Raw genomic sequence first — 229,807 nt, 5'->3', positions numbered from 1 at the left:
AAACGCCATTCTGATCGTCGAATTCGCCAAGGAACTGCATGAACAGGGACGCAGCCTGCGTGAAGCGGCGATTGAAGCCTGCCGCATGCGTCTGCGCCCGATCATCATGACCTCGCTGGCCTTCGTTCTCGGTGTTGTGCCGCTGGCGATTTCCACCGGCGCCGGTTCAGGCAGTCAGCATGCGATCGGTACCGGCGTGATTGGCGGTATGCTCACGGCCACGATCCTGGCGATCTTCTGGGTCCCACTGTTCTTCGTTACTGTGTCGTCCATCGGTCAGCGCAAAAAGACCGACGCGGATGAGACTACTGAAACTCCTAAAGAGGCTGGCCAATGAGCAAGTCGCTACTCTCCATCGCAGTCGCCGCCTTCGTGCTGAGCGGTTGCTCGCTGATACCTGACTATCAGCAGCCTGAGGCTCCGGTCGCAGGCCAGTACCCGCAGGGGCCGGCGTACTCGCCGGCCCAGGCTCCGGCGCAAGCCGCTGCCGAACAGGGCTGGAAGCAGTTTTTCCATGACCCGGCCCTGCAACAGCTGATCCAGGTCGCCCTGGAAAACAACCGTGACCTGCGTGTCGCGGCGCTGAACATCGACGCTTACGCGGCGCAGTACCGCATCCAGCGCGCCGACCTGTTCCCGGCGGTGTCGGCCAATGCCGCCGGCAGCCGCCAGCGTCTGCCGGCCCGTGCCTCGCAGACCGGCGAGTCGATGATCAGCAGTTCGTATTCCGCCACCGTCGGCGTCAGCGCCTACGAACTCGACCTGTTCGGTCGGGTGCGCAGCCTGAGCGAGCAAGCGCTGCAACAGTACTTCGCTACTGAAGAAGCACGCCGCAGTACGCAGATCAGTCTGGTCGCCAACGTCGCCAACGCCTACCTGACCTGGCAGGCGGACAAGGAATTGCTCAAGCTGACGCAGGACACCCTCGGTGCCTTCGAAGAAAGCTACAAGCTGACCAGCCGCAGCAACGAAGTCGGTGTGGCCTCGGCGCTGGATCTGGCGCAGTCGCGCACCTCGGTCGAGAACGCCCGGGCACAATTGGCGCGTTATACCCGCCAGGTCGCGCAGGACGAAAACAGCCTGACCCTGCTGCTCGGCACCGGTATTCCGGCCAACCTGCAAACGGCCAAACCGCTGTCTGATGACCTGCTCAGCGATGTGCCGGCCGGTCTGCCTTCGGACCTGCTGCAACGTCGTCCGGACATTCTGCAGGCCGAGTACAACCTGAAGGCGGCTAACGCCAACATCGGCGCGGCGCGTGCAGCGTTCTTCCCGAGCATCAGCCTGACCGCCAACGCGGGCAGCCTGAGCCCGGATCTGTCCGGTCTGTTCAAGGGTGGTTCGGGGACGTGGCTGTTCCAGCCGCAGATCAACCTGCCGATCTTCAACGCCGGCAGCCTGCGCGCCAGCCTCGACTACGCCAAGATCCAGAAGGACATTGGCGTGGCGAACTACGAGAAGTCCATCCAGACCGCCTTCCAGGAAGTCGCCGACGGCCTCGCCGCCCGCCAGACCTACACCGAGCAGCTGCAAGCGCAGCGTGACTTCGTTCAGGCCAACCAGGATTACTACCGCCTGGCCGAACGTCGCTACCGCATCGGCGTCGACAGCAACCTGACCTTCCTCGATGCCCAGCGTCAGTTGTTCAGCGCGCAACAAGCGCTGATCACCGACCGCCTCGCGCAGCTGACCAGTGCGGTCAACCTGTACAAGGCACTGGGCGGTGGCTGGAATGCGCAGACCGCGCAGAACGAAGCGCTGAAAGAAGAAGCGCCGAAGATGAAGCTGTTCTGATCATCGGCTGAATACAAGGAGCCCACCGATTGGTGGGCTTTTTGTTGCCTGCCTGAAAGGTGTGTTGTTCGGGCTGACCCCTTCGCGAGCAGGCTCGCTCCCACATTTGAAATGCGCCCACCTGTGGGAGCGAGCCTGCTCGCGAAGAGGCCCGCACATCCGCCCAAAAAACCCGGCTCAATCTTGCGTTCGATAATCGCCCAAAACCCGCTTTTACCAATTGAATCAAAACATCCGCGCCCCGCACCATTCGCTCCACAAAACCAATAACAACAGGTTTGACACCATGCTCCAGCGCCCTGCCCCGCCCGGCTGACCGCCACCGCTTCACCTCAGATATGCATCACTTTGCCTGCGCCGCACCTGCCGCGACAGCGCAGCCGTTCGCCCTAAAAAAAACAAGAGAGACCCAAGTCCATGACAGTTTTCCCTGTGCCTTACGCATTGCCCGCTGTGATCGCCCTGGCCATCGCCGGTCTGGCCCTGCCGGCAAGCGCCGAAGATGGCGGCTTCGTTGAAGGCGCCAAGGTCAACCTCAACCTGCGCAACTTCTATATCAACCGCAACTTCACCAATCCGACCAAGACTCAGGGCAAGGCTGAAGAGTGGACGCAGAGTTTCATCCTCGACGCCAAATCCGGCTTTACCCAAGGCACCGTCGGTTTCGGCATGGACGTACTCGGGCTGTATTCGGTCAAGCTCGATGGCGGTAAGGGCACGGGCGGCACGCAGTTGTTGCCGCTGGACCATGACGGCCGCCCGGCGGACAACTTCGGCCGCACTAACGTCGCCTTCAAGGCCCGACTTTCCCAGACCGAAGTCAAGGTCGGTGAGTGGATGCCGGTGCTGCCGATCCTGCGTTCGGATGACGGTCGCTCGCTGCCGCAGACCTTCCGTGGCGGCCAGATCACCTCGAAGGAAATCGCCGGCCTGACCCTCTATGGCGGCCAGTTCCGCGCCAACAGCCCGCGCGACGACAGCAGCATGAGCGACATGTCGATGACCGGCAAAGCCGCGTTCACCTCTGATCGTTTCAACTTCCAGGGCGGCGAATACCTGTTCAACGACAAGCGCACACAGATCGGCCTGTGGAACGCGCAACTCAAGGACATCTACAGCCAGCAGTACCTCAATGTGCTGCACAGCCAGCCGCTCGGCGACTGGACGCTGGGCGCCAACCTCGGCTTTTTCTATGGCAAGGAAGATGGCAGCGCGCGTGCCGGCGACCTGGACAACAAGACCTGGTACGGCATGTTTTCGGCCAAGTACGGCGGCAACACGTTCTACCTCGGCTTGCAGAAATTGACCGGCGACAGCGCGTGGATGCGGGTCAACGGCACCAGTGGCGGCACGCTGGCCAACGACAGCTACAACGCCAGTTATGACAACGCTCAGGAACGCTCCTGGCAGCTGCGCCACGACTACAACTTCGCCGCCATGGGCATCCCCGGCCTGACCCTGATGAACCGCTACATCAGCGGCGACAACGTGCACACCGGGACGATCACCGACGGCAAGGAATGGGGTCGCGAATCGGAACTCGGTTACACGGTGCAGAGCGGCACGTTGAAGGATCTGAACGTCAGATGGCGCAACTCGACCATGCGCCGCGACTTCAGCAACAACGAGTTCGATGAAAATCGCCTGATCGTCAGCTACCCGATCAGCCTTCTCTAACCACCGATTACGTGTAGGAGCTGCCGAAGGCTGCGATCTTTTGATCTTGTTTTTAACAAATCAAAATCAAAAGATCGCAGCCTTCGGCAGCTCCTACAGGGGAATGCATTCCAAGGTGGGAGCGAGCCTGCTCGCGAAAGCGGCAGACCGGCCGCCATTATTCTCGAGATTCGACGCCCAGCTCATCCCACACCGACTCGGCCAAATGAAACGTCGCGTTCGCCGCCGGGATGCCGCAGTAGATTGCGCTCTGCATGATCACTTCCTTGATCTCGCCACGGCTCACACCATTATTGGCCGCAGCACGCAGGTGCAGTTTCAGTTCGCCCTCGCGGTTCATGCCGATCAGCATGGCGATGGTGATCAGGCTGCGGGTATGACGGGGCAGGCCCGGGCGGGTCCAGATGTCGCCCCAGGCGTGCCGGGTGATCATCTCCTGGAATTCCGAGTTGAACTCGGTCAGCGTGGTCAGGCTGCGATCGACGTGGGCATCGCCCAGCACCGCGCGGCGTACTTGCATGCCTTCGTCGTAACGTTGTTTCTCGTCCACAAAATCTTCCTCACTGAGCCTGCAGAAACGCCAGCACCCGATCACTGAAATCAGCGCCGGCCTGCACGTTGGACAAATGCGCCGCATAGAACTCGGCGTACTCGGCGCCGCGCACATGGTCGCGAATGAAGTGCCCGCCGGACGGCGGCGTCACCGCATCTTCGCTGCCGGCAATCACCAGCAATGGCACGTTGATCGAAGCCAGTTGTTCACGGAAATCGGCATCGCGTACGGCCGCGCAGTTGGCCGCATAGCCTTGTGGATTGGTTGCGGCAAGCATGTCGGTAATCTTCTTCGCCGCCTCGGGATGTGCTGCGGAAAAGTCCGGGGTAAACCAGCGCGCAATCGAGGCATCACGCAGCGCGACCATCGCCGCCGGGCCGTCACGCAGTACGGTTTCGATGCGCGGATTCCACACCGACGGGTCGCCGATTTTCGCCGCCGTATTGCACACGATCAGTTTGTGCAGACGATGGCCGGCATTGATCCCCAGCCACTGACCGATCAGCCCGCCCATCGACAGTCCGCAGAAATGCGCGCGCTCGATATGCAGCGCATCGAGCAGACCGAGCACGTCGCGACCGAGTTGTTCGATGCTGTACGGCCCCTCGGTGACCAGCGATTGCCCATGGCCGCGCGTGTCGAAACGCAGCACGCGGAAATGCTCGGTGAACGCCGGCATTTGCGCGTCCCACATGTGCAGGTCGGTGCCCAGCGAGTTGGACAGCACCAGCACCGGCGCCTCCGCCGGGCCTTCTATTTGATAATGCAGTTCGCCATCGGCGAGTTGAACGAAAGCCACAGCCCTCTCCTTCAGACAGTCAAAGCGTTGTGTTCAGCCACCGCACGCTCGACCCAGACTTGCGCCTGGCCGAGGTAATGCGCGGGGTTCAGAAGATCATCGAGTTCAGCGCCACTGAGTTCGGCGGTGACTTGCGGCTCGTCAGCGAGCACCGCACGCAGATGGCGTTGCTCGGCCACCGCGCGTTTGCAGCATTGCTCGAGCAGATGATGCGCGGTGTCGCGGCCGACGCGTTGGGCGAGGACGATGCTCACCGCTTCGGCCAGCACCAGGCCCTGGGTCAATTCGAGGTTGCGGGCCATGCGCGCCGCGTCGACTTCCAAACCGTCGGCCAGCAAACGCGCCTGTTGCAGCGAACCGGACACCAGGCAGCAGATTTCCGGCAGGGTTTCCCATTCGGCATGCCACAAACCGAGGCTGCGTTCGTGCTCCTGCGGCATCGCGCTGAACAGCGTCGACACCAGCCCCGGCACCCGCGTGGCCGCGCCGATCAGCACCGCCGCGCCAACCGGGTTGCGTTTGTGCGGCATAGTCGAAGAACCGCCCTTGCCCGGTGCGGCGGGCTCGAATACTTCCGCTGCTTCGGTCTGCATCAACAGGCTGATGTCGCGGCCGAATTTGCCGAGGCTGCCGGCGATCAGGCCAAGCACCGCGCCGAATTCGACGATGCGATCACGCTGGGTATGCCACGGTTGCTCGGGCAGGGTCAGTTGCAGCTCTTCGGCCAATGCTTTGGCGATCGGCAACGCCTGTTCACCCAGCGCCGCGAGCGTGCCGGAGGCGCCACCGAATTGCAGCACCAGCAGCCGCGGTTTCAGCTCCTGTAGACGCAGACGGCTGCGCGTGACGGCGCCCAGCCATCCGGCGATTTTCATACCGAGAGTCACCGGCGTGGCATGTTGCAGCCAGGTGCGCCCGGCCAGTGGCGTGGTAGCGAAACGTTGTGCCTGAGCTGCGAGCGAGTCGGCCAGTTGCGCCAGTTGGTCTTCGATCAGCGCCAGCGCCTGGCGCAATTGCAGGACCAGCCCGGAATCCATCACGTCCTGACTGGTCGCGCCCAGATGCACATAGCGCTCGGCTTCGGCATCGCTCGAGGCGATCTGCTTGCCCAAGGCCTTGACCAGTGGGATCGCCGAATTGCCGGCCGTGGCAATCGCCTCGCCCAGCGCCGCGAAGTCATACAGGCCCGCGTCGCACGCTGTGGCAATCGGTGCCACGGCCGATGAAGGAATCAGCCCGACCCGCGCCTCGGCCCGGGCCAGCGCCGCTTCGAAATCAAGCATCGCCTGCACCCGGCCCTGATCGCAGAACACTTCGCGCATATCGCGAGCGGTGAAGTAGGCATCGAACAATTGATTGCCCGGTCGCTGAGTCATAAACAGTCCTTGCCGGCGCGGGCCTCGCAGCCCGCGCACATGGGTTTACAGATCGTGGTGCAGATACTTCGCCTGCTTGGGCAGACGCAGACTGAACAGGAAAGCCACCGCCATCATCGCCGTGACGTACCAGTAGAAGGCGTTTTCCATGCCGCCGGCTTTGAGACTCAGGGCAACGAATTCTGCCGAGCCGCCGAAGATTGCATTGGCCACCGCGTAAGCCAGGCCGACACCGAGGGCGCGCACTTCCGGCGGGAACATCTCGGCTTTTACCAGACCGCTGATCGAGGTGTAGAAGCTGACGATCGCCAGCGCCAGGGTGATCAGCACGAAGGCGAGGAACGGGCTGCTGATGCTTTTCAGGCTGAGCAGAATCGGCACGGTGAACAGCGTGCCGAGGGCGCCGAACCAGAGCATCGAGTTACGTCGGCCGATCTTGTCGGCGAGCATGCCGAACAGCGGCTGCATGCACATATACAGGAACAGCGCGCCGGTCATGATGTAGCTGGCGGTCTTGGCGTGCATGCCGGCGGTATTCACCAGGTATTTCTGCATGTAGGTGGTGAAGGTGTAGAAAATCAGCGAGCCGCCAGCGGTGTAACCGAGCACAGTGATGAACGCCGCTTTGTGATCGCGAAACAGTGCAGTGATGCTGCCGGCGTCTTTGTGTGCGCGGGTTTCCTCGTTGGTGGTTTCCTTCAGCGAACGACGCAGGAACAGCGAAATCAGCGCCGCCACCGCACCGACCACGAACGGAATCCGCCAGCCGTAGGCACGCAAGTCTTCTTCGGTGAGGAACTGTTGCAGCACCACCACCAGCGACACCGCCAGCAGTTGTCCGCCAATCAGCGTCACGTACTGGAACGAGGCGAAGAATCCGCGCTGGCCCTTGAGCGCAACTTCACTCATGTAGGTCGCGGTGGTGCCGTACTCGCCGCCCACCGACAGACCTTGCAGCAAACGCGCGAACAGCAACAGCACTGGCGCCCAGACGCCGATGTCCTTGTAGGTCGGCAGGCAGGCAATCAGCAGCGAGCCGAAGCACATCATCAGAATCGAGATGAGCATCGAGTTCTTGCGCCCGTGCTTGTCAGCGACCCGGCCGAAGATCCAGCCACCAATCGGCCGCATCAGGAACCCGGCAGCGAACACGCCAGCGGTGTTGACCAGTTGCACGGTGGGGTTATCGGAGGGGAAAAACGCCGGGGCGAAATAGATCGCGCAGAAGGCGTAGACGTAGAAGTCGAACCACTCGACTAGATTGCCGGAGGAAGCGCCGACGATGGCAAAGATGCGCTTGCTGCGCTCTTCGCCGGTGTAGTGGGAGGTGGTGGTTGTCATTGTTTTTTCACTCGATAGGGACAGTCACAGTCTAGACATACTTTGCAACAGTCCCGTTCCGCATCGGATCATCACCCACGTCTGGATCAGCCTTTGTGGCGAGGGGATTTATCCCCGCTCGAGTGCGAAGCACTCGCAAATCAGATACACGCGGTTCATCTGAATACCGCGCCGACTGGTTTTTGGGGCTGCTTCGCAGCCCAGCGGGGATAAATCCCCTCACCACAGGGACTCTGTCCTGCAGGGGATTTGGGGTGTTCTCTCAATAATCGAAGAACACCGTCTCGGCATCGGTGCCCTGCAGAACTACATTCCACTGGTACACACCCGACGCATCCGCCTTGGCCAGCAAGGTCTGGCGACGCTCCGCCGGCACGCACTCGAGCAACGGGTCAGCAACGTTTGCCGGTTCGCCCTCGAAATAAATCCGCGTCAGCAAGTGCTTGACCAGACCGCGAGCAAACACCAGCACCACCAGATGCGGCGCCTGGGTCGAGCCTTTCAGGCCGGGCACGGTGCCGGGTTTGATCGTGGTGAAACGGAAGCGCCCCTCGGCGTCCACTGGCACCCGGCCGAAGCCTTCGAAGTTCGGGTCGAGTGGCTTGTCCTGATGATCTTCCGGGTGGTCGTACTTGCCGGCGGCGTTGGCCTGCCAGACTTCGAGCATGGCGTCGTTGACGACATCGCCATTGCCGTCCACCACTTGGCCGGTGATTGCCACGCGCTCGCCGAGGGTCAGCTCGTTGGCCAGGGTTTCGCGGTTCAGCCAGGTCAGGCCGATGTGGTAATACGGCCCGACGGTGTGGGACGTGGTCGCATAGAGCGTCATCTTATTTCTCCATCGGCGTGGCTTCACGGCCGCGCAGCACGATGTCCCAGCGGTAACCGAGGGCGTAGGACGGAATGGTTTTTTCCAGATCGAAAGCAGCGATCAGGCGTTCCTTGGCCGAAGTGTCCGGCACGCAGTTGTAGATCGGGTCATACGCCAGCAGCGGATCACCAGGGAAGTACATCTGCGTGACCAGACGCGTAAGAATGCTCGGCCCAAACAGGGAAAAGTGGATGTGCGCCGGGCGCCAGGCGTTGTGGTGGTTGCCCCACGGATAGGCGCCGGGCTTGATGGTCTGGAACTGGTACCAGCCATCGGCATCGGTGACGGTGCGGCCGGTGCCGGTGAAGTTCGGGTCCAGCGGCGCGTCGTGCAGGTCGCGGGCATGGTTGTAGCGGCCGGCGGCATTGGCCTGCCAGATCTCCACCAGAATCCCCGGCACCGGCAGGCCGTCTTCGTCGAGCACGCGGCCGTGAATGATGATGCGCTCGCCCAACGGCTCGCCGTCGTGCTGGGCGGTCAGGTCATTGTCCTTCTCGGCAACGTGTTCGGCGCCGATGGTCGGCCCGGTGATTTCCGACAGCGAGTGCGGCAGGTGCACCAACGGCTTGGACGGCGAGCGCAGGTTGGTGGATTGATACGTCGGGTGCAGGTAGTCAGGCTGAGTGCCTGCCTGTGGGCGACGGTAACCAGGCTTGTCAGTCATTTCGCTTTCCTCAGTTCTTGTAAGTGCCGCAGCGCGTCAGACACGTTCGATGGCCAAGGCCAGACCCTGGCCAACACCGACGCACATGGTCGCCAGACCTTTCTTGCCGCCAGTCTTTTCCAGATGATGCAGGGCGGTCAGCACCAGCCGCGCACCGCTCATGCCCAATGGGTGACCGAGGGCAATCGCGCCGCCATTCGGGTTGACCTGCGGCGCATCGTCGGCCAGGCCCAACTCGCGCAATACCGCGAGGCCCTGGCTGGCAAACGCTTCGTTGAGTTCGATCACGTCGAAATCGCTGACCGCCACGCCGAGGCGCTCGGTCAGTTTGCGCACCGCTGGCACCGGGCCGATGCCCATCACCCGAGGTGCGACACCGGCGCTGGCCATGCCGAGCACTTTTGCGCGGGCGGTCAGGCCGTGTTTTTTCACCGCTTCGGCTGACGCCAGAATCAGCGCAGCAGCACCATCGTTGACCCCGGAGGCATTGCCGGCGGTGACGGTTTTGTCCGCGCCATTGACCGGTTTCAGTTTGGCCAGCGCTTCAATCGTAGTGTCGGCGCGCGGATGTTCGTCCTCGCTGACCACGGTTTCGCCCTTTTTGTGGGCGATGCGCACTTCAACGATTTCTTCAGCGAAGTAACCGGCAGCCTGCGCGGCGGCGGTACGTTGCTGACTGCGCAGAGCAAAGGCGTCCTGATCTGCGCGCGAGACTTTATAGTCGTCGGCAACGTTGTCAGCGGTCTGCGGCATGGCATCGACGCCGTACTGCGCTTTCATCAGCGGGTTGATGAAACGCCAGCCGATGGTGGTGTCTTCCAGCTTCATGTTGCGCGAGAACGCCGCGTCGGCCTTGCCCATCACGAACGGCGCGCGGGACATCGACTCGACGCCGCCGGCAATCGCCAGCTCCATTTCACCGCTGGCAATCGCACGGAATGCAGTACCGATCGCGTCCATGCCCGAAGCGCAGAGGCGATTGAGCGTAACGCCGGGCACGCTGTCCGGCAGCCCCGCCAGCAGCAGCGCCATGCGCGCGACGTTGCGGTTGTCTTCGCCGGCCTGGTTGGCGCAGCCGAGGAACACTTCATCGACGGCATTCCAGTCCACCGATGGATTGCGCTCCATCAAGGCCTTGATCGGCACGGCGGCGAGGTCATCGGCGCGCACGGCGGACAATGCGCCACCGAAGCGGCCAATGGGGGTGCGAATCGCGTCGCAGATATACACGTCACGCATCATGCTTCTCCCGGCGCCTGACCGTGGGCGGCGGCGGTGCGCGCTTCAAGATCACGCAGCGCGGTCAGCTCGATCTCGGTCGGCTCAGCAGTGGTTTCAACGGATTCGGCAAAACGGATCGCCCAACCGGTGGCGGCGACCACTTGCTCGCGGGTCACGCCCGGATGCAGCGCGGTGACCACGAATTCGTGGGTGCCCTCCTCCGGTTCCATGATGCACAGGTCGGTGATGATCCCCACCGGCCCGGCGCCCGGCAGGCCCAAACGCTTACGCGAATCGCCACCTTCGCCGTGACCGACCGAGGTGATGAAGTCGAGCTTGTCGACAAACGAACGCGCCGACTGCTTAAGGATGATCAACACGCTTTTCGCCGAACCGGCGATCTCCGGCGCGCCACCGGCACCCGGCAGACGCACTTTTGGCGCGTGGTAGTCGCCGACCACGGTGGTGTTGATGTTGCCGAAACGGTCGACCTGCGCGGCGCCGAGAAAACCGACGTCGATGCGCCCGCCCTGCAACCAATAGCGAAAAATCTCGCCGGTCGGCACCACGGTGTCGGCGGTCTCGGCCAGCTCGCCGTCACCGATGGACAGCGGCAGCACGCTAGGCTTGGCGCCAATCGGCCCGGATTCGTAAATCAGCACCACGTCCGGCGATGAAGTCAGGCGCGCGAGGTTGGCGGCTTTCGATGGCAGGCCGATGCCGACGAAGCATACCGAGCCATTCTTCAAGCGACGGGCCGCCGCGACGGTCATCATTTCATTGGTGGTGTAAGTCATTACTTGGCCTCCGAAGCAGCGGCCAATTTGGCCTGGAATTCGCTGAAGTCAGCGCAGCCATGGATGTATTCGTTGATCCACGCGGTAAACGTCTCACGGTCGCGAGCGATCGGGTCCCACGCCTGATAGAAACGATTGTCACGCTCGGTGTAACCGTGGGCGTAGGACGGATGCGCGCCACCCGGCACATGGCAGACCGCGCTCAAGGCCCAGGTCGGCAGTACGCAAGCGTTCATCGGTGCGTTGAGGTCGTCGACGATTTCTTCCACGGTGACGATGCAACGCTTGGCCGCCAGCGCGGCTTCTTTCTGCACACCGAGAATGCCCCAGAGCAACACGTTGCCTTTGCGGTCGGCTTTCTGCGCGTGAATCACGGTGACGTCCGGGCGTACCGATGGCACTGCCGCCAGCACTTCGCCGGTGAACGGGCAGGTCACGGTTTTGATCAGCGGATTGACCTTCGGCAGGTCGGAGCCGGCGTAGGCACGCAGCACCGCGAACGGCAGGCCGGACGCGCCGGCGACGTAGGCGTTGGCGAGGTCGGCGTGGCTGTGCTCTTCGATTTCCAGCGCGTGCGGCCACTGCTTTTCGACTGCGTCACGCAGGCGGTGCAGCGAGCCCACGCCCGGGTTACCGCCCCAGGAGAAAATCAGTTTGCGCGCGCAACCGGCGCCGATCAGTTGGTCGTAGATCAGGTCAGGCGTCATCCGCACCAGCGTCAGATCTTTCTTGCCTTGACGAATGATTTCATGACCCGCTGCCGTAGGGATCAGGTGAGTGAAGCCTTCGAGGGCGACGGTGTCGCCGTCGTTGACGAATTGCTTCACCGCGTCGTGCAGCGAAAGGATCTCAGCCATGGAGCGGGCTCCTGTTCTTGTAAGGAATCGCCAGTGATAAAAAGGCGCGAGGTTCAGCGCCGGAGTCACTGAAGATTAAGCTCGGGAAATTCGCCAAACAATCCGATAATCGACTGAGTGTTCGTTTATCGAACAGATTGTTGTTCAGCTAACAATCAGATCAAAAGCTTCGCGAGCAGGCTCGCTCCCACCTTGGAATGCATTCCAGAATGTGGGAGCGAGCCTGCTCGCGAAGGGGCCAGCCTGTTCAATAACGATCTGCGCCCGACTCAGGTCGCATCCGCATGGCTGACCATGCCCTTGATCAGCACCGCCGCCGTCGCCAACCCCGCCGGGATCACCAGAGCGGTCAGCACTTGCTCGAAATTCCAGCCCAGGCCGAGCAAGGTTGCGCCCATCCACGCGCCGAGGATCGCGCCAAAGCGGCCGATGCCGAGCATCCACGACACACCGGTCGCGCGGCCTTGAGTCGGGTAGAAGCGCGCGGCCAATGACGGCATCGCCGATTGCGCGCCGTTAACGCACATGCCCGCCACCAGTACCAGCGTCGCCAGCAAGGTGATGTTGCCCAGGCTCTGCCCCACGGCGTAGGCAAACACCCCCGCCAGCAGGTAGAAAATGCCGATGACCTTGTGCGGATTGAAGCGATCCATCGCCCAGCCCACCCCGACCGCGCTCAACACGCCGCCAAACTGGAACAACGCACCGATGAACGCGGCCTGCTCCATGCTCGCGCCGCTGTCGCGCATCAGCGTCGGCAGCCAACTGGTCAGCAGGTACACAATCACCAGGCCCATGAAATAGGTCAGCCACAACAGCAGCGTGCCGGTGCTGTAAGTACCAGAGAAGATCACCGCAAAGACATTACGCGCCTTCACGGTCTTCTGTTCCGGCACGCTGAAGCTCGCAGCCTGGGCAACGGTAACCGGGTCGATCGGCGCGAGAGTCTTGCGTACTTTGTCGGTGCCACGGTTGCGCACCACCAGGTAGCGCGCCGATTCCGGCAGCCAGAACACCAATACCACGGCGAGGATCAGCGGCAGGATCCCGCCGATCATCAGCAGAGCATGCCAGCCGAACGCCGGGATCAGCTTCGCGGAGATGAAACCGCCGCCGGCCATGCCGAGGTTGAAACCGCAGAACATGCTGGTCACCAGCAGCGACTTCTTGCGCTCGGGTGTGTATTCCGAGAGCAGCGTCGTCGCGTTGGGCATGCCCGCACCGAGACCGAGGCCGGTGAGGAAGCGCAACACCAGCAGTTGTTCGACGTTGGTGCTGTACGCCGAGGCCAGGCTGAAGCCGCCGAACAGAATCACCGCACCGACGAGTACGACTTTGCGCCCGAAGCGGTCAGCCAGAGGGCCGGAGCCGAGCGCACCGAAGACCATGCCGATCAGCGCAGCACTCATCACCGGGCCGAGGCTGGCGCGGTCGATGCCCCAGTCTTGCGACAGCGCCGGGGCGATGAAGCCCATGGCGGCGGTGTCGAGGCCGTCGAGAAATACGATCAGGAAACACAGGATCACCACCCGCCACTGATAGCGCGAGATCGGTTGGGCGTTGATGAAGGTCTGCACATCGAGGCAGTTACCCACAGCGGACTGAGGCTGGTTCATTATTTTTATTCCACGCAAAAAACGCAGTCGAACGGCGGCCGGCCAGAGAGCACGGCACGGTCACAAGAATAGAAGGTTGGAATCAGGCGTTGCGCGGGACCCGGCAACAACGGGTGAAACACAGACAGACGGGGATCGGGCGCATAGTGAGTTGCCTCTTGTCATTATTATCGTGGTCGACAGTCCGGCGGGCTCATACACGTCAGCACCGGATGACGCTGCCGCGACATTAATGATCCGAGGGTTTTAGCGTCAATTCGATAAACGCAACACTGTGCGTTTATCGAACAGCTTCCTCAGGCGAACAATTGCGCACTGAGGTCGCGACTGGCGCTGAGCAAGCCGGGCAAGAAGCGCTGCTCCAGCTCGGCGCGACTGACCCGTCCGGCGTGGGTGCTGACATTCAGCGCGGCGACCACTTGCCCCGAGGCGTCGTAGACCGGCACAGCGATCGAGCGCAGGCCCTGTTCCAGTTCCTGATCGACAATGCACCAGCCCTGCTGCCGCACCTGCTGCAAACATTCGAGCAACGCGTCCGGGGTATGAATGGTGCGGCTGGTCTTGGCCACCAGTTCGGCGTGGTCGAGGTATTCGCCCAGGGAGGTGTCGTCCAGCGCGGCCAACAGAATGCGCCCCATCGACGTGCAATACGCCGGCAGCCGTCCTCCGACGGAAAGGTCGACCGAAATCAATCGCTGAGTGGTCGCCGAACGCGCGATATAGAGAATGTCATCGCCCTCCAGCGTCGCCATGTTGCAGGCCTCGTGCAGTTGCTCGCTCATGCGGTCCAGATACGGTTGGGCGGAGACGGCCAGCGGGGTTGAGGACAGATAGGCGTGGCCGAGGGTCAGCACTTTCGGCAGCAGCGAATAGGTGCGCCCGTCGGTGGTGGCGTAGCCGAGCTTGATCAGCGTGTGCAGGCAACGGCGCACGGCGGCGCGGGGGATTTCCGTGCGATGACTTATCTGCGCGATGGTCAGGTGGCGTTTGCGTTCCTGAAACGCCTGCACCACGGCCAGGCCACGGGCCAGCGAGGTCATGAAATCCGGATCACCGGTCAGCGCCTGAATGCGCTTGGCCGGCGAGGCGACGATGGGCGGCGCCACCGACGTGAAGGAGTTGCGCATTTGATCGTTCATTTCTTGTCCTTGTCCGGCACGCATCGATGCCTAGTCAAACGGCTCGCCGCGCGATGCACAAGCACCGGGGCGCCAACATTGGGCGATTATCGAACCGCCGACCGATAATCGCAATCCAGCCCCCCGCCCTCCTCTTCATGCTAGAAGCAGCTTTAGCGATTCTGCCCGCAACTTAGTTGTGCTAGTTAATGGCGCCAAAAACAGAACGCCTGTTCTATAACGCTGTCTTTACACTTAACTAGCGGCAAAAGTTGCCAGCAACAAAACCATCACACATTCAGAACCGTTTTTAACTTGGCAAAGATAGTCATTCCCGAATCGGCCGCTATAATGCACTCTGGTCGCGGCGCTTTAATCAAAGGCCCGCGACTTGCTGAAGCGAGGTCCTTCGTCTCAGCTCCGGCCAGCGCCCGGCGCCCATCACACATGCAACGCCAGCGCTCGCTGAAACAGGAAACTGATGCTGCGTCAGTTTTTATCTGGTGCCGTAGCCGCCTGTAACACGGAAGTCTTGATCGCCTCTGCAATGTCTCCGCGCCCGATCGGGCTGTGGACGACTGGCGGGCTCGCTCAATTGACTCGTTGCAGTGTGTTTCACCGGATATTCAATTCAACTCATACAGGTAGCACCGTGACAAAAGACGAACTGCGCGCGGAACTAGAGCGCCAGGAACAACGTTACAAGGAAGTTTACGGCGGGGAAGTCACCACCTACGCCGCTCAGCCGGAACCGGAACGCAAGGCATGGCGCAAGCGCCCTACCGTCCAGGATCAGGTGTTCAAGCAGGAAATCGAAAAGATCGAAAAGGAACTCAAAGCCGAAGAGCCATGAGCCACGGCGGTTGAGCATTCGAAAGTCGGCGTCCGCCTGAGCCACAGCGCGGTGGAAGACGACACCTCGCGCGCCCGCTAACCGCGGGCAGCGGCTGCATCGCTGTTTTGCATCTTATGAACGAGCGTCCCACAGGTTTCAGAGATATTTCAGACAAGCGTTTGAGCCTTTGCGATGTCTGAAAAAACGCCTCGAAAATATAGTTTATTCAATAAAATCAATTAGTTGAAAAACCCTGCGTGCTGCTTGGTTTTCACGCCCTGCAACAAATTAAATCGAAGAAGGGTGTGACCAGTGAGCAGACGGGGCATCGATTTCCTGTCTTTTCTGGCATAATCGCGCCCCCTTACGACCGGGTCAGAAAACCTTCATGATCGATTTATTCAGCGGACTGGATGCTTGGGTGCTTGTGAGCCTCTTGCTCGCCCTGACGTTTGTCCTCGCCTTCGAGTTCATCAATGGATTTCATGACACCGCTAACGCGGTAGCCACTGTTATCTACACCAAAGCCATGCCGCCACACCTGGCGGTGTTCTTTTCCGGTGTGTTCAATTTCCTCGGCGTGCTGCTGGGCGGCGTTGGCGTGGCGTATGCCATCGTCCACCTGCTGCCGGTTGAGCTGCTGATCAATGTGAACACCGGCCATGGCCTGGCGATGGTGTTCTCGTTGCTCGCCGCGGCAATCGCCTGGAACCTGGGCACCTGGTACTTCGGTATCCCGGCTTCCAGCTCGCACACCCTGATCGGCTCGATCCTCGGTGTCGGCCTGGCCAACGCGCTGATCAACGACATTCCGTTGAGAGATGGCGTGAACTGGCAGAAAGCGATCGACATCGGCGCCTCGCTGGTGTTCTCGCCGATGGCCGGCTTCCTCATCGCCGCGCTGGTGCTGATCGGCCTGAAATGGTGGCGCCCGCTGTCGAAGATGCACAAGACGCCGGAACAGCGCCGCAAGATCGACGACAAAAAGCACCCGCCGTTCTGGAACCGTCTGGTCCTGGTGATCTCGGCCATGGCCGTAAGCTTCGTGCACGGTTCCAACGATGGCCAGAAAGGCATCGGCCTGATCATGCTGGTGCTGATCGGTATCGTCCCGGCGCAGTTCGTACTCGACCTGAACAGCACCACCTACCAGATCGAACGCACCCGCGACGCGACCCTGCACCTGAGCCAGTTCTACCAGCGCAACGCCGATTCGCTGGGTGAGTTCCTGGCCCTGGGCAAGAGCGTGGAAGGCGACCTGCCGGAGAAATTCCGCTGCAACCCGCAGCAGACCGAACCGACCATCACCGCCCTGCTGCACACCCTTAAAGGTGTAGCGGACTACCATTCGCTGTCGTCGGACAGCCGCATCGAAGTGCGTCGCTACCTGCTCTGCCTGGACGACACGGCGAAGAAAGTCGGCAAGCTGCCAGGCCTCGAAGCCCGTGAAAAGGCTGACCTCGACAAGCTGCGCAAAGACCTGACCACCACCACTGAATACGCGCCATTCTGGGTGATTCTGGCGGTCGCCCTGGCACTGGGCCTGGGCACCATGGTCGGCTGGAAGCGTGTGGTGCTGACCATTGGCGAGAAGATCGGCAAGCAGGGCATGACCTATTCCCAGGGCATGTCGGCACAGATCACCACAGCCAGCCTGATCGGCATGGCCAACATCTTCAGCCTGCCGGTGTCGACCACTCACGTGTTGTCTTCGGGTGTTGCCGGGACCATGGTTGCCAACAAAAGCGGCCTGCAGGGTGGCACGGTCAAGACCATTTTGCTGGCCTGGGTACTGACCTTGCCAGCGACTGTGGCGCTGTCGGCCGGGTTGTTCTGGTTGGCTTCGAAGGCTTTGGGTAGTTGATCGTTAGCTGCTGATTGAAAAGGCGTGATTCGTGAGGATCACGCCTTTTTTGTTATTGGGGGTAAGAAGTCTGCCGAAGGGGCAAAAGATCAAGAGCCGAAGAAAAAGCCAGATCAAGAGCCCCTCACCCTAGCCCTCTCCCGGAGGGAGAGGGGACTGACCGAGGTGTTTGGGCGAGTTACGTCGATGTGAAAGTCCGAGTTGAACTCAGGATTTGAAAAGCACACAAATCAGCTCCCTCTCCTCGGGGAGAGGGCTGGGGTGAGGGGCGAATCCAACACAGATCCAAAGCAGACCACACGCTTTTCACCACTCAAAACAATGAGCGCAAGCTCGAGTGCTTTTGATCTTGATCCACCGGCGACGTCGGAAGGCTGAGCGGAGGGATTGATCCGGGCGTGGGAGCGCAGCGACCGTCTGGCGCAGCCAGACACAGCGGAAGGAGGTGCAGCGAAGCAAACCGGAGCCGCTGCGCCCGGATCAGTCCCGGAGCGAAGGTACCCGAGCCTGCGAGGGCCGAACGCAGGAGCAAGCCTTTTCGGTTACCTTTTTGGCGTTTGAAAAAGGTGACCCGCCGTAAGGGCGGAACCGTAATCAGCAACACCCGAAGCAACGGATATTCACCCAAAACCCCAACAGCCTGGTCGGTCCACAGGCCGCCAAGGCACAAAAAAAAAGGGGCAACCGAAGTCGCCCCAAAATGCCTTGCGTGCCCATCAATCCAGAAGAACTCACTTGCGCCGCTTGTGCGCATCCTTCCAGATAAAAAATCCAAACCCTGCAAAAAACAGCACCATGAGCCCCACCGTGAGAACCCCGGCAAACACCACGTTATCGAAAAACATGACTGACCTCCCGGCCCTGCTTTGCTTTGCTGCGATGGATTCAAATTAACAAACACACAGGCGCACATATTGACCAGGATCAATATCCGCAACGTTGAGAAATAAAGGAGGGGAAATAACTGACGTGCATCAACGAATGCAGCGGGAGATCAACGCTTTTTCGGCTTGTTCTTCGATTTTTTCTTGGCTTTTCCCAACGGCATCACCTGCTCGAAAGCCTGGCGCACTTCGTTCAGGCGCTTCTCGTTGAGGTCATGCACACGCTTGGCGCGTTCAGTGCTGAGGTCGATCAGTTTGTCGTCTTGGCTCATGGCGTCCGGCACATCGCAAAAGAGATCACAGCTGCCGTCACCGACAGGATTGCGCCAATCATGCCGCTTGGCGCAGGCGCTGACCAGTCACTGCTCAAATCTCGATATCGACCCACAGCCCCTGACGCGGCTGATCGTCTATCAGCGGCACCACCGGCACGGTGTTGTCGGCGTTCAACTCGGTACCCGGCACGGCCAGATGCTCTTCAGGATCTTCATCCGCCTCGCGGCGTCGGCGGTCACGTTCCTGTTGACGACGCTGTTCTTCGCGCGCCAGCAGACGATCCTCTTCCGGATCACGCTTCTGCAGATCGATCGTGCTTTCGTTGGAGCTTTCCTGCACCGGCACCACTGGCGGGATGTCCGGCCGCTGGCGGATCGGATCCTGCTGGGAAGTGATCGGCACGGCGCTCAAGGGGAGCATCGGTGGCAACATATAAAGGTCTCCTGTCTGCAGGCTATCGGCTGGGGTGCAGGCGCCTTGAGCCGCCTGTCGCAAACTTGTGACCCGGTAGACACTGACAGGTGCCCTGCCGCTTGAAAAAAGCGACACATGACGCCTCGGCTTCAGCTTGCAGCTCGAAGCTAAAAGCTTGCCGCTGCTCCTATTCCTTTGGCCCTGAAGCCCGCATTCCGTTAAGATAGCCCGCTTTTTCAAGGTGGGAGTCAGGCAGCATGGCGCAGCAGTATCAACCGGGGCAACGCTGGATCAGTGACAGCGAAGCAGAGCTTGGTTTAGGCACCGTTCTGGCACAGGACGGCCGCTTGCTGACCGTGCTTTACCCGGCCACTGGCGAAACCCGCCAGTACGCGCTACGGAATGCGCCCCTGACCCGCGTGCGGTTCTCGCCGGGCGACTCCATCACCCATTTCGAAGGCTGGAAGATGACCGTGCAGCAGGTCGACGACGTCGACGGGCTGATGGTCTATCACGGCCTCAACGGGCAGAACGAAGTCGTCACCCTGCCGGAAACCCAGCTGTCGAACTTCATTCAGTTCCGCCTCGCCAGTGATCGTCTGTTCGCCGGGCAGATCGACCCGCTGCCGTGGTTCTCCCTGCGCTACAACACCCTTGAACACACCAGCCGCCAGTTGCAGTCCTCGCTGTGGGGCCTGGGTGGCGTGCGTGCGCAACCGATCGCGCACCAGTTGCACATCGCCCGCGAAGTCGCCGACCGTATCGCCCCGCGCGTATTGCTGGCGGACGAAGTGGGTCTGGGTAAAACCATCGAAGCCGGTCTGGTCATCCATCGCCAACTGCTTTCGGGGCGCGCCAACCGCGTGCTGATCCTGGTGCCGGAAAACCTTCAGCACCAATGGCTGGTGGAAATGCGCCGCCGCTTCAACCTGCAGGTCGCGCTGTTCGACGAAGAACGTTTCATCGAAAGCGATGCCACCAACCCATTCGAAGACACCCAATTGGCGCTGGTCGCGCTGGAGTGGCTGGTCGACGACGAGAAAGCCCAGGACGCCTTGTTCGCCGCCGGTTGGGACCTGATGGTGGTCGACGAAGCGCACCACCTGGTCTGGCATGAAGACAAAGCCAGTGCGGAATATTCGCTGGTCGAGCAACTGGCCGAAGTCATCCCCGGCGTGCTGCTGCTCACCGCCACCCCGGAACAACTCGGTCAGGACAGCCACTTCGCCCGTCTGCGCCTGCTCGACCCGAACCGTTTCCACAACCTGGCCGCGTTCCGCGCCGAGAGCGACAACTATCGCCCGGTCGCCGAAGCTGTGCAGGAACTGCTCGACAAGGGCCGTCTCTCCGCCGAGGCGCACAAGACCATTCACGGTTTCCTCGGCAACGAAGGCGAAGCCCTGCTCACCGCCGTCAACGATGGTGATACTGAAGCCAGCGCCCGCCTCGTGCGTGAACTGCTCGATCGCCACGGCACCGGCCGCGTGCTGTTCCGTAATACCCGCGCCGCTGTGCAGGGTTTCCCGGAGCGCAAACTGCATCCGTATCCGCTACCGTGCCCCGACGAATACCTCGAACTGCCGCTGGGCGAACACGCCGAGCTGTACCCGGAAGTCAGCTTCCAGGCCCAGCCGGAAACCAGTGAAGAAGAGCGCTGGTGGAAATTCGATCCGCGCGTGGAGTGGCTGATCGATCAGCTGAAAATGCTCAAGCGCACCAAAGTGCTGGTGATCTGCGCCCACGCCGAAACCGCGATGGACCTGGAAGACGCCCTGCGCGTGCGCTCCGGCATCCCGGCCACGGTGTTCCACGAAGGCATGAACATCCTTGAGCGTGACCGCGCCGCCGCCTACTTCGCTGATGAAGAATTCGGCGCGCAGGTGCTGATCTGCTCGGAGATCGGCAGTGAGGGTCGCAACTTCCAGTTCGCTCACCACCTGGTGCTGTTCGATCTGCCGTCGCACCCGGACCTGCTCGAGCAGCGTATCGGTCGTCTTGACCGGATCGGCCAGAAGCACATCATCGAATTGCACGTGCCGTACCTGGAAACCAGCCCGCAACAGCGTCTGTTCCAGTGGTACCACGAAGCACTTAATGCTTTCCTCAACACCTGCCCGACCGGCAACGCCTTGCAGCACCAGTTCGGCCCGCGCCTGCTGCCGCTACTTGAAGAAGCCGATGACGGCGAATGGCAAGCGCTGATCGACGAAGCACGCGCCGAGCGTGAACGTCTCGAAGCCGAGCTGCACACCGGTCGCGACCGTCTGCTGGAACTCAACTCCGGTGGCGCTGGCGAGGGTGAAGCGCTGGTAGAAGCGATCCTTGAGCAGGACGATCAGTTCGCCCTGCCGATCTACATGGAAACCCTGTTCGACGCGTTCGGCATAGACAGCGAAGACCACTCGGAAAACGCCCTGATCCTCAAGCCGAGCGAGAAGATGCTCGACGCCAGTTTCCCGCTGGGCGACGACGAAGGCGTGACCATCACCTACGACCGCAATCAGGCGCTGTCGCGCGAAGACATGCAGTTCATCACCTGGGAACACCCGATGGTGCAGGGCGGCATGGATCTGGTGCTGTCCGGTTCGATGGGCAACACCGCCGTCGCGCTGATCAAGAACAAGGCGTTGAAGCCGGGCACCGTGTTGCTCGAATTGCTCTACGTCAGCGAAGTGGTCGCACCGCGCTCGCTGCAACTGGGTCGCTACCTGCCACCGGCGGCGCTGCGTTGCCTGCTCGATGCCAATGGCAACGACTTGTCACCACGGGTGTCGTTCGAAACCCTCAACGATCAGCTGGAAAGCGTGCCACGGGCCAGCGCCAACAAGTTCATCCAGGCCCAGCGCGATCAGCTGACGCCACGGATCAACGCCGGCGAAGAAAAGATCGCCCCGCGTCACGCCGAGCGTGTGGCCGAAGCGCGCCGTCGTCTGGCCGCCGACACCGACGAAGAACTGGCGCGCCTGACCGCGTTGCAAGCGGTCAACCCGACCGTGCGCGACAGCGAACTGGAGGCGTTGCGCACTCAGCGTGAGCAGGGTCTGGCGATGCTCGACAAAGCGGCGTTGCGCCTGGAAGCGATTCGGGTGCTGGTAGCGGGTTAAACCGCCCTGCTCCACCGCTGAAAACCAAGAGGCCCGCAGTGATGCGGGCCTTTTTTATTTCAGAAGCAAAAAGCAAAAGATCGCAGCCTTCGGCAGCTCCTACAGGGAGAATGCGTTCCTCCTGTAGGAGCTGCCGAAGGCTGCGATCTTTTGATCTTAAGCAGTCGCCGCAGAAATTTCTGGCTCAACCACCGCCACCAACCCCTCCTTCATCCGCTGCGCATCGCGAACAAAACACCGCGATGCCAGAAACAGAAAGACCATGGTCAGGAACAGCGCCACCGGGATCAGGTACATCGCGTCGTGCAGGCCGACAGCCTTGAACGCTTCGGTCATCTGCTCAGCCCCCGCCGCCAGCATCGCCGTGTGCGCGAAGTGATCCGACAGCCCACCGACGACCACTGGCCCCAAGCCGCCGCCGAGCAGATACAGACCGGCGAAGAACAACGCCATCGCCGTGGCCCGCAGGCGTGGTTCGACGACGTCCTGAATCGCCGTGTACACGCAGGTATAGAAGTTGTAGGCGAACAGCCAGCCGACGCTGAACACCGCGACGAACACACCGATCTCGATGCGCCCGGCATGCAGCGCCCACGCTGTGCACAGGGTCGAAATGATCAGACTGAACGCGGCAAACAGCAGCCGCCCACTGGCGAAACGCTGATGAATCTTGTCGGCGATCCAGCCGCCGAGAGTCAGCCCGACCAGTCCGGTGACGCCGACGATCACGCCCGTGGCCACCGCCGCCTCCTGCAACGGCATGAGGAAATAGCGCTGCAGCATCGGCACCAGGAACGAGTTGCAGGCATAGGTCGCGAAGTTGAAGCACAGCCCGGCCATCACCAGCCAGAGGAAGGTCGGCACGGCGAGGACGCGGCGGATCGGCTTGTCGACTTTCTCTTGCGAGACCTGCACGGATTCCGCGGCACCGCGCTTGGGCTCTTTGATAAAGAACATGAAGATCGCGAGGATCAGCCCCGGCACGGCGGCAATGAAGAACGGCGCGCGCCAGCTGTCGAACGCCTTGACCATCGCGCCGATGGTGAAGAACGCCAGCAGCAGCCCCAGCGGCAGGCCGAGCATGAAAATGCCCATCGCCCGCGCCCGACGGTGTGCCGGAAACAGATCGCCGATCAGCGAGTTGGCTGCTGGTGCGTAACTGGCTTCGCCGATGCCGATGCCCATGCGCACGATCAAAAAGCTCCAGAAACTGCCGACCATGCCGTTGACCGCAGTCAGCGCACTCCAGGTCGCCAGGCCCCAGCCCATCAGCTTGCTGCGTGAACCGGTGTCGGCCATGCGCCCCAGTGGCAGGCCGGCAATGGCGTAAACGATGGTGAACGCAGTGCCGATGATGCCCAGCTGAAAGTCGCTGAGGTGCCATTCCATGCGGATCGGTTCGATGATGATCGCCGGGATGGTGCGGTCGAAGAAATTGAACAGGTTGGCGAGGAACAGCAGGAACAGAATGCGCCAGGCATTCGCCGCTTGGGTCGAGTTCTGCATGGGTCCGTCTCTTTATTGTTATGAGGGCTTCACTGCCAGCGCGTCGAGCCCGGAACCTGCAATCTAGTCAGCCGCGCGGGGGCTGTCTGTCATCATTCGTCAGCCTGATATCGAACCATCGCACTGTAACGAAACGTAAGCCCTTGATAACTCTGGAATCCCCCGCCATACGGGGCTTTCGCGGCAAAATCCGGCGACAAAAAAATAGTTTCGCGCCCCCCTTCCCAACGCCATGGCAAAGCCTAGAATGGCCGCCGGATCCGTCCGGATCTTCCGATCAATCCCTTTGATACCTCCGCCCATGTCCGAAGCCAGTCCGTGTCTGAATTGCGGTGCCTGCTGTTCCCATTTTCGCGTGTCTTTTTTCTGGGGTGAGTGCTCATCCGCTGGCGGGACGGTGCCCGATGAACTGGTCGCGCAGATCACTCCGAGCCGGGTAGCGATGATCGGCACCGATCGCAAGCCCACACGTTGCACGTCTCTGGCGGGTGAGGTCGGCAGCGCTGTGGCCTGCACGATCTACGACAAGCGCTCGAGCACCTGCCGCGAGTTCGAGGCGTCATGGGAGAACGGCGAGCACAATCCCGACTGCGACAAGGCCCGCGCCGCCCACGGCTTGCCACCCTTGCCGCCACACTGGAACGACCTGCCGCTGGAGCGCATTGCCTGAGCCTTAGCGCGAATCGCTATGAGGCTAATGGCAAAATCATTACCACCAATATGCCACTACGCCTTCGAGCCTGAAAACCGCCTCTATACTCCTCCCATTCGCCTGCGCTGACTGACGCACGGCCTTATGAATCCGAGACGGGGCACGCTATGGAGTGGCTTGGTTTGCAGTTTGTTGCCGAGCTGCCGGCGAGCGGGCAGATTCTCCTCGATTGCAGTCACAATCCCTTGCTGGTGCTTGTAGCCTATCTGGTCGCCTGCGCGGCCAGTTTCGCCACGCTCGATATGGCCGAGCGCGTCGTGCATGCCGAAGATCCAGGGTCGCGGCGAATCTGGCGCTGGATCGGCGCGACCTGCCTGGCCGGCGGCATCTGGGCCATGCACTTCATCAGCATGCTGGCTTTCCAGACACCGATCGACATTCAGTACGACCTCGGCGTCACCCTCTTCTCGTTACTGATCGCCCTGCTCGCCTCGTGGCTGGCCATGCACACTCTCAGTGAGGTGCAGCCGAGCGCGTTGCATTGCCTGAAAACCGCGTGTGTCATTGGCTTGGGCATCGCGGGCATGCATTACGTCGGCATGGCGGCGATGAAGTCGAGCGCCACCGCCTACTATCAGCCGGGGCTCTTCGCGTTGTCGGTGCTGATTGCCATCGGCGCCAGTTTCGCCGCGCTGTGGGTGGCGCGCTATCTGAGCGAAGGCAGCGGCGTGGCGCATCAATTGCTCAAGTACAGCGCTGCGCTGATTCTCGGTGCCGGCATCATCAGCATGCACTTCACTGGTATGGCTGCGCTGGACCTGGTGCTTCCCGAAGGCGCTCTGGCAGCAAGCGGCGGCGACACCGGGCATCTGCAACTGGGCCTGACCGTAGCGCTGATCATCCTGCTGATCCTCGGCAGTGCGATCAGCGCCGCCCTCGCCGACAAGAAACTGCAGAACAAGGAAAACGATCTGCGCCGGGTCAACGCCCTGCTCAGTCAGCTCGATCAGGCGCGCATGTCCTTGCAACAAGCGGCCAATTACGACGCGCTGACCAACCTGACCAACCGCCGTGGCTTCAACCAGCTGTTCGCCGAGAAGCTCAGCCAGAAAACCAGCGAGGGCGGGATGCTCGCGGTGATGTTTCTCGACATCGACCACTTCAAGCGCATCAACGACAGCCTCGGCCATGATGCCGGCGATGCGCTGCTCAAAGTCATCGCCCAGCACATCAAGAGTTCGGTGCGCAGCCATGAAGACGTGGTCGCGCGGTTCGGCGGCGACGAGTTCTGCATCCTTATCAGCCTGCGCGATCGTGAAGAGGCGCGCGGCATGGCGCAGCGCATCATGCACAAGATGAAAGAGCCGATCGAACTGGCCGGCCGGCGCATGGTGATGACCACCAGCATCGGCATCAGCCTGTTTCCCGAAGACGGCACCACTTGCGAAGAGCTGCTCAAGCACGCCGACCTGGCCTTGTACCAATCCAAGGGCGCCGGGCGCAACGGTCTGCACTTCTTCAATTCCAGCCTGAAGACCCGCGCCAGTTTCGAGCTGCAACTGGAAGAAGAACTGCGCAGTGCGCTACGGCAAGACCACGCGCTGATGCTCTACTATCAGCCGATCTTCGAACTGAAAACCGGGCGCGTGACCAAGCTCGAAGCACTGATTCGCTGGCAGCATCCGGTTCACGGTTTGCTTACACCGGATCGCTTCATCGGTATCGCCGAAAACAACGGTTTGATCGCCGAACTGGACAATTGGGTGCTGCGCCGCGCCTGCAGGGATCTTGGCGAGCTGTCGCGGCATGGTTGTGCCGAATTGAAAATCGCCTGGAACTGCTCGCCGCTGAATCTGGCGCGCGAAGAGCTGGCCGAGGAGATCGAGCACGCCTTGCACACGGCGGGCGTTGCCCCGGAACGCCTGGAACTGGAGGTCACCGAAAACGCCTTGATGGGCAACATCGCCAACACTCTGGTGCTGTTGCGGCAGATCCGCGCCCTCGGTGTGTCGCTGTCGATCGATGATTTCGGCACCGGCTACTCGTCGCTGGCCTACCTCAAGCGCCTGCCGCTGAACACCCTGAAGATCGACCGCTCGTTCATCCTCGACATCCCCACCGCCACGGCGGACATGGAGATCGTCCAGGCGATCATCGTCATGGCCCACACCCTGCATCTGCAGGTGGTCACCGAGGGCGTCGAGAGTCTGGAACAATACGAGTTTCTCGAGCGTTCGGGCTGCGACTTCATTCAGGGTTATCTGCTCAGCCGCCCGGTGCCGCTGGACGAATTACGCGCGGTGCTCGATGAAATCAACCAGCGCAAACCCGTGCTCGGGGTCAATCCGTTGAGTCTGGCGCGCGATACATTTGCACCAGCGTCGCTGGATCCTTCGCTAAAAAGCCTTGCGCCCCATGCAGGCGCATCAATTGTGCGGCCAATCCGCTGATTGGCGTCGCCGAGCCCTGCTCGCGGGAAAATTTCACCGCCGTGTCGAGATCCTTGAGCAGCGTACGCACGTGCCACTTGATCGGCTCGAAACGGCTCTCGGCCATTTGCGGGGCAAGGATCTGCAAAGGCTTGGAATCTGCAAAACCACCGGCCAACGCCTCGGCGATCAGACTGGCATCGACCCCGGCCTGCTCGGCCAATGCCACCACTTCGGCAATCACCAGCGCATTGCAGGCGACAATCATCTGGTTGCACGCCTTGGTCACTTGCCCCGCACCGATGCCGCCCATGTGCGTGACGCGCTGGCCGAGAGTGAGCAGCACCGGGCGTACGCGCTGAAGATCTGCCGCTTCGCCGCCGACCATGATCGCCAGGCTGCCGGCCTCGGCGCCGACTACGCCGCCGGACACCGGGGAGTCAAGCCAGCCCATGCCGCTTTTCTCGGCCAGCTCTGCGGCCATCTCGCGAGTCGCGGTCGGTTCAAGACTGGAGAAATCCACCAATAGCTGGCCGTTCTTCGCACCTTCGGCAACGCCGCCAGCGCCAAACACCACCTCACGCACCACGGCAGTGTCGGCCAGGCACAGCATGACGATGTCGGCGTGTGCGCACAGTTCGGCGGGGCTCGTCACTTGTCGGGCGCCGGCCGCAACCAGTGGCGCGCACTTGTCCGGGTTGCGGTTCCACACCGTCAGCGGGTGACCCGCCGCCAGCAGACGCTGGCACATCGGCAGACCCATCAGGCCGATTCCGGCAAACCCCAACGAAGGTAGCGTTGACATCATTTCGCCTCTTTTCGATTAAAGAACACCGAATCATGGCCGATTCATCAACGATCAGGAAAGGATTCCGCCCGGCGATCAGACCAGCCAGCACTACGACGCCCGGGCCGTATTCGCGCACACAAGACGCGAGATCTTATTCCGTGAGGTTCGCCGGCACTGTTCGGCGGGCCAACCCAGTCCAGGTAAATGGCGCACCATGACCTCCAAAAACAACCCCGCCAGTGCAACAGCCGATCTGACCCTGAGCCCCGCCGCGAACAGCGCGTCATTATCGAAACCCGCGCCGCCTTCGCGCCCGCTGTCGACCCAGCAATACCTGTACTTCACCGAAACCAACACTGACCGCATCCTCGATAACCTCGACGGCCTGCGCGATTCGGTGTTCCCGCGCCCGGCGCATCAGGAAGGCGACAACGAACAGCACAACGACCAGGAATTCCCCTCGGTGTGCCTGATTGGCCTCGGTCGCTGCGGCTCCAACATCGCCCTCGACGTGGCGGAGCTGGTGTACAACGCGCGCAAGTTCTACCTCAACGAATTCAACAACGAAGACCGCCCGACCGACCGGCGTCTGGCCGACAAGGGCTACAGCCCGGCGCAGTGGATCAAGAACAACCTGCGCATCGGTACCAGCAAATCGACCAAACCGGTGTTTCTGGTCGAACCGCTGGTGATGCTTGGCGACCTCGACAAGGATATTGCCGGGCGCATCCGTTTCTCGCGCAAGGGCGAGAAAAGCGGCTTCCTGCGCGACTACAGCAAAATGAAGATCATGGACTTGTCCGAAGTCCACGCCGGTGGCGCCGGTAACGCGCCGATCCTCGGCCAGTACCTGGCGAAGATCATCCTCAACAAGGACACCCAGCGCTTCTCCAGCCCCGACTGGAAAATGATCCACTCGTACCTGATCGACAGCTGCGGGATCAAGGCCAACCAGTCGCGCCTGTATTTCTCGATTTTCAGTGCCGGCGGCGGTACCGGTTCGGGCATGGCCTCGGAGTTCGGTCTGGCCCAGCAGCACTCGTACATGAACAAGACCTTCGACACCAAGCCGATGGACGAGCATGACGGCAAGAGCGGTCATTCGTTTGTCTTTGAGCCGATCTTCACCAGTGGCATCTGCGTGCTGCCGAACATTTCCGACCACCGCAGCGAAATGTCCGAGGCGCTGCACATCAACGCCGGGCGCCTGCTGTGCAAATACCTGTCGGAGGAATGGGATTTCTCCTACAACTTCGCCAACGAAGACAGCAGCGAAGCCAGCGTGATGGGGCGTATCCGCCCGTGGAACGCGATGATGCTGATCTCCAACGACATCATGCGTTACGCCGAAGAAAGCGATGACGGCAATATCCAGAACATTGATGTCAATGCCATGGAGAAGCACGCCAACCAATACATCTCGCAGCAGATCTTCAACATTCTGACGGCGCAGGCAGTCACCACTGACTACGACCAGAACTACTTCCGCCGCGCCGGCATCGACATCGGCGAAACCATCCGCCTGGACGCCAACGACCTGTTCATGAGTCTGGCCGGGCCGGTGGCGATTGCCTACGCCGAATCGGTGGTGCCGGAAACCCCGCCGCCGAGCAGCGACAAGTTCAAGGTCTTCGATAAAGAGCCGCAGCGCCTGAACATCGACGACCTGTTCTTCCGTTCGATCGACCTGCCGCACTTCAACAAGGTCACTCAGGCCATCGAAGGCATCAGCCTGCTGCCGATCGAATCCAAGCGTTATCGCGCTTCGCTTGAGCAGTACAAGAATTCCGGCTACGACGCCGCCGCGCTGCACGACCTGCACTTCTTCAAGAATTGCTCGTCGGTGGTCTCGATCGTCTCGCTGCCGAAAGACTACAAACTGTCGTACATGGACCTGAACCGGTTGAAGACCCACCTCAACAGCCTGTTCCCCAACACCACGCTCAAGCGCTACGCGCTGGTGATCGGCGCTTCGGCCAACCTGTCGCTGACGACCCTGATCGCCAAGAGCCCCTGCCTGTCGGACGACTTCCTCACGCTGATCGTGGCGTTCATCAAGCGCTGCTTTGCGAAGAATCCGTACCGTTTCGACGAGACGCTGGATAACTCGATTCTCGACTTCATTGTTCAGGAAGAATTCGACGAAGACCGCATCGACGAATTGCTGAACGAATTCGAAAACCCTGCGAAGATCCTCGACACCAACTGGTACGCGATCAAACCGATGTACGAGAAGAAATACCGCGAGCTGATCAACGACAAGGACAAGTTCGTCTCGATCAATGACATTCGCCTGTCGCGCGATTGCGTGAAGAAGTCGATCAAGTACCTGCGCGAGATCTACCGCCACCGGATTGGCAAGACCAAGGTGATTTCGCTGAATAACCATACCGGGAAGACTTACTCGGTCTAATCCAGTACCGAGTCGCCCCATTCGCGAGCAGGCTCGCTCCCACAGGAAAGTGCATTCCAAGGTGGGAGCGAGCCTGCTCGCGAAGGCGCCCTCGACTTCACCGACAAATTCAGCTTTACGAACATCCAGAAACAATTAAGCGACCCTCAGGCCGCTCTAGAAACTGTTCCCGTTACGTTTACGTCACCGTGAGGCGTGGCATTTCTCCACGGCAAGGTGCCATCACGCTACTCCGCTACACACTTGCGGCGCGGCAATCGAGGCACCAAAAGAGTGCGAGCAATTAAACGGCCGCCCTTTCCTGGATCAGAATCCACGGCGAAACCACCACTGCCCACAGCTGTGGATCTCGCTCGAAAATATCCAGCGCCCGCGTTTCAGACAGCTTGGCGACCTTGTCGTCGGCCAGCCAGGCCGCGACTTTCTCGCCTTCATCCGAGGCCACGGCCTCGGCGGCGGCGATCAAATCCAGGTCAGGGTCGACCCACAATAGGGCACCCTTGGCGAAGAACGGCTCCAGCTCTTTCCAGGTAATAGATGCCGTTTCACCAAGCAGCTTGGCATAGAGGGTGCTAGGTTCTTGATTCATGGGAGCTGTCCGGAAAAGAAATCGACGCGAATGATAACGTCGGTGGTCCGGCAGAAAAACCCGGTTGCAAATCGCTGCACCGAACGAAAAGAGCAGGAACGCCAGGGAATGCTGCCTTTTGGGATATATGCCCCCGATTGCCCCGCCGCAATTCTGTCTCTTTCATTCAAAAATGCGACACCCCCAAGTTTTGCCCCGTGACGCCCGCTTCCCAGTTGATCAAGCGGCGCTCTACACTGTACCGGTACAGTTGCCGGGGCATTTTCCGGAGGGTATCGCAAAGATATCTGACCCGGTTCTGCTGCTACGGCGCCAGAACTCTAAAAAATACAACAGTAAGAGTGGAGCACTATGACTAAGGCTACTAAGCAGATTTCCAAACTGTTTGCCGCTATGGTTCTGGCCGGGGTTGCCAGCCATTCGTTCGCAGCTGACACCATCAAAATCGGTATCGCCGGTCCTAAAACCGGTCCAGTAGCCCAGTACGGCGACATGCAGTTCAGTGGCGCGAAGATGGCCATCGAGCAGATCAACGCCAAAGGCGGCGTCGACGGCAAGAAACTCGAAGCCGTTGAATACGACGATGCCTGCGATCCGAAACAAGCGGTAGCGGTAGCGAACAAGGTCGTCAACGACGGCGTCAAGTTCGTGGTCGGTCACCTGTGCTCCAGCTCCACCCAGCCAGCTTCGGACATCTACGAAGACGAAGGCGTGATCATGATCACCCCGGCTGCCACCAGCCCGGACATCACCGCCCGTGGCTACAAAATGATCTTCCGCACCATCGGTCTCGACAGCGCCCAGGGCCCTGCCGCCGGCAACTACATCGCCGATCACGTGAAACCGAAAGTGGTTGGCGTGCTGCACGACAAACAGCAGTACGGTGAAGGCATCGCCACCGCCGTGAAATCGACCCTCGAGAAGAAAGGCACCAAGGTTGCCGTCTTCGAAGGCGTCAACGCCGGCGACAAAGACTTCTCCGCCATCATCGCCAAGCTCAAGCAAGCCGGCGTCGACTTCGTCTACTACGGCGGCTACCACCCGGAGCTGGGCCTGATCCTGCGCCAGGCTCAGGAAAAAGGCCTGAAAGCCCGCTTCATGGGTCCGGAAGGCGTGGGTAACGATTCGATCACCCAGATCGCCAAGGACGCGTCCGAAGGCCTGCTGGTGACCCTGCCGAAATCCTTCGACCAGGATCCGGCCAACGTTGCCCTGGCTGACGCGTTCAAAGCCAAGAAGGAAGATCCGAGCGGTCCGTTCGTGTTCCCGTCCTACTCAGCAGTGACCGTGATTGCCGAAGGCATCAAGGCGGCCAAGTCCGAAGACGCGACCAAAGTGGCTGAAGCCATCCACGCCGGTTCGTTCAAGACCCCGACCGGCGACCTGAGCTTCGACGACAAGGGCGACCTGAAGGACTTCAAATTTGTCGTGTACGAGTGGCACAACGGCAAACCTAAAACCGAAGTTTCGCCTCAGTAAGGCCTTGCCCGACTGACTGCCAATAAAGCCCACGGCGTGCCGTGGGCTTTGTTTTGCGAATGTATGGGCCGCGCTGGCGTGATCCGCCAGTCGACCCACCTGAAAATCTCAAAACCGTCATCAGCGGTTCGCTGGCAAAACCCGGATTCGAAGTGGATAGAGATCCACGGGGCCGGGCGGGAAAATGACTCCACCAGTGAAATGCGTACAGGTTTTTAGGAGCGCTGTAATGCCTGACCTCTATCACTTCTTCCAACAGCTGGTTAACGGCCTCAACGTTGGCAGCATGTATGCCCTGATCGCCATCGGCTACACGATGGTCTACGGCATCATTGGAATGATCAACTTCGCCCACGGCGAGGTGTACATGATCGGTTCCTACGTGGCCTTCATCGCCATCGCCGGGCTGACCATGATGGGACTCGACAGTGTCCCGCTGTTGATGACTGCGGCGTTCATCGCCAGCATCGTCGTCACCAGTTCCTACGGTTACAGCATCGAACGGATCGCCTACCGCCCCCTGCGCGGCAGCAACCGTCTGATCCCGCTGATTTCTGCCATCGGTATGTCGATCTTCCTGCAGAACACCGTTCTGCTGGCGCAAGACTCCAAGGACAAAGCTATCCCCAACCTGATCCCGGGCAACTTCGCCTTCGGTCCGGGTGGCGCACAAGAAGTGCTGATTTCCTACATGCAGATCGTGGTGTTCGTGGTGACCCTGATCGCCATGCTCGGCCTGACCCTGTTCATCTCCCGTTCCCGCCTGGGCCGCGCCTGCCGCGCCTGTGCCGAGGACATCAAGATGGCCAACCTGCTCGGCATCAACACCAACAACATCATCGCCCTGACCTTCGTCATCGGTGCTGCGCTGGCCGCCGTTGCCGCAGTGCTGCTGAGCATGCAATACGGCGTGATCAACCCCAACGCCGGTTTCCTCGTCGGCCTCAAGGCCTTCACCGCTGCGGTACTGGGCGGCATCGGCAGCATCCCCGGGGCCATGCTCGGCGGCCTGGTGCTCGGTGTAGCGGAAGCGTTCGGTGCCGATATCTTCGGCGACCAGTACAAGGACGTCGTTGCGTTCGGCCTGCTGGTTCTGGTGCTGTTGTTCCGTCCGACCGGCATTCTGGGCCGTCCGGAGGTTGAGAAAGTATGACTAGGAATCTTAAACAGGCACTGTTCAGTGCCTTGCTGGTGTGGGCGGTGGCCTACCCGGTACTGGGTCTGAAACTGACCATCGTCGGCATCAATCTGGAAGTGCACAACACCAGCCCTGCGGTACTCGCGACCATCGCGATCTGCTCGGTGCTGATGTTCTTGCGCGTGCTGTTCAACCAGCAGATCAGCAAGGCCTGGCGCTCCTCGCCGGGCATGCCGCTGATCCCGGCCAAGGCCAGCAACTTCCTGACCCTGCCAACCACCCAACGCTATTTCATCATTGCGCTGATTCTGATCGCCCTGGTCTGGCCGTTCTTCGGCTCCCGTGGCGCGGTGGATATCGCCACGCTGATCCTGATCTACGTGATGCTCGGCCTGGGCCTGAACATCGTTGTCGGTCTGGCCGGTCTGCTTGACCTGGGTTACGTCGGTTTCTACGCCGTCGGCGCCTACAGCTACGCGCTGCTGTCGCACTACTACGGCTTGAGCTTCTGGATCTGCCTGCCGATTGCCGGCCTGATGGCGGCGACGTTCGGCTTCCTGCTGGGCTTCCCGGTGTTGCGTCTGCGTGGCGACTATCTGGCGATCGTGACCTTGGGTTTCGGCGAAATCATCCGTCTGTTCCTGCGTAACCTGACCGACATCACCGGTGGCCCGAACGGCATCAGCAACATCGAGAAACCGACGTTCTTCGGCCTGACCTTCGAGCGCAAGGCCGCCGAAGGCCTGCAGACGTTCCACGAGTATTTCGGCCTGCAATACAACTCGATCAACAAGGTGATCTTCCTTTACCTGGTTGCGCTGTTGCTCGCACTGGCCGCGCTGTTCGTGATCAACCGTCTGCTGCGCATGCCGATCGGCCGTGCGTGGGAAGCACTGCGTGAAGACGAAATCGCCTGCCGCGCGTTGGGCCTGAACCCGACCGTGATCAAGCTCTCCGCCTTCACCCTGGGTGCTGCGTTCGCCGGTTTCGCCGGCAGCTTCTTCGCCGCGCGTCAGGGTCTGGTGACGCCCGAGTCGTTCACCTTCATCGAGTCGGCGATCATCCTCGCCATCGTCGTATTGGGTGGCATGGGCTCGCAACTGGGTGTGATTCTGGCGGCGATCGTGATGATCCTGTTGCCGGAAATGATGCGTGAGTTCAGCGAGTACCGCATGTTGATGTTCGGTGCGCTGATGGTGCTGATGATGATCTGGCGTCCTCAAGGTCTGCTGCCGATGCAACGCCCACATATGGAGTTGCGCAAATGAGCCGCGAGATCCTTAAAGTCGAAAATCTGAGCATGCGCTTCGGCGGCTTGCTGGCGGTCAACGGCGTGGCGCTGACCGTCAAGGAAAAACAGGTGGTCGCCCTGATCGGCCCGAACGGCGCCGGCAAGACCACCGTGTTCAACTGCCTGACCGGCTTCTATCAGCCTACCGGCGGCAGCATCCTGCTCGACGGCGAGCCGATCCAGGGCCTGCCGGGCCACAAGATCGCCCTCAAAGGCGTGGTGCGGACCTTCCAGAACGTGCGTTTGTTCAAGGATATGACCGCGGTCGAGAACCTGTTGATCGCCCAGCACCGTCACTTGAACACCAACTTCCTGTCCGGCCTGTTCAAGACCCCGGCGTTCCGCAAAAGCGAGCGCGAGGCGATGGAATTTGCCGAGTACTGGCTGGAAAAGGTCAACCTCAAAGAGTTCGCCAACCGCACCGCCGGCACCCTCGCCTACGGCCAGCAACGGCGTCTGGAAATCGCCCGCTGCATGATGACCCGCCCACGGATCCTCATGCTCGACGAACCGGCCGCCGGCCTGAACCCGAAGGAAACCGAAGACCTCAAGGCGCTGATCGGTGTGTTGCGCGAAGAGCACAACGTCACCGTGCTGCTGATTGAACACGACATGAAACTGGTCATGAGCATTTCCGACCACATCGTCGTGATCAACCAGGGCACACCGTTGGCCGACGGCACGCCGGAACAGATCCGCGACAATCCTGAAGTGATCAAAGCCTACCTGGGGGAAGCGTAAATGCTGCAGTTCGAAAACGTTTCCACCTTCTACGGCAAGATCCAGGCCCTGCACAGCGTCAACGTCGAAGTCCGTCAGGGCGAGATCGTGACGCTGATCGGCGCCAACGGTGCCGGCAAATCCACGCTGCTGATGACGCTGTGCGGTTCGCCGCAGGCGCACAGCGGCAGCATCCGCTACATGGGTGAGGAGCTGGTCGGCCAGGACTCGTCGCAGATCATGCGCAAGAGCATCGCCGTGGTCCCGGAAGGGCGTCGGGTGTTTGCCCGTCTGACCGTTGAAGAAAACCTGTCGATGGGCGGATTTTTCACCGACAAGGGCGACTATCAGGAACAGATGGACAAGGTTCTCGGACTTTTCCCACGCCTGAAAGAGCGCTTCAACCAGCGCGGCGGCACCATGTCCGGCGGTGAACAGCAGATGCTCGCTATCGGCCGCGCGCTGATGAGCAAGCCCAAGCTGCTGCTGCTCGACGAGCCGTCGCTGGGTCTGGCACCGATCATCATCCAGCAGATCTTCGACATCATCGAACAGCTGCGCAAGGACGGTGTGACGGTGTTCCTGGTCGAGCAGAACGCCAACCAGGCGCTGAAAATCGCCGACCGCGCCTACGTTCTGGAGAACGGCCGCGTGGTCATGCAAGGCACCGGTGAAGCGCTGCTGACCGACCCGAAAGTACGCGAGGCGTACCTCGGCGGTTGAGTGTTATCGCTGAACAACGAAACGGCCTTCGGGCCGTTTTTTGTTTCCTGAGCACCACCAAGGTAACCCTGTGGGAGCGAGCCTGCTCGCGAAAGCGCTCTGTCATTCAACATTATGGGTGCCTGACACACCGCCTTCGCGAGCAGGCTTGCTCCCACAGGAATACCGCTGAATCCGAAATTTTTTATAAATTTCTCGCCCCGCCTGTAACGCATCCCCCCACCCGTTCTCTAGAGGGACAAGCAAGCGCAAACCGCTTGCAGAAACCCTGATAAAAAACTGGAGAAACATCATGACTGCGACTACCCGTACCCTGTCCGCTACCGCCCTGGTTCTGGCCCTCGGTTCCGCTCTGAGCATCGCCACTGTCTCCACCGCCCAGGCCGCCGATGCCAACATGGAAAAATGCTTCGGCGTGGCCATGAAGGGTAAGAACGATTGCGCCGCAGGTGCCGGGACTACCTGCGCCGGCACGGCGAAAATGGACTATCAGGCCAACGCCTGGAAGCTCGTTCCGAAAGGCACCTGCGCCACCACCGAAAGCAAAACCTCGCCGACCGGTTTCGGTCAGCTCGAAGCCTTCAAAGCCAAGTCCTGATCCACGGCCTGCCTGAGTGACGCCCATGTTCAGTCATCACGAACCGTCCCTGCCGCGCACTCAGGCAGCTCGCACCGAGCTCCCTGCCCGCGCCGGGCTGGGGCTCAAGACCGGGCACTTCCTCGAAGTGCTCGGCTCCTTACCGGACCTCGGTTTCTTCGAAGTCCACGCCGAAAACTACATGGTGGCCGGCGGCCCGTTTCATCATTTCCTCGGTCTGATTCGCGAACAGTACCCGCTGTCATTGCACGGCGTAGGCCTGTCGATCGGTGGCGAAGGCGCGCTGGACAGCCAGCACATCAAACGCCTCGCCGATCTGATCGAGCGCTATCAGCCACAAGCCTTTTCCGAACACCTGGCCTGGTCGAGCCACGGCCCGGTGTTCCTCAATGACCTGCTGCCACTGGCTTACGACACGCCGACGCTGAACCGCGTCTGTGCGCACATCGACCAGGTGCAGAACACTCTGAAACGACCGATGCTGCTGGAGAACCCGGCGACCTATCTGGGATTTGAGCACTCGACGATCGACGAGGCCGAGTTCATCGCCGAAGTGATCCGCCGCAGCGGCTGCGGCTTGTTGCTCGACGTCAACAATATGTACGTGTCGTGCATCAATCATCAGCGCGATCCTTTGGCCTACCTCGATGCATTACCGCTGCACGCGGTCGGCGAGATTCATCTGGCCGGCTTCGCTGAAGATTGCGACAGCCTTGGCGATCGCTTGCTGATCGACGATCACGGCGCGCCGATTGATCAGGCCGTATGGGATCTGTACCGGCAAGTGCTGCAACGTATCGGCCCGGTGGCGACGCTGATCGAGCGTGACAATCACGTGCCGGCCTTCGACGTTTTGCTCGCCGAAGCGCAGCACGCCGAGACGCTGTTGCGCCAAGCGGAGCGTGCGGCATGAGCACGCAAGCGGACTTCGCCGCCGCCCTGCTCAATGCGCAACTGCCGTATCCCAAGGGCCTGTGCAGCCGCAACGGCGCCGATCCGTCGCGGCGTTTCGCGGTGTATCGCAATAACGTGCAGAGCTCGTTGATCAATGCCCTGGCCGACAGCTATCCGGTGGTGCTGCAATTGGTCGGCGATGAGTTCTTCCGCGCCATGGCGGCGATTTTCGTCCAGAGTCAGCCGCCACAAAGTCCGTTGATGAGCCGCTATGGCGAAGACTTCGCCGACTTCATCGCAGAGTTTGAACCCATCGCCGGCGTGCCTTATGTGGCTGATGTTGCGCGGCTTGAGCATCTGCGCACTGTCGCCTACCACGCCGCTGATGCGCAGCCGATCCGGCCTGAACAAGTCAGTGCCGCGCTGGCCGATCCGCAGTCGCTGAGTGAACTGTGTTTCGAACTGCATCCCTCGCTGCACCTGCTCGACTCTGCTTTTGCGGTCGTGGCGATCTGGGCCGCGCATCAGCAGGAGCCAAGTCTCGCGGGCATTGGCCTCAATCAAGGCCAGCATGCCCTGGTGCTGCGCAATGGTCTCGACGTTGAGGTGTTCGCTCTTGAACCGGGTGCGAGCGTGTTCATTGGTCATCTGCTCCAGGGCTCGCCACTGCTCGCGGCGGCAGAAAACAGCCCGCCGTTCGATCTCGCCCAAACCCTCGCCTTACTGATTGCGCATAACGCGATCACCCGTCTGAATTACAAGGAGTTGCCATGAACGCTTTGGTCTTGCGCGTCATTGCGCTGTTGGAAAAAATCCCGCACAGCCTGATCGCCCTCATCGCGCGTTTTTCCATCGCTGCGGTGTTCTGGAAATCCGGGCAAACCAAGGTCGAAGGACTGGCCGTGGATTTGATTGACGGCACCTTTGAACTGGGCTGGCCACGCTTGGCCGACTCGACGATTCCGCTGTTTCAGAGCGAGTACGACGTGCCGCTGCTCTCGCCGGAAACTGCCGCGCATCTGGCGGCTTTTGCCGAGCATGTGTTTCCGCTGTTGATTCTGCTCGGTCTTGCCACACGGTTTTCAGCGCTGGCATTGCTTGGCATGACCCTGACCATTCAATTGTTCGTCTACCCGGATGCCTACCCCACCCACGGCACCTGGGCGGCGGTGTTGCTGTACCTGATGGCGACCGGGCCGGGCAAATTGTCGATCGACCAGCTGATTGCCCGCCGTTTCGCAAAATAAGATCCCCCCTGTGGGAGCGAGCCTGCTCGCGAAAGCGGTGTGTCATTCAACATCGGTATCGACTGAACTGACGCATTCGCGAGCAGGCTCGCTCCCACAGGGAAATCACATCAGCGCTGCAGTCGATCCAGCGCCTCGCCACTGCGTTTGAACCAACCCATCAGATAATCCGCGAGCACCTGCGTGCGTTTCGGCAATCCACCCTGATACGGGTGCACCAGATACATCGGCATGCGTCGGGTCTGGTAATCGCGCAGCAACCAGCGCAAGCGGCCGTCCGCCAGTTCCGCTTGCAGGAGATACGACGGCAAACGGGCGATGCCGGCACCGGACAGCGCTGCTTTTTTCAGCAGGTTGTAATGGTTGCTGGCGAACGGACCCGAGACCCGTACCCGCAACAACTCGTGCTGCTGGTGATACAGCCATTCTTCGCGGCCGCTGTAATGGCTGTTGAGCAGACAACGATGCTCGGCCAAGGCATGCGGCGTCGCTGGCTCGCCGAAGCGCTCGAGGTAGGCCGGGCTGGCGCAGGTCATTTCGTGCCACGCCAACAGCGGCTTGGCCACCAGCCGATCGTCATTGGCCACTTCGGCACGAATCGCCAGATCAAAACCATCGCGGGACAGATCGCGATAACTGTTGTTCAGCTCCAGCTCGATTTGCACCTCGGGGTATTGCCCGGAAAACTCCAGCAACAAACCATCGAAGAAGGTCTCGCCGAGCGACACCGGAACCGTCATGCGCACGGGACCGGCCATGTCGTCCTTCAACCGCGCCAACGCCTGCCGCGCGCGTTCGACCTGAACCACCAGAGCCTGAGCCTGCGGCAGCAGCGCCGCCCCCGCCGCCGTCAGGCTCAAGCGCCGGGTGGTGCGTTGCAGCAATACCACACTGAACTGCGCTTCGAGCTGGCTGATGCGCTTGGACAACTGGCCTTTGCTGCAGCCCAACTGCTGCGCCGCAAGGGTGAAACTGCCGGCCTCGATCAGCACAGCGAACGCGGCGAGATCATCCATTTCGCTCATGGATTGTTTCCATTTGAAAACCAAAAGTTGCCTATTAGTGCGCTTATCCGCAGAAAAAACCACTTTAGACTGAAACCTCATTCACACACATGAGGTACAGCTCGATGAAAATTCTGTTGATAGGCGCAGGCGGCACCATCGGTTCGGCGGTGGACAAAGAGTTGTCGCAACGCCACGAGGTCATTCGTATCGGTCGCAACAGCGGTGACTTGCAGGTGGATATCAGCGACAGCGCGTCGATCCGCAAGCTGTTCGAACAGACCGGCAAGTTCGATGCGCTGATCTGCGCGGCGGGCAACGTGACTTTTGCAGCGCTCGACGAGATGACTGGGGACAGCTTCGCCCTCGGCCTGAAAGACAAGTTGATGGGCCAGGTCAATCTGCTGCTGATCGGCCGCGAGTTCGCCAATGACGGCGCCTCGTTCACCTTCACCACCGGCGTGCTCAGCCACGACCCGATTCGCAGCGGCGCTTCGGCAGCGCTGGTCAACGGCGCCCTCGACAGCTTCGTCCGCGCCGCCGCCATCGAACTGCCGCGTGGCCTGCGGGTGAACTCGGTGAGCCCGACCGTGCTGACCGAAGCCCTGGGCAAATACGCGCCCTACTTCCGTGGCTTCAAGCCGGTTGCTGCAGCGGAAGTCGCATTGGCCTACGCGAAAAGTGTCGAAGGCCTGCAAACCGGTCAGACGTTTCACGTGGGTTAAGGCCCTTGTGATGAACGGTCAGGCTGCGTAACGTGGCGACACTTGTCTGGAGAGCCAAAGATGCGTGTTGCCCGTTCGTTCGTCCTCGTTGCCCTGCTGCCGATGTTTGCCGCCTGCCAGTTGTTCGACGGCCAGCGTGAAAGTGTGTCCCATGCCGGGCAGACGCGGATGCAGGGGCAACTGACCGCCGCCGACGGCAAACTGGTGTTCCAGCCGTGCCAGGAGCAGCGGCAACTGGTGGTCAACGACATCGGCGGCACCAGCGTCCTGCAAGAAGCCGCCACCCTCGCCGACGAGCAGGGCAAGCTGTTTGCCGATGTGCGCGGCAAGGTTTCCGGCGATCGTCTCGACCTCGGCCAGTTGTATCGCGTCGAGCGCTCGGGCACGGCCTGCGACGATCCGAATTTCAAACTGCTGATCCTGCGCGCCGCCGGTCATGGCCCGGAATGGAACGTCAAGGTCAGCGGCAAAGGCATGGTCATCGAGCGCGACGGCCAGCCGCCGCTGGCCGTGCCGTATGTGGAAGAGCAACTGGGCGACGGCCGCTTCAATCTCAGCAGCGAAGCCAACAACCAGCGCATCGAATTGTGGGTCGCGCCACAGCGCTGCGTCGACAGCAGCACCGGCAGCGTGCAGCACATGAGCGCCGAATTGCGTATCGACGGTCAGGTGCAGCGCGGGTGCGGCTATTTCGGCGGCGCGCGTAACGACTGATCGTTTTTCTCCCACGGATCCGCTCGCGGCGGCTTATAATCGCCGCCTTCAAACGCCCTGGCGCAGTTGTGCGCCCCGCGAATCCGGATCCCCCCCATGTTACGAATCACTGAACTCAAGCTGCCAATCGACCATCCCGAAGAAGACCTGCGCGTCGCCATCGTGCAACGCCTGGGCATCGCCAGCGATGATCTGCTCGATTTCACCTTGTTCAAGCGCAGCTATGACGCGCGCAAAAAGTCCTCCGAACTGTGCTTCATCTACACCATCGACCTCAACGTACGCGACGAGGCCAGAGTGTTGGGCAAGTTCGCCGACGACCGTAACGTCAACGTGGCGCCGGATGTCAGCTACAAATTCGTCGGCCAGGCACCGAGCGATCTCGGCCAGCGGCCGATCGTCGTCGGTTTCGGCCCGTGCGGCATCTTCGCCGGCCTGCTGCTGGCGCAGATGGGCTTCAAACCGATCATTCTCGAACGCGGCACCGAAGTCCGTCAGCGCACCAAGGACACCTGGGGCCTGTGGCGCAAAAGCGTGCTCAATCCCGAGTCCAACGTACAGTTTGGCGAAGGCGGCGCGGGCACGTTCTCCGACGGCAAGCTGTACAGCCAGATCAAGGACCCGAAATTCCTCGGCCGCAAAGTCCTGCACGAGTTCGTCAAGGCCGGCGCGCCGGAAGAAATTCTCTACGTCAGCAAGCCGCACATCGGTACGTTCCGCCTGACCGGTATGGTCGAAAACATGCGCGAGCAGATCCGCGAACTGGGCGGTGAAGTGCGCTTCCAGGAGCGCGTCAGCGACGTGCTGATCGAAGACGGCCAACTGGTCGGCGTGAAACTGGCCAGCGGCGAAACCCTGCATTCGAAGCATGTGGTTCTGGCCCTCGGCCACAGTGCCCGCGACACCTTCCGCATGCTCCACAGCCGTGGCGTGTTCATGGAGGCCAAGCCGTTCTCGGTGGGCTTCCGCATCGAACACCCGCAGTCGCTGATCGACCGCGCGCGCCTGGGCAAATACGCCGGCCACCCGAAACTCGGCGCTGCCGATTACAAACTGGTGCACCACGCCAAGAATGGGCGTTCGGTGTACAGCTTCTGCATGTGCCCGGGCGGCACCGTGGTCGCGGCGACGTCGGAACCGAATCGCGTGGTCACCAATGGCATGAGCCAGTACTCGCGTAACGAGCGTAATGCCAACTCCGGCATCGTCGTCGGCATCACCCCGGAAGTCGATTATCCGGGCGGCCCGCTCGCCGGTATCGAGTTGCAGGAGCGCCTGGAATCCCACGCGTTCATCCTTGGCGGCAGCGACTACAAGGCCCCGGCGCAACTGGTTGGCGACTTCATCAACGGCAAGCCGTCGACCGAACTGGGCGAAGTCGAGCCTTCGTACAAACCAGGCGTGGCGCTGGGCGATCTGGCCTTGGCGCTGCCGGATTTTGCCATTGAGGCGATCCGTGAAGCCTTGCCCGCGTTCGAGAAGCAGATTCGCGGTTATTCCCTGCACGACGCCGTGCTGACCGGAATCGAGACCCGCACTTCATCGCCGCTGCGCATCACCCGCAACGAGTCGCTGCAGAGCATGAACGTCAAAGGCCTGTTCCCGGCCGGTGAAGGCGCGGGCTATGCCGGCGGAATTCTCTCGGCGGGTGTCGACGGGATTCGCATTGCCGAGGCAGTGGCTCGCGATATCCTCGGACTGGAAGCCTGATCAGCATCAGCTGACCCAACACAAAACCCTGTGGGAGCGAGCCTGCTCGCGAAAGCGGTCTGTCACTCAACGAAGTTGTTGAATGTGACTCCGCCTTCGCGAGCAGGCTCGCTCCCACAGTGGTTTCTGCATTTGGCTTTAGATGTTCGCGCGCAGCACCGAGGTCGGCAGCGCCTCCCCGCGCTCGGCACTCGCCGCCACCGCTGCAATCAAATCACCCAGTTCATACCCTTGCGCTTTCAGCCACTCCTGATCGTAATACGTGTCGGCATAACGCTCGCCGCCATCGCACAGGATCGCCACGATCGACCCCGACTGCCCCGCCGCTTTTATCTGCTGCGCTGCCATCAGCGCACCGATCAAATTGGTCCCGCTCGACCCGCCGACATGCCGCCCCAAACGCTGCGCCAGATAATGCATGGCCGCCAGCGACAAGGCGTCCGGCACCTTGACCATCGCATCGATCACCTTGGGCAGGAACGACGCTTCCACCCGAGGCCGGCCAATGCCTTCTATGCGTGAACCGCAATCCAGACGCAGGCTGGCATCACCGCTCTGGTAAAAATCGAAGAACACCGAACGCTCGGCATCGGCACACAACACGCGGGTGCAGTGCTGGCGATAGCGCACGTATCGACCAAGGGTCGCTGTAGTCCCGCCAGTGCCGGGGCTGGAAATCAGCCAGGTCGGCTCAGGGTGCTTTTCGTAGCGCATCTGCTGGAAGATCGATTCAGCGATGTTGTTGTTCGCTCGCCAGTCGGTGGCGCGTTCGGCGTAGGTGAATTGATCGATGAAGTGACCACCATGCTCGCGGGCCAGGCGCTCGGATTCGGCGTAGATCTGCGTCGGATCCTGCACCAGATGACTCTGGCCACCGTAAAAGGCAATCTGGGCAATCTTCTCTTTCGAGGTGGTCGCGGGCATCACCGCGATAAACGGCAAACCGAGCATGCGCGCGAAATACGCTTCGGAGATCGCCGTCGAGCCGCTGGATGCCTCGATCACTGGCGCGCCGGGTTTCAGCCAGCCGTTACACAGCGCGTAAAGGAACAGCGAACGGGCCAGGCGATGCTTGAGGCTGCCGGTCGGGTGGCTGGATTCGTCCTTGAAATACAACTCGATGCCGGCAAAACCGGGCAGCGGCAAAGGGATCAGGTGGGTGTCGGCGCTGCGCTGGAAGTCCGCCTCGATGATGCGGATGGCTTCGCGTGCCCACTGTCGGTTGTCGCTCATGGTTTCGGTTCTCATTGAATCAGGCAGGAGATCGGTCTCCTGAAAAGGTCTGCCGCAAGCTTAGGAAAAATCCCGCAGGCGGCAAAGATACAGCTGAGTCTCAATGTGTCAGGCAACTGCTAGGCTCAGTGCTGCCCGTACCAGACAGCCTGTAACGACATATAACAAAAAAGAATATAACTTTTGTTTTAACAACTAACGGTACGAGTTAGGGTGTTTCACCTTTTTCTTGATTCGATGGAGAGCGACCTTGCCTCTGCGTAGCACTTTCACGCGTTTCTTTCAGTTGGAAGCCGCCAGCGGTCTGCTATTGATCGCCGCAGCCGTTCTCGCGCTGATCATCAATAACTCACCGCTGTCGTGGCTGTACACCGGCCTGCTCGACACTCCGGTGGTGGCGCAGATCGGCGCGTTGAAAATCGCCAAACCTCTGCTGCTGTGGATCAACGACGGCCTGATGGCGATGTTCTTCCTGCTGATCGGCCTGGAAGTGAAACGCGAAGTGCTCGACGGCCAATTGTCCAAGCCTTCGCAAATCGTCCTGCCCGGCGCAGCGGCGATCGGCGGCATGCTGGTGCCGGCGCTGATCTACTGGTTCCTCAATCGCGACAACCCTGCGGCCCTGAGTGGCTGGGCCATTCCGACCGCCACCGACATCGCCTTCGCCCTCGGCGTACTGGCGCTGCTCGGCAAGCGCGTGCCGGTGTCGCTGAAACTGTTCCTGATGACCCTGGCGATCATCGATGACCTCGGCGCCATCGTCATCATCGCAATCTTCTATTCCGGCGAACTCTCGACCCTGTCCCTTGGCCTGGCGGCTGCGTGCATTGCCGCGCTGGTGGCGATGAACCGGCTCGGCGTGGTCAAGCTCGGGCCTTACATGATCATCGGCCTGATCCTCTGGGTCTGCGTGCTCAAGAGCGGTGTCCACGCGACACTGGCCGGCGTGACCCTGGCTTTCTGCATTCCCCTGCGCACGAAAAACGCCGAGTCGTCGCCGCTGCTGACCCTCGAACACGCGCTGCACCCCTGGGTCGCCTACGGCATCCTGCCGCTGTTCGCCTTCGCCAACGCCGGCCTGTCACTGAGCGGCGTCACCGTCGAAAGCTTCACCCACGACGTACCGATGGGCATCGCCATCGGCCTGCTGCTGGGCAAGACCGTCGGCGTGTTCGGTCTGACCTGGCTGGCGGTCAAGATCGGCATCGCCGCCCTGCCCCAAGGCGCCAATTGGGGCCAGGTCCTCGGCGTGGCAATCCTCTGCGGCATCGGCTTCACCATGAGCCTGTTCGTCGGCTCGCTGGCCTTCGAACCCGGCGTGAGTGATTACGCCGGCATGGATCGCATGGGCATCCTCACCGGCTCGATTCTCGCGGCGGTGATTGGTTATGCGGTGACGGCGGCGGCGAGTCGCAAGAATTCACAACTGCAATGACCCCTGTGGCGAGGGAGCTTCACCCCTCGCCGCAGATTTCTCGCCTCACAGTTACGCAGCGAACAATCCCCACTTCATTAGCGACGCGTCCTACAGCCACACTTTCCCCGCTTCGATAACGTCGTGCGGCCCCTACTCGAGGGGCTGTCGATGGTGAACGAAGGGACGATCAGTGGCGCGGAACAAGGACATTCCCCGGGTGCAAAACCCACCGCAGGGCGACGGACAATACCTATCACCCCGCCCCCGATACGTCGGATATCACAGCCTTTCCCGATTTAAGAAGAGCAAAAAAGAAAACGCCGTTCAACGGTGGGCTCCGGGATCGCTGGATCAATGCAAAAGGCCGAATAATTTATGAATGGGACTATTTACATGGCGAGCTTGAAGCCTATCGCGCAAGTGATGGCAGCCATTTAGGCTCTTACGACCACAGAACTGGTGAACAGATAGATCCACCCAAAAAAAACCGTAGTATTAAAAAATATTTATGAGGATTACATGGGACTCAAAGCCAGACTCGAATGGTACGACCAACAAACCGAACTGGGTGAGGGGGAGGAACTGTCGAAAGATTTTGGCGAGGACGGCTCATTAATGGAAGCATTAGGCCTACCGTCGAAAAGCTTCAATAACGGCGGATTTGATGTAAAAGCCGATTGGATCAAGACTCTCCAGCCCCACTTCCAGCATTCCATTCAATTTTCTTCTTACGACTATCAGGTATCGTTCGTTTACCGGGATCAATGGTAGATGGGACTGGAACTGAGATTGGAATGGTACGACACAGCAACCTTGGAGTTTCAGGGGGAAGAGTCGTCAAAAGACCTGGGTGGTGACGAGTCAGTGTTAAACGCCTTGGGGATTCCCGCCGCGGACAACATCAACAATGGCAGTTTCAACGTCGCTCAAAATTGGCTCGCCACCATTCAGCCGTATTTTCAACATCAAATCGATTTGAGAGTTCACGACTATCAAATTTCGTTTGACTACGGCTAACAGCCCCGGAAGTATTAGCTCCATGCACTTTCTTTTAATTACCGGTTTTTTCCCTGACGAAGCCCAAGATGACTCCTTGCAATTCGAGCTGGATATCACAGGCAGCGAGATGAATGAAAAAGTGGCCCAGCTCATTGAATCAAAGCCCTTGGATGAGGTGGAACCCGGCGAGCTGTTGTTGACTCTGGATCAGGTAACCGCATTGGAAAACCTGCTCAACGTCAGTTTTCCAAAGGGCCTCGAATACTTCATGGGCACCTACGCCACATACTGAATGAGCAATTCACAAGCAAAGAAAAACCCCGACCAGACACCTGATCGGGGTTTTCTTTCACCCAGCTTCTCGCTTAGTGCGATACGCGGCTGGTTCCGCCAACGGTGGAGATCCGTACCCGCTCGCCAACGCGGAATACTTCATTCTCCTGAACCTGCTGCACATAGGCGCGCATGCTGCCGTCGTCTTCGCGGACGGTGATTTCCACGCCCTGGGTGCGGGTCAGGCCTTCTTCGGTTGCCGAGCCAAGCAGGCCGCCGGCCACTGCGCCGATGACCGCAGCGACGATGCTGCCCTTGCCGCCGCCGATGGCGCTACCGCCGACGCCGCCGACCACTGCGCCTGCTGCGCCGCCGATCGGGGTCTTGGTGCCTTCGATTTTTACCGGTCGCAGGGATTCGATGGTGCCCATGCGAATCGTCTGTACACGACGCGCTTCGTCACGGGAGTAGGAGTCGCCAGTGAGGCTCGATTGGCAGCCGGTCAGCAACATCGCCATCGTCGAAAAAGAAGCAACCAGCAGAACAGACTTACGCATAGCATCAACTCCAAAAGAACATGTGTTCATTAAACTCCGTGGCCTGGCGCCTGTCACGACACCATCCGGATAAAATTGGCTTCCATTCAGGCTGGGTACAGATGCCCGCGAGCGTCCCACTTAAAGTAGCGTGAAATCATCGATCCTGCGCCATTGCCCTTTATCCGCTCGGTAGACTGCTCAGGGTGCCAGTCGTTCAAGAATCCACTCGGCGCCCTGGAGGCGGTAGTTGAGGCGATCGTGCAGGCGGCTCGGACGGCCCTGCCAGAACTCAATGCGCTCAGGCACCAAGCGGTAACCACCCCAATGTTCCGGGCAATGCGGCTGGGTGTCGCTGAAGCGTTGCTCGGTGGCCTTGAGCAAATCTTCCAGTTCGCCACGACCGTTGATGACCCGGCTCTGCGGCGAGGCCCAGGCGCCGAGGCGGCTACCCAGCGGACGCACCTGATAATACGCATCGGACTCTTGCGCCGTGACCTTGACCACCCGCCCCTCGATGCGCACCTGGCGCTCCAGGGTTGGCCAGAAGAAGGTCATGGCGGCAAACGGGTTGGCCGCCAGCTGCTGGCCCTTGGCGCTGTCGTAGTTGGTGAAGAAGGTGAAGCCCTGCTCGTCCAGGCCCTTGAGCAACAGAATGCGGCAATGCGGACGACCGTCGGCGTCGACCGTGGCCAGGGTCATGGCATTGGCTTCCACCGGCGCCTGCTCGGTTTTCACCGCGTCGGCGAACCACTGGTGAAACAGCGCAAACGGCTCGGCCGGGGCTTGCGCCTCGGTCAAACCGTCACGGGTGTAGTCGCGACGCATATCGGCCAGAGCCTGGGTCATGGCGGATTCCTTTTCGTTAGCGGATCACTTCTTGGCAGCGTCGGCTGCGGCGACTTTCTTGTCGGTCGCGGCGGCTTTGGCTGGTGCAGTTTTTTTCGCTGGAGCCTTGGCCGGAGCCTTCTTCGCCGGAGCCTTGGCGGCGGTTTTCTTGGCTGGCGCCTTTTTCGCCGCCGGCACAGCGGCTTTTTTCGCCGCAGGCGCCGGGGTAACCGGTTTGACCACTGGCTTGACATCTTGCGCAGCAACCATCGTCACCGGCTTCGGCGCTGGCATGTTGTATTTGCTCAGCAGCGCAACCATGGTGTTTTGCGGAGTCACCAGCAGTTCGACACGACGGTTCAAGGCACGGCCCTCAACGCTGTCGTTGGCCGCACGCGGCGCTTCGGAACCCATGCCGCGCAGCATCAGGCGATCACGCTGCAAGCCGCTGAGGCGGAAGATCGCCGCCACCGATTGCGCACGCTCCTGGCTCAATTTGACGTTGGCTGGCGCGGAACCGCTGGTATCGCTGTGACCGAGCACCAGCACCGCGGTTTTCGGGTCGGCTTCAAGGATTTTCGCCACGCGAGTGAACGGGCCAAGGGTGACCGGCAGCAGCATCGCCGGGCGGTCCGGGTTGAACGAACCTTCCACCGGCGCCGTAACCACCAGTACGTTGTCGCGACGTTCGAGTTGCAGGTTGCTGTCCTTCACCGCTTCACGCAGACGCGGTTCGTAGTCATCGAGCCAAGCCTGGGTCACCTTCGGATCGGGCATCGGCACGGCTTTGACGGTTGGCTGGTCCTTGCCGCCGAACGGCCACCACCATTTGCCATTGGACTCGGCCTCGGCTTTGGCCACCTCGACCGGTTTGGCTTCAGGTTTGACCTCGGCTTTCAGATCAGCCTTGATCGCTTCATCGCTGGAACCGAACGGCCAGTACCACGGATTGCTGCTTTCGGCCTTGGCAACTGGTGCGGTCGCTGCAGGTTTCAAAGGAGCCGGAGCAGAATCTTTGGCCGCGACTTTGTCGGAAGAGCCGAACGGCCACCAACTGCTGCCGTCCGCATCGTTTTTCGGGGTCTGTGCGCAACCGGTGAGCGCTACACACAGGGCCAGGGCGAGGGTCTTTTTAGATGACATTGAAAATCCACAAAATGAAGTAATGAAAAATCAGAGCACTTTCGCCCGGATAAACAGCCGTTTTGAAACGAAAATCCCTTCGAGGTTCCGACCCTGGAACCTCTGTCGAAGCTTTACAGACAAGTGGCAAGCACCCGCGCCAGTTTTTGTGCGCGCGGATCCATCAAAACGTAAGGGCCCAGGGTATTTGTCACGAAACCGAAAGCCACATCGTGCTCAGGATCAGCAAAACCGATCGAGCCGCCTGCTCCCGGATGGCCGAACGCGCGCGGGCCGAGGCCGTAGGTGGCGTTGGGCACATCCGGTTGATCGAGCATGCAGCCGAGGCCGAAACGGGTGCGCGTGAGCAAAGTCTTGTCATCGCCAAGGCTGTGCTCGCGGGTCAGCTCTTCGAGCATCTCGCTCTCGAGCAGGCTGCCGTCGAGCAGGCCGGCATAGAACCCGGCGAGACTGCGCGCATTGCCGTGGCCGTTGGCCGCCGGTTGCTGCATGCGTCGCCATTCCGGCTTGTTGGTGCTGGTCAGCACTGACGGCGGATTGGTGAAGGCGCGGGTAGTCATGGCTGTCGGTTCGCGCATGGTCACTTGCAGCAGGCGCTGGGCCGCGGCGTCGCCGGTGTTGCCCTTGCCACGCGCAATATGCGCGACACGATGAAATTCCTCATCAGCCAGACCCACATGGAAATCCAGGCCCAACGGTTTGGCGACCCGAGCGACGATCGACTCGCCCGGCCCACGACCGTCGGCGCGCCGCAGCAATTCACCGACCAGCCAGCCGTAGGTGATCGCGGCATAACCGTGACCAGTGCCCGGAGTCCACCATGGCGCTTCGGCCGCAAGGGCGTCGACCATGGTTTGCCAGTCGTAAAGGGCTTCAGGCGCGAGCAGTTCGCGCAGCGCCGGCAGGCCGGCCTGATGGGAGAGCAATTGGCGCAGGGTGACGGATTCTTTGCCGGCGGCGGCGAATTCCGGCCAGTAGCGGGCAACCGGGGCATCGAGTTGCAACTTGCCTTCGGCCACCAGTTGCAACGCGGTGACGGCGGTGAAGGTTTTGGTGCAGGAGAACAGGTTGGCGATGGTGTCGCTGTGCCAGGCTTCGCTGCCGTCCTTGTCGGCGGTACCGGACCAGAGGTCGAGGACGGTTTCTCCACCGACCTTGATGCACAGGGCTGCGCCGCGTTCCTGGGGATCGTCGAACAGTGCGGCGAAAGCCTCGCGCACCGCTTCGAATTGAAGCTCGTAATGTCCCTGAATCTGCACCCGCAACTCCCCCGCGAAAACGCTCTACAAAGTGGCCCGCATTGTTCCAGCCCTTGAGGGATTTGGGAACAGGCGCGGGCCGGACGGTTGATCGGCAATTTATGGTGATCCCTTCGCGAGCAGGCTCGCTCCCACAGGGGATCTCCTCTGCTGTTGATATCCAGTGTGGGAGCGAGCCTGTTCGCGAAGAACGATAACGCGGTCTGAAACCTAGTGACCATTCCCCGAATGCCCACCCGCCTGCGCAGCCCCCGGCGCATTGCCAGCCTCGGCCTTGCGCCCACCTTCAACCTCGGCAACCGGTGCTTTCTGCGCCTCCTTGCCCAACTGCTCCAGCGCCTGCAGATTGCTTTTGCGCACCGCCTCGACGAAGCCCTGATAAGGCAGATCGGTCACCCCGACCAGACCGAAATGCCCGTTCTCGCCGTCGAGCAAACGCCCGGTCACCGGTTGGTCGAGATACTGGAACCAGTGCACGCCAACAATCGACGGTTCGCTCAGCGCCTGTTTGAGGAAGTTGACATAAGCCGGACCGCGATCTTCTTCCTTGGCCAATTGCGTCACGCCGCCCCAGAACGGCCCCCGGTCAGCCGAGCCGAAGTTGAATTCGGTGATCAGCACCGGTTTGTCCAGCGCTGCCAGTGCGGCGAAGTCGTAACCGTCCTGCGGCTTGAGCGTGTACATGTTGAAGCTCAACACATCGCAATACTGCGCGCACGACGCCACGGCTTCAGGCGTGCTGATGGCGAAGCGACCGCCAAGCAGCATCTGGTTGGGCGCGTGCCATTTCAGCGAATCGGAAATGGTCTTGAAATAGGTGTCGGCAAAGACCTTCTGGAAGTATTTGAAATCCGCTTCGATCTCCGGATGTTCCGGGTTCGGCAATGGCGGCACGAACCCCGGATCTTCCATCAACTCCCATGCCGGCAAATCGATGCCCCAGGCCTTGGACAGTCCGGCCTGATTGCGGTACTTGTCGCGCAATTGCTTGAGAAAGGCGCGTTTGGCCGGTACGTCGGTGGTCATTTTCAACGTGCCGTAGGCCAGCGCGTAGCGAGCCTTCGGATCGTCACCAGGGCCGGCCCAGGCCAGTTCGTTGTCGGCGTAATAACCGATCAGCCACGGATCGTCACGATGATCGCGGGCGGCAATGGCCACGGCGCGCTCGGTGGCCATGGCAAAACGCGGATCGAACGGATCCGGCATGCCGCCCCACCAATCGCTGCCGGTGCTGATGCTGGTGTAGTCGCCGACGATCGACAGCGGCAAGGTGTACGGTACGCGATCGGCATCCGCCAGCGACGGCGCGCTCCAGTTGCCTATCGTGTTGAAGCCCCAGGCTTGCAGGCGGTCGAGGGTATGGCGGGTCCAGCGTTCTTCATCAATCGCGGCTGTGCACGGAGAGGTTTGCGCGCTGGACGCTTGCACCGCATCGGTCTGCGCCGCTTCGGCAATACCCGATTTCGGCTCGGCAGGCACCGCTGCAGTCTCAGCAGCCTGCACCGAGCCGGCCTCAGCCGCGCCCGCCTTCGCCGCTTCGGCAATCCCGGCCTTGTTGTCGCTGTCCGCCTTGCACGGTTCGCCGTACAGGCGTTGCAGATTGGCACCATAGAAGTCGTACCAGCGGCCGTTGCCATAGCCACGGCCCTGATCGGCGCCATTGCCGCCACGGTTGTCGCCCTCGCCGAAATGCGCGGCCAGCGGGTCGTCGTTCTTCGGCAACGATTCGAACATGTACTCACGACCAGCCACGTAGGTCTGGTTGACCTGCGGGCTGACGGTGTTGACGCCCAGCGAATAGAACGGGTGGCCTTCAGGGGTCACCAGATACCAGCGGCCATCACGTTTTTCCGTGCGGAAGAAGCCGCTGGCCTTGAACGCCGGGCCTTTGTTCCAGCCGCCGAACTTGTCCAGCGAAGCCTTTTCACGCTCGGTCAGCCACGTATTCAGTTGTTGCTGCTCTTTGTTGGCGGCGCTTTTAAGTTGCTCGTCGCTGCTGACTTTTTCCGGCCACTTGCTGCGGGTTGACTGACCGTATGCGTCGACCAGATTACCGTACACCGCGCGCGTCACCGACTCGCCGTCCTGCACGCCGAAACGCTCAAGCAACAGGCTCTGCGCAACTTTCGGCTGATCCATCGACAGACTCACCGAAACCACCTGGCTGCGATCGATCTCGCCCGTGCTGCTGGCCAGCAGAATGCGTTGGCCATCGACGGTCATCGGCATCGGCGGCCCGGCTTTCATGCCCTGGCTCAGCGGCGTCGAAGCCACCAGCGGCACCAGCAAGGTCTGCGCGGGGCCTGCGGGCAGATCGACGCGGCTGACCAGAGTGCGGCCATCGTTGCTCTGGATCTGCACATAGACTGTGACCGCCCAATTCATCGCACTTTGCAGACGCAGGGTCATCATGCCGGACTGCGACCAGTCCCAAGCGCCGGTCTGCGGAGTCAGGCGCAAGGTCGGTCGGGCGACCGGGTTGAACGTCACCCGGCGCAGCACTTCACCTTCAGCGGTCTGTTCGGCATTGGCCTGCGGCAGGTCGGCGTTTTCCGTGGCGACCTTGACCACGTCGGCCGGGCGCACGAAGTTGAACAGCGTCTGCTGACCGGCGGGCGCGGCCAGCAACGGCGCGGCAAAAATCATGGCGAAAACAGCGGGCAACGAACGGCGGATCATAAGAACGGAGTTCTCCCTAACGACCAGTCAAGGCCAGTGGAAAAGCGGTGGCAGAGAGATAGACAACGCGGCGGGCCAATCGGCCCACCCGTGTCTCAGGATATTTCACGACGGAAAGGAGGCAACGCATTGAGGATCGCCTTGCCGTAGCGCTGGGTGACCAGACGCCGGTCGAGCAAGGTGATGGTGCCGCGGTCTTCTTCGGTGCGCAGCAGACGCCCGCAGGCTTGAACCAGTTTCAGCGAGGCATCGGGCACGGAGATTTCCATGAACGGGTTGCCGCCGCGCGCCTCGATCCACTCCGACAACGCGGCTTCGACCGGATCGTCGGGCACCGAGAACGGAATCTTGGCGATCACCACGTGCTCGCAGTAGGCACCCGGCAAATCGACACCCTCGGCAAAACTGGCCAGCCCGAACAGCACGCTGGAATCACCGCCATCGACCCGCGCCTTGTGCTTGTTCAGGGTTTCCTGTTTCGACAGGTTGCCCTGAATGAACACTTGCTTGCGCCAGTCGCGGTCGAGGCCATCGAACACGTCCTGCATCTGCTTGCGCGAGGAGAACAGCACCAGCGTGCCACGGGAACCTTCCACGAGATCGGGCAGCTCGCGAATGATCGCCGCCGTGTGGGCGGCGGCATCGCGCGGGTCGGCCTTCAGATCCGGCACGCGCAGCACGCCGGCATCGGCATGATGGAACGGGCTCGGCACCACCGCTGTGACAGCTTTTTTCGGCAGGCCGGCGCGCATGCGGAAACGGTCGAAAGTGCCCAGCGCCGTCAGCGTCGCCGAGGTCACCAGGCAGCCGTAAGCGACGTTCCATAAACTGCGACGCAAGGTTTCCGCCGCCAGAATCGGGCTGGCGTTGACCTCGATGTCGAACAGCGAACCGCTTTCGGCCAGGGTCAGCCAGCGCGCCATGGGCGGGCTGTCCTCCGGGTCTTCGGCGGTGAACGCGGTCCACAATTCCCAGTTGCCGGAAGCGCGGGACAGCAGGCTGCCGAACAGCGGATACCACTCTTCGGCCTGATTGCTGGCGATGCCGATATTGACCTCGCCATCCATGCCTTCCTTGAGCAGGTCGGTCAGGCGCTGGAACAGATCGTTAAGGCGCGAATAGCCTTTTTTCAGCTCGATGCCCATCTCGCGCATGTCCTCGGGAATCACTCCGCCGACGAAACGATGACGTGGGCGCTCGCGGCCTTCGACGTCTTCGCCTGGCTTGAAATCGGCGATCTGCTCGCACGCGGTGAACATGAACTGCTGCTGGGTCTTGATCTCCCGCGCCAGCTCCGGCACCTGCTCGATCAGCTTGCCAAGATCGCCCGGCAGCGGATGCTGGGCGAGCAGTTTGGTCAGATTCTTCGCGGTTGTTTCGAGCCAGTCGGCGGTGGAGCGCAGGCGCGTGTAATGGGCGAAGTGGCCGATGGCCTTGTCCGGCAAATGGTGACCTTCGTCGAACACGTAAATGGTGTCGCGCGGATCGGGCAGCACGGCGCCGCCGCCCAGTGCCAGATCCGCCAGGACCATGTCGTGGTTGGTGACGATCACGTCAACCTTGCCCATGCCCTCGCGAGCCTTGTAGAAGGCGCACTGGCCGAAGTTCGGGCAATGACGGTTGGTGCACTGGCTGTGATCGGTGGTCAGGCGCGCCCAGTCGGCGTCTTCCAGCGCGTTGGGCCAGCTGTCGCGGTCGCCGTCCCATTTATTGCCGGCGAGCTTTTCGATCATGCTGGTGAACAGCTTCTGACTGGCCTCGTCGACTTCGATCTTGAAGCCTTCTTCTTCGAACAGCTGCGCGGTGGCGGTTTGTGCGTGGCCTTCCTGCAGCAGCATGTCGAGCTTGGACAGGCACATGTAGCGGCCACGGCCCTTGGCCAGGGCGAAACTGAAATTCAGCCCGCTGTTGCGCATCAGGTCAGGCAAATCCTTGTAGACGATCTGCTCTTGCAGGGCGACGGTCGCGGTGGCAATCACCAGACGCTTGCCGGCCAGTTTCGCCGTAGGGATCGCCGCCAGGCTGTAGGCCACCGTCTTGCCGGTACCGGTGCCGGCTTCCACCGCGACAATCGCGGGGTCGCCACTGCGCCGGCCTTCATCGTCGGTGTCGATGTCACCGAGGACCTTGGCGATTTCGGCGATCATCAGGCGCTGGCCGTAACGCGGCTTGAGGCTCTTGGCCTCTAGAAAACGCGAATAGGCGCCCTGGATCGTGGTTTTGAGTTCAGTGCTGATCATTGAGTGTCGGGCGCAAAAACGCTGGATAAATTTTCAGTAGTTTGGTTCGGCGGCTATCATACCCCGCTAATCGATCCCGCGCAGAACGGAGTGACCCAATGACACCTTTTAGCCTCGTTTACCCCCTGCATGTCCTTGCCGCTCTGGTGTGGGTTGGCGGCATGTTTTTCGCCTGGATGGTCTTGCGCCCTGCGGCTGTGAAGGCTCTGGACGGCCCAGCTCGCCTGACCCTGTGGGTGGAAGTGTTTCAAGGTTTTTTCCGTTGGGTCTGGGTCGCGGTGATCCTGTTGCCGATCAGCGGCGTGGGCATGTTGCATCTGCAGCAGGTCGGGTTTGAAACCGCGCCGAAGTATGTGCAGGTGATGATCGGTTTGTATGTGGTGATGACGGCGCTGTTCATCCGCATTCAGGGGCTGATGCTGCCGGAATTGCGCAAGGCGGTTGAGGCGAAGGATTGGCCGGCGGGTGCGGCAGTGCTGGGGCGGATTCGGCGGGTGGTGGGGCTTAATCTGCTGGTCGGGTTGGTGCTGGTGGCTGTGGCTGCGGCTCGGCCAATGTTCTGACAATCTGCGACTCAAAGATCAAAAGCCCCTCACCCTAGCCCTCTCCCAGAGGGAGAGGGGACTGATTGGGGGATATTGAGGAGTTACGCCGACTTGGAAGATTTTCGCTGAATCCATAATCGACCTGGTCTTTCAGGTCGATGGATAGCGACAGACACCTCGGTCGGCTCCCTCTCCCTCTGGGAGAGGGCTGGGGTGAGGGCTTGCCTTTAGAGGCGCTGCACAGTAACCGAACCCGCCGCTCCCTCCGGCCCCGGCTGGCCATCCGCGCCGGCCTTGCCGTTCTTGCCGCCGTCAGCGCGGTACACCAGGCAGCCCTTGGATTTGCCGCCCTTGCCTGCTTTACCACCGAGACCCGCCGGGCCGCCGGCACCGCCAGCCACGTTGACCTTGATCAGCTCGACCGGGAAATCCCGTGGTACGGCGAGGCGCACCAGCGCACCCGGCGCGCCCGGCTGGCCATCGCTGCCGTCACTGCCATCGGCACCGTGGCCGGCCGAGCCATAGGTGCAGCCCGGATCTTCACCGTTGCCGCCGTCGAGGCCGACGAAACCTGGCGCGCCCCGGCCGCCACGGGCATCGACCGTCAGCTGCGGCGCGCTCAGGGCCTGGAATTGCAGATTCAGATTGCGCCCGGCCCGGGCCGCTTTTTCATAAGTGCCGGGGGCGCCGCGCGCGGTGATCTGGCTGCCCTCGCTCAACTCAGCGCGCTTGACCTTCACTTCCAGCGCTTGTTCAGCCGGAACGATAGCAATACGTGCTTCGTGGCCCAGGCGCAGTTCATCAATGTTCAATTCAGTCACGTTGGACGGGATCAGCAAGGTGCCGTAATCGGCGACTTCCAGTTTCTCCAGTTGCAGCGTGCTGGTGGTGTTGGGCAAGCGCATCAAAGAATTGCTTTGCACGTTGACCACCTGAGCGCAGGCCAGTGGACTGATGAATGCAGCGAGCAGGCAGAGTTTACGCATGGGAAGAAGCCTCCGGAGCGGCCGGGGCCGGGATGGTTTGCAGGTGGAAAACGCCGAACAACAGAATGCGGCCACGGTCACGCCAAGGGTGCGGACGGCCCTTGAGGCTGCGGTTGCACAGCAGCACTTCGAGTAGATGAATCAGCAACAACAGAGCGCCGGCCAGATTGACCAGCAGATGCAGCGGATGAACAAACGGCACCAGTTGATTGGCCAGTACCACGCAGCAGAACAGCAGGGTCAGCAAACGCCCCAGCCCCCAGAACACCTTCATACGCTCCCCCGTGTTGCGAATTATTCTTTGCACGCACAGTACCGGCTTCTGCGGGGGATAAGCCAGAGGGAAAAATGAAATTTGTGCAAACGCTGATGAAATGGCTGCCGGGGCGAAGATCTCGACCCGGCAGCTCTAGCCTGCGTACTACAGACCTTTCCTAACGATTGATATGCAGCTGGACCCGGCGATTTTCCGCGCGGCCTTCATCGGTGGCGTTATCGGCGACCGGCTCACTTTCGCCTCGACCCTCGCTGGTGAGCTTGTTCGGCGCCAGCCCCTGACTGAGCAAGTACGCCGCGACACTGCTTGCGCGCCGCTCGGACAAAGCCTGGTTATAGGCGTCCGAGCCTTTGCTGTCTGTATGCCCGATGACTTTGATACTGACCACATCGGCATTGCGCAGCTTGTCCATCAAAGTGTCGAGCTGGGCTTTTGCCGCCGGGGTCAGATCGGACTTGTCGAAATCGAACAACACGTTACCGGCATCGCTCAAGGTGATCACTTCAGTTTGCGGCGCCGGTTCAACCGGTTTGACTGCGACCGGATATTGCGGAAGCGGGCAGCCACGATGATCGACTTCGGTATTTTCCGGCGTGTCCGGGCAGCGGTCGCGGCGGTCGAACACGCCGTCGCTGTCCTCGTCGCCATCCTGGGCGTAACAGATCAGCCCGCCGGTGACGATACCCAATGCCGCGCCGCCACCGGCCCAGCCGGCGCTTTCAATGGCGCCAAGACCGCCGCCGACCAGGCCGCCAAGCAGGCTGCAGATCGGCCACGTACGTTGATTGAGGGGGGCGGTGCCATCGCTGTGAGTGGCACAACCGGTGAGCAAGCTGCCTAGCAGCAGCACCGGCAAGACGGACCTTGAGAAAACACGCATTTGTGAACGCTCCTGTGTACCGGCCCATACCGGTTACACAGGAGTAAAGACCCGCATCCGCGACTGCACAAGCCGCGGATGCGAGAGGGGCTAGCGGACGATTTTGATTTCGGTGCGACGGTTCTGCGCGCGACCATCGGCCGACTTGTTGTCGGCAACAGGCTGGCTTTCACCAAGGCCCGACACCGAAACGAAGCTGGCACGCGGTACACCCTGCTGAATCAGGTATTCCACCACCGAGTGCGCACGACGATCCGACAGTTTCTTGTTGTAGGCATCGCTGCCGACACTGTCGGTGTGACCGGTCACGGTCAGTTGCGCGGTAGAGGATTCCTGTTTCAGGCGATCGGCGACTTTGTCGAGCACTTGCTTGTCAGGGCCGGTCAGCGTGGCTTTGTCGAACTCGAAGTGCACATCACGAATGACGATGGTTTCTTCCTTGACCACAACCGCTTCTTCGACCACTGGCGCAGGCGTCGGTGGCGGGCAACCGTCAGCATCGACCTGCACGCCTTTAGGTGTGCCCGGGCACTTGTCGCGACTGTCCGGCACGCCATCGCCGTCTTCATCGCCGTCACCATGCACCCAGCAATAGGCCGCTGCCGTACCACCGACAAGCAGTGCACCGTAACCGGCCCACGAAGCGCTTTCCGTCGCGCCGAGACCGGCACCGACCACACCGCCGACCGCCGCACAGGTCGGCCAGTCGGTCTTCTGCAAACCTGCACAACCAGTCAACACACTGGTTAGCAGAACCAAGGGTAATGCTGTCCGAACTATGCTCATCTAGTTTTCTCCTGAGGGATCGGCTTAAAACCGATTCAGGGAGTAAAGACCGGAGTTTTAATCTCCGCCAGCAATAGGCCACCGCTGTTTGCGACCGTGTTCACAGGGGTTCGCCTCTTTCGGCGAAAACCGCCGCCACCGGGCGCTTTGCCGACGCGGTCTGGCAGGCTAGTCTTGGCGGTCTGACTGAGGAGCTTCGATGAACGTCGCCATTTCTTCGCGCACGCCACAACAGACGTTGGCCGCTCTGCTGGATCGCTACGCCCCGGCCCGACTGCTGCTGATCGGCGCCAGCGAATTTCCCGCCTTGAGCGCTTTCAAGGACGCGCATCCAGATACCGTGGTCGCCCATGCCGCACCCGGCGCGCTGCCGGCTGAGCTGGCCGCGCAACGCTTCGATCTGGCGCTGGTGGTCGATTGCCTGGAACATTTGCCCAAGCGCGATGGCCTGAATCTGTTGGGCGGCATCCGCAATCTCAACGCCAGTCGCATCGCGGTGCTGGCGGATCTGGCGGCCAGTGGCTGGCAGGAAACCGACTTCTACTCATTGGCCCTGCAGGCCAGCGAGCGTTTCCAGCGCGACGAGCAGGTGCTGACCCTGTTCACCTACGATCTGCTTGACTACAAACAAGTCCCCGACTGGCTCAATTCACGCTTCTGGGCCAATCCGGAAAACTTCGGGAAATACTGGTGGTAATGCAATGAGTACAGCCATTTGCCCTTGCGGCAGCGGCAATCTGCTGGACGCCTGCTGCGGCCCTTATCACGACGGCCACCCGGCGCCGTGTGCCGAAGCCTTGATGCGCTCGCGCTACAGCGCTTACGTGCTGGGGCTGGTCGATTATCTGGTGGCGACCACCCTGCCCGCGCAGCAGGCGGGCTTGAACCGACAATCGATCAGCGACTGGAGTGCACAAAGCACCTGGCTCGGCCTCGAGGTTGAAAGCTCGGAAGTCTTTGGCGGCCAGCCGGAACACGCCTTCGTCACCTTTACCGCACGCTGGCACGACAGCCAGGGCGAGCACAGCCATCGCGAGCGCTCCTCATTTGTCCAGAACGGCGGGTGCTGGTACTTCATCGATCCGACGGTGCAGATGAAGCTGGGGCGCAATGACGGCTGCCCTTGCGGCAGCGGGCAGAAGTTCAAGAAGTGTTGTTCGGGTTATTTCGGCGCTTGAGCTGAAGATCAAAAGATCGCAGCCTTCGGCCGCTCCTACAAAGAATTTGCGTTCATTCTGTAGGAGCTGCCGAAGGCTGCGATCTTTTTAGGTCTAGACTGGCACCAAAGGGAGTAACACCATGCTCGGTCATCGACGCACATTACATTTTCTGCTGTTGATGCTGACCCTCAACCTCGGCGGCTGCGCCTCTTGGTTCAGCGATGACAGCGTCGAGCCCGCCGTGCATCTGGTGAAAGTCGAGGTGGTGCGGGCCAAGTTGCTCGAACAGAAATTCATCCTGCACTTTCGCGTCGACAATCCCAACGACAGCGACCTGACCGTGCGCGGCCTCGAATACCGGATTCATCTGGCCGACATGCTGCTCACCGAGGGCGAGCACGAGCACTGGTTTACCGTCGGCCCCAAGCGCAGCGCTTACTTCAAAGTGCCGATCCGAACCAACCTGTGGCCGAAGGTCAAACAGGTGGTGAAACTGCTGAAAAATCCGAACCAGCAGATTCCCTATCGATTGCAGGGGGAAATGGAAACCGGTTTATTCATCGCCCACTACGTGCACCTTGAGCGCAATGGCGTGATAATCCCCGCCGATCTAACTCCGGAGTGACCTCGATGACCCAGCAACCCCATGTCCATGGCCCTGACTGCAACCACGATCATGACCACCATCACGATCACGATCACGACCATGGCCATGTCCACGGCCCGAACTGCGGCCACGCCCACCAGGAACCGGTGCGCAACGCCCTGAAAGACGTCGGCCGCAACGATCCTTGCCCATGCGGCAACGGCAAGAAATTCAAGAAGTGCCACGGCGCTTGATGTCACTGGCGAAGGTCTTCTTCGCCTGACCTGCCGCCTTCGCGAGCAAGCTCGCTCCCACAGTGACCGCGTACCGATCTCCTGTAGGAGTGAGCCTGCTCGCGATGGGGCCGGCACCTCCAACATTGTTGGCGCCTGACACACCGCTTTCGCGAGCAGGCTCGCTCCCACAGGGATCGCGTTTCATCTGAAGAAATATGGTCACTGTGGGAGCGAGCCTGCTCGCGAAGGCGGCGGCGCCTCCACTACAAAACTTCAGCCTGCCGCCAAAACCTGCACACTACTGACCACCGTCGCATACTCCCCATGCAGATTGCCCAGCGACATCCCGTGCACCTCTTCAGCGGTACGCGGTGTGCCGAAATAATCGGCCTTGTCGAAGGTGAAGCACGCATCCTCAGCCACAAACGTATCGAACGCCAAATTGCCTGCGGTGCGCGCCGTCGACTCAACTGAGTTGTTGGTCGCCACGCCGACGATGATCAGTTGCCTGATCCCTGCCTCACGCAACCGCCCTTCCAGCCCGGTCGCGCAAAACGCATCCGGAACGTCTTTCTGGATCAGCCATTCACCGTCCTGAGGGACAAATCGCTCTTGAAACTCCACCCCGGACTGCTCCGGCCAGAACACCGAATCAGGCGAGCGCGACAAATGTTGCACGTGGATCACCGGCCGCCTGCTCCGCCGCCACAGCGCCAGCAGCTCAAGCATTCTTTCCTCGGCCTGAGGATTATTCCGCCGCCCCAGACGCGGGTGCAAAATGCCTTTCTGCTGGTCGATGATGATCAGCGCAGCGTTGCTCTGAAGCTCCATAGCGATCTTTCTCCTGACAGGGCTCGGGACTCGTTCCGTAGTTCAACATCAGCGCTTTCCCACAAGCAACTGTCACGCCTCTGACCGATCAGCCGACAACTGCATAAATAACCGCTCGCCCCGCTTGCGCGGCCCTCGCGCCGTCACTAACGTAGCGGCTTTATTGCGCCCCCAGCCTTATACCCCCGCAGGAGCTTCGCCATGGCCTCGCCAGCCCTTACACATTTTCTTCCCCGGTTCGGCGTTGCCGCAGCAGTGGCCGGTGTTCTCGGCCTGTCCGGTTGCCAGACCTGGAACGCCCAGGACAGCCTGCCGCCGACCTCCGGCGTGCAACCGCTCAAGGGCCTGGCGCAGAACGTTTCGGTGCGGCGCAATGCGATGGGCATGCCGCTGATCGAAAGCAACAGCTTCCATGACGCGCTGTTCAGTCTCGGTTACGTCCACGCCAGCGACCGCATCAACCAGATGGTCACCCTGCGCCTGTTGGCTCAGGGCCGGTTGGCGGAAATGTCCGGCGCGTCGATGCTCGATGCCGACCGCTACATGCGCGCGGTCAATCTGAAGAAGAGCGCCGGCGAGCTGTACAAGGCCTCGTCGCCACGGCTCAAGCGCTTCTTCGAGGTGTATGCACGGGGCGTCAACGCCTACCTGTTCCGCTACGCCGACAAATTGCCGGGCGATCTCGCCGCCAGCGGTTACAAGCCGGAATACTGGAAACCGGAAGATTCGGCGCTGATTTTTGCCCTGCTGAATTTCAGCCAGTCGGCCAACCTGCCGGAGGAAATTCAGTCACTGGTGCTCGCGCAAACCGTGACCACTGACAAACTCGCCTGGCTGAGCCCGTCGGCGCCTGATGAAAACCTGCCAGTGGCTGAAGCCGACAAACTGCAAGGCCTCAAGCTCAACGGGCAGATTCCGGGACTGACGGAATTGAGCAACGCCAGCCAGCAACTGTCGGCGCTGAACCTGCTCGCCACGCCGACTGCGAACAATTGGGCGATTGCCCCGCAACGCAGCCGCAGCGGCAAGAGCCTGCTGGCCAGCGATGCGCACGGGCCGCTGGCCGCGCCGTCGTTGTGGAGTTTCGTGCAGATACGTGCGCCGAAATATCAGGCTGCCGGGGTCACGGTTGCCGGTCTGCCGATGGTGCTCGGTGGTTTCAACGGCAAAGTGGCGTGGAGCATGACCAGCGTGCTCGGCGATAACCAGGATCTGTTCCTCGAGAAAATCCGCCGTCAGGGCAGCAGCCTCACTTATGAAGTCAACGGCAAATGGCAGCCGCTGGGCGTGCGCAACGAAACCTACTTCGTCAAAGGCCAGCGGCCGATTCGCGAAGCCGTGTACGAAACCCGCCACGGCGCGCTGCTCAACAGTGCCCAGGCAGCGGCGCAGGGCAGCGGTTTCGGCCTCGCCTTGCAGACGCCAAGCTTCACTGACGACAAAACCCTGGATGCCTTCTTCGACCTGACCCGCGCGCAGAACGTCGAGCGCGCCTCGGACGCCAGCCGCGAAATCCGCGCCATCACCCTCAATCTGGTATTCGCCGACGCAAGCAATATCGGCTGGCAAGTCACCGGGCGCTTCCCCAACCGTCGCGAAGGCGAAGGCCTGCTGCCCTCGCCGGGTTGGGACGGTCGCTACGACTGGGACGGTTACGCCGACCCGATGCTGCACCCCTACGATCAGGACCCGGCACAAGGCTGGCTCGGCACCGCCAATCAGCGCGTGATTCCCGACGGTTACGGCATGCAGTTGTCGAAATCCTGGGCGGCACCGGAGCGCGGCGAACGCCTGGCTGAACTGGCTGGCAGCGGCAAGCACGACAGCCGCAGCGTGATCGCCATGCAGTACGACCAGACCACCACGTTCGCCGCCAAGCTGAAAAAAATCTTCGAAGCGCCGGGGATGAAGCAACCGCTGAAACAGGCGATCGACGCCCTGCCGGACGCCGAGCGCAGCAAGGCTCGCGAAGCCTTCACCCGTTTGATGGCGTTCGACGGCAAGCTCAGCCCGACCTCGGCGGATGCGGCGATTTACGAACTATTTCTGCAGGAAAGCATAAAGCAGATCTTCCTCGATGAACTGGGTCCTGAATCGAGCCCGGCGTGGAAGGCCTTTGTCGCCAATGGCGATCTGTCCTACGCGGCGCAGGCCGATCATCTCTTGGGACGTGAGGACAGTCCGTTCTGGGATGATCTGCGCACGCCGCAGAAGGAAGACAAATCCGTGATTCTCGCCCGTAGCCTCGCTGCAGCGATTACAGCGGGAGACAGCCAGTTGGGCGGCGATCATCGCGCCTGGCAGTGGGGCAAATTGCACAGCTATGCGTGGAAAAACAGCAACGGTCAGACTGTACGCGGGCCGCTGGCGGCTGGAGGCGATCACACCACGCTGAACAGCTCGGCATTTGCCTGGGGTCAGGACTTCGCCACGATGCGTGCGCCGTCGATGCGTTTCATCGTCGACTTCGGCCAGAGCGAACCGCTGATGGCGCAGAACGGCACGGGGCAGTCGGGCAATCCACTGAGTCCGAACTACCTGAACGGGATCGATGCATGGCTGAAAGGTCAGTACATCGGCTTGCCGATGCAGCCGCAAAACTTTGATCGGGTGTATGGCAAGGCCCGCTTGACCCTGACTCCAGGGAAATAAAGCAAAGATCAACAGCCCCTCACCCTAGCCCTCTCCCGGGGGGAGAGGGGACTGATTGGGGGATGCTTGGGTCTTGCGCCGACCTGAAAGAGAGAGGGTGAATCCAACATTGGATCAGGCTCAAGGCTGTGCCAGATCCATATTCAACTCGGTCCTTCAGGTCGATGTACCTCGCCAGACACTTCGGTCGGCCCCCTCTCCCTCTGGGAGAGGGCTGGGGTGAGGGTAGCGCTTTAAAGCCGATCGAACTTCCAGCCTCACGCCCGCCTCATAGCTAACAAGCCCCCCATTCCGGTCACGACATGGATCTTGTTATTGCCCGACCTGAAGGTCTCTACTGCCCCGCCGGGGATTTCTATATCGATCCGTGGCGGCCGGTCGAGCGCTCGGTGATCACCCATGCCCATGGCGATCACGCGCGCACCGGTAATCAGCACTACCTGTCGAGCAGCGCCAGCGCCGGGATTCTGCGCGCGCGTCTGGGTCAGGACATCCAGTTGCAAACCCTCGACTACGGCCAGCGCCTGACCCACCACGGCGTCACCTTAAGTTTTCACCCCGCCGGGCATGTCCTCGGTTCGGCGCAGGTGCGCCTGGAATACGGCGGCGAAGTCTGGGTCGCATCGGGCGATTACAAGGTCGAGCCGGACGGCACCTGCACGCCCTTCGAACCGGTGCGCTGCCACACCTTCATCACCGAATCGACCTTCGGCCTGCCGATCTATCGCTGGCAGCCGCAGGCGCAGATCTTCGCCGAAATCAATCAATGGTGGGCGGCCAACATCGCCGCCGGCAAGGCCAGCGTGCTGTTCTGCTACTCCTTCGGCAAGGCCCAGCGGATTCTCCACGGCATCGACGAAACCCTCGGGCCGATCCTCAGCCACGGCGCGGTCGAACCGCTGAACCGTGTGTACCGCGATGCCGGAGTGTACCTGCCGCCGACGATCTACGCCGGCGACGTGAAAAAAAGCGACCCGATCATGCGTCAGGCGCTGGTCATTGCCCCGCCGTCGGCGGGCGGCAGCACCTGGATGCGCCGTTTCGGCGAGTTCAGCGATGCCTTTGCCAGCGGCTGGATGCGCCTGCGCGGGACCCGGCGGCGGCGCGGCGTCGATCGCGGTTTCGTCCTTTCCGACCACGCCGATTGGCCAGGTCTGCTGTGGGCGATCAACCAGACCGGCGCGGAACGGGTGATGGTCACCCACGGCTCGATCGGCGTGCTCGTGCGCCATCTGTGCGAACAGGGCCTCGATGCACAAGGCTTCACCACCGAATACGGCGATGACGAAGACGACAACATCGCCAGCGAACCCACCGTTGCCGAGACATCGCCATGAAAGCCTTCGCCGAGTTATATGCCGAACTCGACGCCACCACGTCGAGCAACGCCAAGCTGGCGGCAATGCAGGCGTATTTCGCGCAGGCCGCGCCAGAAGACGCCGCATGGGCGGTGTATTTCCTCTCTGGTGGTCGACCTCGGCAACTGGTACCGGTGCGCATCCTCCGAGAGCTGGCGGTGGAAGTTTCAGGGTTGGAGCCGTGGTTGTTCGAAGAAAGCTATCAGGCGGTCGGCGATCTGGCCGAGACCATTTCTCTGGTGCTGCCGGAGAATTCCCACAGCTCCGAGGCCGGTCTTGCCGAATGGATCGAAGACAAACTGCTGCCGTTGCGCGGCGAAACACCGGAGTATCTGGCGCGGCAATTGCCGATGCTCTGGGCGCAACTGGATCGGCCGAGCTTGATGTTGTGCATCAAGCTGATCACCGGCAGTTTCCGCGTTGGCGTGTCGAAGTTGCTGGTCACCCGCGCCCTCGCCTCAATGGCCGGGCTCGACAGCAAACGCGTGGCCCAGCGCCTGGTCGGTTACACCGATCTGTCGCACCGGCCCAACGCCGCGAGTTACCTGAAACTGATCGCCCCGGAATCCGCCGACGAACACGCCCAGCGCGGCGGTCAGCCCTACCCGTTCTTTCTTGCCCACGCGTTGTCGCAACCGGTCGAGGAATTCGAAGCTCTGCTCGGCCCCGCCAGCGACTGGCAGGTGGAATGGAAGTGGGACGGTATTCGCGCGCAAGTGGTCAAGCGCGACGGCAAGCTGTGGGTGTGGTCGCGCGGCGAGGAACTGGTGACCGAGCGCTTCCCCGAGTTCGATGTGCTGGTCCACGGCTTGCCCGACGGCACGGTGATCGACGGCGAAATCGTCGTTTGGAAGAGTACCCATCCGACGACTGAAGATGCCTTCGATCCGCAATCCGATGAGCCGCCGGCCGTGCAACCGTTCGCCCTGCTGCAACAACGCATCGGTCGCAAGACGCTCGACAAGAAGATTCTCGAAGAAGTGCCGGTGGTGCTGCTGGCCTACGATCTGCTGGAATGGCAGGGCGAAGACTGGCGCAACCAGCCGCAGGTCAAGCGCCGTGCGCAACTCGAAGAGGTGATCGCGCGCTGCAACAGCCCCGTACTGCTGCCCTCCCCTGTATTGACCGGCGAAGACTGGCTCGACCTCGGCCGCCAGCGCGAAGCGTCACGCAAACTCGGCGTCGAGGGCATGATGCTCAAGGCGCGCGATTCGCTGTATGGCGTCGGCCGGACCAAGGACATGGGCGTGTGGTGGAAGTGGAAGGTCGATCCGTTCAGCGTCGACGCGGTACTGATTTATGCCCAGCGTGGACACGGCCGTCGCGCCAGTCTGTACAGCGATTACACCTTCGCCGTGTGGGACGGCCCGCCGGAATCCAGCCAGCGCTCGCTGGTGCCGTTTGCCAAGGCGTATTCGGGGCTGACCGATGAAGAGATGCGTCAGGTCGACAGCATCGTGCGCAAGACCACCGTGGAGAAATTCGGCCCGGTCAGCAGCGTGAAACCGAGCCTGGTGTTCGAACTCGGCTTCGAGGGCATCGCCCTGTCGCGCCGCCACAAGAGCGGCATCGCCGTGCGCTTCCCGCGCATGCTGCGCTGGCGCAAGGACAAGACCGTCGAAGAAGCCGACAGCCTCGCGACTCTGCAAGACTTGTTGGCCTGATTCATTCTCGACACATCGCAGAATCCTGTGGCGAGGGGATTTATCCCCGCTGGGCTGCGCAGCGGCCCCCAGCAATTTCCCCCTGAAAATCGTGAACTCAGGTTTTTGCGCCTGCTGCGCAGCCGATCGGGGATAAAGCCCTTCGCCACAGTTTCAACTGCTCTGAGCCACGCGCTTGAACCGAAACAGTGCATGCAAACAGCTATGCCCGTTTCCGGGCATTCAACTACCCTTGCCGCTCTGCACTCGACCTTTTAAAACACCTGTTCGGCACTCTGGTTCGGAAATTGCTACTTTCTATAGGTCGTAAGCGTTGCAGTAACAATAATTCTGCGCCACAAGCGCTCATATTGGTTCTTAGGGATTGAATAATGAAAAAAGCATTGCTGACCCTTTCTGCACTGGCGTTGTGCATGGCCGCCGGCTCCGCGCTGGCCAAGGAATACAAAGAGCTGCGCTTTGGCGTTGACCCTTCGTACGCACCGTTCGAGTCGAAAGCGGCCGATGGCAGCCTGGTCGGGTTCGATATCGATCTGGGCAACGCGATCTGCGCCGAACTGAAGGTCAAGTGCAAATGGGTTGAAAGCGATTTCGACGGCATGATTCCGGGCCTCAAGGCCAACAAATTCGACGGCGTGATCTCGTCGATGACCGTGACCCCGGCGCGCGAGAAGGTCATCGACTTCTCCAGCGAACTGTTTTCCGGCCCGACCGCTTACGTGTTCAAGAAAGGCTCCGGCCTGAGCGCAGACGTCGCGTCGCTGAAGGGCAAGACCGTTGGCTATGAGCAAGGCACCATTCAGGAAGCCTACGCCAAAGCCGTGCTGGACAAGGCTGGTGTGAAAACCCAGGCCTATCAGAACCAGGATCAGGTGTACTCCGACCTGACCTCCGGCCGCCTCGACGCAGCCATCCAGGACATGCTGCAAGCCGAACTGGGCTTCCTCAAGTCGCCGAAAGGCGAAGGTTACGAAGTCAGCCAGCCGGTCGACAGCGAATTGCTGCCGTCGAAAACCGCTATCGGTATCAAGAAAGGTAATACTGAGCTGAAAGCACTTTTGGATAAAGGTATCAAAGCGTTACACGACGACGGCAAATACGGCGAGATTCAAAAGAAACACTTTGGCGACCTGAATCTGTACAGCGGCAAATAATGCCCCGGCGCCCATCCTCGATGGGCGCCTTTTCCATCCGCTCAGGTTGCTGATTTATGTTTGAAACCCTCCTGCAAGATCTGGGGCTGGCCTCGTTCAGTCTGCAGGGCTTCGGCCCGTTGCTGCTGCAAGGCACCTGGATGACCATCAAATTATCGGCGATGTCGCTGCTGGTGGCCGTGTTGCTCGGCCTGCTCGGCGCCAGTGCCAAACTGTCGAAAGTCAAATTGGTGCGCCTGCCCGCGCAGCTCTACACCACGCTGATTCGCGGCGTGCCGGATCTGGTGCTGATGCTGTTGATCTTCTACAGCCTGCAAACCTGGCTGACGTCACTGACCGACTACATGGAATGGGAATACATCGAAATCGACCCGTTCAGCGCCGGCGTGCTGACGCTGGGCTTCATTTATGGCGCGTATTTCACCGAGACCTTCCGTGGCGCGATCCTCGCGGTGCCGCGTGGTCAGGTCGAAGCCGCCACCGCGTACGGCCTCAAACGTGGCCAGCGTTTTCGCTTTGTGGTGTTTCCGCAAATGATGCGCTTCGCCCTGCCGGGCATCGGCAACAACTGGATGGTCATGCTCAAGGCCACCGCGCTGGTGTCGATCATCGGTCTGGCTGATCTGGTCAAGGCAGCGCAGGACGCCGGTAAAAGCACCTATCAACTGTTCTACTTTCTGGTCCTTGCCGCTTTGATCTATCTGCTGATCACCAGTGCTTCGAACTTCATCCTGCGCTGGCTCGAACGCCGCTACGCCGCCGGTGCCCGGGAGGCCGTACGATGATCGAACTTCTCCAGGAATATTGGCGCGCCTTCCTTTATACCGACGGCCAGAACATCACCGGACTGGCAATGACGATGTGGCTGCTGACCGCCTCGATCTGCATCGGCTTCATCGTCTCGATTCCGTTGTCGATTGCCCGCGTCTCGCCGCACTTCTACGTTCGCTGGCCGGTGCAGTTCTACACCTACCTGTTCCGTGGCACGCCGCTGTATATCCAGTTGCTGATCTGCTACACCGGCATCTACAGCCTCGCCGCCGTGCGCGAACAGCCGATCCTCGACAGTTTCTTTCGCGACGCGATGAACTGCACGATCCTCGCTTTCGCGCTCAATACCTGCGCGTACACCACGGAGATTTTCGCCGGGGCGATTCGCAGCATGAACCATGGCGAAGTCGAAGCGGCCAAGGCTTATGGCCTGACCGGCTGGAAGTTGTACGCCTACGTGATCATGCCGTCGGCGCTGCGCCGTTCGTTGCCTTACTACAGCAACGAAGTGATCCTGATGCTGCACTCGACCACCGTGGCGTTCACCGCGACCATTCCCGATATTCTGAAAGTCGCGCGGGATGCCAACTCGGCGACCTTCCTGACCTTCCAGTCATTCGGCATCGCCGCGCTGATCTACCTGACCATTACTTTTGCGCTGGTCGGTCTGTTCCGCCTTGCCGAACGCCGCTGGCTGGCCTTCCTCGGGCCGACTCACTAGCACCGGTTTGACAATAAAGAGATAACAATGCGCCACCAGATTCATGACTTGCTGGCCCCGCTGCCGGGGACCGCACGGCAGATTCACAGTTTCCACTTCGGCCCACAGCAGGCCAAGGGCAAGGTGTACATTCAGGCCTCGCTGCATGCCGACGAACTGCCGGGCATGCTGGTCGCCTGGCACCTGAAGCAGCGTCTGGCCGAGCTGGAAGCTGCCGGCCGCCTGCGCAGCGAAATCGTCCTCGTGCCGGTGGCCAACCCGGTCGGCCTCGAACAAGTGCTGATGGACGTGCCGCTGGGCCGTTACGACCTGGAGAGCGGGCAGAACTTCAATCGCTGGTTCGTTGACCTCAGCGAAGAAATCGGCAACGCCATCGAAGGCCAATTGAACGACGATGCGCAGCACAACCTCGAACTGATCCGCACCAGCCTGCGCAACGCGCTCGCCCGCCAGACGCCGACCACACAACTGCAATCCCAGCGTCTGACCCTGCAACGCCTGGCCTGCGATGCCGACATGGTGTTGGACTTGCACTGCGACTTCGAATCGGTGGTGCACCTGTACACCACGCCCGAAGCCTGGCCGCAGGTCGAGCCGCTGGCGCGCTATATCGAAGCCCAGGCCAGTCTGCTCGCTACCGATTCCGGCGGGCAGTCGTTCGACGAATGCTTCACCCTGCTCTGGTGGCAACTGCGCGAGCGCTTCGGTGAGCAGTTCGAGATTCCGCTGGGCAGCTTCTCGGTGACCGTCGAATTGCGCGGTCAGGGCGACGTCAATCACCCGCTGGCCAGCCGCGATTGTCAGGCGCTGATCGATTATCTGATCCAGTTCGATGCCATCGTCGGCGAGACCAAGCCGCAACCGCCGCTGCCGTACCCGGCCACGCCGCTGGCCGGGGTCGAACCGGTGACCACGCCAGTCGGCGGCCTGCTGGTGTACTGCGCGACACCCGGCCAATACCTGGAAGCCGGCCAGCAGATCGCCGAAATCATCGACCCGGTCCACGACAAGGTCACCCCCATTCATTGCACCGCCGCCGGCCTGCTGTATGCGCGCTCGCTGCGGCGCATGGCCACTGCCGGCATGGTCATCGCCCACGTCGCGGGCGCCGAAGCCTATCGCAGCGGCTACCTACTTTCGCCTTGAGGATGCTCGTCCATGTACAAACTGACCGTTGAAGGCCTGCACAAAAGCTATGGCGATCATCAGGTGCTCAAAGGCGTTTCGCTCAAGGCCAAAACCGGCGACGTGATCAGCCTGATCGGCGCCAGCGGCTCGGGCAAAAGCACCTTTTTGCGCTGCATCAATTTCCTCGAGCAACCCAATGACGGCGCCATGAGCCTCGATGGCCAGGCGATCCGCATGGTCACCGACCGGCACGGCATGCACGTCGCCGACGCCGATGAACTGCAACGCCTGCGCACGCGGCTGGCGATGGTGTTCCAGCATTTCAACCTGTGGAGCCACATGACCGTGCTGGAAAACATCACCATGGCCCCGCGCCGGGTGCTGGGCTGCAGCAAACAGGAAGCCGAGGATCGCGCCCGGCGGTATCTGGACAAAGTCGGCTTGCCGGCGCGAGTCGCCGATCAATACCCGGCGTTTCTGTCCGGCGGTCAGCAACAGCGCGTGGCGATCGCCCGGGCGTTGGCGATGGAGCCTGAGGTGATGCTGTTCGACGAACCGACCTCGGCACTCGACCCGGAACTGGTGGGCGAAGTGCTGAAAGTGATTCAGGGTCTGGCCGAAGAAGGCCGGACGATGATCATGGTCACCCACGAGATGAGTTTTGCGCGCAAGGTGTCGAATCAGGTGCTGTTTCTGCATCAGGGCCTGGTGGAAGAAGAAGGCGCGCCCGAAGAGGTGCTGGGCAATCCCAAGAGTGAACGGCTGAAGCAGTTCCTCAGCGGCAATCTCAAATAACGCCGTACACAATTCCCCTGTAGGAGCTGCCGAAGGCTGCGATCTTTTGACTCTGCTTCAAAGATCAAAAGATCGCAGCCTCGTTTCACTCGTCAGCTCCTACAGGGGAATCGCGTTGTTTTAAACCTTTGGTCTGTTGCTGTGGTCTCTGAAACAACACCTCCAGAGCGCACGCAGCCGGCATGGCGAAATCCCCCGACTTTGCAAAAACCTGGTTCAGCGCCCGCGACTGGAAGCCGTTCGCCTTTCAGAAACAGGTATGGGCGGCGGTGAAAAACGGCGAATCCGGGTTGCTCCACGCCAGCACCGGCGCCGGCAAAACCTATGCGGTGTGGTTTGCTGCACTCAACCGCTTCGCCCGCTTGCAACCGCCCGTGGCCACGCCGCGCAAACGCAAACTGCCGGCCGAGCCGTTGACGGTGCTGTGGATCACGCCGATGCGCGCCCTCGCCGCCGATACCGCCCGCGCGCTGCAAAGCCCGGTGGATGATTTACAGATTCCGTGGAGCATCGGCCTGCGCACCGGCGACACCAGTAGCAGCGAGCGCGCTCGTCAGGGCCGGCGTTTGCCAACGACGCTGATTACCACCCCGGAAAGCCTGACTCTACTACTGGCCCGCGCCGATGCGCGCACGGCGTTGTCGACCCTGCGCATGATCGTCGTCGATGAATGGCACGAATTGCTCGGCAACAAACGCGGCGTGCAATTGCAACTGGCCCTCGCCCGCCTGCGTCATTGGCAGCCGGAACTGATCGTTTGGGGCGTGTCCGCCACCCTCGGTAATCAATCCCACGCCGAGCAAGTGCTGATCCCACAGGGCGGCGGCGTCAGTGTTCAGGGCAAAAGCGAAAAAACCCTGCAAGTCGACACCCTGCTCCCACCGGCCATCGAGCGTTTTCCCTGGGCCGGGCACATCGGTCTGAAGATGCTGCCGCAAGTGGTGGCCGAACTCGACGCCTGCGCCAGCAGCCTGGTGTTCACCAACACCCGCGCACAATCGGAGATCTGGTATCAGGCGCTGCTGGAAGCGCGGCCGGACTGGGCCGGGTTGATCGCGCTGCACCACAGCTCACTGTCACGCGATACCCGCGATTGGGTCGAGCAAGCGTTAAAGAATGGCCAACTGAAAGCGGTGGTCTGCACTTCGAGCCTGGACTTGGGTGTGGATTTCCTCCCGGTTGAGCGCGTGCTGCAGATCGGCTCGGCGAAAGGCGTTGCGCGGTTGATGCAGCGTGCCGGACGTTCCGGCCACGCGCCGGGGCGCACCTCGCGGGTCACTTTGGTCCCGACTCACAGCCTGGAGCTGATCGAAGCGGTTGCCGCACGCGACGCCGTCGAACAGCGGCGCATCGAGCCGCGTCTGTCACCGCACAAGCCGCTGGATGTGCTGGTCCAACATTTGGTCAGCATGGCCCTTGGCGGTGGGTTTATTCCTGAAGACTTGTATGAAGAAGTCCGTGGTGCCTGGGCTTATCGTGACCTGACAGAGGCAGACTGGGCCTGGGCGCTGGCGTTCGTGCGCCATGGCGGGATGTCTCTTACAGCGTATCCGGATTACCGCCGGGTCGAGCCGGACGAACACGGCGTCTGGCGCGTGCCGGATGCGCGCCTAGCACGGCGCCATCGCATGAGCATCGGCACCATCGTCAGCGACGCGAGCATCAACCTTAAATTCTGGAGCAAGGGCGGCGGCGGCAAACAACTGGGCAGCGTCGAGGAAGGCTTTATCGCGCGACTGAAACCCGGCGATGGTTTCCTCTTCGCCGGCCGCCTGCTGGAACTGGTGCGGGTGGAAAACATGACCGCCTACGTCAAACGCAGCACCGCAAAAAAAGCCGCCGTGCCGCGCTGGAATGGCGGGCGCATGCCGTTATCCAACGAACTGGCCGAAGCAGTGGTGACGCGCTTCAGCGCCGCTGCTCAAGGTCAGTTCAACGGCCCGGAAATGCATGCGCTGCGGCCGCTGCTGGAGACGCAGATACGCTGGTCCGGCTTGCCCACCACGGAAAATCTGCTGGCCGAGGTGCTGAAATCCCGCGAAGGCTGGCATCTTTTCCTCTATCCGTTCGCCGGGCGTCAGGTGCATCTGGGACTGGCGAGCCTGCTGGCGTGGCGCGTCAGTCAGCGGCAACCGGTGACCTTCTCGATTGCCGTGAATGATTACGGCCTGGAACTGCTCAGCGCCACGCAGGTGGATTGGGCCACGCATCTCGACGCTCACCTGTTCAACGCCGATGACTTGTTGCTGGATGTGCTGGCCAGTCTCAATGCCGGTGAGCTGGCGTTGCGCCGCTTCCGCGAAATCGCGCGGATCGCCGGGCTGGTCTTCGCCGGGTATCCGGGCGCACCGAAAAGCACCCGCCAGGTGCAGGCGTCGAGCGGCTTGTTTTTCCAGGTGTTCAAACAATATGACGCCGACAACCTGCTGCTAGCCCAAGCTGGGGAAGAAGTCCTACGCGAGGAACTGGATATTCGTCGTTTGGAACAGACATTGGAGCGGATCAATCGGATGAAACTCGACGTGCATCAGGTTAAACGTCCTACACCGTTGGGCTTTCCGCTGCTGGTGGAGCGGATGCGCGAGAGCATGAGTTCGGAAAAACTGGCTGACAGGATCAGAAGAATGGTCGGTGACCTGGAAAAAACCGCTGATAACGGAAAATCGTCGTGAGTGCGTACCCGGTGCGTCTGGCCGGTGAGGAGTTGTGGCTGCTGCCGGAGAAAGCGCTGTACTGGCCAGCGCAGGAGGCGCTGCTGATCGCCGACGTGCATTTCGGTAAGGCGGCGGCCTATCGCAGCCTCGGCCAGCCGGTGCCCCATGGCACAACGGCGAGCAATATCGAGGTGATCGACGCGTTGCTGGCGCGGTTGCCGTGTCGCCAGTTGATCTTCCTCGGGGATTTTCTGCATGGGCCTGGTTCCCATGTCCCGACCACACTGAATGCGCTGGCAGAGTGGCGAGCGCGGCACGCTGACCTGCCGATGACGCTGATTCGCGGCAACCACGACAAACGCGCGGGCGACCCACCGGCATCGTTGAATATCCGCGTGGTGCCCGAACCATTGCTGCTCGGCCCGTTCGCCTTACAACACGAGCCCGATGCGCATCCGGAACGGCACGTGCTCGCCGGCCACGTGCACCCGGTTTATCGATTGCACGGCAAAGGTCGGCAGAGCTTGCGCCTGGCCTGCTTCAGGTTGGGTGAGCGCATCAGCCTGATGCCGGCATTCGGTGCGTTTACCGGCGGCTATCAGGTCGAGCGCGACGACAGTTGCAAGGTCTTCGTGATCGGCGACAACGAAATATGGCCCGTCAGCTAGATCGCAAATCGATCAGGCTGACGGGCCATATTCATGACGGTCGGTCAGGCAACAGGCGCCGGAGGCGGCTCGTCCGGCAGCGTCGGTTCGCCTGGTTCGGTCGGTTGTTCGTTGGGAGTATCGGGATCGGGCTGGCCGGGCACGCCGCCGGATAGGCTCAAAGACGGATTCGCCAATAACGACCAGGCCAGAACGCCTATCTGATTGGGCTCAAGCCTTGCCAGTTCAGCGCTGATTCGCGGGTCGATCTTCATAGGGCACTCCTCAGTGAAGGCCCGAATTTGTGTGTAACAAAAACGGGCAGTACACCCCATAGAGTGTCTGCCCGCCAAAGAATTCCCGACATCCGTCGGATGGTCGATCAGGTACGCGGCAAGGTTACGCCACGCTGGCCCTGATATTTGCCGCCACGATCCTTGTAGGAAACTTCACATTCTTCATCGGATTCGAGGAAGAGCATCTGCGCCACACCTTCGTTAGCGTAGATTTTCGCGGGCAGATTGGTGGTGTTGGAAAATTCCAGGGTCACGTGACCTTCCCACTCAGGCTCGAGCGGAGTGACGTTGACGATGATGCCGCAGCGCGCGTAGGTGCTTTTACCCAGGCAGATGGTCAGCACGTTGCGCGGAATGCGAAAGTACTCGACGGTGCTGGCCAGGGCGAAGGAGTTCGGCGGAATGATGCAGACGTCGCTGTGGATGTCGACGAAGCTGCCGGCGTCGAAGTTCTTCGGGTCGACAATGGCCGAGTTGATGTTGGTGAACACCTTGAAGTGGTTGGTGCAACGCACGTCGTAGCCGTAGCTCGACACGCCGTAGGAAATCACCCGGCTGTCGTCGCTGCCGCGCATCTGGCGCTCGACGAACGGTTCGATCATGCCGTGTTCCTGCGCCATGCGGCGAATCCACTTGTCCGATTTGATGCTCATGGCGGGTTTGTCCTGAATAGCGAGGTGGAAAAATTCTGTCCGGCATCTTACCGGGCGCGTCGCCGCGTTCAAAGTGCGCAACGCAATTCTCGGCGAACACCCCGTATTTACGCGATGTGGCGACGAACCGTCGCACCGCCGATCCCTAAAACACAGAATCCTTTGCAAGAAACATTGGCACGTTCCGGAAAAAGGGTTAAGGTGGCGTCACTGTGTTGCTTGTGTCACTGAGAATCTCTACACGATATGTTGAATTTCGATCCAACCATCTACAAGAATTTTTCCTGCTCTTTGCACTCAGTCTCGGCCAGGGTTCTTCCTGAGTCGCAGTTATCTTTGTTCAAGGAGTTACACCATGTCTAATCGCCAAACCGGTACCGTTAAGTGGTTCAACGATGAAAAAGGCTTCGGCTTCATCACTCCACAATCCGGTGACGACCTGTTCGTTCACTTCAAAGCTATCCAATCCGACGGCTTCAAAAGCCTGAAAGAAGGCCAACAGGTTTCTTTCATCGCTACCCGCGGTCAGAAAGGCATGCAAGCTGAAGAAGTACAAGTTATCTAACTTGTAGCTTCTTTAGAAAAGAGCCCCGCCCTTAAAAGCGGGGCTTTTTTGTGGGCGCCTGTTTTGTTCAGGCAAAAAAAATCGCAGCCCGAAAGGCTGCGATTTTTTGTTTGTGCTTTTACCAGGCCACGCCAAACCCTGCGGTATAACGGGTCTTGTTCAGATCCGCATCGTTGGTGCCGCTGATGATGTCGCGCTCGGCCTTTAGGTTGAGCGAGGCCCAGTCGGTGACCTTGTAGCGCAGGCCCAGCTCGGCATCCAGCGCGTAATCGGCAACGCCCGACAGCGGCTTGCCGACTTCGCCATTGGTGAAGAACTCGACCTTCTTGCCGATCAGGTAGCGGTTGTAGTCCCACTTCATCGCGACGGAATAGAAGTTGTCCTTGCTGCCATCGCGGTATTCATAGTCGGTGCGGTTGAGCAACGAGCCCAGCGAGAACGCGCCGAGTTCGTCGTCCCAGAACTGGTAGCCCGGACCGGTACCGACCACACGCTGGCGGGCCAGCTCTTCGATGTGATCACGCTTGTAGTTGATGCGCCCCTGCCAGAACCACTGGTCGGTGAGGAAGCGGTCGAGGGAGTATTCGGCGCGCCAGTTGTTGGTGGTGGTTTCCGCATCCTGCACTTCGCGGTTGTATTCCCCCTCGGCGGTATGCCGCCACCGACCGTGCCGCGCCGAGGTCTTGAAGCCGACGTCGTAGTCGTCGGTGTCCTTTTCGGCGCGCTGATAGTCCAGCGCCAGATCAACATTGCCCTTCCACACCAGGTCGGTGACGATCGGCTTGGGCTTGAGAATCTGCTGAATGCTCGCCAGCTCGACCGTCTTCGGCGCCTCGCCATTGGACAGGGTGACCTTGCCATCGTCAGCCGCCGTCAGCGACTTCGACACTTCACCGGCATAGGCATCCTGCTTCACCAACAGGTGCTGATCGCTATCGAGGGTCTTGACCTCTTTCCAGTCAATCGCCACCGCACCGGCGTATTTGGTCTGGATCAACAGCTTGCCGCCGTCGAATACCGTGATAGTGCCGCTCAGCTTGTCGCCGTTTTTCAACCAGACGGTGTCGGCAAGCAGGGGCGTGGACGCGCTGAAAACAGCAAGGCACAACAAGGTTCTGGGGAACATAAGCAGATCGGGGGCTCAGAGTTGGCGAAAAAGGTCGGCATTATCCGGAGGATTTTGCCCATGACAAGGACTGACCGGACTATTTCAATTGAGTTCATTTCTCAACTGCGCCACGAGCGATTACCCTTGTCGCCATTGTCACGCCAATGCTCAGGAGCCGCGTACGTGAAAGACCCGCTCGACAGCGTCGAAAACGATGCGCAAATCCGACGCACGGCACTCTACTCGACACTCGCGCAAGTGCCTGAAGGCAAAGTCGTCAGTTATGGCCAGTTGGCCGAACTTGCCGGGCTGGGCCGCGCCGCGCGCTGGGTCGGGCGGACTTTGAGCCAGTTGCCCGGCGATACCAGGCTGCCCTGGCACCGCGTACTCGGCGCCGGCGGGCGCATCAGCCTGCCGGTCGGCAGCCCCTCCGGTGATGAACAACGCGCGCGATTGCGCATGGAAGGCATTACCGTCCAGAACAATCGTGTGGATATTCGGCGCCATGGCTGGCGTCCGGTAGAGCACAGCGGTTAGAGTGCGCGCTTTGTTTTCGCAATTTTGAGGCAGACTTCAGCCCATGCCCCGTAAAACCTGGCGCGCCGCGCTCGCCGCCTATGCCAGTCCTTCGACGCTCGTGCTGTTGTTGCTCGGTTTTGCCGCCGGCCTGCCGTACATGCTGGTGTTCTCGACGCTCTCCGTGTGGCTGCGTGAAGCGGGCGTGGCCCGTGAAACCATCGGCTATGCCAGCCTCATCGGCCTGGCGTATGCGTTCAAATGGGTCTGGTCACCGCTGCTCGACCAATGGCGCCTGCCTTTGCTGGGCAAGCTCGGCCGCCGCCGTTCGTGGCTGGTGCTTTCCCAGGCGCTGGTAATTCTCGGCCTGATCGGCATGGGTTTCTGTGATCCGCAGAAACATTTGTCCTGGCTGATCGCCATTGCCGTCGTCGTCGCCTTCGCCTCGGCCACGCAAGATATCGCAGTCGACGCTTACCGTTTGGAAATCGCCGATGACAGCCGCCAGGCCGCGCTCGCCGCCAGCTATATGTCCGGCTACCGCGTTGCCGCCCTGCTCGCCACCGCCGGCGCGCTGTTCTTCGCCGAAGGTTTCGGCTCAACTGGCTTCAACTATAAGCACGCGGCATGGACCGGCACTTATGTGCTGTTCGGCGCATTGATGGTGCCCGCGCTGCTGACCACGCTGTTCATGCGCGAACCACCGGTGCCGTTGCGCACGCAGTTGCAGGCCGGGCGCTACACGTTCATGCATCAACTGATGTCGGTATTCGTGCTGATCGTTTTGCTGGTTTCCGTGCCGGCGATGTTCACCCAGCTGTACAACACCGATTTCGCTGGCGTGCTGTTCGGTGACATGAGCCCGCTCGATTTGCTGCTCGAAGACCGCGCCTTTCTGCGCGCCATCCTCTACATATTGCTCACCGGCATGTGTCTGTCGGCCATGGGCCGGCGCGGACTGGCGCCGGTACTGACGCCGGTGAATGACTTCATCCTGCGTTATCGCTGGCAGGCGCTGTTGCTGCTGGGCCTGATCGCCACCTATCGCATGTCCGACACGGTAATGGGCGTGATGGCCAACGTGTTCTACATCGACCAGGGCTTCACCAAGGATCAGATCGCCAGTGTCAGCAAGATTTTCGGCCTGATCATGACCCTCGTCGGCGCCGGCATGGGCGGGCTGTTGATCGTGCGTTTCGGCATTCTGCCGATCCTGTTTATCGGTGGCGTGGCTTCGGCGGCGACCAACCTGCTGTTCGTCATGCTCGCGGACATGGGCCCGAACCTGCAGATGCTGGTGGTGACCATTTCCCTCGACAACTTCAGTTCGGGCCTGGCGACCTCGGCGTTCGTCGCCTACCTGTCGAGCCTGACCAACCTGAAATTCTCGGCGACGCAATATGCCCTGCTCAGCTCGATCATGTTGCTGCTGCCGCGTTTGATGGGTGGCTACTCCGGCGTGCTGGTGGAGAAATTCGGCTATCACAGCTTCTTCCTCATCACCGCCCTGCTCGGCGTGCCGACGCTGCTGCTGATTGCACTGCACTGGTTTCAGGAGCGCCGCCGCGAAGGGCCGACACCAACGCCCGAGCCTGCACCGACGCCGGTCACCGAAGACTCGTAGGACGCTTCGCCAGTGGCGGGAGGAATCCCGCCACTCGACCTCTGTGCCGGCCACACTTCTGTACGGCAGCAAAACTCGCCGGTACACTGCTCCGTCATTTCCAGTCATAGCAACCGACAACGGCCAACCATGCGCACCAGTCAATTTTTGCTCGCCACACAGAAAGAAACGCCTTCCGACGCTGTCGTGATCAGCCACCAGCTGATGCTGCGCGCCGGCATGATCCGCAAGCTTGCCTCGGGCCTGTACACTTGGCTGCCGATGGGCCTGCGAGTCATGCGCAAGGTCGAAGCCATCGTTCGCGAAGAGATGAACGCTGCCGGTTCTCTGGAAGTGTTGATGCCGAGCACCCAACCGGCCGAGCTGTGGCAGGAATCGGGGCGCTGGGAAGAATACGGCCCTGAGCTGCTGCGCATCAAAGACCGCCACGGTCGCGACTTCTGCGCGGGCCCGACCCACGAAGAAGTGATCACCGATCTGATGCGCAACGAGTTGAGCAGCTACAAACAGCTGCCAATCAACCTGTACCAGATCCAGACCAAATTCCGCGACGAAATCCGCCCACGCTTCGGTTTGATGCGCGGCCGCGAATTCATCATGAAGGACGCCTACTCCTTCCACGCTGATCAGGCGTCGCTGCAGATCACTTATGACCGCATGCATGAAGCCTACTGCAACATCTTCACGCGTCTGGGTCTGAAATTCCGTCCGGTTGAAGCCGACAACGGTTCGATCGGTGGTGCCGGTTCCCACGAGTTCCACGTGCTGGCCGAGTCCGGCGAAGACGATATCGTTTTCAGCAACGGTTCCGACTACGCGGCGAACATCGAAAAAGCCGAAGCGGTGCCACGGGAAACCTCGCGCCCTGCGCCAACCGAAGAACTGCGTCTGGTCGACACGCCGGACACCAAAACCATCGCGGCGCTGGTGGAAAAATTCAATCTGCCGATTGAAAAGACCATCAAGACCCTGATCGTCCATGCCGAAGAAGAAGGCAAGCTGATCGCGCTGGTGATTCGTGGCGACCACGAACTGAACGAAATCAAGGCTGCCAACCAGCCTGGCGTGGCCAGCCCGCTGGTCATGGCCTCTGATGCCGAACTGCGTGACGCGATTGGCGCCGGCGCCGGTTCGCTCGGCCCGCTGAACCTGCCGCTGCCGATCATCATCGACCGCTCGGTCGCGATGATGAGCGACTTCGGCATTGGTGCGAACATCGACGACAAGCACTATTTTGGCGTGAACTGGGACCGCGATCTGCCGGTTCCGACCGTTGCCGACCTGCGCAACGTCGTCGCTGGCGACCCAAGCCCGGACGGCAAGGGCACCCTGGAAATCAAGCGCGGCATCGAAGTCGGCCACATCTTCCAGCTAGGCAACAAGTACAGCAAGGCGATGAAGTGCGAAGTGCTGGGCGAGAACGGCAAGCCGGTGACCCTGGAAATGGGTTGCTACGGCATCGGCGTATCGCGAGTGGTGGCTGCTGCCATCGAGCAGAACAACGACGCCAACGGCATTATCTGGAGCGACACCCTGGCGCCATTCCAGATCGCCCTGGTACCGCTGCGCTATGAAACCGAGCAGGTGCGCGAAGCCACCGACAAGCTGTACGCCGACCTCACGGCTGCCGGTTTTGAAGTGCTGCTGGACGATCGCGACAAGAAAACCAGCCCGGGCATCAAGTTCGCAGACATGGAGCTGATCGGCATTCCACACCGGATCGTGGTCAGCGACCGCGGCCTTGCCGAAGGCAACCTGGAATACAAGAGTCGCACCGAAGGCGAGGCGCAAGCCTTGCCGGTGGCCGATGTTGTGTCCTTCCTTCAGGCCCGTATCCGCCGCTGAAACCAGATAGAGACGTCATGTTCAAGCGAAACACCTTAGGCCTCGGTGGCGCCGCCCTGTGCGGCGCCCTGCTGGTCAGCGGCTGCGCCAATCACATGTCGCAACGCAGCGAGCACGAAGAGCGGGTCGAGCGAAAGTTGCTCGATCACAGCCTGCAGATCGATGTCGGCGAGCCCAAGGTGCTCGAGCTGCCGCAGCGACGCGTGAAGATCAACGAGCAGAAGACTTTCGAGGTCACCGAGTTCGAGGTCACCCGTCGTTACGACCGCTACACGCCTTACCAACCCTGGCGCGAAGTCTACGAGATTCCGCTGGGCGCGGTAGCCGTGGTCGGTGGTGTCGGTGCGAACGTGGTCAACGTGTTTGCCCTCGGTAACCTGCCGGATAGCGTCACCAAGGATTGGCTGAGCTACGGTTTCGCCGGGCTCAACCCGTTCATGAACGTGCAGTCCAACGGTCGCGCGCAGCAGAACCTCGCGGGCATCGACGAAGTCCAGCGCGACAAGCGCACGGAGTATTCGAGCCTGCCGTGGAGCGAACGACCGGTGCAGGTCAGGGCCGGCAAGCAGACGTTCGACATGACCACTGATCGCAACGGCGTGCTGCGCTTGAATCTGCTCGACAGTCCGTTCGCCGAACATGACCTCAACCATGTTGGCCGCTTGCAGATCAGTGTCGAGGACGCCAAGGACGATGTGCATACCGACTCGACCCTGATGCTCAGTGGCCACCTGCGCGGCAAGCTGATCGAGGCGCACGGGCTGATTTATGACGATCTGGAAGATGATGAGGTGAGCCAGTGGGTACACCGGGTCAAACGCCTGTCGGAGCTGGGCCTGGAAGAAGAAGCCAGCGAATTGGAACAAAGCCTGATCGAACTGACCCGCAATGATCCTGAGTTGCAGACTGAGTTTCTCAAGTCTCTGGCCAAGGATGCCGGGCGTTTAGTGGCTGATCCGGGACCGAATTAAAGCTTGGAAGCTTCGTGGGAACGCCGCCCGGAGGAGGCTCGCTCCCACAAGGGATTTGTGAACGACGCAGATCCAATGTGGGAGCGAGCCTGCTCGCGAAGAGGCCCTGCCAGGCGCCGCAAATTTACCGCTCAAACAACTCCATCTGCTCAAACCCTCCGCGCAGATCCTCCAGCCTCACCCCCACCCCCAACAACCGCACCGGTTTGCCACCGCGGTTGAACGCCTGAGTCAGCATCAACTGATAGCTGCCCAGGTCGCGCCCTGCCCCGGCCTGCTCCAGGGTGGTCTGGGTGAAATCATGAAATTTGACTTTGACGAACGGCTTGCCCGGTCGATAACTGCTGTCGATCCGCGCCATGCGGGTTTTCAGGGTCTCGAGCAGCTCGGGCAGTTTGTCGAGGCAACTGCGCAAGTCCGGCAGATCAACGTCGTAGGTGTTTTCCACACTGATCGACTGACGCCGGCTGTCGTTGTGCACCAGCCGGTCATCGATCCCACGGGCCAGATTCCACAAGCGCTCGCCGAAACTGCCGAATTCGCGCACCAGCGCCAGCCTGCCCCACTCGCGCAGGTGCTGGCAGTCGACGATGCCGAGCTTGCCGAGCTTGTCGGCGGTGACCTTGCCGACGCCGTGCAGCTTGCTCACCGGAAGACTGCTGACGAAATCCTCGACCTGATCCGGGGTGATCACGAACAAACCGTTGGGTTTTTTCCAGTCGCTGGCGATCTTCGCCAGAAACTTGTTCGGCGCAACGCCAGCTGAGACGGTGATGTGCAACTGGTTGGAGACCCGGCGGCGAATGTCCTGGGCGATGCGCGTGGCGCTGCCGCCGAAATGCGCGCTGTCCGACACATCGAGGTAGGCCTCGTCCAGCGAAAGCGGCTCGATGAGATCGGTGTAATCGGCAAAGATCGTATGAATCTCCTTCGACGCTTCGCGATAAGCCTCCATGCGCGGCTTGACGATGGTCAGGTCCGGGCACAGCTTCAATGCATGCCCGGAGGCCATGGCCGAGCGCACACCATAGGCGCGCGCTTCATAGTTGCAGGTGGCAATCACCCCGCGCCGATCCGCCGAACCACCCACCGCCAAAGGCTTGCCGGCCAGACGCGGATCATCGCGCATCTCGATGGCGGCGTAGAAACAGTCACAGTCGATGTGGATGATTTTTCGCTGGGTCATGTCGGAAAAAGACAACGTAGCAAGCCGGAGCCGCAGTATCTCATTGGCACCTGTATATAGCACCAGTGGTTGAATGTTCTTTTCCGACCGTAGGAGATTTCCGATGAATTTGTTTTTTCAATCACAGATCAACGGACAATAGAGCTGAAAGCCTTGCGCCACCTGCCCTGCGCGCCGGCCAACCGCCGCAAAAAGACGCTAAGCGCTTGAACCTCAACAGATTTATCCCGATTGACGGTTGACACACTCGCGAACCTCTGTAGAATGCCGCCACACAGACGCGGGATGGAGCAGTCTGGTAGCTCGTCGGGCTCATAACCCGAAGGTCGTCGGTTCAAATCCGGCTCCCGCAACCAAACATCAGAAAAGGCTACTCGAAAGAGTGGCCTTTTTTGTGCGCGTCTGTTTTGCAAACTGGCGCGCCGCGCAGTCGCTAGCGAAGCGGCAATCCGTTACATTTCCGAAACTTACGGATTACCTGCGACCGTTTGCCGCGATTTTGCAGTTATTTGGCCCATTCCGGGATTAGCGGTTGACACCTCGTCGTTCGCCTGTAGAATGCCGCCACACAGACGCGGGATGGAGCAGTCTGGTAGCTCGTCGGGCTCATAACCCGAAGGTCGTCGGTTCAAATCCGGCTCCCGCAACCAAACATCAAAAAAGGCTACTCGAAAGAGTGGCCTTTTTTGTATCTGTTGAAAAAGTCCTTTCGCAACAATGATCTGTCACTGTGCAGTGAACCGCTGGGGATCATCAGAACCACTGACTTGCGACTATGCTTGAGTCGCAGACAGGGTTTGTGCAATCCAGGAACTGCCCTCGCCGATGCCCGACGAGAGGCGTAGTATTTTGTGATTATTTTTTTCTACAGGGATTGGTAACTTGGCTGGATACCTCCATCCTGTCGCGCACAATCCAAGAGGTGATTGATGCGCGCCAACTCGTCTGATCCACAAGACACCGTTACAGCAGAACAACCGATCAAACCCGAGCGTTTGCGCTGGCTGGATCGGTTAAGCAAATACCGTCAGCCGATCGGTCTGGCCGTCACGTTGCTGCTGTTTGCCATTGCCCTGATTGCCTGCCGCCATCTGCTCGCCGAGCTCGATCTCTATGCGCTGCACGACTCGATTCTCGACGTGCCGAAACCGGCCCTGCTCGGCGCCATCGGCGCGACCGTGGTCGGCTTCATCATTCTGCTCGGCTATGAATGGTCGGCCAGCCGCTACGCTGGTGTGAAACTGCCGCCGCGCACCCTCGCGCTCGGCGGCTTCACTGCGTTTGCGATCGGCAACGCGATCGGCCTTTCGCTGCTTTCCGGCGGCTCGGTTCGTTATCGTTTATATGCGCGACTGGGCGTCGGTGCGTCGGAAGTCGCGCACATGACCTTTTTCGCCAGTCTTTCGCTGGGCTGCGCCTTGCCGCCGCTGGCAGCGCTGGCGACCCTGAGCAATCTGCCCGCTGCCTCGCAGGCCCTGGGATTGTCCGAAGTCTTGCTCGGCTCCGTCGCCGCAGCCGTATTGATCCTCGGTGCAGTGCTGGCGATCGGCATCTATCGCCGTCGTCTGCCGGAACAACCCTACCCCGACAATCTGCTGGTCCGTGCCGGGCGGCGCACGTTGCGCCTGCCGGGTCGACGCCTGACCTTGCTGCAACTGGTGATCACCGCCCTCGATGTCGCGGCTGCCGCCACCGTTCTCTACTTGTTGCTGCCGGAAGCGCCGCCGTTTGCGCCGTTCCTGCTGGTGTATCTGTTGGCGCTGGCCGCCGGTGTACTCAGTCATGTGCCGGGCGGGGTCGGCGTATTCGAGGCGATTCTGCTCGCCGCGTTTGCCGACAAGCTCGGCGCCGCACCGCTGGCCGCTGCCCTGCTGCTGTATCGTCTGATCTACGTGGTGCTGCCGCTGCTGGTCGCTTGCGTACTGCTGCTGATCAACGAAGGCCAGCGCCTGTTTCAATCCCAGACCATGCGCGCGGCGTCCGGTCTGGCTGCGCCGGTTCTGGCGGTGCTGGTGTTTCTGTCTGGTGTGGTGTTGCTGTTTTCCGGCGCCACCCCGGAGATCGACACGCGCCTGGAGCACATCGGTTTTCTGATCCCGCATCGTCTGGTCGACGCCTCGCACTTCGGCGCCAGCCTGATCGGCGTGCTCTGCCTCTTGCTTGCCCAAGGCCTGCGCCGGCGCCTGTCGGCAGCGTGGATGCTGACCACCATTCTGCTGCTGGTCGGCGCCCTGCTTTCGCTGCTCAAAGGCTTCGACTGGGAAGAAGCCACGCTGATGACGTTGACGGCCGCGCTGCTCGGCGTGTTCCGCCGCTCCTTTTATCGCCCGAGCCGTTTGACCGAACTGCCGTTTTCGCCGCTGTATCTGGTCGCCAGCCTGTGTGTGCTGGGCGCTTCGGCCTGGTTGCTGCTGTTCGCCTATCAGGACGTGCCCTACAGCCATCAGCTCTGGTGGCAGTTCACCCTTGATGCCGACGCGCCTCGCGGGCTGCGCTCGCTGCTTGGCGCTGCTGTGTTGCTGGTGGTGGTTTCGCTGACATGGCTGCTGCGCACCGCGCGGCCTGTGATTCATTTGCCAACTCCAGACGAACTGGATCGCGCGGCAAAGATTCTCATGGCCTCGTCGCAACCCGACGGCGGCCTCGCGCTGACCGGTGACAAGGCGTTGCTGTTTCATCCCAACGACGAGGCGTTCCTGATGTACGCCCGCCGTGGCCGCAGTCTGGTGGCGCTGTACGACCCGATCGGGCCGAGCCAGCAACGTGCGGAAATGATCTGGCAATTCCGCGACCTCTGCGACATCCATCACACCCGCCCGGTGTTCTATCAAGTGCGCGCGGAGAACCTGCCGTATTACATGGACATCGGCCTGACCGCGATCAAGCTCGGCGAAGAAGCCCGGGTCGATCTGCTGCGCTTCGATCTGGAAGCCAAGGGCAAGGAGATGAAAGACCTGCGCTACACCTGGAACCGTGGCACCCGCGATGGTCTGTCGCTGGAAATCCACGAGCCGGGTCAGGCGCCGATGGATGAGCTGAAGGTGATTTCCGATGCCTGGCTGACCGGCAAGAACGTGCGCGAGAAAGGCTTCTCCCTCGGCCGCTTCAGCGACGATTACCTCAAGCATTTCCGCATTGCGGTGATTCGCTTCGAAGGCCGCCCGGTAGCGTTCGCCAATCTGCTCGAGACCTACAGCCACGATCTGGCCAGTCTCGACCTGATGCGCGCGCACCCGGAAGCGCCGAAGCTGACCATGGAATTCATGATGGTCGGCCTGATTCAACACTATAAGAGTCACGGATACGCGCGCTTCAGCCTGGGCATGGTGCCGTTGTCGGGGCTGCAACCCCGGCGCGGCGCACCGCTGACCCAGCGCCTGGGCTCGATGGTTTTCCGCCGTGGTGAGCAGCTGTACAACTTCCAAGGCTTGCGCCGCTTCAAAGACAAGTTCCAGCCTGACTGGGAACCCCGTTATATGGCCGTGCCCGCCGGACTCGATCCGCTCGTGGCACTGGCCGACACTGCTGCCCTGATCGCGGGCGGCTTGACTGGATTGGTGAAACGCTGATGATTCAACGCTCCCTGAAGTACATCCTGGCCGGCCTGCTGGTGCTGGCCGTGATTGCCGGCGGCGGTTACTGGTACCTCAAACGCCCGGCACCGGAACCGACCGTCGAACAGCTCAAACCCGCCGATGGCGCAGCCATGACCCGGGTCATCCCCGGCAGCAAGCCGAAGGCTCAGGTGCTGGTCGCCGTCACCGACGAACAGAAGCTCTCCGAGAAACAACTGACCACCCTCAGCCGCAGCGCTTCGGCGCAGATCGTTCAGGTGATCCTGCCCAAGGACTGCCTGCTGCAAAGCCGCGCCCTGCAATCGGGCCTGCGCGAACTGAACGGCCCGGCCACCCTGGTCAGCGGCATCGGCCCAGGCGCTGTGCTGGCGTGGCGCTGGCTGGCCGAACAGAAAGACGACAAGGCCCAGGCCATCTCCGTCGATCTGGCCCTGGAAAAACCCGGCTGCACCCATCTGTTGCCAAAATCCGCCGCCCACGGCCACTGGCTGGTGGCGTGGAACGACAACCCGGACGACGCCAGCGCAGGCTTCGTCCGCGATCAGCCGAACGCCGAAACCAGCATCAGTGACTACGACATCAACCTGCCGCAAGTGCTGAACAACGAACTGCGCAAAATCCTCGTCGGCGGCGACAAGGCCAACGGCGGTCTGGCGATCCCGGTCGTGGAAGTGCCGGCCGGGCAGGCCAACGACACCGTGACCCTGTTCCTCTCCGGCGACGGCGGCTGGCGCGACCTCGACCGCGACGTGGCCGGGGAAATGGCCAAGATCGGCTACCCGGTGGTCGGCATCGACACCCTGCGCTACTACTGGCAACACAAGAGCCCGGAGCAGAGTGCACTGGACCTCACCGAACTGATGCAGCACTACCGGCAGAAATGGGGCACCAAACGCTTCATCCTCACCGGCTATTCGTTCGGCGCTGACGTACTCCCGGCGATCTACAACCGCCTGCCAGAAAACGAACAGCAGCGCGTCGACGCGATCATCCTGCTCGCCTTCGCCCGCACCGGCAGCTTCGAAATCGAAGTCGAAGGCTGGTTGGGTAACGCCGGTAAAGAAGCCGCCACCGGCCCGGAAATGGCCAAGCTGCCAGCGGCCAAGGTTGTGTGCATCTATGGTGAAGAAGAAACCGACGAGAGCGGCTGCACGGACAAGACGGCAGTGGGTGAGGCAGTGAAGCTGCCTGGCGGCCACCACTTCGACGAGAACTACCCGGCGCTGGCCAAGCGTTTGGTGGACTTGATCGAGAAGCGTCAGAGCAAGAACTCGGTCGCCGAAGAGTGATCTGAAGCGCATCCACAAAAAGCCCCCGCAACTTCACGGTTGCGGGGGCTTTTACATTCCAGCAGCCACCAAAATCCCTGTGGGAGCGAGCCTGCTCGCGAAAGCGGTGGGTCAGTTTACAGATTCGTCGACTGACACTACGCATTCGCGAGCAGGCTCGCTCCCACAGGGGAATTGCGCTGGATTCAGCGGTTTTGTGGCAAGGCTCGTAAATTTCTTGACTCTTCAGGAAGCTAAAATCAGGAAATGTCCACATTCCATAAAACGTGGACACCTGCTTAATTGGCATTATCGAATCGTCAACTCCACACCCATTCATCTACCGAACAAATACCCACAAAATCGCCAGCAACGTTTAGTTTCGTTTACGTCTGGTCTCGCAATATCAGATGACGCCCACAGACCTTGTAGGCAAACTCCGAAACTTGTGTTCGGGCGCTCTGCCGCTCTTTTGCGCTGTTTTTTGACGGGATACTCTCCGGACGTCGCTGACCCATTCAGCGATCGGGTGTGGTAACCCGGTTAGGCAAAGTGCAACAGTGCCTCCATCACGACATCAGGCGTTCTTTTACGCCTGTAATTTACTGTCATGGCAGCTGTACGTGGGAGACCTTCGGGTCTGCCGGTTTCTTTGCTCTCCCGGTTTACCACCCTGCGTACAGCTGCCACCCATTCGTGTGGTAACGAATGCGGCAGCTCCTCGTTTTAGGGAGCAAAACAATGAGCAAAGAAATTCCGTCAACGCCTTCAGACCTTACAACAATCGGCTTCACCCCTTTCCTCTACAACGCGGATCAAGCGTTCTTCAACGTCCGCTCCGGCGTCCCGATCATCAATGCCTTGTCCCAATCCTCCGACCTGCTGTCCCTCGCCAAATCCTTCGCCGAGGATGCTGCTTTCATCAAAGACACCGACCGCCATGCCTGGGCCGCGCATTACCTGACGGTGATGGGCAAAGCCTTGATTGATGATGTGATCCAAGCGCTGATCCCACGACCTGCGCGGACGAAGACTGAATCTGAAGAAGAATTACCTGATAGCCACTAACACTGCAGACCGTTGTGGGAGCGAGCCTGCTCGCGAATGCGGTGGTTCAGCCACCACATGCTTCGACTGACACTAAGCCTTCGCGAGCAGGCTCGCTCCCACAGGGAATCAGCGGTGGTTTGAGGATTGGGCACAGGCACAAAAAGCCCCCGCCAGCCGCAAGGCTGACGGGGGCTTTTCAGTTGAGGCGCAGGCTACATCTCCACCTGCGTCCCCAACTCGATCACTCGGTTTAACGGCAGATTGAAGAACCGCAAATTGCCATTGGCATTCTTCAACATGAACGCAAACAGCGCCTCACGCCAACGCGCCATCCCCTCGAGTTTCGAGGCAATCACCGTCTCGCGACTAAGGAAATAGGTCGTGCGCATCGGGCTGAAGTCCAGATCATCCAGATGACACAGCTTCAACGCCTGCGGCACGTCGGGCTCGTCGGTGAAACCGAAATGCAGGATCACCCGGAAGAAGCCCTCCCCGTGCGCTTCGACTTCGAAACGCCGCGATGGCGGGACGCGCGGGATGTCTTCGTAAACCACCGTCAGCAGCACCACTTGCTCGTGCAAAACCTGGTTATGCAGCAGATTGTGCAACAGCGCATGCGGCACCGCGTCGGAGCGGGCGGTGAGGAACACGGCGGTGCCCTGTACGCGATGCGGCGGTTGCACGCGGATGCTGCTGATGAAGATCGGCAGCGGCAGCGCGCCTTCGTCGAGGCGTTCGACCAGCAGTTGTTTGCCGCGCTTCCAGGTGGTCATCAGCACGAACAGGGCGATACCGGCGATCACCGGGAACGCGCCGCCCTGAACGATCTTCGGCACGTTGGCGGCGAAATACAGACCGTCCACCAACAGGAAGCCGAGCAGCACCGGCACCGCGAGGATCGGTGGCCATTTCCACAGCAGCAGCATGACCGCCGACACCAGAATGGTGGTCATCAGCATGGTGCCGGTCACCGCCACTCCGTAGGCCGAGGCCAGTGCGCCGGAGGATTCGAAGCCGATCACCAACAGGACCACGCCGACCATCAGCGCCCAGTTCACCGCGCCGATGTAGATCTGGCCCTGCTCGTCGCTGGAGGTGTGCTGGATGTACATGCGCGGGATGTAGCCGAGCTGGATCGCCTGACGGGTCAGGGAGAACGCGCCGGAAATCACCGCTTGCGAGGCGATCACCGTGGCCATGGTCGACAGGCCGACCAGCGGAATCAGCGCCCAGCTCGGTGCCAGCAGGTAGAACGGGTTACGCGCGGCGTCCGGGTTTTCCAGCAGCAATGCGCCCTGGCCGAAGTAGTTGAGCACCAGCGCCGGCAGCACCAGCAGGAACCAGGCACGGGCGATCGGCTTGCGGCCGAAGTGGCCCATGTCGGCGTACAGCGCTTCCGCGCCGGTCAGCGCCAGCACCACGGCGCCGAGAATTGCGACGCCCATGCCTGGGTGCACAACGAAAAAATTCACCGCCCACATCGGGTTCAGCGCGTGCAGCACTTCCGGGGTGTGGCTGATGCCGTACACACCGAGGGCGCCGAGGACGAGGAACCAGGTGACCATGATCGGCCCGAACAGAATGCCGATCCGCGCGGTGCCGTGGCGCTGGATCAGAAACAGCGCGACCAGCACCACCAGCGACAGCGGCACCACCCAGTGATCGATGCCTTCAAACGCCAGGCCGAGACCTTCGATCGCCGACAGCACCGAAATGGCCGGGGTGATCATGCTGTCGCCGTAAAACAGCGCCGCACCGATCAGCCCGCACACCACCAACAGCGTGCGCAGGCGCTTGCGCCCCGCCGCTGCCCGCCGTGCCAGTGCCGTCAGGGCCATGATGCCGCCCTCGCCCTGGTTGTCGGCGCGCAGGACGAACATCATGTACTTGATCGAGACCACCCAGATCAGCGACCAGAAGATCAACGACAGAATGCCGAGCACACCGTCGTGATTGACCGGCACACCATAACCGCCGGAAAACACTTCCTTGAGGGTGTACAACGGGCTCGTGCCGATGTCGCCATAAACTACCCCGACTGCCGCGACCAGCATGCTCAGCGGTCTGCTTGCCGAACCCTCGGCGCCCGCCGCATGACTACTTGCCTGACCCATCCAACACTCCTGATCTCGATACTGGCTTCTTTGAAGGAAGCACTATGCTTTGTAGTGCAGCATGCGCTGTTTTACCTGTTGTTACAGACCAATGATTGACTGCACGAAATCGGTAAAGCTCAACGGCGCGAAGCATAGCGCAGCACTCGTCGTATTTCCCCGTATAAAGCTGGTCAAGTGCGTTGCCCGCCGCTAGAATTGCGCACTTTTTGATCAGAGGCGCATCTCAAGCGCCCATCCGTCAGCTGCCGCGTGTGGCCAGCGACGTCACAAAACACCGAGGTTAGACATGTCCACCACTCCTGCGCCGGCCAATCCAAAGGTTGGCTTTGTATCTCTGGGTTGCCCGAAAGCACTGGTCGACTCCGAGCGCATCCTGACCCAGCTGCGCATGGAAGGTTATGACGTGGTGTCCACCTATCAGGACGCTGACGTCGTGGTGGTCAACACCTGCGGCTTCATCGATTCGGCCAAGGCTGAATCTTTGGAAGTGATCGGCGAAGCGATCAAGGAAAACGGCAAGGTGATCGTTACCGGTTGCATGGGCGTCGAAGAAGGCAACATCCGCAACGTCCACCCGAGCGTGCTCGCTGTGACCGGTCCGCAGCAGTACGAACAAGTGGTCAACGCCGTGCACGAAGTGGTGCCGCCGCGTCAGGATCACAACCCGCTGATCGACCTGGTGCCGCCGCAAGGCATCAAGCTGACCCCACGCCACTACGCCTACCTGAAGATTTCCGAAGGCTGCAACCACAGCTGCTCGTTCTGCATCATCCCGTCGATGCGCGGCAAACTGGTCAGCCGCCCGGTGGGTGATGTGCTCGACGAGGCGCAGCGCCTGGTCAAATCCGGCGTCAAAGAGCTGCTGGTGATCTCGCAAGACACCAGCGCCTACGGCGTCGACGTGAAATACCGCACCGGCTTCTGGAACGGCGCGCCGGTGAAAACCCGCATGACCGAGCTTTGCGAAGCACTGAGCACGCTGGGCGTCTGGGTCCGCCTGCACTACGTTTATCCGTACCCGCACGTCGACGAGCTGATTCCACTGATGGCCGCCGGCAAGATCCTGCCGTACCTGGACATCCCGTTCCAGCACGCCAGCCCGAAAGTCCTGAAGTCGATGAAACGCCCGGCGTTCGAAGACAAGACCCTGGCACGCATCAAGAACTGGCGCGAAATCTGCCCGGACCTGATCATTCGTTCGACCTTCATCGTCGGCTTCCCGGGCGAAACCGAAGAAGACTTCCAGTACCTGCTCAACTGGCTGACCGAAGCCCAGCTCGACCGCGTCGGCTGCTTCCAGTACTCGCCGGTCGATGGCGCGCCAGCGAATGATCTGGATCTGGACGTGGTACCGGACGACGTCAAGCAGGATCGTTGGGAGCGCTTCATGGCGCACCAGCAGGCGATCAGCTCGGCACGCCTGCAAATGCGCATCGGTCGTGAGATCGAAGTGCTGGTGGACGAGGTTGACGAACAAGGCGCGGTTGGCCGCTGCTTCTTCGACGCCCCGGAAATCGATGGCAACGTGTTTATCGACAATGGCAGCAACCTGAAGCCGGGCGACAAGGTCTGGTGCAAGGTGACTGACGCAGACGAATATGATTTGTGGGCTGAGCAGATCTAAGCACCGCAAAATACCTGTGGGAGCGAGCCTGCTCGCGAATGCGCTGGGTCAGTCGCTGTAAATATTGCCTGACACAATGCCTTCGCGAGCAGGCTCGCTCCCACAAGTGAATAGCGCTGTATCCAGAAGCCCCGCTCTTTTCCGAGATACGGGGCTTTTTTGCGGCTATCGTTTAGCGGGGGACGGACTCCCTTGAACCGCACAAGAGGCACACGCACATGCGTCAGCATTCGGTCATCCACACACCGAAAATCAGCGATTACGAAGAACTGACCCGGGTCTGGGAGGCCTCGGTCCGTGCGACTCACCAGTTCCTGCCGGACAGCTATATCGAGCTGTTGCGCAACCTGGTGCTCACCCGCTATCTCGATGCGGTCATGCTGATCTGCACCAAGGATCGCCAGCAGCGCATCACCGGGTTTGCCGGTGTGGCGGCGGGCAAGATTGAAATGTTGTTCATCGATCCTGATCATCGTGGTCAAGGCTTGGGCAAGCAGTTGCTCCGATATGCGATCGAACGGCTCAACGCCGATGAACTCGACGTCAATGAGCAGAACCCGCAAGCCTTGGGCTTTTATGAAAAGCAGGGCTTCGAAGTGATCGGCCGCTCCGAGTTCGATGGCATGGGCCAGCCGTATCCGCTGCTGCATATGCGCTTGCGGCAGTCCCAACAGCGCTCAAGCAACGGCTGACACACCATGGACCCCCTGTGGGAGCGAGCCTGCTCGCGAATGCGGTGTACCAGTCACTGCACACATAGACTGGCAGGACGCCTTCGCGAGCAGGCTCGCTCCCACATTGAATACAGCGCCTGCAAATGGAACCGGGCTTAACCGCTTCCACACAGGTACAATGCCCACCCCTTTTTTGTTACGGCCCTGTCATGACTGACCCGATTCGCCTCTCCAAACGCCTCATCGAACTGGTCGGTTGCTCCCGCCGGGAGGCCGAGCTGTTCATCGAGGGCGGCTGGGTCACCGTGGACGGCGAAGTCATCGATGAGCCGCAATTCAAGGTCGGCGAGCAAAAGGTCGAGCTCGACAAGGACGCCAAGGCCACCGCGCCGGAGCCGGTGACCATCCTGCTCAACGCCCCCGCCGGCATGGATGTCGACAGCGCCATGCAATCGCTCAGCGCCGAAACCCTCAGCGAAGAGCATCGCTACGGCAAGCGTCCGTTGCGCGGGCATTTCCTGCGCCTGACCGCCAGCGCCGACCTGCAGCCCAAGGCCAGCGGCCTGCTGGTATTCACCCAGGACTGGAAAATCCTGCGCAAGCTCACCGCCGACGCAGCGAAGATCGAGCAGGAATACATCGTCGAAGTCGAAGGCGAAATGGCTGCCCACGGCCTCAACCGTTTGCAGCATGGCCTGACCCACAAGGGCAAGGAGCTGCCGCAGGTCAAGGCCAGTTGGCAGAACGAAAACCGTCTGCGCTTCGCCATGAAAAACCCGCAGCCGGGAATCATCGCGCAGTTCTGCGAAGCGGTCGGCCTGAAGGTCATCGGCATCCGTCGCATCCGCATCGGCGGCGTGTCGATCGGCAAAGTCCCGGTCGGCCAATGGCGCTACCTGTCCGGCAAAGAGAAGTTCTAAGACTTCCACTGCCGCCCCACATTCCGGCAGCGCCCGCGAGCGCTGCCCACAACGCATCAGGAATACCGACATGGTTCATAACGACGTACTGCGCAGCGTGCGCTACATGCTCGACATCAGCGACAAGAAAGTTGTCGAAATCATCAAACTGGGCGGCATGGACGTCACGCTCGCCGATGTCATCACCTGGCTCGACAAGAAAGAAGAAGACGAAGAAGGCTTCGTGCGCTGCCCGGACGAAGTCATCGCGCATTTCCTCGACGGCCTGGTGATCTTCAAGCGCGGCAAGGACGAAAGCCGTCCGCCGCAGCCGATCGAAGTGCCGGTGACCAACAACATCATCCTGAAAAAACTGCGCGTGGCCTTCGAACTGAAAGAAGACGACATGCACGCGATCCTCAAAGCCGCCGAGTTTCCGGTATCCAAGCCTGAACTGAGCGCGCTGTTCCGCAAGGTCGGCCACACCAACTATCGCCCGTGTGGCGACCAGTTGCTGCGTAACTTCCTCAAAGGGCTCACGCTTCGCGTGAGAGCCTGAAAACAGCTGCAAGCTGCAAGCTACAAGCGGCAAGGCGGGGCACGGTGTTTGACTTGCCGCTTGTAGCTTGCAGCTCGAAGCTGGCCGCATGGCCTAGAGTGTACTGATCCCTAATCTTCAGGACTCGCCATGCATCCCTACTTCTCCCTGCAAGGCCGCACCGCTCTGGTGACTGGCGGTACTCGTGGTATCGGCAAAATGATCGCCAAGGCCTTCGTCGAGGCGGGCGCCCATGTCTACGTGTGCTCGCGCGACGTCGAAGCCTGCCATCAAACCGCCGAAGAACTTGGCGCCATGGGCATTTGCCACGGCGTGGCGGCAAATCTGGCGACCGAGGAAGGCGTGCGGGAACTGGCCGCGCGCCTGGGTGAGCAGATCACTCATCTGGACATTCTGGTGAACAACGCCGGCACCACCTGGGGCGCGCCGCTGGAGAGTTATCCGGTCAAGGGCTGGGAAAAGGTCATGCAGCTCAACGTGACCTCGGTGTTCAGTTGCATCCAGCAGTTTCTGCCGTTGCTGCGCAAGGCTGGCTCGGCGGCGAATCCGGCACGGATCATCAATATCGGTTCGGTGGCGGGGATTTCTTCGTTTGGCGAGCAGGCATATGCCTACGGGCCGAGCAAGGCCGCTCTGCATCAGTTGTCGCGCATTCTGGCGCGGGAACTGGTGAGCCAGCACATCAACGTCAACGTGATTGCGCCGGGGCGGTTCCCGAGCAAGATGACCCAGCATATTGGTAATGATGAACAGGCGTTGGCTGAGGATACTGCGCTGATTCCGATGAAGCGCTGGGGGCGTGAGGAAGAGATGGCGGCGCTGGCGATCAGCCTGGCGAGTACGGCGGGGGCTTATATGACCGGGAATATCATTCCTCTTGATGGTGGATTCAGTCTGTAGATCGGCGGTGCGGCATTCGCGAGCAGGCTCGCTCCCACAGGGATTTCGTACACAACGCAGCTACATTGTGGGAGCGAGCCTGCTCGCGAAGAGGCCAGCCCTGTCACCACCAGACTTGAAGCGAGCCGGGTTATCATGCCCGCCCTACCCGCTTCGATCCCAGACCATGACTTACAGCGTCTCCCCCATCGGCTTCGTGCGCTCCTGCTTCAAGGAGAAGTTCGCCATCCCCCGCCAGCCGCAACTGGCACCGGCCGCCCGTGGCGTGCTGGAACTGGTCGCGCCGTTCGATCAGGGTGACGCCGTGCAGGGGCTGGAGCAGGTCAGTCATGTTTGGCTGTTGTTTCTGTTCCACCAAGCCCTGGAAGACAAACCGCGCCTGAAAGTGCGCCCGCCACGCCTGGGCGGTAACAAGTCGATGGGCGTGTTTGCCACCCGTGCTACACACCGACCGAATGGCATCGGCCAATCGGTGGTGAAGCTGGACAAAGTCGAAGGCAATCGCCTGTTTATTTCCGGGATCGATCTGCTCGACGGCACGCCGGTGCTGGATATCAAACCGTACGTGCCGTACGCCGACATCATCCCCGGGGCGACCAATGACATCGCCAGCGCCGCGCCGCAGCTGATCGACGTGCAGTGGGCGGAGGCGGCCTTGAAACAGGCGCACACCCACGCTCAGCGGCTCGATGAGCCATTGGTTGAGCTGATCGAGCAGTGTCTGGCGCAGAATCCGCGTCCGGCGTATCAGACACCGGCGCCGGACCGTGAATATGGTGCGCAGTTCTGGGATCTCGACGTGCGCTGGCATTACCCGACGCCCGACCAGATCCGCGTGCTGGAAGTCATCCCGGCCGAGGCATAAAGCCCGCAAACGAAAAAGCCCGCGCTGCCTCCTCAGGCAACGCGGGCTTTACTGTCACACCCAATAACCAACTGTGGGAGCGAGCCTGCTCGCGAAGGCGTCGTGTCAGGCAACATCAACGTTGAAGACAGACCGCATTCGCGAGCAGGCTCGCTCCCACAGGTATCGCAGGTTATTTTTCTACGAACGCACGCTCGATCAGGTAATCACCCGGCTCGCGCATCCGCGCCGAGATCTTCAGGCCGAAGCTGTCGAGCACTTCGCTGGTCTCGTCGAGCATGCTCGGGCTGCCGCAGATCATTGCGCGGTCGTCCTGCGGGTTGATCGGTGGCAGGCCGATATCGCTGAACAGCTTGCCGCTGCGCATCAGGTCAGTGAGACGGCCCTGATTCTCGAACGGCTCGCGGGTCACGGTCGGGTAGTAGATCAACTTGTCACGCAGCGCTTCGCCGAAGAACTCGTTCTGCGGCAGGTGCTCGGTGATGAATTCGCGGTAGGCGACTTCGTTGACGTAGCGCACACCGTGAACCAGGATCACTTTTTCGAAGCGCTCGTAGGTTTCCGGGTCCTGAATGACGCTCATGAACGGCGCCAGACCGGTACCGGTGCTCAGCAGGTACAGGTGCTTGCCCGGGTTCAGGTCATCAAGAACCAGCGTGCCGGTAGGCTTCTTCGAGATGATGATCTCGTCGCCTTCCTTCAAGTGCTGCAGCTGGGAGGTCAGCGGACCGTCCTGCACTTTGATGCTGAAGAATTCGAGATGCTCTTCCCAGTTCGGGCTGGCGATCGAGTAAGCGCGCATAAGCGGGCGGCCGTTGGGCTGTTGCAGGCCGATCATCACGAACTGACCGTTCTCGAAGCGCAGGCCCGGATCGCGGGTGCACTTGAAGCTGAACAGAGTGTCGTTCCAGTGATGAACACTGAGGACACGCTCGTGGTTCATGTTGCTCATGTACGTTTGACTCCTGGAGATTGGTCTGCGCGGCTCAATGAGGCTTAACGTGCGCAATTGCATCGCATTCTAATAGCGACGACAATATCTGTTAACTGGATTATTAAGATAAGGGTTATCGGTTATATCGATATGCGATTTACTCTCCGTCAACTGCAAGTCTTCGTCGCCGTCGCCCAGCAGGAAAGCGTATCCCGTGCTGCGGGTCTGCTCAACCTCTCGCAATCGGCGGCCAGCACTTCGATCACCGAGCTTGAGCGCCAGTCCAGCTGCCAGCTGTTCGACCGCGCCGGCAAACGCCTGAGCCTCAACGCCCTTGGCAAACAACTGTTGCCGCAAGCGGTGGCCCTGCTCGACCAGGCCAAGGAAATCGAAGACCTGCTCAATGGCAAATCCGGTTTCGGCTCTTTATCAGTGGGGGCGACGCTGACCATTGGCAACTATCTGGCCACCCTGCTGATCGGCAGCTTCATGCAGCGGCACCCCGAAAGCCAGGTCAAGCTGCACGTGCAGAACACTGCCAATATCGTGCAACAAGTCGCCCACTACGAAATTGATCTGGGTCTGATTGAAGGCGATTGCAGCCACCCGGACATCGAAGTGCAGAGTTGGGTCGAGGATGAGCTGGTGGTGTTTTGCGCGCCGCAGCATCCGTTGGCCAAACGCGGCAGTGCGACGATGGAAGAGCTGACCCATGAGGCATGGATTCTGCGCGAACAGGGTTCCGGCACGCGGCTGACCTTCGACCAGGCCATGCGTCACCATCGCAGCGCGCTGAATATTCGCCTGGAGCTGGAACACACCGAAGCGATCAAACGTGCAGTGGAATCAGGCCTGGGGATTGGCTGCATTTCGCGGCTGGCCCTGCGCGATGCGTTCCGGCGCGGCAGTCTGGTGCCGGTGGAGACGCCGGGTCTGGATCTGGCGCGGCAGTTCTACTTCATCTGGCACAAACAGAAATACCAGACCTCGGCCATGCGCGAGTTTCTCGAGCTATGCCGCGCGTTCACCGCCGGGGTGCAGCGCAGCGACGAAATCGTGTTGCCGACCATCGCTTAAAGCAGAATCACCGCCCACACCAGCGCGATCATGCTCAGCGCCACGAACTGCGCGGCGCTGCCCATGTCCTTGGCATTCTTGGACAAAGGGTGCAGCTCCAGCGAGATGCGATCAATGGCCGCTTCCACCGCCGAATTCAGCAACTCGACAATCAGCGCCAGCAAGCAAACAGCGATCAACACCGCCTGCTCGACACGGCTGACATTGAGGAAGAATGTCAGCGGAATCAGCACCACGTTGAGCAGCACCAGTTGGCGGAATGCCGCTTCGCCGGTGAAGGCGGCGCGCAGGCCGTCGAGCGAATAGCCGGACGCGTTGAGGATGCGTTTCAGGCCGGTCTGGCCCTTGAAAGGTGACATAAGGAGAAACCAGCCAAAAAGGAGTGGGGAAGCTAGATCAACGAAAGTCAAAAAAGCGTGAAACCGCCAGCCATCACTGGCTGGGAATTGACTCAAGTTGTTGCAGCAGTAAAGCCGCCTGCGTGCGAGTGCGCACATTCAATTTGCGAAAGATCGCCGTGACGTGGGCCTTGATGGTCGCTTCCGACACGCTCAACTCATAAGCGATCTGCTTGTTCAGCAATCCCTCGCAGACCATGGTCAGCACGCGGAACTGTTGTGGCGTCAGGCTGGCCAGGCCATCGCTGGCGGCTTTCGCCTCATCCGACACACTCACTGCTTCGAACGCTTGCGGCGGCCAGAACACGTCGCCATCGAGCACCTTGCGCACCGCTTCCTGAATCACGCTCAGATCGCTGGACTTGGGAATGAAGCCACTGGCGCCGAACTCGCGGGACTTGACCATCACCGAAGCTTCTTCCTGGGCCGAGACCATCACCACCGGAATCTGCGGATACTGTCCGCGCAGCAGCACCAGCCCGGAAAAACCGTAGGCGCCGGGCATGTTCAGGTCCAGCAGGACCAGATCCCAGTCAGCCTTTTCGGTCAGGCGCGCTTCCAGTTCGGCGATGCTCGCCACTTCCACCAGTCGCACGTCCGGGCCAAGGCCCAGCGTCACCGCTTGGTGCAGGGCGCTGCGAAACAGGGGGTGATCATCGGCAATCAGGATGTCGTATGTGGCCATTTTTCAAATGATCCTGTTTTTGATGGCAGACGCGGTAGATTCCGGTCTGGCCAAAGCAACTCGAGACAACGCTTGTAAGCGCTATCCACAGGGGCACGTTCAACGCCAATCAACAGCAAACACGGCGTCTCAAACCTTGGCCGCACCCTAATCGGCGCCAAGCATGCCCAGCGCAGCCGGGGTGGTCAAGCAAGATGGCCAGCGCTGTGAACAGTATGGGCCACTATCGGGCCAACTCCGGCTGCGGCTTTCGTATATAGGGCAACAGCTCGGCGTGAGCGGGCGTTGATTCATTCATGTCCAGTTGCTGCTTGGCCCCGAGGTAATGCTGGCTGAACACATCGAAATAGGCGTCCAGCGCCGAGGCGGCATCGCTGTCACCGGCCAGTTCCAGGCACAACGCCGCGACTTCGGCGGTGCACAGGTGCTCGCTGCGGGTCGAACGGCGCAAGCGATAGCGCGAGAGTTTGTCGGGCAGCAGGCTGAGAATCGGCAAACGATCGAAATACGGACTCTTGCGAAAGATCTTGCGCGCCTCGGTCCAGGTCGCATCGAGCAGAATGAACAACGGGCGCTTGCTGCTTTCGATGCTCACTGTGTTGGTCACCCGCGACGGTTCGACGTATTCACCCGGAAACACCAGATACGGCTGCCACTGCGGATCGTTGAGCAGTGCGAGCATCTGCGGGTCTGGCTCGGTGCGTGACCAGATGAACGCGTGGTTGTCGCGCACCACATCGGCAATCAGCCAACCGGTGTTGCTTGGCTTGAACACTTCCTTGCCGGTCATGATCAGGCACACGCCAGAACGGGTGTCGACGCTTGGCCGCCACGCGCACAGGCAATGACTGATGATGACCCGGCAATCGCGGCAACGCTCGGAGCGAAAGCCGCGCGCCTGAATCGGCTTGATGCCTTCGTCTTCGCGCTGATCGCGCAGGCGGGCCACGGCGTTGGGGGCATGGATCATCGCAGGCAATACCGGCAGACAGGGAAACTCGACACGAAAGACACTCGGCAGGGCAATAAAGGCCGGCAGTTTACCAGAGCGACGGCCACAAGCCTGTACCGTCCAGACCGGCTCCCCTATAATTCGCCGCCACTGAACGCACCGCCCCGTGACGGGTCGAACCACCAGTCACCGAATCAGGAGAGTTTCATGCTGCGCCTTATCGTTCCCACCGCTGCCATTCTGCTGGCGTCGTCCTTTACCGCTCAGGCTGCGTCCCTGAGTGAGCAGAATCTGAACCGAGAGCTGCGCAACGTCGCCGCCCAAAGCAGCGTCGGCACGCCACGGGCGATCAATGAAGACATTCTTGATCAAGGCTACACCGTCGAGGGCACGCAGCTGATCAACCATCTGAGCGTGCAAAAGAGCCACGCCGACAAGATGCGCGCCGATCCCAAGGCTGTGTATTTCCAGTTGGGCGCGTCGGTGTGCAACAACCCGTCGTACCGCAAGCTGATGGCCAAGGGCGCGATCATGCGTTACGACTTCACCGAAGTGAAAACCAACAAAGCGATCGGCTCGGCCAGCTACCAGGAATCCGATTGCCCGAAAGCCGCGCCAGCGAAGAAGAAGTAATCAGCGCGAAGCCTTGGCGCGCCGCTGTTCATCCTCGGCGCGCAATTCCGCTACCAACGCCTGCAGATAGCGCGAGCGACGTTCGCCGCCGGCCAATCGTCGGCAGCACTCTTCTTCGAGACTCAATTGATGCGTCTCGGCCGACTCCTGCAACATTCGATACAGCTGCGTATCGATCTCCAGAACCACTCTGACCATGCATCCTGCCTCCTTGCCACCCACGAATCCTTGAATTGCCTCGCCTTGCGCAAACGCAAGGTCGTCTTGCGACGTCTGTCTTTGAGTAAATCAGAGTGATGGCCCTTCGCGACACGTTCAGACGAGCGGCGGGGCTTTGGCGCAAATCAGCAAGCGGTTGCCAGGCAAAACGTTACAGCGCACTGTTCAAGTCAGCGCGAATGCGTGCGAGGGTCTAGATTGAGAGTATTCCCGATCATTCGTTAACGGCAGAAATGGAACTGCCGGCCCTGTGTGTTTTTGCAGTGCGGCCCGGACGCTGGTTGTCAGGGCTAACCGCTCTGTACAGAAGGAGACGTTGAATGCCTTATCAGCCGAATGACCTCTTGAGCCGTCATTTTCAGGAAAGCGGCGACCTCATCAGCCAGGTCGAAGCACAACTCAACCATGTTTCCGCCAACAGCCCGAACATCCCCATCTACCGCGACATGATCCTGACCGTGCTGCGCATGGCTCAGGAAGACCACAACCGCTGGAATGCCAAGATCACCCTGCAAGCCCTGCGTGAACTGGAGCAGGCGTTCCGTGTACTCGAACAATTCAAAGGCCGGCGCAAAGTCACCGTGTTCGGCTCGGCGCGTACGCCAGTGGAACATCCGTTATACACGATGGCCCGCGAACTCGGCGCAGCGCTGACGCGTGCGGAAATGATGGTGATCACCGGCGCCGGCGGCGGCATCATGGCCGCCGCCCACGAAGGCGCCGGGCGTGACCACAGTTTGGGTTTCAACATCACCCTGCCCTTCGAACAGCACGCCAACCCGACCGTGGGTGGCACCGACAAGCTGTTGCCGTTCCACTTTTTCTTCACCCGCAAACTGTTCTTCGTCAAAGAGGCTGATGCGCTGGTGCTGTGCCCGGGCGGTTTTGGCACCCTTGATGAAGCGCTGGAAGTGCTGACGCTGATTCAGACTGGCAAAAGCCCGTTGGTGCCGGTGGTTTTGCTGGATGTTCCGGGCGGCACCTTCTGGCAAGGTGCGCTCGACTTCATCCGCAATCAGCTGGAAGAAAACCGCTATATCCTGCCGACGGATATGAAGTTGATGCGATTGGTTTACAGCGTTGAAGAAGCGGTGGACGAGATCAATCAGTTTTACAGCAACTTCCACTCCAGTCGCTGGCTCAAGCGGCAGTTTGTGATTCGCATGAACCACAAGCTCAGCGATCAGGCGCTGGCTCAGATGCAGGAGGAATTCGCTGATCTGTGCCTGAGCGACGAGTTTCATCAACACGCCTACAGCGATGAAGAACACGACGATGCACAGTTCAGCCATCTGGCACGGCTGGCGTTTGCCTTCAATGGCCGTACCCATGGTCGCCTGAGAGAGTTGGTCGACTTTATCAACCTGCCGGAAAACTGGGCCGATTCAAAACCGCCCACTGCACAACGCTCACGCGAGCCTTCCAACGTAATTTGAAGGCAAAAAAAGGCCCGCTATTTACTAAAAAATAGCGGGCCTTTTTTGTTGAATCGGTTTAATCGTCCATCCCTCGACCGCTGAACAAGCGGTTGATCATCTCCATCGAGAACCCCCGATACGCCAGAAACCGGCCTTGCTTGGCCCGCTCTTTCGCATCAATCGGTAAATGTCCGGAGAACTTGCGTTGCCACGTATCCTGAAGCTGCGCCTGCCAGTTGATACCGCTTTCGCGCAGGGCGATTTCGATATCGGTACGTTGCAAACCTCGCTGGCTGAGCTCCTCGCGAATTCGCAGAGGGCCATAGCCGGAACGGGCGCGGTAGGAAACAAAACTTTCAAGGTAACGGGCTTCGGAAAGCAGCCCCTCTTCCGTTAAACGGTCGAGGGCTGTTTCGATCAGCTCCGCCTCGGCGCCGCGCTGACGCAGCTTGCGCGTCAACTCGACTCGACCATGCTCGCGACGTGCGAGCAGGTCCATGGCGGTTCGCCGCACCGCGACGAGGGTATCAAGTACAAGAGTCATTCAATGACTTCAAACGTCGACATCGGCCTCAGCCATGTTATCGACCTTGTCCCGGGAGGCCAAAGCCTTGACGTCTGCCACTGGTGCCAGCAGCTTGTCACGCAGTTGCTTCTCAAGCTTCGCGGCGATTTCCGGGTTGTCCGCCAGGAACTTGGCCGAGTTGGCCTTGCCCTGACCGATCTTGGTGCCTTCGTAGGCATACCAGGCGCCGGACTTCTCGACAAAACCGTGCAGCACACCCAGGTCGATCATCTCGCCGTTAAGGTAGATGCCTTTGCCGTAAAGAATCTGGAACTCGGCCTGGCGGAACGGCGAAGCCACCTTGTTCTTCACAACCTTGACGCGGGTTTCGCTGCCGACCACTTCGTCGCCTTCTTTCACCGCACCGGTACGGCGGATGTCGAGACGAACCGAGGCGTAGAACTTCAGCGCGTTACCACCGGTGGTGGTTTCCGGGCTGCCGAACATCACGCCGATTTTCATGCGGATCTGGTTGATGAAGATGACCAGGCAGTTGGCGTTCTTGATGTTACCGGTGATTTTACGCAGCGCCTGAGACATAAGACGTGCTTGCAGGCCGACGTGCATGTCGCCCATTTCACCTTCGATTTCAGCCTTCGGCACCAGTGCCGCCACGGAGTCGACGATGATCACGTCAACGGCGTTGGAGCGCACCAGCATGTCGGTGATTTCCAGGGCCTGTTCGCCGGTGTCCGGCTGGGAAACCAGCAGGTCGTCAACGTTGACGCCCAGCTTGCCGGCGTACTCTGGATCAAGCGCGTGTTCGGCGTCGACGAATGCGCAGGTCGCGCCGGCTTTTTGCGCCTGGGCGATGACCGACAGTGTCAGTGTGGTTTTACCGGAAGATTCAGGACCGTAGATTTCAACAATACGGCCTTTTGGCAAGCCGCCAATGCCGAGTGCAATGTCCAGACCCAGAGAGCCAGTAGAGATGGATGGGATCGCCTGACGGTCCTGATCGCCCATACGCATTACGGCACCCTTGCCGAATTGACGTTCGATCTGACCCAGGGCCGCAGCCAAGGCTTTCTTCTTGTTGTCGTCCATTAAAGTCCTCACGTAATCAATAAGGCCTGACGGCCAACACCTGTATAAGTAGCCAGTATTATTCCACAGCGTTCGAAGATCGCCTACCCCTGATTTTCGATTTCTCGTGCCGCTAGTCGCACAAGTCCCTCTAGCGCGGCCTTCACCGTTTGTCGGCGAACTTCATCACGGTTGCCGGCGAAGTGCTGAACCTCGCTGGAAACCGCGTCGCCAACGCCCCAGGCCAGCCACACCGTGCCCACCGGTTTGTTCGGCGTGCCACCGTCGGGGCCGGCGACACCGCTGACCGCCACGGCAAAATGCGCCAGGCTGTGCTGCTGCGCACCGCGCACCATGGCCTCGACCACTTCGCGACTGACCGCCCCTACCGTCTCGAACAAATCGCCCGGCACATCCAGCTGCCGGGTTTTCTGCCGGTTGGAATACGTCACGTACCCCGCTTCAAACCAGGCCGAACTGCCGGGAATCCGCGTAATCGCTTCGGCGATCCCGCCGCCGGTGCAGGACTCGGCAGTGGTGACGTGGGCATTGAGCACTTGCAGACGTCGGCCCAGTTCTGCGGCCAGTTGGGTGATCTCTTTCACGGCAAGCTCCGGATCGTGTGGAATGCCTTCACCGTACACGAGCCGGACGCGCTTTCAATACACAGAATCATTCAAGATGTTCGGGCGCCAGCGCTCTGACATAGGCCTGACAGGCCTGCAAGGCAATCAGTGCGCGGTCGCCGGTGTCGGTGATGGCGATAATTCGTTGAGCATGCGCCGGGTCAAGTCGGGCGCGTACGGTTGCAGAATCCACGCCGCCGGTGCCGGCGGTGGCTGGCAGCGCACAGCCGTGGGCAACGTCGCCGGCGTCGACAAGGACTGACAGGCGCACATCGGCAGTAGCAAGGCGATCGCGCAGGCGATCCTGATCACGTTGGGCATCGCTCAGCGCTCGATAATGGGTTTGTTCACTGGCCGCGAGCCGTTGCTCCAGCGCCAGGCGTTTATCCTGATCGGCCTGTTGCGCGGTGGCGGCGGTCTGCGTCAGTTGATTGAGGGTTTCGGCGTTTAACCGCCCCTGCTCGGCCAATTGCCGCCCGTAGCGCCAGTCCTGCAATTGCCATGCAGCTGCAAACGCCCCGGCCACAAGCAACATCAGACCAATCACGCGCCAGGAGCCGGACATAGCACCGCCCTCGCCCGCGCCCAGATCTCGAGGCGATCCTGCAAGCCGTTCAACCCGCCGTTGATGCGGCGGGTGATGGTGTTGAACTGGTCCGCATCCGCCAGTTCATTCAGGCCCTTCTGCGCCCAGAACCACGCCGCCGATTCCGCCGCCCATTGCGGTTGCTCGAGCAATTCGGGTAACGACAAAAGACGCTCATCGCCAAACAAACCGAGGCTGCATTGGCGATAGTTGGCGCGACCGGTGATTTGTATGAGCCCACGCCCCCGATATTTTTGCCCGTCGCCATCCGCCTCGGGCGTATTACCCAGACGCAGCGCCAGGGTGCCGGTGTCGTATTTGCTCAGGTATTGGTTGTTGCCCAGTTCACGCACGTAACGCAATTGGCCCGACTCGTGACCAACCTGGGCGAGGAACGCCGCAACACGTTTTGGCGTGTCGATGCGATGCCTGGCCATGGCGGCGTTGAGTGCTAAAACAAAAACGCCCGCTTGGGAGCGGGCGTTGGGCATGATGTCGATAAGGTGTTTTTCAGTTAATTGCATGATGCTTGATCCTCCCTGGATATGGCCCCGATTGAATCACGGCTGGCGACTGATGCCTGCCAGCCATTTTTTTCCGGAGTTTTCAGGGTTCTATCGCAACGCTCGGCCCACCTGATGAGGGTCCCGGACAGCGGTTATCAAAACTTGATGACGTACAACAGCGCGGTGTTCATCGGCCGAGCCTCGTTGCCGCCCGCGGCCGCCATCGAGATCGTATGCGTATGTTGCCCGGCGGCATCCACACCGACGTTGTGCGCATGGTTGCCGTCCGCCACGATGCCGTGGGTGTGAGCGGGGGCGTTGGTTGTAAAGTTGCGATTGATGAAAGGCGCCGAGCTCGATCCCATGATGGAACCTGCGGTATTGCCGCCGTTGATTGTCCCCTGCCCGCCCATGACCGTGTCGATGTTGAATGCGCCTCCGCCGGTAACAGCGCCGCCATGCGCGTGTACTCCGGCAGCATCAGTGCGCGCCGTGTGAGCATGGTTACCTGCAGCAGCGGCTGACACATCGTGAACGTGGGAAGCATTTTGCCCGGCCTGCTTGCTACCCAGAACTCGCCCCGGATCGACACCACGGCCCTCGTCCAGACCCCGGACAAATTCACCACGCAAATCCGGCACATTGAAGGTATTTGCACCGTCACCTGCACCGAACCGGGTGCCGATTGCTGCGAAAAGATTGGCATATTGGATACGCAACACAGGCTGTCCGTTGCACTTGAGCCAGCCACTGGGTGCGTCTACGGTAGCGACGGCTTTCACATCGCCTACGTCGGCACCCAACTGTCTGGCCACGCCGGTACTGGCGATCAGAATCCAGGCGCCGCTGCCCAGCGAGCTGTTCCATTGCACCCAGACATCTCCCGTCGCAACGATTTCACCCGAGCGAAGCGGAGTATGGTCAAGACCAACCAGCGGTTTGGCGACCGAACCGGCTACGGAAAATGTACTGGCGCCGGTATTGGTATTCAAAGCCTTGAAGCGCAACACCATGCCGTCTACCAGCGTCGCAGGTGCCGGCGAATAGTTGGCTGCATAAGCATTGGCCGTACCGGTATCGAGTGCAAAATCGATGAGCCCGGCCTGACTGATCTTGCGCACGGCTGTCAGCAATTGTCCGACATCGGCTTCATCGGGCTTGAGCGCACCGCCCTTGATCACACCGAGTATTTCTTCGGTTACCGCATTGCCCCATGATGCCGGAATCAACGATCCCGGCGTGCCTGCCACCGGGTTCTCATCAACAAACTTGCCATCGACCAGCCCGACGCTGGGTACGCTTTTTGGATAATCCATTTATTCAGTCCTTAGTCATAATTGATGTACACCCGGGTATGCGCCGGTGCACTGCGGTGAATGAGGCATTCCAGAGCCGAGCCTGGGTACATGCCGAAACGTTCGCCCCAATAACTGGCGCCGAAACGCCGCCCGATAGCCAAGCGGCCACCGGTGTTGAGGATCCACATGAACTGCCCTTTCCAGGTGCCGAAATGCGCGCCGCCGAACCGCGAACGCCCCATTCGCGGCACCCGTAGTTCGGTCACCGTGGCCTCTGGATAGCCTTGGGTGCGTGCGACCTCAATGAAATACGCGGCGGACTGGTTGCCCACCGCCAGCAACCGCCGACGGACAGCCAGGCGGCGATCGTCATAGAGCGGAGTCGCACCAAGACATGGGTCGGGCAGGTTCATCACTGCCTCCCAGTCGGGTACCAGTTCGCTGACGCCAGCCGGATCCATCTCGTTGAGCAGATCCGCTGCCCGGGCATCGAGGCGAGCCAGTTCCTGAGCGACGCCTTCAAGAACCTGCTCGAGTTCCGGCACTCGTTCCGGGTCCCAGGCCGGACCGCTGGGCAGCAGGCTGCGCAACTGCTGCCGGTATTGTCTGGGACTTCTCAGGACAGCCATTCGCACCCCCCGAATGTCAGCAATTGATTGCTTTGGGCGCTAACGTTGGCCGAGGGGCTGATGAGACTGTGATCGCTTTCACCGGTGGCGCTGCTGATGGCTTCGGTGATGTGGCTGAGCAACAACGTATCGCCCAGCCCCGCCTCGCGGTTGTGCAGATCCCGCAACTGGGTTTCAACCGCCGCGCGCACTGCACTGGTGTTCGGAGTAACGCGCAACTTGTACTTGACCAGCACTTGTACCGGCGCCATCACCCTCACGTCCGCGGTCACCGGTCGCAGCGGTTCGATGTAGGCTTCGACTTCCGCCAACTGCTCTTCGTTGGGAATCGGTTGCGGATCATCGTCACGCATGACGAACACGCCGACGGTGCCAGGGCCGAGGAAGTTGCCACGACACCATGCACGGGTAATACCGGGGCACTCCAGCGCCCAGGTTTCGTAGTCTTGCGCCGAGCCGCCGTGAGGAATCAATCGATAAGAGCGAATGACTCTGGCGCGCAGCGATTCAAGGCTTTCGGTGCCGACGCCGCCTGTGAGGCCAGGTGGCTGAACGATGAAGCTGTTACCGATCACACCGGCAATCGGTTGCACCGGATTCAACGTCAGACCGGCGTCGGCATTACCCACGCTACCGGCATCGAGCGCAGCGATCGTGGTGCTGTTAGTGCCGCTGACGGCGATGCGCGCGGCCGTGACTTTGTAGGTGCGTCCATCATCGGACTGCAGCAAGGTGTCGACATCCAGCACAGCGCCGGTGCTGGCGCTGAAACTGACGCTGCCGGTAGCCACTTGCGCAGCTTTGCGCGGCTGATTCAGGCGCAGCGCGGCGATGCGTTCCAGCGTCGATTCATCGGCCTTGTCGGGCAGGATCTGTTGGGCAATCCAGTCTAGATAACCGTACAGGCCATAAGCGGCGCCGCCGAGGGTGCGGGCGAGCACTTGCGCATCGGACTGGCGCAGCGAATCGCCGGCCAGGTCGCTTTGGGTGCGCTTGATCAGCACCGGCAGCGAAGGGGTTTCAAACGGCATAGATCACCTGCCAACTGTTATCGGGGTTGATGTCCAGACGTTCACCGTCGGCCAGGGTCAGGACCGTGCGCAGGTTCAGGCGCTGGGCGTCGAGGCGTTCGCTGATGATGTCGATGGCGCTGCAGTGGCCGTCGTCGAGCAGCCATTGCAGGGCTTCGCGGGCATAGAACTCGGCGTCCATCTGCGTTTGCCGGGTCAGCTTGACCCGACGCAACAGCCACAGCCGCGAGCCGATGCGATCGTCGGCAACCGTGGGAAAACTGTCGCCCCACCAGCCGAAGCGTTCTTCGTCATCGAGGGCATCGTCATCGGCGGCGCGACGCCAGGTGAACAGGCTGATCAGGACGGCGCGGGTCAGTGCAGCGTGGAGGTTCTGGCTGATGAACATCACTGGCCTCCTGCCGGCGCGCCGGTCTGACCGTTACCGGCCTGCACGCCAACATGCACGTGCTTGATCTGGCTGATGCCGCCGGCCAGTTGATCACCGGTGGAAACGATCTTGCCGGTCTGATTTATAACCGGCGTGTCGAAGTTCACCGCGCTGCTGGCGCGGATGTTCAGCGTGGCGGTTTCGATGTCGATGATCCGCCCGCGCTTGAAGTGAATTTTGTCGCCCTCGTCGGTGTAGATCGCCACTTCACCGGCAGCGAGTGCTTGCAGGCGATAGCGGCGGTCGGCGATAACCAGGGCGATGGCGTGGGAACGGTCGCCGCCGATGAAGGTGACAACCCCCTCGGCGCCGGCCAGCGGATGGCTGGTGAAGCCGTAGGGTTCGAAGTGTTCGAGGTCGTCGTTGACTTCACCGGCAGTGAGGCGCATTTGCAGCGATTGCAGTTTCGAAGCCGAATTGGCGAGCACGACAGTGCCGCGCGCCAGCAGGCGTGTCAGTAGGCTCATGGGATGTCCTTGAAAAGAGTCGCCCGAATGGGATCAGTGTGGGAGCGAGCCTGCTCGCGAACGCGGCGGGTCAGGCGCTGTGATGTTTAGGCTGGCGACGCTTTCGCGAGCAGGCTCGCTCCCACAGGGTTCGGGGTCAGGCTCAGGTTTTTTTCGGGGGAGTCGGATCAGGATCAAACGTATGCGGCGGGGCCACTTGCAACGTGGTCACCGAACCCTGCGCCGACAGCGAATAAGTGACCTTGGAAATCAGCATGTCGCCATCAAAATCCAGCACCGGATCCTTAACCTTCACCAATGTGTTGTGGCGCCACAAGTCGCCATTGCTCTGCCGCCAGCCCTGCACCTGATAGGTGGTGGTCTGCGCGCGGCCCATGCGGGTCGCGCTTTCCCATAGGGCACGCTGCTGCGCCAACTCAAAGGTCAGTTGCGTGCCTTCGTTGATCACCGTGGTGCGCCGCCGTTTGAAACTCAGATCGGCCGCGGTCGACTCGACTTCACTCACCGCCGCGCCGCTTTTTGCGTCCGAGCCTTTTTGCTGGCCGATCACGCGGTACTCGGAGAACACCTGGCTGAAATCCATTGGCGCATTGGCCGACAGGATGTTCTTGCCCAGCTCCAGCGCATCGCTGGCGCGCCCACCGCTACCGGGTTTGGCCAGCACCAACTGGCCCAGCTCGTTGTCGGTGGAAAACACCCGCAGCAGCGACAGCAATCGGTCGATCGACTGGAATGCCGTTTCACCCGGCACGATGGTGTGTTTGGTCAGGCGTGTGGTTTCGCTGATCTCGTTGACCACTGACAGCCCATATTCGCTCGCCAGATCGCGAACGATAGTCAGCAAGGGTTGTTGCTGCCATTGGCTGGGCAGGTTGCGGGCGGCGCAATCGACCAGATCCTGGGTTTTCGAACTGCCTTCGATGCTCAAGCTGATCTGCCGCCCGTCATAGCGGATCGGTGCTTTGAACACGTAACCGGTGAGCACCAGGTCCTTGCCGATTTTCACTTCGCAGGGGTCGCCGGGTTTGATCCTTTCGTCCACGGCCTGCCCTGGCCATTGCCAGGTGATGTCGAGTTTGAAGGTGCGGAACTGACGCTCCAGATCGGCGGCGATCTCGACGCTTTTCCAGCCGCCGTATTCCATGTCGTTGACCGTCAGCGTGACGTGATTGTCCATCTCGTTCATGGCATCACTCCCGCGAGATTTTCACGTCGTTGGGCGAGAAACCGGGATGGGTAATCCCGTTGCGCTGAGTCACTTCATCGACCCGCGTAGCGTCGCCAAATTGTTTGTAGGCCACGACTACCGCCGGAAAGCTTTCCTGAAACGACTTGCTGACTTGCCGCACGCCGGAGGACGCCACCGCTTTGAGATGAGCCACCAGCGCTTCCTTTACATCGTTGATTGCCTGGTAGTGCGCAGGCCCGGCTTTGGCGAGCATTGGGTCGATGGCGGCAGTCACCGCCGTGCGCAGCGCTTGCATGTCATCGCTGACCGGGACTTCCTGACGGCTGACCGGCGAGGTCGACTGTTGCGCCACCGACGGTGTCGACGCCAGCTTCACCGGCGTGGTCGCCACCGGCATCGACGCGACCCACTGTGCGACTTTGACCAGCACCGTGTCTTGCACCAGATCAGCCATCGCTTGGGCTGCGGCATTGGTGTCCTTGCCCGTGGTGATCTTCGGCACATCGGCCTTGCGAATCGCTTCGAGTTGCTGCGACACGTCGGCGATCACGCCCCGGTAGCCTTCCTTGGCGAACGCTTTCAGCTCCTTGATATCGCCGAGCAAACCCTTGAATTCCGCCGCCACTTCCTTGGGCAGCTCCTTCACGGCTTTGACCAGCTCGGTGATCTGCCGGTACTGCTCGATCAAAGGTTTCAGTTGTTCCTTGATCACGTCATAGACGCCGGTAAGGCTGTTGCGCAGGTTGGTGATGCCGATCCGCGCAGCCTTGATCAAAGTCATCGCCTGTTCGAATCGCGCCACCGCCGAACCCAGCAGTCCGTCGGCCTTGGCCAGCAGCACTTTCTGCGTACTGACCGTGGCTATCGGAAACGGCAAAGGCTGATCGGGATAGAACTTCAATGCGAACGTCACCAGCCCGCCGTCCTGGCGGGTGTGGGTCATGTCGCATTCGCCGACCTTGACCTGCAGGCGTCCGAGCCACGGATGCACCAGTTCGCCACGGCCCTGCTCCAGCGCCTTGAGCAGCTTGTCGCGCTGCTCCAGGCAATCGGGGCCGATGATGAACGCGGTCAGATCGTGGGTCTTGGCCTGCTGGCCGAGGTCCTCGAAAAACGGCAGGTCGCGTTGCGGGTATTCATGCAACTGCCCCTTGCGTCCGACCGGGGTTTTCGCCTGGTCGATCCAGAAACCGACACCGCGAAAGGATGCCGGCAATAAACGGTCACGCCAGTTCATTGGGAACCTCCCATCGACAGCGAGCGATAGCCGATGCGCGAAGACACGGCCAGGCCCGGTTGATTGGTTTGCGGTTGTTCGGTGCGCAGGCCTGCCGGTGCATTTTCGAAGCGCACGGTCAGGCCGCCTTCAAGTTGCGTACGGTTGTTTGCGGCGCTTTGCTGGATCAAGCTGTTGGAAGTTTGCGTCAGTGAATTCGAGGACTGTGTCAGCGCCGCCATCGACGCTGGACGTGTGGCAGCGGAATCAGCACTGGAGCCGAAAAACTCTGGCGCCCATTCCCCCTTGCCTTGGGCATTGGTCCGTTCCTGGGCATGGGTGAAGACATCGACCTTGGCCGACGCTTCGGCAGCGAGCTCACCCAAACCTCCATTGAAAAACGCCCTGACCGGTGCAAGCGCCTGGTAAAACTTCTCGCTCCATTTCTCGATCCATATCGTCACCGAGCCCCAGGCTTGAATGATCAACTCCAGAGGCGACCAGCCCAACTGCTCGCGGATCACCGCATACAGGGCGAGCACGGGCAGTTTGATTGACTCGACAAGGTCCTGGAAAAAAGCCCCGACCGGTACTGACACCGCTCTGAGCAGATCCCAGATCGACGCAAAAAGTCCGACCAGAGGCGCCCAGTTCTTCAAAATCAGCGCCTGCGGGGAATACGCAAACAACGTTGCATAAAAGTCGATGACCGGCGCAGCCAGCGCCTTGAGCACATTCCAAAGCGCCGCGAAGAACGTGCTCACCGGTCCCCAGTTGCTGATCAGCATGCCCATCGGAGTGAACCCGAACAGGGTCCGAAAAAAACTGGCCATCGGCATTACGACGGGGGCGATTTCTTGCCACAGTCGAGCAAAAAAAGCCGAGACGGGTTTCCAGTTGGCGACGATCAGCCCGGCCGCCAGGGCAACCCCGGCGGCGAATATCCCGACGGGTGAAGCAAGCAGCGTCAGCACCGCGCTGAAACCGGCAGCCGCTGTTGTCACCAGCGTAAACGCCAGCGCTGCCGCCGCCAGCCCCTCCACGAGTTGGGGATGATCGGCGACAAACTTACCGACCGAAGTCACCACCGGCACCAGCGCCGTTACAAGGCCGTTGACGGCTGGTAACAACGCCTGACCGATCTTCAATGAAATGTTGTCGAGCGAGACGTTGAACTTCGCCAGATTGGCCGAGGTTTCCCCCTTCACTACCGCCGGTACCTGCGCCGTAACGGACTTGTTCAACGGTGCAGGAATCAGCGCGTCTTTGCCCAGCGTCGGCGTATTGAGTTTTTTGTTCTTGGTCGCCAGTTCGTCTTCGGCCTTGATCGCCTTCTTCAGTCCCTCCTGAAAAGGTTTGAGCAAGCCGCCACCGGAAATGAAACCGGACAAATCAAAGGGCTTGATCGAACTGCTTTCCAGGCTTTTCCTGAACGCCGCCACCTTGCCCCGGACGCCCTTCATCTCAGCGTCCATCTTCTGCAGACCCTGCATCACGACGAGCATGTTCACGGTAGTCTGCATGTTTTGCTGGAGTGCATTTATCTGAGTATTGGCCATCACTGCACCTGCTGCATCGCATTGATCCGTTGCGCGTGCTCCAGCGATTCGCGGAGCACATCCAGTGGCCTGGCCATCATCTGTTCGGGGTCAACCTTCCAGAACCAGGCCAAGTCATAGGCGACGGCGATCAGGTCGGTGATGGCGCCGACGCCGCACTCATGAAAAAACTCGCAACGGCCCAGCTCAGCGCGTTGAGGTCAGCCAGATCCAACTGGTTGACCGACGACGGCGGGATGCCGGCGCACACGGCGATGTATTTGGCCGCCACGTCCATGTCGAGGCTGACTTCTTCGCTCTTGTCGATCTTGTACGGCAGCGCCTTGATCGCTCGCACTTCTTGCACCGTCGGACGGCGCAGAACGAGTTCGGTCAGTGGCTCGCCGTGAGCTTCGATCGCAACCTGAAGCTTCACGGCGCCGCTCATTGCCAGGTCCCCTTGATGCCTTCGAATTTCAGTTCGATGGTGGCGTCGTCGCCCTTGGAGACTGGCTCCTCGACCAGATAGGCGCCGGCCAGCACGTAGACTTTGCCGTTGCTGAATTCGCAGGTGACGGTGATGTCGGTGCCTTCGATCAGCTTCTTCAGCGGGAAGTCGGCGGTGTGCAGCGCGGTCACTTTGAACGACGGCGCGATATCGGTTTCCTTGTAGAAACCGGGCACGACGGTTTCACGTTTGACCGCCATCAGCGGCGCTTCGCAGCCGCCATTGATGGTCAGTTGTGCGCCGTCGACCTTGACGTAGCAGGTGCCTGCAATCAGTTGACCCATGGTGTTTCTCCCTTCAAATAAAAAGCCCACGCGAGGTGGGCTGAATGCTTAGCGCCGACTGCGCGGATCAGGCCGCGTCGTCGTACTGCAGACGGAACTGGTTGAGCAGTGCGAACACGCGCAAGCCATTGATGTAATCCGGCGGGAACAGCACGTTCACGCGGCTCGGGTCCTGCACGTCGCGCTCGACAATCAGGTGCTCGGCGAACAGCTCGGCGTTCTCCACATGACCTTCCAGCTCAAGCTTGGCGTACTGCGCGATCAGCTCGCCGCGAATGGTCGCTGGCGTGACGATCGGCTGGCCGGCGCCGAAACGGGTGCCGTCGGAGGCCAGTTTGTGGCGGCCGTATTTGCTGGTGATCACACTTTGCAGACGACGCACGATGAACGCCGACTGGTGCATGGTTTCGCTGTCCAGATAGGAGTTGTCGGCCTGGCCGTAAGCGTTCTTCTGGTAGGTGGTGATCGAGCGCTGGATGCGCACGTAACCGCCTTCGTAGTAGGCGGTGGCAATGCCGTAGTTGAGCAGCGACTGACGCTCGGTCAGGGTGAAACGTTCGCTTGCCGGCGCCGGGTCAACGCCCGGCAGGCTGCCGCTTTGTGTCGGACGGCTGGCATCGGCGGAGATGAACACCGCCGTGCGTGCAGCCAGCGCGGCGGCCTGTACCCAAAACGGTTGCGGTACGCCCGGCTCCAGCGCCTGGATGGTCATGTGCTGATCGTTGCGGGCCTGGCCTGCGGCGACCAGAGTGCCGACCGTGCCGCGCTTGGCGCTGTAGACGTGACCGAACAGTTGCTTGGCCCACGACCAGCGCCCGGTGCTGTCATCCATGACCGCTTGCCAGGTGTTGAGAGTGGCCAGATCGGACCACGGCAGCGCGATGAATTCGAAAGGCTCATCGCCCAATGCTGCGACGGCAGCGATCTGATCCGGTACACCGGCGCCGCCGGTCATGGCGGTGATTGCGCTGGTCAGACCGGCCGGAGTTTCTTCGCCGTTGCTCTTGCCCAGGCGATTGAATTGCAGGCTGATGTCGTTGCCGCTGTCGCCGGTCCATTTGGCGTTCAGGGTGACAATACCTTCAGCAGCGGCAGCGCTGACCGGCAGGTCCGCAGTGGCGTTGATTTTCTGCGCCAGTGCGGTGGCCGCTTGAGCGGCGGTGGCGCCGTTGACCACGGTGGCCTGCACACGCACGCCGCCGACATACAGGTTGAGCATGCCCGCCTGAGTCGCGGTGCCGGTCAGGGTCAACACGCCTTTGGCGATAGCGCCTTCAGTGTTGTGCAGAGGCAGGCACCAGATCTCGCCGATCGGGTCGGCCTTGCGGAAAGTCTCGTACATCGAAGCGAGCATCGAGCCTTGGCCGCCGATGCTTTTCGCCAGCGCCACGCTGGAAACCAGCACCAGTTTGCCGACTTCAGTCGGGGCAATATTGTCGTTGACCTGAGCAACGATCAAACGGCGCATGGCCGAGGTCGCGCTGTTGGCGGCCGAGTTGTCCATTTCGGCATAGAACAGCGGCACACGAATGTCCGCCGGGATGTTGCTGAATCCGATTGCCATTATTTGGCTCCCTGTGGTTTAGCCGCTTTTGCGGTTTTGAATGTGATGTCGCCGTCGGCCAGACGCCGGCGCCACCAGGCGCTGTCCAGCACGTCACGGCCTGCAGCCGGCAACAGGTCGCCGGCCTCCGGGTCAGGCACGACACGGCCAGCGGCCGGCACTACGGTGATGCGGTTGCTCATGGGGTTACATCTCCAGAGAAAGTCATTTCCACCCGGCCATCCGGGCCCGGGCGTTGCAGATTGGGGTCGGCAGGATCGATCGCGTCGACCCGCACCGTCATCCCGGTAAAGGACGACAAAGCGTCCAGTTCGCGCTCGTGCCAACTCTCCGCAGGCTGACTTGGCAGATTGCGGCCGAGCTGGAACTCGGCATAAAAGCGCAACCGATAAAACAGGCGGCTGCTGTTGATCGAGACCAGCTCACCGCCGTCATAAACGATGGCGCTGTAAGTGGAATCAGGTTTGAAACCGACCAGTGCGCGCCACAGTTCGGCGCGCAGGTCGTGCAACAGATCCAGCGCTTTTGTAGCGTCGGTAGCGTCAAGCACCAGAACGATTTCGAAACGCTCGCGGATCGGTTGGGTGGCGAGGTTTTGTGCTCTGCCAGAACTGGCCAGATCGGCCAGCGGCAGAACGTGGGCTGAGGGTGTCGGTAGATCGGAGTCGCCTTGCAGCAACGCCAGATCGACACCCACCGAAACATGATTGGCAAGCCCAGGGCATTGCCCACGCAGTTGCGTGAGGATCGGGGTGATCTTCATGGGGGTGTTCCGAAGTAAGAGAAATTACAGTGGACGCCGCAGTCCCTGTGGGAGCGAGCCTGCTCGCGAAAGCGGTCGATCAGTCACATCGATGCTGAAGCTGACGTCCCTTTCGCGAGCAGACTCGCTCGCATAGGGCTATGCGTGGAGATTTAAGGCTGGTCGCGCGGCGGCAGTTCACAGACGCCGATACGCTTGGCCGCCCAGCGTTCGTAAAGGCCTATGGCTACATCAGCGCCGGCCATCGCCGTCAGGCAGCCAAACGCGCCAGCGGCCCAGATCGACATGCCGGCGGCATACAGCAGCATGATTGCCGACACGCCGCAGATCATGCAGGCGCCGGAACGCAGAGCCAGACGCCGCACCAGCGACCAGCCGCGAGCGCCCTCCTTGTCGGCGCGCCACATCTCGCCGGACACCCCGCCAACGACGGCAAGGAGGATGACCAGCCAGATCGGCATGTCCGCCAACGCTTGTTGCTCGTTTGTCATGTCACGCCTCCGTGGGTGATTGATGAGTGATGGGTTGGGTTCGAACGGTTTCTCTTGAGACAGGCATTCCAAAAAGCCCGGCGGGCCAGGCTTTTCAGCAATGCTCTTTCGCGATCAAGCGTTGCAAAGCGCAGCGGTCAGAATGGTGCGATCGGCCAGATGACTTCGGGAAAGGTGTTCTGCTCTGTCGTGGCGCAGACGTCGAGGTAATACTGTTTGATGGCACGCAATTGCGACCACTCTTCCGGAGTGGCGACTGCCAGGTCCACTTTGTACTGCAGTGGGTTGAACTTCAGGAACTGCTCGACTTTGTCAAAGCGTTGTTGCAGGCGGCCGCGGATGACACCCTCTAGTTCATCAGGTGTGAGAGGCAAAAAAGACTCGCCGTAAGGGCCTAGTTGCAACTTGTATCCCGGCTGCGCGGTGGTATCACCGGTGACATTGCGCCACGCAGAGATTGGTTCATTGGCAGGGATCGCAGGTGGCTCTCCCTCAGTGTCCAGCACTTGAAGAACGACAATGGTGTTATTAGGTGAAATAGTCAGGACGTAACGGTTCATTCCAGCTTCCTTTTTGACAGGTTTCAGCCAGTGCTGCTGATATAGCTTCACACTTGGCCAGACAGTGCTTGCCGCAATTGAGGCAGGCATTCCAAAAAGCCCGGCGCTTGTACACCGGGCTTTTCAGTAATGCGCTCCTTCGCCCTCCTTCCAATCCTGTGTTCGAGAAGGAAGCTGACTTTTCGGCGCTACTGGCGCGGTACGAGTCCATTCAGATTGTTTTTCCGACCGCGGTCCCTGCCCGCCGGATAACTGCTTCTGGTGCTTTACGCTGCACACCCGGGTCAGTTGCCAACCCTCTGAACCGTTGAGGCCGGTTCATCGCTGCCTGTTCATGTGGAACTAAAGAGCTTGTTTTGCCAGCCGCTTTGTCGAGCGGCTTGGTGGCAAGAATATGCATGGATGCATATACAGTCAATGCGTAAATGCATTTATTTATGCATTAAATTTGCGCATATGCATGAAACCCAAGCGGGCCAAGGGGTGGGGAGATTTCTGCAGGCGAAAAAAAACCTGCCGGGAGGGCAGGTTTCAGTTGAATCGAAAGGGGCTAGCGGGCGTACATGCCCCACCAGAAGACGTGACCGAGGATGACGATCTGCTCTTCCTGGATTTCCTGGAAGCTGTAGTCCTCATCCGGATGCTCGTCGCGATTGAAGCTGCGCAGACGGATGCCGGTGGGCAGGCGATAGAGTTGCTTCACGCGCAATTGGCCGTTGTGATTGATCGCATACAGATCGCCATCAATGATGTCGCCGATGCCGCACTTGCCGGCGTTGACGCCGACGGTGGCGCCATCACGCAGGACCGGCAACATGCTGTTGCCGCGCACCGTCACGCACTTGGCCTGGTCGAACTGCACACCGTTGTGGCGCAGGCTGCGCTTGCCGAAGCGCAGGCTAGAGCGCTCGCTCTCTTCGATGACGAATCTTCCTGATCCAGCAGCCAATTCAACTTCGCGTAGAAAGGGCACCGACACCTCGTCGTCATCGACGGGGGTGTCGTCGTCCCACAGGCTTATGTCCTTGAGTTCCGCATGCACGTCAGCACGCGTGCCGGCTGCCGCTGGCGCGACATCCGCGCGCCCGCGCAACTGATCGGTGCTGACGTTGAAATAATCAGCGATCTTCGAGATGTGTTTATCCGAAGGATCGACAATCTTCCCGCTGAGAATCCGCGAGAGCGTGGATTGAGGCACGCCGGTGCGACGGTGGAGCTCCGTGGGGGAGATCCCGTGCTGGTCGAGCAGTGCTCTTAAGACGGAGGAAACGTTGCGTTTTTGCATAACGCGCATAGTGCTTGAAGTTTTTCCCGATGACAAATGCTGATTTGCATAAATCGTGCATAGATCAACTTTTCACTGCAAGTAAACGCTCACCCGACCGCAGTGCCTGCGTCGGGCTTACTGCCCATGGTAACCTTGCGCCCATCGCGGAAAAGCCCGGCCACCGCCCGCGCTTTGCCCTACATCTTTTAACGAGTTTCCCGACAATCCGATGAATAAAGCCGTCTCCGACCTGTCCTCCCACACTCCGATGATGCAGCAATACTGGCGCCTGAAGAATCAGCACCCGGACCAGCTGATGTTCTATCGCATGGGCGATTTCTACGAGATCTTCTACGAAGATGCGAAGAAAGCCGCCAAGTTGCTGGACATCACCCTGACCGCGCGCGGGCAGTCGGCGGGTCAGGCGATTCCGATGTGTGGGATTCCTTACCACGCGGCGGAAGGTTACCTGGCGAAACTGGTCAAGCTCGGCGAGTCGGTGGTGATCTGTGAACAGGTCGGCGACCCTGCCACCAGCAAGGGCCCGGTGGAGCGTCAAGTCGTACGGATCATCACGCCGGGGACAGTCAGCGACGAGGCACTGCTGGATGAACGCCGCGATAACCTGATTGCAGCGGTATTGGGCGACGAGCGTCTGTTCGGTCTGGCGGTGCTGGACATCACCAGCGGCAACTTCACCGTGCTCGAGATCAAAGGCTGGGAAAACCTGCTGGCGGAACTGGAGCGGGTCAACCCGGTGGAACTGCTGATTCCGGATGACTGGCCGAAAGACCTGCCGGCGGAAAAACGCCGTGGCGTACGTCGTCGTGCGCCCTGGGACTTCGAGCGTGACTCTGCGTTGAAAAGTCTCTGCCAGCAGTTTTCCACCCAAGACCTGAAAGGCTTCGGCTGCGAAAACCTGACCCTGGCCATCGGCGCTGCCGGCTGCCTGCTGGCCTACGCCAAGGAAACCCAGCGCACCGCCCTGCCCCACTTGCGCAGCCTGCGTCACGAACGCCTCGATGACACCGTGGTGCTCGACGGCGCCAGCCGGCGCAATCTGGAACTCGACACCAATCTGGCCGGTGGTCGCGACAACACTCTGCAATCGGTGGTCGATCGTTGCCAGACCGCCATGGGCAGTCGCTTGCTGACTCGCTGGCTGAATCGGCCGCTGCGCGATCTGACGGTACTGCTCGCCCGCCAGACGTCGATCCGTTGCCTGCTCGACGGTTACCGCTTCGAAAAGCTGCAACCGCAGCTTAAGGAAATCGGCGACATCGAGCGAATCCTGGCGCGGATCGGCCTGCGCAATGCGCGGCCGCGTGACCTTGCGCGTCTGCGCGATGCACTCGGCGCGCTGCCCGAACTGCAAGTGGCGATGACTGATCTGGAAGCGCCGCATTTGCAACATCTGGCGGCCACCGCCAGCACTTACCCGGAACTGGCGGCGCTGCTGGCCAAAGCCATTATCGACAATCCGCCTGCGGTGATCCGTGACGGCGGTGTGCTGAAAACCGGTTACGACAGTGAGCTCGACGAACTGCAATCGCTGAGCGAAAACGCCGGTCAGTTCCTCATCGATCTGGAAGCCCGGGAGAAGGCTCGCACCGGTCTGGCCAATCTGAAAGTCGGCTACAACCGTATCCACGGCTACTTCATCGAGCTGCCGAGCAAGCAGGCTGAATCGGCGCCCGCTGACTACATCCGCCGGCAGACGCTCAAAGGTGCCGAGCGTTTCATCACGCCCGAGCTGAAAGAATTCGAAGACAAGGCGCTGTCGGCCAAGAGTCGCGCGCTGGCTCGGGAAAAGATGCTTTATGAAGCGCTGCTCGAAGACTTGATCAGCCAGTTACCACCGTTGCAGGACACCGCCGGCGCCTTGGCCGAGCTGGATGTGCTGAGCAACCTTGCCGAACGTGCGTTGAACCTCGACCTGAATTGCCCGCGGTTCGTCAGCGAGCCGTGCATGCGCATCACCCAGGGTCGTCACCCGGTAGTCGAGCAAGTGCTGACCACACCGTTCGTGGCCAACGACCTGAGCCTGGACGACAACACGCGCATGCTGGTCATCACTGGCCCGAACATGGGTGGTAAATCCACTTACATGCGGCAAACCGCTTTGATCGTGCTGCTGGCACATATCGGCAGTTTCGTGCCGGCCGCCAGTTGCGAGTTGTCGCTGGTGGACCGGATTTTCACCCGCATCGGTTCCAGCGATGACCTCGCCGGTGGTCGCTCGACCTTCATGGTCGAGATGAGCGAAACCGCCAACATCCTGCACAACGCTACCGAGCGCAGCTTGGTGCTGATGGACGAAGTCGGGCGCGGCACCAGCACCTTCGACGGTCTCTCACTAGCGTGGGCGGCGGCCGAGCGTCTGGCCCATCTGCGCGCCTATACGCTGTTCGCCACGCACTATTTTGAACTGACCGTGCTGCCGGAAGCCGAACCTCTTGTAGCTAACGTGCACCTTAACGCTACCGAGCACAACGAACGGATCGTGTTCCTGCACCACGTCCTACCTGGGCCTGCCAGCCAGAGCTATGGCTTGGCGGTGGCACAACTGGCGGGTGTGCCGAGCGAAGTGATCCTGCGAGCACGGGAGCATTTGAGCCGTCTTGAAGACACCGCCCTGCCCCACGAAGCGCCGAAACCGGCTGCCAAGGGCAAGCCGTCGACGCCACAGCAAAGCGACATGTTCGCCTCGCTGCCGCATCCGGTGCTGGAGGAATTGGCGAAAGTGGATCTGGACGAGATGACGCCACGGCGTGCGCTGGAAATGCTCTATGCACTGAAGAACCGGATATAAGCACTGAAGAAGCGGATATAACGCAAATCGCTTCAAGCTGTTAGAATCTCGCGCGGTTCGGGATGCTGCTGGCTCATAGCCTGGTCAGCAGGTATCGCTCCCGAACCTGGCGACCCCAACCGTGAAGGGGCAACGCTGCCGCCGCCTGAGGAGAAAATTAGAAATGACCTTCGTCGTCACCGACAACTGCATCAAGTGCAAGTACACCGACTGCGTAGAAGTCTGTCCGGTGGACTGCTTTTACGAAGGCCCGAACTTCCTGGTGATTCACCCGGACGAGTGCATCGACTGCGCACTGTGTGAACCAGAATGCCCGGCTGTGGCGATCTTCTCTGAAGACGAGATCCCAAGCGGCATGGAAAACTTCATCGAGCTCAATGCCGAGCTGGCGGATATCTGGCCGAACATCACCGAGCGCAAGGATCCGCTTCCGGATTCTGCTGATTGGGATGGCAAGCCGAACAAAATCGAACAACTCGAACGCTGATCTACCCCGCGCTCGACTGAAAGGCCCCTTGCGGGCCTTTTTGCTTTTGCAGGTTTTACTTTTCTGCAGACGAAAAAAGGGGCGGTATGACCCGCCCACATTTTTTCCCTATTCCCTGTATTCCTTTTCATCGTCCTGATGAATCGCCTCCTGCGATGTCCGTTCCCCTCTTCCGTGAAGGGCTTGTCTGTCCGTCGACACAGGCTTGATATTAGAGAGTTTCCGCAGCGGAGCAATCAGGCTCAGGCGCAGGTCTACGCTGACATAAAGACATAACAATTGAAAAATGTTCATATAAATCATCGAGTTAACGTTCACCATTGAGCGCAATCGCCTTCTGCCGAAGTATAAAAATAGCGAACACTTACGACACAGTAAGCAAAGGCTTACAGCGCGAGACTACAAACACAGAAATTGCCTACCGCTTGTCAGGTGTCTCGCGCTGACAGACCCGATGCACGAGACAGGCATAAATAAAAAGCCCCGACTGATTGAATCAGCCGGGGCTTTTTGCGGGCGGTCGATCAGGCGCTTATTGGAACAGCGACTCGCTCGACAGGCCATTCTTCTCCAGGATCTCGCGAAGGCGCTTGAGGCCCTCCACCTGGATCTGTCGTACCCGCTCGCGGGTCAGACCGATCTCCAGGCCTACGTCCTCCAGAGTACTGCTCTCATGACCGCGCAGGCCGAAGCGGCGGATCACCACCTCGCGCTGCTTGTCGGTCAGCTCCGACAGCCATTGATCGATGCTTTGCGACAGGTCGTCATCCTGCAGCAGTTCGCACGGATCGGTCGGACGATCGTCAGTGAGGGTGTCCAGCAGGGTTTTATCCGAATCCGGACCCAGCGAGACGTCGACCGAAGAAACCCTTTCGTTGAGGCCGAGCATGCGCTTGACCTCGCCCACCGGTTTCTCCAGCAGGTTGGCGATTTCTTCGGGTGAAGGTTCGTGGTCGAGTTTTTGCGTCAGCTCCCGTGCGGCCCGCAGGTACACGTTGAGCTCCTTGACCACATGAATCGGCAGCCGGATGGTCCGGGTCTGATTCATGATCGCGCGTTCGATGGTCTGACGGATCCACCACGTGGCGTAGGTCGAGAAGCGGAAGCCGCGCTCGGGATCGAACTTTTCAACCGCGCGGATCAGGCCGAGGTTGCCCTCTTCGATCAGATCCAGCAGCGACAGCCCCCGATTGACGTAACGCCGGGCGATCTTGACGACCAGCCGCAGGTTACTTTCGATCATGCGCTTGCGCCCGGCCGGATCGCCACTTTGCGACAAGCGCGCAAAGTGAACTTCTTCTTCCGGGGAGAGCAGAGGGGAAAAGCCGATTTCGTTGAGATACAGCTGAGTGGCATCAAGTGCCCGGGTGTAGTCGATGTATTTATGTTGTTTGAGTGTGGCGGAGTGTCTGGATTTGGAACGAACGGAAGGTGGAGCAGCCCCTTCATCATTCAACATCGAATCCGAATCGATGCCGGTCTCCATAAGGAGAACCTCATCGTCGATGTCAAACTCCGGCACTTCTTTACTGAGAGCCATTGTTATAGTCCTTTGGTGAGTTCGACCCCAAGCTCAAGCGACGCCTTTATCCTTGGCAACGCTGGAGCCTGTCCCCTCTACGCGACGGAACAGGCTGGCCTTCAAATCAACGTCTTGGCAGGAACTGCAGCGGATCCACAGGTTTACCTTGGCGGCGAATCTCAAAATGCAGTTTCACCCGGTCTGTACCCGTTGACCCCATTTCGGCAATTGTCTGTCCGACCTTGACCTGCTGCCCCTCCCGAACCAACAGCCTGCGGTTATGTCCGTAGGCACTGACGTAGGTTTCGCTGTGTTTGATGATGACCAATTCGCCGTAGCCCCTTAAGCCACTCCCGGCGTATACGACCGTCCCATCAGACGCAGCTAAAACAGGCTGTCCCAAATCTCCGGCGATATCAATTCCTTTATTCAAACTACCGTTTGAAGAAAATTTTCCAATCAGAACGCCATTAGATGGCCATCCCCAGCCGGTCGGGGCGGGGCCTGCCGGAGGCAGTGGAGCGGGTGCAGGTTTGCTCGCGACGGACGGTACAACCCCTTTGGAACCGGTGGTTGTAGTGGTTGTGGTGCCATTCGCCTGGCGCCGGATTACCGTGGTTTTACTCGACGAAGAAGGTGAAGAACTGGAGTTGCTGACGACCGCCGTCGGTGTTGAACCGCTGCGCCCGTCGAAGCGAATTGTCTGACCCGGATGGATCGTATACGGCGTAGGAATATTGTTCCGTGCGGCGAGGGCTTTGTAGTCCCAGCCGTAACGAAAGGCGATCGAAAACAAGGTATCGCCGGGACGGACTACGTACTGTCCGGTGGTGACGGTAGGACGTTGCGCCACCGCATTGTTGCGATCAACAACCCGCACGTTGCTCGATTTGGTGCTGGAGCAACCGACCAGCAAGGTGCTCAAGACAAGGCCAGTCACCAGGCGCTGAAAGCTCGTGTTACCCATACGCTGCGCAATGACTGTGAGACTCACCCGCCGCTCCCTTTGTGGTGGCTGAAAAATTCTGAATGCCGCGTTGCGGCATGAGGTGTCGCAAGTATAACGGGCCGAAACGGCTTTACCTTTAATGAAGCGAAATCACCGTGCGCACACGTTTGCCAAGGGCAAGTACGCTGCGTTTAACCTCTGGCTGCCGCTGTAAGACCGGCGCCGTTGAAAGGAATTCAGCGCCTGTTTGCAAATGCTCAGGCCAGTGGCCCATTGAGCAAAGGCACGAAACGCACAGCGCCCAGAACGTGTCGGGAGAAGCCATGTTCCTCGCGCACGATCAGCATCAGTTGTTGCACTTCCCCGGAGCCGACCGGAATCACCATGCGCCCACCGGGGGCCAACTGATCAAGCAAAGCTTGCGGTACATCGGTGGCCACGGCGGTGACGATGATGCCGTTGTAGGGCGCCAGCGCCGGCCAGCCTTCCCAGCCATCGCCCCAGCGAAACACCACGTTGCGCAGGTTCAGCTCGACCAGACGCTCCTTGGCGCGATCCTGCAACACCTTGATGCGCTCGACGGAAAACACCCGTTCGACCAGTTGCGACAACACCGCCGTCTGGTAGCCGGAACCGGTGCCGATCTCCAACACTTTATCCAGCGGGCCGGCCTCCAGCAGCAGCTCGCTCATGCGCGCCACCATATAAGGCTGGGAAATAGTCTGGTTGTTGCCGATCGGCAGCGCGGTATCTTCATAAGCGCGATGCGCCAGCGCCTCGTCGACAAACAGGTGACGCGGCGTGCGGCGGATCACTTCCAGGACTTTGGCGTTCGATACGCCTTCTTCATACAGCCGCTGGATCAGTCGCTCGCGTGTACGCTGGGAGGTCATGCCAATGCCGCTGCGCAGGCGGTCGTCATGTTCACGCATCAGCTCAGCCCTCCAAGCCAGCCATCGAGACTTCTGAAGGCATCATTGAAGGTGCGATCGAGCTGCAACGGCGTGATGGACACATAACCCTGCATCACGGCATGAAAATCGGTGCCCGGGCCGCCATCTTCAGCGTCGCCGGCAGCAGCAATCCAGTAACCGGCCTTGCCGCGCGGATCGACCACTTTCATCGGCGCCGCCGCGCGGGCGCGATGGCCGAGCCGGGTCAACTGAATGCCACGGATGTGATCGATAGGCAGATTGGGAATGTTCACGTTGAGTACCGTGCGCGGCGGCAGATCGAGCCCGGCGTGGGCCTCGACCAGTTTGCGCGCAAAGTAGGCCGCGGTCGGCAGGTTATCCACCTGACGCGAGACCAGTGAAAACGCAAACGATGGGCGCTCAAGAAAACGTCCTTCAAGCGCCGCTGCCACAGTCCCGGAATACAGCACATCGTCACCGAGGTTGGCGCCCAGGTTGATGCCGGAAACCACCATGTCCGCTTCGCGCTCAAGCAAGCCGTTAAGGCCCAGGTGAATGCAATCGGTCGGTGTGCCGTTGAGGCTGATAAAGCCGTTGGCCAGGTATTGCGGGTGCAGCGGACGGTCGAGCGTCAGCGAACTGCTGGCGCCGCTTTTGTCCTGCTCCGGGGCGATAACCACGCATTCGGTGTAATCCGCCAGCGCAGCATAAAGCGCGGCGAGACCGGGCGCGGTTACCCCATCGTCGTTAGAAATCAGAATACGCATGGGCTGTCCGTCTGCCCCACCGGCACCAGATCAACGAGCTCGCGCACCAATACGGTGGCAAAGCATCCGGCCGGGAGGACGAATTCCAGTTGCAGAATGTCAGGTTGGGGATAATGCCACGTCAACCCGCCAATGGGCAGCCGCAGGATGCGACGTTCATGGCTCATTCCGGCGTGGATCAACCAGTCGCGCAGCTCCGCTTCGCGGGCGGCGATCGCCTGCTCCAGTTCATGGACTGCGCCAGCTGCGGGCGAGTCACCTTCGCCCCACTGCGGACCGGTCGGGTGCAGGTCGAGAATTGCCAGGCGCGGGTCGCTGCATTCGGCTTCACCGGCGGGAAAAAAACTGCGGCTGTCAGTGAAAGCCAGCAAATCGCCAACCAGCGCGGTGTTCCAGGTGCCGTCGGCGACCCGCGCCGCCAACACCTGGTTGAACAGAAAGCTGCGTGCGGTCGACAGCAACCGCGAGCGTACATTGCGCTGCTCCGGCAGAGCCTTGCGCGCCGCCCACGCCCGCGCATCGACAACGTTGCCGCCGTCATGGCCGAAGCGCTGGGCGCCAAAATAGTTGGGAATGCCTTGTTTGGCGATCAGTTGCATCCGCTGTTCAAGCGCGTCTTTGTCGCCATTGAATTGAGTCAGGCGCAGGGTGAAACCGTTGGCCGAATGCGCACCGCGTTGCAGCTTGCGCTTGTGGCGCGTGGTCTTGAGGATCTTCAGCGTGTCGTTTTCCGCCGCCGACAGATCCGGATCGGCCTTGCCCGGCAACTGCACGCTGAACCACTGTCGGGTCAGGGCCTGACGATCCTTGAGACCGGCATAGCTGACAGTGCGCAACGGCACGCCCGCCGCTTTGGCAATCCGCCGCGCCGCTTCTTCGGTATTGAGGCCGCGCTTTTCCACCCAGATCCACAAATGTTCGCCGTCACCGCTGAACGGAATATCCAGCACTTCATCGACCTGGAAATCTTCGGCGCTGGCTTTCAGTACCGCTGTGCCGAGAGGTTGGCCATAGGCCCGAGGGCCGAGCAATTGCAGTTCATTCATGCGCGCAGCAACAAGGCAACGGAGTGCACGGCGATGCCTTCTTCGCGACCGACAAAGCCAAGCTTTTCGGTGGTGGTAGCTTTGACGTTCACTTGATCCAACTCAACTTGAAGATCCGCCGCGATCAGCGCGCGCATCGATTCGATATGCGGCGCCATTTTTGGCGCCTGGGCAACGATGGTGTTGTCGACGTTGCCGATTTTCCAGCCCTTGGCGTGGATCAGACTGACCACATGACGCAACAGCACGCGGCTGTCGGCGCCCTTGAATTGCGGGTCAGTGTCCGGGAAATGTTTGCCGATATCACCCAGCGCCGCCGCGCCGAGCAAAGCGTCGCTCAAGGCGTGCAGCAAGACGTCACCGTCGGAATGAGCGAGCAGCCCGAAGCCGTGTGCAATCCGCACGCCGCCCAGAGTAATGAAATCGCCTTCAGCGAAACGGTGCACATCGTAGCCGTGGCCAATACGCATAAAAAAAACGCCCCGATTTTTGTCAGGGCGTGATTCTACCTGCATTAACCGCGCAGAGCGCGCGCGTGATGCTGCAAGTGGTCGTCAATGAAGCTTGAGATGAAGAAATAGCTGTGGTCGTAGCCCGGTTGCAGGCGCAGCTCCAGCGGATACCCCGCTTGTTTTGCGGCGTGTTGCAGGGCTTCGGGTTTCAGCTGGGTGGCGAGGAAATCATCGCGATCACCTTGATCGACCAGCAACGGCAACTTCTCCGAGGCCTCGGCAATCAGCGCACAGGCGTCCCACTCCTTCCACTTCGAACGGTCTTCACCCAAATAGTTGGAGAAGGCTTTCTGGCCCCACGGGCAGTCGATCGGATGGGTAATCGGCGAGAACGCCGACACTGATTGATAACGCCCGGGATTGCGCAGCGCGCAGACCAAAGCACCGTGGCCGCCCATCGAGTGGCCGCTGATGCTGCGCTTGTCGGAAGCGGGGAAATGCGCTTCAACCAGTGCCGGCAATTCCTGCACGACATAATCATGCATCCGATAATGACGCGCCCACGGTTCCTGCGTGGCGTTCAGATAAAACCCGGCGCCGAGACCGAAATCCCAAGCCTTGTCCGCATCGTCCGGGACATCCGGGCCACGTGGGCTGGTGTCCGGGGCGACGATGATCAGACCAAGCTCGGCAGCCATGCGCATCGCACCGGCCTTCTGCATGAAATTCTCATCGGTGCAGGTCAGCCCCGACAACCAGTACAGCACTGGCAGCTTGCCGCCCTGCTCCGCCTGCGGCGGCAGGTACACGGCGAAGACCATGTCGCAATCAAGCACTTCGGAGCGATGGCGATAGCGCTTGTGCCAGCCACCGAAACTCTTCTGACAGGAAATGTTTTCCAGATTCATAGCACTTCAGCCGCAAGCTGCGAGCTTCAAGCTGCAAGAGGGCGTTGCGCCTGCTTGCAGCTTGTGGCTTGTAGCTTGCCGCTGCTCCTTAGAAATGAATGACGGTGCGGATGCTCTTGCCTTCGTGCATCAGGTCGAACGCCTTGTTGATATCTTCCAGGCCCATGGTGTGGGTGATGAAGGTATCCAGCGGGATTTCGCCGCTCTGGGCCATGTCGACGTAGCTCGGCAATTCAGTACGGCCACGCACGCCACCGAACGCCGAACCGCGCCAGACGCGACCGGTAACCAACTGGAACGGACGGGTAGCGATTTCCTGACCGGCACCGGCGACACCGATGATGACGGACTCGCCCCAGCCTTTGTGGCAACACTCAAGCGCGGCGCGCATCAGTTGCACATTGCCGATGCACTCGAAGGAGAAGTCGACGCCGCCATCGGTCATGTCGACGATCACTTCCTGAATGGGACGATCGTAGTCTTTCGGGTTCACGCAATCAGTGGCACCGAGTTGTTTGGCGATTTCGAACTTGGCCGGGTTGATGTCGATGGCGATGATGCGCGCAGCCTTGGCTTTCACCGCGCCGATCACCGCCGACAAGCCGATACCACCGAGACCGAAGATGGCCACGGTGTCACCTGGCTTGACCTTGGCAGTGTTGAGCACGGCGCCGATGCCGGTAGTGACGCCGCAACCGAGCAGGCAGACCTTTTCCAGCGGCGCGTCTTTGGAGATCTTCGCTACGGAAATTTCCGGCAGTACGGTGTACTCCGAAAACGTCGATGTGCCCATGTAGTGGAAAATCGTTTCGCCCTTGTAGGAAAAGCGCGAAGTGCCATCCGGCATCAGGCCTTTGCCTTGTGTGGCACGAATGGCTTGGCAGAGGTTGGTCTTGCCCGACTTGCAGAATTTGCACTGGCCACATTCCGGGGTGTACAGCGGAATGACGTGATCGCCGACGGCAACCGAGGTCACGCCCTCACCGATCGCTTCAACGATGGCGCCGCCTTCGTGACCGAGGATCGACGGAAAGATGCCTTCCGGGTCTGCGCCGGACAAGGTGTAGGCATCGGTGTGGCACACCCCGGAAGCGACAACGCGCAGCAACACTTCACCCGCCTTCGGCATGGCGACATCGACTTCTACGATTTCCAGCGGCTTCTTGGCCTCGAAGGCAACGGCGGCGCGCGACTTGATCATGCTGACTCTCCAGTGAACCCGATAAATAAAAAAGCAGACAGACAGTGTAGTTCAGCGCGCCCTGATGAATAATCCGGACGAAAGCAAAACATTATTGCCATACAGGGATAATCCAAGTGTCGGAAAACCGCTGGGAAGGCATCGACGAGTTCGTTGCCGTCGCCGAATGCAACCAATTCACCGCCGCTGCCGAGCGTCTTGGGGTTTCTTCCTCGCACATCAGTCGACAAATCGTACGGCTCGAAGAGCGTTTGCAAACGCGCCTGCTCTATCGCAGCACCCGGCGGGTGACGCTGACCGAGGCCGGACAAACGTTCCTGCAACATTGCCAACGCCTGCAGGACGGTCGCGAAGAAGCCTTGCGCGCGGTAGGCGATCTGACCAGCGAACCGAAAGGCATGCTGCGCATGACCTGCGCGGTGGCCTATGGCGAACGCTTTATCGTGCCGCTGGTGACTCGCTTCATGGGGCTTTACCCGCAGCTGCGTATCGATATCGAGCTGAGCAATCGCCAACTGGACCTGGTGCATGAAGGGCTGGATCTGGCGATTCGCTTGGGACGGCTACAGGATTCACGCTTGGTTGCGACACGCCTGGCGCCACGGAGAATGTACCTGTGCGCATCGCCGTCCTACCTGGAACGGTACGGGCGCCCACACAGTCTGTCGGAATTGAGTCGGCACAATTGCCTGATCGGCAGTTCGGATATCTGGCAACTGGAACAGAACGGACGGGAGTTTTCCCAGCGGGTGCAAGGTAACTGGCGTTGCAACAGTGGGCAGGCGGTGCTGGATGCGGCGCTTCAGGGTGTCGGTCTGTGTCAGTTGCCTGACTATTACGTGCTCGAGCATTTGCATAGTGGCGCGCTGATTTCCTTGCTCGAGGCGCATCAGCCGCCGAATACGGCGGTGTGGGCGCTGTATCCGCAGCAGCGGCATTTGTCGCCGAAGGTGCGCAAGTTGGTGGATTATTTGAAGGTGGGGCTGGCTGAAAGGCCGGAGTACAAGCTTTGAGTTATTGGTTGCCTGTGCGACCGCTTTCGCGAGCAGGCTCGCTCCCACAATTGACCGAGTTCGGCAGCTGAATGTATTCCCACTGTGGGAGCGAGCCTGCTCGCGAAGGCAATGGCACAGCGACCACAAATCTCAGCGGCGATTCGCCCACCGCTGGCGCAACCACTCCAGATCTTCCGGCCGGGTCACCTTGAGGTTATCCGCGCGCCCTTCGATCAGACGCGGTGCCAGACCGGCCCATTCCATCGCCGAAGCTTCATCGGTAATGACGGCATCCGCGACCAGGCTGTCGGCCAACGCCCGATGCAACGCACCGAGGCGAAACATCTGTGGCGTATACGCCTGCCAGATCACGCTGCGATCCACCGTTTCAACTACGCGCCCGTTTTTATCGACGCGTTTTAGCGTGTCGCGGGCGGGTACCGCCAGCAAACCACCCACTGGGTCATCCGCCAATTCAGCCAGCAACCTGTCGAGATCATCGCGACTCAGATTGGGCCGGGCCGCATCGTGCACCAGCACCCAGTCGTCATCGTCGGCACCTTGCGCATGCAGATGCAGCAAGGCGTTTAGCACCGAAGCGGAACGCTCCGCCCCGCCATCAACCCGCTGAATGCGCGGATCGTTGACGCATGCCAGATTCGGCCAGTAAGGATCATCGACAGCAAGACTGACCACCAGCCCCTTGAGGCTCGGGTGATCGAGGAAACAGCCGAGGCTGTGTTCGAGAATTGTGCGCCCGCCCAGTTGCAGATATTGCTTGGGACGGTCCGCGGCCATTCGGGCACCCACGCCCGCGGCAGGAATCACGGCCCAGAAGGCCGGCAGGGAATCGATCATTGGGCCAACTGGTAAAGGGTTTCGCCGTCCTTGACCATGCCCAGTTCGTGACGAGCCCGCTCTTCAACGGTCTCCATGCCTTTCTTCAACTCGCTGACTTCAGCGTCCATCACCCGGTTGCGCTCCAGCAGGCCTTCGTTTTCGGCATGTTGGTCGGCGATCTGCTGTTTCAGCTCGGCGACCTGCGCCAGACTGCCATTGCCCACCCACAGGCGGTACTGCAGACCGGCCAGCAGCAAGAGCAAAACAAGAAACAACCAGTAAGGACTGCGCATCGAATATCAGGTATCCAGTGAAAAAAGACAGCCACGCATAATGTTGCAGCATCTGATAGCACGAAGCCTGGAAAGATCCAGGCTTGTGCTTAAGGCATCAGATTAGTGGCAAATCCATCGCTGTCACGACTTTTCCGACACAATCCGGTGTCCTTTGATCAGGTTGCGCTTAACCGCGGAACTCGGCACGGCCGTTGTACTTGGCCTTGCCGTTCAACTGCTCTTCGATACGCAGCAGTTGGTTGTACTTGGAAACGCGGTCGGAACGGCACAGCGAACCGGTCTTGATCTGGCCAGCCGAGGTGCCCACAGCCAGGTCGGCAATTGTCGAATCTTCGGTTTCGCCGGAACGGTGCGAGATCACTGCGGTGTAACCGGCAGCCTTGGCCATCTGGATGGCTTCCAGGGTTTCGGTCAGGGTGCCGATCTGGTTGAACTTGATCAGGATCGAGTTGGCGATCTTTTTGTCGATGCCTTCTTTCAGGATCTTGGTGTTGGTCACGAACAGGTCGTCGCCCACCAGTTGGGTTTTCTCGCCGATCTTGTCGGTGAGGATTTTCCAGCCAGCCCAGTCGGACTCGTCCAGACCGTCTTCGATGGAGATGATCGGGTAACGCTCGGTCAGACCTTTGAGGTAGTCGGCGAAACCTTCAGCAGTGAACACCTGGCCTTCGCCGGACAGGTTGTACTTGCCGTCTTCGTAGAACTCGCTTGCAGCGCAGTCCAGCGCCAGGGTCACGTCGGTGCCCAGTGTGTAACCGGCGTTGGCCACGGCTTCGGAGATCACTTTCAAAGCGTCTTCGTTGGACGCCAGGTTCGGTGCGAAACCGCCTTCGTCGCCAACGGCGGTGCTCAGGCCACGGGCCTTCAGCACGGCTTTCAAGTGATGGAAAATCTCTGTACCCATGCGCAGACCTTCCGAGAAAGACTTGGCGCCAACTGGCTGCACCATGAATTCCTGGATGTCGACGTTGTTATCGGCGTGCTCGCCACCGTTGATGATGTTCATCATCGGTACCGGCATCGAGTACACACCCGGGGTGCCGTTGAGGTTGGCGATGTGTGCGTACAGCGGCAGGTCCTGATCCTGCGCAGCCGCCTTGGCCGCAGCCAGGGACACGGCGAGGATGGCGTTGGCGCCCAGGGTTGCCTTGTTTTCGGTACCGTCGAGCTTGATCATCGCGTGGTCGAGGGCTTTCTGGTCGCTTGGGTCGGTGCCCAGCAGCAGATCGCGGATCGGACCGTTGATGTTGGCTACCGCCTTGAGCACGCCCTTGCCCAGGTAACGGCTCTTGTCGCCATCACGCAGCTCGAGCGCTTCACGCGAGCCAGTGGATGCACCGGACGGCGCGCAGGCGCTGCCGATGATGCCGTTGTCGAGAAGCACGTCCGCTTCCACGGTGGGATTGCCACGGGAGTCGAGAACTTCACGACCTTTGATGTCGACGATTTTTGCCATTGTTGTAAACACTCCAAAGTTGACGAAAACGACGCAGCTAGAGGAAATCTTTATCGTCGGCAAGCGAAGTACAGCGGGCAGACTTGCAGACGACAACGCTCACGCCCGAGGGCATGAGCGACAAATCGTGCGGTACTTTACCGGAGAATCGAGCGTTACGCGGTTTCTACCGTCGGAAAACTCTTCACCAGTTCGTCCAGAGCCTTGAGCTGGGCCAGGAATGGCTCCAGTTTGTCCAGACGCAAGGCGCAAGGGCCGTCGCATTTGGCGTTGTCCGGATCCGGATGCGCTTCGAGGAACAGACCCGCCAGCGACTGGCTCATGCCGGCCTTGGCCAGATCGGTGACCTGCGCGCGGCGACCGCCGGCCGAGTCGGAACGACCGCCGGGCATTTGCAGCGAGTGGGTCACGTCGAAGAACACCGGGTATTCGAACTGCTTCATGATGCCGAAGCCGAGCATGTCGACCACGAGGTTGTTGTAGCCGAAGCTCGAACCGCGCTCGCAGAGGATCAACTGATCGTTCCCGGCTTCAACGCACTTGTTCAGGATGTGTTTCATTTCCTGAGGTGCGAGGAACTGGGCTTTCTTGATGTTGATCACGGCATTGGTCTTGGCCATCGCGACGACCAGATCGGTCTGACGCGACAGGAAGGCCGGCAGCTGGATGATGTCGCAGACCTCAGCGACCACCGCGGCCTGATCCGGCTCGTGGACGTCGGTGATGATCGGCACGCCGAAGGCCTGCTTGATGTCCTGGAAGATGCGCATGCCCTCTTCCAGGCCAGGACCGCGATACGACGTCACAGAAGACCGGTTGGCCTTGTCGAAGCTGGCCTTGAACACGTAAGGGATACCGAGTTTTTCGGTGACCTTCACGTATTCTTCGCAAACCTGCATGGCCATGTCACGGCTTTCCAGCACGTTCATGCCACCGAACAGCACCATGGGTTTGTCGTTGGCAATCTCGATGTCGCCGACGCGGATGATCTTCTGTGCCATCGGGTTACGCCTTCTTCTGGTGTTGCGTCAGTGCTGCCTTGACGAAACCGCTGAACAGCGGATGACCGTCGCGTGGTGTCGAGGTGAACTCAGGATGGAACTGGCAAGCCACGAACCATGGATGATCCGGTGCCTCGACCACTTCAACCAATGCGCCGTCGCCTGAACGCCCAGAGATCTTCAGGCCCGCATTCATGATCTTCGGCAGCAGGTTGTTGTTCACTTCGTAACGGTGACGGTGACGTTCGACGATCACGTCTTTGCCGTAGCAGTCGTGCACTTTCGAGCCCGGCTCAAGCAGGCATTCCTGTGCGCCAAGGCGCATGGTGCCGCCCAGATCGGACGCTTCGGTACGCACTTCAACAGCGCCGGTGGCGTCTTCCCACTCGGTGATCAGACCGACAACCGGATGGCCGCTGGCACGATCGAACTCGGTGGAGTTGGCGTCTTTCCAGCCCAGCACGTTACGCGCGAACTCGATGACCGCCACTTGCATGCCCAGGCAGATACCCAGGTAAGGGACCTTGTTTTCACGAGCGTACTGAACAGCAGTGATCTTGCCTTCCACGCCACGCAGACCGAAGCCGCCGGGTACCAGAATCGCGTCGACACCTTCGAGCAGCGCAGTGCCCTGGTTCTCGATGTCTTCGGAATCGATGTAGCGCAGGTTGACCTTGGTGCGGTTGCTGATGCCAGCGTGGCTCATCGCTTCGATCAGCGACTTGTAGGCGTCGAGCAGTTCCATGTACTTGCCGACCATGGCGATGGTCACTTCGTGTTCCGGGTTCAGCTTGGCATCGACCACTGCTTCCCACTCGGACAGATCGGCGCTGTCGCATTGCAGACCGAAACGCTCGACGACGAAATCGTCCAGGCCCTGCGAGTGCAGGATGCCCGGGATTCTGTAGATGGTGTCGGCATCTTCCAGCGCAATCACCGCACGCTCTTCAACGTTGGTGAACTGAGCGATCTTGCGGCGCGAGGAAATATCGATCGGGTGGTCGGAGCGGCACACCAGCACGTCTGGCTGCAGACCGATCGAGCGCAGATCCTTGACGGAGTGCTGGGTCGGCTTGGTCTTGGTTTCGCCGGCGGTGGCGATGTAAGGCACCAGGGTCAGGTGCATCAGCATCGCGCGCTTGGCGCCGACTTCGAAACGCAGCTGGCGGACAGCTTCGAGGAACGGTTGCGACTCGATGTCACCGACGGTGCCACCGATTTCGACCATCGCCACGTCAGCGTCACCGGCACCCTTGATGATGCGGTGCTTGATTTCATCGGTGATGTGCGGGATGACCTGGATGGTCGCACCCAGGTAGTCACCACGGCGCTCCTTGCGCAGCACGTGCTCGTAGACACGGCCGGTGGTGAAGTTGTTGTTCTGGGTCATGGTCGTGCGGATGAACCGCTCGTAGTGCCCCAGGTCCAGGTCGGTCTCGGCGCCGTCGTGGGTGACGAACACTTCACCGTGCTGGAACGGACTCATGGTGCCCGGATCGACGTTGATGTACGGATCCAGCTTCAGCATGGTGACCTTAAGCCCCCGCGCCTCCAGGATAGCCGCCAATGAAGCCGAGGCAATGCCTTTCCCCAATGAAGAAACAACACCGCCCGTGACGAATATGTAGCGCGTCATGAAAAACCCTAGAAGTCTGCGTTAAAGCGGAACGAGCCGCCGGGGAAAGCGAAGGAAGGCCGAAGCCCCCGATCACCTGCATTAATCACAGTGCACCTTTCGAAAAAACCGCCGCGTTGTGACAGACCGGCAGATGAAACACCGGTACGTTGCTCGCTACACATTTTTTGGAATCGCCCAGCAAAGACTGCTTGGTAATCGGCAACTCCTGCAATTCAGGCGAATCCACAGAAGTTGTATCAAGAAGGGAGCGTAGTCTACCGGAATGCTCCTTTCAGCTCAAACCTTGATCTTCGTCTGTTGGCTGCCAATGCAACGTCCAGCCTTCGTCCATCTGACCATCAAGACCCGGCAGGTTCGCCACCGCGAGTAATTCTTCACCGCGAAACAGCAGCGGCAATCTGCCACGCACGAAGCCTGGTACTGCGCGCTCATTGAGCAGGCGCTTGAGATCACGGCTGCCGCGCTCGGCCAGTTGCATGACTTCACCGCCCTGCCGATAGGCAATGCGCAAAGGCGTGGATGGAGTTTGGCCGTGAAACATGACGCGCCCGTTATCGGCCAAGCGTAGCGTTGCAGCCGGGGTCTGCCAGTCGGCGCCGATCACCGGCGTGCGCAGCCAATGGCCGCTGAGCCACCAGACGCGACCGGCGCTGCGGTGCAGCTCTCCGTCGGCGAGACGCCAGATCGGTGAAGCGTCGGAGCTGGCATCGCGCAGGTCGATCCAACCCGACCAACGGTCAGCATCTGGCAGGCGAGTCAGTGCCTCAAGCCAGTGACCGAGGGCGTTTCGCTGGCGTGCGTCAGACAATGCAGCCAACGGCGCCAGCTCAAGTGATGGAACACCCAGCCAAGCGAATTCATGGACCGTTTGGGCTTGTGCGAGATCGATCTGCGCCAGCTCATCGAGCAAGCCCTGGGCTTCACGCAGATGCACAGCCGTGCGTGCCATGCTGGCCTGCGCTTGCGGCCAGCGCTCGGTCAGCACCGGCATGACTTGATGGCGCAGGTAGTTACGGGAAAACTGCCGATCCTGATTGGACGGGTCTTCGATCCAGTGCAACTGATGTGCCTGTGCATAACTTTCCAGTTCGGCGCGACTGACGTCGAGCAACGGTCGAACCAGAGCGCCCTGCCCCACTGGACGCTGCTGCGGCATCCCGCCAAGCCCACGCACTCCAGCTCCGCGCAACAGCCGAAACAGCAGCGTTTCGGCTTGATCGTCGCGGTGCTGGCCAGTCATCAGCACGTCATTGGTCTGTGTCAGCGAACTGAACGCAGCATAACGCGCGTCCCGCGCCGCCCGCTCCAGGCTCGCCCCGCCCTTTACGGTCACCCGCTTCACTTGCAACGGCACGCCCAGCGCATCGCAAACGGACTGGCAATGTTGCGGCCACGCATCGGCCGTAGCCTGAAGGCCGTGGTGGATGTGGATGGCGCTTAGCGCAGGGAGGGATTCGGCGTTCGCCAGAGTGGCGAGCAGATGCAGGAGGACGGTGGAGTCGAGGCCACCGGAGAAGGCGATGCGCCAATGAGCGGCGTGGCGCCAGGGCTCAAGGTTCAGCAGAAGCCGCGACGGCAAATCACTCTTAGAGGAATTCATAGAGAGGGTCGCTTCTCAGAAATCCCTGTAGGAGCTGCCGAAGGCTGCGATCTTTTGATTCTGACAAGCAAGATCAAAAGATCGCAGCCTTCGGCAGCTCCTACAGGGGATAGCGCTCGACTTAGAGACCGTAGCTCATCAGGCGATCGTAACGGCGCTTGAGCAGCGCTTCGTTATCGAGCTGCTTGAGCATCGCCAGTTGCGAGCTCAGCTCGGCGCGGATCGACGCAGCGGCAGCAGCCGGGTCACGGTGGGCGCCGCCCAGTGGCTCGCCGATCACTTTGTCAACAATGCCCAGGCCTTTCAGACGCTCAGCGGTGATGCCCATCGCCTCAGCGGCATCCGGTGCTTTCTCGGCGGTTTTCCACAGGATCGATGCGCAACCTTCCGGCGAGATCACCGCGTAGGTCGAATACTGCAGCATGTTCAGTTGGTCGCAGACGCCGATGGCCAGTGCGCCGCCGGAACCACCCTCACCAATTACGGTGGCAATGATCGGGGTCTTCAACCGCGCCATCACACGCAGGTTCCAGGCAATCGCTTCGCTCTGGTTGCGCTCTTCGGCGTCGATGCCAGGGTAGGCGCCCGGGGTATCGATGAAGGTCAGGATCGGCATCTTGAAGCGCTCGGCCATCTCCATCAGACGGCAGGCCTTGCGGTAGCCTTCAGGACGCGGCATGCCGAAGTTGCGACGGACTTTCTCGCGCACTTCACGGCCTTTCTGGTGACCGATGATCATCACCGGCTGGTCTTCCAGACGGGCGATACCGCCAACAATGGCAGCGTCGTCGGAGAAGTGACGGTCGCCGTGCAGTTCGTCGAACTCAGTGAAGATGTGCTCGATGTAATCGAGGGTGTAAGGGCGTTTCGGGTGACGCGCCAGACGTGCGATCTGCCAGCTGGTCAGCTTGCCGAAGATGTCTTCGGTCAGCGTCCTGCTCTTGTCCTGCAGGCGGGAGATCTCATCGCCGATATTCAGCGAATTGTCATTACCGACCAAGCGCAACTCTTCGATCTTGGCTTGCAGGTCGGCGATCGGCTGTTCGAAATCTAGAAAATTCGGGTTCATAGGCGTCCGTCTTGGGTCGTGTCCCAAGTGAGCTTGGGCCGGCCGGTTGTCTATTCGCGCCCTACCTTAAGGGAGAGGCGCGCTGAGGTCGAGATTAAAAATTCAGGTTGCGGGCAAGCGCAATGGTGGCACTTGCCGGTCAACGGTATTGGAGGAAGACGTTGTCTCGCCCGAACTGGTCACGCAGGGCTTGAATCAAGGCATCCGCCGGGTCGATCCGCCAGGTCTCGCCGAACTGCAGCAAGGTCTTCGCATCCGGACTGGTGTACTCCATGGTGATCGGGCACGCGCCGCGATGACGCTTGAGCAGCTCGCCCAACCAGCGTAGCTGATCGCCTTTCAGATCCTGGGTGTGCAGCTTCAGGCGCAGGCTTTCGGCCAGATTGGTACGCGCATCCTCCATGCTCATCACCCGCTTGACCCGCAGGCGCAGGCCACCGGAGAAGTCGTCGTTGCTGACCTCGCCCTCGACCACCACCATCGCGTCGGTCTGCAACAGTGATTGCGCCGAATGGAACGCATCGGCAAACAGCGACGCCTCGATCCGCCCGGAGCGGTCATCAAGGGTGATGAAGCCCATCTTGTCGCCCTTCTTGTTCTTCATCACCCGCAGGGCAATGATCATCCCCGCTACGGTTTGCGTGTCACGTGCCGGTTTCAGGTCGATGATGCGCTGACGGGCGAAACGGCGGATCTCGCCTTCGTATTCGTCGATCGGGTGACCGGTCAGGTACAGGCCCAAAGTATCTTTCTCACCCTTGAGGCGTTCCTTGAGGGTCAGCTCCTTGGCCTTGCGATGGGACGCATAAACATCGGCATCCTCTTCGACGAACAAGCCGCCGAACAGGTCGGCGTGGCCAGAGTCGTGAGTCCGCGCAGTCTGCTCGGCAGCCTTGATCGCTTCTTCCATCGCCGCCAGCAGCACCGCACGGTTGCGGTCGATATTGGCTTGATAGGCTTTCTGTTCGTCGTGGAAATACGGGCCGAGACGATCCAGCGCACCGCTGCGGATCAGACCGTCGAGGGTGCGCTTGTTGATGCGCTTGAGGTCGACCCGCGCGCAGAAATCGAACAGATCCTTGAACGGACCGGCCTGTCGCGCCTCGGTGATCGCTTCCACCGGACCTTCACCGACGCCCTTGATCGCGCCGAGGCCGTAAACGATGCGGCCATCGTCGTTCACCGTGAACTTGAACTCCGAAGTGTTCACGTCAGGCGCGTCGAGGCGCAGCTTCATCGTCCGCACTTCTTCGATCAAGGTCACGACCTTGTCGGTGTTGTGCATATCCGCCGAGAGTACCGCGGCCATGAACGGCGCCGGGTAATGGGCTTTCAGCCAGGCAGTCTGGTACGACACCAGGCCGTAGGCGGCGGAGTGGGATTTGTTGAAGCCGTAACCGGCGAATTTTTCCACCAGGTCGAAAATGTTACCGGCAAGATCCGCGTCGATGCCGTTGGTCGCGCAACCCTCGATGAAACCGCCGCGCTGCTTGGCCATTTCTTCGGGCTTTTTCTTACCCATCGCCCGACGCAGCATGTCCGCACCACCGAGGGTGTAACCGGCCATGACCTGAGCAATCTGCATCACCTGTTCCTGATACAGGATGATGCCGTAGGTTGGCGCCAATACCGGCTTGAGGCCGTCGTACTGGTAGTCCGAGTGCGGATACGCCAGTTCGGCGCGACCGTGCTTACGGTTGATGAAGTCGTCCACCATGCCCGATTGCAGCGGGCCCGGGCGGAACAGTGCTACCAGTGCGATCAGGTCTTCCAGGCAGTCGGGCTTGAGCTTTTTTATCAGCTCTTTCATGCCGCGCGATTCAAGCTGGAACACCGCCGTGGTTTCGGCTTTCTGCAGCAACTGGTAGGTCGGTTTGTCGTCCAGCGGGATAAAGGCGATATCCAGCGGCGGCTCGTTGACCTTGGCGCGGTCGCGGTTGATGGTTTTCAGCGCCCAGTCGATGATCGTCAGGGTACGCAGGCCGAGGAAGTCGAACTTCACCAGACCGGCAGCCTCCACGTCATCCTTGTCGAACTGGGTCACCAGACCGTCGCCGGCCTCGTCGCAATAGATCGGCGAGAAGTCGGTGAGTTTGGTCGGCGCGATCACCACACCACCGGCGTGCTTACCGACGTTGCGCACCACACCTTCGAGCTTGCGCGCCATCTCCCAGATTTCCGCCGCTTCTTCATCGACCTTGATGAAGTCGCGCAGGATCTCTTCCTGCTCGTAGGCTTTTTCCAGGGTCATGCCGACTTCGAACGGAATCATCTTCGACAGGCGATCCGCCAGGCCGTAGGATTTGCCCTGCACCCGCGCCACGTCACGGACCACAGCCTTGGCGGCCATGGAACCGAAGGTGATGATCTGGCTTACCGCGTTGCGGCCGTATTTCTCGGCCACGTAGTCGATCACGCGGTCGCGACCGTCCATGCAGAAGTCGACGTCGAAGTCGGGCATGGAGACCCGTTCCGGGTTGAGGAAACGTTCGAACAGCAGGTCATATTCCAGCGGGTCGAGGTCGGTGATCTTCTGGACATACGCCACCAGCGAACCGGCGCCCGACCCACGGCCCGGACCTACCGGTACACCGTTGTTCTTGGCCCACTGGATGAAGTCCATCACGATCAGGAAGTAACCGGGGAAGCCCATCTGGATGATGATATCCAGCTCAAAATTCAAGCGGTCGACGTAGACCTGGCGCTTGGCTTCGTAGTCTTCGGTGGTGTCCTTGGGCAGCAGCACCGCCAGGCGCTCTTCGAGCCCTTCGAAGGAGACCTTGCGGAAATATTCGTCAATGGTCATGCCATCGGGAATCGGGAAGTTGGGCAGAAAGTGCGTGCCCAGCTTCACTTCGATGTTGCAGCGCTTGGCGATCTCGACGGTGTTTTCGATCGCGTCGGGAATATCGCTGAACAGCTCGAGCATTTCCTCGGCGCTTTTCAGGTATTGCTGATCGCTGTAATTCTTCGAACGGCGCGGGTCATCGAGGGCGCGGCCTTCACCGATGCACACACGGGTTTCGTGGGCGGCGAAGTCTTCCTGCTTGATGAAGCGCACGTCATTGGTCGCCACCAGCGGCGCACCGAGCTTGTCGGCCAGCGCCACGGCGCCATGCAGTTGTTCTTCGTCGTTGGGACGGTTGGTGCGCTGGATTTCCAGATAGAAACGATCCGGGAACACCGCCATCCACTCGCGTGCCAGCGCTTCTGCTTCCGCCGGGTTGCCGCCGATCATGGCCATGCCGATCTCGCCTTCTTTGGCGGCGGACAGCATGATCAGGCCTTCGCTGGCCTCAGCCACCCACTCGCGCTCGACGATGACCATGCCGTTGCGCTGGCCTTCGATGAAGCCGCGCGAGATCAGTTCGGTGAGATTGCGATAACCCTGAGCGTTCATCACCAGCAGGCTGAGGCGGCTCAGCGGTGCATCCGGGTCCTTGTTCGCCAGCCACAGGTCGGCGCCGCAGATCGGCTTGATGCCGGCGCCCATGGCGTTTTTATAGAACTTGACCAGGGAACACATGTTGTTCTGGTCAGTGACCGCGACTGCCGGCATGTTCATGGCGGTCAGCGCCTTGACCAGCGGCTTGATCCGCACCAGCCCGTCGACCAGGGAGTATTCAGTGTGCAGGCGTAGATGAACGAATGAAGCCGGCATAGTGATCCTGTCCAGTTACATAGAGACAACGAGGCCCGGATTGTACCGGGCCTCGAATAAAACATCAGCCTTGCGCCTAAACCTGCGTCAGGCTTTCCCGCGCCTCGTAAGCCAGGCGCACCGGGGCGAACGAGCGGCGGTGAATCGGCGTCGGGCCGAGCCGCGCCAGTGCTTCCAGATGAACGGGCGTCGGATAGCCTTTATGGCCGCCAATGCCGTAGCCAGGGTAGATCAATTCGAACGCCGCCATTTCGCGATCACGACTGACCTTGGCCAGAATCGACGCCGCCGCTATCGCCGGCACCTTGCCGTCGCCCTGAATCACCGCCTCGGAACGCATCGGCAGATGCGGGCAGCGGTTACCGTCGATCATCGCCAGTTTCGGCTGAATGTGCAGACCGGCAACCGCGCGCTGCATGGCCAGCATGGTCGCGTGGAGGATATTCAGATCGTCGATTTCTTCGACTTCGGCGCGGGCGATGCACCAGCTCAGGGCCTTTTCGCAGATCTCGTCGTAGAGCTTTTCGCGCTTGGCTTCAGTAAGTTTCTTCGAATCGTCGAGGCCGAGGATCGGCCGGTTCGGATCGAGAATCACTGCCGCCGTCACCACCGCACCGCACAACGGACCACGACCGACTTCATCAACACCGGCGACCAGTTCTTCGACTTCGGCGACCAGAGTGAAATCCAGGCCCATTTGCATGCTTGTCTTGCTCATTGTGGTTTGCCGATCAGGTCAAGGACGGCTTGCGCCGCCTGATTGGAAGCATCGCGCCGCAGCGTGCGGTGGATCTCGTCGAAGCCGCGGGTCTGTTCCTCGCCACCATCGATCAATGGCGACAGCGTCTGCGCCAACGCCTCGACAGTCGCATCATCCTGCAACAACTCCGGCACCAGCAAGCGCTGAGCGAGCAAGTTGGGCAGCGACACGAACGGGCTCTTGACCATGCGTTTGAGAATCCAGAACGTCAGCGGCGCCAACCGATACGCCACCACCATCGGCCGCTTGTACAGCAGCGCTTCAAGGGTAGCAGTGCCAGAGGCGATCAACACCGCGTTGCACGCGGCCAGGGCCAGATGGGATTTACCGTCGAGCAATGCCACCGGCAAATCTCGGCCAGCGAGCAAGGCCTCAAGTTGCACCCGACGTTCCGGGCTTGCACAAGGAATGACAAAGCGCACGCCCGGACGCATGGCGCGCAGACGTTCGGCAGTGTCGAGGAACAGCGCGCCGAGGCGACTGACTTCACCGCCACGGCTTCCCGGCATCAACGCCACCAGCGGACCGTCGGGCAAACCCAGCTCGGCGCGCGCAGCGCCGCGATCGGCTTGCAGCGGAATGGTATCGGCCAAGGTGTGACCGACGAAACGCACCGGCACGCCTTTCTCTTCGTAGAATTTCGCTTCGAACGGCAACAGGGTGAGCATCAGATCGCAGCCTTCGCGGATCTTCAGCACCCGTTTCTGCCGCCATGCCCACACCGACGGGCTGACGTAATGCACGGTCTTGATCCCGGCCTGACGCAGCTTGAGTTCGATATTGAGGTTGAAATCCGGCGCATCGATGCCGATGAACACGTCTGGCTTTGCGGCAATCAGTGTGGCAATCAGCTCTTTGCGGCGCTTGAGCAACTCACGCAGCCGGCCGAGGACTTCCACCAGCCCCATGACCGACAAGCGCTCCATGGGGAAGTACGAGGTCAGGCCTTCGGCCTGCATCAGCGGACCACCGACACCGATGAATTCCACTGCCGGGTGCTGAGCCTTGAGGGCGCGCATGAGGCCGGCGCCGAGAATGTCACCGGAAGCCTCTCCCGCCACCAGCGCAATACGCAGACTGGCCATGATCAGCGGGTGATGCCGCGAGTCGATGCCTGGATCGAATCGCGGAACACGGCGACTTCAGGGAACTGCGCAGACGGTTCCGCCAGCTCGGCCAGCGCCTGTTCGACCGTCAGGCCCTGGCGGTAGACAGTCTTGTAGGCACGACGCAAGGCGTGGATCGCGTCTTCGCTGAAACCGCGACGGCGCATGCCTTCGAAGTTCATGCTGCGCGCTTCGGCCGGGTTGCCGAAAACGGTGACGAACGCCGGAACGTCCTTGCCGATCGCCGTGCCCATGCCGGAAAAGCTGTGGGCGCCGATATGGCAGTACTGATGCACCAGGGTGAAACCGGAGAGGATCGCCCAGTCGTCAACGTGTACATGCCCGGCCAACGCTGTGTTGTTGACCAGAATGCAGTGGTTGCCGATGACGCTGTCATGGCCGATGTGGGCATAGGCCATGATCAGGTTGTGATCACCCAGCGTGGTTTCCGAACGATCCTGCACGGTGCCACGGTGAATGGTCACGCCTTCGCGGATGACGTTGTGGTCGCCGATCACCAGGCGGGTTTCCTCGCCTTTGTACTTCAGATCCGGGGTGTCTTCGCCTACCGAGGAAAACTGGTAGATGCGATTGTGTTTACCAATGCGGGTCGGCCCCTTGAGGATCACATGCGGCCCGATCACGGTACCCTCGCCGATTTCCACACCTGCGCCGATGATCGACCACGGGCCGACCTCGACGCCGTCAGCCAGTACGGCGGACGGATCGATGATTGCGCGAGGGTCAATCAAACTCATACTTTCTGTTCCGCGCAGATGATTTCTGCCGAGCAGACCGGCTTGCCATCCACCGAAGCCTGGCATTCGAACTTCCAGATCTTGCGCTTGCAACTGATGAAGGTCGCTTCAAGGATCAACTGATCGCCCGGCTTGACTGGCTGGCGGAAGCGCAGCTTGTCGGAGCCGACGAAGTAATACAGGGTGCCGTCGGCCGGTTTGACGTCGAGCATCTTGAAACCGAGGATCCCGGCAGCCTGAGCCATCGCTTCGATGATCAGCACGCCCGGCATGATTGGATGCGCGGGAAAGTGACCATTGAAGAACGGTTCATTGATGCTGACATTCTTGTAGGCGCGAATTCGCTTGCCTTCAGTGTCCAGTTCCACCACCCGGTCCACCAGCAGGAACGGGTAACGGTGAGGCAGGTATTCGCGAATCTCGTTGATGTCCATCATTTCAGGGGAAAGCCTATGTAAAGATTGGGAGCGCGACTGACGCGCACTCCTCTAGCAAATCAAGGAGGCAGTCTAGAGGCTGTGCACACTTGATATGGAAATGGTATCAGCCATCAGATGAAGCATTGCCGTCAGGGGTCACTTCCCCTACGCGCTTTTCCAGCTGTTTCAACCGTCGCGCGATGTCATCGAGCTGACGGATGCGGGCCGCGCTTTTGCGCCATTCGGCCGCCGGTTGCATGGCTGTGCCGGAAGAATAGGCACCCGGCTCGGTAATCGAGTGGGTCACCATGGTCATCCCGGTCAGGAAAACGTTGTCGCAAATATCAATGTGGCCGACCAGACCGACACCGCCGGCGAGCATGCAGTGCTTGCCGATTTTGGTGCTGCCGGAAATGCCGACGCACGCGGCCATGGCGGTGTGATCACCGACCTGGACGTTGTGTGCGATCTGGATCTGGTTGTCGAGCTTCACGCCGTTGCCGATCACGGTATCGGCCAGAGCGCCGCGGTCGATGGCGGTGTTCACGCCGATCTCGACATCGTCGCCGATGGTCACGCCACCGATCTGGGCGATTTTCTGCCAGACGCCCTTTTCGTTGGCGAAGCCGAAGCCCTCGCCGCCGATCACCGCGCCGGACTGGATCACCACACGTTTGCCGATGCGCACGTCGTGATACAGCGTGACGCGCGGAGCCAGCCAGCCGCCTTCACCGATTTCGCTGCGAGCTCCGACCACGCAGTGCGCGCCCAGCGTCACCTGCGCAGCGATACGCGCACCGGCTTCGATCACCACGAACGGGCCGATGCTGGCGCTTGGATCAACCACTGCATCCGCCGCAATCACCGCTGTCGGATGAATCCCCGCAGCAGCTTTTGGTTTTGGATCGAACAGGTGCGAGATGCGCGCGTAGGCCAGGTAAGGATCCGGCACCACCAGGGCGTTACCGGCAAAACCCTCGGCATCGGCTTCCTTGAGCAGCAGTGCAGCTGCCTGGGAACCGGCCAGGTATTTACGGTATTGGGGATTTGCCAGAAAGCTCAACTGAGCTGGGCCAGCCTCTTGCAAAGTGGCTAGCCCAGTAATTTGCGTCTCGGGGTCGCCACGCAGAGTGGCGCCGAGGTGCTCGGCCAACTGGCCGAGCCTGATAGTCACGGTCATGGGTTACTTCAGCTGATTCATGCGCTCGATAACCTGGCGCGTGATGTCGTACTGAGGTTTGACATCGATGACTGCGCCACGCTCGAACACCAGGTCAAAACCACCTTTCTTGATGACTTCTTCCACAGCGCTGTCCAGTTTCGGCTTCAGCTGCTTGAGCATTTCGCGGTCAGCTACGGCTTTGGCTTCGTTCAGCTCCTTGGACTGGAACTGGAAGTCGCGGGCCTTTTGCTTGAATTCCAGCTCCAGACGCTCACGCTCGCCCTGCTGCATTTTGTCGCCACCGGCCATCAGACGGTCCTGAATGCCTTTGGCGCTGCTTTCCAGGGTTTTCAGCTTGGTCAGTTGCGGACCGAACTTCTTCTCGGCATCCACGGCGTACTTCTTCGCCGCGTCGGATTCCAGCAGTGCCATCTGATAGTTCAGCACGGCAATTTTCATGTCGGCGAACGCCGGGCCTGCCACCAGTACGGAGGCCAGGAGAACCAATTGAGTCAACTTACGCACGATGCACTCCTACAAAATCCATTGTCGTTATCTTGGGTCAGACGCTTAGAACGTCTGGCCGAGGGAGAATTGGAACACTTGAGTTTCAGCGTCATCCGGTTTCTTGATCGGCATCGCCAGCGCGAAGCTCAACGGCCCCAGTGCGGTGACCCAGGTCACGCCGACACCGACGGAACTGGCCATGTTGCTCAGGCTGATGTCGTTGCACTTGGTGTTGGACGACGAGCCATTGGCGTTCGTAGTGTCCTTGCACTGCGAGTCAAACACGTTACCGACATCCCAGAAAACCGAAGTCCGCAGGGAACGCTGATCCTTGACGAATGGCAGCGGGAACAGAACTTCCACACCGCCCTGGATCAGGACGTTACCACCGAACGGCAGTGGATCCTGGTCCGGATCAAGCGACGTGCCCGGGTTGGTGCCACGGCTCGGCGTACTGCGCGGGCCGAGGGTGCTGTCCTTGAAGCCACGAACCGAGTTGAAACCACCGGCATAGTAGTTTTCATAGAACGGCAAACCATCGGTCGAACCGTAACCATCGCCATAACCGAGTTCGGAGTGCAGGCGCAGGGTGTAGTTTTCAGTGATTGGCTGAAACAGCTGACCACGGTAGTCGAGCTTGAAGAACGACAGGTCGCTGCCAGGAATGGTGGTTTCCAGGGTCAGACTCTGGGAACGACCACGGGTCGGCAACACGCCTTTGTTCAACGTCGACTCGGACCAACCGGCCGAGGCCTTGAAGTTCAGGTAGTTGTCGCCTTCCTTGTCGACGAAATCGAAAATCTCGTCAACGGTATAGCGACCGGTGTTGATCTTGTCCTGCTGGGCAGACAGACCGAAGGTCAGACGCGAAGTCTCACTGATCGGGTAGCCAACGTTGACGCCAGCGCCCAGGCTGTCGACGGCGTAGCTCGAGATATCGGCATCGAGCTCATCGTAGTCGGTGGTGCGATAGAACGCGTTGTAACCCAGGCTCACGCCATCGGCCGTCCAGTAGGGGTCCACGTAGCCGAAGTTGTAGCGGCTCTGGTATTCGCTGCGGGTCAGACCGATGCTGACGCGGTTACCGGTACCGAGGAAGTTGTTCTGGGTGATCGAGCCACCGAGGATCAGGCCGGCACTCTGAGCGAAACCAACGCTGGCAGTGATCGAACCGGAAGCCTGCTCTTCAACCGCATAGTTCACATCAACCTGGTCGTCGACACCCGGCACAGCCGGAGTCTCAACGTTGACTTCCTTGAAGAAGCCCAGACGCTCCAGACGGGTCTTGGACTGGTCGATCAGGTAGGTCGAAGCCCAGCCGCCTTCCATCTGACGCATTTCACGACGCAGCACTTCGTCCTCGGACTTGGTGTTGCCACGGAAGTTGATGCGGTTGACGTAGGCACGCTTGCCTGGATCGACAGCGAACAGGATGTCCACAGTGTGGTCGTCGTCATGCGGCTGAGGCACGCCGTTGACGTTGGCGAAGGTATAGCCCTCGTTACCCAGGCGGCGGGTGATCAGTTCGGAGGTGGTGGTCATCAGCTTGCGCGAGAACACCTGGCCTTTCTGCACCAGCAACAGCGACTTGACCTGGTCTTCAGGGACTTTCAGGTCACCGCTGAGCTTGACGTCACGGACGGTGTACTTCTCGCCTTCGGTGACGTTGACGGTGATGTAGACGTGCTTCTTGTCCGGGGTAATCGATACCTGGGTCGAAGCGATGTCCATGTTGATATAGCCGCGATCCAGATAGTAGGAACGCAGACGCTCCAGGTCACCGGAGAGTTTTTCGCGGGCATATTTGTCATCGTTCTTGAAGAACGACAGCCAGTTGGTGGTTTTCAGTTCGAACAGGTCGGTCAGGTCTTCCTCAGGGAAAACCGTGTTGCCCACCACGTTGATGTGCTGGATGGCGGCAACGGTACCTTCGTTGATCTTCACCTTCAGACCCACGCGGTTACGCGGCTGCGAAACCACTTCGGTATCGACGGTAGCGGAGTAACGACCCTGGGCCACGTACTGACGCTGCAGTTCGTTACGCACACCCTCAAGGGTAGCGCGCTGGAAGATTTCGCCTTCGGCCAGACCGGATTGCTTGAGGCCTTTCATCAAGTCTTCAGTGGAAATCGCCTTGTTGCCTTCGATTTCGATACTGGCGACCGATGGACGCTCGACCACGGTGATGACCAGAACGTTGCCTTCGCGGCCCAGCTGGATATCTTGAAAGAAACCGGTTTTGAACAACGCACGAGTGGATTCCACCAGGCGACGATCATCCGCCTGCTCGCCGACGTTCAACGGCAAGGCACCAAAGACGCTACCCGCGGAGACCCGCTGGAGGCCATTGACGCGAATATCAGAGATAGTGAAGGACTCGGCGTGAACTTCGGCGATCATCAATACGGTGAGAACCGCAGTTAGCAGCAGACGTTTCATGAAGTCCTTTCTTATTCCAACTGGCAATAAACAAACTGCCGCAAAATGCGGCAGATTCGCAATTCAGCGAAGCGTTACAGTCGACCCAGATCGTTGACCAGAGCAAGCAACATCACCCCGACCACCAAACTGATACCGATCTGTATCCCCCAACCTTGCACCCGATCCGACAAGGGGCGACCACGCACCCACTCGATCAGATAAAACAACAAATGCCCCCCATCCAGTACAGGAATGGGCAGCAAATTCAGAACCCCCAGGCTAATACTCAGATAAGCAAGGAAATTCAGGAAATCAGCGACGCCCGACTGGGCAGAAGCGCCCGCCACTTTAGCAATGGTTATCGGTCCACTCAAGTTTTTTACCGAGAGCTCGCCGAACAGCATTTTCTTCAGTGAATCCAGCGTCAGGATGCTCATGGTCCAAGTGCGACGGGCGCCCTCGCCAATCGCGGCCAGCGGACCATAACTGACCTCGCGGACCATTTCCGGCGGCCAGTCGATGGCTTTGACGCCAGCGCCCAGATAACCGCTCGGCGCTTTGCTTTCACCGCGCGCTGCGAGGGTCACAGGGACGTCGATTTGAGCATTGTCGCGCTCGATGCGCAGCATGATTTTGGTATCAGGACGCGTACGAACGGTATCGACCACCTGCTGCCAGTCATCGAGTGGCTTGCCATCAAGGGCCAGCAAACGATCACCGGTTTTCAGGCCTGCCGCTTGCGCGGGGCCTTTCGGATCGAGCTCGGCAAGCACCGGCGGCAGGGCCGGGCGCCACGGACGAATCCCCAGCGAGCGAATCGGATCCGGCTCGTCGGCGCCTTTTAGCCAGTTATCCAGTGCCAGCGTGCGCGGCGACTCAGCGGTCGAACCCTGCTCGCGCACCAGCAATTGAATGGCACCGCTTTCACCGAGACGACGCACCAGTTGCAGATTGACCGCAGCCCAACCCGAGGTCGGCTCGCCATCGATCGAGACAATCTCCTGGCCAGCGTTCAGACCTGCCTTGGCGGCAATGCTGCCAGACTCGACCGCGCCGATAACCGGACGCACCTGCTCGCTGCCGAGCATCGCCAGCACCCAGAAGAACACCAGCGCCAGCAGGAAGTTAGCAATCGGGCCAGCGGCAACAATGGCGATACGCTGACGTACCGATTTGCGATTGAACGACTGATCGAGTTGATCGACCGGCACTTCGCCTTCGCGCTCGTCGAGCATCTTGACATAGCCGCCCAAGGGAATCGCGGCGACCACGAATTCAGTGCCTTGCTTGTCATGCCAGCGCAACAACGGCATGCCGAAGCCCACGGAGAAACGCAGAACCTTGACGCCACAGCGACGCGCGACCCAGAAGTGGCCGAATTCGTGGAAGGTGACCAGCACACCCAAGGCGATCAGGGTGCCGGCAATCATATAGAGCGCGCTCATCTACTTTCTCCGCAATCCTGTTCAGTGTCGCGTGTCGCCGTTGCGTTACAAAAAACTATCGGCCGTGCCGACTCAACCATTGCTCGGCCAGCAATCGCGCTTTCGCGTCCGCCGTAAATACGGCATCGAGGTCGTGCAGCGCCACCACCGGCTCCAGATTCAAGACTTCCTCGATGATACTCGCGATTTCCAGGTAGCGAACCCGTCCGTCGAGAAACGCTGCAACCGCCACTTCATTGGCCGCGTTAAGCATCGCCGGCGCGCTGTCGCCAGCTTCGGCCGCCTGACGGGCCAATCGCAGACAGGGGAAACGGCTTTCATCAGGCGCCTCAAAATCCAGTCGCGCAATGGCGAACAGATCCAGTGGCGGTACGCCGGAATCGATACGCTCCGGCCAGGCCAGGGCGTTGGCGATCGGTGTGCGCATGTCCGGATTACCCAACTGCGCCAGGACCGAGCCATCGACGTAATCGACCAGAGAGTGGATCACGCTTTGCGGATGAATTACCACTTCGATCTGAGACGGTTTGGCATCGAACAACCAGCAGGCTTCGATCAGTTCCAGACCCTTGTTCATCATGCTTGCCGAATCCACGGAGATCTTGCGCCCCATGGACCAGTTCGGATGCGCACACGCTTGCTCCGGCGAAACATGCGCCAGCTCGGCCATCGGCGTCTGCCGGAAAGGCCCGCCAGAGGCGGTCAGCAAGATCCGCCGCACCCCCACCGAGCTCAAGCCGCGCGCGAAATCCGCGGGCATGCACTGAAAAATCGCGTTGTGCTCACTGTCGATCGGCAGCAGCACCGAGCCGCTTTTGCGCACAGCCTGCATGAACAGAGCGCCGGACATCACCAGCGCTTCCTTGTTGGCGAGCAGAATCTTCTTGCCCGCCTCGACCGCCGCCAGTGTCGGACGCAAACCCGCCGCACCGACAATGGCCGCCATGACCGCATCGACTTCAGGCGCGGAGGCAACCTGACACAGGCCCTCCTCGCCTACTAGCACACGAGTCGGCAAACCGGCTGCACGCAAGTCATCCTGCAAGCCGCGCGCTGCGGCACCTTCAGGCACCACGGCAAATTGCGGTACATGACGCACGCACAGCGCGAGCAGCTCGCTGAGACGCGAGAAGCCACTCAATGCGAAAACCTGATAACGCTCGGGATGACGGGCAATCACATCCAGGGTGCTCAGACCGATCGAACCGGTCGCACCCAACACCGTAATCTGCTGGGGACGACTCACGGTGCGGCCATCCAGAGCAATACGGCGAACACCGGAATGGCCGCGGTCAGGCTGTCGATGCGATCCAGCACGCCGCCATGCCCGGGCAGCAGATTACTGCTGTCCTTGATGCCGGACTGGCGCTTGAACATGCTTTCGGTAAGGTCACCGACCACGGAAATGAAGACGATCACTGCAGCACCGATCAGGCCTTTGAGCAGCTCGGCCACGGTCCAGTCGCGCACCAGCCCGACAATTGCGGTAATCACCAGACTCAGCGCCAGACCACCGTAGACGCCTTCCCAGCTTTTACCCGGACTGACCTGCGGCGCAAGTTTGCGCTTGCCGAACTTGCGTCCGGAAAAGTAAGCACCGATGTCCGCCCCCCAGACCAACACCATCACCGCCATGATCAACCAGTTACCCAGCGGATATTGCTTGATCTGCACCAACCCCTGCCATGCAGGCAGCAGGATCAGCAGACCAATCAGCAGCTTGGTCGCCGCGGTGGACCAATGCGCGCTGGAGCGTGGATACGTCAGCACCAGATAAGTCGCAATCGCCCACCAGATCACCGATGCACCGAGCACCCAAGGCGCCAGCCCGGGCAACACATACATGACGAACAGCATCAAGGCGACCACGGCGGCGAAGCCGACGCGGAACGATTGCGCGGTGAAGCCGGCCAGACGCGCCCATTCCCAGGCACCGAGGCTGACTACCAGGCCGATGAACAGCGCGAAGCCGGCACCCTTGAGCAGGAAAAACCCGCACAAGGCAATCGGCAGCAGGATCAGTGCAGTGATTATTCGTTGTTTAAGCATTAAACCCGGGCTCCAGCTTCGACCTGTTCGCTCGTTTTACCGAAGCGACGCTGGCGCGAAGCGAAATCGGCCAGCGCGGTGCGCATGGCGTCGTGTTTGAAGTCCGGCCAGAACAGGTCGGAGAAGTACAACTCGGCGTAGGCCAGTTGCCATAGCAGGAAGTTGCTGATGCGATGTTCGCCACCGGTGCGGATGCACAGGTCGGGCAACGGCAGATCGCCGGTGGCCAGACAGGTCTGCAGCAAATCCGGGGTGATGTCCTCCGGGCGCAAATGCCCAGCCTGAACTTCACGCGCCAGGCGCTGTGCGGCCTGGGCAATATCCCACTGGCCACCGTAATTGGCGGCGATCTGCAGGACAAAGCGGTTGGCTCCGACGGTCATGGCCTCGGCCTCGCGCATCGCCGCCTGAAGCTCAGGGTGGAAACGCGAGCGATCACCAATGATACGCAGGCTGATGTTATTGTCGTTGAGGCGCTTGGCCTCACGACGAAGCGCCTTGAAGAACAGATCCATCAAGGCGCTGACTTCATCGGCCGGGCGCTGCCAGTTTTCACTGGAGAAGGCGAACAGGGTCAGGACTTCGACCTTGGCCTCAGCGCACACCTCGATCACCGCCCGCACAGCATCCACGCCCGCTTTATGCCCGGCGACACCCGGCATAAAGCGTTTTTTCGCCCAGCGATTATTGCCATCCATGATGATCGCGACATGGCGCGGCACCGCGGACGGCGCAGTCTGCTTGGTCTTGTCCATTTAAAACTCGACCCTTATACGGCCATCAGGTCTTTTTCTTTCTCGTCCGTGGCCTTGGTGATCTGGGCCTCGGATTCTTTGGTCAGCTTGTCGATATCAGCGATGGCGCGACGCTCTTCGTCTTCGCTGATCTCCTTGTCCTTGACCAGTTTTTTCAGCTCACCCAAGGCATCACGACGAATGTTGCGCACAGCAACGCGCGCGTCTTCAGCTGCGCTGCGGGCCTGCTTGGTGAAGCCCTTGCGGGTTTCCTCGGTGAGGGCCGGCATCGGGATCAACAGCAACTCGCCGAGGTTGGTCGGATTGAGGTTCAGACCGGCGCTCTGGATTGCCTTGTCGACAGCCGCGAGCATGTTGCGCTCGAACGCCACGACCTGCAGGGTGCGAGAGTCCTTTACGGTGACGTTGGCAACGCCGCTCAGCGGAGTGTCGGTACCGTAATAAGGCACCATGACGCTGCCGAGGATGCTCGGGTGAGCCTTGCCGGTACGAATCTGGCCGAACGCGTGGTTCAGAGAGTCCAGGGATTTCTGCATACGCGCTTGGGCGTCTTTCTTGATTTCGTTGATCATTGTTGGCCTTCCTCGATCAAAGTCCCTTCAGCGCCGCCGTGCACAATGTTCAGCAGGGCGCCGGGCTTGTTCATGTTGAAAACGCGCAGCGGCATCTTGTGATCGCGGCACAGGCAGATAGCAGTCAGATCCATTACGCCCAGCTTGCGATCCAGTACTTCATCATAAGTCAGATGATCGAACTTCTCGGCATGCGGGTCCTTGAACGGGTCTGCGGTGTACACGCCGTCAACCTTGGTGGCCTTGAGCACAACGTCGGCGTCGATTTCGATTGCACGCAGGCAGGCTGCCGAATCCGTGGTGAAGAACGGATTGCCGGTACCGGCCGCGAAGATCACGACGTCCTTGGAGTTCAGGTGGCGCATGGCTTTGCGGCGATCGTAGTGATCGGTCACACCAACCATGGAAATGGCCGACATGACGATGGCCGAGATATTGGCACGTTCCAGCGCATCGCGCATGGCCAAGGCGTTCATCACAGTGGCCAGCATGCCCATGTGGTCGCCTGTGACCCGATCCATACCGGCTTTGCTCAGTGCTTCGCCACGGAACAGGTTGCCACCGCCGATCACCAGACCGACCTGGACGCCGATGCCGACCAGTTGGCCGACTTCCAGCGCCATGCGATCCAATACTTTAGGATCGATCCCGAACTCTTCCGAGCCCATCAGGGCCTCGCCGCTAAGCTTGAGTAGAATGCGTTTATAGCGAGCCTGATAACCACTGCCCTGCTGAGCCATTGCGAATCTCTCCTGCGGCGTATTTAAAATTCTTTGCGAGCTGTTTACAGCTGGCGTTCACTCTAGCTTGGCGCTGCTGCAGCGCCATCGGAACATGGCTTTGTAAGTCAGTTCCGGTTGGAAACCAAATAAAAAATTGGTAACCCCATCTGAAAAGAGGCTGCGCGCGTGAGCGGGCAGCCTCTTTCGGGCGACAGTTGAAAAACCGTCTTATTGCTTGGCGGCAGCCAGCTGGGCAGCAACTTCTTCAGCGAAGTTGTCGACCGGCTTCTCGATGCCTTCGCCTACTTTGAAGTAAGTGAAGGAAACGATTTCAGCGCCGGCTTTCTTGGCCAGCTCGCCAACCTTGACTTCAGGGTTCTTGACGAACGCCTGCTCGACCAGGCTCGCTTCTGCCAGGAACTTGCTGATACGGCCCTTGACCATGTTCTCAACAATGTTTTCCGGCTTGCCTTTGATCTTTTCTTCGTTCAGCTGCAGGAACACAGCTTTCTCACGCTCGATCGCTTCGTCGGAGACTTGCGAAGGCAGCAGGAACTCAGGGTTGCTTGCAGCAACGTGCATAGCGATGTCTTTGGCCAGCTCGACATCACCGCCTTTCAGGACAACAGCAACACCGATCTTGTTACCGTGCAGGTAAGTGCCGACAACGTCACCTTCTACGCGTACCAGACGACGGATGTTGACGTTCTCGCCGACTTTGGCAACCAGCGCTTCACGAGCCGATTCCTGAGCGGCGATCAGCGGAGCTGCGTCGGTCAGTTTTTCGTCGAAAGCTTTTTCTACGCTGGCAGCAACGAAGTTCTTGAAGTCGTCTTGCAGGGCCAGGAAGTCGGTCTGCGAGTTGACTTCCAGCAGCACGGCTGCCTTGTCATTCGATTTGATGGCGATTGCGCCTTCAGCGGCAACGTTGCCAGCTTTTTTCGCAGCCTTGATGGCGCCCGAAGCACGCATGTCATCAATGGCTTTTTCGATGTCGCCGTCAGCCTTTTCCAGGGCTTTCTTGCAATCCATCATGCCTTCGCCGGTACGCTCGCGCAGTTCTTTGACCAACGCTGCAGTAATTGCTGCCATTTTCAAATTCCTCTTGGATAGGTTTTCAACCATTCCACCCGATCGAACGGGCGTTCAATTCTTCCCGAACCACCCATGTTGGCTGCCGCACATGACAAATACAGACGTGGGCGCCGACAAATGGTTTTCGAGGTGGCAAAAAGGGGGCCAAGCCCCCTTTTTGCTTACTGAGTCAACGCCAGGGGCGTCGATTACTCAGCTGCAGCCTGAGTTTCTTCAGCTGCGAATTCAACAGTACCGCCAGCAACATTGTTGCGACCACGGATAACTGCGTCAGCCATCGAACCCATGTACAGCTGGATAGCGCGGATGGCGTCATCGTTGCCTGGGATGATGTAGTCAACGCCTTCCGGGCTGCTGTTGGTATCGACAACGCCGATGACCGGGATGCCCAGCTTGTTGGCTTCGGTGATCGCGATGCGCTCGTGGTCAACGTCGATCACGAACAGTGCGTCTGGCAGACCGCCCATGTCCTTGATGCCGCCCAGCGAACGATCCAGCTTCTCAAGATCACGGGAGCGCATCAGCGCTTCTTTCTTGGTCAGCTTGGCGAAAGTACCGTCTTCGGCTTGAACTTCAAGGTCACGCAGACGCTTGATGGAAGCACGAATGGTCTTGAAGTTGGTCAGCATGCCGCCCAACCAGCGGTGATCGACGTACGGCGAACCGCAACGTGCTGCTTCTTCAGCAACGATCTTGCCAGCGGAACGCTTGGTGCCGACGAACAGAATCTTGTTTTTGCCCTGGGCCAGACGCTCTACGAAAGTCAGAGCTTCGTTGAACATTGGCAGGGTTTTTTCAAGGTTGATGATGTGAATCTTGTTACGCGCGCCGAAAATGTACTTACCCATTTTCGGATTCCAGTAACGGGTTTGGTGACCGAAGTGCACACCGGCCTTCAGCATATCGCGCATGTTGACTTGGGACATGATAGTTCCTTGATAAGTCGGGTTTGGCCTCCACGTATCCCAATGACCAACCAGAGGCATAAAGCCCAAGGCACCCAGGTCATCGTGTCGACACGTGTGTGGATTTAAGCTTTTCGGGGCATCCCCGGAAAGCGGCGCATTTTATACCACAGGGTGCGCAGAAACGGAACCCGGAATCTGTATTCGCACCAGTGACATGGGCGCAGCCCCCTTGGAATCGGCTCGATGCGCACCATTGTATAGATAGAAGCTGGACATGCAGGCGCGGATTTGCGCCTCCCGTCTGGTAGAATCGCGTTTTTCAGGGTCGCAAAATGTACGCTTGCCACCCAATTCGTATCCGTAAGCGCCGCCGAGCGCAGAGAGAGCCTGTATGACCGTCAACCTCAAAACCCCCGAGGACATCGCTGGCATGCGTGTTGCCGGCAAACTGGCCGCCGATGTGTTGGAAATGATTGCCGAACATGTCAAACCGGGCGTGACCACTGATCAGCTCAACCAGATCTGCCACGACTACATCGTCAATGTGCAGGAAGCCATCCCTGCCCCGCTCAACTACAAGGGCTACCCGAAGTCGATCTGCACTTCGATCAACCATGTGGTCTGTCACGGCATCCCGAACGACAAACCGCTGAAAAACGGCGACACACTGAACATCGACGTCACGGTGATCAAAGACGGCTACCACGGCGATACCAGCCGCATGTTCCACGTCGGCGAGGTACCGGTCTGGGCCGAACGCCTGTCGCAGGTCACCCAGGAATGCATGTACAAGGCGATCGAGATCGTCAAACCCGGCTGCCGCCTCGGCGACATCGGCGAAGTCATCCAGAAGCACGCGGAAAAGAACGGTTTCTCGGTGGTACGCGAGTTCTGCGGCCACGGTATCGGCAAGGTCTTCCACGAAGAACCGCAGATCCTGCACTACGGTCGCGCTGGTACCGGCATGGAGCTGAAGGCTGGCATGACCTTCACCATCGAGCCGATGATCAACCAGGGCAAGGCCGACACCAAGGTTCTCGGCGACGGCTGGACCGCGATCACCAAGGACCGCAAGCTCTCGGCCCAGTGGGAACACACCCTGCTGGTCACCGACACCGGTTACGAGATCTTCACCTTGCGCAGCGATGACACCATCCCGCGCGTCTCGGCCTGATTCACAAAACGCTCCCAGCCTATAAAAGGAAAGCCAATCGATGCCGCAGGTGGATCCCGAACTCTTCGACCGCGGCCAGTTCCAGGCTGAACTGGCCCTCAAAGCGAGTCCCATCGCGGCGTTCAAGAAGGCGATCCGCCAGGCCCGCGAGGTTCTCGACACGCGTTTTCGCAATGGCCGCGACATCCGCCGCCTGATCGAGGACCGCGCCTGGTTTGTCGACAATATCCTGCAAAAGGCCTGGGAGCAGTTCAACTGGAGCGAAGACGCCGACATCGCCCTTGTGGCAGTAGGCGGCTACGGTCGCGGCGAGCTGCATCCCTATTCCGACATTGATCTGCTGATCCTGCTCGACAGTGCCGACCACGAAGTTTTCCGCGATTCCATCGAGCGTTTTCTAACGTTGCTGTGGGACATCGGTCTGGAAGTCGGCCAGAGCGTGCGCTCGGTCGATGAGTGTGCCGAAGAGGCCCGCGCCGATCTGACTGTGGTCACCAACCTGATGGAAAGCCGCACCATCTGCGGCCCCGAGCGTCTGCGCCAGCGCATGCTCGACGTCACCAGCACCGCGCACATGTGGCCGGCCAAGGAGTTCTTCCTCGCCAAGCGTGCGGAACAGAAAGCACGTCACCACAAATACAACGACACCGAGTACAACCTCGAACCGAACGTCAAAGGTTCGCCCGGCGGCCTGCGCGATATTCAGACCATTTTGTGGGTGGCCCGCCGTCAGTACGGCACCCTGAACCTGCGCGCCCTCGCTGGCGAAGGCTTTCTGGTCGAAAGCGAAAACGCCCTGCTCGCCTCCTCCCAGGAATTCCTGTGGAAAGTGCGCTACGCCCTGCACATGCTCGCCGGTCGTTCCGAAGACCGCTTGCTGTTCGATCACCAGCGCACCATTGCCGGCCTGCTCGGCTTTGAAGGAGACGACGCCAAACAGGCGGTCGAAAACTTCATGCAGCAATACTTCCGCACGGTGATGAGCATCGCCCAGTTGAGCGATCTGATCATCCAGCACTTCGAGGAAGTCATCCTCGCCCCGGAAGACGAAGCGCCGCCGCAACCGATCAATTCGCGCTTCCAGTTGCATGACGGTTACATCGAAGCGCGCAATGACAACGTGTTCCGCCGCACGCCGTTCGCCATGCTGGAAATTTTCGTGCTGATGGCCCAGCAGCCGGAAATCAAAGGTGTGCGCGCCGACACCATTCGTTTGCTGCGCGAACATCGGCACCTGATCGATGACAACTTCCGTAACGATATCCGCAACACCAGCCTGTTCATCGAGCTGTTCAAGTGCAAGATCGGCATTCATCGCAATCTGCGGCGGATGAACCGCTACGGCATTCTCGGCCGTTATCTGCCGGAGTTCGGTTTTATCGTCGGGCAGATGCAGCACGACCTGTTCCACATCTATACAGTCGATGCGCACACGCTGAACTTGATCAAGCACCTGCGCAAACTGCAGTACACCCAGGTCTCGGAGAAATTTCCGCTGGCCGCCAAGCTCATGGCCAAGCTGCCCAAGCCTGAACTGATCTACATGGCCGGTCTGTATCACGACATCGGCAAGGGCCGGCACGGCGATCACTCGGAGATCGGCGCGGTCGATGCCGAGGCGTTCTGCCAGCGCCATCAGTTGCCGGTGTGGGACAGCCGCCTGATCGTCTGGCTGGTGCAGAACCATCTGGTGATGTCCACCACTGCGCAGCGCAAGGATCTGTCCGACCCGCAGGTGATCCACGATTTTGCTCAGGCGGTCGGCGATGAGACGCGCCTCGACTACCTCTATGTGCTGACCGTGGCCGATATCAACGCGACCAACCCGACATTGTGGAACTCATGGCGCGCCAGCCTGCTGCGCCAGCTCTATACCGAGACCAAGCGCGCCCTGCGCCGGGGTCTGGAAAACCCGGTGGATCGCGAAGAACAGATTCGCCAGACTCAGAGTGCGGCGCTGGACATTCTGGTGCGCGGCGGCACCGACCCGGACGATGTCGAGCAACTGTGGGCGCAATTGGGCGATGACTATTTCCTGCGCCACACCGCCGGCGATGTAGCCTGGCACAGCGACGCGATCCTGCAGCAACCAGTCGATGGCGGGCCGCTGGTGCTGATCAAGGAAACCACCCAGCGCGAGTTCGAAGGCGGCACGCAGATCTTCATTTATGCACCGGACCAGCATGATTTCTTCGCCGTGACCGTGGCGGCGATGGACCAGCTCAACCTGAACATTCACGACGCCCGGGTGATCACCTCGAGCAGCCAGTTCACCCTCGACACCTACATCGTGCTCGACAACGAAGGCGAGTCGATCGGCGACAACCCGGCGCGGATCAAGCAGATCCGCGAAGGCCTGACCGAGGCACTGCGCAACCCGGACGACTACCCGACGATCATCCAGCGCCGGGTGCCGCGTCAGCTCAAACACTTCGCTTTCGCCCCGCAAGTAACGATTCACAACGACGCCCAGCGTCCGGTGACCGTGCTGGAACTGACGGCGCCTGACCGGCCGGGCCTGCTGGCGCGGGTCGGGGGGATTTTCCTCGAGTTCGACCTGTCGCTGCAGAACGCCAAGATTGCGACCCTGGGAGAGCGCGTGGAAGACGTGTTCTTCATCACCGACGCGCACAACCAGCCGCTGTCCGATCCGCTGCTGTGCAGCCGTTTGCAGGATGCGATCGTCGAACAGCTGAGCGTCAATCAGGAACCGGATATCAAACTTTCGCGGATCAGTATCTGAATCACCCGTTTATCCCTGTGAATGCAGCCCATGCTTTCCTCCGGTACATACAATCCCCTGTGGCGAAGGGATTTATCCCCGTTCGGCTGCGAAGCAGTCGTAAAACCTGTGTATGCGGACATTCAGTTGAACCGCAGTGAATGGTTTTGGGGCCGCTTCGCAGCCCAACGGGGATAAATCCCCTCGCCACAGAAAGCTCTTGAGCATTTAAAAGAGGCCCCCATGAACAACGCTCTGAACCAGCTCCAGCCGTACCCGTTCGAAAAGCTCCGCGCCCTGCTCGGCAGCGTTACGCCGAACCCGGACAAACGCCCGATCGCCCTGTCGATCGGCGAGCCGAAACACCGTTCGCCGAGTTTTGTCGCCGAAGCGCTGGCGAACAATCTGGATCAGATGGCGGTGTACCCGACCACCCTCGGCATCCCGGCCCTGCGCGAAGCGATCGCCGGCTGGTGCGAGCGTCGTTTTGGTGTGCCGAGCGGCTGGATCGATCCGGCGCGCAATGTGCTGCCGGTCAACGGCACCCGTGAAGCGCTGTTCGCCTTCACCCAGACCGTGGTCAACCGTGGCGACGATGCGCTGGTGGTCAGCCCCAACCCGTTCTATCAGATCTACGAAGGCGCGGCGTTTCTCGCCGGGGCCAAGCCGCATTACCTGCCATGCCTGGATGAAAACGGCTTCAACCCGGACTTCGACGCAGTAGCGCCGGAGATCTGGCAGCGCTGCCAGATTCTGTTCCTGTGCTCGCCGGGCAACCCGACCGGCGCGCTGATTCCGGTCGAGACCCTGAAGAAGCTGATCGCCCTGGCTGATCAGTACGACTTCGTCATTGCCGCCGACGAGTGCTACAGCGAACTGTACTTCGACGAGCAAACTCCACCGCCGGGCCTGCTCAGCGCCTGCGTCGAACTGGGTCGCAATGACTTCAAGCGCTGCGTGGTCTTCCACAGTCTGTCCAAGCGCTCCAACCTGCCGGGCCTGCGTTCAGGCTTCGTTGCCGGCGATGCCGACATCCTCAAGGGTTTCCTGCTCTATCGCACCTACCACGGCTGCGCGATGCCAGTCCAAACCCAACTGGCCAGCGTTGCCGCGTGGAATGACGAAGTGCATGTGCGCGCCAACCGCGCACTGTATCGCGAGAAGTTCGATGCGGTGCTGAACATCCTCAGCCCGGTCATGGACGTACAGCGTCCGGACGGCAGTTTCTATCTTTGGCCGAACGTGAAGGGTGACGACGCGGCGTTCTGCCGTGATCTGTTCGAACAGGAACACGTGACCGTGGTGCCGGGCTCGTATCTGTCTCGCGATGTCGATGGCGTCAATCCTGGCGCCGGGCGTGTGCGCATGGCGCTGGTTGCGCCGTTGGCGGAATGCGTCGAAGCCGCCGAACGGATTCGCGATTTCATCACCCGTCAACAATAAGTAATATCGGCCCGCGCCAGGCAATCTGGCGCGCGGCTTGATCACTGCGATACATATCAAAGCAATTAACGACTTCCAACCCGCCTTTACCAAAGATAGTCTTCTGGCTCAGTTACTGTCGCTTTTATCGATTCAGAAAATAACCTGCAAACAGCACCCACAACCATCTCGTAAATCAATATGGATATTGATCATGCACCACTACCCCTTCGTCAAAATGCGCAGTCGCAACTTCACCTCGGGAGAACGTCACAAGCGTGCCATCGCCTGCTCCAACCGCTTATGGAGCAACGCCAGCACGGTAACTTTTTCGTTCATGGAAGATTTACCCGATGAAGTTGCCTACCGGGTCGAACGCATAATTCGCCAATGGGAACCGGTTGTCAGCCTGACATTCGAACAGGTCGAACAAGGCCAAGGGCAAATCCGTATCGCCCTGAACGGCGACGAGAACTGGTCGGCAATCGGCACCGAAGCCCTGGACCTCGGCCCCGAAGAACCCACGCTGGTCATACAGACCGCTTTGCAAGACCCGCAGTTTGAAGCCACGCTGCTGCATGAGTTCGGACATGCACTGGGATTTCATCATGCCCATCTGCATCCCGATGCGAATATTCCATGGAATATGGAAGCTGTTTATATGTACTTCAAGGAAACTCAGGGCTGGAATGATGATGAAATTGAAATGAACATATTCCGCATAAACAATTGCGATAGTACTTTCAAAGGAGAATACGACAGTCTTTCAATCATGCATTACCCGGTACCGAATTTCTTGACCCATGGTAACTTCGAGATTGCCTTCAACATGAAACTCAGTGAACGGGACAAACGCCTCGCCAGGCAAAGTTATCCCGCCATTGATTATCGAGCGCAGATTATTTGACCTGGCCCAGGTTGGCCTCACTCAAGTCCAGATCGGCCAACACTTCCCTGAGCACATCATCACCAATCTGATGCTGCCGACTGAGGCTGTACAGTTCCAGGCGTTGCGCGCGCAGCGCTTTTAAGCGCAGGCGACGCTCAAGCAGATCCATCTGGAACGCCAAGGCCTGGGCTTCCGCTGAATCGTTGAACACGTCGAGTTGATGGCGATATTCGGACATGATCCGCGCCTTGAGCTCCGCTGCCAGCGCCGCTTGAGCGGCATCCTGTGGGACGACTTCTTCGGTTTCCAGCGAGTGAATGGCCGCCTCGGCAGTCTTGCGCCAGGCATCGCGCACTTCCTGACGACGCTTGTCGTCGGGACTTTTGTCGATGCCGCGCAGCAGCAAGGGCAGCGCGATACAGGCCGAGACCAGCGACAGCAGAATCACCCCGGCAGCAATGAAGATCAGCAGGTCGCGCTCAGGAAAAGCCTCCGCGCCGATCAACATCGGCACTGACATCACGCCCGCCAGCGTTACCGCCCCGCGCACACCGCCCACCGTCAGCAACCAGCAGGAGCGCGCCGTCGGCACTTGCGTCAGCTCGCCCTTGCCGCGCAATCGGCGCAGCAACACCGACAAGCGCCAGATGCTTTGCACCCAGATGAACCGCAGCAGCACCAGCGCGACGAAAATCGCCAGCACATCGAGGCAGCGATAGAACAGCGTTGGCCACAAGGTGGGTTCGTGACTGACGACCGCTTTGATGATGTCGGGCAATTGCAGGCCGAGCAGCAGGAAGATCAAGCCATTGAAGGCAAATTCGAGCAGCGCCCAGACGCTGCGATTGAGCAGGCGGGTGCTGGTCTGGCGTGGCAGCAGATCGAGCCAGCTCTGCATCATCCCCGCCGCCACTGCGGAAAGAATACCCGAGGCGCCCAAACGTTCGGCCAGTACATAAGCGGCAAACGGCAGCAGCAACATGAACACCACATGCGTAGCTGGATCGTCCCAGCCACGGGCGATCATCCACGCGCGCAAGCGGCCGACCAGCCAGCTCAGCGCCACGCCGACCGCCAGACCGCCGAGCGCCACCGCCACGAACGTCAGGCTGGCATTGGTCAACGAAAAAACGCCCGTGACCGCTGCAGCGAGAGCGAACTTGAAGGTCACCAGGCCTGAGGCATCGTTCATCAGCGCCTCGCCCTGGAGTATGTGCATCAGCGGCGTGGGGAGACGGTTCTGCGAAATCGCTGACACCGCCACGGCGTCCGTCGGCGACAGAACCGCTGCAAGGGCGAAGGCCACGGGCAGTGGAATCGTCGGCAGCAACCAATGAATGAAATAACCGGCACCGACTACGGTGAACAGAACAAGGCCGACGGCCAGGGTCAGGATAGGTCCGCGCAATTGCCAGAAGGCGCGTTTGGGCATGCGCCAGCCATCGGAAAACAGCAGTGGCGGCAAGAACAGAAACAAAAACAATTCGGGATCGAGGACGACGTGGAGGCCAAGCGTCGGCCAGGCGAGCAAGGCACCGGCGGCGATTTGCACCAGCGGCAACGGCAGCGGGATGACCCGGCCGACCAGGCGCGAGACGCTGACCAGCATCAGCAGGATCAGGACGGTGTAAGCAGTTTGCATAAAACCAGAATCTCAGGCGATCGACAGCATTGAACTGCCATATTAGCGCCTTAGGCTGTCGCTGACCGTTGCACCTATGTCGCACGGCCAGACGCCGGACTAAATGTGGGAGCGAGCTTGCTCGCGAATGCGGTGTGTCATTCAGCACAGAAATTGACTGACAGGCCCCCTTCGCGAGCAAGCTCGCTCCCACAGGTTTTACAGCGTTACGACAACCGTGGCCGACGAAACCGTCCGGTCATGGCATAATCCGTCACCATTTTTTTCCAGCACCTGTAAAGGGGGCGATTCCTTGGCCGTTTCAAGTAAAACGTTGCACCTTTTCGGCATCAAAGCCTGCGACACCATGAAAAAGGCGCGCACCTGGCTCGATGAACACGCTGTCAGCTATGACTTTCACGATTACAAGACCGCCGGCATTGACCGTGAGCACCTGAGCCAATGGTGCGACGAGCACGGCTGGCAAACCGTGTTGAACCGCGCCGGCACGACCTTTCGCAAACTCGACGACGAACGCAAAGCCGATCTCGACCAGTCGAAAGCCATCGAACTGATGCTCGCACAACCCTCGATGATCAAGCGCCCGGTGCTCGATCTCGGTGACCGAACCCTGATTGGCTTCAAGCCAGATATCTACGCGGCCGCTCTGAAGTAAGCAGCCCGTCACTCTTTGTAGAGGTATTCACATGTCCAATTCCCTGTTCAGCATCGCCTTTGGTGTCGGCACCCAGAACCGTCAAGGCGCATGGCTGGAAGTGTTCTACGCCCAGCCGCTGCTCAATCCTTCGGCCGAACTGGTCGCGGCTGTTGCGCCGATCCTCGGTTACACCGAAGGCAACCAGGCCATTACCTTCACCACCGCCCAGGCCGCGCAACTGGCTGAAGCCGTGAAAGGCATCGACGCCGTGCAGGGCAAGCTGCTGACCCGCCTGGCCGAAAGCCACAAGCCGCTGGTCGCCACTTTGCTGGCCGAAGATGCGCAACTGACTTCCACGCCTGAGGCCTATCTCAAACTGCATTTGCTCTCGCATCGTCTGGTCAAGCCGCACGGCGTCAGCCTGGCCGGTATCTTCCCGCTGCTGCCGAACGTGGCGTGGACCAGCCAGGGCGCGATCGACCTGAGCGAACTGGCGGAAATGCAACTCGAAGCGCGTCTGCGCGGCGAGCTGCTGGAAGTGTTCTCGGTGGACAAGTTCCCGAAAATGACCGACTACGTGGTACCGGCCGGCGTGCGTATCGCTGATGCTGCACGTCTGCGTCTGGGCGCCTATGTCGGTGAAGGCACCACCGTGATGCACGAAGGCTTCATCAACTTCAACGCCGGCACCGAAGGCCCGGGTATGATCGAAGGCCGCGTTTCCGCTGGCGTCTTCGTCGGCAAAGGTTCGGACCTGGGCGGCGGTTGCTCGACCATGGGCACTCTGTCGGGCGGCGGCAACATTGTGATCAAGGTCGGCGAAGGCTGCCTGATTGGCGCCAACGCCGGTATCGGCATTCCGTTGGGCGACCGCAACACCGTGGAATCGGGCCTGTACGTGACCGCCGGCACCAAGGTTGCGCTGCTGGACGAGCACAACAATCTGGTCAAGGTTGTGAAGGCGCGTGAGCTGGCGGGTCAGACTGATCTGCTGTTCCGTCGCAATTCGGAAACCGGTGCTGTGGAGTGCAAGACCCACAAATCGGCGATCGAACTGAACGAAGCGCTGCACGCTCACAACTAAGCGCTGTAGGCCTGTGGGAGCGAGTCTGCTCGCGAAGCTTTTGGCGTCCTCAAGGACGCTTTCGCGTGCAGGCTCGCTCCCGCAAGGTTTGGCGTACACCCCGCCCAATTTCACAGGGCTGAACTCATGATGATCCCCTCTCCCTGGCGCGCCGATTTCCCGGCCATCGCCGCGCTGCAACGGCAAGACCAGACCTATCTGGACAGCGCCGCCACCACGCAAAAACCCCAGGCCCTGCTCGACGCACTGACGCATTACTACGCCAACGGCGCGGCCAATGTGCATCGTGCGCAACACTTGCCCGGTGCCCACGCGACGCAAGCGTTCGAAGACAGTCGGCGCAAGGTTGGCCAATGGCTGAATGCCGGTGACAGCGGGCAAATCATCTTCACCCACGGCGCCACCAGCGCGCTGAATCTGCTGACTTATGGTCTGGAGCCTCTGTTTCAGCCGGGCGATGAGATCGTCATCAGCGCCCTGGAGCATCACGCCAACCTGCTGCCGTGGCAGCAACTGGCGCAACGCCGTCAGCTGAAACTGGTGATCCTGCCGCTGGATGCCGACGGCCTGATCGACCTCGGCGCTGCCGTGCATCTGATCGGCCCGCGCACGCGTTTGTTGGCGGTCAGCCAGTTGTCCAATGTGCTCGGCGCCTGGCAGCCACTGACCGCTTTGCTGGGCATGGCCAAGGCGCAGAACGCGCTCACGGTAGTCGATGGTGCGCAAGGTGTGGTGCACGGTCGGCATGATGTAAAGGCGCTGGGTTGCGACTTCTATGTGTTTTCCAGCCACAAACTCTACGGCCCCGATGGCCTCGGCGTGCTGTTCGGGCGCAACGCTGCGCTGGAGCAATTGCAGCATTGGCAGTTCGGCGGCGAGATGGTGCTCGACGCCAACTATCAGGATTCGCGCTTCCGCCCGGCGCCGTTGGGGTTCGAGGCAGGCACACCGCCGATCGCCAGCGTCATCGGCCTCGGAGCGACCCTCGACTACTTGGCCGGTTTGGATCAGGACGCCGTATCTGCCCATGAAGCGGCACTGCACGACTATCTGCTGCGCGGCCTCGCCGCCCGCAACGGCATTCGCCTGCTGGGCAAGCCGCAACTGGCGCTGGCCAGTTTTGTCGTCGAAGGCGTGCACAACGCTGATCTGGCGCATCTGCTTACCGAACAAGGCATTGCCGTGCGCGCGGGGCATCACTGCGCCATGCCATTGATGAAAAGCTTCGAACTGGCCGGCGCGATTCGCGTGTCGCTGGCGCTGTATAACGACTCGGAAGATCTGGAGCGCTTTTTCGAGGCTTTGGATCAGGCCCTGGAGATGTTGCGATGAGCCTGCCGGTGGAAGCAGCCGAAGCGCTGCAGACGTTTCAGACTGCGGCGGGCTGGGAACAGCGGGCGCGGCTGCTGATGCAGTTTGGTGATCGTTTGCCGGCGCTGGATGACGCGGATAAGTGCGAGGCCAACCGGGTGCATGGCTGTGAGAGTCAGGTGTGGCTGGTCGGCGATTTGCGCGACGGGCACTGGCAGTTCAAGGCAAGCAGCGATGCGCGAATGATTCGCGGGTTGGTGGCGTTGTTGCTGTTGCGGGTCAACGGCTTGTCGGCGGCTGATATAAAGCAAATCGATTTGCCGGATTGGTTTAATCAGCTCGGCCTGTCCCGCCAGCTATCGCCATCGCGCAGCAATGGCCTCAATGCCGTGCTCACGCGGATGAATGAGTTGGCGCGCTAATCGCCTTCGCGAGCAGGCTCGCTCCCACAATGGAAATGCATTTCCCTGTGGGAGCGAGCCTGCTCGCGAAGAGGCCCTCATTAACACCTTCAGGCTTGAGGCCTGACCCGGTCCGCCGGGCGCCGAACACCAGCGACAATCTTGTCCACAGCCTTGGTCGCCGCGACCATACCAAACGTCGCCGTGACCATCATCACCGCGCCAAAGCCGCCGGCGCAGTCGAGCTTCACACCGTCGCCGACAAAACTCTTCTGCAGGCAAATGCTGCCGTCCGGTTTCGGGTAGCGCAGCTGTTCGGTGGAAAACACACACGGCACGCTGTAATGGCGGGTCACGGTGCGGGAGAAGCCGTAGTCACGACGCAAGGTCGAGCGCACTTTCGACGCCAGTGGGTCGTTGAAGGTGCGGTTCAGATCGCAGACCTGAATCAGCGTCGGGTCAATCTGCCCGCCCGCCCCGCCAGTGGTAATGATCTGGATCTTGCGGCGTTTGCACCAGGCGATCAGCGCCGCTTTGGCGTTCACCGCATCGATGCAGTCGATCACGCAGTCGATGTTCGGCGTGATGTATTCGGCCATGGTGTCGCGGGTGACGAAATCGGCCACGGCGTGCACCGTGCAATCGGGGTTGATCCCGCGCAGACGCTCGGCCATCACCTCGACCTTGGGTTTGCCGACGGTGCTGTCCAGCGCATGCAATTGGCGGTTGGCGTTGCTGACGCAGACGTCGTCGAGGTCAAACAGCGAAATCTCGCCGACCCCGCACCGGGCCATCGCTTCCGCCGCCCAGGAACCGACGCCACCGACGCCGACGATCGCCACATGGGCGGCGCGCAAGCGTTCCAGGCCTTCGATGCCATACAAACGGGCGATGCCTGCAAACCGCGGATCTTCTGTACTCATGACCATTACCCCAAAAACCGGCGCGCATTATAGGGCTACGCAGCGACAAGTTTTAAGCTGCAAGCGACAAGTGTAAGAACTTAAGTCAGAGACGACTGCCCAACGTCAGGCATTTTCCCGTCAGTTGTACGACTGGTTAACCGCCGGTGTAGGATGCGCGCCCCTCGGGCGTCTATCCGACCGATCCTTCGTTCCACAGCCTTTGGAACCCGAAACAGCTATGTCATCGCGTAAATTTGGACTCAACCTGGTGGTGGTGCTGGCCATCGCTGCCTTGTTCACCGGTTTCTGGGCGCTGGTCAATCGCCCGGTCACGGCGCCGAACTGGCCGCAGCAAATCTCCGGCTTCTCGTATTCGCCATTCCAGCAGGGGCAATTCCCTCAGAAGGATCAGTATCCGTCTGACGATGAAATGCGCCGTGACCTGGAAATCATGAGCAAGCTGACCGACAACATTCGTATCTATTCGGTCGACGGTTCGTTGGGAGACATCCCGAAACTGGCTGAAGAATTCGGCCTGCGCGTCACCCTCGGTATCTGGATCAGTCCGGATCAGGAACGCAACGAACGGGAAATCACCAAAGCCATCGAACTGGCCAACACCTCGCGCAGCGTCGTGCGCGTGGTGGTCGGCAACGAGGCGCTGTTTCGCGAAGAAATCACCCCTGAGGCTTTGATCGTTCTGCTGGATCGGGTGCGCGCTGCGGTGAAGGTGCCGGTAACCACCTCCGAACAATGGCACATCTGGGAGAAATACCCGCAACTGGCCAAGCACGTTGACCTGATCGCCGCCCACGTCCTGCCCTACTGGGAATTCATCCCGGTGGACAAGGCCGGCCAGTTCGTCTTCGACCGCGCCCGCGATCTGAAAAAGCTGTTTCCGAAAAAACCGCTGCTGCTCTCCGAGGTCGGCTGGCCGAGCAACGGGCGCATGCGCGGTGGCGCCGATGCCTCGCCGGCGGATCAGGCAATTTATCTGCGCACGCTGGTTAACAAGCTCAATCGCCAAGGCTTCAACTACTTCGTGATCGAAGCGTTCGATCAGCCGTGGAAGGCCAGCGATGAAGGTTCGGTCGGCGCCTACTGGGGCGTGTTCAACGCCGCGCGCCAGCAGAAATTCAATTTCGAAGGCCCGGTGGTGGCGATTCCGCAATGGCGCGTGCTGGCCATCGGCTCGGTGGTACTGGCGCTGCTGTCGCTGACCCTGCTGATGATCGACGGCTCGGCCTTGCGCCAGCGCGGTCGCACGTTCCTGACGTTTATCGCGTTCCTCTGCGGTTCGGTGCTGGTGTACATCGGTTACGACTACAGCCAGCAATACAGCACGTGGTTCAGCCTCACGGTCGGATTCCTCCTGGCGCTCGGTGCGCTCGGGGTGTTCATCGTGCTGCTCACCGAGGCCCATGAACTGGCCGAAGCGGTGTGGATTCACAAGCGCCGGCGGGAATTCCTGCCGGTGCTGGGCGATTCCGATTACCGACCGAAAGTGTCGATTCACGTGCCCTGCTACAACGAGCCGCCAGAGATGGTCAAACAGACCCTCGATGCCTTGGCCGCGCTCGATTATCCAGACTTCGAAGTCCTGATCATCGACAACAACACCAAGGACCCGGCGGTGTGGGAACCGGTGCGCGATTACTGCGCGACCCTCGGCCCGCGCTTCAAGTTCTTTCATGTTTCGCCGCTGGCCGGTTTCAAGGGCGGCGCGCTGAATTACCTGATTCCGCATACCGCCAAGGATGCCGAAGTCATTGCCGTGATCGACTCCGACTACTGCGTGCACCCCAACTGGCTCAAGCACATGGTGCCGCACTTCGCCGACCCGAAAATCGCCGTGGTGCAGTCGCCGCAGGATTATCGCGACCAGAACGAAAGCACTTTCAAAAAGCTCTGCTACGCCGAATACAAAGGCTTCTTCCACATCGGCATGGTCACCCGCAACGACCGTGACGCGATCATTCAGCACGGCACCATGACCATGACCCGCCGTTCCGTGCTGGAAGAATTGGGCTGGGCTGACTGGTGCATCTGTGAAGACGCCGAGCTCGGTCTGCGCGTGTTCGAGAAGGGCCTGTCGGCGGCGTATTACCACGACAGCTATGGCAAGGGCCTGATGCCGGATACCTTCATCGACTTCAAGAAACAGCGTTTCCGCTGGGCCTATGGCGCGATCCAGATCATCAAGCGCCACACCCGCAGCCTGCTGCGCGGCAAGGACACCGAACTGACTCGCGGTCAGCGTTATCACTTCCTCGCTGGCTGGCTGCCGTGGGTCGCCGATGGCATGAACATCTTCTTCACCGTCGGCGCCCTGCTATGGTCGGCGGCGATGATCATCGTGCCGCAACGGGTCGATCCGCCGTTGCTGATTTTCGCGATCCCGCCGCTGGCGCTGTTCGTGTTCAAGGTCGGCAAGATCATCTTCCTCTACCGCCGCGCCGTCGGCGTGAATCTGAAGGATGCGTTCTGCGCGGCACTGGCCGGCCTGGCGTTGTCGCACACCATCGCCAAAGCGGTACTGTACGGTTTCTTCACCAGCAGCATTCCGTTTTTCCGCACGCCGAAAAACGCTGACAACCACGGTTTCTGGGTGGCGATCAGCGAGGCTCGCGAGGAGCTGTTCATCATGCTGTTGCTGTGGGGCGCGGCGCTGGGGATCTTCCTCGTGCAGGGCATCCCGAGCAATGACATGCGCTTCTGGGTAACCATGTTGCTGGTGCAGTCGCTGCCGTATCTGGCGGCGCTGATCATGGCGTTCCTGTCGTCGCTGCCCAAACCTGTGGCCAAGGCTGAGCCGGCACCGGTCGTCTAAATCCGCAACGCAGCACTAAACGGCGGCCAATGGTCGCCGTTTTGCTTTAAGATAACCGCCATTTTGCGGGGCTTGGCGTGATAACCGGTCTGACTGACCACCCCTGTCCCTTGTGGGAGCGAGCCTGCTCGCGAAGGCGTTGTAACATTCAACCTTTAAGGTGCCAGGTAGACCGCTTTCGCGAGCAGGCTCGCTCCCACATTAGACGCCCAAGCTCATACCCCATGATCCCGGAGTTTTCCATGACGGCCCACGCCGACCTATCGCCGACCCTTCAACTGGCCATCGACCTGATCCGCCGTCCTTCCGTGACCCCGGTCGATGCCGACTGCCAGAAGCAGATGATGCAGCGCCTGGGCGATGCCGGTTTCACCCTGGAGCCGATGCGCATCGAAGATGTGGATAACTTCTGGGCCACTCACGGCAACAACGACGGCCCGGTGCTGTGCTTCGCTGGCCACACCGACGTGGTGCCGACCGGTCCGGTTACCGCATGGCAGATCGATCCGTTCAATGCCGTGATCGACGACCACGGCATGCTCTGCGGCCGTGGCGCGGCAGACATGAAAGGCAGCCTGGCATCGATGACAGTCGCCGCTGAACGTTTCGTCGCCGACTATCCGAACCATAAAGGCAAGGTCGCTTTCCTCATCACCAGCGATGAAGAAGGCCCGGCGCATCACGGCACCAAGGCTGTGGTCGAACGTCTGGTCGCGCGCAACGAGCGCCTGGACTGGTGCATCGTTGGCGAGCCGTCGAGCACCACCCTGGTCGGCGATGTGGTGAAAAACGGCCGTCGCGGCTCCCTCGGCGCCAAGCTCACGGTCAAAGGTGTGCAAGGTCACGTGGCCTACCCGCATCTGGCGAAGAACCCGATCCACCTCGCCGCTCCGGCGCTGGCAGAGCTGGCCGCCGAGCACTGGGACCACGGCAACGATTTCTTCCCGCCGACCAGTTTCCAGATTTCCAACCTCAATTCCGGCACCGGCGCGACCAACGTGATTCCCGGTGATCTGGTGGCGGTGTTCAACTTCCGTTTCTCCACCGAATCGACCGTCGAAGGCCTGCAGAAACGCGTTGCCGACATCCTCGACAAGCATGGTCTGGACTGGCAGATCGACTGGGCGCTGTCCGGCCTGCCATTCCTCACCGAACCGGGCGCGCTGCTCGATGCGGTGTCGTCGAGCATCAAGGACATCACCGGTCGCGAGACCAAGGCGTCGACCAGCGGCGGCACATCCGATGGCCGCTTCATCGCGACCATGGGCACGCAAGTGGTTGAACTGGGCCCGGTCAACGCGACCATTCACCAGGTCAACGAACGCGTGCTGGCAGCCGATCTCGACGTGCTGACCGAAATCTATTACCAGACCCTGATCAAGTTGCTCGCCTGATGCTCGCGTGCCCGATCTGCAGTGAGCCGCTCAATGCGGTGGACAACGGCGTGGTCTGCCCCGCCGGGCATCGGTTTGACCGTGCGCGTCAGGGTTATCTGAACCTGTTGCCGGTGCAGCACAAGAACAGCCGCGACCCGGGCGACAATCAAGCGATGGTCGAGGCGCGGCGTGATTTCCTCAACGCCGGGCATTACGCGCCAGTCGCCAGGCGTCTGGCTGAATTGGCGGCGAGTTATGCGCCGGAGCGCTGGGTCGACATCGGTTGTGGCGAGGGTTACTACACCGCGCAAATCGCCGAAGCGTTGCCCAATGCGGATGGCTACGCGCTGGATATCTCCCGTGAAGCGGTCAAACGAGCCTGCAAACGCAATCCGGCGATCACCTGGTTGATTGCCAGCATGGCCCGCGTGCCGTTGGCTTCAGGCAGTTGCCAATTTCTCGCCAGCGTCTTCAGTCCGTTGGACTGGGAAGAAGCCAAGCGTCTGCTCAGCGTCGGCGGCGGGCTGATGAAAGTCGGCCCGACCCGTGGCCATCTGATGGAATTGCGCGAGCGCCTGTACGACGAAGTGCGCGAGTACACCGACGACAAGCACCTGGCGCTGGTGCCGGCAGGCATGGCGCTGGCGCACAGCGAGACGCTGGAATTCAAACTGACCCTGGACAAGCCCGAGGACCGCGCCAACCTGTTGGCGATGACGCCTCACGGCTGGCGTGCCAGTGCCGAGCGTCGTGCGGCGGTGATCGAGCAGGCCGAGCCGTTCGAGACCACCGTGTCGATGCGCTACGATTATTTCGTTCTTCAATAACTTTTGGTCTCGGGCAAAGGCCCGGGGCCGGCTAAATCCGCGAATGGATTTTTCAGACCCGCAGTGAGGACATCCATGCGCCAACCGGACATCGAGATTTACCTGAAAGACGCCGACGTCGACCACAAGGCCATTTCCACCTGGCTCGGCCAAGCGCTGGGCCCGTGCAGCGACTGGGTGCAGAAAGGCCAGACGTACAAGTGCAAGGCCGGCAACGTGCCGGTGACCTGGCTGCCGAAAGCCGTGGGCAAGTGGAACAGCCTGTTCCTGGAAAGCGACCAGACCCCCTGGGACGACGACATCGCCTGCGCCCGCGCAGCCTTTGCCGCACTGAACGTCGAAGTGCGTTGTGCACCGGGGACGTGGGTCGAAGAAGAAGGTGAAGAAACCGCCGATCGCTGGATTCGCATCAGCGCAGACGGAGAAGAAGAGATCACCTGGAAAACCGCTTAACCGGGGCAACGTAGAGCCCATGTGGGAGCGAGCCTGCTCGCGAATGCGCAGTGTCAGTCGATATGAATGGTGACTGATACAGCGCATTCGCGAGCAGGCTCGCTCCCACAGTGGTTTTTGGCGCTCTAGAAGTTTGTGTTACAGGCCTACAACATCCTCAGCCTGCAATCCCTTCTCGCCAGTAATCACGGCGTACTCGACCTGTTGGCCTTCAGTCAGCGAGCGGTGCCCTTCGCCGCGTATCGCGCGGTAGTGCACGAACACGTCCACGCCGTCTTGGCGCTGGATAAAGCCGTAGCCTTTGGCGTCGTTGAACCACTTCACGTTGCCGGTTTCGCGTGTTGCCATCTGTTCATACTCCTTTTTTATTATTGAACGGGCTTTTCGCAGGAAAGCCTTTGAGGAACGTCAGCCTGCGTCCGACGTCCATGACAGGGCACCGGCAACAGAGCGCCGAGTATATGACAGGTGCGGAAACTCTCAACAGGAGATTACTTCGGCGCTTTTTTGCCGATTTTCGGTGAATCCGGCAAACTGTCGCCCACTTGAGCAACCGCTCGGTTCTATTCACTCACGCAGAAGCCGTATGACCCGTTCCCCGTTCCGCCGTCTTGTGTTTGGCACCCTGCGCCGCCTGCTGTATCTCTGGGTTCGCTCCGAGACCATCAATCAGTCGTCGTTCACTCTTAACCTCGACCGCAGTCGTCCGGTGTTCTACGTCCTGCAAAACCCTTCGCTGACCGATCTGGCGGTGGTTGACACAGAGTGCACCAAGGCCGGCCTGCCGCGCCCGGTGCTGGCGGTGTCGGTGGGCGCGCTGATCGAGCCGGCGGCGTTTTTCTATTTGACGCCGGACCCGGACTGGCTCGGCCGCCAGGACAAACGCGGCGCGCCGCCGACCCTGACCCGTCTGGTCAGCGCGCTGACACAGAACGCTGCCGAAGACGCGCAAATCATTCCGGTCAGCGTGTTCTGGGGCCAGTCGCCAGACAGCGAAAACAGCCCGTGGAAACTGTTGTTCGCCGACAGCTGGGCGGTCACCGGTCGTCTGCGTCGACTGCTGAGTATCATCGTCCTCGGGCGTAAAACCCGCGTGCAATTTTCCGCGCCGATCCACCTGCGCGAACTGATCGATCACAACAAGGGTCATGAGCGCACCGTGCGCATGGCCCAGCGCATCCTGCGCGTGCACTTCCGCAACTTGAAAGCCGCGGTGATCGGCCCGGACATTTCCCACCGGCGCAATCTGGTCAAAGGCCTGCTCAACCAGCCGCTGGTCAAACAGGCGATCCTCGACGAAGCCGAGCGCGAAAAAATCTCCCCGGAGAAAGCCAAGGCCCAGGCCCTGCGCTATGGCAACGAAATCGCCTCGGACTACACCTACACCGCGATCCGCTTTCTCGAAGTGGTGCTGAGCTGGTTCTGGAACAAGATCTACGACGGCATCAAGGTCAACCACATCGAGGGCGTGCAGAACGTCGCGCAAGGTCACGAAGTGATCTACGTGCCGTGCCACCGCAGCCACATCGACTACCTGCTGCTTTCCTATTTGCTGTTCCGCAACGGCCTGACCCCACCGCACATCGCCGCCGGGATCAACCTGAACATGCCGGTGATCGGCAGCCTGCTGCGTCGCGGCGGTGCGTTCTTCATGCGCCGCACCTTCAAGGGCAATCCGTTGTACACCTCGGTGTTCAACGAATACCTGCACACGCTGTTCACCAAAGGTTTCCCGGTCGAGTATTTCGTCGAGGGCGGTCGTTCGCGCACCGGGCGCATGCTGCAACCGAAAACCGGCATGCTCGCGATCACCCTGCGCAGTTTCCTGCGTTCTTCGCGGATGCCGATCGTGTTCGTGCCGGTGTACATCGGATACGAGCGCGTGCTCGAAGGCCGCACCTACCTCGGCGAACTGCGCGGGGCGAGCAAGAAAAAAGAATCGATCTTCGATATTTTCAAAGTGATCGGCGCGCTCAAGCAGCGCTTCGGTCAGGTCGCGGTCAACTTCGGCGAGCCGATCAAACTGGCGGAATTTCTCGACGCCGAGCAACCGGACTGGCGCCAGCAGGAGCTCGGCCCGCAGTTCAAACCGGCGTGGCTCAACGAAACCACCAACCGCCTCGGCGAGAAAGTCGCCCGGCACCTCAACGAAGCGGCGGCGATCAACCCGGTCAATCTGGTAGCGCTGGCCCTGCTGTCGACCACGCGTCTGGCGCTGGACGATCGGGCCATGGCGCGGGTGCTGGATCTGTATCTGGCGCTGCTGCGCAAAGTGCCGTACTCGCCACACACCACCTTGCCGGAAGGCGATGGCCGCGCGCTGATCGAGCATGTGAAAGACATGGATCTGCTCGCCGAGCAGAACGATGCGCTGGGCAAGATTCTTTATCTGGACGAGCAGAACGCGGTCCTGATGACTTACTACCGCAACAACGTCCTGCACATTTTCGCTCTGCCGTCGTTGCTGGCGAGTTTCTTCCAGAGCACCTCGCGCATGAGCCGCGAGCAGATCCTGCGCTACACCCGCGCGCTGTATCCGTACCTGCAATCGGAGCTGTTCATCCGCTGGAGCCTGGACGAACTTGATGCAGTGATCGACCAGTGGCTGGAAGCGTTCGTCGAGCAGGGCCTGCTGCGTTTCGAGAAAGACCTGTACCTGCGCCCGGCGCCGAGTTCGCGGCATTTCGTGCTGCTGACGCTGCTGTCGAAAAGCATCGCGCAGACCTTGCAGCGTTTCTACATGACCGTGTCCCTGCTGCTCAATAGCGGCCAGAACAGCATCAGCGCCGAAGAGCTGGAAGACCTCTGCACAGTAATGGCCCAGCGCCTGTCGATCCTCCATGGCCTCAATGCGCCGGAATTCTTCGACAAGAGTCTGTTCCGCCACTTCATCCAGACCCTGCTCGACCTCGACGTCCTGCGCCGCGACGAAGCCGGCAAGCTCAGCTATCACGAACTGCTTGGCGAGCTGGCCGAAGGCGCGGCCAAGCGCGTGTTGCCGGCGGAAATTCGCCTGTCGATCCGCCAGGTCGCACTGCATCGCAGTGAAGATGCGGCGGATCAGGTCACGCCACAGCCTGAGGCTTGATGCCTTACCCCTGTGGGAGCGAGCCTGCTCGCGAAGACGGAGTGTCAGTCGCCATTTAGTTTGAGTGACCCAGCGTTATCGCGAGCAGGCTCGCTCCCACATTGATAGGAGATTCACCCATGAAAAAACTGCTGACCCTCGCCGCCGCCACCCTGCTCAGCGCCTGCCAATCAACCACCCCTGCCGGCAAGGCCAGCCTCGACGGCGAAGTCTTCTACCTGCAACGCATCGCCCTGCCCCCGAGCGCGACTCTAAGCGTGAGCCTGCAAGACGTATCGCTGGCCGATGCGCCGGCCGTCGTCCTTGACCAACAGAACGGCCCGATCAAAGGCCAGGTGCCGCTGCCGTTTCATTTGAGCTACGATCCGGCGCAGGTCAAACCCGGCCATCGTTATTCGATCAGCGCACGCATTGAAGTCAACGGCGAGCTGATGTTCATCACCACCGAAAACCATGCCGTGCAACTCGACGGCAACGACCCGCAGCCGCTGAAAATCCGCGTCGACGCCGTTCGTTAATCCATTTTTCGCCACAAGGAAGCCGCCATGCGCCGCCCTACCCTCCGCTTCGCCGCCGTCTGCGCCGGCCTGCTGATCTCCGCCAACGCCTTGGCCCTGTCCCTTAACGACCTGTCGCAACAAGACGCCACCGGCGGCCTCAAGGACGCCCTGACCCAAGGCGCACAGATCGCCGTGAAACAACTCGGCACCCCGGGTGGCTTCAGCAATAACCCCGAAGTGAAAATCGAACTGCCGGGCAAACTCGGCAAAGCCGCGAGCAAGATGAAAGCCTTCGGCATGGGCGCCCAGGTGGAAGAACTGGAAACCGCGATGAACAAAGCCGCCGAATCCGCCGTGACCCAGGCCCAGCCAATTCTCGTCGATGCAGTGAAGAAAATGAGCGTGGCCGACGCCAAAGGCATCCTCAGCGGCGGCAACGATTCGGCGACCCAATACCTGAACAAATCCAGCCGCGAACAGATCCGCGCGAAATTCCTGCCCATCGTCAAACAAGCCACCGACAAGGTCGGCGTCGCCCAGAAGTACAACGCCTTTGCAGGTCAAGCTGCGGCTTTCGGTGTCGTCGACGCCAAGAGCGCGAACGTTGAAAGCTACGTCACTGAACAGGCGCTCAATGGTTTGTTCGAGATGATCGGCAAGCAGGAAGAAACAATTCGTCAGAACCCGGCCGCTGCGGCGACGAGTCTGGCGAAGAAGGTGTTTGGTACGCTTTAAGTCGTCATCACACCGGGGCGAGGCGACTCGCCCTCGAGCCATTCAGCTTTTTTCGACAAACATTGGTGTAGCTGACCACGACTCGCAAAATAACTGCGCACTGAAACTCGATGAAATAAGTCAGATCCAGCTCATCCGCCTCGGTGTGCAGGTAGGAGCGTCCGTATTTCACCGGTGCATTGCGCAGCAGCAGACTGATCGCAATGTAGCGAAACGCCGCGAACTCATGTTTGAACATGAACCAGTAAAACAAGGCTCTCGCGACCCGCCCGTTACCGTCGCGAAATGGATGTTCATAACCCATGGCGAAATGCAGCGTCACGGCCTTGGTCAGTGGATGCAGATAATTTTTGTCCAGAGTCGAGGCAGCGGGCCGGTTGATCCAGGCGGACAGCCTCGCCAACCGCGCAACCAATCCTGCAGCAGGAGGTGGTCGGTGCACAGTGTTGCCTGAACCATCCTGAACAACCACCTCATCATTGGTCCGGAACAATCCGGGGGAATACTGCTCGTCGTCGATCCCCTCCACACCCACTCGATGGATCTCTGCAATCAGCTCAATGCTCAGAGGTTCATAACGCTTTTCCCAAGCGAAATTCATCATTCGATAATTACCCATGACCATGCGCTCATCCGGCGTCCGCGGCTGGCGCTGATGCTTGAGCATGTCCTTGGCAACACGAGTAGTGGTCGCCGCGCCCTCCAACTGGCTACTGGCGATGGCTTCGTCTTCGATCAGGTCATTGAGCAGACAGGAAAAATGCGCCCGCTCGCCGATCTGACTGGTCATGTAATCCAGCGCGGCCGTACTGGCGTAACGATCCACCACAGCCAAGGTTTTCTGCGCCAACGGCGTTGGCACGTATTTGCCCCACTGCACCGGCTCGCCCAACGGCAACAAATGAATGTACTGGGCCGCCCGCGCCTTCTTCACCAACGCCCAACAAAGATTCGCGTCCAACCCTGCCGCCCAGCGATAGCGCAACGCCTCGAATGGCAGATAGCGCCCCTGATCATCGAGCGGCTTGAGCAGCGCCAGATAATCCGCAAGTCGTTGCTTGTGGGGCGAGCGGGCCAACAGTTCGAAAACAGGATCAGTTCTGCCGGCTAATGTCGGTGGTTTCTTCATCAGACAGACTCAAGGACTCGGAAAAGCAGAACCCGGAGTACAGCATTGGACGGCCAGCGCCTCAAGATCGGAGGATTCTGAAAAAGCTGTAGGAAGGCAGCGTGAATTGGCGATTCGAAATGAATTGGCTGTCAGACCGCCTTCGCGAGCAGGCTCGCTCCCACAAAAGCAAAAGCAAAGCAGCGCAGCTGCCCGCGGCGCAGCCGCCCCACTCAACAATGAGCGCAAGCTCGAGTGCTTTTGATCCACCAGCGACGTCGGAAGGCTGAGTGGAGGGATTGACCCGGGCGTGGGAGCGCAGCGACCGTTCGACGCAGTCGAACACAGCGGAAGGAGGTGCAGCGAAGCAAACCGTAGCCGCTGCGCCCGGATCGATCCCGGAGCGAAGGAACCCGAGCCTGCGAGGGCCGAACGTAGGAGCAAGCGTTTTGGGTTACCTTTTTGGCGTTTGAAAAAGGTGACCCGCCGTAAGGGCGGAACCGTAATCAGCAACACCCACAGGAACGGATATACACCCAAAACACCCAAGTCATGGTCGGCCCGAAGGCCGCCACGACGAAGAAACTCAAGCCTCCTTACGCACCCGAAACCAGGCCGCATACAACGCCGGCAAAAACAACAGCGTCAGCGCCGTAGCCACAATCAGCCCGCCCATGATCGCCACCGCCATCGGCCCGAAAAACACACTGCGCGACAGCGGAATCATCGCCAGCACCGCCGCCAGCGCCGTCAACACAATCGGCCGGAACCGGCGCACCGTAGCCTCGATAATCGCCTGCCAGGGCCTGAGCCCCGAAGCGATATCCTGCTCGATCTGATCGACCAGAATCACCGAATTGCGCATGATCATCCCGGACAATGCAATGGTCCCCAGCATCGCCACAAACCCGAACGGCTGCCTGAACACCATCAGAAACAACGTCACCCCGATCAAGCCCAACGGCGCAGTGAGAAACACCATCGCCGTACGCGAGAAACTGCGCAACTGCACCATCAGCAAGGTCAGCACCACGACAATGAACATCGGCACCCCGGCATTCACCGACTTCTGCCCGCGCTCGGAATCCTCCACCGTGCCGCCGACATCCAGCAGATAACCATCGGGCAACTCAGCGCGAATCGGGTCCAGCGTCGGCATGATCTGCTTCACCAGCGTCGCCGGTTGCTCCTTGCCATAAATGTCAGCGCGTACGGTCACGTTCGGCAGGCGGTTGCGGTGCCAGATGATGCCTTCCTCGAAACCATATTCCAGCGTGGCAATCTGCGACAACGCCACACTGCGACCGTTATCCGTCGGCACCGCCAGGCTCGGCAACAACGACAATTCAGTGCGCTCGTGCACGGTGCCGCGTAGCAGAATCTCGATCAATTCGTTGTCTTCGCGGTACTGGCTGACCGTCGAGCCGACCAGCGAACTCTGCAGGAATTTCGCCAGATTGGCCGTGCTTACGCCGAGGGCGCGGGCGCGATCCTGATCGATGTTCAGATAAACAACTTTGCTCGGTTCTTCCCAATCCAGGTGCACGTTGACCACATGCGGATTCTCGCGAACCTTCGCCGCCACTTTGCGCGCCAATGCACGGACTTCTTCGATGTGCTCGCCAGTGACGCGGAACTGCACCGGATAGCCAACCGGCGGGCCATTTTCCAGACGCGTGACGCGCGAACGCAGGGTCGGGAATTGCTCGTTGAGGGTTTCGATCAACCAGCTGCGCAACGCTTCACGCTCTTCGATGGTTTTCGCCAACACCACAAACTGGGCAAAACTCGCCGCTGGCAGTTGCTGATCCAGCGGCAGATAAAAGCGTGGCGAACCGGTGCCGACATAGGCCACGTAATTGTCGATGCCGGCGTGCTCCTTGAGCAGCGCTTCGAGGCGTTTGACTTCACTGGTGGTGTTGGCCAGCGAAACACCTTCGGCCAGTTTCAGGTCGACCATCAACTCCAGCCGGTTCGAAGCCGGGAAGAACTGCTGCGGGACGAAGCGGAACAACACCACCGAGGCGATAAACAGGCCCACGGTGAGCACGATCACCGTTTTGCGATGCGCCACGCACCACTCCACCAGACGCCGCACGCGCTGATAAAACGGCGTGGCATACGGATCAGGCTGACCATGGCCAGTACCGTGTTTTGCCGCGTGAATTTTCGCCAGATCCGGCAGGAGTTTTTCCCCCAGGTACGGCACGAACATCACCGCCGCGACCCATGAGGCGAGCAAGGCAATGGTCACTACCTGGAAAATCGAGCGGGTGTATTCGCCGGTGCCGGACTGCGCAGTGGCAATCGGCAGGAAGCCGGCGGCGGTGATCAACGTGCCGGTGAGCATCGGGAATGCGGTGCTGGTCCAGGCGTAACTCGCCGCGCGAATGCGATCGAAGCCCTGCTCCATTTTGATCGCCATCATTTCCACGGCGATGATCGCGTCGTCCACCAGAAGCCCCAGCGCCAGCACCAGCGCACCGAGGGAAATCTTGTGCAGACCGATGCCGAGGTAATACATGCAAGCGAAGGTCATCGCCAGCACCAGCGGAATGGTCAGCGCGACGACCATGCCGGTGCGCACACCGAGGGAAAAGAAGCTCACCAGCAAGACGATCGCCAGCGCTTCGACCAACACCTGAACGAACTCGCCGACGCCGGTTTTTACCGCTGCCGGCTGATCGGACACCTTGCGCAGCTGCATGCCGGCCGGGAGGTTTTTCTGAATGCGCGAAAACTCGCCTTCCAGCGCCTTGCCCAGGACGAGAATGTCGCCGCCGTCCTTCATCGCCACGGCCAGACCGATCGCATCGTCGCCCATGAAACGCATGCGCGGCGCCGGTGGATCGCTGAAACCGCGACGCACTTCGGCGATATCGGCGATGCGGAAGGTGCGATCGGCGACGCGGATCGGAAAATTCTTTATCTCATCGACTGTCTGGAAATTCCCCGAGACGCGTAGCTGCAAGCGCTCGCTACCGGTTTCGAAGAACCCCGCCGTGGACACCGCGTTCTGTTCCTCCAGCGCCTGTTGCACCGCCTCCAGCGGCAGGCCGAGCGTGGCGAGTTTGACGTTGGACAGCTCGACCCAGATTTTCTCGTCCTGCAACCCAAGCAGTTCGACCTTGCCGACATCCTTGACCCGTTGCAGCTGGATCTGGATGCGGTCGGCGTAATCCTTGAGCACGGCGTAGTCGAAACCGTCGCCGGTCAACGCATAGATATTGCCGAAGGTGGTGCCGAACTCATCGTTGAAGAACGGCCCCTGAATTCCCGGCGGCAGGGTCTGGCGAATGTCGCCGACCTTCTTGCGCAATTGGTACCAGAGGTCGGGGATGTCCTTGGAGTGCATCGAATCGCGGGCAATGAAAGTGACCTGGGACTCACCGGGGCGGGAGAACGACATGATGCGTTCGTACTCGCCGGTTTCCATCAGTTTCTTTTCGATCCGTTCAGTAACCTGGCGCGAGACTTCCTGCGCGGTCGCACCGGGCCAGCGGGTCTGAATGACCATCGCCTTGAAAGTGAACGGCGGGTCTTCACTCTGGCCGAGTTTGGTGTAGGACAACGCGCCGACAACGGCGAGCAAAAGCATCAGGAACAGTACGATCTGGCGATTACGCAACGCCCATTCGGAGAGGTTGAAGCGCATCGGGGCTTACTCCTTGTTCGCCAGATTGACCACACGGTTGGAGCGATCCACTGGTCGCACCTGCTGGCCGTCGAGCAATACGTGAACGCCGGCAGCCACCACCCAGTCGCTGGCATTCAGGCCTTCGAGCACCGCCACGCTTTTCTCGCCGAACGGACCGACCCGTACCGGAGTTTTCTTCAACGTGTTGTTGCCGTTGACCACCCAGACGTAGGTCGCGCCGTTTTCAGCGGTCAGCGCGGAAAGCGGTATGGAAAGCGAGACACTGTCAGCCGCTTGCACGAACACTCGGGCGCTCTGCCCCAGTTCGGCCTGGACTTTGCCGCTGGTGAATGAGATCCGCGCAGCAAAAGTGCGTGAGCGCGGGTCGGCGGACGGCGACAACTCGCGGATCTGCCCGGCGAAGCGTTGATTCTGCTGTGCCCACAATTCCACGGTGACCGGCTGACCGACCTTGAAGCGGCCGAAGCTTTGCTCCGGCAGGCTGATCAACACTTCGCGCTCACCATCGGTGGCGAGGGTGAACACGGTTTGCCCGGCAGCGACCACCTGACCGACTTCCACCGAACGCTTGGCCACCACACCGTCCTGTGGCGCACGCAGCACCGCGTAACTGGCCTGGTTGGTCGAAACGTTGAATTCGGCTTTGATTTGTTTAAGGCGGGCTTCGCCGGAGCGATATAGATTTTCGGCGTTGTCGTAGGCCGAGCGGCTGACCATCTGCCGATCCATCAGGGTTTTATAGCGATCGCGCTCGGCGCGCACCAGATTCAGATTGGCCTCGGCGGCGGCGACCTGCGCGCGGGTGGCTTCCAGCTGCAGGCGCACATCCTGCGGATCGAGTTCGGCCAAGGGCTGATCGGCCTTGACGCGCTGGCCTTCGTCGACCAGTCGTCGGCTGACTTTGCCGCCGATGCGGAACGCCAGATCAGGCTCGTAGCGGGCACGCACCTCGCCCGGATAACTTTCCATCGCCTGCGCCGAAGGCTCGGGTTGCACCACCATGGCCGGGCGTACGGTGACTTTGGTCACCTCTTCCTGACCGCACGCCGATAACAGGAACGCCAGACTGACTGGCACGGCAAAGGACAACGCATGGCGGAACATGGTGACGGACCTTTCGCGAATGAGGCTTGGAATATTTATACTGGCGGGTATGGTATTAATAGCAAACTCACCAGTCCAGTATTAAAAGCGAAGAATGTCGAACAATCTTTCAACTTCAAACGGCCCGGGCCGCCCCAAGGATCTGGCCAAACGCCAGGCGATCCTGGATGCGGCGAAAACTCTGTTTCTCTGCCATGGCTACGCCAACACCAGCATGGACGCGGTTGCCAGCGAGGCCGGCGTGTCGAAGCTGACGGTCTACAGCCATTTCAACGACAAGGAGACGCTGTTCTCCGCTGCCGTCGTCGCGAAATGCGAAGAACAATTGCCACCGCTGTTCTTCGAATTGCCGGACGGCATCGCGGTGGAAAATGTATTGCTGAACATTGCCCGGGGCTTCCATCAACTGATCAACAGCGATGAATCGGTGAACCTGCACCGTCTGATCATGGCGCTGGGCAGTCAGGATCCGAAGCTGTCGCTGATCTTCTTCGAGGCCGGCCCCGAGCGCGTGGTCAACGGCATGGAAGGTCTGCTGACGAAAATCCACGCGACCGGCGCGCTGAGCATCGACCAGCCACGCAACGCCGCCGAGCATTTCTTCTGCCTGATCAAAGGCGCGGGGAATTTCCGTTTGTTGTACGGCTGCGGCGAGCCGCTGACCGGAGAGGCAGCGGAGCGGCATGTGCGGGAGGTGGTGGGGTTGTTTATCAGGGCCTACGGGGGAGGAGCAGCTGCGAGCTTCTAGCTGCAAGCTGCAAGAAAAAGCAAAAGCAGTGAATTGGCTCTGGCTCTGGCTTGTAGCTTGTAGCTTGTAGCTTGCAGCTTGCAGCTTGCAGCTTGCAGCTTGCAGCTTGCAGCTTGCAGCCTGCAGCTGCTTCTAGGGCTTCAGCGCTTTTTTCGGATAAATGTCATACCGGCTCGATTTGCCATCCAGCGCATGGCTCGGTTTCGGCCCTTCGATGCACGGTGCCTTGCGCGGGCGCTTCACCACCACCCGGTGCGTGGCCAGTGCCAGTGCGGCTTCAAGCAGGGCCGGGGCATCCGGATCATCGCCGACCAGCGGGCGGAACAGGCGCATCTCTTTTTTCACCAGCGCGGTTTTCTCGCGATGCGGGAACATCGGGTCGAGATAGATCACCTGCGGCGCCTCCCCTTCCCAACTGCGCATCACTTCGATGGAATTGCCCTTGAGCAATTTCATCCGCGCCACGATCGGCGCTACATCGAAATCTTCTGCCGCCCGCGCCAAGCCGTCCTCAAGCAGTGCGCCGATCAGCGGCTGACGCTCGATCAGGCTCATTTCACAACCGAGACTGGCCAGCACAAACGCATCCTTGCCCAAGCCCGCCGTGGCATCGAGCACCCGCGGGCGCACGCCTTGGGCGATGCCGACAGCCTTGGCAATCATCTGCCCGCTGCCGCCGCCATACAAACGACGATGCGCCGCACCGCCCTCGACAAAGTCGACCCGCACCGGCCCCGGGGCGTCCGGGCCGAGCTGCTGCAACTGCAAACCCTGTTCGCCGACCTGCAAGGCGAACTCACCGTCCGCCTCGCCGAGCGGCAGGCCGAGACGTTCGGCCCAGTGTGCGGCTTGCGTTTGAAACGCTGGGGCGAGGGCCTGGACATTGATGCGGCAGGCCGCGGGTGACTCGATCATGAAAAAACGCTCAAAAAAGTTAAGGATCGACAAAAACCGCCGATAAACCATTCAACGCGCATTTTGCCAGAGCTGAGCGTCAACCGAAAAAAATGTCAGGCATTCTTCCCACATCGATTGGCTACGTTTCGCCCCATGGCGACTTCAGCCGTCATAACACTCAAGCACTGAGCGGCGTCAGTCACCTGTGGCAGGATTTCTTTGCCCAGGCCCTGGCCGAACAGACGAGTGAAGTAGTGCCTGCCTGTGGCACGTTTCCACCGGTTGACCTGAACAGCCCGGAAGAACCGACCGTTGGCAGCGAGCTGCACGCGCACATCGTCAGCCAGCGTGAGTGCGACGTGGTCGAAACCCAGGTTCGCCCGCCAGAGCCACTGTTCCTGCCGATCGCCGAATTCGAAATGGAGCTGCTGGACAAGCCGTTCCCACCGTTCCCGCCAGAAGAACTCAAGGCTCAGCAAGAGCAACAGGATTTCGACAGCAGCTGGGTACGCCCGATCGTGATCAACAATGGCCAGCCAGTGCCGGAGCCAGGCCCTGCTCCGCAGAAACGTCCGCTGTACCTGCCGATTGCCGAGTTCGACCTGGACTTGCTGCAGAAGCCTTACCCGCCGTTCCCGCCGGAAGAAATCGTCGAGCAACAGAAAGCTCTGGACTTCGATAATGGCTGGGCTCGCCCGATCGTCCTGCAGAACCTGCGCCTCGCCGCCTGATCCTCAGCGACACACGCTCCAGCGCCCGACATCGACATGGAAGTGATTGCGATGAGCTGCGTTGTAGTCCGGACTCAACATTACACTGAATGACTCACAGGCGCCGTCACGCAACTGGCGCAAAAACTCTGCGTCCTGGTTTTGCTTGGGCCAATCCTTGAGCACACTGATCGTGCGTCCGTCAGCCAGACGGAAACCGGCGATGTCCAGCGCGTCGGCACTCGCATGTCGGCTAAGGGCACCGCTCTCACGGTTGTAGACATTGCGACAGGCGAAGCTGCCGAGGTGATCGACCCGCGCGATTTTCTGGCCGTAAACCGATTGCGCCGCCGGCTGCAGGGTGTGGTGTTCGAACATCGCGTAGGCCACCGCCAGCGGGCAACTGGCGATGAAACTGCTGCTCAGCGCTACTTCACCGCCCTGCACCCGCAGAGCACCGATCAGCGGACACTTGGCGCCCGGACTGTCGGCTTGGGGGCTGACGCGCAGATCCGAGCTGCTCAATGCCTGTGCGCACAGTTCAGGATCGCTGCGCAGGCGCATGAGTTTGTAACCGGTCAGCCAGTTGGGCGCGGCTTTTATGTCCAATGGCGCCCACGGGTTCCACTGCGGCGGCACCTCCAGCCAGCCGCGCCAGACACTGACCGCCGCACCGCCGATCGCCAGCAACAGCACCCAGAAAAGCCAGCGCCCCATGCTCAGTCCTTGAAGAATTGATTGGCCTTGGCGTACGGCATCGACTGCGACGTAAAGCCAAAGGTGCCGGCCTGTTGGATCTCTTCCGCCGCGCGGAAGAACTCGCCGAACGCCGCCAGCGCCAGAGCAGAGCCGGTGCTGATGCGGCGTACGCCCAGTTCCTCGAGCTGCTGCACGGTCAGTTTCAAACCGCCAGACATCAACACATTGACCGGTTTCGGTGCCACCGCTTGCACCACTGCACGCACTTCTTCGGCGCTGCGCAAACCCGGCGCGTAGAGCACGTCGGCACCCGCTTCGGCAAATGCCTGCAAGCGGCGAATGGTGTCGTCGAGATCGGGATTACCGTGCAGGTAATTTTCCGCGCGAGCCGTGAGGATGAAGGGAAACGGCAAGGTGCGCACCGCCGCGACGGCGGCTTCAATCCGTGCGACGGCGTGTTCGAAGCAATAGATCGGCGCATCCGGGCGCCCGGTCGCGTCTTCGATCGACCCGCCCACCGCGCCCGCCTCGGCGGCGCGCAACAGACTCTGCGCGGACTCCAGCGGATCATCGGCAAAGCCGTTTTCCAGATCCACCGCCACCGGCAGATCCGTCGCCGCGACAATCGCGCGGACATTGGCCAGGGTCTCGTCGAGACTCAGTGCGCCATCAGCCTTGCCCTGGGAAAACGCGTAACCGGCGCTGGTGGTGGCCAAGGCCTGATAGCCAAGACTGGCGAGCATCTTCGCCGAGCCGGCATCCCACGGATTGGGAATGACGAAGATCCCCTGGCGATCATGCAGGGCCTTGAAGGCTTGTGCTTTGAGGAGTTGCTGTTGACTGACTTGGACGTTCATCGACGGACTCCCGGACAGAAAAAACCCGCCTCAGAGCAAGCCAAGCTGCTCGGCGGCGGGTTCTCTGTATAGCTCAGGCAGCGCGGGCAAGCCAGGCAAACGTTGCATCAGTTGTGCGTGAAAACGTTGCGCCAGTTTCGCTGCCAACAGGTTGTCGGCGGTGTGCAGGAACATGTAAGGCGTGCGCCCCTCTTCGATCCATTCAGCAATTTTCACCACCCACGGCACGAGAAACGCATCGTTGGCCTCAAGCTCGGGATGGCCGATGAAACGCACCTGCGGAAACTGCGTGAACGCCGCCGGACGGGTCGGCACTCGCGGCTTTTTCGACTGCGCGTGGATCACCGAGGACTCGGTCGACAAGCAGCTGAACAGCGCGCGCGGGTCAAGACAGATGCGCTCGACACCGCGATCCAGCAACAGACGATTGAGCAGACGCTCGCTCTCGCCCTTGGCGAAGAACTGTTCATTGCGCACCTCGACCGCAAGCGGGCAATCCAGCGCATCTATAAACGCCGCGAGTTCCGGCAGACGCTGCGGCGTGAAGCTTTTCGACAGTTGCAGCCACAGCGGCGAAACACGTTCGCCCAACGGCTTGAGTAATTGCAGGAAGGTTTCGGCAGCGGTCAGTTGCTCGCGCAGGTCACCACTGTGGCTGATGTCGCCGGGGAATTTGGCAGTGAAGCGAAAGTGCGCCGGCATGATCTCGGCCCAGCGCTGCACAGTGGCTGGCGACGGACTGGCGTAGAAGGTGGTGTTGCCTTCGACGGCGTTGAACACCTGGCAGTAGAGAGCGAGAAAGTCGGAGGTTTTTGCGTCTACCGGATACAGATACTCGCGCCAGGCATTTTCGCTCCAGGACGGGCAACCGAGGTAGTAAGGCAGATCCATCAGATATACAGATCGAGGCCCAGCACGTCTGCGTCCCAATCGACAAAACCGGCGGTGCTGAGGTAGCTGGCCAGGGCCATGGCTACGCTTTTCTTCATCGCGCGGTGGTAAATCATGTCTTGCTGACGGGCAGGCAGGTTGCTCAGGCGTTGCGCGGTAGCTTGGGCTGCACGGGCGGCCATCTGCTCTTCGCTCGGGAATTCCAGCTCGCCGTCGATAATCTCGACGGACTCATCCAGCGCCGCATTGCCTTTTCGCGGCTTGCGCTTGATGGGGTAGGACTGAGTGGAAACGCCGTCTATACGCATAATGTCATGCTCGGTATCAATGATGGCAATTTAGCGGCACTTGACCGACTTAGCAAACCGCCTAGTGATAACTAGAACACATAAAGCGCAAAAGGTTTTAAGCGAGGGCGTAGAAACTGACGATTGGCGATATTTGTATGTGACCAGCGAACCTGTGGGAGCGAGCCTGCTCGCGAAGGGACCAGCACATTCAACACATGCATTGACTGACCAGAAGCCTTCGCGAGCAGGCTCGCTCCCACAGGAGAAAGTGTCGTATCAGCGGGCTTTCGGGGTGGCGACTTTATCGCGCAGGTAGACGGGCTGGGCGTCATCCGCCGGGATTGCTTCGCCGCGCTCCCAGGCGAAACGCGCCAGGGTCAGCAGGTCTTCGGCGTGGGGCAGCATGCCGGCGTCGGAGCCGCTTAGATTGACCGCAATGCGCTCGCCGTAGCCCCAACCGGTACCGGCACCGAACCAATCGCCACTGGCATCAGCGGGCAACGCGGCAACTTCCGGCGGCAGCACCGCTTCGGCGCCAACCAGACGCATCTCCCCCGCCGTCTCGCGGTAGCAGCCCCAATACACTTCATCCATCCGCGCATCGATGGCGGATGCCACCTGGCTTGCGCCGTGCTCACGAAAGGCACGCTGTGCCAGCACGGCAAGGTTGGATACCGGCAATACCGGACGATCCAGAGCAAAGGCCAAACCCTGCACCACACCGATGGCAATGCGCACACCCGTGAACGCGCCCGGGCCACGGCCGAAGGCAATCGCGTCGACCGCTTGCAATGTGGTGCCGGCATCGGCGAGCAATTGCTGGATCATCGGCAGCAGCTTCTGCGCATGCAGACGCGGGATCACCTCGTAATGGCTCGTGACCTTGCCGTCATGCAGCAAGGCAACGGAGCAAGCTTCAGTCGCGGTGTCCAGGGCCAGCAAGGTGCTCATCGATGTTTCCAAAACAGGGGTGGGGAAAAAAGTGCGTCAGTATAAACAACTACGGCCCGCAAGCGGGCCGTGGATGATGCAGCCGATCAGACTTTTCAGCTCAGCGCGGCCAACACCTTGGCGGTGATTGCATCGACCGAACCCACGCCTTCGATGTGGCTGTACTTTGGCTTACCGCCGTTGTTGGCGGAAAGGTTTTTATAGAAATCCACCAGCGGTTTGGTCTGCGAATGGTAGACCGACAGGCGATGACGCACGGTTTCTTCGGTGTCGTCCTTGCGCTGCACCAGCTCTTCGCCGGTGATGTCGTCCTTGCCAGCCAGTTTCGGCGGGTTGTAGACGATGTGGTAAACGCGGCCGCTGGCTTCGTGAACACGGCGACCGGCGATGCGCTGGACGATTTCTTCGTCTTCTACAGCGATCTCGACCACGGCATCCAGCTCGACGCCGGCAGTGACCAGTGCTTCAGCCTGCGGAATGGTGCGCGGGAAGCCGTCGAACAGGAAACCGTTGGCGCAATCAGGTTGAGCGATGCGGTCCTTGACCAGCGCGATGATCAGGTCATCCGACACCAGGCCGCCGGCATCCATGATGCTCTTGGCTTGCACGCCCAGTGGAGTGCCAGCCTTGACCGCAGCACGCAGCATGTCGCCGGTGGAGATTTGCGGAATGCCGAATTTCTCGGTGATGAACTTTGCCTGAGTACCTTTACCGGCCCCGGGAGCTCCCAGCAGAATGACGCGCATCGATGTGCTCCTCAATTTTTTATATAAAAGCTTTACAAAACAAAGGATTCGCTCGTAACCGGCGGATCCTGAAAATACGGGTCGTGGCCGCACAAACGGCCAAAGGCTGATCAAGATACACAGCAGGCTGCGCCCACACAAGACGCCAAAAGTCGGAGAAACCGAAGCCCGCCGTGACCTCGCGACGCGGTAACCCAAGTCGCAACCCCAACATTAACTGTCGCCTCGCGGCACTTTCCTACGGCAGGAGAAGCGGCATCCGACCCTTGTCGCGAATGCCGCCAGAGGTGCTCAGCAACCTTAGCCGGTATTGCGCAATCCGGCGGCAATCCCCGCTACAGACACCAGCAGCGCCTGTTCCACCGGGCTGCCCTGCTCGACTTCCTGCTGCCGCGAACGCGCCAACAATTCGGCCTGCAATAGATGCAGCGGGTCGAGATAGGTATTGCGCAAGCGGATGAATTCGAGGGTGTCCGGGCTGTGCGCCAGCAGCTGCGACTGCCCGGTCAGGCCCAATACTACGGAGCATGCCTGCGACAATAGGTCGCGTAACTGCGCGCCCAACGGCAGCAGATCGGCTTCGACCAAACGTTCGTCATAGGACTGCGCGATATCCGCGTCGGCCTTGGCCAAGACCATTTCCAGCATGTCGATACGAGTGCGGAAAAACGGCCACTGTTCGCGCATCTGCCCCAGCAACTCACCTTCGCCACGCTCCAGCGCCTTGCTCAGCGCAGTCTCCCACCCCAGCCAGGCCGGCAGCATCAATCGGGTTTGGGTCCAGCCGAAGATCCACGGGATCGCCCGCAGGCTTTCGATACCGCCCGCACGGCGTTTGGCCGGACGACTGCCGAGCGGCAAACGTCCCAACTCTTGTTCTGGGGTCGACTGGCGGAAGTACTCCACGAATTGCGGATTCTCCCGCACCACCTGACGGTAAGCGCTGACACCGTCCGCCGCCAATTCGTCCATCAGATGCCGCCATTCCGGAGTCGGCGGCGGCGGTGGCAGCAAGGTCGCTTCGAGCACGGCGGCCAGATACAGATTGAGGTTTTGCTCGGCGATGTCCGGCAGGCCGAATTTGAAACGAATCATTTCTCCCTGCTCGGTGGTGCGGAAACGTCCCGCCACCGAACCCGGTGGTTGCGACAGAATCGCCGCGTGCGCCGGACCGCCGCCACGGCCAACGGTGCCGCCGCGACCGTGGAACAGGAGCAGTTCGACTTGCTGCTCACGGCAGATATCCACCAGGCGCTCCTGCGCGCGATATTGCGCCCACGCAGCAGCGGTGGTGCCGGCATCCTTGGCCGAGTCGGAATAGCCGATCATCACTTCCTGCGGGCCGTGCAAACGCGCGCGATAGCCCGGCAACAGCAACAGACGTTCCATCACCGGCCCGGCGTTGTCGAGGTCGGCGAGGGTTTCGAACAGCGGCACCACGCGCATCGGCCGCAGAACGCCGGATTCCTTGAGCAGCAGTTGCACCGCGAGCACGTCGGAAGCGGCGCCGGCCATGGAGATCACGTAGGAACCCAGCGACGCAGCGGGCGCGGCGGCGATTTCCTTGCAGGTGTTGAGCACTTCGGCGGTATCCGCCGATGGTTTGAAATGCGCGGGCAGCAACGGTCGACGGTTGCTCAGCTCCTCGGTGAGGAAGTTGATGCGCTGCTCTTCGTCCCATTCCTCATAGCGGCCGAGGCCGAGGTAATCGGTGATTTCGGTCATCGCCGAGCTGTGCCGCGTTGAATCCTGACGCACATCGAGGCGCACCAGAAACAGTCCGAACGTCACCGCCCGACGCAGGCAGTCGAGCAACGGCCCGTCGGCGATGACGCCCATGCCGCACTCGTGCAGCGAGTTGAAACACAACTGCAACGGCTCGAGCAGGTCGCGATTGTCGTGCAGCACATCGGCGGTGGCCGGGGTCGGCGCGGTCAATGCAGCGTGCGCCCAATTGCGCGTCGCACGCAGACGTTCGCGCAATTGTTTGAGCACCGCGCGATAAGGTTCGGCGCTGTCGCCGGCCTTGGCCTTCAGCGCATCGCTGGCCTGCTGCATCGACAACTCGGCAGCAAGGTGATCGACATCGCGCAGATACAAATCAGCGGCCATCCAGCGCGCCAGCAGCAAGACTTCGCGAGTGACGGCGGCGGTGACATTGGGGTTGCCGTCACGGTCGCCGCCCATCCATGAGGCGAAACGGATCGGCGCGGCTTCCAGCGGCAAGCGCAGGCCCGTCGCGGCGAACAGCGCCTGATCGGCCTTGCGCATATGGTTGGGGATCGCCTGCCACAACGAATGCTCGATCACCGCAAAGCCCCACTTGGCTTCATCGACCGGGGTCGGTCGGGTGCGGCGGATTTCTTCGGTGTGCCACGCTTCGGCGATCAGCCGTTGCAATTTGCTGTGGATCTGCTCGCGCTCGGCGCTGGTCAGGTCGCGATGATCCTGCGCGGCCAGTTGCGCGGCGATTGCATCGTACTTCTGGATCAACGTGCGTCGCGCCACTTCGGTCGGGTGCGCGGTCAGCACCAGTTCGATTTCCAGGCGAGCCAGTTGCCGGGCCAGGGATTCGGCGCTGTGCCCTTCGCTGCGCAGGCGCGCGAGCAGTTCCGGCAATACCCGCGACTCGAACGGCGCCGGTTGCGACTCCTCGCGACGATGGATCAACTGATACTGCTCGGCGATGTTGGCCAGATTGAGAAACTGGTTGAAGGCGCGAGCGACCGGGAGCAATTCGTCTTCGCTCAATTGATTGAGGCTGGCGCTCAGTTCGGCGTCCATCGAGCCGCGCCGGTCGGCCTTGGCGCCCTTGCGAATCTGCTCGATCTTGTCGAGGAACGCCTCGCCGTACTGGTCTCGAATGGTGTTGCCCAACAGCTCTCCGAGCAGGTGAACGTCTTCGCGCAAGCGTGCATCAATATCGGTCATCAGCAGTTCTCCAGCGGTAATCGGGGACAGCGCAGAAACGAATGCTTTGCCAGAGAGTGCCGCTCTGCGCCGCTTCTTACAAGCAGGCGACGAATCGACTTAAACCTTGCGCGGGAATGTCAGTCTCAACAGTAAGCCGTACGACGGCTCGCCGCCGGCGCTGCCGGACACTCACCCAGGCCTGCCATCAGCAGGCGCTAAATGAGGTCATCATGAAAATTCGTGAACTCGCCCAGCATTGGGAAGAAAACGCCAAAGGTCGCCTGACCGACACCGGCTACACGATTCATCTGGATGTGGAATCCGCTGCGAGGCTGGCGGCGATTGCGGAGATGTACCCCAAACGTCATCCCGAGGAGTTGCTCGGCGAACTGATCGGCGCCGCGCTCGAGGAGTTCGAAGCGAGCCTGCCGTATGTGAAGGGTTCGACCGTGGTGGCGACGGATGAGGAAGGTGATCCGCTGTATGAGGATGTCGGCCCGACGCCGCGTTTTCTGGCGCTGTCGCGGCGGCATTTGCATGATTTGTCCTCGGCTGAGAACAAGCAGAAGCACTGATCCGACACACATCACAAATGTGGGAGCGAGCCTGCTCGCGAATGCGGATTTTCATCCAGCATTTGCGCTGGCTGACACATCGCATTCGCGAGCAGGCTCGCTCCCACCTGGGTCGTGTTCCAGATCGCAAATTGGTTTATCAACGGCCAGATTGCACCCGCGCGTACCGCTCCAAAGCCCCAAAGTTCCCGCTCCAGAGCCTTGTCCAAACGGTCAATTTAATTTTTGGCGATAGGCCATCTTTTCTGAACTTTTCAAAAATGCCGCCGGTCGGAACAGGTAACCACGCCTGGAACGAGCGTTTCAATTCGCGTCAACAAGCGATGCTTTCGGCTCCTCTGCCAGGATGGATTCAGTTGTATTTTCAGGAGATGCCTAATGGAGTTGAAGACCATGAAAACCCAAACCTCGTTTTCCCACCTGCGCGGTCTGAAACTGGCCGCTCTGGCCATCGGCACCAGCTTCGTACTGGCCGGTTGCGCCGGTAATCCTCCGACCGAGCAGTACGCCGTGACCCAATCGGCCGTCAACAGCGCCGTCAGCGCTGGCGGTACCGAATTTGCTGCGGTGGAAATGAAGCAGGCTCAGGACAAACTGAAACAAGCTGAAATCGCCATGCACGACAAGAAGTATGACGAGGCCCGTCGCCTGTCCGAACAGGCTGAATGGGACGCTCGCGTCGCTGAACGCAAGGCCCAGGCCGCCAAGGCCGAACAGGCTGTGAAGGATTCCCAGAAAGGTGTTCAGGAACTGCGTCAGGAAAGCCAGCGCACTGTGCAGTAAGCGCGCATCCCGACCGCAAAGCTGAAACTCTTACCGATAGAAAGGACGACAAATTATGCGTAAGCAACTGATGATTCCCGCTCTTCTGGCCGCAAGCGTTGCACTGGCTGCCTGCTCTACTCCGCCTAACCCGAACCTGGAACAGGCGCGCACCAACTACGCCGGCCTGCAGGCCAACCCACAGGCGAGCAAAGTCGCGGCACTGGAAACCAAAGACGCCAGCGATTACCTGGACAAGGCCGACAAGGCATATCTGGACAAAGAAGATGCGGCCAAGGTTGACCAATTGGCTTACCTGACCAACCAGCGCGTCGAAGTGGCCAAGCAGACCATCGCTCTGCGCACCGCTGAAAACAACCTGAAAAACGCCGCAGCCCTACGTGCCCAGGCCCGTCTGGATGCCCGTGACCAGCAGATCAAACAGCTGCAGGACAGCCTCAACGCCAAGCAGACCGATCGCGGCACGCTGGTGACTTTCGGTGACGTGCTGTTCGCCACCAACAAGGCTGATCTGAAATCCAGCGGCCTGGTGAACATCAACAAACTGGCGCAATTCCTTCAGGAAAACCCGGATCGCAAAGTGATCGTCGAGGGTTACACCGACAGCACCGGCACCGCGAGCTACAACCAGTCGCTGTCCGAGCGTCGCGCGACTTCCGTGCAGATGGCTCTGATCAAGATGGGCGTCGATCCTTCGCGCATCGTTGCTCAGGGTTATGGCAAGGAATATCCGGTAGCGGATAACGGCAGCGTCTCGGGCCGTGCGATGAACCGTCGTGTGGAAGTGACCATTTCCAACGACAACCAGCCAGTCGCACCGCGTTCTTCGGTGAGCTCGAACTAAGCTACACCCGGTAACGCAAAAGCCCCGCCTGAATTGATCAGGCGGGGCTTTTTTGTGGGAGCAGACATCGTAGCCCCTCACCCCAGCCCTCTCCCAAGGGAGAGGGAGCCGATTTGTGTCGCTTTCAAAACTTGTGTTCGGCGCAATGGATCAGGTCGACGTAGCTTAAACAAACACCTCGGTCAGTCCCTTCTCCCTCTGGGAGAGGGTTAGGGTGAGGGCTGAACCTGCAGAATCACTTCTCGAGTTTCTGCGGAGTCTCTTCGCCCATACACCGCACCGCTTTCTTCTGCGTGTTGACCAGCACCCCGGTCAGGCCTTTCTGTTCGGTATCGAACAGCACCAGCACGCCATCAATGCACTGCGCCACTTGCGGCGCGGGTGTCAGCGAGACTTTGTAGTCCTCGCCCGGCACGGTCTTGAGCATGGTGAATTCGCTGAGCAGCAACGCATCCTCCGGCTTGGCAAAGTGCAGGTAGCCGTAGTACCACAGCGCCCCGACGGTGCCGAGGATGCTGCAGATACCGGTGATGATCAGCGGGATGGCATTACGTTCTTCAGTCATTGCGGGGTCTCATCTTCGGAATTCGGGGGCGGCGGATAGTTGGGGATTTCGCCGAGGCGGCGCAGGCCGTCGAAGTGTTCGGGGTCGTCGAGATAGCGCAGCATGACCTGACGCCACACCGGGTCGCCGAAGGTTTGCACATGACCACCACGGGTCAGCTGCAACACCCGCGGCGGCGGCGCGGCCTGATACAGGCGAATGCCGTTGGCCATTGGCACCAGCGGATCGTCGATGCTGTGGAAGATCAGCTTCGGCACGCCCGTCAGCTGTGCCATCGAGTTGATCGCGCTGTCGCCGTCCGGGACCAGCCACGACAGCGGCACTTGCAATGGCCAGGTCAGCCACGAAGTGCTGAGGGCGAATTGGCCGACACTGCGATAACTGGCCGGCACGCCATCCAGCACCAGGGCCTTGAGTTGTTTTTGCCGTTCCGGGTGCTGCGCCAGCCAATGCACCGACATCGCGCCGCCCAGACTCTGCCCGAGCAGCACCAGCGGTTTGCCTTTGACCTCGGGCGCGTTGTCGAGCCAAGCAAAGGCCGCATCGATATCCTGATAGATCGCCGGCAGGCTCGGCTTGCCCTCGGACAAACCGTAGCCGCGATAGTCGACCAGCAGCACCTGATAACCATTCTTCGGCAACCACCAGCTGCCGCCCAGATGCATCGGCAGATTGCCGCCGTTGCCGTGCAGATGCAGGACCGTGCCTTTGACCTCGACGCCAGGTTTGGCCGGCAGCCACCAGGCGTTGAGTTTCAAGCCATCAGCGGTAATCAGAGTGACTGTGCGGTACTCAAGCTTGGCTTTGTCAGGGGTGAAGACCTGACCCGGTTCGGGGTAGAACAGCAGCGAACTGCAACCGCCGAGGGTCAAGAGCAGGCAAAGGATGCCGAGGATTCTCATCCGGTGAAACCTCGCAAAGAAGGGAACTGAACACAAATCAAACCTGTGGGAGCGAGCCTGCTCGCGAAAGCGGTGTATCAGCCGACATCAATGTTGAAGGTGAAATCGCATTCGCGAGCAGGCTCGCTCCCACAAGGGGTTCGGTGCTGGGTCTAGAGGATATTGGAATAATCCGCCTCAATCCGGTCCAGGCTCAAATGGTTGAGGAAGTTGGAGAAACACATCCACGCCGACAACGCATTCAAGTCACGGAACTGGTCCGGCAGATACTTGGGCGGCACCACCAGGCCTTCGTCCACCAGTTGCCGCAAGGTCCGCATGTCTTCCAGTGTGGTCTTGCCACAGAACAACAACGGAATCTGCTCAAGCTTGCCTTTGCGCACGGCCAACTGAATGTAGTTGTAAACCATGATGAAGCCCTTGAGGTAGGACAAGTCTTTGGTAAATGGCAGACCGGTCGGCGTCGAGCCACGGAACACCCGGCTGGCATTGCCGTAGCTTTCGGCCATTTCGAAACCCTGCTCGCGGAAGAATTCGTAGATTTGCAAAAAGTCCGCGCCCTCCTCGACCATATGAATCGCACGGGTGCGGTTGGTCAGTTTGCGCAGGCGACTCGGGTAAGAGGCGAAGGTGATGATTTCCATCAGGATCGCCAGGCCTTCCTGGGTCACCGTCGACGAGGGTGGGCCTTTCGACAGGAAGGTGCAGATCGGCTGATTCAAGCCATTGAGTGTGGTGCCGACGTGCACCAGGCCTTCGTGGACTTCCAGTGCGCGCACGTCGCGGTCGTTGAACAGCGCGTCGGTGCGGATCTTGATGTAGTCAGCGCCCGCAGCGGCGTCGGCGACGATGCCGTCGGACTCGAACACGCGAATCGTCTCTTCGGCCTCACCGAATACCTTGTTCAGTCGGGTTTGCAGCAGGTGCACCGCGTCTTTGGCGGTGAGGATCTTCGGCTCGTCCTTGAGATCGCCGCGTCCGTCGATGTTGTTCAGGTAGTCGGACATCATTAGGCCGAGGTCGGCCAATGTCGGGTCACCGGCGTGGAAGGCATCGGACGCCGCGCCGTACAGCTCTTGCGAGATCAGGCCGAAGTCCTCGGTGCCACGCGCTTCGAGCATGCGCACCACCATGCGGTATTCCTTGCACATGCGCCGCATGATCTGCCCGACCGGGTTGAACTGGCCGAGCTGGCGGGTGATGTCGCGCTCGATGTTCTGGAATTCCAGTTTGACCTGGCTCGAATCGAACGACAGCGGGCGGTTGAGGTAGTAGTCGCGATCCACCGCCGGCATTTCCTTGCCCTTGGCCTTGAGAAAGCCCTTGCGCACGTTGTCGTCCCACTTGACCGCATCGAGCACGCGGATCGGCGTCTGCGCCAGCACAATGCGATCGGACAACATGCGTATCGTCTGCTGGTAATCGTCCACCCGAAACTCCTGTAGAAAACGTGACGTAGCCAATCATAGGCGCTGAGGCCTTTGTGGGAGCGAGCCTGCTCGCGAATGCACTGTGTCAGACAACGGAGATGTTGAATATCAGAGCGCTTTCGCGAGCAGGCTCGCTCCCACAGGGTTTAGCGTCAAACGCTAGACCGACGCCAGCACCAGGTGCATATACCGCGTCAGAATCCCGAGCATGTCCTCTTCGGCCAGAGGCTCAGCGTCGTTGAGCAGGCCCTGATATTCCATCCGCCCGATAATCGCCGTCAACACCTTGGCATCCTGCTGCGGTTCACGCGAGCCCAGTACCTGGAACAACTGGCAGGTGCCCTGCAGCAGAATCTGCTGATGCGAGCGCACCAGAATGGCCAGACGCGGATTAAGCAGCGCTTCCTGACGGAACGCCTGTTCGGCCATCAGATGCTCGCGGCGGTTGATCAGTTGCCGGTGCACGTAATCGGCCATCAATCGCGCAATGTCATCGGCCAGTTGCGAGCGCGACTCCGGGCTGCCGTCGGCGCTGACCACCATTTCGCGCAGCAGCCCTTCGTTATTGATCCACAACTTGGCCATGTACGCCGCGCTGCGTTCAACGTATTGGGCGAAGGTATCGGTGAGCAGATCATCGATGTCCTTGAAGTAATACGTGGTCGCCGACAGCGGCACGCCGGCCTCCGCCGCGACCGCACGATGGCGCACGGCACGCACGCCGTCGCGCACGACAATGCGCATCGCGGCGTCGAGAATGTCCTGGCGACGCTGCTCACTGCCCTGTCGGCTGGCCTTGCGGCCCTGGTACTGAACACTTTCAGCGACCGCAGTGGCGATACCCGCTGCACCTTCTTGAGCTAATGCACCCATCACGACAGCACTTCCTCTACTAATGCCAAATTAACCAATTGATACATTTGTACCAGACAGGCAATAAAAAGCCGCCTGTTTTAGGCGGCTTTTCAACTGAAACGTTTACGCTTGCGGTCGCATGTGCGGGAACAGGATCACATCGCGGATCGACGGCGAGTTGGTCAGCAACATCACCAGACGATCGATGCCGATACCTTCGCCGGCGGTTGGGGGCATGCCGTACTCCAGCGCACGGACGAAGTCGGCGTCGTAGTGCATGGCTTCGTCGTCGCCGGCGTCCTTGTCGGCCACCTGCGCCATGAAGCGCTCGGCCTGGTCTTCCGCGTCGTTCAACTCGGAGTAGGCGTTGGCGATTTCACGCCCACCGATGAACAGCTCGAAGCGGTCGGTGACGTTCGGGTTTTCGTCGTTGCGACGGGCCAGCGGCGACACTTCGAACGGGTACTGAGTGATGAAGTGCGGCTGCTCCAGCTTGTGCTCGACCAGTTCTTCGAAAATCATCACCTGCAGTTTGCCCAGACCTTCGAAGCCCAGCACCTTGGCGCCGGCCTTCTTGGCGATGGCGCGAGCCTTGTCGATGTCGTTCAGATCATCGGCAGTCAGCTCAGGGTTGTACTTGAGGATCGAGTCGAACACCGACAGACGCACGAACGGCTCGCCGAAGTGGAACACCTTGTCGCCGTACGGCACGTCGGTGCTGCCCAGCACCAGCTGGGCCAGCTCGCGGAACAGCTCTTCGGTCAGGTCCATGTTGTCTTCGTAATCGGCGTACGCCTGATAGAACTCCAACATGGTGAATTCAGGGTTGTGACGAGTCGAAACGCCTTCGTTACGGAAGTTGCGGTTGATCTCGAAGACCTTTTCAAAACCACCAACCACCAGACGCTTCAGATACAGCTCTGGCGCGATACGCAGGAACATTTCCATGTCCAGCGCATTGTGGTGGGTTTCGAACGGCTTGGCTGCGGCGCCGCCGGGAATGGTCTGCAGCATCGGCGTTTCGACTTCGAGGAAGTCGCGCTTCATCAGGAAGCTGCGGATGTGCGCGATCACTTGCGAACGCACGCGGAAGGTCTGGCGCACGTCTTCGTTGACGATCAGGTCGACGTAGCGCTGGCGGTAGCGCTGTTCGGTGTCGGTCAGGCCGTGGTGCTTGTCCGGCAGCGGGCGCAGCGACTTGGTCAGCAGGCGCACGCTGGTCATTTCAACGTACAGGTCGCCCTTGCCGGAACGTGCCAGGGTGCCTTCGGCGGCAATGATGTCGCCCATGTCCCAGGTTTTCACCGCGGCCAGGGTTTCTTCGGACAGTGTCTTGCGGTTGACGTAGACCTGGATGCGCCCGGTCATGTCCTGGATCACCATGAACGAGCCACGGTTGAGCATGATGCGACCGGCAACCTTGACCGGGATTGCAGCCTCTGCCAGCTCTTCCTTGGTCTTGTCCGCGTACTGTTTCTGCAAGGCATCGCAGTAGTTGTCGCGGCGGAAGTCGTTCGGGAAGGCATTGCCCTTGGCGCGCTCGGCAGCAAGCTTTTCCTTGCGCAGGGCGATCAGGGAGTTTTCTTCCTGTTGCAGGGCTTGCGGGTCGAGTTGTAGGTCGCTCATGTCTTTAAGTATTCCATCAGGTTCGTTGCCCCCAGCCTTCGGCTGGGGATCGCGGGCGAGCCCGCTCCCACAGAGGGTGTTACAGGCCGGATTTCAGGCTGGCTTCCAGGTACTCATCGATGTCGCCATCGAGCACCTTGTCGCAATCGCTGCGTTCGATGTTGGTACGCAGATCCTTGATCCGCGAGGCATCGAGCACGTAAGAGCGAATCTGGTGACCCCAGCCGATATCGGACTTGGTGTCTTCCAGCGCCTGCGAAGCGGCGTTGCGCTTCTGCATTTCCTGCTCGTACAACTTGGCCCGCAGCATCTTCATTGCGGTGTCCTTGTTGGCGTGCTGGGAACGCTCGTTCTGGCAGCTGACCACGGTGTTGGTCGGTACGTGGGTGATACGTACGGCCGAGTCGGTGGTGTTTACGTGCTGACCACCGGCACCGGAGGAACGATAGGTGTCGATCCGCAGGTCTGCCGGGTTGATTTCGATTTCCACCTTGTCATCGATCTCTGGCGAAACGAAAACAGCGGAGAACGAGGTATGGCGACGGTTGCCGGAGTCGAACGGGCTCTTGCGCACCAGACGGTGCACGCCGATCTCGGTACGCAGCCAGCCAAAGGCGTATTCGCCCTTGATGTGCACGGTCGCGCCCTTGATCCCGGCGACTTCACCGGCGGACAGTTCCATGATGGTCGCATCGAAACCGCGTTTGTCGGCCCAGCGCAGGTACATGCGCAGCAGGATGTTGGCCCAGTCCTGCGCTTCGGTACCGCCGGAGCCGGCCTGGATGTCCAGGTAGGCGTTGTTCGGGTCCATTTCATGGCTGAACATGCGGCGGAATTCCAGCTTGGCCAGATTTTCCTCGAGACGGGCCAGCTCGGCGACGACATCGCCCACTGCGCCTTCGTCGTTTTCTTCGACGGCCATGTCCAGCAGGTCGCGGCAATCGGCCAGACCGCCGTTCAGTTCGTCGAGGGTGTCGACGATCTGCGCCAGCGCGGCACGCTCGCGGCCCAGCTCCTGGGCGTATTCAGGTTTGTTCCAGACACTCGGATCTTCAAGCTCGCGATTGACCTCGGTCAGACGCTCATGCTTTTGATCGTAGTCAAAGATACCCCCGAATAGTTTCGGAGCGCTCGGACAGGTCCTTGATGGTGTTCAGGATCGGGTTGATTTCCATGACGGGCAGCACTCGTTGGCGAACTTTTGAAAGCCGGCGAGTATAACGTAAACAGGCTGTCGCGGCAGCCCGTCTGGCGGTGAATGGGCCGAGATTGCTGCCCTCACCCTAGCCCTCTCCCGGAGGGAGAGGGGACCGATCGGGGGATATTTGAAACATACGCCGAATAGAATGGCTTCACCGAATCCGTGATCGCCAAGCCTGAAGATCCATAATCGCTGCGATCTCTCAGGTCGATGTCTGGCCCGAGACACCTCGGTCGGCCCCCTCTCCCTCCAGGAGAGGGCTGGGGTGAGGGCAACGGCCGTTACTCGATCCCGACCTGATTGCGCCCATTGTTCTTGGCCAGATACAACCCGCGATCCGCCGCCGAAATCAGCAGCCGGCAGTCACTCCCCGCCTGCGGCACCATGGTCGCCAGACCAATGCTGATGGTCAGACTGGAGCCCTCGGCCGGTGTGTTGTGCGGAATCTTCAACGCCGCCACAGTCTGGCGCAGTTTTTCGGCCAACAACCGCGCGCCGCCCGGCGAGGTGTTCGGCAGCACCAGCACAAACTCCTCGCCGCCGTAACGCGCCGGCAGATCCGACGGTCGCGAGCTGGCGTCACGGATGGCTGCGGCGACCTTGCGCAACGCTTCGTCGCCCTCAACGTGACCGAAACTGTCGTTGTATGACTTGAAGTAATCGACGTCGATCATCAGCAACGACAGCTGCGTCTGATCGCGCAGGGAACGGCGCCACTCCAGTTCCAGGTACTCGTCAAAGTGACGACGGTTGGACAGCCCGGTCAGGCCGTCGGAGTTCATCAGCCGTTGCAGCACCAGGTTGGTGTCGAGCAACTGCTGCTGGCTGACCCGCAACGCTCGGTAAGCGGCGTCGCGCTGCAGCAATGTCATGTAGGACCGCGAGTGGTAGCGAATGCGCGCGACCAGTTCGATGGTGTCCGGCAGCTTCACCAGATAATCGTTGGCGCCAGCGGAAAACGCCGCGCTTTTGATCAGCGGGTCTTCCTTGGTCGAAAGAACGATGATCGGGATGTCCTTGGTCGCCGGGTGATTGCGGTATTCGCGCACCAGGCTCAGGCCATCGAGGCCGGGCATCACCAGGTCCTGGAGGATCACCGTCGGCTTGATCCGCACCGCCTGGGCGATGGCCTGCTGCGGGTCGGAGCAGAAGTGGAAGTCGATGTTTTCCTGATTCGACAGCCCACGGCGCACCGCTTCGCCGATCATCGCCTGATCATCCACCAACAACACCATGGCGGCGTTTTCGTCGGTTTTAATGTCGTCGATCTGTAAATCATTCATGAGCGGTCACCTGAGTACTGCGGGGGCCTGGATTGCCGATCAACCTGTTCATTTGGGGAAAATCTCCAGCAATCGTGGCGCTATCTTTTCCAGCGGACGGATTTCCACCGCGGCATCGATCGCCGCGGCAGCCTTGGGCATGCCGTACACCGCACTGCTGTGCTGATCCTGCGCAATGGTCAAATAACCCTGCTGGCGCATGAGCTTAAGCCCTTGCGCGCCATCGCGCCCCATCCCGGTCAATAAAACCCCCACGGCGTCACCGTTCCAGTAACTGGCGACGCTCTCGAAAAACACGTCGATCGAGGGGCGATAGATCTCGTTGACCGGTTCGGCGGTGTAGGCCAGCGTGCCGTTTTTCAACAGGCGAATATGGTGATTGGTCCCGGCCAGCAGCACCGCACCACTTTGCGGCGGCTCGCCTTCACGGGCCAGACGCACATCGAGGCCGCTGGCACTGGCCAGCCATTCGGCCATGCCGGCGGCGAACACCTGATCGACATGCTGCACCAGCACGATCGCGGCGGAAAAATCTCTCGGCAGGCCTTTGAGCAACACTTCCAGCGCCGCCGGCCCACCGGCAGACGAGCCGATCGCCACCAGCCGCTGACGTGACGGCGAGCTGCGCGGCGAACTCGGCGCCGGGCGCGCGCGTGGCGCCTTGTCGCCGATCAGCCAGCCGATGTTGAGGATCTTGCGCAACAACGGCGCCGCCGCTTCCTGGGCATTGCCGGCGCCGATCGCCGGCGTGTCGACCACGTCCAGCGCGCCGTGGCCCATGGCCTCGAACACGCGGTGCACGTTCTGTTGACGATCCACGGTGACGATGACAATCGCGCACGGCGTCTCGGCCATGATCCGCCGCGTGGCTTCGACGCCGTCCATGATCGGCATGATCAGGTCCATCAGAATCAGGTCCGGGGTGTATTCGGCGCAGCGTTGCACCGCCTCGGCGCCGTTGCTGGCGACCCAGATCACCTGATGCGCCGGCTCGAACGCCAGCGCGCGGCGCAGGGCCTCCACCGCCAGGGGCATGTCGTTGACGATTGCGATCCTCATGTCCGCGCTCCTCCGATGAGCTCGACCACTGCATCAAGCAGGGCGTCGTCATGAAAACTGGCTTTGGCCAGATAATAGTCGGCGCCGGCGTCCAGTCCACGGCGCCGGTCTTCTTCGCGATCCTTGTACGACACGACCATCACCGGTAGCGATTGCAGACGGTTGTCGCGGCGCAACAGGGTGACCAGCTCGATACCGTCCATACGCGGCATGTCGATGTCGGTGATCAGCAGATCGAAGTTCTCCGAACGCAGCGCGTTCCAGCCGTCCATGCCGTCCACCGCCACCGCGACGTCGTAGCCACGATTGAGCAGCAGTTTGCGTTGCAGCTCGCGCACGGTCAGCGAATCGTCGACCACCAAGACTCGTTTGCGCGCCGCTTCGGCAGCTTGATTGCCGTGGCGGGCAATGCGCTCCAGGCGCCCGGTATTGAGCAGTTTGTCCACCGAACGCAGCATGTCTTCGACATCGACGATCAGCACCACCGAGCCGTCATCGAGCAAGGCCCCGGCGGAGATGTCCTGAACCTTGCCCAGACGCTCGTCCAGCGGCAACACCACCAGCGTGCGCTCACCCACGAAGCGCTCGACCGCCACCCCGTAAATCGCCTCGCGCTCGCGGATCACCACGACTTTCAGGGTAGCGCCATCGTTCTGACTGGCCGGGCGATTGAGCAACTGGCTGGCCGCGACCAGGCCGACATGCTGGCCTTCGTGCCAGAAATGCTGGCGTCCTTCGACCTGCACAATGTCTTCCGGCGCCAAGTCGCACATGCGTTCGATGTGCGCCAGCGGGAACGCGTAAGCCTCTTCACCGACTTCCACCACCAGACTGCGCACCACCGAAAGCGTCAACGGCACCTCCAGATGGAAACGGCTGCCCTCTCCCGCCGTCTGCTCCAGCACCACGGCCCCGCGCAACTGGCGAACCATGTGTTGAACAGCATCCAGACCAACGCCACGCCCGGACACCTCGGTGACCTTGTCGCGCAGGCTGAATCCCGGCAGAAACAGGAACGTCAGCAGTTCCTCTTCGCTCAACTGCGCTGCGGTTTCGGCTGGGGATAACTGCCGTTCGACGATGCTGCGGCGGACTTTATCCAGATCGACGCCACCGCCGTCATCGCTGAGTTCCAGCACCAGCAAACCGGCTTGGTGGGAGGCGCGCAGGCGAATCAGGCCTTCTTCGGGCTTGCCCTTGAGCAGGCGTTGCTCCGGGGTTTCGATGCCGTGATCGACAGCGTTGCGCAGCAGATGCGTGAGCGGCGCCTCGAGTTTTTCCAGCACATCGCGATCGACCTGAGTCTTCTCGCCTTCGATCTCCAGGCGCACCTGCTTGCCAAGGCTGCGACCGAGGTCGCGAACCATGCGCGCCTGCCCGCTCAACACGTCGGCGAACGGGCGCATGCGACAGGCCAGCGCGGTGTCATAGAGCACTTGCGCGCGCTGGCTGGCCTGCCAGGCGAATTCGTCGAGTTCGGCGTTTTTCTCGCTCAGCAGTTGCTGCGACTCGGCGAGCAAACGTCGCGCATCTTCCAGCGACTCGAGCGCTTCCAGGCTCAGCGCATGCTCCTTCAGGTGCACATTGAGATTTTCCAGCGCGCGCAGGCCGTTGTTCTGCATGCGCTTGAGGCGCTGCATGGTCGCCAGATGCGGCTTGAGACGCTGGGTTTCTACCAGCGATTTGCTCGACAGATCGAGCAGGCTGTTCAGGCGCTCGGCGGTAACGCGCAAGACGCGCTCGCCGCCCTCGGTCGTGCGTTTGTTTTTGCGCGGGGCGGGCTCGGCGGGCTCGTCGACCATCGGCGCTGACAGTATTGGCGCTGGCTCGATCGACAACTCGGCCATCGGCGGCGTGGCAACCACAGCGGCTGGCGCTGACGTGTCGAGCAAACGCCCCATCAGCGCCACATAGGCTTCAATGTCCGCGGGTTGCGGCGCATTGGCCGGCGTGGCGATGCGCATCAGCAGGTCGGTGCCCTGCAACAACGCGTCGATGTGCTCGGGACGCAGCAACAAACGCCCTTCCTGGGCGCTGACCAGGCAATCTTCCATGACATGGGCGACGCTGACGCCGCTGTCGATACCAACAATCCGCGCTGCGCCTTTGAGCGAGTGCGCCGCGCGCATGCACGACTCCAGTTGATCGGCCTGGGTCGGATTGCGCTCCAGCGCCAGCAGCCCGGCGCTGAGCACTTGGGTCTGGGCTTCGGCTTCGAGGCTGAACAGCTCGAGCAGGGAGGCGTCGCGCATTTGCTCGGGGGTCATGTCAGGCTCCGGGTCACGGCGGACAGCAGCTGCTCTTCATCCAGCCAGCGCAGGCTGCGACCGCGATATTGCAGAACGCCACGGGTGTACTTGGCACTGGCCTGCGCACCGGACTGTGACGCAGCATCGAGGATGCGTTCGTCGATGGCATGAATGCCGTCGACCTCGTCCACCGGCACCACCACCGGCCCGCCATGGGCAGCGATGATCAGCATGCGCGGCATGACTCGCCCGCCGCTGGCCGGCGCAACGCTGCCGTCGAGGTCGAGCAGTTCCACCAGCGACAGGCACGCGACCAGCGCGCCACGGACATTGGCCACGCCGAGCAAGGCCCGCGAGCGCTGGTGCGGCAGCGAATGTATCGCCTGCAACGGCGCGACTTCGACAAGCGTGCGCGTGGCCAGTCCGAGCCATTCCTCGCCGAGGCGAAACATCAGCAGCGAGCGGGTCTTGACGTCGATTTCGACTTTGCTGACCACTGCTTCGCGCTGGTCCTGCTGCAACGAATAGCGGTCGAGCAGGCGTGTGGCGGCGGCGGAATATACCGAGCAGTTGCGGCAATGAATGTGCTCTTCCAGCAACGGGCAGGACTTGTCGCCATGAATGCCGATGCGGTTCCAGCAATCGTCGATGGCGCGGGCGTCTTCGTGGGTAACGTTCAAGGTGTCGGACGCGCTCATCGTTTACGCTCACTGTCGGCGGTGCGCCCGCTGCGGGCGGCGCGCTCCTGCAATCGTCGGGCACCCACCGTGTCGCCTTGAGCCTGCAGCAACGCCGCCAGATGCATCAACGCTTCGGGATGTTGCGGTTCAAGGTATAAGGCCTTGCGATAAAAACTCTGGGCCTCGAGGCTCAGGCCGGCGACATCGCTGAGCAGGCCCAGCCAATAGAACACCTGCGCCACCGGTTCATGGCTGCGCAGATAATGCTCGCACGCGGCACGGGCCTCGGCGCTTTTGCCTTCGTTGGCCAGTGCAGCGATTTGCGCCAGCAGCGTCGCGGCGTCCGGGTTGGCAGTTTTTTTCGTTACCGGCAAAGCCGTCACGGTAGCAAAAGGGCGGCTGCGCACTGGCGCTGGCGGCGGCGCGCTACGCAGTGGTTGGCTGACCGGCACGGCGACCGGTTTCGGCGTCGGCAGTGGTTCGGGGTGCGGCTCGCTGTGACGGCTGAAAGCGAACGACTGCGGGATGCCGATCGAGCGCATGCCCAAGCGCCCGAGCAGGCTGCCCTCCGCCGGGCCGATAAACAGCACGCCGTCAACATGGGTCAGGCGCTTGAGCACTTCGAACACCTGCTTTTGCGTCGGCTGGTCGAAGTAGATCAGCAGGTTGCGGCAGAACACGAAATCGAAGGCTGGCTCGCTCGCCAACAGCGTCGGATCGAGGACATTGCCGACCTGCCAGCGCACCTGTTCGCGAACGTATTCGTTGACCCGGTGGCCGTCCTGCTCAGGCATGAAATGCCGATCGCGAAATTGCAGATCCTGCCCGCGAAACGAGTTCTTGCCGTAAACAGCACGGCGCGCCTTGTCCACCGACAACGGGCTGATGTCCATGCCATCCACCTTGAACTGATGCGGCTTGAGCCCGGCATCGAGCAAGGCCATGGCGATCGAATAGGGTTCTTCGCCGGTCGAGCACGGCAGGCTGAGGATACGCAACGCGCGCATGTTGTTGAGTTCTTTAAGCCGAGCTCGCGCCAGTTTGCCCAGGGTGGCGAAAGATTCCGGATAACGGAAAAACCACGTTTCCGGGACGATCACCGCTTCGATCAGTGCCTGCTGTTCATCCCGCGAGCCTTGCAAAAGTTGCCAGTATCCGTCGGCGTGGGCAGCCTGGGACAGGGTCGTGCGCTGGCGCACGGCACGCTCGATGATCGCCGCGCCCACCGACGCGACATCAAGGCCGATGCGTTCCTTGAGGAAATCGAAAAAGCGCTGCTCACTGCTCATGGCTGCGCCTCAAGCTGCGCCGGATCACGCGGCGGATCGGGGAACAGCAAGCTGCGCACGGCGTCATCGAGCAAGTCATTGACCCGCACCCATTGCAGCAATCCCTGCGCATCCTCGCGCACCGGGCCGAGGTACGGCGCCTCGCGGTTGTCGAGGCCGTAGGGCTGGAAATCTTGCGGATGACAGCGCAGCGTGTCGGTGGCCTGCTCGAGAATCAGCCCGAGCCACTGCGCTGGTTGCGCTTGATCCGGCTGATAATTGACCAGCACCAGCCGCGTGCTGGTCCGCGCCTCGGCGGGCTGGCCAAAAGTCAGCGCGCTGAGATCAATCACCGGCACCACCGCACCGCGATAGGCAAACACCCCGGCCACCCAATGCGGCGCCCGGGCAATCGGTTTCAGCGGCAGGCGCGGCAGCACTTCGGCCACTTCAGTGGCGCGCAGGGCATAACGCTCGTTGCCGATGCGAAACAGCAGAAACAGTGCCTGCTTCGCCACTGGTGCGGCGCCACGCTTGGCGATGATGTCGCTCATCAGACTTTGAATCGCGAAACGCCGCTGCGCAGGCCGACGGCCACCTGACTCAGTTCGTCGATAGCGAAACTGGCCTGACGCAGCGATTCGACGGTCTGGCTGCTGGCATCGCCCAACTGCACCAGCGCATGGTTGATCTGCTCGGCGCCAGTGGCCTGGGCCTGCATGCCTTCGTTGACCATCAGCACGCGTGGCGCCAGTGCCTGCACCTGATGGATGATCTGCGACAACTGCTCGCCGACCTGCTGCACTTCCGACATGCCGCGGCGTACTTCTTCGGAAAACTTGTCCATGCCCATCACGCCGGCCGACACCGCCGACTGGATCTCGCGAACCATCTGTTCGATGTCGTAGGTGGCCACGGCGGTCTGATCGGCCAGGCGCCGGACTTCGGTGGCGACCACGGCAAAACCGCGACCGTACTCGCCGGCCTTCTCGGCTTCGATCGCTGCGTTGAGCGACAGCAGGTTGGTCTGGTCAGCCACTTTGACGATGGTCACCACCACCTGATTGATGTTGCCGGCCTTCTCGTTGAGGATCGCCAGTTTGGCGTTGACCAGATCCGCCGCACCCATGACCGAGTGCATGGTGTCTTCCATGCGTGCCAGGCCTTGCTGGCCGGAGCCGGCGAGTACCGAGGCCTGATCGGCAGCGGTGGACACTTCGGTCATGGTGCGCACCAGATCCCGCGAGGTCGCGGCGATTTCGCGAGAGGTTGCGCCGATTTCGGTGGTAGTCGCTGCGGTTTCGGTGGCGGTGGCTTGTTGCTGCTTGGACGTGGCGGCGATCTCGGTCACCGAGGTGGTCACCTGCACCGAGGAGCGCTGGGCCTGGGATACCAGCGACGTCAGCTCGGTCATCATGTCGTTGAAGCCGGTTTCGACCGCGCCGAATTCGTCCTTGCGATCGAGGTTCAGGCGCGAACTCAGATCGCCGGTGCGCATGATGTCGAGGATGGTCACGATGCGGTTCATCGGCGCCATTATCGCGCGCATCAGCAGCAGACCACAGAGGCCGGCGGCCAGCACCGCGACCAGCAGGGAAATGACCATGCTGACTTTGGCCGTTGCCACCGCGTCGTCGATATTGGCCATGGCGGTATCAGCGACGACTTTGTTTTCGCCAATGATGTCATTGAGTTTCATGCGCCCCGCGTACCACGCCGGGGTCAGTTTTTCGTTGAATAACTTGACCGCATCCGCTTCAAGATTGCGACTGCGCAGGTCCAGCACAGCGTTCTGAATCTCGATGTAGGTGTCGTGGTATTTCTCGAACAGGGCGAACTCGGATCGGTCTTCATCAGTGGCCATGGTCTTGCGATAGTTGGCCATCTGCTCTTGCAGCCGCGCCTCGAACGCCTTGTAGTCGGCAGCGTCTTCGCTGGAAATGCCCTGGCCTTCCTTGAGGCCGAGCAGCTCCTGGGTCTGCAAATAACTGTCGACCCACGCACCGCGAATCATCGAGCTGTAATAGACACCGGGGATGGCATCGTCGCGCACGCTGTTTTCACTGGCCTCGATCTTCAACAACCGCGAGTAGGACAGAACCACCATCAACAGCATGATGGCGATAATCACCGCAAAGCTCGCCAAAATGCGTTGGCGCAACGTCCAGTTCTTCACAGTGAATCCTCGTGCCTGATCGAAATGCGGGGAGTATAGCCGAGCGCGGTGTTTCATTTATAAGACGCTTTCGCTGGCAACATTGTCCCGCGGGAGCGAGCCTGCTCGCGAAGGCCACACCGCGGTCCCGGCAAATCCCCAACTGCGCAAGAAGTTGCGCAGTTGGTCGTAATATTTCAGGGCCTAAATCCTCCGCAGCCCAAGCGGTGCAAGCCCTGCAGCCAAGTGCGCAAGAAGTTGCGCAGTACTGCGCAACTTCTTGCGCACTTTCTCTCGGTTATCCCGCTGAAAATCGCCCCAAATGATGACCAACCACCGTGGCGTCCCCGCCATCCGGGCACCTCGCAAAACCTGGCACGCTCCTTGATAACCCTCAGCCACCCACCGGGCGATTTCGCCTCCGGGCACCCTAACTTTATCCGCAAGGAGAGCACCCCATGGCAACACCAGCGTACATGTCGGTTACCGGCGAAAAACAAGGCCTGATCACTGCCGGCGCTTTCACCGCCGACTCCGTTGGCAACACCTACCAGGAAGGCCACGAAGACCAGGTCATGGTTCAGGCTTTCACCCACGACGTGATCATCCCGCGTGACCCGCAATCCGGTCAGCCAACCGGTCAGCGCGTACACAAGCCAGTTGTGATCACCAAGGTCTACGACAAGGCTTCGCCACTGCTGCAAGCAGCACTGACTTCCGGCGAGCGCATGAGCGAAATCGTTATCCAGTGGTACCGCACTTCGGCTCAAGGCACCCAAGAGCATTACTACACCACCAAACTGGAAGACGCGATCATCGTCGCCATCAACAACAAAATGCACAACTGCCAGGATCCAGGCAACGCGCACTTCACCCACCTGGAAGAAGTGCAGTTCACCTACCGCAAAATCACCTGGACCCACGAAGTATCCGGTACTTCGGGTTCCGATGACTGGCGTGCTCCAGTCGTTTAATTACGGCTGACCGTTACACGCATCGGCCAGCTCTGCTGGTCGATGTTGTTTACGCCCCTCCAGAATTTCGCGTACGTTGAGCCGCTTTTTGCGGCCGTCGACGGGCGCCGCTGTACAGCACGAGGAACAAGGGATGTTCGCGCCGGCCAATGAAACCCACTTTGCCCTGACCATCGAAGGGCTTTCCGCCGACTTTCAGGTATTCACCCTGACCGGCCGGGAAGCCATCAGCCAGCCTTTTGTCTTCGAGGTGGAACTGGTCAGTGAGCAGCCGTCGCTGGACCTCGAAACCCTGCTGCACAAACCGGCCTTTCTGCAGCTGTCGCCTGACGGCAGCGGCATCCATGGCCAGATCTACCGCGCCGCGCAAGGCGATTCCGGCAAGCGCCTGACCCGTTATTCGGTGACCTTGCGCCCGCAACTGGCGTACCTGGCGCACCGCATCAACCAGCGCATCTTTCAGAACCTCAGCGTGCCGAAGATCATCGGCATGGTCTTGGAAGAGCACGGCATTCAAGGCAACGCCTACGAATTCAAGACCGGCTCGATCTATCCCGAACGCATCTACTGCGTGCAATACGACGAGTCGGATCTGCACTTCATCCAGCGTCTGTGCGAGGAAGAAGGCATTCACTTCCACTTCCAGCACAGCGCCAACGCGCACAAGCTCGTTTTCGGCGATGACCAGACGGTGTTCCCGAAACTGGCCCCTGTGCCCTATCAGCAAGACTCGGGCATGGTCGCCAGCAACCCGGTGATCAAGCGTTTCGACCTGCGCCTGGAAACCCGCACCAGCCGCACCACGCGCCGCGATTACGATTTCGAAAAACCACGCCTGACCCTGGAAAGCGAAAACCGTGGCGACGCCCTGCCCGACCTCGAAGACTACGATTACCCGGGCCGCTTCATCGACCGCGAGCGCGGCAAACATTTGGCCAAACGCGCCCTCGAACGTCATCGCAGCGACTTCCAATTGGCCGAAGGCAAGAGTGATCAGCCACTGCTGGTCAGCGGCCATTTCCTCGCCCTGACCGAACACCCGAAAGCCAAGTGGAACGACCTGTGGCTGCTCACCGAAGTCCTGCATGAAGGCAAGCAACCGCAAGTGCTCGAGGAGTCGGTGACCAGCGACACCACCGCGCTCAACGACGATTTCCACCAGGGCTACCGCAACCGCTTCCAGGCCACCCCATGGGACGTGCCCAACCGCCCGCCGCTGCGCCACCCGAAACCACGCATCCTCGGCAGCCAGAGCGCGGTGGTCACCGGCCCGAAAGGCGAAGAAATCCACTGCGACGAATACGGCCGGGTCAAAGTCCAGTTTCACTGGGACCGCGAAGGCCAGGCCGACGACAAGACCAGCTGCTGGCTGCGCGTCTCCAGCGCCTGGGCCGGCGCCCAGTACGGCGGCATCGCCATCCCGCGCATCGGCATGGAAGTGCTGGTCACCTTCCTTGAAGGCGACCCCGATCAACCGCTGATCAGCGGCTGCCTGTACCACAAGGAAAACACCGTCCCCTATCCACTGCCGGCGAACAAGACCCGCAGCACCTTCAAGACCCTGAGTTCGATGGGTGGCGGCGGCTACAACGAACTGCGCATCGAAGACAAGAAAGGTCAGGAACAGATCTACCTGCACGCCCAGCGCGACTGGGACGAGAACATCGAGCACGACCAGAAAATCCGCGTCGGCAACGAACGACACGACACCGTCGAGCAAAACAGCTACAGCGAATTCAAGGCCGAAGAACACCACACCGTCTACGCCGACCGCAAAGTCGAAACCCGCGCCAACGACCACCTCACCGTCGGTGTGAATCAGCACATCAAGATCGGCACCGGCCAGTTCATCGACGCAGGGCAAGAAATCCACCTGAGCAGCGGCATGAAAGTGGTGATGGAGGCTGGTTCGGAACTCACGCTGATCGGCGGCGGCAGCTTCATCAAGATCGACGCCGGCGGCGTGACCATGAGCGGGCCGGTGATCAACATGAACTCCGGCGGGAGCCCGGGCAGCGGCACCGGTGCTGCGCCGTTGATGCCCGGTGTGCTGAAACAGGCGGATGCCGACAAGGCTGGCCAGGTCCTGACCCCGGCGCAAATCAACACCCTGAAACGTAACGCGCCGTTCTGTGAAGAATGCGAAAAATGCAAGGCAGGTGCCTGTGCCATCTGAACGAATCATTCCCAAGGACTGGCTGGCGCAACAGCCGCTGCAAAGCGGCGAGCGCCTGTACCTGATCGTCAGCGCGGCCAGCGACGCCGACGCCCTGAAAACCCTGTACCTCACCGAACCCACCGCCCAACTCATCCCGATCTGGGGCGGCACGCCCTACTCCACCTGGCAACCGGTGATGCCCTACCTCACCGAACTCAAAGCCAATTCCGCCTTCCTGCCATGGATCGCCGAAACCGACGCCCTCGACTGGGGCTGGCTGGCGGTGTCGCGTTCAGAACCGAACGAAGTGTTCGAACATCTGCGCAGCCTGACGCAGGTGAAGATGCCGGACGGCACTGAAGTGTTTTTCCGGTTTTGGGATGGGCGGCATATTTATCCGATTCTGCGGGGGCTTGGGGAGAAGGCTGGAGAAGTGCTGCCGGTGTTTGAGCGGTATCTGATCAATGGGCAGGCGCTGGAAGTGGGCACGCGGGTTGTGCCGAAGGTGCGGGACTGGCCGTGGTGGGAGGTGCCGAAGGGGTTGCTGGAGGGGTTGATGGCAGAAAATCCATCAACCGTGATCGGCAACATGATGCAGTGGTTGCAAGAGGAACACGCCGATCTGTATTTCTCCTTTCCCGAATCGAACCTGAAACAAAAAGTGGCGCGCTTTGTTAAACGCACGCCACTCACGGAAGAAAACTTTACCGGGCTGTTGAAGGCCTATCTGGAAAAAGAGGTGGTGGTATGACCCCATTGGATACGATTGCTCATGTCACCGCTCAACAGCCTGACTTCAACAAGGTCATTGCAGAGTTCAAGAACTGCCTGAAGGATTATCGGTCCACCGCCAGATTCATACCTGGCCTGGAAATGGAACAACAATTTCAAGTTGGTGACCAGGTCAAGAAACCCATCGCAACGGGTGACAAGACCAAACCAGTGTACTTCGCGACCTGTCCCGAGAATGGAAAGCTCACGCTGATTCATAGTTTCGAATCGGCGCGTTTTGTGCCGATTGGCAACACTCCAGTGGTTCTGACCCCTGTCGACTCAAAGAACAAGACCGTCGGGCAACCCGTACGCAAAACAATCGGCCCAACCGGGATCGAGGTCATCAGTGATCTGACACCTCGTCAGCTCTATCGGATTACCTTCTACCCCGGCCTCACAAGCGCTGACAACGATCGACTGTTCAAATCATACGACGAAGTCATCGGAGATCTAAGCAAGTGGTTATCCTCGGAATGGACAACGACGTGCCTGCCTTTGTGGAAGGAGCATAACAACGCGTCGATAGCTGGCCGTCTCTGGCAACAGTTGCAATCGGAGTGGGATGGTTTCTGGAAGTTCGTGATGGGCATTTGGGGCGATATCAAATCACTGTTCAAGCTTGTTACTCACCCCCGTGAAAATTACGAAACACTCAAAGAGTTTTTCACCGACGAAAACATCAAGAAAATCTACAACTCCTCCACTGAAGCACTTCGCACCGGTTTCTTGATAGCGAGTGACGAGCCATTGTTGTGGGTTTATGTCGCTGCGGTTTGGGCATGGACGACTTTACTGCCACCGCAGACTCGCACAGAAGTGCTAGCCAGAGTGAAGTCTGAAATAAGTTATATCGTCCTCGGGATCATTTTTACCGGCGGGCTGGGGGTTGCATTACGCGCCAGTGCGAAAGCGGTCAAGGGCACATTGCAGGCGCAAAAAGCGATCAACCTGGTTGAGAAGCTAACAGCCAAGCTCATTGAAATCAGCAGGATTCGCTCCAAGCCCCATGCGGATGCTGCTGCCGCATTGAGATTTCATGGCAACGGCGTAACCAACTCGGGCAAAAAAGCAGTGGCGACTGTCGCCGATCACACGCCTGCACAAACGGCAACAGCTCCGAAACGTCCTTCGCCTGCGACAGGAGGCAAAGTCGAAAACGACGCGCAAATTCACGCACGAAACAAAACCCAGAACGAAACGCGCCTGGAACAGCAGGAGAACATCGACAACGCGCCTAAACAGTCAAAAAACCCGGCTGATGAACCCGCACAATGCGTCGACAAAACCTGCTCCAACGGTGACCCCGTCTCCATGGTCACGGGTGAGGAGTTGCTGAAACTCACCGACGGCGAACTGGGCGGTCTCTTACCGCTGGAATGGACACGTCTCTACCGCAGCAGTGCTGTTGAAATCGACAACCGTATGGGGCCAGGCTGGAGCCACTCGTTGTCTCATCGCTTGCTTATCGATGACGAAGGCGTGCTGTGGACAGACAATGAAAACCGCCAGACCCGTTTCCCAAAGCCGACCGAGAAACGACCGGCCATCACCAATAGCCTCGCTCAAGCGGCCATTTTTCTGGGGAATGCACCCGGAGAGCTGATTCTCACGCAAGCAGGGCCAAAGCCGCGGTTCTATCATTTCCGTGCAGAACGGCTGACCACCATCAGTGATTCGTATGAAAACCAGGTGCATATCAGCTATGACTTGGTCGGTCGCATTCAACGTATCGACAATGGCTCCGGTCGCGCCTTGCTGCTCCGTTACGACGACCGCCATATCATTGCCGTGGACCAACAGCAGCAACGCTCGGAGTATGACGATTCAGGTAGACGGCAGGATCCGTGGCTGACTTTACAGACGCTGGTTTCCTACGAGTACAACGCTCGCCATCAACTGGTGTCGGCAACCAATGCTGCAGGCGAAACCGAGCATTACCGCTATAACGAACAACATGTAATCCTCGAGCGTCAATTGGCGGGAGGTGCCCGCTTCTTCTGGGAGTGGGAGCGAGAAGGCAAGCTGTCCCGCTGCGTCCGTCATTGGACAAACTACTTACCCTTGGAAACACGCTATGAGTGGGACGACAAAGGCACGGTCACGGTTCATAACGCCGATGGAAGTGAGCAGGTTTACATACACGATGAAAATGCGCGCCTGATCAGCGAAATCGCTCCGGATGGCGCAGAAATGCAGAAAGCCTACGACGATCAGGGTCGTTTGATTGCTGAAAAGAATGCATTGGGCGCCGTCACCGAGTATCAGTACAACAATGCCGGCCGTTTGCTGGCCGTGATCCCTCCGGAAGGCGAGCCAACGCTTTACAACTACTACAATGGCCAACTGATTGAGGTCAGACGTGGCCAAGCGCGTTGGCAGTATGATTACAACCGACAAGGCGATATCACCCAACAAATTGATCCGTTGGGCAATGAAACCCAATACAGCTACGACCGCCAGGGCCGCTTGGTAGAGATCCGTCACCCCGACGGTAGTCGTCATCAACTGGGCTGGAACAACCTCGGCCAATTGCTGGAAGAACGCCTGCCGGACGGCGGTCAACGAAAATACCGCTACGATGCCCTCGGCCGGCGAATCACTCGCCAGGACGAATTCGGCGCGATCACCCAATATCAATGGGACGCCGTCGACCGCCTGACCCAAGTCACCCTGCCCGGCGGCGCCACACGTGCGTTTACCTACAACCCGTATGGCCGCGTCACCGCCGAACGCGACGAGCTCGGCCGGATCACCCGCTACGAATACGCCGACAACCTGCACCTAGTCAGCCGCCGCATCAATCCCGACGGCAGCCAACTGCGCTACCGCTACGACAACTCGCAACTCAACCTCACCGAGATCGAAAACGAGCGCGGCGAACGCTATCAACTCGATTATTACTCGAACGGCCTGATCCAGCAGGAAACCGGTTTCGATGGTCGACGCACCGCGTACGAGTACGACCTCAACGGCCAACTGCTGAAGAAAACGGAGTTCGGTGACGACGGTAGCGAACTGGTTACCGAATACCAGCGCGATGCCGCAGGCCGTTTGCTGGTCAAGAAGCTGCCCGATGGGGAAGAAATTCATTACAGCTATGACGCGCTCGGTCGATTGGTCAACGTCGACGACGGCCATTGGCCGCTCGCTTATGAATACGATGTGCAAGATCGCTTGATCACCGAACATCAGGGCTGGGGTACCACGCGTTACGCTTACGACAAAGTCGGTCAGCTCAGCCACTGCCGTCTGCCGGATGGCTGCACGCTCGATTACCGTCATTTGTCCGGTGGACGCCTGAGCAGCATCGACCTGAACGGTTCACGCCTGACCAGCCACCAGTTCAACGCCGGTCGCGAGCAACAACGCCAACAAGGCCTGCTGCTCAGCCAATACCAATACGATGAACAGGGTCGCCTGCAAGCACACAGCGTCAGCCAACGGGACAAACACCTGTTCCAGCGTTGCTACAACTACGACGCCAACGGCAATCTCGCCGGCATTAACGACAGCCGCAAAGGTGACCGCAGCTATCACTACGATCCACTAGATCGCCTGATCAACGTGCGCGGAGCTATGCCAGAGAGCTTCGCTCACGACCCGGCAGGCAACCTCCTCGGACAAAATGACCTGCCCGTTGCGAACCCCGCAAACGTCAAAGGCAACCGCCTGCTGATGCAAGGCGACCGCCATTACGATTACGACGCCTACGGCAACCTGATCCGCGAACGTCGCGGCACCGGCCAAAAGCTCGTCACCGAGTACCGCTACGACTGCCAGCACCGCCTGATCGGCGTCAGCCTGCCGGGAGGCAGCACCGCATCTTACAAATACGACGCCTTCGGCCGCCGCATCGAGAAAACCGTCGACGGCCACACCACCGAATTCCTCTGGCAAGGCGAACGCCTCATCGCCGAAAGCGCAGAAAATCGTTATCGCAGCTACATCTACGAACCGGGCAGTTTCCGCCCGTTGGCAATGCTCGACGGCGAAGGCCCGCTAAAAGCGGCCCCGTTCTATTACCAACTCGACCACCTCGGCACACCGCAGGAACTCACCGATTACAGCGGCGAAATCATGTGGTCGGCAAAATACCGCGCCTACGGCAACCTCGTGGCGCTGGATGTGAGCGAAATCGATAATCCGCTGCGTTTTCAGGGTCAGTATTTCGACGCCGAGACAGGCTTACATTACAACCGCCACCGCTACTACAATCCGGGGACTGGACGGTTCTTGACCCCGGATCCGATCAAGCTTGCGGGTGGGTTGAATAGCTACCAGTACGTGACCAATCCCACAGGTTGGGTGGATCCGCTTGGGCTTCATCAATGCCCCGGTAGCGATTCAGCCACACCTACCAAAGCAGGAAATTACTTAGATAAACCCGCAAATGCGAATGGCTCATTGAATATTGGTGCGGGCACGAACCCAATCGAAGGCTATTACAATATCGATATCGACCCGAAAGCTCCGGGCGTCCACGCTGGTAATGCAACTGACCTTTCAGGTATAAAGTCAGGCTCGCAAAGCCATATCAACATGGATAATCCTTACGGTTATGATCCGTTGAACCCAGAAATATTAAGGGTATTATCTGAGAATGGGCAAATTACCCTGACAGGCAGTGCATACGCCAACAAGTACATAAAAAAATCGTTAAAAAAAATAGAAGAGCTAGGTCTCAGGATAGTTTCACAAACAAAAGTTGACCCCAAAGGCTTTAAAACTATTGACGGCAGTCAAATTGAATCAAAACAACTTGATCAATTTGTAATCGAGAGAGCAAAATGAATATTTCAATTGATATTACAGAATCTTTTGGCGCAATCGATTACGACAATGCAGGCGGAATTATATCCTACATAAATATTCCTCCTACTGAAAACATACAGGAAAAACTCCAAGTAGAAATTTTCAATTTTGTTCTCAACCTATTAGATGAGCCAATAACGTCTTCAATAGAAAGCCAAGACTTAAACTTTCTTGAAAACATGGACGAGGATGGTTTCCTAATAATCAAAAAAGCAACCATTACATTTGAAAAAATAAAAGGCCACGAAAAACTGGTAAGAATCTTAGATCAAGAGGAAGACTACTTATTACATGAAAGTTACAGACCCAAACTGGAAAACAAAGACAAGATCTATGACATTGGCGGTAGATCATTCACATCACCTCAGCTACTAATCAATCTTGCGATTATCTCACCTCAAAAGGTAACTCTTGACTTCTCCGCTTCCGATCATGCCTACATGGCAACATACCATGAACTTCGAAACGTGGCAGAAACTCTAAATTTACAGGCCAAACGCACGCAACCGCCAATTGAAGGAATATTCGAAGTAAATTACAGCAACATGCATACCATAAGCGACTTTGATGCCGGCTATCGAGTTTTCAAAACATAGGAAAGTGTCGACACAAGATCTACGATGCTTGCCCCTTCTCATTGCGGCTTTTTTACAAATGGAACGCCGCGAGTTACCTGGCACATCTAATCTGCTCGGCGTACCACGCGCGCGTATACCAACAATCCTGATGATCGCGTCACTGCCGAATAGAACGAACTCGGCAGTACTACCCGCTACGAATACACCGACAACCTGGACGTGAACAGCAAAAATCACGACGAGCACAACTACTGGCCTGGAATAAATAATAGACATCGGACGGCATCAATTATTTAGCAAAAAAGGCACTTTTAGAACTTCATTAATCGCAAATCAAGCTTGGAGAATTTCCAATATTCACCGACACCGCCAAAACCTGGAGCGACCTTGAAAAAATTTTAGATCACACACTACATAAAGTTAAACAAATCTGATGCAGCCTTTACAAATCTGGAGTATACGGGGAAAGCAGTGGACCTGACATTGGCTAATACATAGGGTGTGGAGGCGCTACTCTCTCAGCAAAAAAAATGTTTAAGCAACACCCTACGCTAAAGCAGTCCGCGTTCCATGCCGATGCCGATGCCGATGCAATTAATTTGGGAAAAGTCTCAGACCTGTAGTACAAGGGAGTTTTCTTTCGGTTAAAAAATCTCGACAACCAAACCTATAACAGCGAAAGCAAAACCATGATATTTAAGTGCTCGGGCAACGCAGTCAATCCAAGTACCGTATCTAATAGAAGCTTGGGATTCGGCGAGGCGGTCACGATCAAGACTCAGCTCTATATACTGCAAATCAAACCCGGAGACTTTCCAAGAAAGTTTGAAATTGTTGCAGATACGTTTATTTCGGAATGCAGGATTGACGATACCGTGCAAGGCTATGCGGACATCCCCGAGCTTGCGACAGCTGATTACCCGACTTTCAATGAACTTCTGAACATCCATCCAAACCTAGCAGCAAGTTTGATCGAAGATTATCTTTACTTCGAACTCTTCTATCATCTTTTTCAAAACCCAACCAACCTACAGCTGGTTATCAACAACATCAACAACGTATATACAAAAAAAGATTCAATAATAATCACGGGAGACACATATCCATTCAAATACTTCTAGCAGAAGGAAACTTGCTCGACGGCAGGCCCGCCGACTCATACCTCAACGGTCGACTGTTGAATAACACCGATCTGGCGACGAAGTCAGTGCGCTAATCACCGATTGCTAGTGATCTATTTGCCAGCTCTATTACGCGGCTAGTACCAAAAATATGCAGAGCCAGCCGCAAGAGCAATGTCCGCCATCGGGACAAAAGTCGATTCAACGCCGTTAGGAGAACGTCGGAAACGCAGGAAGTCTAGCTAACGTAAACGGGCAACCGGCGATCGCCACTACGATTACACGCTATCCGCCCCCACCAACCGCACCTGCCTCTCCAACTCCACCTTCAACCCCGGCTCCAGCTTCAACTGCCGCGCCAGTTCATCCAGATAGCTCTTCTCCATAAAATTCTCCTCATCCACCAGCATCACACTGGCGATGTACATCTCCGCCGCCATTTCCGGCGTGCTCGCCGCGCGAGCGACGTCGGTGGGGTCGAGGGGTTTGTTGAGTTCGGCGTGGAGCCAGTGTTGCAGTTCCTGATCGTTGTCGAGTTTTGTGAATTCGCCTTCGATCAGTTCGCGCTCGCGCTCGTCGATGTGGCCGTCGGCTTTGGCGGCGGCGACCAGGGCTTTGAGGATTGCCTGGCTGTGCTGCTCGACTTGAGCGGGTGGCAGGCGGTCGAGGGTTTGCGGTTCGCGTTGGGGTGCGCTGCCTTTTTGGGCGTTGTAGTTGCCGTAAGCCTTGAAAGCCAGTACGCCCAGTGCAGCGAGGCCGCCGTAGATCGCGACTTTGCCGCCGACCTTGCGGACCTTTTTATTGCCGAGCAGCAGGCCCATCGCGCCTGCGGCCAATGCGCCGCCACCCGCGCCGGAGAGCAGGCCGCCGAGGCCGCTGGAGCCAGACGAGCCACCGAGCAAGCCGCCAAGTCCGCTCGCAGCCGATTTGCTGGAAGCGCCGCCGGCCTTGTTCTGCAGCATTTCCTGCCCGGACTTGAGCAGTTGATCGAGCAATCCACGGGTGTTCATGTTCCGTCTCCATACAAGGGTTATCCGGATCTAAGGCCCTCAGCCTAGTTCGAAAGTGCCCCAACCCGCCCCGCGAGTGTGCTTCCAGATGTTGCTCGCGCTCTGGATTGAAGTGCGCAGCTGACCTTGGGAAAACCCATCTACACTTCAGCCGGGCGAAACAATATCCGCCGCCGTAATCGAGATCGCCCGCCCCGCTTCGGCCTTCTGACTACGCTGATAACAAGCCGCCAACGGCATGCTGCACCGCGTTCACAACTGCCCCGACCATAATATGAAAAAGAGGGATCAACCATGTTCGTGCACAAGACCGCACTGCTCAGTGCAATCACCACGGCGCTGCTGGCCAGCGCCAGTTTGCAGGCCGCCGAGCCGTTGAAGGCTGTCGGCGCTGGCGAAGGTCAGCTGGATATCGTGGCGTGGCCGGGTTACATCGAACGTGGCGAGAGCGACAAGGCCTACGACTGGGTCAGCGGTTTCGAGAAGGAAACCGGCTGCAAGGTCAACGTCAAGACAGCGGCGACCTCCGATGAAATGGTCAGCCTGATGGCCAAGGGCGGGTATGACCTGGTCACTGCGTCCGGTGATGCGTCGCTGCGCTTGATCGCCGGCAAGCGTGTGCAACCGATCAATACCGCGTTGATCCCGAGCTGGAACACCCTCGACCCGCGCCTCAAGGATGCGCCGTGGTACGTGGTCAACAGCCAGACTTACGGCACACCGTATCAATGGGGGCCGAACGTGTTGATGTACAACACCAATGTGTTCAAGACGCCGCCGACCAGTTGGAGCGTGCTGTTCGACGCGCAGAATTTTCCCGACGGCAAGCCGAACAAGGGTCGTGTGCAGGCTTATGACGGACCGATCTATATCGCCGACGCAGCCTTGTATCTGAAGACCGCCAGGCCGGAGCTGGGCATCGACGATCCGTATCAGCTCACCGAAGCGCAGTACAAAGCCGTGCTCGATCTGTTGCGCGCGCAGCAGCCGCTGATTCACCGCTACTGGCACGACACCACGGTGCAGATGAGCGATTTCAAAAACGAAGGTGTGGTCGCATCGAGCGCCTGGCCGTATCAGGTCAACGGCCTGATCAACGAGAAGCAGCCGATCGCCTCGACTATCCCCAAAGAAGGCGCCACCGGCTGGGCCGACACCACCATGCTGCACACTGAGGCCAAGCATCCGAACTGCGCGTACAAGTGGATGGACTGGTCGCTGAAGCCCAAGGTCCAGGGTGATGTGGCGGCGTGGTTTGGTTCGTTGCCGGCGGTGCCAGCAGCGTGCAAGGAAAGCGAGTTGCTCGGTGCTGAGGGCTGCAAGACCAATGGTTTTGATCAGTTCGACAAGATCGCTTTCTGGAAGACCCCGCAGGCTGAGGGCGGCAAGTTCGTGCCGTATAGCCGCTGGACGCAGGATTACATTGCGATCATGGGCGGCCGTTAAACCCTCTTCGCGAGCAGGCTCGCTCCCACATTGGATTGTATTCCTCCTGTGAGAGCGAGCCTGCTCGCGAAGCTCTTAAGATTCAGGTTTTCCAGCAGTAAGGCCGAGCAGGCGCGACAGCCCTCGCCTTTTGGGGAGCAACACACCATGCCACTTGCAGTCCAGTTCACCAACGTGTCCCGGCAGTTCGGTGAGGTGAAGGCCGTTGACCGGGTTTCCATCGATATCGAGGACGGCGAGTTCTTTTCCATGCTCGGCCCCTCGGGTTCGGGCAAAACCACTTGCCTGCGCCTGATTGCCGGTTTTGAGCAACCGAGCGCCGGATCGATCCGCATCCACGGCGCCGAAGCGGCCGGTTTGCCGCCATATCAACGTGACGTCAACACAGTGTTTCAGGACTACGCGCTGTTCCCGCACATGAACGTGCTTGATAACGTCGCCTACGGTTTGAAGGTCAAAGGCGTCGGTAAGGCTGAACGTCACAAACGTGCCGAAGAAGCCCTGGACATGGTCGCCCTCGGTGGTTACGGCGCGCGCAAACCGGTGCAGTTGTCCGGTGGTCAGCGTCAGCGCGTCGCCCTCGCCCGCGCTCTGGTCAATCGCCCGCGTGTGCTATTGCTCGATGAGCCGCTCGGCGCGCTGGATCTGAAACTGCGCGAACAGATGCAAAGCGAACTGAAGAAGCTGCAACGCCAGCTCGGCATCACTTTCATTTTCGTCACCCATGATCAGACCGAAGCGCTGTCGATGTCCGATCGCGTCGCCGTGTTCAACAACGGCCGCATCGAACAGGTCGACACGCCGCGCAATCTGTACATGAAGCCGACCACCACTTTCGTCGCTGAATTCGTCGGCACGTCGAACGTGATCCGAGGCGATCTGGCGCGGCAAATCAGCGGTCATTCGCAAGCGTTTTCGATCCGTCCGGAACACGTGCGTTTCGCCGATGGCCCGCTCGCCAGTGATGAAATCGAAGTCAGCGGCCTGCTCCACGACATCCAGTATCAGGGCAGCGCCACGCGTTATGAACTGAAGCTCGAAAACGGCCAGAACCTGAGCATCAGCCACGCCAACAATCAATGGCTCGACAGCAGCGCGCAACATCAGACCGGGCAGCGAGTGAGTGCGCGCTGGGCACGGGAAGCGATGGTTGAACTGCATGACAACGTGGCGAGCGAGGTGTGACATGAGCACGCTCGCGATGAATTCGTCGCCACCGCTGCGCAGGTTTTCCAACCTGCTCTACCACAGGCCCAACCTATACCTGTCGATGCTGCTGGTGCCGCCGCTGCTGTGGTTCGGCGCGATCTATCTCGGCTCGTTGCTGATGCTGCTGTGGCAGGGTTTCTACACCTTCGACGACTTCACCATGGCAGTCACGCCGGACCTGACGCTGGCCAATTTTGCCGCGCTGTTCCAGCCGTCGAACTTCGACATCATCCTGCGCACGCTGAGCATGGCGATCGTCGTCTCGATCGCCAGCGCCATCGTTGCATTCCCGATCGCCTACTACATGGCGCGCTATACCACGGGCAAGACCAAGGCGTTTTTCTACATCGCGGTGATGTTGCCGATGTGGGCCAGTTACATCGTCAAGGCTTACGCGTGGACGCTGCTGCTGGCCAAGGGCGGCGTGGCGCAATGGTTCGTTCAGCACCTGGGGCTGGAGCCGCTGTTGCAGTGGGTTCTGGGGATTCCCGGTGTCGGCGGCAGCACACTGTCGACCTCGCATCTGGGGCGGTTCATGGTGTTCGTCTATATCTGGCTGCCGTTCATGATCCTGCCGATCCAGGCCTCGCTGGAGCGCTTGCCGCCGTCGCTGTTGCAGGCGTCTGCCGACTTGGGCGCCAAGCCGCGTCAGACCTTTATGCAAGTGATCTTGCCTTTGTCGATTCCGGGGATTGCAGCGGGTTCGATCTTCACTTTTTCGCTGACCCTGGGCGACTTCATCGTGCCGCAATTGATCGGCCCGCCGGGCTACTTCGTTGGCAGCATGGTATACGCGCAGCAAGGAGCAATCGGCAATATGCCAATGGCGGCGGCGTTTACGCTGGTGCCGATCGTGCTGATTGCGGTTTACCTGGCCATCGTCAAACGTCTGGGGGCTTTCGATGCGCTCTGACTCCTCATCCCAAGGGCGTGCTTCTATAGGTTTGCGCATCGCAGCCTGGGGCGGGCTGGTGTTTCTGCACTTCCCGATCCTGATCATCTTCCTCTACGCCTTCAACACCGAAGACGCGGCCTTCAGTTTTCCGCCGAAGGGCTTCACGCTGCACTGGTTCAGCGTGGCGTTTTCCCGGCCGGACGTGCTGGAGGCGATCAAGCTGTCATTGCAGATCGCAGCCATCGCCACGTTGATCGCCATGGTGCTCGGCACACTCGCGTCGGCCGCGTTATACCGGCGCGATTTCTTCGGCAAGCAAGGCATATCGCTGATGCTGATTTTGCCGATCGCGTTGCCGGGGATCATCACCGGGATCGCCTTGCTGGCGACGTTCAAGTCGCTGGGCATCGAGCCGGGGATGTTCACCATCATCGTCGGCCACGCGACGTTCTGCGTGGTGATCGTCTACAACAACGTTATCGCCCGCCTGCGCCGCACTTCACACAGTCTGATCGAAGCGTCGATGGATCTCGGCGCCGACGGCTGGCAGACCTTCCGCTACATCGTCCTGCCGAACCTCGGCTCGGCGTTACTCGCGGGCGGCATGCTGGCGTTTGCGTTGTCGTTCGATGAAATCATCGTCACCACATTCACCGCCGGGCATGAACGCACGTTGCCGTTGTGGCTGCTTAATCAGCTCAGTCGCCCACGGGATGTGCCGGTGACCAACGTTGTCGCAATGCTGGTAATGATCGTGACAATGGTGCCGATTCTCGGCGCGTATTACCTGACGCGCGGGGGCGAGAGTGTGGCTGGGAGTGGCGGGAAATAACCAAATGACTGAAGAAACCAGATCCCCGTAGGAGCTGCCGAAGGCTGCGATCTTTTGATCTTGATCTTCAAAGCAACATCAAAAGATCGCAGCCTTCGGCGGCTCCTACAGGTGGATTCGGTTTCGACAGAAAAACAAAAGTGTTAGCGAGGGCAATGAAATGCAAACCAGACTCTTGATCAACGGCCAACTGATCGACGGCGAAGGCCCGGCGCAACCGGTGCTCAATCCTGCGCGGGGCGAAACACTGGTGGAGATCAACGAAGCCAGCGAAGCCCAGGTCGATGCCGCCGTGCGTGCCGCCGACAAGGCCTTCGCCGAGTGGTCACAAACCGCGCCGAAAGACCGCTCGCTGCTGCTGCTCAAACTCGCCGATGCCATCGAA

The 229,807-nt window shown here is 60.2% G+C and carries 210 protein-coding genes, 2 tRNA genes and 2 pseudogenes (2 of these 214 cut by a window edge); 93 read left to right on the top strand and 121 right to left on the bottom strand.

Annotation, left to right across the window (positions count from 1 at the left end):
- From emhB to PS14A_RS05490, 3 genes are all read left to right on the top strand, one after another.
- Positions 1-337: the 3' end of an efflux RND transporter permease subunit EmhB gene (gene emhB / locus PS14A_RS05500; protein WP_024011946.1), read on the top strand. 2,828 nt of this gene lie to the left of the window's left edge; the window shows 337 of its 3,165 coding nt (coding positions 2,829-3,165); its start codon lies off the left edge, out of view; it ends in the stop codon at positions 335-337.
- Positions 334-1,794 carry an efflux RND transporter outer membrane subunit EmhC gene (gene emhC / locus PS14A_RS05495; protein ID WP_016771333.1) on the top strand — a complete coding sequence of 487 codons (1,461 nt, stop codon included), beginning with the start codon at positions 334-336 and terminating at the stop codon, positions 1,792-1,794. The genes emhB and emhC overlap by 4 nt, the downstream gene beginning before the upstream one ends.
- 417 nt (positions 1,795-2,211) lie before the next feature.
- On the top strand, positions 2,212-3,471 hold the full coding sequence (locus tag PS14A_RS05490; RefSeq protein WP_212615468.1) for an OprD family porin: 1,260 nt from the start codon (positions 2,212-2,214) through the stop codon (positions 3,469-3,471).
- A 157-nt stretch (positions 3,472-3,628) separates the two neighbouring features.
- Here PS14A_RS05490 and pcaC read toward each other — a convergent pair whose 3' ends face one another.
- The 11 genes from pcaC to pcaR form a co-directional block, all read right to left on the bottom strand.
- Entirely contained in the window at positions 3,629-4,021 is a 393-nt protein-coding gene (pcaC, locus tag PS14A_RS05485) for a 4-carboxymuconolactone decarboxylase (protein WP_007917093.1), read from the bottom strand.
- A 10-nt stretch (positions 4,022-4,031) separates the two neighbouring features.
- A complete protein-coding gene (gene pcaD, locus PS14A_RS05480; protein WP_212615467.1) occupies positions 4,032-4,823 on the bottom strand; it encodes a 3-oxoadipate enol-lactonase in 792 nt (263 codons plus the stop codon).
- Between the two features lie 11 nt (positions 4,824-4,834).
- On the bottom strand, positions 4,835-6,199 hold the full coding sequence (locus tag PS14A_RS05475; RefSeq protein ID WP_212615466.1) for a 3-carboxy-cis,cis-muconate cycloisomerase: 1,365 nt from the start codon (positions 6,197-6,199) through the stop codon (positions 4,835-4,837).
- A 45-nt stretch (positions 6,200-6,244) separates the two neighbouring features.
- Complete coding sequence (locus PS14A_RS05470) at positions 6,245-7,540, bottom strand: MFS family transporter (protein WP_122612593.1); 1,296 nt, start codon at positions 7,538-7,540, stop codon at positions 6,245-6,247.
- A 262-nt stretch (positions 7,541-7,802) separates the two neighbouring features.
- Complete coding sequence (gene pcaG, locus PS14A_RS05465; protein WP_071174625.1) at positions 7,803-8,369, bottom strand: protocatechuate 3,4-dioxygenase subunit alpha; 567 nt, start codon at positions 8,367-8,369, stop codon at positions 7,803-7,805.
- Position 8,370: 1 nt separating this feature from the next.
- Positions 8,371-9,075: a protocatechuate 3,4-dioxygenase subunit beta gene (gene pcaH / locus PS14A_RS05460; protein WP_076566301.1), complete on the bottom strand. Its 705-nt coding sequence runs from the start codon at positions 9,073-9,075 to the stop codon at positions 8,371-8,373.
- Positions 9,076-9,111: 36 nt separating this feature from the next.
- Positions 9,112-10,317, bottom strand: coding sequence for a 3-oxoadipyl-CoA thiolase (gene pcaF, locus PS14A_RS05455; RefSeq protein WP_177421638.1), 1,206 nt, complete (start codon positions 10,315-10,317; stop codon positions 9,112-9,114).
- Complete coding sequence (locus PS14A_RS05450) at positions 10,314-11,093, bottom strand: CoA-transferase subunit beta (protein ID WP_212615465.1); 780 nt, start codon at positions 11,091-11,093, stop codon at positions 10,314-10,316. Before PS14A_RS05450 ends, pcaF begins: the two co-directional genes overlap by 4 nt.
- Positions 11,093-11,950 (bottom strand): CoA transferase subunit A, encoded by an 858-nt coding sequence (locus PS14A_RS05445; protein ID WP_024011937.1) that lies wholly within the window; start codon positions 11,948-11,950, stop codon positions 11,093-11,095. The genes PS14A_RS05450 and PS14A_RS05445 overlap by 1 nt, the downstream gene beginning before the upstream one ends.
- Before the next feature lie 269 nt (positions 11,951-12,219).
- Positions 12,220-13,566, bottom strand: coding sequence for an MFS transporter (locus PS14A_RS05440; RefSeq protein ID WP_073475852.1), 1,347 nt, complete (start codon positions 13,564-13,566; stop codon positions 12,220-12,222).
- Between the two features lie 296 nt (positions 13,567-13,862).
- Entirely contained in the window at positions 13,863-14,705 is an 843-nt protein-coding gene (gene pcaR, locus PS14A_RS05435) for a pca regulon transcriptional regulator PcaR (RefSeq protein ID WP_016771343.1), read from the bottom strand.
- Positions 14,706-15,336: 631 nt separating this feature from the next.
- Between pcaR and PS14A_RS05430 the strand changes: the two genes are divergently transcribed.
- On the top strand, positions 15,337-15,537 hold the full coding sequence (locus PS14A_RS05430) for a hypothetical protein (RefSeq protein WP_008080067.1): 201 nt from the start codon (positions 15,337-15,339) through the stop codon (positions 15,535-15,537).
- Between the two features lie 370 nt (positions 15,538-15,907).
- Positions 15,908-17,383, top strand: coding sequence for an inorganic phosphate transporter (locus tag PS14A_RS05425; RefSeq protein ID WP_016771345.1), 1,476 nt, complete (start codon positions 15,908-15,910; stop codon positions 17,381-17,383).
- A gap of 731 nt (positions 17,384-18,114) precedes the next feature.
- Here PS14A_RS05425 and ccoM read toward each other — a convergent pair.
- From ccoM to PS14A_RS05415, 3 genes are all read right to left on the bottom strand, one after another.
- Positions 18,115-18,228 (bottom strand): cytochrome c oxidase subunit CcoM, encoded by a 114-nt coding sequence (gene ccoM, locus PS14A_RS26720; protein ID WP_016771346.1) that lies wholly within the window; start codon positions 18,226-18,228, stop codon positions 18,115-18,117.
- 149 nt (positions 18,229-18,377) lie between these two features.
- Positions 18,378-18,539 carry a hypothetical protein gene (locus tag PS14A_RS05420; RefSeq protein WP_178083723.1) on the bottom strand — a complete coding sequence of 54 codons (162 nt, stop codon included), beginning with the start codon at positions 18,537-18,539 and terminating at the stop codon, positions 18,378-18,380.
- Positions 18,540-18,633: 94 nt separating this feature from the next.
- Positions 18,634-18,975, bottom strand: coding sequence for a hypothetical protein (locus PS14A_RS05415; RefSeq protein WP_024011931.1), 342 nt, complete (start codon positions 18,973-18,975; stop codon positions 18,634-18,636).
- 239 nt (positions 18,976-19,214) lie between these two features.
- Here PS14A_RS05415 and rapA point away from each other — a divergent pair, with 239 nt between their 5' ends.
- Entirely contained in the window at positions 19,215-22,061 is a 2,847-nt protein-coding gene (gene rapA, locus PS14A_RS05410; protein ID WP_130911950.1) for an RNA polymerase-associated protein RapA, read from the top strand.
- Positions 22,062-22,217: 156 nt separating this feature from the next.
- Here rapA and PS14A_RS05405 read toward each other — a convergent pair whose 3' ends face one another.
- Positions 22,218-23,567: an MFS transporter gene (locus tag PS14A_RS05405; protein ID WP_130911951.1), complete on the bottom strand. Its 1,350-nt coding sequence runs from the start codon at positions 23,565-23,567 to the stop codon at positions 22,218-22,220.
- A 301-nt stretch (positions 23,568-23,868) separates the two neighbouring features.
- Here PS14A_RS05405 and PS14A_RS05400 point away from each other — a divergent pair, with 301 nt between their 5' ends.
- Both PS14A_RS05400 and PS14A_RS05395 read left to right on the top strand, forming a co-directional pair.
- A complete protein-coding gene (locus PS14A_RS05400) occupies positions 23,869-24,237 on the top strand; it encodes a YkgJ family cysteine cluster protein (RefSeq protein WP_016771350.1) in 369 nt (122 codons plus the stop codon).
- Positions 24,238-24,386: 149 nt separating this feature from the next.
- Positions 24,387-26,669 (top strand): EAL domain-containing protein, encoded by a 2,283-nt coding sequence (locus PS14A_RS05395; RefSeq protein ID WP_130911952.1) that lies wholly within the window; start codon positions 24,387-24,389, stop codon positions 26,667-26,669.
- Here PS14A_RS05395 and PS14A_RS05390 read toward each other — a convergent pair.
- On the bottom strand, positions 26,560-27,456 hold the full coding sequence (locus tag PS14A_RS05390; protein ID WP_212615464.1) for an NAD(P)-dependent oxidoreductase: 897 nt from the start codon (positions 27,454-27,456) through the stop codon (positions 26,560-26,562). The two genes, PS14A_RS05395 and PS14A_RS05390, sit on opposite strands and share 110 nt — an antisense overlap.
- Positions 27,457-27,652: 196 nt before the next feature.
- Between PS14A_RS05390 and PS14A_RS05385 the strand changes: the two genes are divergently transcribed.
- Positions 27,653-29,851 (top strand): hypothetical protein, encoded by a 2,199-nt coding sequence (locus PS14A_RS05385; protein WP_212615463.1) that lies wholly within the window; start codon positions 27,653-27,655, stop codon positions 29,849-29,851.
- A 283-nt stretch (positions 29,852-30,134) separates the two neighbouring features.
- On the opposite strand, the gene PS14A_RS05380 is transcribed toward PS14A_RS05385, so the two are convergent.
- Entirely contained in the window at positions 30,135-30,440 is a 306-nt protein-coding gene (locus PS14A_RS05380; protein WP_016771353.1) for a DUF2288 domain-containing protein, read from the bottom strand.
- Positions 30,441-30,791: 351 nt separating this feature from the next.
- On the opposite strand from PS14A_RS05380, the gene PS14A_RS05375 reads away from it, so the two are divergent.
- The 9 genes from PS14A_RS05375 (at position 30,792) to PS14A_RS05335 (ending at position 38,530) form a co-directional block, all read left to right on the top strand.
- Positions 30,792-31,919: a branched-chain amino acid ABC transporter substrate-binding protein gene (locus PS14A_RS05375; RefSeq protein ID WP_016771354.1), complete on the top strand. Its 1,128-nt coding sequence runs from the start codon at positions 30,792-30,794 to the stop codon at positions 31,917-31,919.
- Between the two features lie 229 nt (positions 31,920-32,148).
- Complete coding sequence (gene livH, locus PS14A_RS05370) at positions 32,149-33,072, top strand: high-affinity branched-chain amino acid ABC transporter permease LivH (RefSeq protein WP_016771355.1); 924 nt, start codon at positions 32,149-32,151, stop codon at positions 33,070-33,072.
- On the top strand, positions 33,069-34,325 hold the full coding sequence (locus PS14A_RS05365; RefSeq protein WP_016771356.1) for a high-affinity branched-chain amino acid ABC transporter permease LivM: 1,257 nt from the start codon (positions 33,069-33,071) through the stop codon (positions 34,323-34,325). Before livH ends, PS14A_RS05365 begins: the two co-directional genes overlap by 4 nt.
- Positions 34,322-35,089: a high-affinity branched-chain amino acid ABC transporter ATP-binding protein LivG gene (livG, locus tag PS14A_RS05360; RefSeq protein ID WP_016771357.1), complete on the top strand. Its 768-nt coding sequence runs from the start codon at positions 34,322-34,324 to the stop codon at positions 35,087-35,089. Before PS14A_RS05365 ends, livG begins: the two co-directional genes overlap by 4 nt.
- A complete protein-coding gene (locus tag PS14A_RS05355) occupies positions 35,090-35,791 on the top strand; it encodes an ABC transporter ATP-binding protein (RefSeq protein WP_003222380.1) in 702 nt (233 codons plus the stop codon).
- Positions 35,792-36,083: 292 nt separating this feature from the next.
- Positions 36,084-36,389, top strand: coding sequence for a DUF2282 domain-containing protein (locus tag PS14A_RS05350; RefSeq protein WP_016771358.1), 306 nt, complete (start codon positions 36,084-36,086; stop codon positions 36,387-36,389).
- A gap of 25 nt (positions 36,390-36,414) precedes the next feature.
- On the top strand, positions 36,415-37,302 hold the full coding sequence (locus PS14A_RS05345; RefSeq protein WP_212615462.1) for a DUF692 domain-containing protein: 888 nt from the start codon (positions 36,415-36,417) through the stop codon (positions 37,300-37,302).
- Complete coding sequence (locus PS14A_RS05340) at positions 37,299-38,057, top strand: DNA-binding domain-containing protein (protein WP_212615461.1); 759 nt, start codon at positions 37,299-37,301, stop codon at positions 38,055-38,057. Before PS14A_RS05345 ends, PS14A_RS05340 begins: the two co-directional genes overlap by 4 nt.
- On the top strand, positions 38,054-38,530 hold the full coding sequence (locus PS14A_RS05335) for a DoxX family protein (protein WP_212615460.1): 477 nt from the start codon (positions 38,054-38,056) through the stop codon (positions 38,528-38,530). Before PS14A_RS05340 ends, PS14A_RS05335 begins: the two co-directional genes overlap by 4 nt.
- A gap of 110 nt (positions 38,531-38,640) precedes the next feature.
- Here the strand turns inward: PS14A_RS05335 and PS14A_RS05330 are convergent, their stop codons facing one another.
- Positions 38,641-39,555: a LysR family transcriptional regulator gene (locus PS14A_RS05330; RefSeq protein ID WP_212615459.1), complete on the bottom strand. Its 915-nt coding sequence runs from the start codon at positions 39,553-39,555 to the stop codon at positions 38,641-38,643.
- A 104-nt stretch (positions 39,556-39,659) separates the two neighbouring features.
- Here PS14A_RS05330 and PS14A_RS05325 point away from each other — a divergent pair, with 104 nt between their 5' ends.
- The 3 genes from PS14A_RS05325 to PS14A_RS05315 all read left to right on the top strand — a co-directional run bounded on the left by PS14A_RS05325 (position 39,660) and on the right by PS14A_RS05315 (position 42,683).
- Positions 39,660-40,259: a short chain dehydrogenase gene (locus PS14A_RS05325; protein ID WP_110600024.1), complete on the top strand. Its 600-nt coding sequence runs from the start codon at positions 39,660-39,662 to the stop codon at positions 40,257-40,259.
- 60 nt (positions 40,260-40,319) lie between these two features.
- Entirely contained in the window at positions 40,320-40,973 is a 654-nt protein-coding gene (locus tag PS14A_RS05320; protein WP_110645952.1) for a hypothetical protein, read from the top strand.
- A 96-nt stretch (positions 40,974-41,069) separates the two neighbouring features.
- Entirely contained in the window at positions 41,070-42,683 is a 1,614-nt protein-coding gene (locus PS14A_RS05315) for an NAD(P)/FAD-dependent oxidoreductase (RefSeq protein ID WP_212615458.1), read from the top strand.
- Positions 42,684-42,821: 138 nt separating this feature from the next.
- Here the strand turns inward: PS14A_RS05315 and PS14A_RS05310 are convergent, their stop codons facing one another.
- On the bottom strand, positions 42,822-43,916 hold the full coding sequence (locus PS14A_RS05310; protein WP_212615457.1) for a PLP-dependent cysteine synthase family protein: 1,095 nt from the start codon (positions 43,914-43,916) through the stop codon (positions 42,822-42,824).
- 250 nt (positions 43,917-44,166) lie between these two features.
- Between PS14A_RS05310 and nhaA the strand changes: the two genes are divergently transcribed.
- The 5 genes and pseudogenes from nhaA (at position 44,167) to PS14A_RS05285 (ending at position 46,624) form a co-directional block, all read left to right on the top strand.
- Positions 44,167-45,351 carry a Na+/H+ antiporter NhaA gene (nhaA, locus tag PS14A_RS05305; RefSeq protein ID WP_122505756.1) on the top strand — a complete coding sequence of 395 codons (1,185 nt, stop codon included), beginning with the start codon at positions 44,167-44,169 and terminating at the stop codon, positions 45,349-45,351.
- A 248-nt stretch (positions 45,352-45,599) separates the two neighbouring features.
- A pseudogene (locus PS14A_RS05300) lies at positions 45,600-45,845 on the top strand (colicin E3/pyocin S6 family cytotoxin); the annotation flags it as partial.
- A 7-nt stretch (positions 45,846-45,852) separates the two neighbouring features.
- Entirely contained in the window at positions 45,853-46,104 is a 252-nt protein-coding gene (locus tag PS14A_RS05295) for a colicin E3-like toxin immunity protein (protein ID WP_095180548.1), read from the top strand.
- Entirely contained in the window at positions 46,105-46,350 is a 246-nt protein-coding gene (locus tag PS14A_RS05290) for a colicin E3-like toxin immunity protein (protein WP_095180547.1), read from the top strand.
- 22 nt (positions 46,351-46,372) lie between these two features.
- Entirely contained in the window at positions 46,373-46,624 is a 252-nt protein-coding gene (locus PS14A_RS05285; RefSeq protein ID WP_130912010.1) for a pyocin S6 family toxin immunity protein, read from the top strand.
- A gap of 73 nt (positions 46,625-46,697) precedes the next feature.
- Here the strand turns inward: PS14A_RS05285 and PS14A_RS05280 are convergent, their stop codons facing one another.
- From PS14A_RS05280 to dinG, 6 genes are all read right to left on the bottom strand, one after another.
- Positions 46,698-47,162 (bottom strand): glycine zipper 2TM domain-containing protein, encoded by a 465-nt coding sequence (locus tag PS14A_RS05280; RefSeq protein WP_016771369.1) that lies wholly within the window; start codon positions 47,160-47,162, stop codon positions 46,698-46,700.
- Positions 47,163-47,342: 180 nt separating this feature from the next.
- Positions 47,343-47,990, bottom strand: coding sequence for a pyridoxamine 5'-phosphate oxidase (gene pdxH / locus PS14A_RS05275; RefSeq protein ID WP_137215362.1), 648 nt, complete (start codon positions 47,988-47,990; stop codon positions 47,343-47,345).
- A 24-nt stretch (positions 47,991-48,014) separates the two neighbouring features.
- Positions 48,015-49,112: an OmpA family protein gene (locus PS14A_RS05270; RefSeq protein WP_212615456.1), complete on the bottom strand. Its 1,098-nt coding sequence runs from the start codon at positions 49,110-49,112 to the stop codon at positions 48,015-48,017.
- Positions 49,113-49,225: 113 nt separating this feature from the next.
- Positions 49,226-50,371 carry a serine hydrolase domain-containing protein gene (locus PS14A_RS05265; RefSeq protein ID WP_212615455.1) on the bottom strand — a complete coding sequence of 382 codons (1,146 nt, stop codon included), beginning with the start codon at positions 50,369-50,371 and terminating at the stop codon, positions 49,226-49,228.
- Positions 50,372-50,581: 210 nt separating this feature from the next.
- A complete protein-coding gene (locus tag PS14A_RS05260; RefSeq protein WP_212615454.1) occupies positions 50,582-53,050 on the bottom strand; it encodes a beta-galactosidase in 2,469 nt (822 codons plus the stop codon).
- Between the two features lie 95 nt (positions 53,051-53,145).
- Positions 53,146-55,290, bottom strand: coding sequence for an ATP-dependent DNA helicase DinG (dinG, locus tag PS14A_RS05255; RefSeq protein ID WP_024011911.1), 2,145 nt, complete (start codon positions 55,288-55,290; stop codon positions 53,146-53,148).
- 98 nt (positions 55,291-55,388) lie between these two features.
- Between dinG and PS14A_RS05250 the strand changes: the two genes are divergently transcribed.
- A complete protein-coding gene (locus PS14A_RS05250) occupies positions 55,389-55,853 on the top strand; it encodes a DUF2269 family protein (RefSeq protein ID WP_130912005.1) in 465 nt (154 codons plus the stop codon).
- Between the two features lie 209 nt (positions 55,854-56,062).
- Here PS14A_RS05250 and PS14A_RS05245 read toward each other — a convergent pair whose 3' ends face one another.
- From PS14A_RS05245 to PS14A_RS05230, 4 genes are all read right to left on the bottom strand, one after another.
- On the bottom strand, positions 56,063-56,821 hold the full coding sequence (locus PS14A_RS05245; protein ID WP_137215358.1) for a collagen-like protein: 759 nt from the start codon (positions 56,819-56,821) through the stop codon (positions 56,063-56,065).
- Positions 56,814-57,095, bottom strand: a complete 282-nt coding sequence (locus tag PS14A_RS05240) for a DUF1145 domain-containing protein (protein WP_016771375.1) — start codon at positions 57,093-57,095, stop codon at positions 56,814-56,816. Before PS14A_RS05240 ends, PS14A_RS05245 begins: the two co-directional genes overlap by 8 nt.
- A 160-nt stretch (positions 57,096-57,255) precedes the next feature.
- Complete coding sequence (locus tag PS14A_RS05235) at positions 57,256-57,978, bottom strand: OmpA family protein (protein WP_212615453.1); 723 nt, start codon at positions 57,976-57,978, stop codon at positions 57,256-57,258.
- A 90-nt stretch (positions 57,979-58,068) separates the two neighbouring features.
- Positions 58,069-58,764 (bottom strand): OmpA family protein, encoded by a 696-nt coding sequence (locus tag PS14A_RS05230; protein ID WP_024011908.1) that lies wholly within the window; start codon positions 58,762-58,764, stop codon positions 58,069-58,071.
- Between the two features lie 199 nt (positions 58,765-58,963).
- Here PS14A_RS05230 and PS14A_RS05225 point away from each other — a divergent pair, with 199 nt between their 5' ends.
- The 4 genes from PS14A_RS05225 to PS14A_RS05210 all read left to right on the top strand — a co-directional run bounded on the left by PS14A_RS05225 (position 58,964) and on the right by PS14A_RS05210 (position 60,764).
- Positions 58,964-59,461, top strand: a complete 498-nt coding sequence (locus PS14A_RS05225; RefSeq protein WP_212615452.1) for a DUF6231 family protein — start codon at positions 58,964-58,966, stop codon at positions 59,459-59,461.
- A gap of 4 nt (positions 59,462-59,465) precedes the next feature.
- Complete coding sequence (locus PS14A_RS05220) at positions 59,466-59,942, top strand: YchJ family protein (RefSeq protein WP_130911272.1); 477 nt, start codon at positions 59,466-59,468, stop codon at positions 59,940-59,942.
- Positions 59,943-60,063: 121 nt separating this feature from the next.
- Positions 60,064-60,549, top strand: coding sequence for an LEA type 2 family protein (locus PS14A_RS05215; protein ID WP_137215354.1), 486 nt, complete (start codon positions 60,064-60,066; stop codon positions 60,547-60,549).
- A gap of 5 nt (positions 60,550-60,554) precedes the next feature.
- Positions 60,555-60,764: an SEC-C metal-binding domain-containing protein gene (locus PS14A_RS05210; protein WP_018607772.1), complete on the top strand. Its 210-nt coding sequence runs from the start codon at positions 60,555-60,557 to the stop codon at positions 60,762-60,764.
- 255 nt (positions 60,765-61,019) lie between these two features.
- Here PS14A_RS05210 and PS14A_RS05205 read toward each other — a convergent pair whose 3' ends face one another.
- A complete protein-coding gene (locus PS14A_RS05205) occupies positions 61,020-61,577 on the bottom strand; it encodes a cysteine hydrolase family protein (protein WP_137215353.1) in 558 nt (185 codons plus the stop codon).
- Positions 61,578-61,778: 201 nt separating this feature from the next.
- Between PS14A_RS05205 and PS14A_RS05200 the strand changes: the two genes are divergently transcribed.
- The 10 genes from PS14A_RS05200 (at position 61,779) to pdeM (ending at position 75,142) form a co-directional block, all read left to right on the top strand.
- The gene (locus tag PS14A_RS05200; RefSeq protein ID WP_212615451.1) at positions 61,779-64,229 is read left to right on the top strand and encodes a penicillin acylase family protein; all 2,451 of its coding nucleotides are present in this window, start codon (positions 61,779-61,781) and stop codon (positions 64,227-64,229) included.
- A 302-nt stretch (positions 64,230-64,531) separates the two neighbouring features.
- Positions 64,532-65,566 carry a ligase-associated DNA damage response exonuclease gene (locus PS14A_RS05195; RefSeq protein ID WP_212615450.1) on the top strand — a complete coding sequence of 345 codons (1,035 nt, stop codon included), beginning with the start codon at positions 64,532-64,534 and terminating at the stop codon, positions 65,564-65,566.
- Positions 65,563-67,251: an ATP-dependent DNA ligase gene (locus PS14A_RS05190; protein ID WP_212615449.1), complete on the top strand. Its 1,689-nt coding sequence runs from the start codon at positions 65,563-65,565 to the stop codon at positions 67,249-67,251. Before PS14A_RS05195 ends, PS14A_RS05190 begins: the two co-directional genes overlap by 4 nt.
- Before the next feature lie 371 nt (positions 67,252-67,622).
- Positions 67,623-68,405: a transporter substrate-binding domain-containing protein gene (locus PS14A_RS05185; RefSeq protein ID WP_212615448.1), complete on the top strand. Its 783-nt coding sequence runs from the start codon at positions 67,623-67,625 to the stop codon at positions 68,403-68,405.
- 56 nt (positions 68,406-68,461) lie between these two features.
- A complete protein-coding gene (locus tag PS14A_RS05180; protein ID WP_160768285.1) occupies positions 68,462-69,190 on the top strand; it encodes an ABC transporter permease in 729 nt (242 codons plus the stop codon).
- On the top strand, positions 69,187-69,897 hold the full coding sequence (locus PS14A_RS05175) for an ABC transporter permease (protein ID WP_041478064.1): 711 nt from the start codon (positions 69,187-69,189) through the stop codon (positions 69,895-69,897). The genes PS14A_RS05180 and PS14A_RS05175 overlap by 4 nt, the downstream gene beginning before the upstream one ends.
- 27 nt (positions 69,898-69,924) lie before the next feature.
- Positions 69,925-71,043 (top strand): succinylglutamate desuccinylase/aspartoacylase family protein, encoded by a 1,119-nt coding sequence (locus tag PS14A_RS05170; protein ID WP_110600059.1) that lies wholly within the window; start codon positions 69,925-69,927, stop codon positions 71,041-71,043.
- A gap of 12 nt (positions 71,044-71,055) precedes the next feature.
- The gene (locus PS14A_RS05165; RefSeq protein ID WP_056783337.1) at positions 71,056-71,820 is read left to right on the top strand and encodes an ATP-binding cassette domain-containing protein; all 765 of its coding nucleotides are present in this window, start codon (positions 71,056-71,058) and stop codon (positions 71,818-71,820) included.
- Positions 71,821-72,002: 182 nt separating this feature from the next.
- Positions 72,003-74,492 carry a ligase-associated DNA damage response DEXH box helicase gene (locus tag PS14A_RS05160; RefSeq protein WP_212615447.1) on the top strand — a complete coding sequence of 830 codons (2,490 nt, stop codon included), beginning with the start codon at positions 72,003-72,005 and terminating at the stop codon, positions 74,490-74,492.
- Positions 74,483-75,142, top strand: a complete 660-nt coding sequence (gene pdeM, locus PS14A_RS05155) for a ligase-associated DNA damage response endonuclease PdeM (protein WP_038860576.1) — start codon at positions 74,483-74,485, stop codon at positions 75,140-75,142. Before PS14A_RS05160 ends, pdeM begins: the two co-directional genes overlap by 10 nt.
- A gap of 44 nt (positions 75,143-75,186) precedes the next feature.
- Here the strand turns inward: pdeM and PS14A_RS05150 are convergent, their stop codons facing one another.
- Together PS14A_RS05150 and dcd are read right to left on the bottom strand one after the other, a co-directional pair.
- Positions 75,187-75,396, bottom strand: a complete 210-nt coding sequence (locus tag PS14A_RS05150; RefSeq protein WP_016771389.1) for a hypothetical protein — start codon at positions 75,394-75,396, stop codon at positions 75,187-75,189.
- Positions 75,397-75,503: 107 nt separating this feature from the next.
- Positions 75,504-76,070, bottom strand: a complete 567-nt coding sequence (gene dcd, locus PS14A_RS05145; RefSeq protein WP_007940589.1) for a dCTP deaminase — start codon at positions 76,068-76,070, stop codon at positions 75,504-75,506.
- Positions 76,071-76,425: 355 nt separating this feature from the next.
- Here dcd and PS14A_RS05140 point away from each other — a divergent pair, with 355 nt between their 5' ends.
- Entirely contained in the window at positions 76,426-76,635 is a 210-nt protein-coding gene (locus PS14A_RS05140; RefSeq protein ID WP_002554837.1) for a cold-shock protein, read from the top strand.
- A gap of 118 nt (positions 76,636-76,753) precedes the next feature.
- Here PS14A_RS05140 and PS14A_RS05135 read toward each other — a convergent pair whose 3' ends face one another.
- Positions 76,754-77,761 (bottom strand): DUF481 domain-containing protein, encoded by a 1,008-nt coding sequence (locus PS14A_RS05135; protein ID WP_212615446.1) that lies wholly within the window; start codon positions 77,759-77,761, stop codon positions 76,754-76,756.
- 165 nt (positions 77,762-77,926) lie between these two features.
- Here PS14A_RS05135 and PS14A_RS05130 point away from each other — a divergent pair, with 165 nt between their 5' ends.
- From PS14A_RS05130 to PS14A_RS05115, 4 genes are all read left to right on the top strand, one after another.
- Positions 77,927-78,280 carry an MGMT family protein gene (locus PS14A_RS05130; protein ID WP_071174585.1) on the top strand — a complete coding sequence of 118 codons (354 nt, stop codon included), beginning with the start codon at positions 77,927-77,929 and terminating at the stop codon, positions 78,278-78,280.
- A gap of 43 nt (positions 78,281-78,323) precedes the next feature.
- Positions 78,324-79,883: an AmpG family muropeptide MFS transporter gene (locus PS14A_RS05125; protein WP_212615445.1), complete on the top strand. Its 1,560-nt coding sequence runs from the start codon at positions 78,324-78,326 to the stop codon at positions 79,881-79,883.
- A 129-nt stretch (positions 79,884-80,012) separates the two neighbouring features.
- Complete coding sequence (locus PS14A_RS05120) at positions 80,013-81,728, top strand: proline--tRNA ligase (RefSeq protein WP_137215345.1); 1,716 nt, start codon at positions 80,013-80,015, stop codon at positions 81,726-81,728.
- Positions 81,729-81,745: 17 nt separating this feature from the next.
- On the top strand, positions 81,746-82,699 hold the full coding sequence (locus PS14A_RS05115) for a hypothetical protein (protein ID WP_137215344.1): 954 nt from the start codon (positions 81,746-81,748) through the stop codon (positions 82,697-82,699).
- A gap of 124 nt (positions 82,700-82,823) precedes the next feature.
- On the opposite strand, the gene dinB is transcribed toward PS14A_RS05115, so the two are convergent.
- A complete protein-coding gene (dinB, locus tag PS14A_RS05110) occupies positions 82,824-83,885 on the bottom strand; it encodes a DNA polymerase IV (RefSeq protein ID WP_137215343.1) in 1,062 nt (353 codons plus the stop codon).
- 279 nt (positions 83,886-84,164) lie between these two features.
- Between dinB and PS14A_RS05105 the strand changes: the two genes are divergently transcribed.
- The 5 genes from PS14A_RS05105 (at position 84,165) to PS14A_RS05085 (ending at position 89,796) form a co-directional block, all read left to right on the top strand.
- A tRNA-Met gene (locus tag PS14A_RS05105) sits at positions 84,165-84,241 on the top strand.
- Positions 84,242-84,458: 217 nt separating this feature from the next.
- Positions 84,459-84,535: transfer RNA gene (locus PS14A_RS05100), tRNA-Met, on the top strand.
- A 279-nt stretch (positions 84,536-84,814) separates the two neighbouring features.
- Entirely contained in the window at positions 84,815-87,454 is a 2,640-nt protein-coding gene (mprF, locus tag PS14A_RS05095; RefSeq protein ID WP_212615444.1) for a bifunctional lysylphosphatidylglycerol flippase/synthetase MprF, read from the top strand.
- Positions 87,454-88,749: an AcvB/VirJ family lysyl-phosphatidylglycerol hydrolase gene (locus PS14A_RS05090; protein WP_212615443.1), complete on the top strand. Its 1,296-nt coding sequence runs from the start codon at positions 87,454-87,456 to the stop codon at positions 88,747-88,749. Before mprF ends, PS14A_RS05090 begins: the two co-directional genes overlap by 1 nt.
- A 720-nt stretch (positions 88,750-89,469) precedes the next feature.
- Positions 89,470-89,796, top strand: a complete 327-nt coding sequence (locus tag PS14A_RS05085; protein WP_212615442.1) for a DUF3077 domain-containing protein — start codon at positions 89,470-89,472, stop codon at positions 89,794-89,796.
- Between the two features lie 194 nt (positions 89,797-89,990).
- Here PS14A_RS05085 and PS14A_RS05080 read toward each other — a convergent pair whose 3' ends face one another.
- On the bottom strand, positions 89,991-91,892 hold the full coding sequence (locus PS14A_RS05080) for a potassium transporter Kup (RefSeq protein ID WP_212615441.1): 1,902 nt from the start codon (positions 91,890-91,892) through the stop codon (positions 89,991-89,993).
- A gap of 289 nt (positions 91,893-92,181) precedes the next feature.
- Between PS14A_RS05080 and rimO the strand changes: the two genes are divergently transcribed.
- The 6 genes from rimO (at position 92,182) to tsaA (ending at position 97,416) form a co-directional block, all read left to right on the top strand.
- Positions 92,182-93,519 carry a 30S ribosomal protein S12 methylthiotransferase RimO gene (gene rimO, locus PS14A_RS05075; RefSeq protein ID WP_137215336.1) on the top strand — a complete coding sequence of 446 codons (1,338 nt, stop codon included), beginning with the start codon at positions 92,182-92,184 and terminating at the stop codon, positions 93,517-93,519.
- Positions 93,520-93,737: 218 nt separating this feature from the next.
- Positions 93,738-94,211: a GNAT family N-acetyltransferase gene (locus PS14A_RS05070; RefSeq protein WP_212615440.1), complete on the top strand. Its 474-nt coding sequence runs from the start codon at positions 93,738-93,740 to the stop codon at positions 94,209-94,211.
- A gap of 191 nt (positions 94,212-94,402) precedes the next feature.
- Positions 94,403-95,113, top strand: coding sequence for an rRNA pseudouridine synthase (locus PS14A_RS05065; protein WP_212615439.1), 711 nt, complete (start codon positions 94,403-94,405; stop codon positions 95,111-95,113).
- Between the two features lie 70 nt (positions 95,114-95,183).
- Positions 95,184-95,651: a DUF1456 family protein gene (locus PS14A_RS05060; protein WP_016771408.1), complete on the top strand. Its 468-nt coding sequence runs from the start codon at positions 95,184-95,186 to the stop codon at positions 95,649-95,651.
- 129 nt (positions 95,652-95,780) lie between these two features.
- Complete coding sequence (locus PS14A_RS05055) at positions 95,781-96,551, top strand: SDR family oxidoreductase (protein ID WP_076566197.1); 771 nt, start codon at positions 95,781-95,783, stop codon at positions 96,549-96,551.
- A 166-nt stretch (positions 96,552-96,717) separates the two neighbouring features.
- Positions 96,718-97,416, top strand: a complete 699-nt coding sequence (gene tsaA, locus PS14A_RS05050; protein ID WP_212615438.1) for a tRNA (N6-threonylcarbamoyladenosine(37)-N6)-methyltransferase TrmO — start codon at positions 96,718-96,720, stop codon at positions 97,414-97,416.
- Between the two features lie 172 nt (positions 97,417-97,588).
- Here the strand turns inward: tsaA and fpr are convergent, their stop codons facing one another.
- Positions 97,589-98,368, bottom strand: coding sequence for a ferredoxin-NADP reductase (gene fpr, locus PS14A_RS05045; protein WP_007908723.1), 780 nt, complete (start codon positions 98,366-98,368; stop codon positions 97,589-97,591).
- A gap of 132 nt (positions 98,369-98,500) precedes the next feature.
- On the opposite strand from fpr, the gene PS14A_RS05040 reads away from it, so the two are divergent.
- On the top strand, positions 98,501-99,427 hold the full coding sequence (locus PS14A_RS05040) for a LysR family transcriptional regulator (RefSeq protein WP_137215332.1): 927 nt from the start codon (positions 98,501-98,503) through the stop codon (positions 99,425-99,427).
- Here the strand turns inward: PS14A_RS05040 and PS14A_RS05035 are convergent.
- The 3 genes from PS14A_RS05035 to PS14A_RS05025 form a co-directional block, all read right to left on the bottom strand.
- A complete protein-coding gene (locus PS14A_RS05035) occupies positions 99,424-99,786 on the bottom strand; it encodes a diacylglycerol kinase (protein ID WP_042607041.1) in 363 nt (120 codons plus the stop codon). The genes PS14A_RS05040 and PS14A_RS05035 overlap by 4 nt on opposite strands.
- A gap of 73 nt (positions 99,787-99,859) precedes the next feature.
- Complete coding sequence (gene erdR / locus PS14A_RS05030; protein WP_016771412.1) at positions 99,860-100,510, bottom strand: response regulator transcription factor ErdR; 651 nt, start codon at positions 100,508-100,510, stop codon at positions 99,860-99,862.
- A gap of 223 nt (positions 100,511-100,733) precedes the next feature.
- Complete coding sequence (locus PS14A_RS05025; protein ID WP_212615437.1) at positions 100,734-101,480, bottom strand: tRNA-uridine aminocarboxypropyltransferase; 747 nt, start codon at positions 101,478-101,480, stop codon at positions 100,734-100,736.
- Positions 101,481-101,669: 189 nt separating this feature from the next.
- On the opposite strand from PS14A_RS05025, the gene PS14A_RS05020 reads away from it, so the two are divergent.
- Positions 101,670-102,095, top strand: a complete 426-nt coding sequence (locus PS14A_RS05020; protein WP_007908738.1) for a PA3611 family quorum-sensing-regulated virulence factor — start codon at positions 101,670-101,672, stop codon at positions 102,093-102,095.
- On the opposite strand, the gene PS14A_RS05015 is transcribed toward PS14A_RS05020, so the two are convergent.
- On the bottom strand, positions 102,096-102,293 hold the full coding sequence (locus PS14A_RS05015) for a hypothetical protein (protein ID WP_016770569.1): 198 nt from the start codon (positions 102,291-102,293) through the stop codon (positions 102,096-102,098).
- A gap of 341 nt (positions 102,294-102,634) precedes the next feature.
- Between PS14A_RS05015 and PS14A_RS05010 the strand changes: the two genes are divergently transcribed.
- Complete coding sequence (locus PS14A_RS05010; RefSeq protein WP_212615436.1) at positions 102,635-103,750, top strand: TIGR00730 family Rossman fold protein; 1,116 nt, start codon at positions 102,635-102,637, stop codon at positions 103,748-103,750.
- A 58-nt stretch (positions 103,751-103,808) separates the two neighbouring features.
- Here PS14A_RS05010 and recX read toward each other — a convergent pair whose 3' ends face one another.
- From recX to PS14A_RS04905, 21 genes are all read right to left on the bottom strand, one after another.
- Positions 103,809-104,276 (bottom strand): recombination regulator RecX, encoded by a 468-nt coding sequence (recX, locus tag PS14A_RS05005; protein WP_130911062.1) that lies wholly within the window; start codon positions 104,274-104,276, stop codon positions 103,809-103,811.
- A gap of 9 nt (positions 104,277-104,285) precedes the next feature.
- Positions 104,286-105,344, bottom strand: a complete 1,059-nt coding sequence (recA, locus tag PS14A_RS05000; RefSeq protein ID WP_137215330.1) for a recombinase RecA — start codon at positions 105,342-105,344, stop codon at positions 104,286-104,288.
- An 83-nt stretch (positions 105,345-105,427) separates the two neighbouring features.
- Positions 105,428-105,928: a CinA family protein gene (locus tag PS14A_RS04995; protein ID WP_137215329.1), complete on the bottom strand. Its 501-nt coding sequence runs from the start codon at positions 105,926-105,928 to the stop codon at positions 105,428-105,430.
- Positions 105,929-105,995: 67 nt separating this feature from the next.
- Positions 105,996-106,514: a lysis system i-spanin subunit Rz gene (locus PS14A_RS04990; protein ID WP_212615435.1), complete on the bottom strand. Its 519-nt coding sequence runs from the start codon at positions 106,512-106,514 to the stop codon at positions 105,996-105,998.
- A complete protein-coding gene (locus PS14A_RS04985; RefSeq protein ID WP_137215327.1) occupies positions 106,493-107,059 on the bottom strand; it encodes a glycoside hydrolase family 19 protein in 567 nt (188 codons plus the stop codon). The genes PS14A_RS04990 and PS14A_RS04985 overlap by 22 nt, the downstream gene beginning before the upstream one ends.
- Positions 107,060-107,196: 137 nt before the next feature.
- Positions 107,197-108,357, bottom strand: a complete 1,161-nt coding sequence (locus PS14A_RS04980) for a tail fiber protein (RefSeq protein ID WP_249121160.1) — start codon at positions 108,355-108,357, stop codon at positions 107,197-107,199.
- An 11-nt stretch (positions 108,358-108,368) separates the two neighbouring features.
- On the bottom strand, positions 108,369-108,968 hold the full coding sequence (locus PS14A_RS04975; protein ID WP_137215325.1) for a putative phage tail protein: 600 nt from the start codon (positions 108,966-108,968) through the stop codon (positions 108,369-108,371).
- Positions 108,956-109,999 (bottom strand): baseplate J/gp47 family protein, encoded by a 1,044-nt coding sequence (locus tag PS14A_RS04970; protein WP_130887808.1) that lies wholly within the window; start codon positions 109,997-109,999, stop codon positions 108,956-108,958. Before PS14A_RS04970 ends, PS14A_RS04975 begins: the two co-directional genes overlap by 13 nt.
- A complete protein-coding gene (locus tag PS14A_RS04965) occupies positions 109,989-110,387 on the bottom strand; it encodes a phage GP46 family protein (protein ID WP_016771422.1) in 399 nt (132 codons plus the stop codon). The genes PS14A_RS04970 and PS14A_RS04965 overlap by 11 nt, the downstream gene beginning before the upstream one ends.
- On the bottom strand, positions 110,387-110,896 hold the full coding sequence (locus PS14A_RS04960; RefSeq protein WP_041478093.1) for a phage baseplate assembly protein: 510 nt from the start codon (positions 110,894-110,896) through the stop codon (positions 110,387-110,389). The genes PS14A_RS04965 and PS14A_RS04960 overlap by 1 nt, the downstream gene beginning before the upstream one ends.
- A 142-nt stretch (positions 110,897-111,038) precedes the next feature.
- Positions 111,039-112,082: a phage baseplate assembly protein gene (locus PS14A_RS04955; RefSeq protein WP_212615434.1), complete on the bottom strand. Its 1,044-nt coding sequence runs from the start codon at positions 112,080-112,082 to the stop codon at positions 111,039-111,041.
- A 4-nt stretch (positions 112,083-112,086) separates the two neighbouring features.
- Complete coding sequence (locus tag PS14A_RS04950; protein ID WP_212615433.1) at positions 112,087-113,322, bottom strand: DNA circularization N-terminal domain-containing protein; 1,236 nt, start codon at positions 113,320-113,322, stop codon at positions 112,087-112,089.
- Positions 113,319-114,860, bottom strand: coding sequence for a phage tail protein (locus tag PS14A_RS04945; RefSeq protein WP_212615432.1), 1,542 nt, complete (start codon positions 114,858-114,860; stop codon positions 113,319-113,321). Before PS14A_RS04945 ends, PS14A_RS04950 begins: the two co-directional genes overlap by 4 nt.
- A 130-nt stretch (positions 114,861-114,990) precedes the next feature.
- Positions 114,991-115,287, bottom strand: coding sequence for a phage tail assembly protein (locus PS14A_RS04940; protein ID WP_007908778.1), 297 nt, complete (start codon positions 115,285-115,287; stop codon positions 114,991-114,993).
- Positions 115,284-115,631: a phage tail tube protein gene (locus tag PS14A_RS04935; RefSeq protein WP_007908779.1), complete on the bottom strand. Its 348-nt coding sequence runs from the start codon at positions 115,629-115,631 to the stop codon at positions 115,284-115,286. The genes PS14A_RS04940 and PS14A_RS04935 overlap by 4 nt, the downstream gene beginning before the upstream one ends.
- Positions 115,632-115,698: 67 nt before the next feature.
- Positions 115,699-117,195 carry a phage tail sheath subtilisin-like domain-containing protein gene (locus PS14A_RS04930; RefSeq protein WP_130909728.1) on the bottom strand — a complete coding sequence of 499 codons (1,497 nt, stop codon included), beginning with the start codon at positions 117,193-117,195 and terminating at the stop codon, positions 115,699-115,701.
- Positions 117,195-117,377 (bottom strand): DUF2635 domain-containing protein, encoded by a 183-nt coding sequence (locus PS14A_RS04925; protein ID WP_130909727.1) that lies wholly within the window; start codon positions 117,375-117,377, stop codon positions 117,195-117,197. Before PS14A_RS04925 ends, PS14A_RS04930 begins: the two co-directional genes overlap by 1 nt.
- Positions 117,374-117,958 carry a hypothetical protein gene (locus PS14A_RS04920; protein WP_137215320.1) on the bottom strand — a complete coding sequence of 195 codons (585 nt, stop codon included), beginning with the start codon at positions 117,956-117,958 and terminating at the stop codon, positions 117,374-117,376. Before PS14A_RS04920 ends, PS14A_RS04925 begins: the two co-directional genes overlap by 4 nt.
- A 152-nt stretch (positions 117,959-118,110) precedes the next feature.
- Positions 118,111-118,449, bottom strand: a complete 339-nt coding sequence (locus tag PS14A_RS04915) for a phage holin family protein (protein WP_130910393.1) — start codon at positions 118,447-118,449, stop codon at positions 118,111-118,113.
- Positions 118,450-118,586: 137 nt separating this feature from the next.
- Complete coding sequence (locus PS14A_RS04910) at positions 118,587-119,009, bottom strand: tail fiber assembly protein (RefSeq protein ID WP_212615431.1); 423 nt, start codon at positions 119,007-119,009, stop codon at positions 118,587-118,589.
- A 550-nt stretch (positions 119,010-119,559) separates the two neighbouring features.
- Positions 119,560-120,303 (bottom strand): XRE family transcriptional regulator, encoded by a 744-nt coding sequence (locus tag PS14A_RS04905; protein ID WP_137215319.1) that lies wholly within the window; start codon positions 120,301-120,303, stop codon positions 119,560-119,562.
- A gap of 202 nt (positions 120,304-120,505) precedes the next feature.
- Between PS14A_RS04905 and mutS the strand changes: the two genes are divergently transcribed.
- Positions 120,506-123,088 carry a DNA mismatch repair protein MutS gene (mutS, locus tag PS14A_RS04900; RefSeq protein WP_212615430.1) on the top strand — a complete coding sequence of 861 codons (2,583 nt, stop codon included), beginning with the start codon at positions 120,506-120,508 and terminating at the stop codon, positions 123,086-123,088.
- Between the two features lie 163 nt (positions 123,089-123,251).
- Complete coding sequence (fdxA, locus tag PS14A_RS04895; protein ID WP_016771449.1) at positions 123,252-123,575, top strand: ferredoxin FdxA; 324 nt, start codon at positions 123,252-123,254, stop codon at positions 123,573-123,575.
- A 532-nt stretch (positions 123,576-124,107) separates the two neighbouring features.
- On the opposite strand, the gene rpoS is transcribed toward fdxA, so the two are convergent.
- From rpoS to PS14A_RS04855, 8 genes are all read right to left on the bottom strand, one after another.
- Positions 124,108-125,115 (bottom strand): RNA polymerase sigma factor RpoS, encoded by a 1,008-nt coding sequence (gene rpoS / locus PS14A_RS04890; protein ID WP_016771451.1) that lies wholly within the window; start codon positions 125,113-125,115, stop codon positions 124,108-124,110.
- 106 nt (positions 125,116-125,221) lie between these two features.
- Positions 125,222-126,091: a peptidoglycan DD-metalloendopeptidase family protein gene (locus PS14A_RS04885; RefSeq protein ID WP_212615429.1), complete on the bottom strand. Its 870-nt coding sequence runs from the start codon at positions 126,089-126,091 to the stop codon at positions 125,222-125,224.
- 212 nt (positions 126,092-126,303) lie between these two features.
- A complete protein-coding gene (locus PS14A_RS04880) occupies positions 126,304-126,939 on the bottom strand; it encodes a protein-L-isoaspartate(D-aspartate) O-methyltransferase (protein ID WP_160768345.1) in 636 nt (211 codons plus the stop codon).
- Between the two features lie 38 nt (positions 126,940-126,977).
- A complete protein-coding gene (gene surE / locus PS14A_RS04875) occupies positions 126,978-127,727 on the bottom strand; it encodes a 5'/3'-nucleotidase SurE (RefSeq protein WP_024011837.1) in 750 nt (249 codons plus the stop codon).
- The gene (gene truD / locus PS14A_RS04870; RefSeq protein ID WP_212615428.1) at positions 127,715-128,773 is read right to left on the bottom strand and encodes a tRNA pseudouridine(13) synthase TruD; all 1,059 of its coding nucleotides are present in this window, start codon (positions 128,771-128,773) and stop codon (positions 127,715-127,717) included. The genes surE and truD overlap by 13 nt, the downstream gene beginning before the upstream one ends.
- On the bottom strand, positions 128,770-129,243 hold the full coding sequence (gene ispF, locus PS14A_RS04865) for a 2-C-methyl-D-erythritol 2,4-cyclodiphosphate synthase (protein WP_042606995.1): 474 nt from the start codon (positions 129,241-129,243) through the stop codon (positions 128,770-128,772). The genes truD and ispF overlap by 4 nt, the downstream gene beginning before the upstream one ends.
- A gap of 44 nt (positions 129,244-129,287) precedes the next feature.
- Positions 129,288-130,133: an S-formylglutathione hydrolase gene (gene fghA, locus PS14A_RS04860; RefSeq protein ID WP_130910957.1), complete on the bottom strand. Its 846-nt coding sequence runs from the start codon at positions 130,131-130,133 to the stop codon at positions 129,288-129,290.
- 88 nt (positions 130,134-130,221) lie between these two features.
- On the bottom strand, positions 130,222-131,334 hold the full coding sequence (locus PS14A_RS04855; protein WP_110600129.1) for an S-(hydroxymethyl)glutathione dehydrogenase/class III alcohol dehydrogenase: 1,113 nt from the start codon (positions 131,332-131,334) through the stop codon (positions 130,222-130,224).
- 116 nt (positions 131,335-131,450) lie between these two features.
- On the opposite strand from PS14A_RS04855, the gene PS14A_RS04850 reads away from it, so the two are divergent.
- Positions 131,451-132,347, top strand: coding sequence for a LysR substrate-binding domain-containing protein (locus PS14A_RS04850; protein ID WP_056783227.1), 897 nt, complete (start codon positions 131,451-131,453; stop codon positions 132,345-132,347).
- Positions 132,348-132,479: 132 nt separating this feature from the next.
- Here PS14A_RS04850 and ispD read toward each other — a convergent pair whose 3' ends face one another.
- From ispD to rpsB, 23 genes are all read right to left on the bottom strand, one after another.
- The gene (gene ispD / locus PS14A_RS04845) at positions 132,480-133,187 is read right to left on the bottom strand and encodes a 2-C-methyl-D-erythritol 4-phosphate cytidylyltransferase (RefSeq protein WP_212615427.1); all 708 of its coding nucleotides are present in this window, start codon (positions 133,185-133,187) and stop codon (positions 132,480-132,482) included.
- Positions 133,184-133,462, bottom strand: a complete 279-nt coding sequence (ftsB, locus tag PS14A_RS04840) for a cell division protein FtsB (RefSeq protein ID WP_007964293.1) — start codon at positions 133,460-133,462, stop codon at positions 133,184-133,186. The genes ispD and ftsB overlap by 4 nt, the downstream gene beginning before the upstream one ends.
- A 169-nt stretch (positions 133,463-133,631) precedes the next feature.
- On the bottom strand, positions 133,632-134,921 hold the full coding sequence (gene eno / locus PS14A_RS04835; RefSeq protein ID WP_137215276.1) for a phosphopyruvate hydratase: 1,290 nt from the start codon (positions 134,919-134,921) through the stop codon (positions 133,632-133,634).
- Between the two features lie 155 nt (positions 134,922-135,076).
- A complete protein-coding gene (gene kdsA, locus PS14A_RS04830; RefSeq protein WP_007954807.1) occupies positions 135,077-135,922 on the bottom strand; it encodes a 3-deoxy-8-phosphooctulonate synthase in 846 nt (281 codons plus the stop codon).
- Between the two features lie 4 nt (positions 135,923-135,926).
- On the bottom strand, positions 135,927-137,558 hold the full coding sequence (locus PS14A_RS04825) for a CTP synthase (RefSeq protein ID WP_137215275.1): 1,632 nt from the start codon (positions 137,556-137,558) through the stop codon (positions 135,927-135,929).
- A 274-nt stretch (positions 137,559-137,832) separates the two neighbouring features.
- Positions 137,833-139,161 carry a tRNA lysidine(34) synthetase TilS gene (gene tilS / locus PS14A_RS04820; RefSeq protein WP_212615426.1) on the bottom strand — a complete coding sequence of 443 codons (1,329 nt, stop codon included), beginning with the start codon at positions 139,159-139,161 and terminating at the stop codon, positions 137,833-137,835.
- A gap of 121 nt (positions 139,162-139,282) precedes the next feature.
- The gene (locus tag PS14A_RS04815) at positions 139,283-140,230 is read right to left on the bottom strand and encodes an acetyl-CoA carboxylase carboxyltransferase subunit alpha (protein ID WP_212615425.1); all 948 of its coding nucleotides are present in this window, start codon (positions 140,228-140,230) and stop codon (positions 139,283-139,285) included.
- Between the two features lie 139 nt (positions 140,231-140,369).
- The gene (gene dnaE, locus PS14A_RS04810; protein WP_212615424.1) at positions 140,370-143,891 is read right to left on the bottom strand and encodes a DNA polymerase III subunit alpha; all 3,522 of its coding nucleotides are present in this window, start codon (positions 143,889-143,891) and stop codon (positions 140,370-140,372) included.
- 76 nt (positions 143,892-143,967) lie between these two features.
- Positions 143,968-144,594 (bottom strand): ribonuclease HII, encoded by a 627-nt coding sequence (rnhB, locus tag PS14A_RS04805; RefSeq protein WP_130912760.1) that lies wholly within the window; start codon positions 144,592-144,594, stop codon positions 143,968-143,970.
- An 11-nt stretch (positions 144,595-144,605) separates the two neighbouring features.
- Positions 144,606-145,739 (bottom strand): lipid-A-disaccharide synthase, encoded by a 1,134-nt coding sequence (gene lpxB, locus PS14A_RS04800; RefSeq protein WP_212615628.1) that lies wholly within the window; start codon positions 145,737-145,739, stop codon positions 144,606-144,608.
- The gene (gene lpxA, locus PS14A_RS04795) at positions 145,739-146,515 is read right to left on the bottom strand and encodes an acyl-ACP--UDP-N-acetylglucosamine O-acyltransferase (RefSeq protein ID WP_016771468.1); all 777 of its coding nucleotides are present in this window, start codon (positions 146,513-146,515) and stop codon (positions 145,739-145,741) included. The genes lpxB and lpxA overlap by 1 nt, the downstream gene beginning before the upstream one ends.
- Positions 146,512-146,952, bottom strand: coding sequence for a 3-hydroxyacyl-ACP dehydratase FabZ (gene fabZ, locus PS14A_RS04790; protein ID WP_016771469.1), 441 nt, complete (start codon positions 146,950-146,952; stop codon positions 146,512-146,514). Before fabZ ends, lpxA begins: the two co-directional genes overlap by 4 nt.
- Positions 146,953-147,058: 106 nt before the next feature.
- On the bottom strand, positions 147,059-148,114 hold the full coding sequence (lpxD, locus tag PS14A_RS04785; protein WP_130912755.1) for a UDP-3-O-(3-hydroxymyristoyl)glucosamine N-acyltransferase: 1,056 nt from the start codon (positions 148,112-148,114) through the stop codon (positions 147,059-147,061).
- 3 nt (positions 148,115-148,117) lie between these two features.
- Entirely contained in the window at positions 148,118-148,621 is a 504-nt protein-coding gene (locus tag PS14A_RS04780; RefSeq protein ID WP_003222140.1) for an OmpH family outer membrane protein, read from the bottom strand.
- 45 nt (positions 148,622-148,666) lie between these two features.
- Positions 148,667-151,042 carry an outer membrane protein assembly factor BamA gene (bamA, locus tag PS14A_RS04775; RefSeq protein ID WP_130912756.1) on the bottom strand — a complete coding sequence of 792 codons (2,376 nt, stop codon included), beginning with the start codon at positions 151,040-151,042 and terminating at the stop codon, positions 148,667-148,669.
- Between the two features lie 74 nt (positions 151,043-151,116).
- Positions 151,117-152,469: a sigma E protease regulator RseP gene (rseP, locus tag PS14A_RS04770; protein WP_212615423.1), complete on the bottom strand. Its 1,353-nt coding sequence runs from the start codon at positions 152,467-152,469 to the stop codon at positions 151,117-151,119.
- 55 nt (positions 152,470-152,524) lie between these two features.
- Positions 152,525-153,715 (bottom strand): 1-deoxy-D-xylulose-5-phosphate reductoisomerase, encoded by a 1,191-nt coding sequence (gene ispC / locus PS14A_RS04765; RefSeq protein ID WP_212615422.1) that lies wholly within the window; start codon positions 153,713-153,715, stop codon positions 152,525-152,527.
- Positions 153,712-154,518 carry a phosphatidate cytidylyltransferase gene (locus PS14A_RS04760; protein WP_016771474.1) on the bottom strand — a complete coding sequence of 269 codons (807 nt, stop codon included), beginning with the start codon at positions 154,516-154,518 and terminating at the stop codon, positions 153,712-153,714. Before PS14A_RS04760 ends, ispC begins: the two co-directional genes overlap by 4 nt.
- Positions 154,518-155,273: a polyprenyl diphosphate synthase gene (gene uppS / locus PS14A_RS04755; RefSeq protein WP_016771475.1), complete on the bottom strand. Its 756-nt coding sequence runs from the start codon at positions 155,271-155,273 to the stop codon at positions 154,518-154,520. The genes PS14A_RS04760 and uppS overlap by 1 nt, the downstream gene beginning before the upstream one ends.
- Before the next feature lie 14 nt (positions 155,274-155,287).
- Positions 155,288-155,845 (bottom strand): ribosome recycling factor, encoded by a 558-nt coding sequence (frr, locus tag PS14A_RS04750; protein WP_122603284.1) that lies wholly within the window; start codon positions 155,843-155,845, stop codon positions 155,288-155,290.
- Positions 155,842-156,585, bottom strand: coding sequence for a UMP kinase (gene pyrH / locus PS14A_RS04745; RefSeq protein ID WP_003222124.1), 744 nt, complete (start codon positions 156,583-156,585; stop codon positions 155,842-155,844). The genes frr and pyrH overlap by 4 nt, the downstream gene beginning before the upstream one ends.
- A gap of 210 nt (positions 156,586-156,795) precedes the next feature.
- Positions 156,796-157,659, bottom strand: a complete 864-nt coding sequence (gene tsf, locus PS14A_RS04740) for a translation elongation factor Ts (protein ID WP_016771476.1) — start codon at positions 157,657-157,659, stop codon at positions 156,796-156,798.
- 191 nt (positions 157,660-157,850) lie between these two features.
- The gene (gene rpsB / locus PS14A_RS04735) at positions 157,851-158,588 is read right to left on the bottom strand and encodes a 30S ribosomal protein S2 (RefSeq protein ID WP_003222119.1); all 738 of its coding nucleotides are present in this window, start codon (positions 158,586-158,588) and stop codon (positions 157,851-157,853) included.
- A gap of 373 nt (positions 158,589-158,961) precedes the next feature.
- Between rpsB and map the strand changes: the two genes are divergently transcribed.
- The 4 genes from map to PS14A_RS04715 all read left to right on the top strand — a co-directional run bounded on the left by map (position 158,962) and on the right by PS14A_RS04715 (position 164,795).
- The gene (map, locus tag PS14A_RS04730) at positions 158,962-159,744 is read left to right on the top strand and encodes a type I methionyl aminopeptidase (protein ID WP_042606978.1); all 783 of its coding nucleotides are present in this window, start codon (positions 158,962-158,964) and stop codon (positions 159,742-159,744) included.
- Positions 159,745-159,784: 40 nt separating this feature from the next.
- Positions 159,785-162,487: a [protein-PII] uridylyltransferase gene (locus PS14A_RS04725; protein ID WP_016771478.1), complete on the top strand. Its 2,703-nt coding sequence runs from the start codon at positions 159,785-159,787 to the stop codon at positions 162,485-162,487.
- A 222-nt stretch (positions 162,488-162,709) separates the two neighbouring features.
- Positions 162,710-163,909 (top strand): succinyldiaminopimelate transaminase, encoded by a 1,200-nt coding sequence (gene dapC / locus PS14A_RS04720; protein ID WP_212615421.1) that lies wholly within the window; start codon positions 162,710-162,712, stop codon positions 163,907-163,909.
- A 193-nt stretch (positions 163,910-164,102) separates the two neighbouring features.
- Positions 164,103-164,795, top strand: coding sequence for a M12 family metallopeptidase (locus PS14A_RS04715; protein WP_137215262.1), 693 nt, complete (start codon positions 164,103-164,105; stop codon positions 164,793-164,795).
- On the opposite strand, the gene PS14A_RS04710 is transcribed toward PS14A_RS04715, so the two are convergent.
- The gene (locus tag PS14A_RS04710; RefSeq protein ID WP_130911687.1) at positions 164,788-166,419 is read right to left on the bottom strand and encodes a Na+/H+ antiporter; all 1,632 of its coding nucleotides are present in this window, start codon (positions 166,417-166,419) and stop codon (positions 164,788-164,790) included. The two genes, PS14A_RS04715 and PS14A_RS04710, sit on opposite strands and share 8 nt — an antisense overlap.
- Positions 166,420-166,525: 106 nt before the next feature.
- Positions 166,526-166,612 (bottom strand): annotated as a pseudogene (locus tag PS14A_RS26795) (metal ABC transporter ATP-binding protein); the annotation flags it as partial.
- Positions 166,613-166,711: 99 nt separating this feature from the next.
- Here PS14A_RS26795 and PS14A_RS04705 point away from each other — a divergent pair.
- From PS14A_RS04705 to PS14A_RS04690, 4 genes are all read left to right on the top strand, one after another.
- The gene (locus PS14A_RS04705) at positions 166,712-167,074 is read left to right on the top strand and encodes an ArsC family reductase (protein WP_130911686.1); all 363 of its coding nucleotides are present in this window, start codon (positions 166,712-166,714) and stop codon (positions 167,072-167,074) included.
- 31 nt (positions 167,075-167,105) lie between these two features.
- The gene (dapD, locus tag PS14A_RS04700; protein ID WP_003222105.1) at positions 167,106-168,140 is read left to right on the top strand and encodes a 2,3,4,5-tetrahydropyridine-2,6-dicarboxylate N-succinyltransferase; all 1,035 of its coding nucleotides are present in this window, start codon (positions 167,106-167,108) and stop codon (positions 168,138-168,140) included.
- Between the two features lie 126 nt (positions 168,141-168,266).
- Entirely contained in the window at positions 168,267-169,472 is a 1,206-nt protein-coding gene (locus PS14A_RS04695) for a cysteine desulfurase (RefSeq protein WP_212615420.1), read from the top strand.
- Positions 169,469-169,873, top strand: coding sequence for a SufE family protein (locus tag PS14A_RS04690; protein ID WP_212615419.1), 405 nt, complete (start codon positions 169,469-169,471; stop codon positions 169,871-169,873). The genes PS14A_RS04695 and PS14A_RS04690 overlap by 4 nt, the downstream gene beginning before the upstream one ends.
- Positions 169,874-169,962: 89 nt before the next feature.
- Here the strand turns inward: PS14A_RS04690 and tcdA are convergent, their stop codons facing one another.
- Positions 169,963-170,781 (bottom strand): tRNA cyclic N6-threonylcarbamoyladenosine(37) synthase TcdA, encoded by an 819-nt coding sequence (gene tcdA / locus PS14A_RS04685; RefSeq protein WP_130911684.1) that lies wholly within the window; start codon positions 170,779-170,781, stop codon positions 169,963-169,965.
- Between the two features lie 214 nt (positions 170,782-170,995).
- Here tcdA and PS14A_RS04680 point away from each other — a divergent pair, with 214 nt between their 5' ends.
- The 4 genes from PS14A_RS04680 (at position 170,996) to PS14A_RS04665 (ending at position 176,243) form a co-directional block, all read left to right on the top strand.
- Positions 170,996-173,587, top strand: coding sequence for a glycosyltransferase (locus tag PS14A_RS04680; RefSeq protein ID WP_056783195.1), 2,592 nt, complete (start codon positions 170,996-170,998; stop codon positions 173,585-173,587).
- Between the two features lie 242 nt (positions 173,588-173,829).
- A complete protein-coding gene (gene dapE / locus PS14A_RS04675; RefSeq protein WP_212615418.1) occupies positions 173,830-174,981 on the top strand; it encodes a succinyl-diaminopimelate desuccinylase in 1,152 nt (383 codons plus the stop codon).
- On the top strand, positions 174,981-175,790 hold the full coding sequence (locus PS14A_RS04670; RefSeq protein WP_130927477.1) for a putative RNA methyltransferase: 810 nt from the start codon (positions 174,981-174,983) through the stop codon (positions 175,788-175,790). The genes dapE and PS14A_RS04670 overlap by 1 nt, the downstream gene beginning before the upstream one ends.
- A 75-nt stretch (positions 175,791-175,865) precedes the next feature.
- Entirely contained in the window at positions 175,866-176,243 is a 378-nt protein-coding gene (locus PS14A_RS04665) for a hypothetical protein (protein WP_137215258.1), read from the top strand.
- Positions 176,244-176,381: 138 nt separating this feature from the next.
- On the opposite strand, the gene PS14A_RS04660 is transcribed toward PS14A_RS04665, so the two are convergent.
- Positions 176,382-176,591, bottom strand: a complete 210-nt coding sequence (locus PS14A_RS04660; protein ID WP_130911681.1) for a cold-shock protein — start codon at positions 176,589-176,591, stop codon at positions 176,382-176,384.
- Positions 176,592-176,829: 238 nt separating this feature from the next.
- Here PS14A_RS04660 and plsB point away from each other — a divergent pair, with 238 nt between their 5' ends.
- The 3 genes from plsB to PS14A_RS04645 all read left to right on the top strand — a co-directional run bounded on the left by plsB (position 176,830) and on the right by PS14A_RS04645 (position 180,566).
- Positions 176,830-179,331, top strand: a complete 2,502-nt coding sequence (plsB, locus tag PS14A_RS04655; RefSeq protein ID WP_137215257.1) for a glycerol-3-phosphate 1-O-acyltransferase PlsB — start codon at positions 176,830-176,832, stop codon at positions 179,329-179,331.
- A 119-nt stretch (positions 179,332-179,450) separates the two neighbouring features.
- Positions 179,451-179,849 carry a YbaY family lipoprotein gene (locus tag PS14A_RS04650; RefSeq protein WP_137215256.1) on the top strand — a complete coding sequence of 133 codons (399 nt, stop codon included), beginning with the start codon at positions 179,451-179,453 and terminating at the stop codon, positions 179,847-179,849.
- A gap of 27 nt (positions 179,850-179,876) precedes the next feature.
- Positions 179,877-180,566, top strand: a complete 690-nt coding sequence (locus PS14A_RS04645) for a DUF4197 domain-containing protein (RefSeq protein ID WP_212615417.1) — start codon at positions 179,877-179,879, stop codon at positions 180,564-180,566.
- Between the two features lie 7 nt (positions 180,567-180,573).
- On the opposite strand, the gene PS14A_RS04640 is transcribed toward PS14A_RS04645, so the two are convergent.
- The 3 genes from PS14A_RS04640 to PS14A_RS04630 form a co-directional block, all read right to left on the bottom strand.
- Positions 180,574-181,695: a Fic family protein gene (locus PS14A_RS04640; protein WP_212615416.1), complete on the bottom strand. Its 1,122-nt coding sequence runs from the start codon at positions 181,693-181,695 to the stop codon at positions 180,574-180,576.
- A 565-nt stretch (positions 181,696-182,260) separates the two neighbouring features.
- Positions 182,261-185,329, bottom strand: a complete 3,069-nt coding sequence (locus PS14A_RS04635) for an efflux RND transporter permease subunit (protein WP_212615415.1) — start codon at positions 185,327-185,329, stop codon at positions 182,261-182,263.
- A gap of 6 nt (positions 185,330-185,335) precedes the next feature.
- A complete protein-coding gene (locus tag PS14A_RS04630) occupies positions 185,336-186,436 on the bottom strand; it encodes an efflux RND transporter periplasmic adaptor subunit (protein ID WP_212615414.1) in 1,101 nt (366 codons plus the stop codon).
- A 94-nt stretch (positions 186,437-186,530) separates the two neighbouring features.
- On the opposite strand from PS14A_RS04630, the gene PS14A_RS04625 reads away from it, so the two are divergent.
- Positions 186,531-187,184, top strand: coding sequence for a TetR/AcrR family transcriptional regulator (locus PS14A_RS04625; RefSeq protein ID WP_212615413.1), 654 nt, complete (start codon positions 186,531-186,533; stop codon positions 187,182-187,184).
- A gap of 132 nt (positions 187,185-187,316) precedes the next feature.
- Here the strand turns inward: PS14A_RS04625 and PS14A_RS04620 are convergent, their stop codons facing one another.
- On the bottom strand, positions 187,317-188,096 hold the full coding sequence (locus tag PS14A_RS04620; protein ID WP_212615627.1) for a class I SAM-dependent methyltransferase: 780 nt from the start codon (positions 188,094-188,096) through the stop codon (positions 187,317-187,319).
- 95 nt (positions 188,097-188,191) lie between these two features.
- Here PS14A_RS04620 and PS14A_RS04615 point away from each other — a divergent pair, with 95 nt between their 5' ends.
- Positions 188,192-188,812, top strand: coding sequence for a hypothetical protein (locus PS14A_RS04615; RefSeq protein ID WP_056783179.1), 621 nt, complete (start codon positions 188,192-188,194; stop codon positions 188,810-188,812).
- Positions 188,813-188,815: 3 nt separating this feature from the next.
- On the opposite strand, the gene PS14A_RS04610 is transcribed toward PS14A_RS04615, so the two are convergent.
- From PS14A_RS04610 to ppc, 7 genes are all read right to left on the bottom strand, one after another.
- A complete protein-coding gene (locus PS14A_RS04610) occupies positions 188,816-189,508 on the bottom strand; it encodes an extensin family protein (RefSeq protein WP_212615412.1) in 693 nt (230 codons plus the stop codon).
- 2 nt (positions 189,509-189,510) lie between these two features.
- A complete protein-coding gene (locus tag PS14A_RS04605) occupies positions 189,511-190,347 on the bottom strand; it encodes an isocitrate lyase/phosphoenolpyruvate mutase family protein (protein WP_212615411.1) in 837 nt (278 codons plus the stop codon).
- Positions 190,348-190,377: 30 nt separating this feature from the next.
- Complete coding sequence (locus PS14A_RS04600) at positions 190,378-191,238, bottom strand: DUF72 domain-containing protein (protein WP_137215249.1); 861 nt, start codon at positions 191,236-191,238, stop codon at positions 190,378-190,380.
- A complete protein-coding gene (locus PS14A_RS04595; protein ID WP_130912763.1) occupies positions 191,238-191,546 on the bottom strand; it encodes a hypothetical protein in 309 nt (102 codons plus the stop codon). The genes PS14A_RS04600 and PS14A_RS04595 overlap by 1 nt, the downstream gene beginning before the upstream one ends.
- 258 nt (positions 191,547-191,804) lie before the next feature.
- Entirely contained in the window at positions 191,805-192,479 is a 675-nt protein-coding gene (gene tsaB, locus PS14A_RS04590) for a tRNA (adenosine(37)-N6)-threonylcarbamoyltransferase complex dimerization subunit type 1 TsaB (RefSeq protein ID WP_130912762.1), read from the bottom strand.
- A gap of 95 nt (positions 192,480-192,574) precedes the next feature.
- A complete protein-coding gene (gene adk / locus PS14A_RS04585; RefSeq protein WP_024011750.1) occupies positions 192,575-193,225 on the bottom strand; it encodes an adenylate kinase in 651 nt (216 codons plus the stop codon).
- Positions 193,226-193,525: 300 nt separating this feature from the next.
- Positions 193,526-196,156, bottom strand: a complete 2,631-nt coding sequence (ppc, locus tag PS14A_RS04580) for a phosphoenolpyruvate carboxylase (protein WP_212615410.1) — start codon at positions 196,154-196,156, stop codon at positions 193,526-193,528.
- Between the two features lie 212 nt (positions 196,157-196,368).
- On the opposite strand from ppc, the gene PS14A_RS04575 reads away from it, so the two are divergent.
- The 3 genes from PS14A_RS04575 to PS14A_RS04565 all read left to right on the top strand — a co-directional run bounded on the left by PS14A_RS04575 (position 196,369) and on the right by PS14A_RS04565 (position 198,340).
- On the top strand, positions 196,369-196,713 hold the full coding sequence (locus PS14A_RS04575) for a hypothetical protein (RefSeq protein ID WP_042606952.1): 345 nt from the start codon (positions 196,369-196,371) through the stop codon (positions 196,711-196,713).
- 378 nt (positions 196,714-197,091) lie between these two features.
- Positions 197,092-197,496: a DUF4398 domain-containing protein gene (locus PS14A_RS04570; RefSeq protein WP_024011747.1), complete on the top strand. Its 405-nt coding sequence runs from the start codon at positions 197,092-197,094 to the stop codon at positions 197,494-197,496.
- A 55-nt stretch (positions 197,497-197,551) separates the two neighbouring features.
- On the top strand, positions 197,552-198,340 hold the full coding sequence (locus PS14A_RS04565) for an OmpA family protein (protein ID WP_212615409.1): 789 nt from the start codon (positions 197,552-197,554) through the stop codon (positions 198,338-198,340).
- A gap of 235 nt (positions 198,341-198,575) precedes the next feature.
- Here PS14A_RS04565 and PS14A_RS04560 read toward each other — a convergent pair whose 3' ends face one another.
- The 13 genes from PS14A_RS04560 to PS14A_RS04500 form a co-directional block, all read right to left on the bottom strand.
- A complete protein-coding gene (locus PS14A_RS04560; protein WP_212615408.1) occupies positions 198,576-198,905 on the bottom strand; it encodes a hypothetical protein in 330 nt (109 codons plus the stop codon).
- Positions 198,902-199,807, bottom strand: coding sequence for an alpha/beta hydrolase (locus tag PS14A_RS04555; RefSeq protein WP_130910083.1), 906 nt, complete (start codon positions 199,805-199,807; stop codon positions 198,902-198,904). The genes PS14A_RS04560 and PS14A_RS04555 overlap by 4 nt, the downstream gene beginning before the upstream one ends.
- Positions 199,808-199,959: 152 nt before the next feature.
- Entirely contained in the window at positions 199,960-201,210 is a 1,251-nt protein-coding gene (locus PS14A_RS04550) for a flavohemoglobin expression-modulating QEGLA motif protein (RefSeq protein ID WP_166554750.1), read from the bottom strand.
- Positions 201,211-201,396: 186 nt separating this feature from the next.
- Positions 201,397-202,110: a TetR family transcriptional regulator gene (locus PS14A_RS04545; protein ID WP_016771505.1), complete on the bottom strand. Its 714-nt coding sequence runs from the start codon at positions 202,108-202,110 to the stop codon at positions 201,397-201,399.
- 105 nt (positions 202,111-202,215) lie between these two features.
- On the bottom strand, positions 202,216-203,718 hold the full coding sequence (gene lysS / locus PS14A_RS04540; protein WP_212615407.1) for a lysine--tRNA ligase: 1,503 nt from the start codon (positions 203,716-203,718) through the stop codon (positions 202,216-202,218).
- A gap of 79 nt (positions 203,719-203,797) precedes the next feature.
- Positions 203,798-204,893 (bottom strand): peptide chain release factor 2 gene (prfB, locus tag PS14A_RS04535; RefSeq protein ID WP_099758102.1). Its coding sequence is split into 2 segments (ribosomal slippage): positions 203,798-204,820 and positions 204,822-204,893, totalling 1,095 coding nucleotides; the frame shifts between segments, so codons are not numbered across the junction.
- A 307-nt stretch (positions 204,894-205,200) separates the two neighbouring features.
- Complete coding sequence (locus PS14A_RS04530; protein ID WP_024011741.1) at positions 205,201-206,202, bottom strand: PleD family two-component system response regulator; 1,002 nt, start codon at positions 206,200-206,202, stop codon at positions 205,201-205,203.
- A gap of 48 nt (positions 206,203-206,250) precedes the next feature.
- Complete coding sequence (locus PS14A_RS04525; protein WP_137215243.1) at positions 206,251-207,261, bottom strand: chemotaxis response regulator protein-glutamate methylesterase; 1,011 nt, start codon at positions 207,259-207,261, stop codon at positions 206,251-206,253.
- Entirely contained in the window at positions 207,258-209,528 is a 2,271-nt protein-coding gene (locus PS14A_RS04520) for a hybrid sensor histidine kinase/response regulator (protein WP_212615406.1), read from the bottom strand. Before PS14A_RS04520 ends, PS14A_RS04525 begins: the two co-directional genes overlap by 4 nt.
- Entirely contained in the window at positions 209,525-210,208 is a 684-nt protein-coding gene (locus PS14A_RS04515) for a chemotaxis protein CheW (RefSeq protein ID WP_071174508.1), read from the bottom strand. Before PS14A_RS04515 ends, PS14A_RS04520 begins: the two co-directional genes overlap by 4 nt.
- The gene (locus PS14A_RS04510; protein ID WP_212615405.1) at positions 210,205-211,479 is read right to left on the bottom strand and encodes a CheR family methyltransferase; all 1,275 of its coding nucleotides are present in this window, start codon (positions 211,477-211,479) and stop codon (positions 210,205-210,207) included. The genes PS14A_RS04515 and PS14A_RS04510 overlap by 4 nt, the downstream gene beginning before the upstream one ends.
- The gene (locus PS14A_RS04505; RefSeq protein ID WP_212615404.1) at positions 211,476-212,012 is read right to left on the bottom strand and encodes a chemotaxis protein CheW; all 537 of its coding nucleotides are present in this window, start codon (positions 212,010-212,012) and stop codon (positions 211,476-211,478) included. The genes PS14A_RS04510 and PS14A_RS04505 overlap by 4 nt, the downstream gene beginning before the upstream one ends.
- Positions 212,012-213,634, bottom strand: a complete 1,623-nt coding sequence (locus PS14A_RS04500) for a methyl-accepting chemotaxis protein (RefSeq protein ID WP_137215238.1) — start codon at positions 213,632-213,634, stop codon at positions 212,012-212,014. The genes PS14A_RS04505 and PS14A_RS04500 overlap by 1 nt, the downstream gene beginning before the upstream one ends.
- Before the next feature lie 437 nt (positions 213,635-214,071).
- On the opposite strand from PS14A_RS04500, the gene PS14A_RS04495 reads away from it, so the two are divergent.
- From PS14A_RS04495 to PS14A_RS04475, 5 genes are all read left to right on the top strand, one after another.
- Positions 214,072-214,587: an Hcp family type VI secretion system effector gene (locus PS14A_RS04495; protein ID WP_007949952.1), complete on the top strand. Its 516-nt coding sequence runs from the start codon at positions 214,072-214,074 to the stop codon at positions 214,585-214,587.
- A gap of 133 nt (positions 214,588-214,720) precedes the next feature.
- Positions 214,721-216,763 (top strand): type VI secretion system tip protein TssI/VgrG, encoded by a 2,043-nt coding sequence (gene tssI, locus PS14A_RS04490; protein WP_212615403.1) that lies wholly within the window; start codon positions 214,721-214,723, stop codon positions 216,761-216,763.
- Positions 216,753-217,496 carry a DUF4123 domain-containing protein gene (locus tag PS14A_RS04485; protein WP_212615626.1) on the top strand — a complete coding sequence of 248 codons (744 nt, stop codon included), beginning with the start codon at positions 216,753-216,755 and terminating at the stop codon, positions 217,494-217,496. The genes tssI and PS14A_RS04485 overlap by 11 nt, the downstream gene beginning before the upstream one ends.
- The gene (locus PS14A_RS26790; RefSeq protein ID WP_212615402.1) at positions 217,493-222,310 is read left to right on the top strand and encodes an RHS repeat-associated core domain-containing protein; all 4,818 of its coding nucleotides are present in this window, start codon (positions 217,493-217,495) and stop codon (positions 222,308-222,310) included. The genes PS14A_RS04485 and PS14A_RS26790 overlap by 4 nt, the downstream gene beginning before the upstream one ends.
- Positions 222,307-222,927, top strand: a complete 621-nt coding sequence (locus PS14A_RS04475) for a hypothetical protein (protein ID WP_212615401.1) — start codon at positions 222,307-222,309, stop codon at positions 222,925-222,927. The genes PS14A_RS26790 and PS14A_RS04475 overlap by 4 nt, the downstream gene beginning before the upstream one ends.
- A gap of 1,381 nt (positions 222,928-224,308) precedes the next feature.
- Here PS14A_RS04475 and PS14A_RS04470 read toward each other — a convergent pair.
- Positions 224,309-225,040, bottom strand: a complete 732-nt coding sequence (locus PS14A_RS04470) for a tellurite resistance TerB family protein (RefSeq protein WP_212615400.1) — start codon at positions 225,038-225,040, stop codon at positions 224,309-224,311.
- 294 nt (positions 225,041-225,334) lie between these two features.
- On the opposite strand from PS14A_RS04470, the gene ydcS reads away from it, so the two are divergent.
- From ydcS to PS14A_RS04445, 5 genes are all read left to right on the top strand, one after another.
- Positions 225,335-226,486 carry a putative ABC transporter substrate-binding protein YdcS gene (gene ydcS / locus PS14A_RS04465; protein WP_212615399.1) on the top strand — a complete coding sequence of 384 codons (1,152 nt, stop codon included), beginning with the start codon at positions 225,335-225,337 and terminating at the stop codon, positions 226,484-226,486.
- Positions 226,487-226,633: 147 nt separating this feature from the next.
- Complete coding sequence (locus tag PS14A_RS04460; protein ID WP_212615398.1) at positions 226,634-227,671, top strand: ABC transporter ATP-binding protein; 1,038 nt, start codon at positions 226,634-226,636, stop codon at positions 227,669-227,671.
- Position 227,672: 1 nt separating this feature from the next.
- Entirely contained in the window at positions 227,673-228,608 is a 936-nt protein-coding gene (locus PS14A_RS04455; RefSeq protein WP_212615397.1) for an ABC transporter permease, read from the top strand.
- Positions 228,598-229,422 (top strand): ABC transporter permease, encoded by an 825-nt coding sequence (locus tag PS14A_RS04450; RefSeq protein ID WP_212615396.1) that lies wholly within the window; start codon positions 228,598-228,600, stop codon positions 229,420-229,422. Before PS14A_RS04455 ends, PS14A_RS04450 begins: the two co-directional genes overlap by 11 nt.
- Before the next feature lie 160 nt (positions 229,423-229,582).
- Positions 229,583-229,807, top strand: the beginning of a protein-coding gene (locus PS14A_RS04445) for a gamma-aminobutyraldehyde dehydrogenase (protein ID WP_212615395.1). It continues 1,200 nt past the right edge of the window; only the first 225 of its 1,425 coding nucleotides appear in the window; the start codon lies at positions 229,583-229,585; its stop codon lies off the right edge, out of view.

This window comes from Pseudomonas sp. 14A, from assembly GCF_018132745.1.
In the GTDB taxonomy this organism is placed as follows: Bacteria; Pseudomonadota; Gammaproteobacteria; order Pseudomonadales; family Pseudomonadaceae; genus Aquipseudomonas; species Aquipseudomonas mercuritolerans.
The sequence above is the reverse complement of the archived record's forward strand: the minus strand, read 5'-3'. Positions and strand labels throughout refer to the sequence as shown.

Bases quoted from the DNA above. Each gene is read 5' to 3' on its own strand.
- PS14A_RS05335 (WP_212615460.1), top strand. From the start codon at position 38,054: ATGAACGCTTTGGTCTTGCGCGTCATTGCGCTGTTGGAAAAAATCCCG.
- bamA (WP_130912756.1), bottom strand. From the start codon at position 151,042: ATGAAACGTCTGCTGCTAACTGCGGTTCTCACCGTATTGATGATCGCC.
- PS14A_RS04690 (WP_212615419.1), top strand. From the start codon at position 169,469: ATGAGCCTGCCGGTGGAAGCAGCCGAAGCGCTGCAGACGTTTCAGACT.
- adk (WP_024011750.1), bottom strand. From the start codon at position 193,225: ATGCGCGTCATTCTGCTGGGAGCTCCCGGGGCCGGTAAAGGTACTCAG.
- PS14A_RS05375 (WP_016771354.1), top strand. From the start codon at position 30,792: ATGACTAAGGCTACTAAGCAGATTTCCAAACTGTTTGCCGCTATGGTT.
- PS14A_RS05190 (WP_212615449.1), top strand. From the start codon at position 65,563: ATGAAAGCCTTCGCCGAGTTATATGCCGAACTCGACGCCACCACGTCG.
- tsaB (WP_130912762.1), bottom strand. From the start codon at position 192,479: ATGAGCACCTTGCTGGCCCTGGACACCGCGACTGAAGCTTGCTCCGTT.
- fabZ (WP_016771469.1), bottom strand. From the start codon at position 146,952: ATGATGGACATCAACGAGATTCGCGAATACCTGCCTCACCGTTACCCG.
- PS14A_RS04680 (WP_056783195.1), top strand. From the start codon at position 170,996: ATGTCATCGCGTAAATTTGGACTCAACCTGGTGGTGGTGCTGGCCATC.
- PS14A_RS05140 (WP_002554837.1), top strand. From the start codon at position 76,426: ATGTCTAATCGCCAAACCGGTACCGTTAAGTGGTTCAACGATGAAAAA.
- PS14A_RS05240 (WP_016771375.1), bottom strand. From the start codon at position 57,095: ATGAAGGTGTTCTGGGGGCTGGGGCGTTTGCTGACCCTGCTGTTCTGC.
- PS14A_RS05415 (WP_024011931.1), bottom strand. From the start codon at position 18,975: ATGTTGCCACCGATGCTCCCCTTGAGCGCCGTGCCGATCACTTCCCAG.
- PS14A_RS04940 (WP_007908778.1), bottom strand. From the start codon at position 115,287: ATGAGCGGCGCCGTGAAGCTTCAGGTTGCGATCGAAGCTCACGGCGAG.
- dapC (WP_212615421.1), top strand. From the start codon at position 162,710: ATGAACAACGCTCTGAACCAGCTCCAGCCGTACCCGTTCGAAAAGCTC.
- PS14A_RS04855 (WP_110600129.1), bottom strand. From the start codon at position 131,334: ATGATCAAGTCGCGCGCCGCCGTTGCCTTCGAGGCCAAGAAGCCGCTG.
- pdxH (WP_137215362.1), bottom strand. From the start codon at position 47,990: ATGACCCAGGCTCTGGCCGATATGCGTCGCGACTACACCCGTGACGGT.
- PS14A_RS04920 (WP_137215320.1), bottom strand. From the start codon at position 117,958: ATGAAGATCACCCCGATCCTCACGCAACTGCGTGGGCAATGCCCTGGG.
- fpr (WP_007908723.1), bottom strand. From the start codon at position 98,368: ATGAGCAACATGAACCACGAGCGTGTCCTCAGTGTTCATCACTGGAAC.
- PS14A_RS05245 (WP_137215358.1), bottom strand. From the start codon at position 56,821: ATGCGTAAACTCTGCCTGCTCGCTGCATTCATCAGTCCACTGGCCTGC.
- PS14A_RS04695 (WP_212615420.1), top strand. From the start codon at position 168,267: ATGATGATCCCCTCTCCCTGGCGCGCCGATTTCCCGGCCATCGCCGCG.
- PS14A_RS05090 (WP_212615443.1), top strand. From the start codon at position 87,454: ATGATTCAACGCTCCCTGAAGTACATCCTGGCCGGCCTGCTGGTGCTG.
- lpxA (WP_016771468.1), bottom strand. From the start codon at position 146,515: ATGAGTTTGATTGACCCTCGCGCAATCATCGATCCGTCCGCCGTACTG.
- PS14A_RS04660 (WP_130911681.1), bottom strand. From the start codon at position 176,591: ATGGCAACACGCGAAACCGGCAACGTGAAGTGGTTCAACGACGCCAAA.
- PS14A_RS04470 (WP_212615400.1), bottom strand. From the start codon at position 225,040: ATGAACACCCGTGGATTGCTCGATCAACTGCTCAAGTCCGGGCAGGAA.
- recX (WP_130911062.1), bottom strand. From the start codon at position 104,276: ATGACTCTTGTACTTGATACCCTCGTCGCGGTGCGGCGAACCGCCATG.
- PS14A_RS05405 (WP_130911951.1), bottom strand. From the start codon at position 23,567: ATGCAGAACTCGACCCAAGCGGCGAATGCCTGGCGCATTCTGTTCCTG.
- PS14A_RS05325 (WP_110600024.1), top strand. From the start codon at position 39,660: ATGAAAATTCTGTTGATAGGCGCAGGCGGCACCATCGGTTCGGCGGTG.
- ispF (WP_042606995.1), bottom strand. From the start codon at position 129,243: ATGCGTATTGGCCACGGCTACGATGTGCACCGTTTCGCTGAAGGCGAT.
- PS14A_RS05015 (WP_016770569.1), bottom strand. From the start codon at position 102,293: ATGGTCAGAGTGGTTCTGGAGATCGATACGCAGCTGTATCGAATGTTG.
- PS14A_RS04760 (WP_016771474.1), bottom strand. From the start codon at position 154,518: ATGCTTAAACAACGAATAATCACTGCACTGATCCTGCTGCCGATTGCC.
- erdR (WP_016771412.1), bottom strand. From the start codon at position 100,510: ATGGCCACATACGACATCCTGATTGCCGATGATCACCCCCTGTTTCGC.
- PS14A_RS05390 (WP_212615464.1), bottom strand. From the start codon at position 27,456: ATGATGTCAACGCTACCTTCGTTGGGGTTTGCCGGAATCGGCCTGATG.
- PS14A_RS04945 (WP_212615432.1), bottom strand. From the start codon at position 114,860: ATGGCCAATACTCAGATAAATGCACTCCAGCAAAACATGCAGACTACC.
- pcaF (WP_177421638.1), bottom strand. From the start codon at position 10,317: ATGATGCGTGACGTGTATATCTGCGACGCGATTCGCACCCCCATTGGC.
- kdsA (WP_007954807.1), bottom strand. From the start codon at position 135,922: ATGGCACAGAAGATCATCCGCGTCGGCGACATCGAGATTGCCAACGAC.
- uppS (WP_016771475.1), bottom strand. From the start codon at position 155,273: ATGGACAAGACCAAGCAGACTGCGCCGTCCGCGGTGCCGCGCCATGTC.
- dapE (WP_212615418.1), top strand. From the start codon at position 173,830: ATGACGGCCCACGCCGACCTATCGCCGACCCTTCAACTGGCCATCGAC.
- PS14A_RS04510 (WP_212615405.1), bottom strand. From the start codon at position 211,479: ATGAGCAGTGAGCAGCGCTTTTTCGATTTCCTCAAGGAACGCATCGGC.
- truD (WP_212615428.1), bottom strand. From the start codon at position 128,773: ATGAATGAACTGCAATTGCTCGGCCCTCGGGCCTATGGCCAACCTCTC.
- dcd (WP_007940589.1), bottom strand. From the start codon at position 76,070: ATGAGCATCAAATCGGACAAGTGGATTCGCCGCATGGCGCAGGAACAC.
- PS14A_RS04515 (WP_071174508.1), bottom strand. From the start codon at position 210,208: ATGAGCGCGTCCGACACCTTGAACGTTACCCACGAAGACGCCCGCGCC.
- PS14A_RS04475 (WP_212615401.1), top strand. From the start codon at position 222,307: ATGAATATTTCAATTGATATTACAGAATCTTTTGGCGCAATCGATTAC.
- PS14A_RS05070 (WP_212615440.1), top strand. From the start codon at position 93,738: ATGCGTCAGCATTCGGTCATCCACACACCGAAAATCAGCGATTACGAA.
- PS14A_RS05135 (WP_212615446.1), bottom strand. From the start codon at position 77,761: ATGTTCCCCAGAACCTTGTTGTGCCTTGCTGTTTTCAGCGCGTCCACG.
- ppc (WP_212615410.1), bottom strand. From the start codon at position 196,156: ATGACCGATATTGATGCACGCTTGCGCGAAGACGTTCACCTGCTCGGA.
- PS14A_RS05330 (WP_212615459.1), bottom strand. From the start codon at position 39,555: ATGAGCGAAATGGATGATCTCGCCGCGTTCGCTGTGCTGATCGAGGCC.
- PS14A_RS04630 (WP_212615414.1), bottom strand. From the start codon at position 186,436: ATGTTCCGCCATGCGTTGTCCTTTGCCGTGCCAGTCAGTCTGGCGTTC.
- PS14A_RS04460 (WP_212615398.1), top strand. From the start codon at position 226,634: ATGCCACTTGCAGTCCAGTTCACCAACGTGTCCCGGCAGTTCGGTGAG.
- PS14A_RS04650 (WP_137215256.1), top strand. From the start codon at position 179,451: ATGAAAAAACTGCTGACCCTCGCCGCCGCCACCCTGCTCAGCGCCTGC.
- PS14A_RS04925 (WP_130909727.1), bottom strand. From the start codon at position 117,377: ATGAGCAACCGCATCACCGTAGTGCCGGCCGCTGGCCGTGTCGTGCCT.
- PS14A_RS04825 (WP_137215275.1), bottom strand. From the start codon at position 137,558: ATGACGCGCTACATATTCGTCACGGGCGGTGTTGTTTCTTCATTGGGG.
- livG (WP_016771357.1), top strand. From the start codon at position 34,322: ATGAGCCGCGAGATCCTTAAAGTCGAAAATCTGAGCATGCGCTTCGGC.
- PS14A_RS05195 (WP_212615450.1), top strand. From the start codon at position 64,532: ATGGATCTTGTTATTGCCCGACCTGAAGGTCTCTACTGCCCCGCCGGG.
- lpxD (WP_130912755.1), bottom strand. From the start codon at position 148,114: ATGACCGTGACTATCAGGCTCGGCCAGTTGGCCGAGCACCTCGGCGCC.
- PS14A_RS05020 (WP_007908738.1), top strand. From the start codon at position 101,670: ATGCTGCGCCTTATCGTTCCCACCGCTGCCATTCTGCTGGCGTCGTCC.
- PS14A_RS05280 (WP_016771369.1), bottom strand. From the start codon at position 47,162: ATGCGTAAGTCTGTTCTGCTGGTTGCTTCTTTTTCGACGATGGCGATG.
- ispD (WP_212615427.1), bottom strand. From the start codon at position 133,187: ATGATCGATTCCCTGCCGGCCTTCTGGGCCGTGATTCCTGCCGCGGGC.
- PS14A_RS04455 (WP_212615397.1), top strand. From the start codon at position 227,673: ATGAGCACGCTCGCGATGAATTCGTCGCCACCGCTGCGCAGGTTTTCC.
- frr (WP_122603284.1), bottom strand. From the start codon at position 155,845: ATGATCAACGAAATCAAGAAAGACGCCCAAGCGCGTATGCAGAAATCC.
- PS14A_RS04625 (WP_212615413.1), top strand. From the start codon at position 186,531: ATGTCGAACAATCTTTCAACTTCAAACGGCCCGGGCCGCCCCAAGGAT.
- PS14A_RS04525 (WP_137215243.1), bottom strand. From the start codon at position 207,261: ATGAGGATCGCAATCGTCAACGACATGCCCCTGGCGGTGGAGGCCCTG.
- PS14A_RS05205 (WP_137215353.1), bottom strand. From the start codon at position 61,577: ATGGAGCTTCAGAGCAACGCTGCGCTGATCATCATCGACCAGCAGAAA.
- PS14A_RS05475 (WP_212615466.1), bottom strand. From the start codon at position 6,199: ATGACTCAGCGACCGGGCAATCAATTGTTCGATGCCTACTTCACCGCT.
- PS14A_RS05320 (WP_110645952.1), top strand. From the start codon at position 40,320: ATGCGTGTTGCCCGTTCGTTCGTCCTCGTTGCCCTGCTGCCGATGTTT.
- PS14A_RS05400 (WP_016771350.1), top strand. From the start codon at position 23,869: ATGTCCGAAGCCAGTCCGTGTCTGAATTGCGGTGCCTGCTGTTCCCAT.
- PS14A_RS05125 (WP_212615445.1), top strand. From the start codon at position 78,324: ATGCCCCGTAAAACCTGGCGCGCCGCGCTCGCCGCCTATGCCAGTCCT.
- PS14A_RS05260 (WP_212615454.1), bottom strand. From the start codon at position 53,050: ATGATCCGCCGTTCGTTGCCCGCTGTTTTCGCCATGATTTTTGCCGCG.
- ydcS (WP_212615399.1), top strand. From the start codon at position 225,335: ATGTTCGTGCACAAGACCGCACTGCTCAGTGCAATCACCACGGCGCTG.
- PS14A_RS04545 (WP_016771505.1), bottom strand. From the start codon at position 202,110: ATGGGTGCATTAGCTCAAGAAGGTGCAGCGGGTATCGCCACTGCGGTC.
- mprF (WP_212615444.1), top strand. From the start codon at position 84,815: ATGCGCGCCAACTCGTCTGATCCACAAGACACCGTTACAGCAGAACAA.
- PS14A_RS04910 (WP_212615431.1), bottom strand. From the start codon at position 119,009: ATGAACCGTTACGTCCTGACTATTTCACCTAATAACACCATTGTCGTT.
- rpoS (WP_016771451.1), bottom strand. From the start codon at position 125,115: ATGGCTCTCAGTAAAGAAGTGCCGGAGTTTGACATCGACGATGAGGTT.
- PS14A_RS04635 (WP_212615415.1), bottom strand. From the start codon at position 185,329: ATGCGCTTCAACCTCTCCGAATGGGCGTTGCGTAATCGCCAGATCGTA.
- PS14A_RS04555 (WP_130910083.1), bottom strand. From the start codon at position 199,807: ATGAGAATCCTCGGCATCCTTTGCCTGCTCTTGACCCTCGGCGGTTGC.
- tsf (WP_016771476.1), bottom strand. From the start codon at position 157,659: ATGGCAGCAATTACTGCAGCGTTGGTCAAAGAACTGCGCGAGCGTACC.
- PS14A_RS04915 (WP_130910393.1), bottom strand. From the start codon at position 118,449: ATGACAAACGAGCAACAAGCGTTGGCGGACATGCCGATCTGGCTGGTC.
- pcaH (WP_076566301.1), bottom strand. From the start codon at position 9,075: ATGACTGACAAGCCTGGTTACCGTCGCCCACAGGCAGGCACTCAGCCT.
- dnaE (WP_212615424.1), bottom strand. From the start codon at position 143,891: ATGCCGGCTTCATTCGTTCATCTACGCCTGCACACTGAATACTCCCTG.
- PS14A_RS04560 (WP_212615408.1), bottom strand. From the start codon at position 198,905: ATGACTGAAGAACGTAATGCCATCCCGCTGATCATCACCGGTATCTGC.
- PS14A_RS05380 (WP_016771353.1), bottom strand. From the start codon at position 30,440: ATGAATCAAGAACCTAGCACCCTCTATGCCAAGCTGCTTGGTGAAACG.
- PS14A_RS05285 (WP_130912010.1), top strand. From the start codon at position 46,373: ATGCACTTTCTTTTAATTACCGGTTTTTTCCCTGACGAAGCCCAAGAT.
- PS14A_RS04725 (WP_016771478.1), top strand. From the start codon at position 159,785: ATGCCGCAGGTGGATCCCGAACTCTTCGACCGCGGCCAGTTCCAGGCT.
- pcaR (WP_016771343.1), bottom strand. From the start codon at position 14,705: ATGAACGATCAAATGCGCAACTCCTTCACGTCGGTGGCGCCGCCCATC.
- PS14A_RS05440 (WP_073475852.1), bottom strand. From the start codon at position 13,566: ATGAACCAGCCTCAGTCCGCTGTGGGTAACTGCCTCGATGTGCAGACC.
- PS14A_RS04905 (WP_137215319.1), bottom strand. From the start codon at position 120,303: ATGCGCGTTATGCAAAAACGCAACGTTTCCTCCGTCTTAAGAGCACTG.
- PS14A_RS04530 (WP_024011741.1), bottom strand. From the start codon at position 206,202: ATGAATGATTTACAGATCGACGACATTAAAACCGACGAAAACGCCGCC.
- PS14A_RS05115 (WP_137215344.1), top strand. From the start codon at position 81,746: ATGTTCAAGCGAAACACCTTAGGCCTCGGTGGCGCCGCCCTGTGCGGC.
- dinB (WP_137215343.1), bottom strand. From the start codon at position 83,885: ATGACCCAGCGAAAAATCATCCACATCGACTGTGACTGTTTCTACGCC.
- PS14A_RS04970 (WP_130887808.1), bottom strand. From the start codon at position 109,999: ATGCCGTTTGAAACCCCTTCGCTGCCGGTGCTGATCAAGCGCACCCAA.
- PS14A_RS04550 (WP_166554750.1), bottom strand. From the start codon at position 201,210: ATGTTGTCCGATCGCATTGTGCTGGCGCAGACGCCGATCCGCGTGCTC.
- plsB (WP_137215257.1), top strand. From the start codon at position 176,830: ATGACCCGTTCCCCGTTCCGCCGTCTTGTGTTTGGCACCCTGCGCCGC.
- PS14A_RS04520 (WP_212615406.1), bottom strand. From the start codon at position 209,528: ATGACCCCCGAGCAAATGCGCGACGCCTCCCTGCTCGAGCTGTTCAGC.
- PS14A_RS05235 (WP_212615453.1), bottom strand. From the start codon at position 57,978: ATGCGTGTTTTCTCAAGGTCCGTCTTGCCGGTGCTGCTGCTAGGCAGC.
- pcaG (WP_071174625.1), bottom strand. From the start codon at position 8,369: ATGACGCTCTATGCGACCACGTCCCACACCGTCGGGCCGTATTACCAC.
- PS14A_RS04645 (WP_212615417.1), top strand. From the start codon at position 179,877: ATGCGCCGCCCTACCCTCCGCTTCGCCGCCGTCTGCGCCGGCCTGCTG.
- PS14A_RS05345 (WP_212615462.1), top strand. From the start codon at position 36,415: ATGTTCAGTCATCACGAACCGTCCCTGCCGCGCACTCAGGCAGCTCGC.
- PS14A_RS04600 (WP_137215249.1), bottom strand. From the start codon at position 191,238: ATGGATCTGCCTTACTACCTCGGTTGCCCGTCCTGGAGCGAAAATGCC.
- PS14A_RS05180 (WP_160768285.1), top strand. From the start codon at position 68,462: ATGTTTGAAACCCTCCTGCAAGATCTGGGGCTGGCCTCGTTCAGTCTG.
- PS14A_RS04505 (WP_212615404.1), bottom strand. From the start codon at position 212,012: ATGAGCGACATCATCGCCAAGCGTGGCGCCGCACCAGTGGCGAAGCAG.
- PS14A_RS05470 (WP_122612593.1), bottom strand. From the start codon at position 7,540: ATGACAACCACCACCTCCCACTACACCGGCGAAGAGCGCAGCAAGCGC.
- PS14A_RS04570 (WP_024011747.1), top strand. From the start codon at position 197,092: ATGGAGTTGAAGACCATGAAAACCCAAACCTCGTTTTCCCACCTGCGC.
- PS14A_RS04640 (WP_212615416.1), bottom strand. From the start codon at position 181,695: ATGAAGAAACCACCGACATTAGCCGGCAGAACTGATCCTGTTTTCGAA.
- PS14A_RS04980 (WP_249121160.1), bottom strand. From the start codon at position 108,357: ATGGATTATCCAAAAAGCGTACCCAGCGTCGGGCTGGTCGATGGCAAG.
- PS14A_RS05340 (WP_212615461.1), top strand. From the start codon at position 37,299: ATGAGCACGCAAGCGGACTTCGCCGCCGCCCTGCTCAATGCGCAACTG.
- PS14A_RS26790 (WP_212615402.1), top strand. From the start codon at position 217,493: ATGACCCCATTGGATACGATTGCTCATGTCACCGCTCAACAGCCTGAC.
- PS14A_RS05425 (WP_016771345.1), top strand. From the start codon at position 15,908: ATGATCGATTTATTCAGCGGACTGGATGCTTGGGTGCTTGTGAGCCTC.
- PS14A_RS04670 (WP_130927477.1), top strand. From the start codon at position 174,981: ATGCTCGCGTGCCCGATCTGCAGTGAGCCGCTCAATGCGGTGGACAAC.
- tcdA (WP_130911684.1), bottom strand. From the start codon at position 170,781: ATGGTCATGAGTACAGAAGATCCGCGGTTTGCAGGCATCGCCCGTTTG.
- tsaA (WP_212615438.1), top strand. From the start codon at position 96,718: ATGACTTACAGCGTCTCCCCCATCGGCTTCGTGCGCTCCTGCTTCAAG.
- PS14A_RS05420 (WP_178083723.1), bottom strand. From the start codon at position 18,539: ATGAGCCAAGACGACAAACTGATCGACCTCAGCACTGAACGCGCCAAG.
- PS14A_RS04815 (WP_212615425.1), bottom strand. From the start codon at position 140,230: ATGAACCCGAATTTTCTAGATTTCGAACAGCCGATCGCCGACCTGCAA.
- PS14A_RS05010 (WP_212615436.1), top strand. From the start codon at position 102,635: ATGCCTTATCAGCCGAATGACCTCTTGAGCCGTCATTTTCAGGAAAGC.
- PS14A_RS05040 (WP_137215332.1), top strand. From the start codon at position 98,501: ATGCGATTTACTCTCCGTCAACTGCAAGTCTTCGTCGCCGTCGCCCAG.
- PS14A_RS05065 (WP_212615439.1), top strand. From the start codon at position 94,403: ATGACTGACCCGATTCGCCTCTCCAAACGCCTCATCGAACTGGTCGGT.
- PS14A_RS05200 (WP_212615451.1), top strand. From the start codon at position 61,779: ATGGCCTCGCCAGCCCTTACACATTTTCTTCCCCGGTTCGGCGTTGCC.
- PS14A_RS05170 (WP_110600059.1), top strand. From the start codon at position 69,925: ATGCGCCACCAGATTCATGACTTGCTGGCCCCGCTGCCGGGGACCGCA.
- PS14A_RS04715 (WP_137215262.1), top strand. From the start codon at position 164,103: ATGCACCACTACCCCTTCGTCAAAATGCGCAGTCGCAACTTCACCTCG.
- PS14A_RS04595 (WP_130912763.1), bottom strand. From the start codon at position 191,546: ATGCGTATAGACGGCGTTTCCACTCAGTCCTACCCCATCAAGCGCAAG.
- PS14A_RS05395 (WP_130911952.1), top strand. From the start codon at position 24,387: ATGGAGTGGCTTGGTTTGCAGTTTGTTGCCGAGCTGCCGGCGAGCGGG.
- rpsB (WP_003222119.1), bottom strand. From the start codon at position 158,588: ATGTCCCAAGTCAACATGCGCGATATGCTGAAGGCCGGTGTGCACTTC.
- surE (WP_024011837.1), bottom strand. From the start codon at position 127,727: ATGCGTATTCTGATTTCTAACGACGATGGGGTAACCGCGCCCGGTCTC.
- PS14A_RS05310 (WP_212615457.1), bottom strand. From the start codon at position 43,916: ATGAGCGACAACCGACAGTGGGCACGCGAAGCCATCCGCATCATCGAG.
- PS14A_RS04880 (WP_160768345.1), bottom strand. From the start codon at position 126,939: ATGACCTCCCAGCGTACACGCGAGCGACTGATCCAGCGGCTGTATGAA.
- lysS (WP_212615407.1), bottom strand. From the start codon at position 203,718: ATGAGCGACCTACAACTCGACCCGCAAGCCCTGCAACAGGAAGAAAAC.
- eno (WP_137215276.1), bottom strand. From the start codon at position 134,921: ATGGCAAAAATCGTCGACATCAAAGGTCGTGAAGTTCTCGACTCCCGT.
- PS14A_RS05150 (WP_016771389.1), bottom strand. From the start codon at position 75,396: ATGAAGATCGACCCGCGAATCAGCGCTGAACTGGCAAGGCTTGAGCCC.
- PS14A_RS05025 (WP_212615437.1), bottom strand. From the start codon at position 101,480: ATGATCCATGCCCCCAACGCCGTGGCCCGCCTGCGCGATCAGCGCGAA.
- PS14A_RS04975 (WP_137215325.1), bottom strand. From the start codon at position 108,968: ATGGCTGTCCTGAGAAGTCCCAGACAATACCGGCAGCAGTTGCGCAGC.
- PS14A_RS05165 (WP_056783337.1), top strand. From the start codon at position 71,056: ATGTACAAACTGACCGTTGAAGGCCTGCACAAAAGCTATGGCGATCAT.
- PS14A_RS05035 (WP_042607041.1), bottom strand. From the start codon at position 99,786: ATGTCACCTTTCAAGGGCCAGACCGGCCTGAAACGCATCCTCAACGCG.
- PS14A_RS05080 (WP_212615441.1), bottom strand. From the start codon at position 91,892: ATGGGTCAGGCAAGTAGTCATGCGGCGGGCGCCGAGGGTTCGGCAAGC.
- PS14A_RS05350 (WP_016771358.1), top strand. From the start codon at position 36,084: ATGACTGCGACTACCCGTACCCTGTCCGCTACCGCCCTGGTTCTGGCC.
- PS14A_RS05210 (WP_018607772.1), top strand. From the start codon at position 60,555: ATGACCCAGCAACCCCATGTCCATGGCCCTGACTGCAACCACGATCAT.
- PS14A_RS05230 (WP_024011908.1), bottom strand. From the start codon at position 58,764: ATGAGCATAGTTCGGACAGCATTACCCTTGGTTCTGCTAACCAGTGTG.
- rnhB (WP_130912760.1), bottom strand. From the start codon at position 144,594: ATGCAAATGGGCCTGGATTTCACTCTGGTCGCCGAAGTCGAAGAACTG.
- tilS (WP_212615426.1), bottom strand. From the start codon at position 139,161: ATGAATTCCTCTAAGAGTGATTTGCCGTCGCGGCTTCTGCTGAACCTT.
- PS14A_RS05215 (WP_137215354.1), top strand. From the start codon at position 60,064: ATGCTCGGTCATCGACGCACATTACATTTTCTGCTGTTGATGCTGACC.
- PS14A_RS04495 (WP_007949952.1), top strand. From the start codon at position 214,072: ATGGCAACACCAGCGTACATGTCGGTTACCGGCGAAAAACAAGGCCTG.
- rseP (WP_212615423.1), bottom strand. From the start codon at position 152,469: ATGAGCGCGCTCTATATGATTGCCGGCACCCTGATCGCCTTGGGTGTG.
- PS14A_RS04985 (WP_137215327.1), bottom strand. From the start codon at position 107,059: ATGCAATTAACTGAAAAACACCTTATCGACATCATGCCCAACGCCCGC.
- rapA (WP_130911950.1), top strand. From the start codon at position 19,215: ATGGCGCAGCAGTATCAACCGGGGCAACGCTGGATCAGTGACAGCGAA.
- PS14A_RS04665 (WP_137215258.1), top strand. From the start codon at position 175,866: ATGCGCCAACCGGACATCGAGATTTACCTGAAAGACGCCGACGTCGAC.
- rimO (WP_137215336.1), top strand. From the start codon at position 92,182: ATGTCCACCACTCCTGCGCCGGCCAATCCAAAGGTTGGCTTTGTATCT.
- pyrH (WP_003222124.1), bottom strand. From the start codon at position 156,585: ATGGCTCAGCAGGGCAGTGGTTATCAGGCTCGCTATAAACGCATTCTA.
- PS14A_RS05385 (WP_212615463.1), top strand. From the start codon at position 27,653: ATGACCTCCAAAAACAACCCCGCCAGTGCAACAGCCGATCTGACCCTG.
- dapD (WP_003222105.1), top strand. From the start codon at position 167,106: ATGTCCAATTCCCTGTTCAGCATCGCCTTTGGTGTCGGCACCCAGAAC.
- PS14A_RS05085 (WP_212615442.1), top strand. From the start codon at position 89,470: ATGAGCAAAGAAATTCCGTCAACGCCTTCAGACCTTACAACAATCGGC.
- PS14A_RS05445 (WP_024011937.1), bottom strand. From the start codon at position 11,950: ATGGCTGAGATCCTTTCGCTGCACGACGCGGTGAAGCAATTCGTCAAC.
- PS14A_RS05060 (WP_016771408.1), top strand. From the start codon at position 95,184: ATGGTTCATAACGACGTACTGCGCAGCGTGCGCTACATGCTCGACATC.
- PS14A_RS05185 (WP_212615448.1), top strand. From the start codon at position 67,623: ATGAAAAAAGCATTGCTGACCCTTTCTGCACTGGCGTTGTGCATGGCC.
- PS14A_RS05315 (WP_212615458.1), top strand. From the start codon at position 41,070: ATGTTACGAATCACTGAACTCAAGCTGCCAATCGACCATCCCGAAGAA.
- PS14A_RS05225 (WP_212615452.1), top strand. From the start codon at position 58,964: ATGAACGTCGCCATTTCTTCGCGCACGCCACAACAGACGTTGGCCGCT.
- PS14A_RS04930 (WP_130909728.1), bottom strand. From the start codon at position 117,195: ATGGCAATCGGATTCAGCAACATCCCGGCGGACATTCGTGTGCCGCTG.
- mutS (WP_212615430.1), top strand. From the start codon at position 120,506: ATGAATAAAGCCGTCTCCGACCTGTCCTCCCACACTCCGATGATGCAG.
- PS14A_RS04605 (WP_212615411.1), bottom strand. From the start codon at position 190,347: ATGAACGTCCAAGTCAGTCAACAGCAACTCCTCAAAGCACAAGCCTTC.
- PS14A_RS05220 (WP_130911272.1), top strand. From the start codon at position 59,466: ATGAGTACAGCCATTTGCCCTTGCGGCAGCGGCAATCTGCTGGACGCC.
- PS14A_RS04610 (WP_212615412.1), bottom strand. From the start codon at position 189,508: ATGGGGCGCTGGCTTTTCTGGGTGCTGTTGCTGGCGATCGGCGGTGCG.
- PS14A_RS04575 (WP_042606952.1), top strand. From the start codon at position 196,369: ATGAAAATTCGTGAACTCGCCCAGCATTGGGAAGAAAACGCCAAAGGT.
- PS14A_RS04565 (WP_212615409.1), top strand. From the start codon at position 197,552: ATGCGTAAGCAACTGATGATTCCCGCTCTTCTGGCCGCAAGCGTTGCA.
- livH (WP_016771355.1), top strand. From the start codon at position 32,149: ATGCCTGACCTCTATCACTTCTTCCAACAGCTGGTTAACGGCCTCAAC.
- PS14A_RS04615 (WP_056783179.1), top strand. From the start codon at position 188,192: ATGTCAGGCATTCTTCCCACATCGATTGGCTACGTTTCGCCCCATGGC.
- PS14A_RS04935 (WP_007908779.1), bottom strand. From the start codon at position 115,631: ATGGGTCAACTGATTGCAGGCACCTGCTACGTCAAGGTCGACGGCGCA.
- map (WP_042606978.1), top strand. From the start codon at position 158,962: ATGACCGTCAACCTCAAAACCCCCGAGGACATCGCTGGCATGCGTGTT.
- PS14A_RS05160 (WP_212615447.1), top strand. From the start codon at position 72,003: ATGGCGAAATCCCCCGACTTTGCAAAAACCTGGTTCAGCGCCCGCGAC.
- PS14A_RS04960 (WP_041478093.1), bottom strand. From the start codon at position 110,896: ATGAGCCTACTGACACGCCTGCTGGCGCGCGGCACTGTCGTGCTCGCC.
- PS14A_RS04950 (WP_212615433.1), bottom strand. From the start codon at position 113,322: ATGAACTGGCGTGACCGTTTATTGCCGGCATCCTTTCGCGGTGTCGGT.
- PS14A_RS04450 (WP_212615396.1), top strand. From the start codon at position 228,598: ATGCGCTCTGACTCCTCATCCCAAGGGCGTGCTTCTATAGGTTTGCGC.
- recA (WP_137215330.1), bottom strand. From the start codon at position 105,344: ATGGACGACAACAAGAAGAAAGCCTTGGCTGCGGCCCTGGGTCAGATC.
- PS14A_RS04965 (WP_016771422.1), bottom strand. From the start codon at position 110,387: ATGTTCATCAGCCAGAACCTCCACGCTGCACTGACCCGCGCCGTCCTG.
- ftsB (WP_007964293.1), bottom strand. From the start codon at position 133,462: ATGCGCAGTCCTTACTGGTTGTTTCTTGTTTTGCTCTTGCTGCTGGCC.
- PS14A_RS05365 (WP_016771356.1), top strand. From the start codon at position 33,069: ATGACTAGGAATCTTAAACAGGCACTGTTCAGTGCCTTGCTGGTGTGG.
- PS14A_RS04955 (WP_212615434.1), bottom strand. From the start codon at position 112,082: ATGAACGAGATGGACAATCACGTCACGCTGACGGTCAACGACATGGAA.
- PS14A_RS05355 (WP_003222380.1), top strand. From the start codon at position 35,090: ATGCTGCAGTTCGAAAACGTTTCCACCTTCTACGGCAAGATCCAGGCC.
- PS14A_RS05120 (WP_137215345.1), top strand. From the start codon at position 80,013: ATGCGCACCAGTCAATTTTTGCTCGCCACACAGAAAGAAACGCCTTCC.
- PS14A_RS05290 (WP_095180547.1), top strand. From the start codon at position 46,105: ATGGGACTGGAACTGAGATTGGAATGGTACGACACAGCAACCTTGGAG.
- PS14A_RS05270 (WP_212615456.1), bottom strand. From the start codon at position 49,112: ATGTCATCTAAAAAGACCCTCGCCCTGGCCCTGTGTGTAGCGCTCACC.
- PS14A_RS05295 (WP_095180548.1), top strand. From the start codon at position 45,853: ATGGGACTCAAAGCCAGACTCGAATGGTACGACCAACAAACCGAACTG.
- PS14A_RS05250 (WP_130912005.1), top strand. From the start codon at position 55,389: ATGACACCTTTTAGCCTCGTTTACCCCCTGCATGTCCTTGCCGCTCTG.
- ccoM (WP_016771346.1), bottom strand. From the start codon at position 18,228: ATGTTTTTCGATAACGTGGTGTTTGCCGGGGTTCTCACGGTGGGGCTC.
- PS14A_RS04990 (WP_212615435.1), bottom strand. From the start codon at position 106,514: ATGTCCGGCTCCTGGCGCGTGATTGGTCTGATGTTGCTTGTGGCCGGG.
- PS14A_RS05450 (WP_212615465.1), bottom strand. From the start codon at position 11,093: ATGACTTACACCACCAATGAAATGATGACCGTCGCGGCGGCCCGTCGC.
- tssI (WP_212615403.1), top strand. From the start codon at position 214,721: ATGTTCGCGCCGGCCAATGAAACCCACTTTGCCCTGACCATCGAAGGG.
- emhC (WP_016771333.1), top strand. From the start codon at position 334: ATGAGCAAGTCGCTACTCTCCATCGCAGTCGCCGCCTTCGTGCTGAGC.
- dinG (WP_024011911.1), bottom strand. From the start codon at position 55,290: ATGATCAGCACTGAACTCAAAACCACGATCCAGGGCGCCTATTCGCGT.
- fdxA (WP_016771449.1), top strand. From the start codon at position 123,252: ATGACCTTCGTCGTCACCGACAACTGCATCAAGTGCAAGTACACCGAC.
- fghA (WP_130910957.1), bottom strand. From the start codon at position 130,133: ATGAATCTGGAAAACATTTCCTGTCAGAAGAGTTTCGGTGGCTGGCAC.
- PS14A_RS05175 (WP_041478064.1), top strand. From the start codon at position 69,187: ATGATCGAACTTCTCCAGGAATATTGGCGCGCCTTCCTTTATACCGAC.
- PS14A_RS04710 (WP_130911687.1), bottom strand. From the start codon at position 166,419: ATGCAAACTGCTTACACCGTCCTGATCCTGCTGATGCTGGTCAGCGTC.
- PS14A_RS05055 (WP_076566197.1), top strand. From the start codon at position 95,781: ATGCATCCCTACTTCTCCCTGCAAGGCCGCACCGCTCTGGTGACTGGC.
- PS14A_RS05490 (WP_212615468.1), top strand. From the start codon at position 2,212: ATGACAGTTTTCCCTGTGCCTTACGCATTGCCCGCTGTGATCGCCCTG.